This is a genomic window from Streptomyces sp. TSRI0281, assembly GCF_001905125.1.
Classification (GTDB): domain Bacteria; phylum Actinomycetota; class Actinomycetes; order Streptomycetales; family Streptomycetaceae; genus Streptomyces.
In genome coordinates this window covers 1-230686 of record NZ_LWLE01000023.1, presented here as the reverse complement: position 1 = coordinate 230686, position 230686 = coordinate 1, and the positions used below count along the sequence as shown (strand labels likewise).

General features: G+C 71.2%; 173 protein-coding genes and 5 tRNA genes (1 of these 178 cut by a window edge). 91 read left to right on the top strand and 87 right to left on the bottom strand.

What is annotated here, in order from left to right; translation table 11 throughout:
- Together mmsA and A6A29_RS26020 are read left to right on the top strand one after the other, a co-directional pair.
- Positions 1 to 1436 carry the 3' portion of a CoA-acylating methylmalonate-semialdehyde dehydrogenase gene (gene mmsA, locus A6A29_RS26025; protein ID WP_073723398.1) on the top strand. 67 nt of this gene lie to the left of the window's left edge, so 1436 of the gene's 1503 nt are visible here — the last part of the coding sequence; its start codon lies beyond the left edge, outside the window; the stop codon is at positions 1434 to 1436.
- A gap of 103 nt (positions 1437 to 1539) precedes the next feature.
- Positions 1540 to 2142, top strand: coding sequence for a DUF4291 domain-containing protein (locus A6A29_RS26020; RefSeq protein ID WP_073723396.1), 603 nt, complete (start codon positions 1540 to 1542; stop codon positions 2140 to 2142).
- Here A6A29_RS26020 and A6A29_RS26015 read toward each other — a convergent pair.
- Positions 2105 to 2293, bottom strand: coding sequence for a hypothetical protein (locus A6A29_RS26015; protein ID WP_073723394.1), 189 nt, complete (start codon positions 2291 to 2293; stop codon positions 2105 to 2107). The genes A6A29_RS26020 and A6A29_RS26015 overlap by 38 nt on opposite strands.
- A 232-nt stretch (positions 2294 to 2525) precedes the next feature.
- Between A6A29_RS26015 and A6A29_RS26010 the strand changes: the two genes are divergently transcribed.
- From A6A29_RS26010 to A6A29_RS25995, 4 genes are all read left to right on the top strand, one after another.
- Positions 2526 to 5180: an alpha/beta fold hydrolase gene (locus A6A29_RS26010; RefSeq protein ID WP_079183012.1), complete on the top strand. Its 2655-nt coding sequence runs from the start codon at positions 2526 to 2528 to the stop codon at positions 5178 to 5180.
- On the top strand, positions 5177 to 6064 hold the full coding sequence (locus A6A29_RS26005; RefSeq protein WP_073723390.1) for an ABC transporter permease: 888 nt from the start codon (positions 5177 to 5179) through the stop codon (positions 6062 to 6064). The genes A6A29_RS26010 and A6A29_RS26005 overlap by 4 nt, the downstream gene beginning before the upstream one ends.
- Before the next feature lie 136 nt (positions 6065 to 6200).
- A complete protein-coding gene (locus A6A29_RS26000) occupies positions 6201 to 7811 on the top strand; it encodes a vWA domain-containing protein (RefSeq protein WP_073723388.1) in 1611 nt (536 codons plus the stop codon).
- Between the two features lie 229 nt (positions 7812 to 8040).
- Complete coding sequence (locus A6A29_RS25995) at positions 8041 to 8490, top strand: anthrone oxygenase family protein (protein ID WP_073723917.1); 450 nt, start codon at positions 8041 to 8043, stop codon at positions 8488 to 8490.
- 42 nt (positions 8491 to 8532) lie between these two features.
- Here A6A29_RS25995 and rhaS read toward each other — a convergent pair whose 3' ends face one another.
- From rhaS to A6A29_RS25970, 5 genes are all read right to left on the bottom strand, one after another.
- The gene (gene rhaS / locus A6A29_RS25990) at positions 8533 to 9627 is read right to left on the bottom strand and encodes a rhamnose ABC transporter substrate-binding protein (protein ID WP_073723386.1); all 1095 of its coding nucleotides are present in this window, start codon (positions 9625 to 9627) and stop codon (positions 8533 to 8535) included.
- 121 nt (positions 9628 to 9748) lie between these two features.
- Entirely contained in the window at positions 9749 to 10837 is a 1089-nt protein-coding gene (locus A6A29_RS25985) for an ABC transporter permease (protein WP_073723384.1), read from the bottom strand.
- Entirely contained in the window at positions 10821 to 11876 is a 1056-nt protein-coding gene (locus A6A29_RS25980; RefSeq protein WP_073723382.1) for an ABC transporter permease, read from the bottom strand. Before A6A29_RS25980 ends, A6A29_RS25985 begins: the two co-directional genes overlap by 17 nt.
- Positions 11873 to 13426 (bottom strand): sugar ABC transporter ATP-binding protein, encoded by a 1554-nt coding sequence (locus A6A29_RS25975; protein WP_073723380.1) that lies wholly within the window; start codon positions 13424 to 13426, stop codon positions 11873 to 11875. Before A6A29_RS25975 ends, A6A29_RS25980 begins: the two co-directional genes overlap by 4 nt.
- 355 nt (positions 13427 to 13781) lie before the next feature.
- On the bottom strand, positions 13782 to 14348 hold the full coding sequence (locus A6A29_RS25970; protein WP_073723378.1) for a GNAT family N-acetyltransferase: 567 nt from the start codon (positions 14346 to 14348) through the stop codon (positions 13782 to 13784).
- A 199-nt stretch (positions 14349 to 14547) separates the two neighbouring features.
- Between A6A29_RS25970 and A6A29_RS25965 the strand changes: the two genes are divergently transcribed.
- On the top strand, positions 14548 to 16020 hold the full coding sequence (locus tag A6A29_RS25965) for an FG-GAP-like repeat-containing protein (protein WP_073723376.1): 1473 nt from the start codon (positions 14548 to 14550) through the stop codon (positions 16018 to 16020).
- A 244-nt stretch (positions 16021 to 16264) separates the two neighbouring features.
- Here A6A29_RS25965 and A6A29_RS25960 read toward each other — a convergent pair whose 3' ends face one another.
- From A6A29_RS25960 to A6A29_RS25830, 27 genes are all read right to left on the bottom strand, one after another.
- Positions 16265 to 17143, bottom strand: coding sequence for a peptidoglycan-binding protein (locus tag A6A29_RS25960; RefSeq protein ID WP_073723374.1), 879 nt, complete (start codon positions 17141 to 17143; stop codon positions 16265 to 16267).
- A gap of 51 nt (positions 17144 to 17194) precedes the next feature.
- The gene (locus A6A29_RS25955) at positions 17195 to 18739 is read right to left on the bottom strand and encodes a DUF6519 domain-containing protein (RefSeq protein ID WP_073723372.1); all 1545 of its coding nucleotides are present in this window, start codon (positions 18737 to 18739) and stop codon (positions 17195 to 17197) included.
- A gap of 107 nt (positions 18740 to 18846) precedes the next feature.
- Positions 18847 to 21087, bottom strand: a complete 2241-nt coding sequence (locus A6A29_RS25950) for a hypothetical protein (protein ID WP_073723370.1) — start codon at positions 21085 to 21087, stop codon at positions 18847 to 18849.
- A 22-nt stretch (positions 21088 to 21109) separates the two neighbouring features.
- Positions 21110 to 25063 (bottom strand): putative baseplate assembly protein, encoded by a 3954-nt coding sequence (locus A6A29_RS25945; RefSeq protein ID WP_073723368.1) that lies wholly within the window; start codon positions 25061 to 25063, stop codon positions 21110 to 21112.
- Positions 25060 to 28422: a putative baseplate assembly protein gene (locus A6A29_RS25940; protein WP_073723366.1), complete on the bottom strand. Its 3363-nt coding sequence runs from the start codon at positions 28420 to 28422 to the stop codon at positions 25060 to 25062. Before A6A29_RS25940 ends, A6A29_RS25945 begins: the two co-directional genes overlap by 4 nt.
- Positions 28419 to 28802 carry a GPW/gp25 family protein gene (locus tag A6A29_RS25935; protein WP_073723364.1) on the bottom strand — a complete coding sequence of 128 codons (384 nt, stop codon included), beginning with the start codon at positions 28800 to 28802 and terminating at the stop codon, positions 28419 to 28421. The genes A6A29_RS25940 and A6A29_RS25935 overlap by 4 nt, the downstream gene beginning before the upstream one ends.
- On the bottom strand, positions 28799 to 29143 hold the full coding sequence (locus tag A6A29_RS25930) for a hypothetical protein (protein ID WP_073723362.1): 345 nt from the start codon (positions 29141 to 29143) through the stop codon (positions 28799 to 28801). The genes A6A29_RS25935 and A6A29_RS25930 overlap by 4 nt, the downstream gene beginning before the upstream one ends.
- A gap of 94 nt (positions 29144 to 29237) precedes the next feature.
- The gene (locus A6A29_RS25925) at positions 29238 to 29768 is read right to left on the bottom strand and encodes a phage baseplate assembly protein V (RefSeq protein WP_073723360.1); all 531 of its coding nucleotides are present in this window, start codon (positions 29766 to 29768) and stop codon (positions 29238 to 29240) included.
- A gap of 36 nt (positions 29769 to 29804) precedes the next feature.
- Positions 29805 to 30944: a hypothetical protein gene (locus tag A6A29_RS25920; protein WP_073723357.1), complete on the bottom strand. Its 1140-nt coding sequence runs from the start codon at positions 30942 to 30944 to the stop codon at positions 29805 to 29807.
- Positions 30937 to 31320: a hypothetical protein gene (locus A6A29_RS25915; RefSeq protein WP_073723355.1), complete on the bottom strand. Its 384-nt coding sequence runs from the start codon at positions 31318 to 31320 to the stop codon at positions 30937 to 30939. The genes A6A29_RS25920 and A6A29_RS25915 overlap by 8 nt, the downstream gene beginning before the upstream one ends.
- A gap of 9 nt (positions 31321 to 31329) precedes the next feature.
- Positions 31330 to 32016: a hypothetical protein gene (locus A6A29_RS25910; protein WP_073723353.1), complete on the bottom strand. Its 687-nt coding sequence runs from the start codon at positions 32014 to 32016 to the stop codon at positions 31330 to 31332.
- On the bottom strand, positions 32013 to 32729 hold the full coding sequence (locus A6A29_RS44965; RefSeq protein ID WP_143197079.1) for a hypothetical protein: 717 nt from the start codon (positions 32727 to 32729) through the stop codon (positions 32013 to 32015). The genes A6A29_RS25910 and A6A29_RS44965 overlap by 4 nt, the downstream gene beginning before the upstream one ends.
- Positions 32730 to 32768: 39 nt before the next feature.
- Positions 32769 to 39215: an eCIS core domain-containing protein gene (locus A6A29_RS25900; RefSeq protein WP_073723349.1), complete on the bottom strand. Its 6447-nt coding sequence runs from the start codon at positions 39213 to 39215 to the stop codon at positions 32769 to 32771.
- Positions 39212 to 39499, bottom strand: coding sequence for a hypothetical protein (locus A6A29_RS25895; RefSeq protein ID WP_073723347.1), 288 nt, complete (start codon positions 39497 to 39499; stop codon positions 39212 to 39214). The genes A6A29_RS25900 and A6A29_RS25895 overlap by 4 nt, the downstream gene beginning before the upstream one ends.
- Positions 39490 to 41715 (bottom strand): ATP-binding protein, encoded by a 2226-nt coding sequence (locus A6A29_RS25890; protein WP_073723345.1) that lies wholly within the window; start codon positions 41713 to 41715, stop codon positions 39490 to 39492. Before A6A29_RS25890 ends, A6A29_RS25895 begins: the two co-directional genes overlap by 10 nt.
- A gap of 30 nt (positions 41716 to 41745) precedes the next feature.
- Positions 41746 to 42630, bottom strand: a complete 885-nt coding sequence (locus A6A29_RS25885) for a DUF4255 domain-containing protein (RefSeq protein WP_073723343.1) — start codon at positions 42628 to 42630, stop codon at positions 41746 to 41748.
- Positions 42631 to 42634: 4 nt separating this feature from the next.
- A complete protein-coding gene (locus tag A6A29_RS25880) occupies positions 42635 to 43378 on the bottom strand; it encodes a hypothetical protein (RefSeq protein ID WP_073723341.1) in 744 nt (247 codons plus the stop codon).
- Positions 43371 to 44126 carry a T4 family baseplate hub assembly chaperone gene (locus A6A29_RS25875; RefSeq protein ID WP_385727484.1) on the bottom strand — a complete coding sequence of 252 codons (756 nt, stop codon included), beginning with the start codon at positions 44124 to 44126 and terminating at the stop codon, positions 43371 to 43373. The genes A6A29_RS25880 and A6A29_RS25875 overlap by 8 nt, the downstream gene beginning before the upstream one ends.
- Positions 44127 to 44257: 131 nt before the next feature.
- A complete protein-coding gene (locus tag A6A29_RS25870) occupies positions 44258 to 44782 on the bottom strand; it encodes a phage tail protein (protein WP_073723339.1) in 525 nt (174 codons plus the stop codon).
- Between the two features lie 37 nt (positions 44783 to 44819).
- Positions 44820 to 46670 (bottom strand): phage tail sheath family protein, encoded by a 1851-nt coding sequence (locus tag A6A29_RS25865; protein ID WP_073723337.1) that lies wholly within the window; start codon positions 46668 to 46670, stop codon positions 44820 to 44822.
- A gap of 622 nt (positions 46671 to 47292) precedes the next feature.
- Entirely contained in the window at positions 47293 to 48459 is a 1167-nt protein-coding gene (locus A6A29_RS25860; protein ID WP_073723335.1) for an MFS transporter, read from the bottom strand.
- A 5-nt stretch (positions 48460 to 48464) separates the two neighbouring features.
- Complete coding sequence (locus A6A29_RS25855) at positions 48465 to 49109, bottom strand: GNAT family N-acetyltransferase (RefSeq protein WP_073723333.1); 645 nt, start codon at positions 49107 to 49109, stop codon at positions 48465 to 48467.
- The gene (locus A6A29_RS25850) at positions 49110 to 50285 is read right to left on the bottom strand and encodes a type III PLP-dependent enzyme (protein WP_241838654.1); all 1176 of its coding nucleotides are present in this window, start codon (positions 50283 to 50285) and stop codon (positions 49110 to 49112) included. It lies immediately after the preceding gene.
- A 37-nt stretch (positions 50286 to 50322) separates the two neighbouring features.
- Positions 50323 to 51636, bottom strand: coding sequence for a DUF6271 family protein (locus A6A29_RS25845; protein WP_073723329.1), 1314 nt, complete (start codon positions 51634 to 51636; stop codon positions 50323 to 50325).
- Complete coding sequence (locus A6A29_RS25840; protein ID WP_073723327.1) at positions 51618 to 52688, bottom strand: phytanoyl-CoA dioxygenase family protein; 1071 nt, start codon at positions 52686 to 52688, stop codon at positions 51618 to 51620. Before A6A29_RS25840 ends, A6A29_RS25845 begins: the two co-directional genes overlap by 19 nt.
- A gap of 1095 nt (positions 52689 to 53783) precedes the next feature.
- Positions 53784 to 54608, bottom strand: a complete 825-nt coding sequence (locus A6A29_RS25835) for a phosphoenolpyruvate hydrolase family protein (RefSeq protein WP_073723325.1) — start codon at positions 54606 to 54608, stop codon at positions 53784 to 53786.
- Positions 54609 to 54680: 72 nt separating this feature from the next.
- Positions 54681 to 55934: a Tm-1-like ATP-binding domain-containing protein gene (locus A6A29_RS25830; protein WP_073723323.1), complete on the bottom strand. Its 1254-nt coding sequence runs from the start codon at positions 55932 to 55934 to the stop codon at positions 54681 to 54683.
- Positions 55935 to 56039: 105 nt separating this feature from the next.
- Here A6A29_RS25830 and yczR point away from each other — a divergent pair, with 105 nt between their 5' ends.
- Positions 56040 to 57458 carry an aminotransferase-like domain-containing protein gene (yczR, locus tag A6A29_RS25825; RefSeq protein ID WP_073723321.1) on the top strand — a complete coding sequence of 473 codons (1419 nt, stop codon included), beginning with the start codon at positions 56040 to 56042 and terminating at the stop codon, positions 57456 to 57458.
- 142 nt (positions 57459 to 57600) lie between these two features.
- Here the strand turns inward: yczR and A6A29_RS25820 are convergent.
- Positions 57601 to 57673: transfer RNA gene (locus A6A29_RS25820), tRNA-Arg, on the bottom strand.
- 317 nt (positions 57674 to 57990) lie between these two features.
- Here A6A29_RS25820 and A6A29_RS25815 point away from each other — a divergent pair.
- The 8 genes from A6A29_RS25815 (at position 57991) to A6A29_RS25780 (ending at position 68485) form a co-directional block, all read left to right on the top strand.
- Positions 57991 to 59634: a dynamin family protein gene (locus A6A29_RS25815; RefSeq protein WP_073723319.1), complete on the top strand. Its 1644-nt coding sequence runs from the start codon at positions 57991 to 57993 to the stop codon at positions 59632 to 59634.
- On the top strand, positions 59622 to 61628 hold the full coding sequence (locus A6A29_RS25810; RefSeq protein WP_385727448.1) for a GTP-binding protein: 2007 nt from the start codon (positions 59622 to 59624) through the stop codon (positions 61626 to 61628). The genes A6A29_RS25815 and A6A29_RS25810 overlap by 13 nt, the downstream gene beginning before the upstream one ends.
- A gap of 90 nt (positions 61629 to 61718) precedes the next feature.
- On the top strand, positions 61719 to 62222 hold the full coding sequence (locus A6A29_RS25805) for a single-stranded DNA-binding protein (RefSeq protein WP_073723315.1): 504 nt from the start codon (positions 61719 to 61721) through the stop codon (positions 62220 to 62222).
- 189 nt (positions 62223 to 62411) lie between these two features.
- Positions 62412 to 63911 (top strand): LAETG motif-containing sortase-dependent surface protein, encoded by a 1500-nt coding sequence (locus A6A29_RS25800; RefSeq protein ID WP_073723313.1) that lies wholly within the window; start codon positions 62412 to 62414, stop codon positions 63909 to 63911.
- Between the two features lie 339 nt (positions 63912 to 64250).
- On the top strand, positions 64251 to 65429 hold the full coding sequence (locus A6A29_RS25795) for an outer membrane protein assembly factor BamB family protein (protein ID WP_241838653.1): 1179 nt from the start codon (positions 64251 to 64253) through the stop codon (positions 65427 to 65429).
- A gap of 250 nt (positions 65430 to 65679) precedes the next feature.
- Positions 65680 to 67344, top strand: coding sequence for an energy-dependent translational throttle protein EttA (ettA, locus tag A6A29_RS25790; RefSeq protein ID WP_073723309.1), 1665 nt, complete (start codon positions 65680 to 65682; stop codon positions 67342 to 67344).
- A 5-nt stretch (positions 67345 to 67349) separates the two neighbouring features.
- On the top strand, positions 67350 to 67772 hold the full coding sequence (locus A6A29_RS25785) for an acyl-CoA thioesterase (protein ID WP_073723307.1): 423 nt from the start codon (positions 67350 to 67352) through the stop codon (positions 67770 to 67772).
- Positions 67769 to 68485: a hypothetical protein gene (locus A6A29_RS25780; protein WP_073723305.1), complete on the top strand. Its 717-nt coding sequence runs from the start codon at positions 67769 to 67771 to the stop codon at positions 68483 to 68485. Before A6A29_RS25785 ends, A6A29_RS25780 begins: the two co-directional genes overlap by 4 nt.
- Before the next feature lie 75 nt (positions 68486 to 68560).
- Here A6A29_RS25780 and A6A29_RS25775 read toward each other — a convergent pair whose 3' ends face one another.
- The 6 genes from A6A29_RS25775 to A6A29_RS25750 form a co-directional block, all read right to left on the bottom strand.
- Entirely contained in the window at positions 68561 to 69802 is a 1242-nt protein-coding gene (locus A6A29_RS25775) for a serine hydrolase domain-containing protein (RefSeq protein WP_073723303.1), read from the bottom strand.
- A complete protein-coding gene (locus A6A29_RS25770; RefSeq protein ID WP_073723301.1) occupies positions 69799 to 71352 on the bottom strand; it encodes an alpha/beta hydrolase in 1554 nt (517 codons plus the stop codon). Before A6A29_RS25770 ends, A6A29_RS25775 begins: the two co-directional genes overlap by 4 nt.
- Positions 71353 to 71583: 231 nt before the next feature.
- Positions 71584 to 72549, bottom strand: coding sequence for an ABC transporter ATP-binding protein (locus A6A29_RS25765; protein WP_073723299.1), 966 nt, complete (start codon positions 72547 to 72549; stop codon positions 71584 to 71586).
- Positions 72546 to 75428 (bottom strand): FtsX-like permease family protein, encoded by a 2883-nt coding sequence (locus tag A6A29_RS25760; RefSeq protein ID WP_107468323.1) that lies wholly within the window; start codon positions 75426 to 75428, stop codon positions 72546 to 72548. The genes A6A29_RS25765 and A6A29_RS25760 overlap by 4 nt, the downstream gene beginning before the upstream one ends.
- A gap of 1 nt (position 75429) precedes the next feature.
- Positions 75430 to 78753, bottom strand: a complete 3324-nt coding sequence (locus A6A29_RS25755) for an ABC transporter permease (RefSeq protein ID WP_073723297.1) — start codon at positions 78751 to 78753, stop codon at positions 75430 to 75432.
- A 145-nt stretch (positions 78754 to 78898) separates the two neighbouring features.
- Positions 78899 to 79303 (bottom strand): globin, encoded by a 405-nt coding sequence (locus A6A29_RS25750; RefSeq protein ID WP_073723295.1) that lies wholly within the window; start codon positions 79301 to 79303, stop codon positions 78899 to 78901.
- 134 nt (positions 79304 to 79437) lie between these two features.
- On the opposite strand from A6A29_RS25750, the gene A6A29_RS25745 reads away from it, so the two are divergent.
- Entirely contained in the window at positions 79438 to 80424 is a 987-nt protein-coding gene (locus A6A29_RS25745) for a methyltransferase domain-containing protein (RefSeq protein WP_073723293.1), read from the top strand.
- Positions 80425 to 80476: 52 nt separating this feature from the next.
- On the opposite strand, the gene A6A29_RS25740 is transcribed toward A6A29_RS25745, so the two are convergent.
- The 14 genes from A6A29_RS25740 to A6A29_RS25675 all read right to left on the bottom strand — a co-directional run bounded on the left by A6A29_RS25740 (position 80477) and on the right by A6A29_RS25675 (position 99699).
- Positions 80477 to 81793 (bottom strand): FHA domain-containing protein, encoded by a 1317-nt coding sequence (locus A6A29_RS25740; RefSeq protein WP_073723291.1) that lies wholly within the window; start codon positions 81791 to 81793, stop codon positions 80477 to 80479.
- Positions 81794 to 81868: 75 nt separating this feature from the next.
- Positions 81869 to 83230: a vWA domain-containing protein gene (locus A6A29_RS25735; protein ID WP_073723289.1), complete on the bottom strand. Its 1362-nt coding sequence runs from the start codon at positions 83228 to 83230 to the stop codon at positions 81869 to 81871.
- 97 nt (positions 83231 to 83327) lie between these two features.
- A complete protein-coding gene (locus A6A29_RS25730) occupies positions 83328 to 84728 on the bottom strand; it encodes a PP2C family serine/threonine-protein phosphatase (RefSeq protein WP_073723911.1) in 1401 nt (466 codons plus the stop codon).
- A gap of 2 nt (positions 84729 to 84730) precedes the next feature.
- Positions 84731 to 87550, bottom strand: a complete 2820-nt coding sequence (locus tag A6A29_RS25725; RefSeq protein WP_073723287.1) for a serine/threonine-protein kinase — start codon at positions 87548 to 87550, stop codon at positions 84731 to 84733.
- Entirely contained in the window at positions 87547 to 88893 is a 1347-nt protein-coding gene (locus tag A6A29_RS25720) for a hypothetical protein (protein WP_073723285.1), read from the bottom strand. The genes A6A29_RS25725 and A6A29_RS25720 overlap by 4 nt, the downstream gene beginning before the upstream one ends.
- Positions 88894 to 88940: 47 nt before the next feature.
- Entirely contained in the window at positions 88941 to 89975 is a 1035-nt protein-coding gene (locus A6A29_RS25715) for a glutamate ABC transporter substrate-binding protein (protein WP_073723283.1), read from the bottom strand.
- An 11-nt stretch (positions 89976 to 89986) separates the two neighbouring features.
- On the bottom strand, positions 89987 to 91387 hold the full coding sequence (locus A6A29_RS25710; protein ID WP_073723281.1) for a hypothetical protein: 1401 nt from the start codon (positions 91385 to 91387) through the stop codon (positions 89987 to 89989).
- 331 nt (positions 91388 to 91718) lie between these two features.
- Entirely contained in the window at positions 91719 to 92693 is a 975-nt protein-coding gene (locus tag A6A29_RS25705) for an N-acetylglucosamine kinase (protein ID WP_073723279.1), read from the bottom strand.
- Complete coding sequence (locus A6A29_RS25700) at positions 92684 to 93949, bottom strand: 6-phospho-beta-glucosidase (RefSeq protein WP_073723277.1); 1266 nt, start codon at positions 93947 to 93949, stop codon at positions 92684 to 92686. The genes A6A29_RS25705 and A6A29_RS25700 overlap by 10 nt, the downstream gene beginning before the upstream one ends.
- Positions 93950 to 93951: 2 nt before the next feature.
- Positions 93952 to 94848: a carbohydrate ABC transporter permease gene (locus A6A29_RS25695; protein ID WP_073723275.1), complete on the bottom strand. Its 897-nt coding sequence runs from the start codon at positions 94846 to 94848 to the stop codon at positions 93952 to 93954.
- Between the two features lie 3 nt (positions 94849 to 94851).
- Entirely contained in the window at positions 94852 to 95793 is a 942-nt protein-coding gene (locus A6A29_RS25690) for a carbohydrate ABC transporter permease (RefSeq protein WP_073723273.1), read from the bottom strand.
- A 7-nt stretch (positions 95794 to 95800) separates the two neighbouring features.
- The gene (locus A6A29_RS25685; RefSeq protein WP_073723271.1) at positions 95801 to 97135 is read right to left on the bottom strand and encodes an ABC transporter substrate-binding protein; all 1335 of its coding nucleotides are present in this window, start codon (positions 97133 to 97135) and stop codon (positions 95801 to 95803) included.
- 94 nt (positions 97136 to 97229) lie between these two features.
- Positions 97230 to 98435 carry an ROK family transcriptional regulator gene (locus A6A29_RS25680; protein ID WP_073723269.1) on the bottom strand — a complete coding sequence of 402 codons (1206 nt, stop codon included), beginning with the start codon at positions 98433 to 98435 and terminating at the stop codon, positions 97230 to 97232.
- A gap of 199 nt (positions 98436 to 98634) precedes the next feature.
- Entirely contained in the window at positions 98635 to 99699 is a 1065-nt protein-coding gene (locus tag A6A29_RS25675) for a mechanosensitive ion channel family protein (RefSeq protein ID WP_073723267.1), read from the bottom strand.
- A 317-nt stretch (positions 99700 to 100016) separates the two neighbouring features.
- On the opposite strand from A6A29_RS25675, the gene A6A29_RS25670 reads away from it, so the two are divergent.
- Positions 100017 to 100553: an HNH endonuclease gene (locus A6A29_RS25670; RefSeq protein WP_073723265.1), complete on the top strand. Its 537-nt coding sequence runs from the start codon at positions 100017 to 100019 to the stop codon at positions 100551 to 100553.
- Between the two features lie 72 nt (positions 100554 to 100625).
- On the opposite strand, the gene A6A29_RS25665 is transcribed toward A6A29_RS25670, so the two are convergent.
- The gene (locus A6A29_RS25665) at positions 100626 to 103610 is read right to left on the bottom strand and encodes a beta-N-acetylglucosaminidase domain-containing protein (protein WP_073723263.1); all 2985 of its coding nucleotides are present in this window, start codon (positions 103608 to 103610) and stop codon (positions 100626 to 100628) included.
- 297 nt (positions 103611 to 103907) lie between these two features.
- Here A6A29_RS25665 and A6A29_RS25660 point away from each other — a divergent pair, with 297 nt between their 5' ends.
- The 6 genes from A6A29_RS25660 to A6A29_RS25635 all read left to right on the top strand — a co-directional run bounded on the left by A6A29_RS25660 (position 103908) and on the right by A6A29_RS25635 (position 109681).
- A complete protein-coding gene (locus A6A29_RS25660) occupies positions 103908 to 104219 on the top strand; it encodes a hypothetical protein (protein WP_073723261.1) in 312 nt (103 codons plus the stop codon).
- A complete protein-coding gene (gene malQ, locus A6A29_RS25655) occupies positions 104220 to 106481 on the top strand; it encodes a 4-alpha-glucanotransferase (protein WP_073723259.1) in 2262 nt (753 codons plus the stop codon).
- 20 nt (positions 106482 to 106501) lie between these two features.
- A complete protein-coding gene (locus A6A29_RS25650; RefSeq protein WP_073723257.1) occupies positions 106502 to 106732 on the top strand; it encodes a hypothetical protein in 231 nt (76 codons plus the stop codon).
- Positions 106733 to 106918: 186 nt separating this feature from the next.
- Positions 106919 to 107827: a LysR substrate-binding domain-containing protein gene (locus A6A29_RS25645; RefSeq protein ID WP_073723255.1), complete on the top strand. Its 909-nt coding sequence runs from the start codon at positions 106919 to 106921 to the stop codon at positions 107825 to 107827.
- A gap of 64 nt (positions 107828 to 107891) precedes the next feature.
- The gene (gene alc, locus A6A29_RS25640; protein ID WP_073723253.1) at positions 107892 to 109040 is read left to right on the top strand and encodes an allantoicase; all 1149 of its coding nucleotides are present in this window, start codon (positions 107892 to 107894) and stop codon (positions 109038 to 109040) included.
- 179 nt (positions 109041 to 109219) lie between these two features.
- Positions 109220 to 109681 (top strand): hypothetical protein, encoded by a 462-nt coding sequence (locus A6A29_RS25635; protein WP_073723251.1) that lies wholly within the window; start codon positions 109220 to 109222, stop codon positions 109679 to 109681.
- An 87-nt stretch (positions 109682 to 109768) separates the two neighbouring features.
- On the opposite strand, the gene pepN (A6A29_RS25630) is transcribed toward A6A29_RS25635, so the two are convergent.
- Positions 109769 to 112345: an aminopeptidase N gene (gene pepN / locus A6A29_RS25630; protein WP_073723249.1), complete on the bottom strand. Its 2577-nt coding sequence runs from the start codon at positions 112343 to 112345 to the stop codon at positions 109769 to 109771.
- 156 nt (positions 112346 to 112501) lie between these two features.
- Between pepN (A6A29_RS25630) and A6A29_RS25625 the strand changes: the two genes are divergently transcribed.
- A complete protein-coding gene (locus A6A29_RS25625; protein ID WP_073723247.1) occupies positions 112502 to 113002 on the top strand; it encodes a DUF1203 domain-containing protein in 501 nt (166 codons plus the stop codon).
- Positions 113003 to 113126: 124 nt separating this feature from the next.
- On the opposite strand, the gene A6A29_RS25620 is transcribed toward A6A29_RS25625, so the two are convergent.
- A complete protein-coding gene (locus tag A6A29_RS25620; RefSeq protein WP_073723245.1) occupies positions 113127 to 114155 on the bottom strand; it encodes an aspartate-semialdehyde dehydrogenase in 1029 nt (342 codons plus the stop codon).
- A 147-nt stretch (positions 114156 to 114302) separates the two neighbouring features.
- On the opposite strand from A6A29_RS25620, the gene A6A29_RS25615 reads away from it, so the two are divergent.
- Positions 114303 to 114854 (top strand): RNA polymerase sigma factor, encoded by a 552-nt coding sequence (locus A6A29_RS25615; protein ID WP_385727487.1) that lies wholly within the window; start codon positions 114303 to 114305, stop codon positions 114852 to 114854.
- 2 nt (positions 114855 to 114856) lie between these two features.
- Positions 114857 to 115510 (top strand): hypothetical protein, encoded by a 654-nt coding sequence (locus tag A6A29_RS25610; protein WP_073723243.1) that lies wholly within the window; start codon positions 114857 to 114859, stop codon positions 115508 to 115510.
- Positions 115511 to 115702: 192 nt separating this feature from the next.
- Here A6A29_RS25610 and A6A29_RS25605 read toward each other — a convergent pair whose 3' ends face one another.
- The 3 genes from A6A29_RS25605 to pepN (A6A29_RS25595) form a co-directional block, all read right to left on the bottom strand.
- Positions 115703 to 119008, bottom strand: a complete 3306-nt coding sequence (locus A6A29_RS25605; RefSeq protein ID WP_198953241.1) for a S8 family serine peptidase — start codon at positions 119006 to 119008, stop codon at positions 115703 to 115705.
- Between the two features lie 177 nt (positions 119009 to 119185).
- Positions 119186 to 120244 carry a hypothetical protein gene (locus A6A29_RS25600; RefSeq protein ID WP_073723241.1) on the bottom strand — a complete coding sequence of 353 codons (1059 nt, stop codon included), beginning with the start codon at positions 120242 to 120244 and terminating at the stop codon, positions 119186 to 119188.
- 199 nt (positions 120245 to 120443) lie between these two features.
- Positions 120444 to 123044, bottom strand: coding sequence for an aminopeptidase N (pepN, locus tag A6A29_RS25595; protein ID WP_073723239.1), 2601 nt, complete (start codon positions 123042 to 123044; stop codon positions 120444 to 120446).
- 146 nt (positions 123045 to 123190) lie between these two features.
- Here pepN (A6A29_RS25595) and A6A29_RS25590 point away from each other — a divergent pair, with 146 nt between their 5' ends.
- The 6 genes from A6A29_RS25590 (at position 123191) to A6A29_RS25565 (ending at position 127059) form a co-directional block, all read left to right on the top strand.
- On the top strand, positions 123191 to 123841 hold the full coding sequence (locus A6A29_RS25590; protein WP_073723237.1) for a mycothiol-dependent nitroreductase Rv2466c family protein: 651 nt from the start codon (positions 123191 to 123193) through the stop codon (positions 123839 to 123841).
- Positions 123842 to 123944: 103 nt separating this feature from the next.
- Positions 123945 to 124397 (top strand): GNAT family N-acetyltransferase, encoded by a 453-nt coding sequence (locus tag A6A29_RS25585; protein WP_073723235.1) that lies wholly within the window; start codon positions 123945 to 123947, stop codon positions 124395 to 124397.
- Between the two features lie 68 nt (positions 124398 to 124465).
- Entirely contained in the window at positions 124466 to 124801 is a 336-nt protein-coding gene (locus A6A29_RS25580) for a VOC family protein (protein ID WP_073723233.1), read from the top strand.
- Positions 124802 to 125177: 376 nt separating this feature from the next.
- A complete protein-coding gene (locus A6A29_RS25575) occupies positions 125178 to 125519 on the top strand; it encodes an RNHCP domain-containing protein (protein ID WP_073723905.1) in 342 nt (113 codons plus the stop codon).
- Positions 125520 to 125561: 42 nt separating this feature from the next.
- Complete coding sequence (locus tag A6A29_RS25570; RefSeq protein ID WP_073723231.1) at positions 125562 to 125981, top strand: RNHCP domain-containing protein; 420 nt, start codon at positions 125562 to 125564, stop codon at positions 125979 to 125981.
- Positions 125982 to 126213: 232 nt separating this feature from the next.
- A complete protein-coding gene (locus A6A29_RS25565) occupies positions 126214 to 127059 on the top strand; it encodes a hypothetical protein (RefSeq protein WP_143197078.1) in 846 nt (281 codons plus the stop codon).
- Between the two features lie 82 nt (positions 127060 to 127141).
- On the opposite strand, the gene A6A29_RS25560 is transcribed toward A6A29_RS25565, so the two are convergent.
- Positions 127142 to 127792 carry a CatB-related O-acetyltransferase gene (locus tag A6A29_RS25560; protein WP_385730561.1) on the bottom strand — a complete coding sequence of 217 codons (651 nt, stop codon included), beginning with the start codon at positions 127790 to 127792 and terminating at the stop codon, positions 127142 to 127144.
- Between the two features lie 139 nt (positions 127793 to 127931).
- On the opposite strand from A6A29_RS25560, the gene A6A29_RS25555 reads away from it, so the two are divergent.
- Positions 127932 to 128606, top strand: a complete 675-nt coding sequence (locus A6A29_RS25555) for an O-methyltransferase (protein WP_073723227.1) — start codon at positions 127932 to 127934, stop codon at positions 128604 to 128606.
- 121 nt (positions 128607 to 128727) lie between these two features.
- On the opposite strand, the gene A6A29_RS25550 is transcribed toward A6A29_RS25555, so the two are convergent.
- The 10 genes from A6A29_RS25550 to A6A29_RS25505 form a co-directional block, all read right to left on the bottom strand.
- The gene (locus A6A29_RS25550) at positions 128728 to 129369 is read right to left on the bottom strand and encodes a superoxide dismutase (protein WP_073723225.1); all 642 of its coding nucleotides are present in this window, start codon (positions 129367 to 129369) and stop codon (positions 128728 to 128730) included.
- 158 nt (positions 129370 to 129527) lie between these two features.
- Positions 129528 to 130592, bottom strand: a complete 1065-nt coding sequence (locus A6A29_RS25545) for a glycerophosphodiester phosphodiesterase family protein (protein WP_073723223.1) — start codon at positions 130590 to 130592, stop codon at positions 129528 to 129530.
- Between the two features lie 204 nt (positions 130593 to 130796).
- Positions 130797 to 132224, bottom strand: coding sequence for an FGGY-family carbohydrate kinase (locus tag A6A29_RS25540; RefSeq protein ID WP_073723221.1), 1428 nt, complete (start codon positions 132222 to 132224; stop codon positions 130797 to 130799).
- Between the two features lie 54 nt (positions 132225 to 132278).
- On the bottom strand, positions 132279 to 133286 hold the full coding sequence (locus tag A6A29_RS25535) for an NAD(P)-dependent oxidoreductase (RefSeq protein ID WP_073723901.1): 1008 nt from the start codon (positions 133284 to 133286) through the stop codon (positions 132279 to 132281).
- An 11-nt stretch (positions 133287 to 133297) separates the two neighbouring features.
- Positions 133298 to 134377: an ABC transporter ATP-binding protein gene (locus A6A29_RS25530; RefSeq protein WP_073723219.1), complete on the bottom strand. Its 1080-nt coding sequence runs from the start codon at positions 134375 to 134377 to the stop codon at positions 133298 to 133300.
- Positions 134370 to 135269, bottom strand: coding sequence for a DeoR/GlpR family DNA-binding transcription regulator (locus tag A6A29_RS25525; protein WP_079183008.1), 900 nt, complete (start codon positions 135267 to 135269; stop codon positions 134370 to 134372). Before A6A29_RS25525 ends, A6A29_RS25530 begins: the two co-directional genes overlap by 8 nt.
- Positions 135266 to 136438: an ABC transporter ATP-binding protein gene (locus tag A6A29_RS25520; protein ID WP_073723217.1), complete on the bottom strand. Its 1173-nt coding sequence runs from the start codon at positions 136436 to 136438 to the stop codon at positions 135266 to 135268. Before A6A29_RS25520 ends, A6A29_RS25525 begins: the two co-directional genes overlap by 4 nt.
- Positions 136435 to 137334 (bottom strand): carbohydrate ABC transporter permease, encoded by a 900-nt coding sequence (locus tag A6A29_RS25515; RefSeq protein WP_241838651.1) that lies wholly within the window; start codon positions 137332 to 137334, stop codon positions 136435 to 136437. The genes A6A29_RS25520 and A6A29_RS25515 overlap by 4 nt, the downstream gene beginning before the upstream one ends.
- Complete coding sequence (locus tag A6A29_RS25510; protein WP_073723215.1) at positions 137331 to 138293, bottom strand: carbohydrate ABC transporter permease; 963 nt, start codon at positions 138291 to 138293, stop codon at positions 137331 to 137333. Before A6A29_RS25510 ends, A6A29_RS25515 begins: the two co-directional genes overlap by 4 nt.
- A gap of 3 nt (positions 138294 to 138296) precedes the next feature.
- Positions 138297 to 139724 carry an ABC transporter substrate-binding protein gene (locus A6A29_RS25505; RefSeq protein WP_073723213.1) on the bottom strand — a complete coding sequence of 476 codons (1428 nt, stop codon included), beginning with the start codon at positions 139722 to 139724 and terminating at the stop codon, positions 138297 to 138299.
- A 146-nt stretch (positions 139725 to 139870) separates the two neighbouring features.
- Here A6A29_RS25505 and A6A29_RS25500 point away from each other — a divergent pair, with 146 nt between their 5' ends.
- Together A6A29_RS25500 and A6A29_RS25495 are read left to right on the top strand one after the other, a co-directional pair.
- Complete coding sequence (locus A6A29_RS25500) at positions 139871 to 141295, top strand: FGGY-family carbohydrate kinase (RefSeq protein WP_073723211.1); 1425 nt, start codon at positions 139871 to 139873, stop codon at positions 141293 to 141295.
- On the top strand, positions 141292 to 141927 hold the full coding sequence (locus A6A29_RS25495) for a histidine phosphatase family protein (RefSeq protein ID WP_073723209.1): 636 nt from the start codon (positions 141292 to 141294) through the stop codon (positions 141925 to 141927). Before A6A29_RS25500 ends, A6A29_RS25495 begins: the two co-directional genes overlap by 4 nt.
- 94 nt (positions 141928 to 142021) lie before the next feature.
- On the opposite strand, the gene A6A29_RS25490 is transcribed toward A6A29_RS25495, so the two are convergent.
- Both A6A29_RS25490 and A6A29_RS25485 read right to left on the bottom strand, forming a co-directional pair.
- Positions 142022 to 143437, bottom strand: a complete 1416-nt coding sequence (locus A6A29_RS25490) for an amino acid permease (protein WP_073723207.1) — start codon at positions 143435 to 143437, stop codon at positions 142022 to 142024.
- Between the two features lie 119 nt (positions 143438 to 143556).
- Positions 143557 to 145014: an amino acid permease gene (locus tag A6A29_RS25485; protein ID WP_073723205.1), complete on the bottom strand. Its 1458-nt coding sequence runs from the start codon at positions 145012 to 145014 to the stop codon at positions 143557 to 143559.
- Between the two features lie 320 nt (positions 145015 to 145334).
- Here A6A29_RS25485 and A6A29_RS25480 point away from each other — a divergent pair, with 320 nt between their 5' ends.
- Entirely contained in the window at positions 145335 to 145928 is a 594-nt protein-coding gene (locus A6A29_RS25480) for a biotin transporter BioY (RefSeq protein WP_073723203.1), read from the top strand.
- On the opposite strand, the gene A6A29_RS25475 is transcribed toward A6A29_RS25480, so the two are convergent.
- Both A6A29_RS25475 and A6A29_RS25470 read right to left on the bottom strand, forming a co-directional pair.
- The gene (locus A6A29_RS25475; protein WP_073723201.1) at positions 145909 to 147201 is read right to left on the bottom strand and encodes an FAD-binding oxidoreductase; all 1293 of its coding nucleotides are present in this window, start codon (positions 147199 to 147201) and stop codon (positions 145909 to 145911) included. The genes A6A29_RS25480 and A6A29_RS25475 overlap by 20 nt on opposite strands.
- A 93-nt stretch (positions 147202 to 147294) precedes the next feature.
- Positions 147295 to 148740 carry an amino acid permease gene (locus A6A29_RS25470; RefSeq protein ID WP_073723199.1) on the bottom strand — a complete coding sequence of 482 codons (1446 nt, stop codon included), beginning with the start codon at positions 148738 to 148740 and terminating at the stop codon, positions 147295 to 147297.
- A gap of 222 nt (positions 148741 to 148962) precedes the next feature.
- Here A6A29_RS25470 and A6A29_RS25465 point away from each other — a divergent pair, with 222 nt between their 5' ends.
- Positions 148963 to 149451 carry a ribose-5-phosphate isomerase gene (locus A6A29_RS25465; RefSeq protein ID WP_073723197.1) on the top strand — a complete coding sequence of 163 codons (489 nt, stop codon included), beginning with the start codon at positions 148963 to 148965 and terminating at the stop codon, positions 149449 to 149451.
- 105 nt (positions 149452 to 149556) lie between these two features.
- On the top strand, positions 149557 to 150369 hold the full coding sequence (locus tag A6A29_RS25460) for an Fpg/Nei family DNA glycosylase (RefSeq protein WP_073723195.1): 813 nt from the start codon (positions 149557 to 149559) through the stop codon (positions 150367 to 150369).
- Positions 150370 to 150494: 125 nt separating this feature from the next.
- Here A6A29_RS25460 and A6A29_RS25455 read toward each other — a convergent pair whose 3' ends face one another.
- Positions 150495 to 151727, bottom strand: a complete 1233-nt coding sequence (locus A6A29_RS25455) for a GNAT family N-acetyltransferase (RefSeq protein ID WP_073723193.1) — start codon at positions 151725 to 151727, stop codon at positions 150495 to 150497.
- A 105-nt stretch (positions 151728 to 151832) separates the two neighbouring features.
- On the opposite strand from A6A29_RS25455, the gene A6A29_RS25450 reads away from it, so the two are divergent.
- A complete protein-coding gene (locus tag A6A29_RS25450; protein ID WP_073723191.1) occupies positions 151833 to 152978 on the top strand; it encodes a PP2C family protein-serine/threonine phosphatase in 1146 nt (381 codons plus the stop codon).
- Between the two features lie 123 nt (positions 152979 to 153101).
- Here the strand turns inward: A6A29_RS25450 and A6A29_RS25445 are convergent, their stop codons facing one another.
- Positions 153102 to 154316 (bottom strand): cation:proton antiporter, encoded by a 1215-nt coding sequence (locus A6A29_RS25445; protein ID WP_073723897.1) that lies wholly within the window; start codon positions 154314 to 154316, stop codon positions 153102 to 153104.
- A gap of 331 nt (positions 154317 to 154647) precedes the next feature.
- Here A6A29_RS25445 and A6A29_RS25440 point away from each other — a divergent pair, with 331 nt between their 5' ends.
- From A6A29_RS25440 to A6A29_RS25430, 3 genes are read left to right on the top strand one after another with little or no spacing between them, the layout of a single operon-like run.
- Positions 154648 to 155514: an ABC transporter ATP-binding protein gene (locus A6A29_RS25440; RefSeq protein WP_073723189.1), complete on the top strand. Its 867-nt coding sequence runs from the start codon at positions 154648 to 154650 to the stop codon at positions 155512 to 155514.
- Positions 155514 to 157976: an ABC transporter permease gene (locus tag A6A29_RS25435; RefSeq protein ID WP_073723187.1), complete on the top strand. Its 2463-nt coding sequence runs from the start codon at positions 155514 to 155516 to the stop codon at positions 157974 to 157976. Before A6A29_RS25440 ends, A6A29_RS25435 begins: the two co-directional genes overlap by 1 nt.
- 28 nt (positions 157977 to 158004) lie before the next feature.
- A complete protein-coding gene (locus A6A29_RS25430) occupies positions 158005 to 158505 on the top strand; it encodes an HD domain-containing protein (RefSeq protein WP_073723185.1) in 501 nt (166 codons plus the stop codon).
- A gap of 131 nt (positions 158506 to 158636) precedes the next feature.
- On the opposite strand, the gene A6A29_RS25425 is transcribed toward A6A29_RS25430, so the two are convergent.
- Positions 158637 to 159803 (bottom strand): acyltransferase family protein, encoded by a 1167-nt coding sequence (locus tag A6A29_RS25425; protein WP_073723183.1) that lies wholly within the window; start codon positions 159801 to 159803, stop codon positions 158637 to 158639.
- Positions 159804 to 160324: 521 nt separating this feature from the next.
- Here A6A29_RS25425 and A6A29_RS25420 point away from each other — a divergent pair.
- Complete coding sequence (locus A6A29_RS25420) at positions 160325 to 160519, top strand: hypothetical protein (protein ID WP_073723181.1); 195 nt, start codon at positions 160325 to 160327, stop codon at positions 160517 to 160519.
- Between the two features lie 111 nt (positions 160520 to 160630).
- Here the strand turns inward: A6A29_RS25420 and A6A29_RS25415 are convergent.
- Positions 160631 to 160704 (bottom strand) — tRNA-Gly (locus tag A6A29_RS25415).
- Positions 160705 to 160872: 168 nt separating this feature from the next.
- Here A6A29_RS25415 and A6A29_RS25410 point away from each other — a divergent pair.
- From A6A29_RS25410 to clpX, 5 genes are all read left to right on the top strand, one after another.
- Positions 160873 to 160949, top strand: a tRNA-Pro gene (locus A6A29_RS25410).
- A gap of 150 nt (positions 160950 to 161099) precedes the next feature.
- Positions 161100 to 162494, top strand: coding sequence for a trigger factor (tig, locus tag A6A29_RS25405; protein WP_073723179.1), 1395 nt, complete (start codon positions 161100 to 161102; stop codon positions 162492 to 162494).
- 291 nt (positions 162495 to 162785) lie between these two features.
- Positions 162786 to 163391 carry an ATP-dependent Clp protease proteolytic subunit gene (locus tag A6A29_RS25400; protein ID WP_073723895.1) on the top strand — a complete coding sequence of 202 codons (606 nt, stop codon included), beginning with the start codon at positions 162786 to 162788 and terminating at the stop codon, positions 163389 to 163391.
- A gap of 79 nt (positions 163392 to 163470) precedes the next feature.
- The gene (locus A6A29_RS25395; RefSeq protein ID WP_073723177.1) at positions 163471 to 164154 is read left to right on the top strand and encodes an ATP-dependent Clp protease proteolytic subunit; all 684 of its coding nucleotides are present in this window, start codon (positions 163471 to 163473) and stop codon (positions 164152 to 164154) included.
- Positions 164155 to 164310: 156 nt separating this feature from the next.
- Positions 164311 to 165612 carry an ATP-dependent Clp protease ATP-binding subunit ClpX gene (clpX, locus tag A6A29_RS25390; protein ID WP_073723175.1) on the top strand — a complete coding sequence of 434 codons (1302 nt, stop codon included), beginning with the start codon at positions 164311 to 164313 and terminating at the stop codon, positions 165610 to 165612.
- Between the two features lie 95 nt (positions 165613 to 165707).
- Here the strand turns inward: clpX and A6A29_RS25385 are convergent, their stop codons facing one another.
- Positions 165708 to 166739 carry a hypothetical protein gene (locus A6A29_RS25385; protein WP_073723173.1) on the bottom strand — a complete coding sequence of 344 codons (1032 nt, stop codon included), beginning with the start codon at positions 166737 to 166739 and terminating at the stop codon, positions 165708 to 165710.
- A 138-nt stretch (positions 166740 to 166877) separates the two neighbouring features.
- On the opposite strand from A6A29_RS25385, the gene A6A29_RS25380 reads away from it, so the two are divergent.
- Positions 166878 to 169499 carry a valine--tRNA ligase gene (locus tag A6A29_RS25380; protein WP_073723171.1) on the top strand — a complete coding sequence of 874 codons (2622 nt, stop codon included), beginning with the start codon at positions 166878 to 166880 and terminating at the stop codon, positions 169497 to 169499.
- Between the two features lie 73 nt (positions 169500 to 169572).
- Here the strand turns inward: A6A29_RS25380 and A6A29_RS25375 are convergent, their stop codons facing one another.
- From A6A29_RS25375 to A6A29_RS25365, 3 genes are all read right to left on the bottom strand, one after another.
- A complete protein-coding gene (locus tag A6A29_RS25375; protein WP_073723169.1) occupies positions 169573 to 170943 on the bottom strand; it encodes a glycosyltransferase in 1371 nt (456 codons plus the stop codon).
- Between the two features lie 37 nt (positions 170944 to 170980).
- Positions 170981 to 172129, bottom strand: coding sequence for a non-hydrolyzing UDP-N-acetylglucosamine 2-epimerase (wecB, locus tag A6A29_RS25370; RefSeq protein ID WP_073723167.1), 1149 nt, complete (start codon positions 172127 to 172129; stop codon positions 170981 to 170983).
- 136 nt (positions 172130 to 172265) lie between these two features.
- Entirely contained in the window at positions 172266 to 173054 is a 789-nt protein-coding gene (locus tag A6A29_RS25365) for a response regulator transcription factor (protein ID WP_158074470.1), read from the bottom strand.
- Between the two features lie 117 nt (positions 173055 to 173171).
- Between A6A29_RS25365 and folC the strand changes: the two genes are divergently transcribed.
- The 18 genes from folC to A6A29_RS25275 all read left to right on the top strand — a co-directional run bounded on the left by folC (position 173172) and on the right by A6A29_RS25275 (position 200567).
- Positions 173172 to 174695: a bifunctional tetrahydrofolate synthase/dihydrofolate synthase gene (folC, locus tag A6A29_RS25360; protein WP_073723163.1), complete on the top strand. Its 1524-nt coding sequence runs from the start codon at positions 173172 to 173174 to the stop codon at positions 174693 to 174695.
- Between the two features lie 5 nt (positions 174696 to 174700).
- On the top strand, positions 174701 to 175051 hold the full coding sequence (locus tag A6A29_RS25355; RefSeq protein ID WP_073723161.1) for a DUF4233 domain-containing protein: 351 nt from the start codon (positions 174701 to 174703) through the stop codon (positions 175049 to 175051).
- Between the two features lie 141 nt (positions 175052 to 175192).
- Positions 175193 to 175606 carry a nucleoside-diphosphate kinase gene (gene ndk / locus A6A29_RS25350; protein ID WP_073723159.1) on the top strand — a complete coding sequence of 138 codons (414 nt, stop codon included), beginning with the start codon at positions 175193 to 175195 and terminating at the stop codon, positions 175604 to 175606.
- Between the two features lie 290 nt (positions 175607 to 175896).
- On the top strand, positions 175897 to 176916 hold the full coding sequence (locus tag A6A29_RS25345) for a rod shape-determining protein (RefSeq protein ID WP_073723157.1): 1020 nt from the start codon (positions 175897 to 175899) through the stop codon (positions 176914 to 176916).
- Positions 176917 to 177014: 98 nt separating this feature from the next.
- Entirely contained in the window at positions 177015 to 178139 is a 1125-nt protein-coding gene (gene mreC, locus A6A29_RS25340; protein ID WP_241838650.1) for a rod shape-determining protein MreC, read from the top strand.
- Between the two features lie 5 nt (positions 178140 to 178144).
- Positions 178145 to 178807 (top strand): rod shape-determining protein MreD, encoded by a 663-nt coding sequence (gene mreD, locus A6A29_RS25335; protein ID WP_073723155.1) that lies wholly within the window; start codon positions 178145 to 178147, stop codon positions 178805 to 178807.
- Between the two features lie 61 nt (positions 178808 to 178868).
- Positions 178869 to 181034 carry a penicillin-binding protein 2 gene (gene mrdA, locus A6A29_RS25330; protein WP_073723153.1) on the top strand — a complete coding sequence of 722 codons (2166 nt, stop codon included), beginning with the start codon at positions 178869 to 178871 and terminating at the stop codon, positions 181032 to 181034.
- Positions 181034 to 182227, top strand: a complete 1194-nt coding sequence (gene rodA / locus A6A29_RS25325; protein WP_073723151.1) for a rod shape-determining protein RodA — start codon at positions 181034 to 181036, stop codon at positions 182225 to 182227. The genes mrdA and rodA overlap by 1 nt, the downstream gene beginning before the upstream one ends.
- Before the next feature lie 61 nt (positions 182228 to 182288).
- Positions 182289 to 183905 carry a CYTH and CHAD domain-containing protein gene (locus A6A29_RS25320; protein WP_073723149.1) on the top strand — a complete coding sequence of 539 codons (1617 nt, stop codon included), beginning with the start codon at positions 182289 to 182291 and terminating at the stop codon, positions 183903 to 183905.
- Between the two features lie 52 nt (positions 183906 to 183957).
- Positions 183958 to 185883, top strand: coding sequence for a TIGR03960 family B12-binding radical SAM protein (locus A6A29_RS25315; protein WP_073723147.1), 1926 nt, complete (start codon positions 183958 to 183960; stop codon positions 185881 to 185883).
- Between the two features lie 156 nt (positions 185884 to 186039).
- Positions 186040 to 187218 carry a hypothetical protein gene (locus A6A29_RS25310; RefSeq protein ID WP_073723893.1) on the top strand — a complete coding sequence of 393 codons (1179 nt, stop codon included), beginning with the start codon at positions 186040 to 186042 and terminating at the stop codon, positions 187216 to 187218.
- Between the two features lie 123 nt (positions 187219 to 187341).
- Positions 187342 to 188124 carry a TIGR03936 family radical SAM-associated protein gene (locus A6A29_RS25305; RefSeq protein ID WP_073723145.1) on the top strand — a complete coding sequence of 261 codons (783 nt, stop codon included), beginning with the start codon at positions 187342 to 187344 and terminating at the stop codon, positions 188122 to 188124.
- Positions 188125 to 188352: 228 nt separating this feature from the next.
- The gene (locus tag A6A29_RS25300; protein WP_073723143.1) at positions 188353 to 192531 is read left to right on the top strand and encodes an Rne/Rng family ribonuclease; all 4179 of its coding nucleotides are present in this window, start codon (positions 188353 to 188355) and stop codon (positions 192529 to 192531) included.
- Between the two features lie 331 nt (positions 192532 to 192862).
- On the top strand, positions 192863 to 193981 hold the full coding sequence (locus A6A29_RS25295; RefSeq protein ID WP_073723141.1) for a DegT/DnrJ/EryC1/StrS family aminotransferase: 1119 nt from the start codon (positions 192863 to 192865) through the stop codon (positions 193979 to 193981).
- Entirely contained in the window at positions 193978 to 195003 is a 1026-nt protein-coding gene (locus tag A6A29_RS25290; protein ID WP_073723139.1) for a Gfo/Idh/MocA family protein, read from the top strand. The genes A6A29_RS25295 and A6A29_RS25290 overlap by 4 nt, the downstream gene beginning before the upstream one ends.
- On the top strand, positions 195000 to 196619 hold the full coding sequence (locus A6A29_RS25285) for a glycosyltransferase family 2 protein (RefSeq protein WP_073723137.1): 1620 nt from the start codon (positions 195000 to 195002) through the stop codon (positions 196617 to 196619). The genes A6A29_RS25290 and A6A29_RS25285 overlap by 4 nt, the downstream gene beginning before the upstream one ends.
- Before the next feature lie 5 nt (positions 196620 to 196624).
- Positions 196625 to 197908, top strand: coding sequence for a nucleotide sugar dehydrogenase (locus tag A6A29_RS25280; RefSeq protein ID WP_073723135.1), 1284 nt, complete (start codon positions 196625 to 196627; stop codon positions 197906 to 197908).
- Between the two features lie 46 nt (positions 197909 to 197954).
- A complete protein-coding gene (locus A6A29_RS25275; protein WP_073723133.1) occupies positions 197955 to 200567 on the top strand; it encodes a glycosyltransferase in 2613 nt (870 codons plus the stop codon).
- Positions 200568 to 200662: 95 nt separating this feature from the next.
- Here the strand turns inward: A6A29_RS25275 and wecB (A6A29_RS25270) are convergent, their stop codons facing one another.
- Complete coding sequence (gene wecB / locus A6A29_RS25270; protein WP_073723131.1) at positions 200663 to 201754, bottom strand: non-hydrolyzing UDP-N-acetylglucosamine 2-epimerase; 1092 nt, start codon at positions 201752 to 201754, stop codon at positions 200663 to 200665.
- 175 nt (positions 201755 to 201929) lie between these two features.
- On the opposite strand from wecB (A6A29_RS25270), the gene A6A29_RS25265 reads away from it, so the two are divergent.
- Complete coding sequence (locus A6A29_RS25265) at positions 201930 to 203537, top strand: glycosyltransferase family 4 protein (protein ID WP_073723129.1); 1608 nt, start codon at positions 201930 to 201932, stop codon at positions 203535 to 203537.
- Between the two features lie 83 nt (positions 203538 to 203620).
- Here the strand turns inward: A6A29_RS25265 and A6A29_RS25260 are convergent, their stop codons facing one another.
- Positions 203621 to 204769: an acyltransferase family protein gene (locus tag A6A29_RS25260; protein ID WP_241838649.1), complete on the bottom strand. Its 1149-nt coding sequence runs from the start codon at positions 204767 to 204769 to the stop codon at positions 203621 to 203623.
- A 94-nt stretch (positions 204770 to 204863) separates the two neighbouring features.
- On the bottom strand, positions 204864 to 205466 hold the full coding sequence (locus A6A29_RS25255) for an acyltransferase (protein WP_073723127.1): 603 nt from the start codon (positions 205464 to 205466) through the stop codon (positions 204864 to 204866).
- A 414-nt stretch (positions 205467 to 205880) separates the two neighbouring features.
- Here A6A29_RS25255 and rplU point away from each other — a divergent pair, with 414 nt between their 5' ends.
- From rplU to A6A29_RS25195, 12 genes are all read left to right on the top strand, one after another.
- Complete coding sequence (gene rplU, locus A6A29_RS25250) at positions 205881 to 206201, top strand: 50S ribosomal protein L21 (RefSeq protein WP_073723125.1); 321 nt, start codon at positions 205881 to 205883, stop codon at positions 206199 to 206201.
- A gap of 14 nt (positions 206202 to 206215) precedes the next feature.
- Entirely contained in the window at positions 206216 to 206473 is a 258-nt protein-coding gene (rpmA, locus tag A6A29_RS25245) for a 50S ribosomal protein L27 (RefSeq protein WP_015608479.1), read from the top strand.
- Between the two features lie 144 nt (positions 206474 to 206617).
- Positions 206618 to 208054, top strand: a complete 1437-nt coding sequence (obgE, locus tag A6A29_RS25240; protein ID WP_073723123.1) for a GTPase ObgE — start codon at positions 206618 to 206620, stop codon at positions 208052 to 208054.
- Positions 208055 to 208555: 501 nt separating this feature from the next.
- On the top strand, positions 208556 to 210055 hold the full coding sequence (locus A6A29_RS25235; protein WP_073723121.1) for a bifunctional cytidylyltransferase/SDR family oxidoreductase: 1500 nt from the start codon (positions 208556 to 208558) through the stop codon (positions 210053 to 210055).
- A gap of 196 nt (positions 210056 to 210251) precedes the next feature.
- Positions 210252 to 212384, top strand: a complete 2133-nt coding sequence (locus A6A29_RS25230) for a hypothetical protein (protein ID WP_241838666.1) — start codon at positions 210252 to 210254, stop codon at positions 212382 to 212384.
- Positions 212385 to 212705: 321 nt separating this feature from the next.
- Entirely contained in the window at positions 212706 to 213944 is a 1239-nt protein-coding gene (locus A6A29_RS25225; protein ID WP_073723117.1) for a glycosyltransferase family 2 protein, read from the top strand.
- 231 nt (positions 213945 to 214175) lie between these two features.
- A complete protein-coding gene (locus A6A29_RS25220) occupies positions 214176 to 216926 on the top strand; it encodes a CDP-glycerol glycerophosphotransferase family protein (protein WP_073723115.1) in 2751 nt (916 codons plus the stop codon).
- Positions 216927 to 217180: 254 nt separating this feature from the next.
- Positions 217181 to 218299: a glutamate 5-kinase gene (proB, locus tag A6A29_RS25215; RefSeq protein WP_073723113.1), complete on the top strand. Its 1119-nt coding sequence runs from the start codon at positions 217181 to 217183 to the stop codon at positions 218297 to 218299.
- 132 nt (positions 218300 to 218431) lie between these two features.
- Positions 218432 to 218920 (top strand): hypothetical protein, encoded by a 489-nt coding sequence (locus A6A29_RS25210; protein WP_073723111.1) that lies wholly within the window; start codon positions 218432 to 218434, stop codon positions 218918 to 218920.
- A 218-nt stretch (positions 218921 to 219138) separates the two neighbouring features.
- Entirely contained in the window at positions 219139 to 220422 is a 1284-nt protein-coding gene (locus A6A29_RS25205) for a glutamate-5-semialdehyde dehydrogenase (RefSeq protein WP_073723109.1), read from the top strand.
- A gap of 232 nt (positions 220423 to 220654) precedes the next feature.
- Complete coding sequence (locus tag A6A29_RS25200; RefSeq protein ID WP_073723106.1) at positions 220655 to 221284, top strand: SCO2584 family spore wall biosynthesis protein; 630 nt, start codon at positions 220655 to 220657, stop codon at positions 221282 to 221284.
- Between the two features lie 348 nt (positions 221285 to 221632).
- Positions 221633 to 222754, top strand: coding sequence for an SCO2583 family membrane protein (locus A6A29_RS25195; RefSeq protein WP_073723104.1), 1122 nt, complete (start codon positions 221633 to 221635; stop codon positions 222752 to 222754).
- On the opposite strand, the gene A6A29_RS25190 is transcribed toward A6A29_RS25195, so the two are convergent.
- Positions 222684 to 223793 carry a M48 family metallopeptidase gene (locus tag A6A29_RS25190; protein WP_073723102.1) on the bottom strand — a complete coding sequence of 370 codons (1110 nt, stop codon included), beginning with the start codon at positions 223791 to 223793 and terminating at the stop codon, positions 222684 to 222686. The two genes, A6A29_RS25195 and A6A29_RS25190, sit on opposite strands and share 71 nt — an antisense overlap.
- A 111-nt stretch (positions 223794 to 223904) precedes the next feature.
- Here A6A29_RS25190 and A6A29_RS45930 point away from each other — a divergent pair, with 111 nt between their 5' ends.
- The 10 genes from A6A29_RS45930 to A6A29_RS25150 form a co-directional block, all read left to right on the top strand.
- Positions 223905 to 224057: a hypothetical protein gene (locus A6A29_RS45930; RefSeq protein ID WP_198953220.1), complete on the top strand. Its 153-nt coding sequence runs from the start codon at positions 223905 to 223907 to the stop codon at positions 224055 to 224057.
- 84 nt (positions 224058 to 224141) lie between these two features.
- The gene (locus tag A6A29_RS45925) at positions 224142 to 224303 is read left to right on the top strand and encodes a hypothetical protein (RefSeq protein WP_198953217.1); all 162 of its coding nucleotides are present in this window, start codon (positions 224142 to 224144) and stop codon (positions 224301 to 224303) included.
- Between the two features lie 38 nt (positions 224304 to 224341).
- Positions 224342 to 224959 carry a nicotinate-nucleotide adenylyltransferase gene (nadD, locus tag A6A29_RS25185; RefSeq protein WP_073723100.1) on the top strand — a complete coding sequence of 206 codons (618 nt, stop codon included), beginning with the start codon at positions 224342 to 224344 and terminating at the stop codon, positions 224957 to 224959.
- 19 nt (positions 224960 to 224978) lie between these two features.
- Positions 224979 to 226796, top strand: a complete 1818-nt coding sequence (locus A6A29_RS25180) for an LCP family protein (protein WP_073723098.1) — start codon at positions 224979 to 224981, stop codon at positions 226794 to 226796.
- A 115-nt stretch (positions 226797 to 226911) separates the two neighbouring features.
- Entirely contained in the window at positions 226912 to 227343 is a 432-nt protein-coding gene (gene rsfS / locus A6A29_RS25175; protein ID WP_073723096.1) for a ribosome silencing factor, read from the top strand.
- On the top strand, positions 227340 to 227993 hold the full coding sequence (locus tag A6A29_RS25170; RefSeq protein WP_073723094.1) for a histidine phosphatase family protein: 654 nt from the start codon (positions 227340 to 227342) through the stop codon (positions 227991 to 227993). The genes rsfS and A6A29_RS25170 overlap by 4 nt, the downstream gene beginning before the upstream one ends.
- A 116-nt stretch (positions 227994 to 228109) precedes the next feature.
- Positions 228110 to 228182, top strand: a tRNA-Ala gene (locus A6A29_RS25165).
- A 368-nt stretch (positions 228183 to 228550) separates the two neighbouring features.
- Positions 228551 to 228784: a hypothetical protein gene (locus tag A6A29_RS25160; protein ID WP_073723092.1), complete on the top strand. Its 234-nt coding sequence runs from the start codon at positions 228551 to 228553 to the stop codon at positions 228782 to 228784.
- Positions 228785 to 228913: 129 nt separating this feature from the next.
- Positions 228914 to 228986 (top strand) — tRNA-Ala (locus tag A6A29_RS25155).
- Between the two features lie 451 nt (positions 228987 to 229437).
- Positions 229438 to 230686, top strand: a 1249-nt coding sequence (locus tag A6A29_RS25150; protein ID WP_143197077.1) for a class I tRNA ligase family protein, incomplete at its 3' end; no start/stop codon positions are given.

Here is a 230686-nt window from a genome sequence, read left to right as displayed (position 1 = left end):
CGGTCACCGACCCGGCCACCGGTGCCGTCACCACCCGGGTCGCGCTCGCCTCGGTCGAAGAGGTGGACGCCGCGGTCGCCGCCGCGAAGGCCGCGTACGGGACGTGGGGCACGTCCTCGCTCTCCACCCGCACCGCGATCCTGTTCCGCTACCGCGCGCTGCTGGACGCCCACCGCGACGACATCGCCGCGCTGATCACCGCCGAGCACGGCAAGGTGCACTCCGACGCGCTGGGCGAGGTCGCCCGCGGTCTGGAGATCGTCGAGCTGGCCTGCGGCATCACCACCCAGCTCAAGGGCGAGCTGTCCACCCAGGTCTCCAGCCGGGTCGACGTCTCCTCGATCCGCCAGTCGATCGGTGTCGTCGCGGGCATCACGCCGTTCAACTTCCCGGCCATGGTGCCGATGTGGATGTTCCCGCTGGCCATCGCGTGCGGCAACACGTTCGTGCTGAAGCCCAGCGAGAAGGACCCGTCGGCCGCCAACCTGCTGGCCGAACTGGCCGCCGAGGCGGGCCTGCCCGACGGCGTCCTGAACGTCCTGCACGGCGACAAGACCGCGGTCGACGGCCTGCTGGCCCACCCGGACGTGGCCGCGGTCTCCTTCGTCGGCTCCACTCCGATCGCCCGCTACATCCACACCACGGCCTCCACCAATGGCAAGCGCGTCCAGGCGCTCGGCGGCGCGAAGAACCACATGCTCGTCCTGCCGGACGCCGACCTGGACGCCGCGGCCGACGCGGCGGTCTCGGCCGCGTACGGCTCCGCGGGCGAGCGCTGCATGGCGATCTCGGCGGTCGTCGCGGTCGGCGCGATCGGCGACGAACTGGTGGCCAAGATCCGCGAGCGCGCCGAGAAGATCAAGATCGGCCCCGGCAACGACCCCGCGTCCGAGATGGGCCCCCTGATCACCGCCGCCCACCGCGACAAGGTCGCCTCCTACGTCACGGGCGCCGCCGCCCAGGGCGCCGACGTGGTCCTCGACGGCACCGGCCACACGGTGGAGGGCTTCGAGGACGGCCACTGGATCGGCCTCTCGCTCCTGGACAACGTCTCCACCGACTCCGACGCGTACAAGGACGAGATCTTCGGTCCGGTCCTGTGCGTCCTGCGCGTGGACTCGTACGACGAGGGCGTGGCCCTGATGAACGCCTCGCCGTTCGGCAACGGCACCGCGATCTTCACCCGCGACGGCGGAGCGGCCCGCCGCTTCCAGCTGGAGATCGAGGCCGGCATGGTCGGCGTCAATGTGCCGATCCCGGTGCCGGTGGGCTACCACTCCTTCGGCGGCTGGAAGGACTCGCTCTTCGGCGACCACCACATCTACGGCAACGACGGCGTGCACTTCTACACCCGCGGCAAGGTCGTCACCACCCGCTGGCCCGACCCGGCGGACGCCCCCTCGGGCGTGGACCTGGGCTTCCCCCGCAACCACTGAACCCCGGCCTTCCGGCCCCGTCGGCCGCGGCCGACGGGGCCCTCGCGCGTCGGCGGGGAAAACGAGGTGCGGCCCGGCGCCGGGCTCCCGCACCCTGGGCGTCATGAACGCGACACCCCGCTACGAGATCCGCGCCCGCCACACCGCCTCCACCGTCACCGTCTACCAGGCGTACCGGCCCGCCATCGGGCTGCCCGCCGCGCGGGACGGGCGGTTTCCCGGTGCCTGGAAGCGGGACCGTATGACGTGGATCAAGCCCAGCTTCCTGTGGATGATGTATCGCTGCGGCTGGGGCGCGAAGGAGGGGCAGGAGACCGTTCTCGCCGTCGAGATCACCCGCGACGGCTTCGCCTGGGCGCTGGAGAACGCCGAACTCTCGCACTATGTACGGGGCGTTCACCCCGATCGGGCGGACTGGCGGCGGAGCCTGCGGCGTGCGCCCGCACGCGTGCAGTGGGACCCCGAGCGCGACCTGCACCTCAACCCGCTCCCGTACCGCTCCCTCCAACTGGGGCTGAGCGGTGAGGCGGCGGGGCGGTACGCCGATGAGTGGATCGTGGCCGTCCGGGACGTGACCCCGCTCGCGCACGAGATCCACGGGCTTCTCCGGGCGGGGGAGCAGGACAGGGCGGCCGGGCTGCTGCCGGAGGAGACGCCGCTCGTGGGGCTCAGCGCGCCCCGTCCGGAGCCGCGGACCAGCCCGTGACCGCCAGCACCTCGGCCGCGATCTCCGGGACGGGCCGGCCGTCCGTCGGGACCCGTACCGTGTCGGGCGGAGCCTGGTCGTCCAGGAGGCGGGACCTGCGGGCGCTGTTGGCGAGTTCCCGGTCCAGGCCCGAGCCGTCGGGGTGATCCATGGGGGCAGGGTGCCAGGCCGCAGGCGGCCTCCGCCACCGGGTTGTCCGGTGCTCAAGGGTATCCCGAGGGCGGGCCGGAGGAAGGGGGCTCCGGTGATCGCCGGAGAGGCCGGATACGGCCCGTGTACCGCGTCCGGAGTACGACGCCCGCGCCCCGTACCTCTCAGGGAGGCCCGGTACCTCCCCCCGGCGGCACCGTGAGCGGTGGCACCATCCGTTTAGGGTCGTAGACATGGAGACCCCTACTTCTCGATGGCGGCGCCGACTGCCCCGTAGACGTGGCCGGTGGGCCGCGGTCGTCGCCGCGCTCGTCGTGCTCGCGGGTGCCGGTACCTGGACCGCGGTGGCCGACGACAGTGCGCCGGCCGTGCACCGCGAGGACCGGATGATGCGGATGAACGGGGTGTCCGTCGACACGTCGTACTTCACCTCCGGCGGTTCGCAGCGCCGGCCCGCCGTGCTCATCGGGCACGGCTTCGGCGGCAGCAAGGCCGATGTGCGGGCCCAGGCCGAGAAGCTGGCGGGCGACGGGTACGCCGTGCTGACCTGGTCCGCCCGCGGGTTCGGGAAGTCCGGCGGGGAGATCTCGCTGAACGCCCCCGACCGCGAGGTCAAGGACGTCTCCGGGCTCATCGACTGGCTCGCCGCCCGGCCCGAGGTCGAACTCGACGGCAAGGGCGACCCCCGCGTCGGAGTCACCGGGTCCTCCTACGGCGGGGCCGTCTCGCTGCTCGCCGCCGGGTACGACCGGCGCGTCGACGCCATCGCCCCCGTCATCACCTACTGGAACCTCGCCGAAGCGCTCTTCCCCGACGGGGTGTTCAAGAAGCTCTGGGCCGGGATCTTCGTCACCTCGGGCGGCGGCTGCGAGAAGTTCGAGAAGCAGCTCTGCGAGATGTACGAGCGGGTCGCCGTCAGCGGGAAGCCGGACGAGGCCGCTCGCGAACTGCTGACCGCGCGGTCACCGGTCGCCGTCGCCGACCGCATCGACGTGCCCTCGCTCGTCGTGCAGGGGCAGAGCGACTCCCTCTTCCCGCTCGGCCAGGCCGACGCCATGGCGAAGGCGATCAAGGCCAACGGCGCCCCCGTGTCCGTCGACTGGATCGCGGGCGGGCACGACGGCGGCGACCGGGAGGGCGACCGGATCCAGAACCGGATCGGCGACTGGTTCGACCGCTATCTCAAGGACGACAAGGGCGCCGGCACCGGGCCCGCCTTCCGGGTCACCCGTACCGGAGGAATCGACTCCACCGACGGCGCCGCCCTCCAGCGCGGGGCGAGCGGCGACACCTACCCGGGACTGCGCGGCGGCGGCCGGGAGTTCGGGCTCGACGGGCGGACGCAGACGTTCCGCAATCCTGCCGGGGCCAGTCCGCCCGCCATCTCCGCCGTGCCCGGCGTGGGCGGCGGGCTCTCCCGGCTCTCCTCGCTCGGCGTCGGGCTGTCGATCGACTTCCCGGGCCAGCACGCACGCTTCGACTCCGCCCCGCTCGGCACCTCCGTGCGGGTCACCGGAACACCCACGGTGCGGGTGAACGTCAAGGCCGGAGAGGGCAGCGACGCCGTGCTGTTCGGCAAGGTGTACGACGTGTCGCCGGACGGCAAGCAGCAGGTACTGCCCTCCCAGCTCGTCGCCCCCTACCGGATCACCCCCGCACAGCAGGGCAGGCCGGTCGAGCTGACCCTGCCCGCCGTCGACCACGCATTCGACTCCGGGCACCGGCTGCGCCTCGTCCTGTCGGCGACCGACCTCGGCTACGCCTCACCGGCCGAGCCCACGATGTACACCGTGAGCACGGACGGACCGCTGACCGTCCCCACCGCGCCCGCCGTCAGGACCGCGTCCTCCGCCCTCCCGTGGTGGACCTGGGGACTCCCGGCCGCCGCCCTCGTCATCGCCGCCGCGCTGCTGCTCACCGCACGCCGCCGCACCGCGACCCCGGCCCCCGACCCCGCGCTCACCGACGTACCGCTCCGGATCACCGGCCTGTCCAAGAAGTACGCCAAGTCCGCCGACCGGTACGCCGTCCGCGAGCTGTCCTTCCAGGTGGAGAAGGGGCAGGTGCTCGGACTCCTCGGGCCGAACGGCGCGGGCAAGACCACCACCCTGCGCATGCTGATGGGCCTCATCACACCCGACGAGGGCGAGATCCGCGTCTTCGGCCAGGCCATCCGGCCCGGCGCACCCGTGCTGTCCCGCGTCGGGGCGTTCGTCGAAGGGGCGGGCTTCCTGCCGCATCTGTCCGGGCGCGCCAACCTGGAGCTGTACTGGCAGGCCACCGGCCGCCCCGCCGAGCACTCGCACATCGACGACGCCCTGGAGATCGCCGGACTCGGCGACGCCCTGGCCCGCGCCGTGCGCACGTACTCGCAGGGCATGCGGCAGCGGCTCGCCATCGCCCAGGCCATGCTCGGGATGCCGGACCTGCTCATCCTGGACGAACCGACCAACGGACTCGACCCGCCCCAGATCCGGGAGATGCGGGACGTGATGATCCGGTACGCGGCCGGAGGACGGACCGTCATCGTCTCCAGCCACCTGCTGTCCGAGGTCGAACAGTCCTGCACCCACCTCGTCGTCATGGACCGGGGGCGGCTCGTCCAGGCCGGCCCGGTCGCCGAGATCACCGGCTCCGGCGACATGCTGCTCGTCACCACCGCCGAGGACGTGGCCGAGCCGCTCGTGGAGAAGGTCTCCGCACTGCCCGGCATCGGCTCCGCCGTCCGGACCGACGACGGGCGCGGGCTGCTCGTCCGGCTCGACGGCGCCACCGCCTCCCGGCTCGTCACCGAACTCGTCCGGCTGGACGTCCCGGTCACGGGCGTCGGGCCGCACCGCCGCCTGGAGGACGCCTTCCTCACCCTCATCTCCGGAGGAACCGCATGAGCTCCGCAGCCGACGTCCGGGAGGCGGCCGAGGCCGTCGAGGCCCCCGGCTACCGCGCCCGGCACACCCTGCCGCTGCGCGTCGAGGCGTTGCGGCAACTGCGCAGGCGCCGCACCCTGCTGATGGGCGGGGTGCTGGCCGCGCTGCCGTTCATCCTGATCATCGCCTTCGCGATCGGCGGCACACCGGACGGCGGACCCGACGGCGGCGGCCGGCTCACCCTGATGGACACCGCGACCGCGTCCGCCGCGAACTTCGCCGCGACCTGCCTGTTCGTCTCGGCCGGGTTCCTGCTGGTGGTCCCGGTCGCCCTGTTCTGCGGGGACACCGTCGCCTCCGAGGCCGGCTGGTCCTCGCTGCGCTATCTGCTCGCCGCGCCCGTGCCCCGGATGCGGCTGCTGTGGAGCAAGCTCGTCGTCGCGCTCGGCTTCAGCCTGGCCGCGATGGTGCTGCTGCCGGTCGTCGCGCTGGCGGCGGGGGCCGCGGCGTACGGCTGGGGGCCGCTCGAACTGCCCACCGGGGGAGCGCTGGCGACCGGTGACACGGTGCCGCGTCTCGCGCTCGTCGTGGCGTTCGTCTTCGTCTCCCAACTGGTCACCGCCGCCCTGGCGTTCTGGCTGTCGACGAAGACGGACGCCCCCCTCGGCGCGGTCGGCGGCGCGGTCGGTCTGACCATCGTCGGCAATGTGCTGGACGCCGTCACCGCGCTCGGCTCCTGGCGCGACTTCCTGCCCGCGCACTGGCAGTTCGCGTGGGCGGACGCGCTCCAGCCGGAGCTGGAGTGGGGCGGGATGGTGAAGGGCGCGGCGGTCTCGGTGACGTATGCCCTGATTCTGTTCGCGTTGGCCTTCCGCGGGTTCAGCCGTAAGGACATCGTGTCCTGAACCTGATGTTCCGCAGGTCCGGGCCCTCGTAGCCGTCCGTCGTTGCAGCTTCGAGACTGTTCTGCAACGCGTTCGTCGGCTCCCTTCGGCCACCTCGTACGTCACATTCACAGATGTCGACGACGTGGGGGTAGCGATGAAACACCGGACACGGGCAGCCGCACTGCTGCTGGCGGGCGGAATGCTGATCACCGGCTGCAGCGGCGGAACGGACGGGGCGACGACCGCCGACCGCCAGTCCGCCGCCCGGAAGGAGCCGGGGTCGACCGGCGGGGGACAGCCCGCCCCGGCCGCCCCCTCCGCGGCGCCCGACGGCGCCGCGAAGGGGGACGGGGCGGCCGAGAAGCGGCGGGACATCGCGACGCCCGACTATCTGTCCACCTTCGCCCTGGACGTGGACACCGCCAGCTACGGCTACGCGCGCCGCACCCTGGGCGACGGCAGACTGCCGGATCCCGGGACCGTACGGCCCGAGGAGTTCGTCAACAGCTTCCGCCAGGGCTACGAGCGGCCGAAGGGCAACGGCTTCTCGGTGACCGTCGACGGGGCGCGGGCCGGCGGGGAGTCCGGGGACGGCTCCGGAAAGGGGGCCGGTGACTGGTCGCTCGTCCGGGTCGGCCTGGCCACCAGGGCCGCCGCGCCCAGCAGTGAACGCCCGCCCGCCGCCCTCACGTTCGTCGTCGACATCTCCGGGTCCATGGCCGAGCCGGGCCGTCTCGACCTGGCGAAGAAGTCGCTGACGATCCTCACCGACGAACTGCGCGACGACGACGCGGTCTCCCTGGTCACCTTCAGCGACGAGGCCGAGACCCGGCTGCCGATGACCCGCCTCCGGGGCAACCGGACCAAGATCCGCGACGCGGTCGAGGAGATGGAACCGACCGACTCCACCAACGTCGAGGCCGGCATCGTGCGCGGCTACGAGGAAGCGGTCGAGGGGCACCGCAAGGGCGCCACCAACCGCGTCGTGCTGCTCTCCGACGCCCTCGCCAACACCGGCGAGACCCAGGCCGACGCGATCCTCGAACGCATCGGCGACGCACGCCGCGAGCACGGCATCACGCTCTTCGGCGTCGGGGTCGGCAGCGACTACGGCGACGCGCTGATGGAGCGCCTCACCAACAGGGGCGACGGCAACACCACGTACATCGCCGACGAGACCCAGGCGCGCAAGGTCTTCGTCGACCAGCTGCCCGCCCATGTGGAACTGCGGGCCCGCGACGCCAAGGCCCAGGTCGCCTTCGACCGCGAGAACGTCAAGCAGTTCCGGCTCATCGGCTACGAGAACCGCAAGGTCGCCGACGAGGACTTCCGCGACGACAGCGTCGACGGCGGCGAGGTCGGCCCCGGCCACACGGTGACTGCGCTCTACGCCGTACGGCTGCGGGAGGGCGCGTCCGGGCGGGTGGCGACGGCCACGGTGCGCTGGCTCGACCCCAGGACCCGCGAGGCGCACGAGGAGACCGGCTCCGTGCGGAGCCAGTCGATCGAGGGCCCGCAGTGGGGCGACACCGGTGAACGGCTCCAAGTGACGGCGGTGGCCGCGTACTTCGCCGAGACGCTGCGCGGCGGGGAGCTGCCGGGCATGCCCCGGCTGTCCGAACTCGCCTCCCGCGCCTCGAAGCTGGCGGACGGGACCGAGGACAGCGCGGTACGGAAGCTGGCGACCGCGATCGGCAGGGCGGACCGGCTCAAGGGCGGCGACGGTCCGAAGGGGGACGGCGCGGCCGAGGGCGAGATCGGCTGAGCCCAGGCGGACTTCGACGGGTCCCGGCGGGTCTCGGCGGGTCCCGGCGGGTCCCGGCTCGGTCGGGGGTCGGCGTGCTTCGGTAAGTCCCGGCTCAGTCGGGGGGTTCGGCGTGCTTCGGAGGGCTGCGGAGCACTTCGGGGAGCTTCGGGGAGAAAGGCGGGCGGGTGCGTGCGGCCGTGCGGAATGGTGGCGGTGCCGCCCGCCGTTCCGCGTCATGATGTGCACCATGACCTCCCTGCTCCTGGTGCTCTCCGCCATCGTCAACGGCCTCTACGCGGGCTTCATGCTCACGTTCCTCATCGCGATCATGCCCGGACTCGCGGCGTTGCCGGACGAACAGTTCACGGCCGCGATGCGCCGCTTCAACGAGAAGGTTCCGGGGCCGGTCTTCCTCGTCCTGTTCCTCGGAGTGGTCGCCCTTCCGGTAGCGGTGCTGGTCTCCGGCGTCGGCGGGGAGTCGCGGCTGCCCGTCGTCGTGGCCGGGCTGGCCTGCGCCGTGGCCGGCCATCTGATCACGATCGCCGGGAACATCCCGCTGAACAAGGCGCTCGCGGACGCCGAGGGCGGTGACGACAGCGCGGCCCGCACGGCGTTCGAGTCCCGCTGGAACACCCTCCACCGGGTCCGCACCGTCTTCTCCCTCGCCGCCTGCGCCCTGCTGACGGTCGCGCTGTAGCCGTCGGGCCCGCCGACCGTCGCGCCGGAGCCGTGACAGCCCTCAGAAGGTGAACTGGTCGATGTTCTTCGCGTCGAACACCGTCGGCTCGCCGAGGACGACCTCGCCGTCCTTGCCGACCGTGTACTCGCCGAGCCTGCCCGCCGTGAACGTCTCTCCCTCGGCGCCGGTGATCCGGCCGGAGGCCAGCGCGGCGGCCGCGTACGCGCCGAGGTAGCCCAGCTCCTTCGGGTTCCACAGGGAGAACTGCTCGACGGTGCCGTCCTTGACGTACTTGCGCATCTGGTTCGGCGTGCCGAGGCCGTTGAGCACGACCTTGCCCTTGTACGAGGAGTCGCTCAGATAGCGGGCGGCGGCCGCGATGCCGACCGTGGTGGGCGAGATGATCCCCTTCAGGTCGGGGTACGCCTGCATCAGGCCCTGGGTCTGCTGGAACGACTTCTGGTCCGCGTCGTCCCCGTACGCGACCTTCACCAGCTCCATGCCCTTGTACTTGGGCAGCTTGAGCTCTTCCTTCATGAACTCGATCCAGGTGTTCTGGTTCGTCGCGTTCTGGGTGGCGGACAGGATCGCGATCTTGCCCCGGTAGCCGAGCTGTTCGCCCAGGTGCTGGACCAGGCTGCGGCCGATCTCCTCGGAGCCGGCCTGGTTGATGAACAGCTGGCGGCAGTCCTTCGCGGTGTCGGAGTCGTACGCGACGACCTTGATGTCCTTCTTCATGGCTTGCTTGAGCGGGCCGCACACCGCGTTGGGGTCGTTGGCGGCGAGCAGGATCGCGTCCTGGCGCTGCTGGATCAGGGTGTTGATGTAGGAGACCTGCGAGGAGGCCCCGGCATCGGACGGGCCGACCTCCTTGCCCGTGCCGCCGAACTCCTTCGCCGCCTCGATGCCCGCCTCGTCGACGATCTTCTCGTACGGGTTGTTGATCTGCTTCGGCAGGAAGGCGAGCTTCAGGTTCTTCTTCAGCGGCGCGTCCGGGTCGGCCTTCGCCACCCCGCCGGCCTTCGCACCGCCGCCGTCCTGGTTGTCCTGGCTGTCCTTCGTGGTGCCGGAGCAGGCGGTGAGGGCGAGGGCGAGCGAGACGGCGGCGGCCGCGCTCGCGACGGTGCGGCGCCCGGCGGCGTTGCGGAGCATCATGGCGTCGTTGTGCCTTTCGAAGAGGTACGAACGGTGCGGGCGGGGGCTACGGGACGGTGCGGGCGGGGACTACGGACGGTGCGGGCGGGGACTACGAACGGTGCGGGCGGGGGACGAAGGGCTACGGGCCGTCCGGAGGCGTCGGGGTGTTCGCGGCGCGGCGCCGGCGGCGGTGGCGGCGTTCCCCGGCCGCGGCGACGACCCGCGGGGTCAGTACGGACGCCACGAGCAGCAGACCGGTCACGATGACCTGCACCTCGTTGGCGATGTCGTTGAGGGTGAGCAGGTTCTTCAGGACCCCGATCAACAGGACCCCGGCGACCGCGCCGAACAGGGTGCCCTTCCCGCCGTCGAAGTCGACGCCGCCGAGCAGGACGGAGGCGATGACGAGCATCTCGAAGCCGAGGCCGTTGTCCGCGCGGGCACTGCCGTACCGGAGCGTGAAGACCACCCCGGCGAACGAGGCGAACAGCCCCGTCACCACGAACAGCAGCAGCTTGATGCGCTTGACCCGGACACCGGCGAAGTACGCCGCCTCCTCCTGGGCGCCGATCGCGAACAGCGAGCGGCCCAGGCCCGTGGCGTGCAGCACGACTGCGGTGACCGCGGCCAGGACGAGGAAGAGCAGCACCGGGTAGGTCAGGAACGTGCCGGGCACCGTCGTGGTGTCCACCGCCCAGTCGGCGTACGTCCGGGGGAAGTCGGTCACCGCGTCGCTGCCGAGCGCGACCGAGGCCAGCCCGCGGTAGAGCGCCAGGGTGCCGATGGTGACGGCCAGGGACGGCAGTCCCACCCGGGTGACCAGCCAGCCGTTGAGGAGACCTCCGGCGACGCCCACCAGGAGCACCACCGGCACGATCGTCTCGAAGGCCCAGCCCGCCTCCCACAGCGCACCCGTCAGCGCACTGCCCAGGCCCAGCATGGAGGCGACCGACAGATCGACCTGACCGGCCACCACCAGCAGCGTCATCGGCAGGGCGATCAGGGCGACCTCGACGATGTCGTTGAGGGCGAACGCGAGGTTCCCGCCGGAGCCGAAGCCCTCCGTCGTGGTCAGGCCCACGACGAGGACCGCCACCAGCAGCACCCCGACCGCCGTGTCCCAGCGCAGCGCCAGGCTCCGTACGGCACCGTCCTTCGCGGTGCTCCGCCCGGCCGGGCGCGGTGCACCCGGCCGGTGCGCCGCCTTCGTCTCAGGCGCCATGGACATGGCGGGCGCTCCTCTTCCTCAGTGCGGCGGTCATCCGCAGGTTCACGATCCGGTCGACGCCGATGGCCAGCAGCAGCAGCGCACCGGTGAGGGCGCCCTGCCAGAAGGAGTCCACCTTCAGCGCGACCAGGGCGCTGCCGATCGTGGTCAGCAGCAGGGCGCCCAGCGCCGCGCCCCACACGGTGCCGGTGCCGCCGGTGATGGCGACGCCCCCGACCACGACGGCGCTGACGACGGTCAGTTCCCAGCCGTGCGCGTTGTCCGCGACGACCGTGCCGAAGCGGGCCAGCCACAGGGCCCCGGCGAAACCGGCGACGGCCCCGGAGAAGGCGTACGCGGCGAGCACCCGGCGGCGGATCGGGATTCCGGCGAGCCGGGCGGCCTCCGGGCTGGAGCCGATCGCGTACAGCTCGCGCCCCGACCGGTGGCCGCGCAGGAAGTACGCGGTCGCCGCGAGCAGCACCAGGGCGATCAGGGGCAGCCAGGGCACACCCAGGACGCTGCCGCTGCCCAGCTCCAGGATTCGGTCCGGGACGTCGTCGGCGCTGATCTGGTCGCCCTGCGCCCACCAGTAGTCGACGCCCTGGATGATGTACAGCATGCCCAGCGTCACGACGAGCGCCGGGACCCTGCCGAAGCTGACCAGCGCGCCGCAGAGCAGTCCGCAGACCACACCGATGGCGATGCCGAGCAGCATCACGGTCAGTACCCCGTGGTCGGTCCCGGCGACGAACCTGCCGCAGGCGAAGGCGGAGAGGCCGACCACGGAGCCTACGGACAGGTCGATGTTGCGGGTGATGACGACGACCGACTGACCGACCGCGAGCAGCACCAGGATCGACGCGTTGAGCAGCAGGTCCTTGATGCCCTGGTCGGACAGGAAGCGCGGGTTGGCGAGATACGTGCCGAGGATCAGCAGGAACAGCGCCCCGGCGAGGGAGATCTCGCGGGCCCGGAAGACCGCGTCCACGAGCGAGGCGGCGCCGCGCCCGGGGTCCCGGGGGCGGGTCTCCGGGGGGCTTTCGACGGTGGTGGTCATGCCGCCGCCCTTTCGTCGCGTCCGGTCGCCGCGGCCATGACGGCCTCCTCGGTGGCGGCCCCGCGCGGGAGTTCGGCGGCCAGCCGGCCCTCGTGCATGACGAGGACCCGGTCCGCCATGCCCAGGACCTCGGGCAGGTCGGAGGAGATCATCAGAACGGCCAGCCCCTCGGCGGCCAGCGAGGAGAGCAGCCGGTGCACCTCCGCCTTGGTGCCGACGTCGATGCCCCGGGTCGGTTCGTCGACGATGAGGACGGCCGGGCCGGTGGCCAGCCACTTGGCCAGGACGACCTTCTGCTGGTTGCCGCCGGACAGTACGTCCACGGGGTCGGACAGCCGGTTGTACCTGAGGTGCAGGCGTACGGCCCAGTCGGCGGCCCGGCCGTGTTCCAGGACGCGGCTGACGAGCCCGGCCCTGCGGACCTCGCCGAGTCCGGTCAGCCCGATGTTCCGCTCGATCGACAGCTCCATGACCAGCCCGCTCCTGCGCCGGTCCTCCGGTACGAGCGCGAGCCCCGCGGCCATCGCGGCGGTCGGCGACCCGGCCCGCAGCACGGTGCCGTTCACCGCGACCTCCCCGGCGTCCGGCCGATGGATGCCGAAGACGGCCTCGGCGACCTCGGTCCGCCCGGCGCCGACCAGCCCGGCGAGCGCCACGATCTCGCCCCTGCGGACGTCGAACGACACATCGCGGAAGACGCCCTCGCGGGTCAGTCTGCGGACCGCGAGGGCGACCCCGCCGACCTCGGTGTCCTGCTTCGGGTAGAGGTCGCCGAGGTCGCGGCCGACCATCCGACGGACCAGGTCGTCCTCGGTCAGCCCCTCCAGCGGCTCGGAGGAGACCCGGCGGCCGTCGCGCAACGTCGTGACGCGTCGGCACAGTTCGAAGATCTCGCCGAGCCGGTGCGAGATGAACAGCACGGCGGCCCCCTCGGCGCGCAGCGTCCGTACGACGGAGAAGAGCCGGGCCGTCTCGCCGCCGGTGAGGGCGGCGGTCGGCTCGTCCATGATCAGGACGCGGGCGTCGAAGGAGAGCGCCTTGGCGATCTCGACGATCTGCTGGTCCGCGATGGACAGGCCGCGGGCCGGGCGGTCGGGGGCCAGGCCGACCCCGAGCCGGCGCATCAGGGCGGCGGTGGCCTCGCGCACGGCCCGGTGGTCGATGCGGCCGAGACGGCGGCGGGGCTGACGGCCCATGAAGATGTTCTCGGCGATCGACAGATCGGGGAAGAGCGTCGGTTCCTGGTAGATGACGGCGATGCCCGCGTCACGGGCGTCGGCCGGGCCGTGGAAGACGACGGGGCCGCCGTCGAGCAGCACCTCGCCGCGATCCGGGCGGTGCACCCCGGCGAGGGTCTTGATGAGGGTGGACTTTCCCGCGCCGTTCTCTCCGGCGAGTGCGTGGACCTCGCCGGGGAACAGATCCAGGGACACGTCCTTGAGGGCCTGGACGGCGCCGAAGGATTTGCTCACGTTCCTCAGGGCCAGGACCGGGGCGGGGCCCGCGTCCGCGGTCCGGTCCGGCGCCGCGCCCGTGGCGGACTGCTTCATGGGAGCTCCTCAGCGGGTGCGGGGTGTCGCGCCGCGCGCGGTGAAAGGTTTCAATGAGGTTGCTCGGACGCTAAGCGGGGACTGTGGGCGCCGTCAATGGGTCGGTAGCGAGAAGTTCACGGTGGGTGGGTGTGGGGAGTTCGGGGCTAGTGGCCGCACGGAGGGGGGTCTTGACAGCCGTTCAGTGCGCCACTATCTTCAGCGGCTGCTGAAACGATTCATGTCCTCTGTGTCGGCGTGTGCCCGTGCCTCGTTCGCGTACGCCCCTCGTTCGGGCCCGCGCTTCGTTCACGTACGCGCCCTGTTCGGGCCAGTGCTTCGGCTGCGTACGCGCCCGGTTACGGCGGCGCTTCGTTCACGTACGCGCTTCGCGGGCGCCCGGGTGTCCGGGGCCGAGGAACAGGGCGAGCCCCGCCCTTCCCGGCACCGGTGCGGCGAAGCGATGCCAGCCCGCGCGCTCGTACAGCCGCAGCGCGGCCCCCGCCCGAGCCGAGGTCAGCAGCCAGCAACGGCCGTCCGTGGCAGGGCCGGTCACCGCCGCCAGCAGTGCCGCGCCCAGCCCCGTGCCGTGCGCCCGGGGACGGACGGCCAGTTCGTCGACCTCAAGTGCCCCGCAGAGCAGGGCCGTTGTCCGGTCGAGTCCCAGCGCCTGCGCGACCTGTCCGTAACTACGGTCATCGGGGAAGACCTCCGGCGTGGTCCAGGCCGTGGCGAAGCCGGTCACGGCCTTCCCGTCCAGGGCCACCGCCGCCGTGAAACCCGGCCGGGCCGCGTCCTCCGCAAGGCGTTCGACATACCTGTCCGCCTCCGCCGGGTCCTCGTCCCAGGGCGGGCCCGAGAACGCCTCCGCGTACACGGTGCGGATGCCTTCGGCGTGGCCGGTCAGCTCCTCGCCCGTCACGAGCCGGACCTGTGAGGTCACCGGGTCACTCCTTCCGCAGAGGTCGGGAACAGGGAACAAGATAGGCGTACTTGTGCGGATCGGTGTGCAACCCTCGGGCCGATCCACCCGTCTCACCGAGTACCAGCCGTCACTGCCACCCCCGTTCAGCAGACCTCGGCGGAATGTTTTACGAACCACTCAAGAACGTTCTCCGCACACGTCAGCAGAAGGAGTTCCTGTGGCACCCCGAGCACTCGGTACCGGTGTGGTCCTGGCCATCACCGTCGCCTCCGCAGCCCTCGCCCTGCCCACCGCCCAGGCGGCCCCGGCCGCACCCGAGCGGGCGGCGGCCCCGGCCGGTCTCCACTCCGACTTCAACGGCGACGGATACCCCGACATCGCGTTCGCCGCCCCCGGCGCCACGGTCAAGGGCTTCGCGGGCGCCGGATACGTCGGCGTCGCGTACGGCTCCAGTACCGGGATCAAGAGCTCCGTCAAGAAGGTCTTCACCCAGAGCACGGCCAACATCCCCGGCACACCGGAGGCGAAGGACGCCTTCGGCAGCTCGGTGGTCTCCGCCGACCTCGACCGGGACGGCTACGCGGACCTGGTGGTCGGCTCCTCGGGCGAGAAGGTCGGCACCGGCGACGCCGCGGGCTCGCTCACCGTCATCTGGGGCGGCGCGGGCGGACTCGCCGGCGGCGCGACGGTTCTGGACGGGGAGCAGTACGACGGTGTCGGCACCCATCTCGCCGCCGGCGACTTCAACGGGGACGGCGCCCCCGACCTCGCGACCGTCCGCGACCACGATCTCCAGAGTCTCCTGGGCCCGTTCACCCGCGACGGCCGCGCGTCCGCCACCACCGAGCTGCCCGACATGGACGACAAGCGCTACCTGGACCTGGCGGCGGGCGACGTCAACGGGGACGGGCGCGACGACCTCGCCGCCGTCGTCCACAGCGGCGACGAGTACGACGACCGCCGCATCCTCATCAGCAACGGCAGCCCCGCGGGACCGGGCGAGTACACCCGGGTGAAGGGCAGCGACGGCTACTCCCTGGAGGGCGGCGAACGCCTCGCCGTCGGCAACGTCAACGGTGACAAATACGCCGACCTCGCCGTCGGACGCCCGGTCGACGGCTACGACAGCGACCTCGACCTGCCGCTCTCCAAGGGCGGGATGCTCACCTACGTACCGGGCAGCGCCACCGGACCGCAGGGCACCAAGGCCAAGGTCTTCAACCAGGACTCGGCGGGCGTCCCCGGCGCGGCGGAGGCATCCGACGGCTTCGGCTCGTCCGTCGCGATCGGCGACACGAACGGCGACGGCTTCGGTGAGATCGCCGTCGGCGTCCCGAACGAGGCGCTCGGCACGGTCCAGCGGGCGGGCGGCCTCGTGATCCTGCCGGGTAGGGCCACCGGCCCCACGGGCACGGGCAGCTTCGGCTTCAACCAGTCCACACCGGATGTCCCCGGCACGTCGGAGAAGGGTGACCTGTTCGGCGGTGCCGCCGCCTTCGCGGACGTCAACAAGGACGGCCGTGCCGACCTGGCCGTCGGCGCGCCCGGCGAGGGCGAGGGCGAGGGCTCGCTCTGGTTCTTCCCGGCCACCGCCTCCGGCCTCGGTGCCAAGGGGTCCTTCAGCTTCGGCCACGGGACGCTGGGCACCGTGGCGGCGAAGGCGGCCCTGGGCAGCTCCTTCAACCGCTGACGGCACACGGGAGCCGGGCCCTGTCGCGAGACACCCGACAGGGCCCGGCTCCCGAGCGGGGCCGTACAGGGCCGCCCGCAAGGGACGCACATCCCCGGCCCCGGCCCGGCTCCGGAGCGGTTACGGGGCCGCTCCGGCACGGCACGGGGAGTTCGGCCCGTCCCTGCTCCGGTGTCCCGGCCCCGGTGTCCCGGTGTCCCGGGTCCGGTGTCCCGGCTCGCGTCCCGGCCCCGGAACCGCCGGATCAGACGTTCGGGACCTTGAGCTTCGTCCAGCTCTCCTTGCCGGGAATGCCGTCCGCCCCGCTGCCCGAGTAGCCGAGCTTGCGCTGCCAGGCGGCGTACGACTTCTTGTCGGCGTCCGACCAGGACGGTCCGGGACCCACCTCGTAACGGCCGCATCCCTCCGCCACGAGCCGCTTGCCCATCGCGGTGATGATCGCGCTGCGTCTGCCCGCCTTGAAGAACGCCGCCCCGGGGAACGGCTCGTACTTCGGCGGTGCGGGCGGCTTCGACGGGCCGTCCGGCTTGCCGCCGAGCCGGGACTTGATCCGGCTGCGCATCGAGTCCATCGTGAACCCGCGCGGATCGACCTTTCCCGGCTGCCACTCCTTGTGCCCGATCACCGAGCGCTGCGACCAGTGGTGCGCCCGGCAGATCGCGGCGGACACCTTCTCGATCGCCAGCAGCTGCGCCGCCGGCCAGGGGTCCTTCCCGTCGCCGAGGTTGATGCACTCGAAGCCGTAGAAGTGCCGGTTCCCGTCGGTGTTGGCCTCGTTGTCGGAGGGCAGTGAGGCCGACTCGTCGACCACGGCCCGCAGGACGTCGTCGTCGCCGAGCCCGGCATGGTTGGCCCGCCCGTGCCCGACGAGATGGACCGAGCCGTCCTTGGCTATCACCCCGTGGCAGAGCGGACCGGGGAGGCTGGAGTGGCCGTTGTAGCAGAGCTCCACCGAGCTCTGCGTTCCGGACGTCACGGTGTGATGGATCATCACCCCGTTCACCGGGCCCCACGGGCCCTTGTGGTTGCGGTTGTGTGTACGCCAGCTCCGGTGCTCGACGACACGCAGGCCTTCGTCACGGAGGGCTTTGAGCAGCTTGTCGGCCGACAGAGGCGTTGCCATCGTGGTGCTCCTTCCCAGGTGGTGCGGTGGTTCGACGCACCCAATAGTGCGTCAGTTCTCTTTCGTCTCCTGATCGTTTTGCCCGGTAACGGGGGGAGTCGAACCGCTGTCCGCCACACGTTCGGCGGCCACCGCCTCCTCCTCGGCCCGCGCCTCCGCCGCCAGGGCCTCCTCGTCCGCGGCCGGGATCGGCGCGGCCAGCGGTCCGAACTCCTGGCGGAGGTCGGCCACCGACCCCTCACCGAGAATCCAGGCCAGCGGCGCGTAGTGGACCCGCACACCGCGCGGCGAGCGCAGCAGCGGACGCCGGGCCGCGTCCGTCGGCCACTCGACGCCGCCCGTCGCCGTCCGGGCGGGCACGGTCCAGTAGTCACCGGAGCGGTACGTCCTGCCCGGCTCGAAGTACACGAACACACCGTCCTCCAGCGGCAGCCAGGCCCCCTCCTCGATCCGCAGCGCACCGTCGCGCACCTTCGCGGCGCCCTTGGTCCCGCGGGTCGCCGGGCGGTGGTCCCAGCGCCGCAGGTACGGGTTCAAATCGGGTCGCCGGCCCACGAAGGGCTCCGGCTCGCCCGAGAGACGCACCCGGCGCCCCGGCAGATCGACCTCCTCCACCCGCAGCAGGGGCAGCGGTTCACGGCGGCTCGTGTAGGCGGTGTCGACGAACTCGACCAGGTCACCGACGCCGAGGTCGAGCTTGTCGTCGTTGCCGAGCGAGGCCAACTCGACCCACGTACCGTCCAGGTCCTCGACCGCGAAGGTCACCGAACCGTTCTCCCTGGACCACTTGAACGTGGCGTCCTGTGCCGCGCCGCCCTGATGGATCTCCACCCGGTACAGCTGGTTCTCCGGCCCCCGGTAGCGGGCGTCCGGCCGGACCAGGCACGGGTCCTCGTCCGCCCGGTCCGGACGTTCGCTGCGGGCCGCCAGCCGGGCCGTCGGAGCCTGCGCCGCCGACCAGGTGTCGAACGCCGCCCGCACCTGGTCCTTCGTCGCCCCGTCCGCGAGGTCCAGCTCCGCACCGGGCAGCGGCACGACCTGCCACACCACCTTGACCCGGGCCGCCGTGTCGGGCATCGCCGTGCCCAGCGCCACCTCGCGCAGCAGCGGGTCCTCGGCCGCGGTGACCACCCGTTCCCACACCTTCAGGCAGGCCAGATACGGGAATTGGGTGGGCAGCCTGTCGCCGGGGCGCTCCGGGTCCCGGTAGCCGTCCGGCTGGTCCCAGTACGTCCAGGTCGCGGGGGCGGCGTCCGGGGCCTCGTCGTCCGGCGCGGTGGCGTCGTGCTCGGCCGGGACGCCCGGTCCGGGCCGGGACGCGTCCAGCAGGATGCCGTCCACGTAGTAGCGGCCGCCGCCGAGGGAGAGGTCGTCCAGCTCCCGGCTGCCGCCCAGGAACTGCACCTCGAAGCCGGTCGCGCCGCGCGGGCCGCCGTGCCCTCCGATCAGGTCGGCCGCGGTGGTACGGGCCCGGTGCAGCTGGATCGCGGCCTGCTCGTTGGTGTCCGCGTCCAGTTGGACGCGGCCCTGCTGGGCGAGCACCGCCGAGTAGTGCCGGTCCGGCCGGAAGGTGTCGCGGGAGAGATCTGCGTGCATGGGAAGGGGTCCCCCTTGGAAGTTCGGCAGTCGGAAGAAGTCGGGTGGGGCGACCGGGCCGGTCGCCCTGTCGGTGTCCGGGGCGGGCGGCCGGGCGGGCGGCCGGGTCAGGTGACGGGGATGATCCCGGCGTCCGTACCGGCCGGGGTGTACTCGGCGAGCCGGGCCCGCAGGCTGTCCTCGCGCTGCGGTTCGTACAGGTTGTGGAAGACGCCCATCTCCGAGCCGTCGTCGGCGCCCCGGCGGATCTGCCACGGACCGCCGTCCACGAGCCGCCCGTACGCGGGGGTGCCGTACCGCTCGCTGCTGAACAGCGGACGCACCTCCTGCGCCCGCTCGGAGCCCACGAGGTCGGGCTGGCAGCGGTGGCGGCGCGGGGTACGGGAACCGGGAGGCACGTAGGAGAACCGCAGACAGCCGACGCCGCGCCGCACCACCCGCAGCTGCCCGGTGAAGACGCTGTTCTCCGCGATCTCCACCGCGTGCGTGTGCACCTCGCCGATGACCGTGGTGCGGAGGGCGTGCAGTACGGCATGGGCGTGACGGCAGTCCGGGGCGGACAGCGCCGCCCGGTCGTGGCCGGTGGCGTCCAGGACGCTGTCGCGGAGATGGATCGCCGGCGGGTCGTGGCTCACCTCGTCGCCGATCACCTCGATCGTGCCGATGATGCTGTGATCGACGGAGACACAGGCGGTGGTCCGGTCCAGGACCAGGCTCGGCTCCTCCGGGGAGTGCGGGTCGCACTCCGGCTCCAGCGACCAGCCGGGCACCAGGGTGCAGTGCCGCAGCACGACCGCGCCGACGGGCCCGCTGACATGGAGCCCGCGCCCGGTGACCAGCAGGCCGTCCAGCACGATGCGCGGCGCGTCCCCGCTCCCGCCGGCGGCCGGCCCGCCGCCCCGCGACCCGCCGCCCTTCCGGGTCCCGCTGTCCTCCTGGGCCCCGCCGCTCTCCGGGGTCCTTTCGCCCTCCCGCGCCCGGATGTTGAGGGCGTCCGGCCGGTTGCTGTACCAGTCGAGCAGCCGGATCACCGGACGACAGCCCTCGGCCGCCCGCAGCTCCAGCCGGTCGCCTCGGTCGAGGTCGAAGTCGAGCTGCTCCTGATACGCGCCGCTGTGCGTGATCTCGATGACGCCGTCGGCCCCGCAGTGGCCCGCCCGCCGGTCCGCGCGCCACTGCTCGTACGCGTCCATGATCCGCTGGAACGCCTGGCCCGGACCCACCCGGTAGAAGCGTGCGGCGGGCGGTGTGACGCGCTCGCGCGGGTACTCGCCGCCGCCGATGTCGTCACCCGCGGCGTAGTGATAGGTGACCCAGACCCCTTGCCGGGGCGCCGAACGCGACCCGAAGGCGAGCCGCCCCAGCACCGGGTCCACGGCCACCTGACCGAGCTTGGGCCGGTAGCGCCAGCCCGACAGGTCCGCCACGACGATGTCCGACATCGGCACCGGCTCGTCCTGCCCGTCCCGCCGGACGGTGAAGCTCTTGCCCGGCCCGTAGTAGTCCGCGAGCCGGTCGGAGAGCTGCCGCCGCCGGATGAAAGCGGGCACGTTGTCGACCGTCGCGATGTGCGTGGCCGAGGGCTCCGGCACCGGTTTCGTCACCAGCGGACTGTCGTTGCCCAGGATCGAGAACGTGTACAGGCTGCGCGCCCGGTCGACGCAGTACGCCGGTGCCCGGGTGACCGAGTACGGCTTCAGCCGCCACACGAACAGCCCGACCCCGGCGGGGGAGTGGCCTCCCGCCCGGCGCGCCGAACCCGCCCTGCGTACGTCCACCGACCGTGCCGTCGTGTCGAACGGCCCGCCCGCCAGGTCCAGTCGCGCACCCTGGCGGACATCGGCCAGCCGCCCCCGGGACAGCCTGCGTACGTCGGCGGCCGGCGCCCCCGTCCCGTACAGCCTCACCGGCTGCTGCTGGGAGACCAGCCGGGAGAACTCCACGGCCCTGGCCGGCCACCCGGCGACCTCCTGGGACAGCTCCTCCAGCAGGGCGAGGGTGCCCTTGCGGCGGCGGTTGGCGACCGTCGCCGCCACATCGCGGCGCGGCGCCAGCGCCTCGGCGAGCCGAGTACGGGCCTCGCCGTCCCCGCCCAGACCGGCCGTCGGCACCCGCTCGTACCCGGGCAGCGGCCGGTAGCCCACCAGATCGCCGATATACGGCAGCACCCAGGGCGCCGCCGTCTCCACGAACAGGTCCTCGTAACTCTGCTCGACCCCGTCACGCACCCGGTCCACCTGCTCGGCGATCACCGCGAGCAGCGCGCGCAGCGGCTCACCGCCCTCGGCGTCCCGCAGCCGGTGCCACTGCGGGAGCAGCTCCGCGAGACCGTCCGGTTCCCTGCTCATGCGGCGCTCCTTTCCTGGGTGTTCATGAGGTGACCTCCGTCAGAATCAGCGTGTCCGGGACGTCCGGTGACAGCAGGGCGAGCTGGGCGGGCCGGATGCCGCGGAAGACGAACACCGCGCGGCCCTTCGCCAGGCGCCGGGTGTCGGTGATGTCCGGGTTGAGACGCAGCAGTTCGTCGAGCCCGATGCCGTACCGGGCGGCGACCGAGGTGAGCGTCTCGCCCTCCGGCGCGGTGACCCGGTGCACGTCCTCGTCGTACGCGCCGAGCCGCACCGGAACCGTCGCCCGCGGTCCGGCCTGCCGCTCGGCGAGCGCGAGCAGATCCTCGGGGGTGAGGGAGGCGGGCACCCCGTCGAAGACGTCCACGTCCACATGGTCGACACCGGGCACCGAGTGGGCCGTGGCCAGCACGTCCGACAGCCGCGCCGGGCTGCCCAGCTCACGCCGCTCGGGGCCGAACCGGGCCAACAGGGCTTGGCGCAAGCGGGGTTCGACCAGCTCCCAGCTGTGGTCGCGGGCCACCTTCACCTTCGCCGCGAGGAGCAGCAGGACCAGTTCGCGCACCTGCACCCGGACCGGCAGCCGGGAGTCGCCGTACCGGGCGAGCGAGGAACGCAGCGCGGTGAGCACATCGGAGTCCTCGGCGACGGGGATGTCCGCCACCCCGGCGACCGTCACGTGCAGCAACCGCCGCCTGCCGTCGAAGATCTCGCGCGCCGCAGCCCGCCCGATCCCGGCGCGGGAGCGGGCGAAGTCCTCGTAGTCGGCGACCGACACCAGCCGGTCCAGGGCCGACACGGCGAGCGGCACCGTGGACCGGGTCAGGCCGGGGCCGTCCGCGTCCGCGCCGCCCGTCGCGGGCTGCGGGTTGGTGACCCCGGTGACGCCCAGCGGCCGGGTGACCGCCTGGGTGATCCGGTCCGCCCGGACATTGGCGGCCCGGCCGGTACCGAAGCGGTAGCGGGCCCGGACGTTCTCGTGACCGCTGGGCAGCCGGGCCCCGTGCACCCCGTCGCCGAAGGTCACCGTCGTCCGGCCGCCCGCCACCCCGCCGACGTACACCCGCTCGCGCGGGCCGCGCCCGGCGAGGCTGTCCACCTCGTGCCACAGCAGCCCGTCGACCCGCACGTCGAGGGCCGGGGCGGCCCCCAGCGGGTTGTCGGCCGGCAGCCAGGTCAGCGGCGACTGCCACAGCGCGAACGTCTGGTTGATCCGGTCCGCGTCCCCGCTGCCGATCGGCTCCTCGCGGCTCTCGCCGTGCGTGGCCGCCACCACATTGCCCCGAACCCGCACGGTGGCCCGCCGGTAGCGGTGCACCAGGTCCGTCGTCAGCGTCAGCCGGGTGTGCACATGGTCGCCGGGCACCATGGGGTCCAGCACCTGCTCGACGTCCGCGACCGTCACCAGTTCGGTGCCCGTCACCGCGGGCACGTCCGTACGCTCCCCGGACACGATCAACTGCCGTCCCGGGCGCAGCCCGTCGTACAGCTCGGCCAACTCCAGCTCGTTGCCGTGCACATCCTCGCCGAGCGGCTCCTCGGCGAGCCGCAGCGGCTGACCGCCCGCGTGCACGGCGGTGTCCCGGATCGTGGAGAGCAGCACGTCGTGCTCGTCGAGCCACGGGTCCGCGAGCGTCAGCTCCGTACCGCGGCCCGTGATGCCGAAGTCGGTGTACACGGCGGTGCGTACGGCGGTGACCCTGGTGGTGACGAACCGGAGGTCCGGGTCGCCGGGGATGCCGTCCGGCCCCTCGGCGCCCTTGCGGGGGCGCTCGATCGCGACCCAGCTGCCGACCGTGACCGAGTCCTGCACCGAGTCGAGCGCGATCACCCGCCGGTTCGCGGGCTCCGGCACCGACGCGATACCGATCACCACGTTCGCCGGTTCGCTGCCCACCGTGTAGCGGACGGTCAGCTCATAGCCGTCGTGCCGGACCTGCTCGTGATCGCCGGGCGCCAGCCGCCAGCTCTTGGACTCGCCGTTGTGCACGACGACATGGACCAGGCCGTCCTCACCGGGACGGGAGACGAACAGCGTCCGCTCGGGCAGGCCCTCGTGCAGCCGGGCGGTGACCCCCGGCTCCTGCGAGTCGGTGGGCCGCCTGCCGAGCCAGCTCAGATCGTGGTCCTGAGCGGCCCGCGCCATCACCGTGACCCGGCCCGGCCCGAGTTCGAACGTCGTCTCCGCCGAAAGATTCTCCGACTGCTGGACCGACGAACCCGTCTCCGTGTACTGGAACTCCGCACGCACCGGGACCCTGCCCGCCGTGTCGAACACGACGCGCATCGTCGTCAGGGCCGAACCGCTCAGCGGCCAGTCGGCCTGCCTGATCACCCGCCCCCGCTCGTCCTGCACCGGCCGCAGCGGCGCCATCGCCCCGAACGGCGCCGAGGTCACCCGCAGCGCCTGCACCTCGTGGAGCAGCGCGGGCGCGGTCGGGGCGGACTGCCGCCACGCCGGATACATCCCGTCCGAGATCCGCGGATCGAGCGCCGCCAGCAGCCGCGCCCCCAGGTCCGAACCGGGCGCCGCCAACTGCCGCGCCCCCAGGTCCGAACCGGGCGCCGCCAACTGCCGGGCCCCCAGGTCCGAACCGGGCGCCGGCCGCCGCCACGCGCCGGTGCCCGACGACCCGGCGCGTGCACCGGGGCGTACGACGCCGCCGCGCAGCGCCGGAAGCACCGCGCCCAGGGCCCGCAGCGCCGCCGAACCCTCCGGCAGGCGCTTGCGGAGCAGCTCGGGCGCGGGCCGGGACGGCTCCAGGTCCGACGCCTGCGCGATCACCTCACCGACCATCGCCTCCAACTGCTCGAACCAGGCGGCGACCTCCTCGTGCGCACCGGCCACCGCCTGTGCCTCGGCCAGCCGCTCGTGCGGCTCGACCAGCCGTGCCGCGAGGCGGGCGGGCGAGGCGATGGTGTCCAGGTCCGCCCGCAGCGGGGCCAGCACCTGGGTGTCGAACTCCTCGATGTACCGGCTGACCGGACGCGGATTGGGGTTGTCGGGCGTCGGCTCGCCGTCCTCGACCGCCCGCTCGTCCTCCGTGATCCACTCGCGCAGCAGGTCCACCAGCTCGGCCAGGGACGGCGGGGCGGACTGCTGGAGCCCGATCCCCGTCACGTCCTCCTCACGGTCGATCCGGAGCCGGGCGACGGTACGCAGCAGCCGCTGCCCCGGCTCCTGCCCGTCCGACGCGCCCCGGCCGTCCGTGCCCTGCCCGTCCGACGCGCCCCGGCCGTCCGTGCCCTGGCTGTCCGACGTGCCCCGGGCGCCTGCTGCGCCCTGCCCGTCTTCCGTGCCCTGGCGGCTCTTGAAGACGAACAGCAGCCGGTCCCCGGTCGTCAGCGCCGTCGACGTGCCCGCGACCTGGATCTCGGAGCGGCCGCTCAGATCCTCCTCGGTCAGCAGGGAGGGACGGCGCCTGCGCACCGCCAGCTCGTTCCACGACGCGCGGGCCGCGAGAGCGGCGGACGTCTCGAACACCTGCGACTCGTCCTCGGAGGTGAGCGGAACGCTGTTGCTGCGCGCCCCGCGCGGGATGACCACCTCCACGTCCTCGTCGCGCGGATCCCGGTCCAGGGTGTACGCGAGATGGGTGTCGGCGGCGATCCCCGGCCTCGGCCGGTGACCCACCAGACGCCCGAGCAGCGCCAGCGAGCGGTGTTCGTTCGCGGTGCGCAGATACGCCTCGTCCACGATCCGCTCGGAGTGGAAGGTGAGCAGATCACCGACGACGGCCCAGGAGTCCAGCAGCCCGATCGCCGGATCGTCCGGGGTGCGGACCGTCAGCCCGCGCAGCGCCGGGTAGGCGGGGGAGGCGAGCCGGTCCACCATGGCCGCCAGGAACGAGCCGTAGTCGCCGACCCGGTAGTCGAGGGCCGAGCGCCCCGGCGGGTTGTACAGGGCATCGGGCGCCCGACGCTCATCATGTCCGCCGCAACCGCAACCGCAGCCGCAGCCGTCCGCGCCGTTCATCGCGTACCTCCGGCGAGCTCGATGGTCAGCCGGCCGTTCTCGGGCCGGTCGGGGTCGTTGTCGCACCGGGCAATCTCCAGCGGACCGAGCCGCAGTACGCCCGTCTCCAGGGCGGGATCGTCCAGGCCGTTGTCGTCGCCGCTTCCGCCGGAGGCGGAGTCGGTGCCCCCGGTGACGTCGTCGGTGTCGTCGGTGCCGTTGTCGAAGAGCCGCCGCAGCCGCGTCACCGTCACGCTCTCCACGCCCCGCACCCCGGCCGCCGCGGCCACCAGGCCGCTGAGCCGTACCGGTTCGCCGAACACCAGGGCATCGGGATGGAAGAACCCGAGCCGCCCGCCCGGCAGCCGTCCGGCACCCAGCAGCCGGTACAGCTCGGCCAGGATCTGCCCGTGCTGATGACCGGGTGCCGCACACACCGACAGGGCGATGTCCAGCGGTACGTTCCTGGCGGGGCCGACCACCAGGTCGTGGCCGATACGCCGGTAGCTCTCCAGCGCGTACGCCACCGAGTCCAGCAGCCCGGGGTCCGGCTCCCCGGCCCCCAGCGCGTCGACGGCGACATGGGCCTCCTGCGCACTGCCCGTCCAGCGGATCTCCGCCGCCGCGCGCTGCACCCCCGGCAGCGCGGACGCCAGCGCCGCGTAGTCCTCGGCGGTCACCGCCCGCTGCCGGGTGCGCTTCAGGTCGAGCGGCGCCAACTGACGTACCTGCTCCATCGGTTCGGGATCGGTGCCGCCCATCGCGGGCAGCGGATTGCGCACCCCCGCGACCGGCAGCGCGTCACCGGCGTCCTCGGCCTCCGGGTTCCGGCGCAGCACCAGATGGCTGACGGCCTCCGCGCCGACATTGCCCGCCGTGCCGCCGCCGAGCCGGTAGTGCAGAGCGAGCCTGGCGCCGGCCGGCGGCCGGGCACCGTGACGCCCGTCGCCGAAACGCAGCGCCACCCGCCCGTCGTCCTCCAGCTCACCGACCAGATGCCGGTCCCGGGGCCCACTGCCGAGCAGATCCCGCCGAGCCGTCCACACCGCCGAGCCGTCCACGGCCGTCACGCCACCCGAAGCCGTCACCGTGTCCACGGCCGTCACGCCCTCCGCAGCCGTCACCGCGCCCACGGCTGTCGTGCCTGTCACGCCTGTCACGCCTGTCATGCCTGTCATGCCTGTCACGGCTTTCACGGCGGGCAGCGCGGCCCGCGGATCCTGGACCAGCGCCGCCGCCGGACCCCGCAGGACCGGATCGTCCGGACGCAGCCCGGTCGCGTAACCGGGGCCCCAACTCCGGGCGATCTCCCAGGCGATGCCCGCGTCCAGCACCGTGCCCGCCCGCGCCCGCGCCGTCAGCACGTCGAGCCTGCGCAGCTTCGGCGCCAGCAGCCGCGGGCTGCGGTGCAGCAGCTCCCGCAGCGCCCGCACCGGGTGGAGGTGCAGCTCCAGATGGTCCAGCAACCGCAGTCCGAAGAGCACGGTCAGCTCGTCGATCTCCCTCTCGGCGAGCCCGTCGTGGTCACGGGCGCTGCGCCACAGCTCCACCAGCCGCTCCCGTACCCGTCCGGGCACGGCGGCCAGCCGGTCGGCCTGCCCGGCCGACACATGCTCCGACAAGGGGAACGGCGTCGCCCACACCACCGGGGAGCGCTGGAGCACCGGCCGGAACCGGGGCCGGATGCCGGGATAGACCACCTGCGCCAGCAGCGTCGCCAGCGCCTTGGCCTGCTCGTACGCCGTCCCCGGCACGACCTTCTCGCGCCGCCGCCCGGCCAGCTCCAGCCCGATCCCGGCGCGCGTCACCTCTTCGTCGCCGACCAGTACGGACAGCTCCCGCACCTGATCGGCGGTCAGCAGCCGCCCGTGCCGGGTCTGTTCCAGACGGGTCACCACGAGCTGCGCCGTGGCGTTGCCCGCGTCCGTGTCCCCGCACCCGAAGCCGGACGGTTCGCAGGAACCGAGCGCGGCGGGCTCCGGCGGCACGGTCACCGTCTCCGGGAGCGCCCCGCCGAACGTCAGCGACCTGCCGTGATCGACGAGGACCACATTGCCCCGCGCGACGCTCACATCCGCCACCGGCTCACAGCCGGTACCGTCACGCGTCGACAGACACAGCGGGAACGTCAACGCGTCCTCGCGGGCCCAGGTGACCTCCAGCACCGGCTGCCCGGACAGCCGGTCCACGCCCGGCGTGAGGGAGGTCAGCCGCACAGCGTGCCGATGCGCCGGGTCCGCGTCGCCGGGCGTACCCGAACGCGCCCCGCGCACCTCCTCGAACACCAGCAGATCACCCGGCGCCAGGGCCAGCGCCCGCACCGTGCGCTTCTTGTCGGCCCACTCGTCCCGCAGTGTCGCCGAGACCGCGCCCCTCGGCAGGGCACACACCTCGTCGCCCCAGGTCCAGAACCGGATGGTGTTGTGCGCGGGCCGCAGCTCGGCCGGCTCCCCGGCCACCACCGGCTCGAAGACCTCCACCGATCCGCGCTCCGCCAGCACCGCCAGATCGCGGTCCTCCACGACCGCGCCGATCTCCGGCCGGTCGCGCGGCCCCAGCGTACGGACGTCGACCGCGGCGAACCGGAACGTGCCCGGCCGCAGTGTCAGCCGCTTCGTCACCTCAACGGTGACCAGCGTCCGGGCGTTGCACCCGTCGTGCATCGGATAGTCGATCAGCCGCACGTGCCGCCGTACCGACACCCGCCTGCGGGCGGTGTCGAGATACGCCTCGGTGGCCACCGCGTCCTGCTGATAGCTGATCCGGTCCGCCGTGTGCGCCAGCAGCTCCACGAGCGTGACACCGAGATCGGCCGGGTTGCGCTCCACCCAGCCGGGTGTGGTCAGCGCGAGCCGGTCCAGGACGAGCCGGCGCACGGAGTCGTAGTCACGCGCCGTGTAATCGATGACGGGCGCCTCGCGCCGGGGGCCGGGGTCGTCGCCCGCCGCCCCGTCCACGCAGTCGAAGGGCGTCGGACAGTCCGGCCGGAACGTGAACTCCGCTCCGAAGTACCGCTGATCGAACCCCCGGAACGGCTCCGTACCCGGCCGCCCGTACGGATCGGTGTCCACCACGGAGAGCCGGTAGCGCGAGGTGTCCCCGGTCCGGTCGACCGTCACGAGCAGCCGGTCGTCCAGCTCCGGGTCCTCCTCGCGCTCCACGGCCACCTCGACCGCCTCGATCCCGGTGATCCGGCGCCCGCCGTCGATCCGGATGTTCTCCGGACACAGCCCGTGCGGCGCCTTGCCGAGGAACGTCACCGTCAGCGTCAGACCGTCGTCGCCGCACTCCACCGCGTCCACGCCACCGAGCCGCGCCACACGCACCTTGCCGCGCCTGCCGTCCATGCGGCAGACCAACTCCCTGCTGGGGCTGCTCATGCGGGCCCGCTCCCTTCGAACACCTCGTCGCGCCGGCTCCCGGTGGAGCGCACCACATAGCGCAGATACACCCGGACCACGTTCTCCTCGCTCACCACGTCCAGGGACTCCACATCGATCAGTTCGCCCAGCCAGCGCTGGAGCGCGGCCTGCACCGACAGCTCCAGGGCCGAAGCCAGCTCGGGGCTGTTCGGCGTGAAGACCAGATCCAGCAGCCCGCAGCCGAAGTCGGGCCGCATCACCCGCTCGCCCGGACTGGTGAACAGCAACTGCTCCACCAGATCCCGCACATGGTCGTCGTACGGCGCGTGGGCGCTGCGCCCACGCCGGTCGATACGGAACGGGAACGCGATGTCGCCGCGTACGGTCCTCGCCCTCATCCGCAGACCACCCCCCGCAGCGACGTGGCGACGACCGGCGGCCCCTGCGGCACGAGTGCCGCGCTGAAGCACTGCGCCGCACTCGTGTGCAGCAGGGCGGCCGCGCCGTCGACGAGCACGCCGCCCGGCTGCGGGGTCCACCGGACGGTGGTGCACGGATGCGGCACCCCGTCGACGATGTGCGGGCACCCGGTCACCGCGAAGACGTCGGACGCCGTGTGCACGGGCAGCCCGTCCACCCGCACGGCGGCCGGTCGCCCGGAGGTGGCGGACGCCCGGCCGCCGTGCGGGCAGGTGAGCGTGGCAGCGGCGCTGACGATGGTCCCTGCGCGTGTGGACAAGAGTCGTCTCCCCGTAGATCTCTGTGTGTGTCGCTTTCGGCTACTGCTCCTGCGAACTGCTCGGGCAACTGCCGCTCCGCCCCTACTGCTCCTGCTACTGCTTCTTGGCCACGATCAGCCGGCCGTCGTTGATGTTGACCTCGCCGCCGTTCAGCACGACCGAGGCGCCCTGACCGTTGGCGATCGTCACGCCCTTCTCGTCGAGCTGGATGTACGCCCCGCTCGCGGCCTGGAGCCGGATGCCCTGGCCCCCGCCCGGTACGTCACCCATCACGAACTTGTGCTGGTCCGACGTCTGGACCACCACGTTCTGGTGCGCCGGAGAGCCGGTCAGGGCATCGGGCGGCACCTCGGAGCTGTCCCCGTACCAACACCCGGTCCATATCGGGAAACTGACTTCCCCCTGCTCGAACTCCACCCACACCCCCGCCCCGGCGGCCGGCACCACGTACTGGCCCGACTGCGGCCCGGTGAACGGCAGGCAGGGCATGGCCCAGGTAGACGTCTCGTCGCCGAGGACGTCCGGAACCTTGACCGTGACCCGCCCGATCCTCAGCGGATCGTCATTGCTCACCACCCGCCCCCGGAACTTGCCGAGAAACCGGTTGTTCGGTCCTGCAGCCATGCGAAGCTCTCCTGGTCCATTTCCGCGGTCGCGGCGCTACGGTCGTACGGTGTCGCTCCGGGCGATCAGGCCCTCGCGCGACAGGGTGAAGTTCTGCTGGTACGAGCCGGGTCTGATGTTGTGCGTGACGGACTTGACGAAGTAGTCGCCGTCGTACGTCACCCCGGCGCCACGGACCCCGACCAGCTCGCGCGGCCGCAGGATGTACCCGTGCCGGTTCACGTCCAGCGACCCGGAGCCGGAGATGGCATCGGCCGACAGCGCGGCCCGCGCCAGCAGCTCCGCCTGCGCCTGCGCCGACTCCCTCTTCGCCGTGCCGGACAGGGTGCGGCGCTTCAGCGCGGGCGTGGCCCGGCGGCCCAACGGCGGGCGCAGCGGCCCGATGTCGGGCTGCGGCAGCAGTCGGCTGTCGCGGGTGGCCGGGTCCTGCACCCGGGCCTGCGGCTCCTCGCGGGCCGTCCCGTCGTACGCGAACGTCAGCTGGTCCACCGTCGAGTTGACGTCCATGTTCACGTTGAGCGCGTGCTGACGCTGCCCGAGCCGGGCCTCCGGTCCCCACACGGCGACCGAGTGGCCGGGGCGCGGGCCGGGTTCGAGGTAGAAGGTGTAGCCGTTGGCACGCGCCAGCTCGTTCACATAGCTCAGGTCGGTGCCCGACTGGTAGTCGACGCGGAGCCGCTCGCGCGGGGGCTGTTCGATCTGCTCCTGGAAGACATGGGGCTCGATGCCGTAGTCGGCGTACCGGGACAGGATGCGGGCGACGCGTCCGGAGGGCCGCAGATTGGGATAGCGGTCGGTGCGTTCCTCCAGGTCCATCAGGAGGGTGAGGTCCTCGCCGGTCACCGTGAGGGTGGAGTGCCCCGGCTGGTTGCTGGCGCCGACCTCCTGCCGCACGATGAGCCCGTCGAGCAGCACCCAGGCGGTGCCCTTGACGCTCACGCTGAGAATCACCCGGGTCTTCGGGTCGAAGAACCCCTCGGGCAGCAGCCGCCGGGACAGCGCGCCCTGCTTGGTCAGGTCGAACGCGAGCTGGAATCCGCTGCGTTCACCCGCGGTCGCGGTGATCTGAGCCGACAGCAGCGCCTCCACGACCTCGGGCGGCACGGGCCGGGTCAGCTTCGGCCCCGTCTCCAGGGTGATGTGGATGGGCCCGACCCCCACGGGCTGGTCAGACATACCGCGCACCCGCCCCCGCCCCGGGGAAGCCCCCGGCGTGCGGGATCGCGATGACACGGCCCGCCTCCTGCGTCAGCTCCTGCGGGTCCAGCACGGGATTCGCGTCGGCGATCTGCCACCACTGTCCCGGGTCCCCGAGATACCGCTGGGCCAGCAGATCGGGCCGCTCCCCGCTGCTGACGGTGTGCGGCGCGGTCTCGTCGTCCGTGACGTTCTCGATCGGGGGCAGCAACCGCCGTTTGGTGTAACGGACTTCGGTCCCGTCCGCCATCCGGTGCACCCCGATCTCGGCGTCGTGGTACCGGCTGGAGCGCGGGTAGGGGTGGGCGCCGGGAATGGTGTCCAGCGCGTTCTCGTACGGTTCGATGTCGGCCATGACCTCGGCTCAGCCCCTCCCCAGCCCGGCGTCCCGCCCGGCAAGCCCCAACGCGGCGAGCCCGCCGCTACGGGCGGCCCTGGCGAGCCGCTCCTTCTGCGCGAGATGCGCCATGTACAGATCGGCCCCGCGGTGCCCGGCGGGCAGATCGCTGACACTGAGCACCTTCATGCCGATGCTCAGCGCGGCCCGGATCGGATTGAGATTCACGTCGAACGCGGACTCGTTGATGGACAGTTCGGTCAGCCGCACGGGCATGACGCGCTTGCTGCCCCAGGTGAAGAGGGTCAACGGCATCTCGATCGGGCTGATCTCGATGGTTCCCTTCTTGGTGAGCCGGCTCGCCTCCCGCAGCTGGGCCGTGGTCGGATGCACGAGCATTTCGAGGGTGGCCAGCTCCGGATGAATTCCATCGGGAGCGGCCACCTCGAACTGATCGGTGGCATCGATCTCGGCGGTGAACTTCCAGGTCTCCTGAGCGGGCCCTTTGAGCCGCAGCGCCTCATTCCGGTCCCCACCCCCACTCCCTCCGCCGCCGGAGTCCCCACCACCGCCGGCGGACTGGGGCGCGAGGGAGCGTTCGAGGGTGTCGGGATTGAACTGGAGAACGATGATGCGCTGGGGGGTACCGCGCTCGGGATCGACGACGACTATGCCGGAGCGGATGGGCTTGGGGATGTCTGCGTAGCGGGTCACAGCCGGGCCTCCAGGCGGGCGCGCAAATCACCGTAGTCGTGCTGCGGGAAGATCTCGGGAAATACCGACAACATGCCCTGGAGATACTTGACCGTTTCGTGGAAATCGCCACGACTCAGCGAGATATCTGTATACAGGTATTGCCATCCGTAAGTGCCCTTTGTGAGAATCATGGCATCGAGATACTGACAGTAAGTAATGTTCATCTTGATGAATCCAGGCAGATATGGATCACCGCCGATATCTGCGATGGCGCTGTACCAGATCTCCAGCGGATCGACCTTGGGTTGCATTCGGATGTATGTCAGCTTCCCGGCGCCGGATCGTGGTGTGTGATCAAAGACGCGAAGTTCCGAGAGGAACTTGATTTGGAATTCGTTAGGATCAGGAATCGTGGCTGGGCCGCCTTCCTTTTGCTTCAGTACGTCGTGAAGGTGAAGGAGATTGAAATCCCCGCGAACTTCAGGAAATCCTTTTCTCGTACGTGTCTCCCACTGGGCTCCCATGTCGGTGAATCGCAGAGCGCAGTTCGTGATTTCCTGGCCCAGTGCAATGCCGTCCCATGCTGCGTCGTACTCGCTCAGAGAGCGAGCCGTCTCGACGGCTGATCCCAGTTGATCAGGATTCCCGCAATCGGCCTTCAGAGCGGGGCTTGACCGGATTCCGTCCAGTGATTCTGCGTGTCGCAGCTCGTTGCGAGTGAGATTCGGCATGACTGTTCGCTCTCTTCGGGATCAAAGACCTGGATTTCATCAGAAGGTGAAGTAGCCGTGAGTTGCGCGCTGCTTGAGCCTCCTCATGGTTGCTTCGAAGTTATTCAGTGGCTTTCCGGTCTTTGATTTGTATCCCGTCAGCTTTCTCTTCAAGTCGGCAAAGTCGCTGAATGTCCTCTGCTTGAGGACTGCGTTCACGTACATTGCTCCCGATTTATCCAAAGCCTTCCTCACCTCGCCGCGAGGGGCTGTGTTGATATTGATTGGAGGTGTAAGGGGTCCGACGAAGGTCGGTGCCGGCGGAGGGTCAAAATTCTTGACGCTGTTCATTTTCGGGGCCTCCTTCATCCAGTCTGAATTATTTTGACCGGTACCGGTACCCCTCCTTTTGTACATCCCCCACGTGACTGAGAGCTGCTGCGGAAAGCCTTCTGGATACGTGTTTCCGTGCGGGTAGGTGATATTACTCTGGCCTTTGTAGCGTGTCAGTTTTGCTGTGTACCATCCAGGGATCGGCGGATCATTCGTTGCGTTTTGCCCGAATGCCCCCGCGGCGAATTTTTCGATGGTGTGATAAAACGGAGCATTGTCGGAGTTCTTGGCGGGAACAAAGTTGGATGTCACGGCCGCCCCGCCTATCTCGCGCGGCAGCAGGTGCATGCGATCCCATTGGGGGACGCCTGGTGTCAACTTGTACCGCGACAGGTAGTACCAACCCTCGGTGTATTGTCCGCCGGGTTCCTGGCCGTGCTCCCTCGCATATTCTGGATTGATGTACTTGGCGTGGGTAGTTACTGCCGGTCGGACTCCGCTCTGTGGGGCGGGTTCGATGACAGGGCGCGGCAGTTGTTGCCGCCGCAAGTAGTCGAGCAAGCCTTGCGAGAATCCACCAATGACGGGACGGCTGGGGTTGAGCGTCGCCCGGATGGAGAACTCGTCCCCGCCCTGCTTGTCCAAACTGGTCAGTCGATACCACGCGCGCAGGGACGAGAGAAGTGCCCTATGCGCACGATTCGAAACACCCGGTTCGAGTCGCTCGGTGAGGATGCGGCGAATTCGGGGGATGATTTTGTCCAGCCGTTCATCCTTTGAATCCTTCGAGTCCTCGTCCTTCTTGCGCTGGTCCTTCTTGTCCTGCTTCTCCTTGGTCGGGTCCTTGTCCTTCGGCTTTCCGTCCTTGTCCTTGTGCTTGTCCGGCTTCGGCTTCTTCGAATCCTTGCCGTCTTCCTTGTCCTTCGGCTTGGTGGGCTTGCCCGGGGCGTTCTTGTCGCCCGGCTTGTCCTTGGGCTTGGTCGGGTTCTGGTCCTTCGGTTTGGCCGGGGTGTCCTTGTCGTCCTTAGGCTTGCCCGGGGTGTCGTCCTTCGGCTTCGGCTTCGTGTCCGGCTCGGTCTTCGGCTTCGGTGGGGGATCCGCTTTTGGCTTGGGCTTCGGGGACGGGGTCGGGCGGGTGTTCGGCTTGTCGTCGTCCTTGTTCTTCGGCCGGCCGTTCTTGTCCTTGGACGTGGACGTGGGTGTCGTCGTGGGCTTCCTGCCCTCTCCCGGGCCCGTCTTCGGCTTGCCGTTCGGGCCCGGTGTCGTGGGCTTCGGCGTAGTCGGGCGGGCGTTCGGGGCCGTGGGCTTCGGGGTGGTGGATTTCGGGTCCTGGTCCTGGGCCTTCTTGTCGTCGCCCTTGCCCTTGTCGTCCGAGCCGGCGGCACCCGGGCCCTTGTCGTTGCCCTTGTCGCCCTTGCCGAGCTTCGCCGCGACTCCCTTGAGGCGCCTGCCCACCTTCGACACGTACTTGCCGATGCCCGTCATCAATGCCTGGTACAGGACTTCCAGGAGGGCGACCACTCCGGCCGCGACCGCCTTGGCGAAGAGGATTCCGGCGCCCCCGCGGCGTACGGACTTCAGCCAGTCCAGCACCATGCCCAGCGCGCTCAGGATCGCGCTCAGCGCACCCCACGCCGTGCGGATGGCGTCGATGACGGCCATCACCCAGCCCGCGCCCGGGATCAGCTTGGCGACGATCTTCGTCATGACCAGTTCGCCGATGATCAAGGGGAGTTGGGGGACCACGGCGTCCCACGCCTCCTTGACGATCTCCTCCATCTTGATGCCGCCCTTGAGCAGCTTGTCCAAGATGGCCTTCGGGACGCCGATGATTTCCTGGATCTTGTCGTTGAACCACTGCTTGACCGCGGCCTTGACCTCGCGGAAGAGGTGGTTCTTCGCGCCGTCCACCGCCGAGTTCTTCGCACCGCCCAGCCAGCCACCCGGGTCGGAGAGGAAGTCGACCGCGATGAGCATCCAGTCACCGAGCGCGCTCAGCAGCTTCGAGGCGAAGTCCAGGACCGCCTTCACCGCGTCCACGACCGCCTTGACCACGGCCTGGAGCATCTTCTTCAGGAAGTCCAGGATGCTGCTCAGCAGCTTGCCGATGGCGTCCAGCAGATCCGTGATGATCTGCTTCAGCATCGTCGCGAGCTTGTTGACCAGGGCGATTGCGGCCTCGATCAGGCCCGCGATGAACTTCCTGATGCTGCGGGCCAGTTCGATGACGGCCCGCACCATGGCCTTCGCGAATTCGATCAGATCGTTGATCAGATTCTTGATCGCTTCGACGATGAACTTGCGCGCCTCGGCGATCCAGCGCTCGACCGTCTCCTTGAAGTTCTTGATGAAGCCGATGACCGCGTTGCGCGCCGTCCTGATGACGCGGACGATCGTCTCCTTGATCTCGATGACCTTCTGCTTGATCCAGTCGAAGGCCTTGCTGACCCAGTTGCCCGACTGCTCGACGCTGTCGTCGCGCGCCTTCTCCGCGTCCTTCTCGGCCTTGGTGTTCTCGTCCCGGATCTTCCTGTCGCCGTCGTCCTTCTCCTTGACGACGTCCTCGTCGGTCTTCTTCTCCTTCTCCTGTACATCCGTGCGGACCTTCTCGTGCCGCTCGGTCTTCTTCGTGCCGAGGGTCTTGAGTTCCGCGTCCTGCTCCGTGCGCCAGTCGGCACGCTCGGCGTCGACATCGGCAAGCGCCTTCTCACGCTCGCCCGCCTGGCTCTTGGTGTTGGCCGCGACCTCGGCATCGACCTTGGCCCTGTGCTTCTGCTGGGAGTCGCGGAAGTCCTTGTCCTTGGTCTGCCGCCCCTCGGACATCCCCTTCTGGCCGTCGCTGAACGCAGCCTGGAACTCCGGCCCCCGCTCGTGCTCCGCCACCTCGGAGGCGGCCTCCGGGGGTACGGCTCCGGTGCCCGCGCCACCGTCCGGCGCTGCCCCGTTGCCGCCCTGGCCCCCCGGGACCTTCGCGGTCATCTGCTCCTTGGGAGCGTTGGGGTAGACCTGGTTCTCGCCCATCGGGCGCCCGGCGTCGTCCTTGCCGGTCGCGACCGTCTCCTGGCCCTTGGTGTCGACGGCCGTGCCCTGCTCGCCCGCCGTCTGCTCGGCGGCGCCCTGCATCTCCACGCCCGGCGCGTTGCCCGCCTGGGCCTTCTTCAGCGCCTCGTCCTTGGTCGGCAGCCCGGCGAACTTGGCGGCCAGTTCCTGCGGGTCCACCACGGGTTCGTCGGCGCCGAAGGCGCTCGCGATCCCGTTCACGATCTTGCCGCCGATGAAGCCCAGGGCCATCTTGAACGTGTCCCAGCCGCCCGGCTCCTCCGCCTTCTCCGCCTCGATCTGGCCCTCGGGCTCCTTGGCGCCCTTGACCTCGGCCTTCTCGTCCTTCGGGGCCTCGGACTTCGCCGCCGGATCCTGGGAGTACTGGGCCGCTGCGTCGGCCTTCGGCTTGCCCTGGAGCGTCTGCGGCGCACCGGCCGGACGCTGCATCGAGGGCGGCGCTGCCGCGAGGGACTTGTGCTCGTCGCCGACCGTGCGGTCCACGGAGCCGCTCACGCCGCTCATCGCCTGAAGTGCCTTGTGGGGCTTGAGCTTCGAGGCGGTGGTGAGGCCCGCTTCCGGTGCCACCCCGGAAAGATTCGGTGCGGCCCCCGAGTCCTTCCTGCCCTTGCCCTTCCCCGGTGCGGCAGCCTTGGAGCCACCGCCACCGCCACCGCCGCCGGGCGACCCCTTGGCCGCCGGTGCGGGCTTGGACGCCGCGGCCCTGGGCGCCGGTGCGGCCTTCGCCGAGGTGGGGGCGTCGGCGGGCTTCGTGGGTTCCGGGGTGGCGGGCGTCTTCGGTGCCGCGCTCTCCGTACGGGATACGGGTTCGCTCTTCGACGAGGGCCCGTCCGCCGACTCGTTCGGCGCACCCCCCGACGTTTCCACGTTGGACCCGCCGGAGACATGAGTGTCCCGCGCGGGCGAGGGGGACTGCGCGTCCGCCGCCGGTTCGCTGCGGCCCGCCGGAGCCGCGTCCGTCTTCTTCTGCTCCTCCTTGGCCGCGGGCTCCGGCGCCGCCGCGTTGCCCGCCACCGCCTGCGGGGAAGCCTTCTCCTGGGCGCCCGCCTGCGTCTCGCCTCCGGCCGGAGTGCCCTTCTCCTCCTTTTCCGCCGCCTCCTTGGCGTCGCTGCCCGCCTCGGACGTGCCCGGCGCCTCCTGCACCGCCGTCTGCGCGGCCACGGGCCCGGCCTTCGGGTCGTCCCCGCTCTTCGGGTCCTTCGACGTCGTCACCGGCCGCGCCTCGGCCGCCCGCTCCAGAGCGAGCCCGCCGGGCTGCGCCCCTGCCGGCCCGGCTCCGTCCGCCTCGGCCGACGGCTCCGTACCGTCGGCTGAACCGGCGCCGTCCGCCTCGGGCTCCATCTCCGCCGCCGCGTCCTCGGCGTCCTCCGCGTCCCGCTCGGCCTGTACCTGGTCGGCCTTGGTCACCGGGGGAGCGGGGAACGACGGAGCGGCCGCCGTGCCGGACGAGGACGGGTCCAGCTTGTCCGCGGTCGGTACGCCGGACACATCGAGGTCCTGCGCCGGAAGGAAGTCCTCCGGCTGGAGCTTGACGTCCCAGGCGCTCTCCTCCCCGCCGCCGACCTCGACCTCCGACCCGCTGCCCGAGGCGAACGGGTCCTCGTCCGCCCGCTCCTCGGGACCGTCGAGATCCTGGTTCCGTACGCCCTCCAGCCTGCTGAACGCACCGGGCAACTGGGCGTCCCTGCCGGACGTGGCCGACGAACCCGTGGGCTTGTCCGAGCCCCGCTTGTCCTCCGGCTTCAGCCGCTGACCCGCCACGAGCGCTTCGGTCGCGCCCGGCCGGTTCCTCGCCGCCGACTCCTCCTTGCTCGCGGCCGGAGCGCCCTGCTGGTCCTGTCCCTCCTGGCGCCCTTGCCCTTCCTTGCCCTCCCGGCCGCCCGCCGCCGGGGCCGAGGACTGCTTCCCGCCGCCCGAGGACGCGGCAGCGGACGAGGACGACGAGGACGACGGCTGCGGCGCCGCAGCCGGTGCCGGGGCCGCATCCGGCTGCCCGCCCTCCGGCGCCGTACCGACACCGCTTCCCGAGCCGGCGCCCGAGCCGGCGTTCCGCTCCTCGTCCCGCTCCTCGTCCCGCTCCTCGTCCCGCTCCTCGTCCCGCTCCTCGTCCCGCTCCTCGTCCCGCTCCTCGTCCCGCTCCTCGTCCTTCGGACCCCGGGTGTTCTCCGGCGTACTGCCGGGGGCGCCCTCCGCCTCGTCCCGCTCCTTCTCCGGACCCGGTGCGGCCGTCGGCTCCTCCGCCTCCGCGCGCTCCTCCTCGGCCGCCCGCCGCTCGCTGTCGCGCTCGTACCGGAGGGCCTGCGCCGGATCGTTCTCGGCGGTGGGGGCGTCGAGCGAGTCCCGCTCCAGGTCGTCGTACGCCTCGACCTCGTCGACGAGGTCCAGCAGCCGCTCGTGCTCCGAACTGAGCAGCCTGGTCTCCAGCCGCTCCAGGACGTTGTCCTGCAACTCGTCGGGCAGTAGCGCAAGTTGCCTGCGGGTGCGCTTGGACCGGTCCTCCGGGTCGCCGCGCAGCGAGCGTACGACGGAGTTCGCCAGCCGCTCCACGAGCGTCGCCGGGTCGATCTGCTCCATCCGGTTCCGGTCCGCGTCCACGGTCGCGTACCGCAGCCAGCCCGGCGTCGCCTGACCCTCCCCGACCCGGGTCTCGGGCTCCCCGTCCCGTACCGACTCCTGCGCCGCCACCTCCGCCTCGCGCTCCATCGCCTGCTGCGGCAGGCTCACCGCGCCCAGGTCACGCCCGGCGCGCAGCGCGCCGAGACCGTGCGGGTTCTGCACGGTGTGCAGCAACTCGTGGGCGAGCAGCCGCTGTCCGTCGACCGTGCCGGGGCGGTAGGTCCCCTCGCGGAAGAAGATGTCCTGGCCGACCGCGACCGCGTCCGCGCCGAGCATCTCGGTGAGCGCGCCCGCGTCCGGATCGGTGTGCAGCCGCACCCGGCCGAAGTCGTGGCCGAGCCGCTCCTCCAGCTCCCGCCGTACGCTCAGGTCGAGCGGCTGCCCCGCCCCGCTGACGATGTTCTTCGGCTCGGGGGCGCGCGAGGCGGCGCGCTCCTTGCGCTTGCGGCGCTTGGCGGACTGGTCCGAGCGGGCCTCCTGCGAGTGGGACGTACTCATCGCGTCGCTTCACCCCCGCCCGAAAGACCCGTGTGCACCGCACGGGCCAGCTCCTGGCCCAGGCGCCGTGCGGAGACCGTCGCGGGCAGCGGGGGCAGTCCCGCCAGGGCGTCCAGCGCCTGCCCGCCGTCCCCGGCCAGTGGCACGCCCCGTTCCCGTACGAGCCGGCCCAACTCCGCCTGGAACGCCTCCGACACGCGCTCCGGGTCCACCCGGCCGAACCCGTCGAGGACCAGCTCGCCGATGTCGACCCGTACCGTGCGCTGCTGCTCGTTCAGACCCATCCGTGCACCTCCGAGGGCGTCAGGGAACGGTCGAGCTTGAGGTACTCGGTACGGGCGGCCTCCAGCATGTGGCGCATCTGGAGGCGGTCGCCCTCCTCCGCGGCGAGGAACGCGCCCGACAGCGCGATGTTGCGGATGGAGCCGCCCGCCACGGTCAGCCGGGCCAGCAGTTCCGGTTCGACGCCCTTCATCGGGGCCCGCGCGGGCAGCACCCGGCGCCAGATCTCGGCCCGCTCGCTCTCGCCCGGGAACGGGAAGTCGACGACGAAACGGATGCGGCGCATGAACGCCGTGTCCAGCGCCTGCTTCATGTTCGTCGTGAGGACCGCGAGCCCCCGGTACGCCTCCATCCGCATCAGCAGATAGCTGACTTCGAGGTTGGCGTACCGGTCGTGGCTGTCCTTGACCTCGCTGCGCTTGCCGAACAGGGCGTCGGCCTCGTCGAACAGCAGCAGCGCCCCGCCCTGCTCGGCGGCGTCGAACACCTTGCGGAGGTTCTTCTCGGTCTCCCCGATGTACTTGCTGACCACCTGCGACAGATCGATGATGAACAGATCCAGACCCAGCTCCCGCGCCATCACCTCGGCGGCCAGCGTCTTGCCCGTACCGGAGCCGCCCGCGAACAGCGCGGTGACGCCGAGACCCCGGCGCAGCGTCTCGGCGAAGCCCCATTCCTGGTACACGGTCGGCCGCTGCCGCACATGCGCGACGATCTCCCGCAGTACCTTCAACTGCCGTTCGGCCAGCACCAGATCGCCCCAGCCGGCCTGCGGCTCGATCCGCCGGCCCAGCTCGTCCATGCCCATCCGGGCCTCGGTGAGCCCCGCCTGCCAGGCCAGCCCGGTGGCGTCCAGTACGTCCTCGCCCGGCAGATCCCGGGCCACCGCGGCGCCCGCCGAGCGGACCAGGTGCGGCGGCAGCGCGAACTGGGCCACGAGGTCGCGCAGATCGCCCTGCGACACCTCCGGTACCCCGGCGAACGCGTCGGTCCACACCCCGAGCTGCTCGTCCGCGTCCAACGGCGGAACGGTGACGCGCTCACCGCGGGGGCGCGCCGTCTGCCGGGGGTCGGGACTCGACACGACCAGCGGTACGGCGGCGCTCTCCACGAACGCGTCGGTGGCGGCAGCCTGTTCGCGGTCCAGGTCGCCGATCTCCACCAGCAGGGCCGCGGGCAGCAGGATCGCCTCGCGCTGCCACAGGCGCGCCAGCAGGTCGCGTGCGGCCGGGGCGGCCGGGACGTCGGCGGCCGACATCTCGTAGAGGCCGAGCCCCGAGCGGCGGGCCGCGGTCGCCGCGATGTCCGCTCTCGTCCGCAGATCGCCGCCGACCAGCTCGACCCGGAGCGGCGCCCCGCGCCCCGCCCCAGCCCAGCCCGCCGCGACCCGGTTCGCCGCCAGGTCGTACGAGGCGGGCAGTACGTCCGGCACGGTGGTCCGGCGCAGCAGCCCGTGCAACCGGGCGTCCAGGTAGGGCGAACCGGCGAGGAAGTGCAGGATCCGCTCGTCGAGCCGGAGCCGGGACGTGGTCAGCCGGGACTCGTCGTCCAGCTCGACGATCCGCCAGCGGCGCAACGGGGCGACCGGGGTGAGCGCGCTCCAGTGCGGGTCGCCGAGCGCGGCGAGGGCGAGCGAGAAGGTGGGGTACGCGCGTTCCGGATCACCGCAGGCAGCGGCGCAGCGGGCGGCCGTGGTGGGTTCCAGTTCGGCGGCCGCGGTCAGCAGGACGACATCGCGCTCGAAGGCACTCAGGCCGAAGCGGGCGACGAGGGCGTCCAGGGCGGCGGGGGACACGGGCGCGGTGGGGGAGGCGAGGGCGGTGCCCTGGGGCGGGGCACCCGTGTCCAGGGCGCTACCGGCGGACCGGGTGGAATCCCCTGTACCCGCGTCCGCGTCCGGGCCCGATTCCGCCTCCGAACCCGAGCCCGCGCTTGATTCCGCTTCCGCTTCCGCGCCCGCTTCTGCTTCCGCGACCGCGCCCGCGTCCGAGCCCGATTCCGCTTCCGGGCGGCGGGCGGCTCCGTCGCGTTCGGCTCGTCCGTCGCGTCCTGCGCGTCCTGCGTGGGCGTCCACCCGGGCGAGGACGGCGTGGACGGCCGCCGAGAGCGCCCTTCCCTGTGCTGCCGCGTCCCGTCCCCGGCCCGTGCCTCCGCTCGTGCGGGTGCCCTCGGCCTCGCGTTCGCCCTCGCCCCGACCGCTTCCCTCGTACCTACCCATGTCCTCACCCCCCGTGTTCCGCACGTCGGCTCAGCCCTTGTCGTCCGGCGTGGGCGTATCGCTCTCGGTGGCCTTGCGGGGGCGGGGCGGGGCCGTCCGCCGCGCAGGGGCCTTCGTGGCCTTGGCGGGGGCTTCGTCCGGTGCCTCGGCGGCGGTCTTCGCGGCGGCGGGCGTGGTCTTCTTCGCCGCCGTCTTCCTGGCCCTGGCCGCCGCTCCTGCCACCCGCTCCGCCGCCCGCGGAGCAGCCGGCTCCGTGTCCGGAGCGGAGGTCTCCGGATCCGCCGTGGGCGGCACCGGCGCCCCGGGTGCCCCGAACGGCAGCACCCGTACCGTCCGTTCCTTCACCGGCCTCGCCGGAACCGGCATCTCGCGGCCCTCGATCACCACCAGCGACGCCTGATAAGCGACCGACAGCGTGTACGGGGTCTGGTGCAGCATTCCCCAGAGCTTGGACGTCTCGTCGACGTCCATGACCGTCGGCGTGAAGCGCACCCGCTGGATCGAGTCGGCCAGGTCGCTGCCCGCCAGGTACGGCCGCTCGGCGGCCAGTTCGATCAACTCCTGGGGTAGTACGGGGATTTCGTGCAGGGTGCGGATCACGCAGCCCAGCAGCCGCTGCCCGACGAGTTCCGCCTCCTCGCCGTACGCGCTGATCACGTAGTGCAGATCCAGCGGCGCGGCGGCGCGGTTGCGCAGGGTGCCGTCGGCGGCGCGCGTCGGCAGGTCGTTGTTGCGCATCGCGGCGTTCGGAGTCACCTGGTAGAGGAACACCGTGATCGTCGGCTCGCTCGGCGGCTCCGACGGCGGCTTACGGGTCTCCACCTTGACCGCGATATCCATCTCGGGGCCCAGGTTGCTCTCGATCAGCAGGGCGAGCGCCTGGGTGACCGTGGCGACGGCGAGTGCGTTGCTCATGTCGTCAATCCCTCTTCCCGCCGCGCGACAGGTAGTCGTCCAGAGTCAGTACGGGGGCCGGTCGGCCGGTCTGCTGTGCGGGGGGCCCGCCCGGTGAACCGTTCGCACCGGGCGGCGGCGCGGCGCTGACCTCCAGCCGCCCGATCCGCACATGCACGACCCGGTCGGCCGGACGCGGCGCGCGCCGCCCCACCGAACCGGGGGTCGCACCGCGCGCGGCGGCGGTGTCGGAGTCGCGCGGCGCCACGGGCGCGGCCGTACGGGCGAAGCCGGTGACCGCAGGGGCGGGTGCGCCCGCCACGGACGGGGCGGGCGCCGGGGCGTCGGGCGCGGATGGATCTCCCTGTCGCGCCGCCCGCGCCCCCTCCGTCGTACCGGGCCTGAGCAGCGCCGACGCGGCGGCCGACGGCCGCAGCAGCGGAGTCGGCGCCGGTGCCGGGGGCCGGACCGGCCGGTCGCTCTCGCCGGGTGGCGGGGCCTGCTCGGTGCGGACGACCGTGTGCCGTTCGGTGTGCACTTCCCGCTCCGGCCGCATCGAACGGGGCGGGCCGGAGGCGGGCGGGGGAGCGGAGGGGATCAGCGCGGCCGGTTCGTCCGGCTCGGGCGGACCCTGCCGCACCGCCTCGGCCCGCTCGAACGGCCCGGGCAGCCGCGGACGCACGTACACCCGCGCGCCGGAGCCCTCGGTGTCGTCCGCCGCGGCCACCGGCGCGTACCGGGCGAGGAGCCGGTCGAAGTAGTCAGGCATCGGTGCACAGCTCCAGGTAGTAACGACGCCGAAGGGGGCTGAGCGCCAGAATCTCCGGCTCGCTCCACCCGTAGGCGGTGGCGAGCAGATGGACATCGAGAAGCAAGTCCCTGGCCCAGGTGTCCAGTTCGGTCCACAAGTAGGAGGAGATGTCCAGCTCGGCCGGGGTGGCCTCGCCGCATTCGGGACACGCCACGTTCAGCGTCACTTCGGCCGTCGGGTCCGCCGCCGCGGCCTTTTCGGCGATGAGCCGTTCCACCCGTTCCGGGAGCAGCTCGGCCAGCTGCTCCGCGGCGACGGGCTCCCCGTCCCGCAGGGCCCGTACCGTGCAGCCCGTCACGAGCAGCCGACGGGCCTCGGCGGGAGAGGAGGCCGCCCCGGCCGCCGCCAGGCCGGCGACGGTGGGCAGCCGGAACTCGACCACCCACCCGCCCTCCGCGACCCGCAGCGGCCGGTCCGCGACCGGCCCGCGCGCACCCAGGGCAGCCGCGTCGAGGTCGAACTCCATGGCCTCGCCGCAGGCACCGCACTCGATCCGTACCTGCATCCGCTCACCGAACAGCGAGCGGCGCAGCGCGAACAGGTCCGCCTCCCGCTCGCCGACCGGCACCGACAGCAAGGCGTCGGCACCGGCCCCCGGGCGGGCCGCCCGGTGCAGCAGCAGCGACCTCTCCGCCGGGCCCAGAGCCAGCCCGGCCTCCCAGGCGGCCAGCAGCTCGGCGGGACCCACCGGGGCCGCACCGGACACGACCGGACCCGCACCGGGCACGGCCGGGGCCGTAGCGGAATCCACCGGGGCCACCCGGGGGATCACGTCCCGACCCCGGCCGGACTACGTCGAGGCGCCATCGTCATTCCTCCGTGCACATACGACGTGACTCAGGCCGGGTGGGTGAACGACGGCTCGACCGGTTCCGGAACCTCGTAGTCCCGCTCCCAGCCCTCGCATTCCAGCTTCACGCTCTGGATGGCGACGGCGTTGGCGTTCGCGTCGAGTTCGCCCATGACCTGGTACTCGCTGACCCAGGCCCGGTAGAGCTTGTGCGAGACGGCGACCTGCCCGGCCTCGTTGAGGACCTGGATGATGATGTCCTTGCGGAAGTCGCGCAGCGACACCTCCGAGCCGAGACCGGCGCCGACCTGCCAGACCTTGTTGGCCCAGCGGTCGAACTCCGGATCGTGGGTCACCCCGCGTTCGAGCGTGACCCCCTCGAACTCGGAACGGCCCGGCGACTTCCGCGGTGAACTGGGGTCGCCGCCGTGCCGGTGCTTGACCACTTCCGTGGTCCGCTTCAGCGGACTGATCTTGCTGATGCCCGCAACCGTTCGACCGTCCCACAGGACCAGGAACTTGAAATTCTTGTAGGGGTCAAAGCGATGGGCGTTTACTTGGAACTCAGCCATCGGTTTCCTTCGTGTTCTTTTACCTCGGGTCCGTGGTTTACGAGAGGTCGAACTGACCGGCCATCTGCTGGATCTTGACGATCACGAACTCGGCGGGCCTGACCGGTGCGATCCCGATCAGCACATTCACCACACCGCGTTCGATGTCGGCCTCCGTGGTCGTGTCCTTGTCGCACTTCACGTAGTACGCCTCACGGGGTGTGCCGCCCTTGAAGGCGCCCTGGCGGAACAGATCATGCAGATAGGCCGAGGCATTCAGCCGGATCTGCTGCCACAACTGCTCGTCGTTCGGCTCGAAGACCACCCACTGGAGTCCCCGGTACAGGCTCTCCTCGACATGCAGGGCGAGCCGGCGCACCGGAACGTACTTCCACTCGCTCTCCAGGGCGTCCGCGCCCCGTAGCGTCCTGGCACCCCAGACGAGCGGTCCCACCACCGGGAAGGTCCGCAGACAGTTGACGCCCAGCGGGTTGAGCAATCCGTTGTCCCGGTCGGTCAGCCGGACCGTCAGGGAGCGCACTCCGGCCAGCCGCGCCTCGGTGCCCGCCGGGGCCTTCCAGACGCCGCGTTCACCGTCCGTACGGGCGATGACGCCGGCCACCGCACCCGACGGCGGGAACGACCGCAGCCGCCCGGTCAGCGGGTCGGTGAGCTGGAGGTGCGGGAAGTACAGGCCGGCGTGGTCACTGCGTACCGCTTCGAACGCACCGATCCCGGCCCGCGCCGCGTCGACGCTTCCCCAGGCGGACGGCGAGTCGACGAGCAGGAAGATCCGGAGCTCCCGGCACAGCTGCTCGGCCGCCGACAGCACGGTGACCATGTCGTCGGTGGACGCGTACGCCGAAAGCTCGGGCAGTGCCAGCAGGTTGACGTCGTCCACGTCGCGCAGCGCGTGCACCCCGGTCTTGCGGGCCTCGCTGCCGATGAGGTCGAGCGGTCCCGGCGCGTCGCCGTCCTTGCCGCCCTCCAGCGGGAAGACGGGCGGGTTCACCGACGCTTCGAGGCCGAGGTCGTTGGCGCACTCGCCGACGAACCGCACGACGTCGTCCGGGTCGACGGATCCGGCGACGACCTGGAGACGGCGGCCGAAGGCGATGACCTCCGCACCGGCGAAGGCGTGCCTTCCGGGGGCGTCGGGCAGGGCGCGCAGCTTGCGTTCCAGCAGGAGTGCCAGCTCGGTCACCGTGTGCGGCGGCTCGCCGTCGCGGTCGGGCTCGAAGAGCGTGAACTCCCGCTCCACGTCACCGATCTTGACCTTCAGTTCGACGTCCAGGGCGGGCAGCTTCGCGGCGAACGGCTTGGAGACCGTGCCGGACGGGTCCGGCCGGTCCTCGTCGAGAACCTTGACGCGGACGAGCGAGGAGCCCGCGCCCACGACCGTCTCGACGAAGCGGCCGTGCCCGGAGTGCATCGACAGGCCGGTGAAGGACTCGCGGGCGCCGCCGCGGGCGTCCAGGACATGCAGGTTGAAGGTCTTGTCCGGGGCGGACGTGTCATGGTCGACCGCCACCCGCAGTCCCGACCCCCACACGCCCGGTTCCTTGGCGCGCACTTCCAGTACGGGGCACGCACTGCGTCCCTCGGTGGACTCCAGGGTGACGCAGGCTTCCTCGCCGGTGCCGGCCTTGGCCACCCGGACGACGACCGCGACCGCCCCGCCGTTGCCGAAGAACTGGTGCACGGCGTAGCCGACCGCGCTCCGGGACGTGAGCCCGCCGAAGCGCCGCTCGAAGTCGGCGAAGCTGGTGATGCGCACCGGCTGGTTGAGCGGTCCTCGGCGGGTGTGCCCCACAAAAGCGGTCACCGATGTGGTGACCGAGGCGATGGTCCGTACGCTGCTGGGGAGTTCTTCGATGTAAACGCCGGGATAGCCCATGTGCGTCGGCATTCCCCCTCCATTCCCTTCGCGCACCAAGAGATGAGGAGAGGAGGTGAAGGAATTGCCCGCGGGTCATGTCGTCACGGACATACGATCTTCGCTGTTTCCCCCGCCGCACACCCCGTGCGATCTATGTCTCGCAGGGCCATTCGCATGCACATGCGCTTGTGGCTCCTGATGCATGAGTGCCTCTGCGAGTTTCCGTCTCATGCCAAGAGATGGTCAAGGAGGTGATTCGGTCAACCGGAGAAAAGCGCCCGTGAATATCTGACAAGGCAGGTTCTGCGTGGTCAGCCGGATTTCAATGATCGAACACGAAGACGGATTCACCGGTGCTTCACGTTCCATGCCGCACGGGGGAGTGATTTCAGCCGTTCGCGGAGCCCTTCGGCGCGCCTCCTTGTGTCTTGTTCCGGCGAAAATGAGCTGGTTTCGGCGCCGGGTGGCAGGGAAGACGGGCGGCGAATCGGCAGGGAAAGGTGAGGGGAACCGGCGGGGGAGGGTGAGGGGAACGGGCGGGGGAGGGTGAGGGGAACGGGCGGAGAAGGGTGCGGCGAACCGGCGGGCCGGACGCCAAAGGGCCGCAGGACAGGGGTGATGCCCCTGTCCTGCGGCCCCGGGACCGCGGAAGTCAGCTCTCGGACAACGCCGTCCAGCGGATCTGCGTGGCACACAGCGCCACGAGCAGCGCCGCGGCGGCCACGGCGCCCATGCCCCACACCAGGCTGCTGGCACTGGCTATGAGGCCGATCGCCGCGGGCCCGGCCAGCAGACCGGTCGTTCCCATGGCGGCGACCAGGGCCAACGCGTCCGGGCCCTTCTTCGCCGCCGCCACATAGATGCACGGTGTCACGGCCGCGATGCCCAGCCCGACACAGGCGAACCCGATCAGCGTCGGCACCACGCCGCCCACCAGCAGGGCGAGCGCCAGCCCGGTACCGGCCAGCACGCTGCCCGCCCGGACGATGCGCCCATCGCCCCAGCGGGTACGCCAGCCGTCGGCGAAGACGCGGGCCAGCACCATCATGACCGAGACGACGGCGATGCCCATGGGCGCGAGTTCGGCCGCCGCGTTCACGACATCCTTCATATAGAGCGCCGACCAGTCGTTCATGGCACCTTCGGTCACGGTGCCGAACGCCATCGCGCACCCCATCCACAGCGTCACGCGCGCCGGCATGGTCAGTTTCCGGCTGCGCCCGGGACCGGTTTCCTTCTTCGCGGGCTGCTGGTCCGCCCCCAGCAGCCCCGGCCGTGCGAACCCGACCAGGAGCAGAACCAGCACGGCGGCCACCCCGAAATGCGCCGCCAGGTCCGAGGTCACCAGGTGCATCCCGGACGCGAGGAGTGCGGCCAGCAACGACCCGGCACTGAACGTCGCATGCAATTTGGACATGGTGGTGCGCTGGTACTCCACTTCGAGCGCCGCGCCCTGCGCGTTCATGGCGACGTTCAGACAGCCGACAGCGACACCGTCGCAGCAGATGATCAGCAGGGCGACCGGATAGTTCGGCGCCGCGGCCAACGCCAGCAGGAGTGCGCCCAGGCAGAGGGACGACAGAAACGCCAGCTGCCGGGAGCCCATGCGCCGCATCAACACCGTCACCAGCGGGAACGACGCCGCCGCGCCCGCACCGCAGGCCATCAGCAACAGGCCCAGTTCCGCCTCGCTCAGGTCGAGTTGCGTCTTGAGCGTGGGAAGCCGCGATGCCCAGGTGGCGTACTGGAACCCGAGCAGACAGAACAACGCTGCGATCGCCAACTGTGCTTGGCGGAATGGATCGCGAACGCGAAACATGTGAATCAACCTACTTCGTCTTGCGGTGGCGACCCGGGCAGCGGATCGTCGGTGAACGGTGACTTCTCGGCCCGCCCGCCATGCACTGCCCGGGACATGTACACGGCGTCCGTGCCGTAGGTCCCGGGCAGCGTGACGTGCGGAAGGGGGTGGTATCCGTTGGCCGACCAGAAGCCCTCGTTGCCCTCGACGGCGATCAAGGAGATCTGCTCGTACGACATCGACCGGGCCGTCTCCGTGAGCTGGTGGAGAAGACGCTTCGCCAGCCCCCTGCCGCGGAACTCCTCGGCGATGACGAGATCGTGCAGATGGAGATTGGGCGAGCGGAAGACGGTGTCCTCGCTCCGCGCCAGATCCGGGTACCGGTGCATCGGATAGGGCAGTGCCAGCACATAGCCCGCTATCCGCCGGTCACCTTTCAGAGCCGCACCTTTCAGAGCCGCACCTTCCAGAGCCGCACCTTCCGGAAGGTCGCCTTCCGGAAGCTCACCCTCCAGAACGAAACAGGTGGCCGGTGAAGCCCACGCCCTGGACTCCAGCGCGGCGCGTCCCTCCGACAGTGAACTGTCGGTGTAGGCGCCGGCCTCCAGGGCGACGATGCCGTTCCAGTCGCTGTCGCGGATGCGTCGTACGCGCAGGTCGTCGGCCATCTACTCCAGACCCTCCCGACCGCGGTCCTCGCCGCGTATCCACGTGTACGGAAGCGGGCGGAACCCGTTGAACCCCTGGGTCATGTAGCTGGTGACATAGGCCCCGCAGGAGAGAATCCAGACCGCGTCCCCCGATGCCGCCGCCCCGGGCACCTGGACCAGACCGTCCGTGAAGGCGAAGGCGTCGTCGCTGTCGCAGGTGGGCCCCGCGACGACCGCGGGTACGTATTCCGCCTCGCCGTGGGCAGGGAATTCCAGCCGGTACTGCAACTCGTCCATCTCGTACAGGCCGTTGAACTTCCCGCAGCTCAGATACAGCCAGTTCTGGCGCTCGCCGTCCAGCTGCTCCCGCGACGACATCCGGGAGACATGCGCCCTGATGGCCCCGTGGTCGGCGACCAGATAGCGCCCCGGTTCCATGACGAAATCCAGCGGGGATTCCGAGACGGCCCTGAGATGCTCCATGCCTTCCCGGAGCACGGCGAATATCTTGTCCATCGGGGGATCCAGCGGCATCCCTCGCTTGTCGCGATATCCGAGGGCGGGCAGACCACCACCGAGATTGATGTGGTCGAGCCGGATTCCGCGCCGGTTCAGCTCCGTGAGCACATCGGCAAGCGTCTCGAAAGCGCTCTGCCAGGCTTCGGCCGTCATCTGCTGCGAGCCGACGTGGACGGACAGACCGGCCGGGGTCAGACCGAGCGATCGCGCCTCCTCCATCACGAGCAGCGCGTCCGCGCCCGAGCATCCGAACTTCTTGCTGAGACCCCAGAGCGCCCCGTCCCCGCTGGTGGCGAGCCTGCAGAACACGCGCGCACCGGGCGCGTGCACGGCCACCGCGGCCACGTCCTGAAGGCTGTCGGTGGCGAAGTCCCGGATACCGAGCCGGTGGGCGTCGATGATGTTCCGGTCGGACTTGATGGTGTTGCCGTAGTGGATGGTGTCGAGCGGTACGCCGGTCCTGACCGCCTGTGCGATCTCTTCGGGGCTCGCCGCGTCGAAGCCGGCGCCCTTGTTCGCCAGGGTGGCCAGCACCTCGTCCACCGGACATGCCTTCATGGCGAACCGGACGGAGATACCGGGTAATTCACTCACCAGCGTGGTGTATCGGTCCTCGATCCCGGTGAGATCGAAGATGATCTGGTCCTCGGTGGCGGCAGCCAGCGCGGCGCGCATATGCGTGTGTGTATGCATGAGTGATCAACCGGTCCGTCTACCGGGGAATTCGGTCGAGGACGGTGGACCTGCTCGCGTGCGTCAGCGGTCCCCATGCCTCGATCAGGCGGGCGAAGTCATCGATGTCGGCCTGGGCCTCGTCGAGCAGCCGCGGGCCGCTCGCGGCCAGGTCCTCGGCGAACGCGGCATATCTGCCGCCCAGTTTTCCGTAGGACCGTCCGAGGCTCCTGAGCCGCTCCACGTTCTCGTCCCTGGCCAGCCCGGTGCTTTCCCTGATGATGTCCACCAGCGTGGCAGCGCGGACGTGGTCCTGTCCGTCGAGCAGAGCCTTTCCGGCTTCCGCCATCCTGTCGTAGATGAAATTGAAATAGAGCATCGACAGGAAGAACTTCGTCAGCCGCATCTGGTAGGCGATGAACCCGGAGTCGGTTCTCCGCTCGGCGGTGTAGAAATTCACGATGTTGCGGTTGTGCAGGACGCCGGGCAATTGCGCGTCATGAACCACGTGCATGAGGAAGTAATCGCTGCCGATGGTGTTGGTCGCGGGTGGCAGCGGTATGCGCTCGTACACCTCGTGGTGGAAACTGATGTTGCACATGTCCACCCGCATGGGGTCGACCGTGGTCAGGACCGAGTGGTCGCGGACGAACGGGTCGGTTCCGGCGCCCCGGAAGGACTCGTCGACCAGCTCCCGCTTCTTCTCGTCCGGCCACTCGGCGGGGGCCCACAGGCTGACCACCTCGTGGTAGATGTCGCGGTCGAGCTGCTGGATCTCACTGATGTCCACGGAGAGTTCACCCACGAACGAACTGCCCACCATCGCCACCGGACGGTGGGCCTGTTCCGGATCCAGCGTGGTCTCGGACACTCCCTCAGCCGCGTCGGCCGCCCGCTTCCCCAGAGACATCAGCTCGTGGTGAATGGGAAACACGGTCGCGCCGTTCAGGACCTGATAGGTGCTGTCCGAGTCCCGGCGGTGAACCGAACGGCAGCCGAGCGCGGAGGCGATCAGGAACGCCCGGTTGGTGCAGGCGCCGTAGGAGACGTCGTCGGGCAGCATGAGATCGCGTATCAGATCGGGCTCGGGGACGTCGGCGCGGTCGATCACGCGCCGAAGGAAGTCCCGCTGCTCGTCCTCACCGAGATGGTGCACGATCACGTTCGCCGTGCGCGGCAGCCCGGCCACGGCCCGGCCGTGCTCGGCACGCGTGGGCTCGTCGGAGGAGTCGAGGATCAGCAGATGCACCTCGACCTCGAACTGCCCGGCCGCGTACGCCGCCTCCTCGCCGATGGCCGAAATCGTCGCTGTGCAGGGCCTGTTCGTGGGAAGGGTCAGACAGACTCTGCGCATGCCGGCTCTCCCGTCGACAGTGTGGTGTCGGCTTCTTTCCCGCGCCAGGATTCGAGCCCCAGCAGTTTCGCGCCGAGGTCGTTCAGCTCGGCGGTGCCGTATCTGAGGGATTCGTGCTTCGTCGCATCGCCGACCAGCGTCTTGTTCCAGTCCGGCGTACGGAGATGACGCCAGGAATCCACCCGGGACCGGGTCAGCTCCTGGTCCGACTCCAGCGCGGGCATCATGGAGAGGTACTGGACCGCCCGCACCCCCTGCTCCGAGGTGTTGCGGGCCACTCCATGGGCGAGCAGACCGTTCCAGATGAGCAGGTCACCGGCCTTGAGCGCGGGCCGGACCACGGGGAACTCCGCCCGGTCGGCAGCGGGCCTGATGGGATCCCGGTCCTCCGGCTGAACGGCCTTCCACTGCTCGAAGCGACGGAACAGCTCGGGCGAGCACTGGAACCCGCCCTCGTCCGGCTGGGTGTCGCTCAGCGCGATGATCCCCTGGACCCGCTGCGGCAGCACACCGAGCGTGGTGTCGACGTCCCAGTGGAGCTCGATGTCGAACCCCTCGTCCGTGGGCGCGATGTGCGCGCGGTCACGGTCCTTGATGTTCGGCGGGTTGAGATTGAGCCGGTCCAGGGTCACCCACAGCTCTTCGCAGTCCCACACGTCGACGAACGCGTCGTAGACGCGCCGGCTCTGGCGGCTGTCCCAGATGAGCTGGTGGTGGTACGCCTCGACGAATCCGTAGATGTGCAGCTCCCTGTCCAGGTCCGACCGGAACTCCCGGTCGGAGTACCAGGTTTCCGGGCGGGTCGGATCGAGCCCCTGGAAGTCCCAGGTGAAATCGAGCAGGCGCTTCGCCGCGTCGGCGGGTATCGCCTGCTCGACGACGACATATCCATAGGTCTGCCAGAAGGCGAAGTCCTGCTCGGACAGGACCCGGAGCGGCCGTGACTTCCGTAGATCCCGCAGTGGTGTCTGCGCCAGGTAGGTCTCGGTGTCCGCGCTGAAGTACGGGATGTCCGAGGAGGCTCGATGCAGATAGTGGTCAGGCGTCGGCATGCAATCACTCCAAGACTCGAAAGTGCTGTGGATGAGTGGATCGACCGCTCCCCGTCGGCTCGCGCCGATGGGCGCGGAGCACCGCCGGATCCGGTACGGAGGACGGGATCGGCGCGGAGAACGGGATTCGGCGCGAAAATGCGGCTTCGATGGATTCGGTGGAGCGAAATGGTCTGAGCGAAATGGTCTGAGTGGAGAACGGCTCACACGACCGCTTCAGGGCGCAGTGAACGCACGGCCGGCTGCCGTTGATTCACTCGCTGCGGGTGGGGTCGGCCGTCGGGACGGAATGCCGTCCGGCAGGTGTTCTTCCTCGGTCCGTCCCGGTGCGGGGCGGATTTCCGGCCTCGTTGTGCCAGGTGCGCGGCGACAATGAGCCGTCCGGGGACGAGAGTCGTACGCGGTAGTCCTGCGGTGCGGTGATGGTCCGCCGCACAGGGTGGACCGGCGCCCTCCCCCTCCTCGTTCTTGGCGCCCGGCACAGGTCGTCGGCAAGGGCAGGCACCTGCGGAACCGACCCGTCGTCAACGCGCACGATCGACCTCGTCGTCGACACACGCAAGGTCAACTCACACTGCTGGCCTGCTGCTTCGCTCGTGCGGCGGGGGTCCGTCCCCCGGCCTTCACCCCGCCGAACGTGTGTGTCACTAAGTTGGACTAGACCAACTTGTGGTGTCAACCCCAACCTTGGGAAGAGGCGGTGAAGCGGGGGTGGCCGGGCGGGAGGGATCGGTGCGGGAATCGGGATTCCGCACGGCGGCGCGCCGGATCTTGACCAGGTTTTTGATGGGGTTGACGCGTTCTTCGGGAGTGGTGAAAGCCCGTGTCGCGCAACTGGCCGAGAATTGCCATGGGGCACCGGAGCGGATTTCTCTACTGGCGGGTACTGATGCAGACTTGCCCGAGCCACCTCTCCATTGCGCAGCTGGATGGCCGGAGTTGATGAAAGCATGGATATGCGCCCGGATATGCGCCTGGATACGCGCCCGCATATTCTCCCCGGGAAACGATTTCGCCCGGCCGCCCACGAGGGGCGGCCGGGCTGCCGGATCCATCCGCGACCGGATGGATCCAGGGGTGAGGAGTCCTCCGTACTCAGCCGAGGGAGAGCGCCTTGAACGCGCGCGCCTGCTCGGTGACGGCACGCTCGGTGGGGAGACGTTCCACGGAGGAGGCGCCGAAGAATCCGGCGATCCCCGAGGTGTGTTCCAGGACGTAGCGCGCGTCCTCGGGTTCGGCGATCGGCCCGCCGTGGCAGAGCACGATGATGTCCGGATTGACGCGCTTGGCGGCGTCATGCATGTCCTGCACGGCCGTCGCGGCCTGGTCCAGGGTGAGTGCGGTGGTGGCACCGATGGCGCCCTTGGTGGTCAGCCCGACGTGGGGTACGAGCACGTCCGCACCGGCTCGGGCCATGGCCGCGGCCTGGTCCGGGTCGAAGACGTACGGGGCGGTCAGCAGGTCGCGCTCATGGGCCTGGCGGATCATGTCGACCTCCAGGCCGAAGCCCATACCGGTCTCTTCCAGGTTCTCCCGGAACGTGCCGTCGTACAGCCCGACCGTGGGGAAGTTCTGTACGCCGGTGAAGCCGACGGCCTTCAGCTGGTCGAGGAAGTTGCCCATGATCCGGAAGGGATCGGTGCCGCACACCCCGGCGAGCACCGGCACGTCCCGTACGACCGGAAGGACTTCACCGGCCATCTCCAGCACGATCGCGTTGGCGTCGCCGTACGGCAGCAGGCCCGCCAGCGAGCCGCGGCCGGCCATCCGGTAGCGGCCGGAGTTGTAGATGATCAGCAGGTCGACGCCGCCGGCCTCGGCGCACTTGGCGGTCAGGCCGGTTCCGGCACCGGCTCCGATGACGGCTCTGCCGGCGCTGACCTGGGCGGTCAGGCGGCCCAGTGCTTGCTTGCGGTCCATGGGGGGCTCCTGTTCGGTCGGGTGACGCGTCGGGGTATGGCGTGGGGGAGGGTGCGGTACGCGGGAGCGGACTCAGGCGTCCGCGGCCGTACGGGCGTGGGCGGTGATCAGCCCGTGGAGGTGGTCGGCGGCGGCGACGGCGAAGGCCGGATCGTTCAGATGGGCGTCGGCCTCGTGGAGTTCGACGGTGCTGCCCTCCAGAGCCGATCGCAGGGACGTCAGTCCGGCCGCGTCGGCGGCGGGGTCGTGGAAGGGACCGCCGGGGGCGTCCACCGCGGAGATGCCGCCCGACGGCCAGAAGACCGCCGCCGGGCCGGTCGCCGCGGCCAGTTTCTCTCCGACGATGGTGCCGAGCAGCGCCATCTCGTCGGCCGTGGTGCGCATCAGGGTGACCGTGGGGTTGTGCACGAGCAGATGGCGTCCGGCGAAGCGCTCCGGGACGGTCTCCGCGGCGCCGAAGTTGACCATGTCCAGCGCGCCCGGGGCGACCACCTGCGGGATGCCCGCCCGGCCCGCCGCGGTGAGCCGGTCGGGCCCCGCGCTCAGCACACCGCCGACCAGCTCGTCCGCGAGTTCGGTGGTGGTCAGGTCCAGGACCCCGGCCAGGAACCCGCCCGCCGCGAGCTTCTCCAGGGCCTGCCCGCCCGCTCCGGTGGCATGGAAGACCAGGACCTCGTAACCGAGTTCGTCCAGACGCCGGCGGGCGGCGTCGACGGCCGGCGTGGTGACGCCGAACATGCTGGCACCGATCAGCTTGCGGCCCTCGGGCCGCGGACGGGCGAGCATCCGCTCGTGGTGGGCGGCCATCCCGGCGGCGGCGGCCACCGCGTTGCCCAGGATCAGGGACGACACCGAGTTGATGCCCGCCACATCGACCACGCTGTACATCATGGTGATGTCGCTGCTGCCCACGTACGGGGCCACATCCCCGCTGGCCATGGTGGACACCAGCAGCTTCGGCACACCGACGGGCAGCGCCCGCATGGCACGGGCGGCGATGAACGAGCCCCCGCTGCCGGCCACCGCCAGGACGGCGTGCAGCCGGCCCTCGCGGTGCAGATCACCGACGACCCGCTCGACGCCCTCGGCCATCGCCGCCACGGCCGCGCCGCGGTCCCCGGCGGCTCGCAGCGCCCGAAGGTCGTGCCCGGCGCGGTGGGCGACGGCTGCCGCCCCGATGTCACCGGCGGGCGCACCGCCCGGCAGCGGCATCACCCCCACATCGACGGTCACGACCTCGCAGCCGAGCGCGCGCAGCCGCGTCGCGAGCCACGCGTACTCCGCACCCTTGGTGTCCAGAGTCCCCACCAGCACCACGGTCGCCATGTTCTTTCTCCCTTGAACGAACGGTTCCTCGATCCTGCGCCCGGCTCCCGCGGCCCGCCCACACCACTTGAGGGCAATTGGCCTGCGGCGCGGGATGATGGGCGGATGGACCGGATTCCTCCCACCCGCCTGTCACGTCTGCTCACCGGCTGGTCCAAAGGGGGTACGGGGGCGATGCCGCGGCTGCTGGCCGACGCGCTGCGCGAACTGGCCCAGCGCGGTGACGTGGCCCCCGGCACGCTGCTCCCCTCGCAGCGCGCCCTCGCGGCGGCGCTCGGCGTCAGCCGCAGTACGGTGACGGCCGCCTACGGGATGCTGGAAGCCGAGGGACGGCTGGAGAGCAGGCACGGCAGCGGGTCCCGGCTGCGGGCGTCCGGGGCGGTGGGCGAACCCGCGTCCGAGGGCCGCCTGGCCAGTTTCGGGGCCAGGGACAGCGGCATCGACCTGTCCAGCGGCGCGCTGGACGGCCTGCCCGCGGTCGCGGCGGCGGTCGGCGCCCTGTCCGCCGGGGACCTGACCACCGCGCTGGCCGGTGACGGCTACCTTCCGTACGGGCTGCCGGAGCTCCGGGAGTCGATCGCCGCGTACCACCGGTCCGCGGGCCTGCCGACGGCACCGGAACAGATCCTGGTCACCGCGGGGTCCCAGCAGGCCGTCTGGCTGATCACCCAGGGGCTGGTCGAGCCCGGGGACACGGTGGTCGTCGAGGACCCGACGTACCGCGGGGCGCTCGAAGCACTGCGCTCGCGGGGCGCCCGTCTGGTCCCGCTGCCCGCCGCGTCCTCCCACGGCGACGGTCCGGCGGCGCTGGACCGGCTGGCCGGCCACCTCCGCCCGCGCCTCGTCTATCTCCAGCCGTCCGTGCACAACCCCACCGGGCGCGGCACGGACGAGCACACCCGGCTGCGCTGGGCGGCCGCACTGGCCGAACACGGCGTGTACGCGGTGGAGGACAACGCCTACGCGGAACTGGCCCTGGGCCACGACAGCGCGCCCGTCTCCCTCGCCTCCCGGCTGCCACCCGCCGCCACCGCGACCATCGGCACCCTGTCCAAGCTCTTCTGGGGCGGCCTGCGGGTGGGGTGGATCCGCGCCTCCACCACCGTCGTCCACCGGCTGGCGGACATCAAGAAGTCCGTCGACCTGTCCTGTCCGGTGGTGGACCAGATGCTGGCCGTGCGACTGCTCGGGCAGCTGCCCGAAGCCCGCGCCCACCGCCGCTCCCAACTGCGCGAACGCCTCGCGGAGACCGAACGGCTCCTCCACGCCCACGCCCCCGGCTGGCGTTGGGAACGTCCCGCGGGCGGCTCCGCGCTCTGGGTGGAGATCCCCGGCGCGGACGCCGAGGCCACCGCCCAACTCGCCCGCCGTGCGGGCGTCCTGATCGTTCCCGGCCCCGCCTTCTCCGCGGTCGACGGCTTCCGCCACCACCTGCGGCTGCCCTTCGCCGACCGGCACGGCCATCTGGCGAAGGCGCTGCCGGTACTGGTCGACTGCGCGGAGCGAAGCCGCGGCCCGCGCTGAGCGACGCGTCACGGCGACCGGTGCGCGGCGGTGGCGGCGGCACAGCCAACGCTTACGCCCCCGCTACGCCGCACTCGCTAGCGTGCCCCGGACCAGCAAAAAGGCCCTCCCGAAGGAGGGCCGGACCAGCTGTGGCGCGAAGCGCCCCCGGCAGGACTCGAACCTGCGGCCAAGCGCTTAGAAGGCGCCTGCTCTATCCACTGAGCTACGGGGGCCGGGTGGTGGCCTCGTCGGCCCGGAGCCCGTGATCGGGTGGGTCCGTGGCCTTGCCGGGACAAGGATAGGGCTCCGATCCCCTCGACCCGGTTGCTTCACCTGCGTGGCACGATGTGGAGGTTCGGTGAAGCGAACCGATAATCGCAGGTAGGTGCGATTCATGCACCGCTTTTGGCCTCCGACGCCACGGGTGTTGTGCACTCGTTATGCCTGCGCCCCACTCGTCCCCTCTGTCCGGAGGGTGGAACCGCCGCGCAGAGGGGCCTATACGCTTCAAAAAGGCGCCAAAATTGGGCATTCTTCGCATGTGGTGACCATGGACGTACGGCCTCAGCTCATCGACGCACTTTCCGCCCTGCGCGACCGTGTCGCCGCCGTGCGTCTTCCACTCCCGCTTCCCGGGGCCGCGCGGGCCCGGCAGACCAGGGTGGAACTGCTCGCCCAGCTCGACGACTACCTCGTGCCACGGCTCAAGGATCCCGAAGCGCCGCTGCTCGCGGTCATCGGAGGGTCCACCGGGGCCGGGAAGTCGACGCTCGTCAATTCACTCGTGGGATGCCGGGTCAGCGAGGCGGGCGTGCTGCGACCGACCACACGGACACCGGTGCTCGTCTGCCACCCGGACGACCATCACTGGTTCGCGGGCGTACGGGTGCTCCCGCAGCTGACCCGGATCTGGCTGCCGCCGGGTCAGGCCCCCGACCCGGACGGGCTCGACGACCTCGCGGCGGCCGGGGACGAGGAGGGGACCGTCCTGCGGGTGGAGACCGCCGCCACACTGCCGCGCGGGCTCGCCCTGCTGGACGCCCCCGACATCGACTCCCTCGTCGTACGCAACCGGGTCCTCGCCGCCGAACTCATCTGCGCCGCCGACGTATGGGTGATGGTGACCACCGCGTCGCGCTACGCCGACGCCGTGCCCTGGCATCTGCTGCGCACCGCGAAGGAGTACGACGCCTCCCTCGTCACCGTGCTCGACCGGGTGCCGCACCAGGTGATCGCCGAGGTGTCCCGGCAGTACGCGGCGCTGCTCACCCGGGCGGGTCTGGGGGAGGTGCCGCGCTTCACCATCCCGGAGCTGCCCGAGTCCGCGGGCGGCGGCAGCGGGCTCCTGCCCACCACCGCCGTCGCCCCGCTGCGCGCCTGGCTCACCCACCGCGTCCAGGATCCGGCCGCCCGCCAGCAGGCCGTGGGGCGTACGGCGGCCGGGGTCATCGAGTCGCTGAACGTACGCGTCCCGGGGCTGGCCGGGGCCGTCGCCGCACAGCACGCGGCGGCGGTACGGCTGACCGGGGTGGTCGAGGAGGCGTACCGGAAGGAGGAGTCCCGGATCCGCCGGAGGCTCCAGAGCGGCGCCGTACTGGCCGGGGACGCCCGGACCCGGTGGCGCGGTTATCCGCTGGACAGTTCCGCCGAGGAACTCATCGAAGCGCTGGTGGACAGCCTGGTGGCGCTCCTCCAGTGCGCCGTGGCCGCCGCCGACGAGCAGATCCGTACGACCTGGCAGCGCGATCCGTCCGCCGGTCTCTTCCTCTTCGAGAGCGCCGGCCGGGAAGCCGGGGGATGGGGGCCCGCCGAGGACATCGAAGGGCGGATCTCCATGGCCGTACGACGGTGGCGCCGGGTACTCGAAGAGCTGGCGGAGGAGGAGGTGCGGCTGCTGGAACGCAACGTCGCACCCGATCCCGAGACCGTGGCAGCGCTGCTGGCGGCCGCCCTGCTCGGCGGGCGCCGGGCCCGTACCGCGGGGGAGCAGCTCGCCGAACGCATCGGTGCGCAGGGCGCGTTGAGGCTCCGCGACAAGGGCGGCGCGCTGCTGACCGGCTATCTCGACCAGGTGCTGAACGGCGAACGCGACCGGCGGCTCGCCCCGCTCGACGCGCTCGACGTCGCTCCGGAACCACAGGCCGAACTGATCGCCGCGCTTTCCGTACTGCAGAAGGAGAGGTGGCAGCGATGACCGCCGTCACAGGACAGAACCAGGAGCAGGGTCAGGACCACGGGCAGGACGAGGGGCCGGATTCGGGCCAGGAGCAGGAGCAGGAGCAGGGTCAGGGGGCAGGTCAGGGGCAGGGCGCGGGCGCGGGCGCGGGCAAGGAGGCGCAGCGGGAGGACGGGCGTTGGGACGACGGGCTCATCGCCCGGCGCGCGGCGGTGGTCGCCCGCGCGGACACCGAGCCGCAGAGCGCGCCGGACGACGACGTACGCCCGCAGGTCGAGGCATACGTGGGGTCCGGCAGCCCCCTGCGTACACGGCTCGACGCCCTGCGTGAACTGGTCGGGCTCTCCAGGGCCCGGCTCGATCAGGGGACGCTCACCGAGGCGGGGCGGGTGCTCGACGAGGCCGCCGCCCGGCAGCGGCTCTCCTCCCGGCACACGGTCGTCGCCGTCGCCGGAGCCACCGGCAGCGGGAAGTCGACCCTGTTCAACGCGCTCGCGGGAGTCCAGATCTCCGACACCGGGCTGCGCAGGCCGACCACCGCCTCGCCGATCGCGTGCAGCTGGACCGACGGCGCCGCCGGGCTGCTGGACCGGCTCGCGATTCCCGGGCGGCTGCGGCGCAGGCCCCAACAGGGGGGCACGGAGGCGGACGAGGCGCTTCAGGGGCTCGTCCTGGTGGACCTGCCCGACCACGACTCGGCGGCGAGCGGCCACCGCGACCAGGTGGACCGGGTGCTGGCGCTGGTCGACGCGGTGATCTGGGTCGTCGACCCGGAGAAGTACGCCGACGCCGCTCTGCACGAACGCTATCTGCGCCCACTGGCCGGGCACGCCGAGGTCACCTTCGTCGTCCTCAACCAGATCGACCGGCTGCCCGGCGAGGCCGCCGACCTGGTTCTGGACGATCTGCGCCGGCTGCTGGACGAGGACGGCATGGCGCTGGGCGAGCACGGCGAATCCGGCGCCACCGTCATGTCCCTGTCCGCTCTCACCGGCGACGGGGTGGCCGAACTGCGCGAGATGCTGGGCCGGTTCGTCCAGGAACGCACGGCCGCCGCCCGCAGGCTCTCCGCCGATGTGGACGCCGCGGCGGCACGGCTGAGGCCGGTGTACGTGGCGGAGGGGCGGCCCGGCCTCGGCGAGCGGGCCCGCGAGGAGTTCACCGACCGGCTCGCGGAGGCCGTCGGAGCGGCAGCCGCCGGACAGGCGGCGGAACGCGAGTGGCGCAGGAACGCCGGGCGGGCGTGCGGGACCCCGTGGCTGCGGCTGTGGCGCTGGTACGAATCGTCCCGGCAGCCGGGCAGCCTGGACCGGATGGCGCAGGTCCTGGCCCCGCCGGAGGAGGAGCTGACCGCCAGGCAGCGGGTGGAGCAGGCGGTACGGACCGTCGCGGACGACGCCGCCGACGGGCTGCCCGCCCCGTGGGCGCAGGCCGTGCGCGAGGCGGCGGTGAGCGGGGCGAAGGGGCTCTCGGAGGCGCTGGACGAGCTGGCGGTGAAGGCGGGGGCCGGCGCCGGGAGCCGGACCGCGAAGGAGAGCGGGCCCGAGACGTCCGGCGGTGCGGGCAGGGCGGTGCGGACCGGGGCGGGCAGGGCGGCACGGACCGGGGCGGGCGCAGGACTCGCGCTCGGTGGGCGGGGCGTGCGGCCACCGCGGCCGAAGTGGTGGCCCGCCGCCGTGCTGGCCCAGGCGTCGATGACCCTGCTCCAGATCTTCGGCGGCCTGTGGCTGCTCGGCCAGATCGTCGGAGTCCTGGAACCGGGCCTGGTCACCCCCGCGCTGATCATGCTGGCCGGAGTCGTCGGCGGGCCGTTGGTGGAGTGGTCGTGCGCGGCCGCCGCCAGGGGGCCGGCGCGACGGTACGGGCAGGAGGCGGAGCGGCGGCTGCGTGACGCGGCGGCCGGTTGCGGCCGGGCCCGGGTCCTGGACCCGGTGGCGGCGGAACTGGTGCGCTACCGCGAGGTGCGGGAGCGGTACGTGGCGGTGACGGAGTTTTCCACAACCGGCCGGTAGTCCACAGGCTCCGACGCGATTCCCCTCTTCCGTCCACCATGAAGTCAGCAGGCAGGACGGGCGGGACGAAGACGGACGAGGGGGACGGAAATGAACGAGACCTTGGTGACGGTGGTGGGAAACGCCGCCACGGGCGTGGAGTTCCGGGAGACGGCCACCGGCCCGATGGCACGATTCCGGTTCGCTGTGACACCGCGCCGCTGGGACCGGGAGAAACAGCGCTGGGCGGACGGGCACACCAGTTTCTACACGGTCTGGGCCTGGCGGACGCTCGCGTCGAATCTCGCCGGATCCGTGGCGGTCGGCGAACCACTGGTCGTGCACGGACGGTTGAAGGTGCGCGAGGAGGAACGGGACGGTCAGCGGCGGACCTTCGTGGACATCGAGGCGGTGGCCGTGGGACACGACCTGACGCGGGGGACCGCCGCCTTCCGCCGAGTGGTGCGGGCGGAGCCCTCGCTGACGGCCGGTCCGGCACGCGGTGGGGGTGACCCGGGCGGGGGTCCGGCAGGCGGTGAAGGTGACGCAGAGGAAGGTCCGGCGCTGTCGCGGAAGAGCCGGGAACAGGCCACCGAGTTGGCGGCGGTGTCCTGAAATGGCAGGTGAGCGGCCTGTACCGGCGATAACGATTCCGATTCGGAATGGTTGTCCGAGGCTGAGACGGGGGACTACGCATCGTTGCGGTCCTTAGGATTCCTCAGTACTCACGGGGCACTTGAGTCTGCTGGCGGGGCATTCCCCACACGCGCACCATGCGCGAGGGCCCGCCCGGAGGGGAATTCTGTGTTTTCTGCGTCTTCAGCGTCCACCTTGCCGTCCGACACGACGGTGGTGCACTCCGTCCGTGGCAGAGCCGGGGGGAGAACGCGTGGCTCGGGGCGCACCCGGCTGGGCGCCGTGACGCTGATCTCCGGTCTCCTCATGGCCGGCACCCTCGCCGGTGCGGGCGGGGCGGCCGCCGAGGACGTGCCCCAGCACCAGGGCGGCGCGGTCGCGGTGCTGGACGGGCTGAAGACCTTCGACACCGCCGTGCTCCACACGGAGGGCCGGGGCAGTGAGCCGGACCGGACGCAGCAGCTGCCCGCCGGGCTCTTCGAGATGACCGTCGACGGCGGCGGCAGGCTCAAGACGTACTGCATCGACCTCCACAACCCCACGCAGGAACAGGCGAAGTATCTGGAGACCCCCTGGGCCCAGACCTCGCTCGGGGCCAACCGGAACGCCGGCAAGGTCCGGTGGATCCTTCAGCACTCCTACCCGCAGGTCGACGACCTCGCGGCACTCGCCGAGGAGGCCGGCACCGGACCGCTCACCGAGCGGACCGCCGCCGCGGGCACCCAGGTCGCCATCTGGCGCTACTCGGACGATGCCGATGTCAACGCCTTGGACAAGCAGGCCGAGAAGCTCGCCGACTGGCTGGAGCGGCGCGCCAAGAACGTCGGCGAACCCAGGGCGTCCCTGACGCTGGAGCCCGCCGCGGTCTCCGGCCGGGCCGGGGAACGGCTCGGCCCGGTCACCGTCCGTACCGACGCGGGCCAGGTCTCGGTGGCGCCGCCCGCCGATGCCGCCGCCAGCGGTATCAGGATCAGCGACAAGGACGGCAGGCCCGTCACCGCCGCGGCCGACGGGGCCCGCCTCTACTTCGACATACCGAAGGACACGGCCGACGGCTCCGCGGCGCTGACCGTCCAGGCCACCACCTCCGTACCGGTGGGCCGGACCTTCGCCGGGGCGACCAGGAGCCAGACCCAGATCCTCGCCGGGTCCAGCGAGTCCACGGTCTCCGCACGGGCCACCGCCACCTGGGGCGAGACGGGCGCCGTGCCCGCCCTCACCGCCAGGAAGAACTGCGCCAAGGGCGGGGTGGACATCACCGCGGCCAACAAGGGGGACGCGCCGTTCACCTTCGAGCTGGCCGGTTTCGAGCACACCATCGCCGCCGGAACCACCAGGACCGTCACGATCCCGGTGGCCGAGGACCAGGGCTACGACTTCACCATCACCGGACCGGGAGGGTTCGCCAAGAACTTCAAGGGCGTCCTGGACTGCGCCACCAGCGGCAGTACCAAGGACACCGACGGCGGCATCGACATCCAGAGCGCCAAGCAGCCCGTCCCGGCCTCCACCGGCACCAGCTCGACGGGGATCGAGGGCGACCTCGCCGCGACCGGCGGCTCCAGCGCCACCCCGATGATCGCGGGCATCGCCATCGTCCTGGTCGTCGTCGGCGGCGGCGCGATCTTCGTCCTGCGCCGGAAGAAGCCGCACACCGACGGTGAGTGAGCACGCGCGCACTGTGCCAGTGCGCTGAACAGCGGCCCCGGGCGCCTCGGCGTACCGGGGCCGCTGTGTGCCGGGCTGCCGCCTGCCGGGGCCGACGTGTGCCGGGGGACTCGCCAGGAAGCGGCCACGGCGATCGGCAGGCAGGACCTCGTCAGGCGGGACCGCGGCAGACAGATGCGTCGGGCGCGGCCCTCCTGGACGTCCAACTGGGCGAAAATAGAAGGCGGTTGATCCTCCCTCGGGGGAATCATGGGGCTTGGAGGCGGGCCACCGAACCCGGGGGGCCGGTCCGCCCCGCGCGCATCGCCGCGGCGATGCCGGATGATGAGGGATATCTCAGTGAAACTGCGAAGAACCATCACGGTCCTGTTCGGTGCGGCACTCTCGCTCGTCATGCTGGTGACGCCGGTCGGCGCACAGTCGCCGCAGACCGGCGCCTCGACCACCTACCAGATCAACGCACGCCACGACGGCAGTCTCGTCGACACCGCCGTGGGCGCGCCGCCGCTCAGCCGGAAATGGTCCCGCGACCTGGGCGGGAGCGTCTCCTACCCCATCGTGGCCGGTGGGCGCGTCTTCGCCACCGCGGCCTCGCCGGACGGGCACGGCACCACCCTCTACGCCATCGACGCGGCCACGGGCGAGAACGCCTGGGAGCCCGTCGACCTCGGTGGCACCTACTTGTGGTCCGCGCTCACCTACGGGGGCGGCCGGCTCTACGCCCAGAACTACGACGGTGTGCTGACAGCGTTCAACCCGGTCACCGGGAAGAAGATCTGGACCGTCGCACTGCCCGATCAGTACTCCTTCACCTCGCCGCCCACGTTCGCCGGCGGCGTGGTGTACACGGGCGGCGCCGGCTCGGGCGGCACCCTGTACGCGGTGAACGCCGCCGACGGTGCGGTGCTCTGGACCCAGCCTGTCGCGAACGGGGACAACAGCTCGCCCGCCGTCACGGCCAACGGGGTCTACGTCTCCTACGCCTGCGCGCAGACCTACGCCTTCGACCCCAAGTCGGGCGACCCGCTCTGGCACCACCGGACGGACTGCTCCGGTGGCGGGGGCCGCACCCCTGTTCTCGCCGACGGAGGTGTCTGGATCCGCGACGACGGCGGCATCGCCCTCGACGCCGCCGACGGGGAGGTCCGCAGCACCTACGGGGCCACCGGCCGGGCGCCCGCACCGGCCTTCGACGGCCGCCAGGGCTACTTCGTCGATGACGGTGTCCTTCAGGAGCGGCACAGCCGCACCCTGGCCACCCGCTGGAGGTTCGAGGGCGACGGCCAGATCAGTACGGCGCCGATCGTCGTCAACGGATACGTCTACGTCGGCTCCCGGACCGGTCAGCTGTGGGCGCTCAACGGCGCCACCGGCCAGTCCGTCTGGTCCACCGACGTCGGCGCACCGATCGACGGGCCCGACGAGCAGAACGTGTCCCAGCCGTTGACCGGGCTCGGGGCGGGTGGCGGGCTCGTGGTGGTTCCGGCCACCGATCTGCTGGTCGCTTACGGGCAGTGAGCAGAGGGGGGTGGTGGCCGGTCCCGGCCGCCACCCCCCGCCACGTGCGAGATCGTTCACGCGACTCCCGCCACCCGGGGACGCCCGGCGGCGATCGCCGGCGACAGGCAGTGACCGGTCGACTGCGAACGGGGGTTGGCGAAAAGGGCAGGTCACGGGCGCCCGATGAGACGGGTTTCCGTCCTGGGCTGGACGTCAGGCAAGATGGGGTGTATCTGCCCACACCTCTATTGCTGCCGGACGGTTTCTCTTGGCTGAGTTCATCTACACCATGCGCAAGACGCGCAAGGCGCACGGCGACAAGGTGATCCTTGATGACGTCACCTTGAACTTCCTGCCCGGCGCGAAGATCGGTGTCGTGGGGCCCAACGGCGCCGGTAAGTCCACGGTGCTGAAGATCATGGCGGGCCTGGAGCAGCCGTCCAACGGTGAGGCGTACCTGTCTCCCGGTTTCAGCGTCGGCATCCTCATGCAGGAGCCGAAGCTCGACGAGACGAAGACCGTCCTGGAGAACGTCCAGGCCGGCGCCGCCGAGATCATGGGCAAGCTCCAGCGCTTCAACGAGGTCGCCGAGCTCATGGCGACGGACTACTCCGACGCGCTCATGGATGAGATGGGCAAGCTCCAGGAGGACCTGGACCACGCCAACGCGTGGGACCTGGACGCCCAGCTGGAGCAGGCCATGGACGCCCTGGGCTGCCCGCCCGGCGACTGGCCGGTCACCAACCTCTCCGGTGGCGAGAAGCGCCGCGTGGCGCTCTGCAAGCTGCTCATCGAGGCCCCGGACCTGCTCCTCCTCGACGAGCCCACCAACCACCTCGACGCCGAGTCGGTGAACTGGCTGGAGCAGCACCTCTCGAAGTACGCGGGCTGTGTCATCGCCGTCACCCACGACCGGTACTTCCTGAACAACGTCGCCGAGTGGATCCTTGAGCTCGACCGCGGTCGCGCCATCGCGTACGAGGGCAACTACTCCACGTACCTGGAGAAGAAGCAGGCCCGTCTCAAGGTCGAGGGCCGCAAGGACGAGAAGCGCCAGAAGCGGCTCAAGGAAGAGCTGGAGTGGGTCCGCTCCAACGCCAAGGGCCGCCAGACCAAGTCCAAGGCCCGTCTCGCCCGTTACGAGGAGATGGCGGCCGAGGCGGACAAGATGCGGAAGCTGGACTTCGAGGAGATCCAGATCCCGCCGGGCCCGCGGCTCGGTTCCATCGTCGTCGAGGTCGAGAACCTCTCGAAGGCCTTCGGCGACAAGGTCCTCATCGACGGCCTGTCGTTCACGCTGCCCCGCAACGGCATCGTCGGCGTCATCGGCCCGAACGGTGCGGGCAAGACCACGCTGTTCAAGATGATCCAGGGCCTGGAGACGCCGGACACCGGCTCCATCAAGGTCGGCGACACGGTCAAGATCTCCTACGTCGACCAGTCCCGCGCCAACATCGACCCCAAGAAGTCCCTCTGGGCCGTCGTGTCGGACGAGCTGGACTACATCAACGTCGGCCAGGTCGAGATGCCCTCGCGCGCCTACGTCTCCGCGTTCGGCTTCAAGGGCCCGGACCAGCAGAAGCCCGCGGGCGTCCTGTCCGGTGGTGAGCGCAACCGCCTCAACCTGGCGCTGACGCTCAAGGAGGGCGGCAACCTGCTGCTCCTCGACGAGCCCACCAACGACCTCGACGTCGAGACCCTGTCCTCGCTGGAGAACGCCCTGCTGGAGTTCCCCGGCGCCGCGGTGGTCATCTCCCACGACCGCTGGTTCCTGGACCGCGTCGCCACGCACATCCTGGCGTACGAGGGCGACTCCAAGTGGTACTGGTTCGAGGGCAACTTCGAGTCGTACGAGAAGAACAAGATCGAGCGCCTCGGTGCGGACGCGGCCCGCCCGCACCGCGCCACGTACAAGAAGCTCACGCGAGGCTGATCGTCTTGGCTCGTCATATCTACAGCTGCCCGCTGCGCTGGTCGGACATGGACGCCTTCGGCCACGTGAACAACGTGGTCTTCCTCCGCTACCTGGAGGAGGCGCGCATCGACTTCATGTTCCGGCTGGCGCCCGGGGACGGCTCGCCGTCGTTCTCGGGCGGGTCCGTGGTGGCCCGGCACGAGATCGACTACGTACGGCCGCTGGTGCACCGGCACGCCCCGGTGACCGTCGAGTCGTGGGTCACGAAGATCGGCGCCGCGTCGCTGACGATCTCGTACGAGATCAAGGACCCCGAGCAGGTGTACGTGCGCGCCTCGACCGTCGTCGTGCCGTACGACCTGGCCGCGGCGCGACCCCGGCGGATCTCCGCGGAGGAGAAGCTCTTCCTCCAGCAGTACCTGGCAGAGGAGCCCGCCGCCGCATGACGGTGCCCGTTGCGTCGCCGCAGTTCGCCGACCCGAGGGAGGCGGCGGATCTCGCCGCCTTCCTCGGACGGCTGCTCCACTACGACCGGGCCGCCGCGGTCCGGCTGCAGGCGGGCGGCGGCGACGCACTGGCCGTCTTCGGCCGGCCGCCGTCGTTCGAGGTCCTCGCGATCCGTACGGCGCGGCTCGCCCACCCCGAGACGTTCGACATCACGGTGTCGGCCGGGGAACTCCTCGAATCGCTGGATGCCGAGGAGCCGGCCGAGGCGGGTGCGGGTGGCGGTTCCGGTTCCGGAGCGCTGCCGGGGCCCGTCACCGGACCGCCCTGGACCGGTGTCCTGCCGCCCCGCGGCCCCTGGCGGGAACTGCCCGGCCTGCCCGCCCCGGACGCCCTGCGCGTCGCACTCACCGCCGCGGTCGCGGAGTTCCGCACCCGCGACGAGGCGCTGCCCGACGAGCACCGCACCCGGGCCGAACGCGACCGCATCGGCCGGGAGATCTGGTCCCGCCCCGTCGGCACCACGGAACTTCCCCTCCGGGCCGTCCACGCGGCCCAGTCCCTCGGCTTCCTCCGGGCCGACCCGCACTTCCCCGTGTCGCTGCTGTCCTCGGGGACCTGGCTCCGGCTGCGGACCCCGTACGGGTCGATCGCCCTGCGCCGCGCGACGAGCGGCGGGCTCGGCACCCTGCCCTTCACCGTCGGCCCCCGCTGACCCCGTAACTCGCGCCCCGCTGACCCGAGGCGCCGCGCCCGGCATCCCGGCCGCGAGGGCCCACCACCGGCGCCGTCACCACCGGCCCGTCAGCGCCCGGTCCACCAGTCGGCGGGCCGCCCGGTCCTGGGCGTCCTGGCCCGCGCCGCCCATGCGCAGCGTGAACGTGGCGCTGGTCGCGGCCCGTTCACCGTCCGGTGTCACCCCGCTCTCCGAGACGACGCCCAGATGTGTGCCCCCGTGGAACCAGACGCCGCCGCGGCTCCCCGCCACCGGCCGCCAGGCGATCCCCAGCCCGTAGCGCACCCCGGGCGCGTCGATCCAGTCGTCGGCGGCCACCGTCTCCTTCATCGCCGCCAGTTGGGCCGGGCGAAGCAGCCGGCCGCCCATCAACGCGCGCAGGAAGCGGCCGTGGTCATGGGTGTCGCTGATCAGGCAGCCGTCGGCGCCGCCCCCGTACGCCAGCGTCGTGTCCGTGAAGCCGTCCTCGCCGGGGAACCTGGTGTACGCGGTGGCGGTCGGGGCCGGGACGTAGGGGGAGGTGCCCGGCGAGAACGTGTGGCGCAGGCCGAGAGGTTCGATGATCCGGTCGTGGATCTCCTGCGCCCAGGGGTGCCCCGTCACCTCCTCGATCACCAGGCCCATGAGGGTGTAGTTGGTGTTGGAGTAGCCCCAACGCCGTTTTCCGCCGGGGGAGCCGACGGGGTCCGGAAGCCACTGGGGAGGCCGGCTCAGGGCGGCCGCCACCTGCTCGCGGGCGGTCTGCGAGCGGAACCGTGAGCGGTGATAGCCCTCCGGGGTGAACGCCTCCGCGGCGTCGGGCGACACCGCGAGGTAGTCGTTGAGCCCGCTGGTCTGGCCGAGCAGATCGCGCACGGTGATCCGGGTGCCGTCGTTGCCATTGCCCCGCACCAATCCCGGCAGCCACCGTTCGACCGTGTCGTCCAGCGCGAGCCGGCCCTCGCCGATCAGCTGCAGGGCGAGGGTGGCGGTGAAGGTCTTGGTGTCGCTCCCGATCCGGTACGAGGCGTTCCGGGGGACCGGGGTGCCCGGGTCCGCCGGATCGGCCGTTCCGGAGGCCGCCGTCCTGCTGCCGAGCGCACTCTGGACCTCGGCGACCACCCCGGTGGCCCCGGTCGCCACGATCGCGTCCGCGTCGATCCGCAGGCGGTGCCGTGCCGCCGGGTTCGTGGGCCGCGCCGCACGGGTGGCAGTTGCGGGGGCGGGGGCCGGGCGGGTGGCCGCCGCCGCCGGTCCGGCCGCGCCTGCCAGCAGCGCCGCCGCGGTGGCCGTGAGGCCCGTACGCCTGCTGATCATCGCTCGGACCTCCGGGTCGCGGGGCAGGTGAGGTCGTGCGCGGGCAGGGTGCCGTCGCGCAGATAGTCGTTGACGGCCCGGTCGGCGCAGGGCACCGGCCGCAGCCCGTCGATTGCGCGTCCGTAGACGCCGTGCGAGCGGATGTCCGCCGTCACCAGCCGCGAACCGGTCAGCCTGCGGTGCAGGGCCAACGCCCCTTCGTAGGGCACGTTGTTGTCCCGGCGGGCCTGGAGCATCAGGACGGGTACGTCGTTGCCGATCGTCGTGCCGGGCTCGGCCGGTTCCGTCTCCCAGAAGGCGCACGGGGCCGTCATCCCGTTCACGAACGGACCGAAGACGGGCTGCTCGGCCCGGCTGCGCACGGAGTTCTTCCAGTACGTCTCCGGGTCCGCCGGCCACCCGCCGGACGGCCAGCCGCCGTCCCCGCACATGAACACCGCACCGCCCAGCATGCCGTCCGCCAGCTCGGGGGAGGTGAGCAGCTCCAGCATCGCGGCCAGTTCCGGACCGGGCTCGACCGGCTTTCCGGCGGCCGCGTCCACCAGGTCCCGTACGGTGCCCGCGAGCGCCGCGTCGTACTCCTCGTGCTGGATCAGCTGCCGGAGCACCAGCCGCAGGACGGGGGCGTCCAGCCGGATACCGGCGACGGGCACCGGGTGCCTCTCCGCCCCGTCGAGGAGCCGCTGCACGCGGGCCCGCACCTCGGTGGCCGTGCGGCCCAGCGCGTAGGTGCCGTGGTGCCGGGCGGTCCAGCCGGCCCAGGCGTCCAGGGCCTCTTCGAGCGGCTTCCCGGCCGACCGGAACAGTTCGTACTGGGTGGCCGTCGGGTCGGTGCTGGAGTCGATCACCATCCGGTCCGCCCGCCGCGGGAACAACTGGGTGTAGACGGCGCCCAGATCGGCCCCGTACGAGATGCCGTAGTACGAGAGCCTGCGCTCGCCCAGCGCCGCCCGGATCACGTCCATGTCACGGGCGACATTGCGCGAGGAGGCGTGCGGGAGCAGCGTGGCGTTGTCCCCGTACCGGCCGCAGCGCCGTGCGGTGTCACGGGCCGAGCGGACCGATCTGTCGAAGTCCTGCCGTGCGGAGGTGACGGGTCCGGGCGGTACGGCCGGTGCCGCCGGGGCGCAGCCGACCGGGGTGGAGTCGCCGAGGAAGCGCGGATCGAAGCCGATCAGGTCGTAGCGGTCCGCCACGTCCCCGAGCGCCGGCCGCAGGCGCAGGGTGTTGTCCAGCCCGGTCCCGCCCGGTCCGCCCGGGTTGGAGAGGAGGATGCCGCGACGCCGGGAGGGGTCCGTGGCCTTGATACGGGAGAGGGCGACCCGGATCGTCCGGCCGCCGGGATCGGCGTGGTCGAGGGGCACGGTGACATCGGCGCACTGGGCGCCCGCCGCGTTCAGGTCCCCGTACCGGTCCGGGCAGGGCCCCCAGTCGAGGCGCTGGTGCGCGGGGGCGGGGGCGGGTGATGGAGCGGCCGTGCTCGCGGGCACCGCACCCGCGAGCAGACCGGCCAGTCCCAGGCCGGCGAAGGACAGGGGGGCGACGCGCATGGTGCTCCTCGGAACAGGTGGAATGACCTGACCGACGCTACGAGCGCACAGGGTGCCGCCACCATCGGGACAGCCCCTCGAACTGCCCTGGTGCCAGCCCTACTTGCCCTGCTCGCACGCGTCGTGCCACGTTCCGTGCACCGTGCTCGCGCGTGACGTGCCGCGCTCCGTGCACCCTGCCCGCGCGGTGCTCCCCGGCCCGCCGCGCCCGGCCCCGCCCCGTCCGCGGCTCTACTTGCCCGGCTCCTCCGGGGCGTCCGGCCATACCCCGATGTGGTCCTGCTCCAGCTCCAGCATCACCCGGTGCTCCATGCCCAGCGCCTGTGTGTAGTCGGCGGGGAGCTGGAGGCGTCCGGCGCGGTCGAGCATCGCGTACTCCCGGGCCACCTGGGACTCCTGGCCCGTCGCCGCGTCGACCTCCGTGCGGCGCAGCACCTCGGAGGACGTACGGCCGTCCCGGATGGCGACCGTACGGCGCACCTCGCTGGCCACCGCCTGGTCGTGCGTGACGATCACGATGGATGTGCCGAGCTCCTCGTTGGCGCGGCGGAACGCGGCGAAGACCTGCTCGCCGGTGGCCGAGTCCAGCTCACCGGTCGGCTCGTCGGCGAGCAGGACCGACGGGTTGTTGGCGAGGGCCACCGCGATCGCCACCCGCTGCTGCTGCCCGCCGGACAGCTGCTGCGGCCGACGGTCCCGGCAGTCGTCGATGTCCAGCATCCGGAGCAACGACTCGGCGTGGGCGGCCCGTTCGCGGTTGCGCCCGCCGCCGCGCAGCTGCATCGGCAGCGTGATGTTCTGGATCGCCGTGAGATACGGCAGCAGGTTGCGTGCGGTCTGCTGCCAGACGAAGCCGACCACGTCACGGCGGTAGCGGAGCCGTTCCTTCGGTCCCATCGACAAAAGATCGCAGCCCGCGACCTTCGCCGACCCGGCCGTGGGCACGTCCAGGCCCGCCAGGATGTTCATCAGCGTCGACTTGCCGCTGCCGGACGCGCCGACCAGGGCCATCAACTCGCCCTCGGTGACCAGCAGATCGAGGCCCTGGAGGGCCTGCACCTCCACTCCGTCCGTGGTGAAGATGCGTACCAGCCGGTCGCAGGCGATCAGCGCGTCATGGCCGTACGAAGGGCGGTCCCGGCGCGCGGTGGCCCGCTGTTCGAGTTCCGCCAGCGTGGTCTCGGTGGTCGACGTCATCGGGTGTCTCCTGCCCTGAGTTCGGTGATCGAGCCGCGGCGGCTCGCCCACCAGGCCTGGACGCCGGCCACGGCGGCGGCGAGAACGATGACCCCGAGCGCCGGAAGCACCAGCGACCAGGGGTCGGCCCGCAGCGAAACGGTGTGCTGGGCGGTTCCGGGAGCGCCGGCCAGGGCCAGCGTGACCAGGTTCACCCCGGGTGCCAGCAGGACGATGGTCGCCCAGCCGACGAGCAGGCCGCCGACGGCCGCCAGCAGCGCCTGCGGCATCGCCTCGAACGCGAGGAGCCGCCTGCCCTGCCCGGTGGTGAGTCCCATCGTGCGCAGCCGGGCCAGCAGCGTGGTGCGCTCCGGCGCGGTCTGGAGCAGCGACAGCAGCACGGCCAGCAGCGCGTAACCGGCGCCCGCCGCGATCGCCGCCGCGTAGATCCGCTCGGCGCCCGCCTGCATCGGGGTGTCGACGAACGCGTCGAGTTCCTCGGACCGCAGCTGTACGGCGAAGTCCTTGCCCGTGTCGTGCGCGGCGGCGCGCAGCCCCTTCGCGTCCGCACCCGGGCCCGTGACGAGCAGCGTGGTGGGATGGCCTTCGGAGAGCGACGCGGTATTGACGATCATGAAGTCGGAGTCCGCCACCGCCGATGTGCTCGGCTGGACGCCCACGACCCGCACCTTGAAGTCCCCGGCCAGCGACTCGATGTCCTGCGGCTGGTCGCCGAGCCGTTCGGCGACCGAGGGCGAGGCGATCACGGGCAGTACCCGGTCGAGTGACGGGAAGGTCCCCCTCGGGACCGGGGCGGCCGAGCCGGTGGCCTTCAACCGGTCGCCGGGGAACGCCTTGAGACCGGTCGCGCGCGCCAGCCGTGCGTACGACTCGGGTTCGACGCCCACCAGAGTGGCGCCCTTCGCGTCCTCGGAGCCGTTCGCGGCGGGCGGCAGCAGAACGCCGTAGTCGATCTGGACGGGCGCCACGTCATCGACTCCGCGCACCGCGCGCACCCGGTCGGCGAAGCCGTCCGGCAGCGTGCTGCGATCGCCCGGACCGCTGATCCGGGCATCCGCCCCGACGGCCTTCAGCGCTGCGTCGCCGCGGGCGTCCCCGACCCCGGCGAGCACCGAACCGCCGAACGCCGCGGTGGTCAGCGCGATCAGCAGCGCGAGCAGCGGCAGGGTGCCGCTGGAGGAGGCGCGCCCGGCGCGGGCCAGCGACAGGAAGCCGATGGCCCCGCGCAGCCGGGCGACGGGACGCGACGCCAGCCGCAGGGGCAGCGGATAGAGCCGTACGAGGACGAGGGCCGCGATCAGCCCGACCAGCACGGGCGCCGAGCTGACCAGCAGATCGGTACCGCCGTCCGCGTCCGTGCCCCGGCGGCGCAGCGCGGCGACCGCGCCGATCGCCAGGACGAGCAGGGTCAGTTCGGCGACGGTGCGCCGACGCGAGGGCCGGGCGTTCATCATGTCGTCGCGGGCGCCGTGCAGTTGCGGCCGGATGTGCCGCAGGGTCGTACGGAGCGGCAGCGCGGCGCAGACCAGTACGGTCACGGCCGCGGCGGCGGCGACCGCGGGCCACAACCGGGCCTGTCCGACGGTCAGCACGGCGAGCAGCAGCCCGAGCGCCGCCGCGGGCAGCACGGTCACCGCGGTCTCCGCGAAGAGGCGGCGGCCGATGCCCCGCAGGGAGCCGCCGCGCGAGCGCAGCAGGGCCAGTTCGTGGTGGCGGCGGGCGCCGATCAGCCCGCCCGTCATCAGCAGGACGACGGCGGCGACCGCCCCGATCCCGACGGCGGCGACCGTCACGACGGGACTGATCGCCGACCGCATCCGGGTGTGGGCGATGACGATCTCGTCCAGATCGGTGGTGAGCGTCGCGGTGGGCCCGGCGATGTCGCGCAGCTTCAGCAGCTCGGGGCCGCTCTCCAGCGAGGCGACGGCGGACCGCAGCCCCGACACGTCGAGCCCGGTGAGGTGAGCGGCGTCCGGGGCGATCCGCCAGTACAGCTCCGGCTCGTTCATCGTGGCCAGCAGGGCGGGTGCGGCGTCCGGGGGCAGCAGCAGGGCGGCCGTCCAGTAGTTCTTCGGTTCCGAACTCCCGCGCTCCGGGATCAGTGCCGGTCCCCTGAACAGCGGCTCGACGGACCAGAAGCTCTCGGTGGGGCGCAGGGGAGTGACGATGCCGGTGATACGGACGGTCAGCGGGGCACCGGTCCGGGTGGGCACCGAGAGCGTGGAGCCGACCTTCATCTTCAGGGCGGACGCCGTCTCGGCGGTCACCGCGGCCTCCACCTCCCGGCTGTCCGCGGAGACCTCGCCTCGGACGGCCGGCCACTGTCCGGAGCGCAGGGTGCTGTGCTTGTCGAGCGCCGACGCGGTGGCGTAGGTGAACTGCGGGGCGAGGCCGTCCGGCCGGGGCAGCCACGGCTCGGTCGCGACGGCGGGAGCCGTGGTGTGCACCCCGTAGGACGAGCGCGCGGCGTCGGGCCGTACCGGTTCCGGCAGCGCCTTCATCAGCGCGGCGTCGACCCTGGACATCCCGGCGCCCCGCACCGCGGCGTCCTGGACCTCCGGCCGCAGGTCCGGGGCGGGCGGCGGCGACGTCACTTCGAGGACGCTCCGGCTGGGCGAGGCCGCGACGATGTCGTGCCGCAGCCCGTCCGTCTCGTACGCCTCCACGGAGCGCGGGAACGAAGCGGCGAGGAACGTGGTCAGCAGCACGAGACCCGCGAGTGCCGCCGCGGCGCCGGGGGCGGTACGCAGCCGGGTGCGGACCCACGGGGCGCAGGCGGCGGCGCGCCGGGCGACGGCCGTGCCCGGTCCTCCGGCGGCGGCCGGGGTCTTCTCCGCTCCGCCGGGCGCGCCGGTGTTCTGGTTCTGGTCGGCGCTCATGTCAGTTGTCCCCCTGGTGGCGCAGCGATACCGCGGGGTCGGCGCGGCGCAGCGTGATCGCCGCGACGATCAGCAGCGGCAGTGCGGCGACCCCGGCCAGCAGTGCGGCGACCTGTCCGGCCGGCAGGTGCACCAGCACCTCGGGCACCGGCTGGGTCGCCTGCCCGGTCAGCACGATGAGTGGCACGACGGCCCTGGTCAGTACGGCTCCGAGGGCCAGCCCGACCAGCAGTGCGATGGCGATCAGCACGCCCTGTTCGGCGGCGATCATCCGGGCCAGCTTGCGGCGCGGTGCCCCCAGCGCCCGCAGGACGGCGAATTCGGCGGACCGTTCGCGCTGCGAGCCGACGACGCTGACCGCGAAGCCGACCGCCGCCAGCGCGGCGGCCACCACGGCCACGGCGAGCAGCGCGGACTGCGGTCCCGCCCCCAGCGGGTCGTTGACCAGCTCCTGGGCCGTCTCGTCGCGCACCTCGACCTGCGCCGGGTCGGTGTCGGGCAGCTTGCGCAGCGCGGCGGCGACCTTCGAGGCGTCACCCGCCTCGGTGCTCAGCCACCACTCGGTGGCGGCGATGGTGGCGCCCGGCCGTTGGGCGAGCAGATCGGTGACGGACCGGAGGTCGAGCAGCAGGGCCCCGCCGTCCTTGGTCCGGGTCAGCGAATCCCGGGACTCCGTGAGGGCGCCGGGTCCGGTCGTGGGCAGTTGGCGCACGGACTTCACCAGGGTCACCCGGACCGTGTTCCCGGCCAGCGTGAGGTCGACCCGCTGGCCCAGCTTCGCGCCGGAGGCCTTCAGATACGCGTCCGTCGCCACGGCCCTGACCGGTGCGGCCTTCGCGCGGGCGGTGGTGATGCGCAGCGAACCGTTCGAGGTCGCGTAGTCCGACACGGCGTCCTCGGAGGACCCGGTGCTGTAGCTGAAGTCCGGGGCGCCGCCGGGCTCGTTCTTCTGGACCGGAGTCTCGCCCGGCTGCTCCTCGCCGAATTCGGTGAGCATGGTGGCGCCCACCCAGCGCAGCCCCTTCTGGGCGTGCACCGGGAGCCGGCCGCCGTCGGCGGTCACCGCACCGAGTCCGCTCACGGAGAACCGGCGCTGCTGTGCCTCGGCGGGCAGCCGGTCGTCCACCTCGAAGCCGGTCACGGCCAGTTCGCCCGCGGCGGCCACCGCGATCGAGAGGGTGTGCGGCCGGCCGTCGGCCGGCACGGGCCCGGCGAGAGTCCGGTACGGGATGCCGTAACGGTCCTCCAGCAGGACGGTCACCACAGGCACCCGGTCCGGGGCCCAGGAGTCCGACTGCTCGTCGCGGGACTTCTTCGACGGGCCGCTGATCCGCGCGTCGAACGTCAACCGCTCGCTGCCCTTGGGCAGCAGCAGCCCGGTACGGGCCGTCTTCGCCGGGGCGATCGCGTCGAACAGCCGCTGCGGCGTCCCGTCCCCGAGGTCCGGGCGCATCAGCATGCCCTCGTCGGCGTGCGCGGTGTCCAGGGCGATGACCTGGGCCGTGCGGTCACCGGAGAGTTCCACGCCCGTGCGGTAGGCGGGCGCCGCCTCCCGTACCCCCGGAAGTCCCACGTACGCGCCCGCCTTCGCCGGATCGCCGCTGAGCCCGCCCACCATGCGGACCGACGCACCGGACCTGAAGTCCGCCTGGTCGCCCTGCGAGCGGTTCCAGGACGCGCTCTGACCGATCGCCAGCATGCCCATCGCGACCGAGAGGACCAGCAGCAGCACCGGTCCGGCACCGCGCAGCGGCCGTCGGCTGAACTGCCAGCCGGCCAGCGCCGCGGGCAGTCCGCGGCCACCCGCCGCGCGGCGCTCCGCGAGCTTCGCCGCCGGGGGCAGCAGCCTCAGCGTCAGTACGGTGCCCGCGAGCAGCGCCAGCGCGGGCGCGGCCACCAGCAGCGGATCGATCCCGAGGTCGCCCTCCCGGTCACCGCTGAGTGCCCCGTTGCCGGAGCCGCCGGTCTGCCGGTCCAGCTGCCAGTACGCCACCGCGGCGATCAGGAGCAGCCCGACGTCGGCACCGGCGCGCACCGGCCCGGGGAGCGCGGCGGCCCGCGCCCGGCGGCCACCGCCCGCGCTGGCGGCCAGCGCGGGCGCCACCACGGCGAGTGCGCAGGCCAGCGCGACGGTGGCGGCGACCAGCCACACCGTGCCGGTCGTCGCCTCCTCGAACCGCAGCCCGATCCGGGAGAGCACGCTGCGCTCCGCCAGCAGCCGGGTCAGCGGCCCCGCGAGCAGCGGGGCGATGACGGCGGCGGGTACCGCGAGCATCAGCGCCTCGATCGCCGCGAACGAGGTGATCCGGCCCCGTGAACCGCCGCGGGCCCGCAACAGCTCGGTCTCGCCGCCGCGTTCGCTGCTCAGCAGCCGGGCCACGAGCAGCAGTGCGTACGCCGCGAGCAGCACCAGCTGCACCGCGACGATCATCAGCGTCGAACGCGAGACCAGGAGCGCCCGGTCGATCTGGTCGAGCACGGTGGGCAGCGAGGTCCGCGCGTTGGCGCCGTCCTTGAACACCGGCGTGGCCAGCAGGGCCTTCGGCCCCTCCGTCGACGCCTTGTGCAGCGCGTCCATCGAGCCGGTGGTCACGTCGGTGAAGTCGGCCGTGGCCAGCCAGGACGTCTCGCCGGCGCTGATCCGGCCGGAGCCGAGGACGGAGGGGTCGGTGAGCAGGGGACCGTAGGTGGTGAAGACGACCTTGCGGACGCCGCGCCCGCCGAGCGTGTCCAGCTGCCAGTACGTGTCGGCCTGGTCGGACGCCTCGTACAGGCCGGTGATCAGGATCTGCTGCGGCTTGCCGCCCAGCCGGTCGGTGAGGGTGAGCCGGGTGCCCGGCTTCAGCTTCAGGACCTCGGCGGCGGCACCGGGCAGGGCCACCTGCACGGGGCCGTCCCCGTTCGCACCCGCCGGAAGGCGGCCTTCCGTGAGCCGGACGCGGCCGCGGTCGAGCGCGGCGAAGTGGGTGAGATCGGGTTCACCGCGCCGGGCGGCCGGGGACTGGAGGTCGCGCGGCAGCGCGTACGGCCCCGAGCTCTCCAGCTTCCGTACGGTGACGGGCAGCCCGCCGAAGGTGTCGTGGGCCGCCTTGCGGGTGGCCTTCTCCGCGTCGCCGCGCTGCTCCCGGTCCACCTGTGCCGAGACGAACAGCGAGGCGGAGGCCGCGGACCGGTGGGTGAGCGTGTGCCGCAGCGCGGCATCCCCGACGGAACCGGAGAACGCGGTGAGCGCGGCCAGTACCGATGTGGTGAGCAGCACGGCCAGGAGAGCCGCGGCGAGAAGGAGCCGATGCGCCCTCACCCGCAGAAAGACGAACCCCGTCACTTATTCCCCCAGAACCCCTGAACGCACACGCCCCCCGACGTCCCCGTGATGCTTTCAGAGGGCACAGGGTTCTGGAAACCGCTTACGGGGGCACCTTGATGCGATCGTGACCGTTATTCGGGGGTGGAGTACCGTATTCCGGATATCAGTCGACGGTATTGATCATCGACGCGGCGGCATATGTCAGGTATTTCCACAATTGCTGCTCGTGCTCGGGCGCCAGGCCGAGCTCGTCGAGAGCGACCCGCATATGACCGAGCCAGGCGTCATGAGCGGCCCGGTCCACCCGGAACGGGACGTGCCGCATCCGCAGCCGAGGGTGTCCGCGCTGATCGCTGTAGGTCCGCGGGCCGCCCCAGTACTGGATCAGGAACAGCGTGAACCGCTCCTCGGCCGGGCCCAGATCCTCCTCCGGGTACATCGGCCGCAGCAGTTCGTCGCCCGCGACCCCCTCGTAGAAGCGGTGGACCAGGCGCCGGAAGGTCTCCTCGCCGCCGACCTGCTCGTAGAAGGTCTGCTCCTGAAGCGTGCCGTGCGGAATCTCTGTCACCCGTCCATGGTCGCAGACGCACCGGCCGAGGTCCCGGGTCCTAGGTCCTTCGTCCCGCACACCTGTCCGGGGCCCCGCTCGGCCACTCGGCCCGCACACTGGCTCTTGGCGCGCCGCCGCAGGACAGTGGGGACATGGGCGGACACCAGGAACAGTTCGCGGCCGACGCCGACGAGGCACGGTGGTCCATGGCACGGGCCATCGCGGCGCGCGGCGGCCTGACGGACCCCGCCTGGCGCGCCGCGTTCGAGGACGTACCGCGCCATCTGTTCGTGCCGTACTTCTCCGTGGGCGGGATCCGCGGCTACGAGCGGCTGTGGGGCGAGGACCCCGACCCGGTACGCCGCGGACGCTGGCTGCGCGAGGTGTACGCGGACGCGCCGCTCGCCACCCGGATCAGGGACGGCGAACTGATCTCGTCGAGCAGCCAGCCCTCGCTGATGGCCCTGATGCTCGACGAACTGGACGTACGGGACGGGCACACCGTCCTGGAGATCGGTGCGGGCACCGGATACAACGCGGCGCTGCTCTCCCACCGGCTCGGCGACCGGGCGGTGACCACCGTCGATCTGGACCCGGAGATCACGGAGTCGGCCCGCCGTCATCTGGCCGCCGCCGGATACCGCCCGGCGGTGATCACGGGGGACGGCGCACGCGGCTGCCCGGCGCGGGCCCCCTACGACCGGATCATCGCGACCTGCACCCTGCCGTCCGTGCCGTGGGCCTGGCCGGCGCAGTGCCGGGACGGCGCGCGGATTCTGGCCCCGTTCGCCACCGGACTGATCTCCCTGCGGGTACGCGACACGGCGCACGGCCGGAACGCGGAGGGACGGTTCCTGCCCACCCCCGCGTACTTCGTGCCCCTGCGCGGTGCGCTGCCGCTGCCCGCCGAACTCCAGCCCCTCGCCGGACTGCCGAGGCACGTGATCGACGACGAACTCTTCCGCTTCCTGCTGACGCTGACCGCGGGCACCCTCGATCCGCACGAGGCCCTCTCCCTCTGGCAGCGCGAGCGGCGCCCCCAGCGGGAGAGGTACGGCATCACGGTCGGGCCGGACCGGCAGTGGGCCTGGCTGGACGACCCGCAGGGGCCGTACGCCTGGCCGCTCGCCGGGCCCTGAACCGCGCTGTGCGAGCGGTGCCCCGCCCGGCCCGTGACGCGCCCTGAACGAGCTAGTCCCGGCGGACCGTGATCGTCGTCCAGGCGCCGACATGCACCTGGTCGCCGTCCTGGAGCGGGACGGGGACATAGGGCTGGATCGGGTCCTCGGCGCCGTTGAGCGTGGTGCCGTTGGTGGAGTTCTGGTCGACCACGGCCCAGCTGCCGTCGGGCTGCTGCACCAGCACCGCGTGCTGGTGCGAGACACCCGGGTCCTCCGGCGGCACCGACAGATCGACATCGGGGGACTCGCCGGTGCTGTGCCGGCGGCGCCCGATGGTGATCTGGTTGCCGGTGAGCGGGAGGCGCTGCTCCGGGGAGTACGCGGGCAGGTTGAGCCCGGTCGCCTCGGGGCCGCTGCGCTGCATCATCGCCAGGAAGTACTCACGGTCCGGGGCGATCACGGCGGTCCAGGTGGTGGAGACGGGCTGCTGCTGCGCCTGCCCCTGGTCATGTCCCTGGCCCGGTACGGGGCCGTGCCCCTGGTCATGTCCCTGACCCGGGAACTGCGGTGATCCCTGCGGTCCCTGCTGCTGGTACCCCTGCGGCAGTTGCGGGGCGGGCGGCGGCGGTGCCAGATGCGACTGGGGTGCCTGCGCCTGCGAGGGCGGCGACAGCATCCAGTCGTCCGCGCCGGTCTGCGGGGCCTGCGGCTGCGCGGGCGGCGCGGGCGGCGCCGACTGCTGCTGCTGGTGCGGCGGGAACGGCGCCGGCGGCTGCTGGGCGAAGGGCGATGGAGACGGCGCCGACTGCTGCTGGAACGACGGCGGGGGCGGCGGGCCCTGCTGGAACGACGGCGGCGGCCCGGGGTGACCCCCCTGGGCACCAGGTCCACCCGGTCCACCCGGTCCGCCCTGCTCGGGCGGGAGCGTCTCGGCCGGACGGTTCACCTGCGAAGGCCGCGAGCTCTGGTACTCGAACGGGTCGCGCGGCGGCTGCGGCTGCGGCTGTTGCTGCTGAGGCGGCGCGGGCTGCTGGGCCTGGAAGCCCGGCGGCAGGCTGAGCCCCGGCACCGGACCGCCGGGGCCGCCGTGCGGCGGGGCGAGCGGGGTGTAGGAGGTCGCCGTGTTCGTGAGGAAGTTCCAGCGGCATTCCTCGCAGAACGGCGCCATCGCCTCACGCGGGGTGCGGCACTGCGGGCAGAGCTCCGCCTGCATGGTCGGCTGCGAACCGGGGCCGGGGCCCTGCGGGTAGCCGTAACCGGGTGCGGGCGGCGGGGGAGGCGGCGGGGGAACCGCGCCCGCGGGCGCGCCCGCCCCGGCCATGCGGTGTCCGCAGACCTCGCACCAGTCCTCGGAACCCGACTGGTGTCCGTTCGGGCAGGTCGGCATGTCGGCGCTTCCCCCTCTCCTCGTCCGGCCCAGGGGGCCGTCATGCTCGTTCGGTTGCGGTGTGCTGTCTTGACGCTACTTCTTGACGCGAACGGTTTTGGTGGAGCGTGTTTCGAGGGTCATCTCGTCCGCCTCCGCCACCTTCGCCTTCAGTCGCACAGTACCCGTCGCCGCGTCGACGACGTCGACCACCTTCGAAAGCAGTTTCGCAGTGTCCTCGTTCCCCGAGGCCGACGCGAGCTGCACCGCACGGCCCAGTTTCGCGGTCGCGCCGTCGAAGTCGCCCGACTTGCGTGCGTCGAGCCCCTGCTGAATGACTTGTGCCAGTTCCGCCTGACCTGTGTAGTGCGCGACCTGCGGATTGATCGACGTCGACGCTGCCATGTCGTCCGTCCACACCGCCCGTACGAGGCCCTGCGACAGGGTCTGCGGAGTGCCACCGCCGGACGGGGCGGGCAGGATCAGCGAGACCCGGGACGCCAGCATCTCCTGGCCGATTCCGGCCTGGGGGACCTGGACGCACACGTGGTAGTCGCGGGACTCGTCGCCCCAGGAACCCGTGGGGTAGTCCCCGGCACGCGGTCCCGCCTCGGTGCGCCGGTCGGTCAGGTCGGCGACCGTGGGCGCCACCTGCTTCACAAATCTGATCTCGACCCCGACGGGCGTCCAGAGCCGCAGCGCCACGTCCGCGACCTCCTTGCCCATCGCGTTCTCCATCATCTGTGTGAAGTCCGCCGCCAGGCCCGCCGGATCGGCGACGATGTCGGCGGTCCCGAGCAGCGCCGAGGCGATGGCGGTGACCTCCTTCACCTCCCAGTCGGTGCCGACACCGCGCGCGTCACAGGTGAAGCGGCCCGCGCAGGAGTCGAGCGCGGCCCGCAGATCCTCCGGGGCCTCGTGCTCGTTGCGGCCGTCGGTCAGTACGATGCCGTGCCGGATGTCCACGTCGGCGGCGGCGAGCAGCCGGTCGGCCAGCCGCAGCCAGGTGCCGATCGCGGTGCCGCCGCCCGCGCTCAGACGCCGCAGGGCGTCCTTCGCCTGGGCCTTGGTCTGCGCGTCGGCGGTCGCGAGCCGCCCGTTGCCCGGATAGACGTCCTTGGCCACGTGCGTACCGGCGACCACCGCGAACTGCGTGCCCTCGCGCAGCGTGTCGATGGCCGCGGCCGTCGCGTCGCGCGCGTTGCGCATCTTCGTCGGCGGGTAGTCCATCGACCCCGAACAGTCGACCATGATCACCACGGCGGCGTTCGGCGCCCGCCCCGGAAGGTGCGAGGGCGACAGGGACGCACCGGTCAGCGGAATGCCACCGGTGGTGCCGCCGCCGGTCGAGGTGACGGTGACGATCGCGTTGACCTCGCGTCCGCCGTCGGGCAGATAGGCGTTCTGATACACCTCGACGGAGAACTGCGGCACATTCGACTTGGAGAAGTTGGCCATCTGATCGGCTCCTTGAAGCGGGAAACAGCCGGAGGACTGGGTCGCAGCCGGAGGACGGGGAGACAGGGACCGGACAGGGACCGGGAAACGCGCCGGGTCAAGCCGTGCCGCCGCCCGATCCTGCCCCGTGAGGCGTTACGGCGAACGGCAGCAGGGCCACCGTGACGTTGTCGTGGCCCCCGCCGTCGAGCGCGTGACCCACCAGCACCTGGGCGCCGTGCAGCGGTCGTTCGTACGCGTCCGGCGGCACGGCCGCGGCCATCTCCACGGCGGACTCCGCGTAGTTCCACAGCCCGTCCGTGCAGACCACCACCAGACCCGGCCGGTCCGGTTTGAACGAGGCGGTGTGCGGCTCCAGTTCGTAGCTGTCGGCGCCGAGCCAGCCCGTGATGGCGTGGGCGCGCTCGTCCGCGTACGCCTCGGCCTCGTTCATCAGGCCGGCCGCCACCATCTGCGCGGCCCAGGAGTCGTCCTCGGTGAGCCGGGCGGGCGGGACGGTGCGGTCGTCCGGCACCCAGTAGACCCGGCTGTCGCCGACCCAGCCGATGACCAGCAGGCCACCCGCCATGATCGCGCCGACCAGCGTGCAGGCCGGGGCGTTCTGATGGCGGTGGGGGTCGTGCTCCATCGCCTGGCCCGGCTCCTGGGCCAGCGCGTTGACCGCCTCGGAGGCGGCGATGATCGCGTCGTGCATCGCCTGCTGCGGGTGCGTACCGCGCGGCAGGGACTCCAGCAGCGCCTCGTTGGCGCAGCTCGCCGCGGCCGCCGACGCCTCGTCGGGCCGGCTCGCGGAGGAGACGCCGTCGCAGACGATCGCGACGACGGCCGGGGAGCCGTCCGGCAGGGCGGTCGAGGACACCGCGAAGGAGTCCTCGTTGCGGTGGTGGCGCAGACCCCGGTCGCTGACCGCGGCCACCGAGCCCAGTTCCTGCTCCATGTGGTCGCGCTCGCGGGGCTGGGCGTGGCCGCAGTTCTCGCAGTAGCCGTCGGGGTCCACCCGGCCCGAACGGCAGGCCACACAGAGCTTGGTGCCCGCCGCCGGGGTGGAGGTGTGCTCCGCCGTACGGGGGTCCGGCGCCGCGAGCGCGAAGTCGCCCGAGGAGTCCGTTCCCGCCGGCCCGTCCGGGGTGGCCCGGTCGTCGTACCGGACCGGGTCCGCGGCCGTGGTGGGCAGCGGCTTGCCGCCCGAGTCCGTGCCGGGCAGGTCGGCCGGACGGTGCGTCGGCGCGGGCAGATCGGAGCTGTCGGCCTCGGACGCGGGCGGCCAGTCCACCGCCCCCGCACCCGGAACGGCACCGACGGGCCCGGCGGGAGGGGCCGGAGGTGCGGGCGCACCGGCGACGGGCACGGCGATGGGCATCGTCGGCCGGTCGTCCGGCGGCGCGGGCACGGCCGACAGGTCGTACCCGCACGCACCGCAGAACAGGTCGCCCGACTCCAGCGGCTCCTCGCAGCCGGGGCACCTCGACAAGGAGGTCTGCTGGTGGATCTGTGACATCTTCACACCCACGTCCGGGGGCGGAAACGGTTGGCCCGCTCCACCAGTTCGATCCTCTCGTCGCCACGCTGTGCCAGCCGGGCGAGCATCCGGTACGAGCGTTCCAGCCCGAACCGCAGTCCCCGCTCGTCCAGTTCGGTGCCGAGCAGCTTTCGCGCACCCGGAGCACCGGCGGACGACCCGCCCGGCAAGGGCGCACCGGGACTACCGGAGAGTACCCAGTCCAGTGCCTTGCCCAGTACCTCGGTCGACAACTGCTCGCGGCGCACCGCGTCCAGGCCGAACCCGGCCAGCGCCGCCACCTGGATCGCGGCGGCCGTCAGATCCGTCAGCAGGGGCTCGTCGGGGTCCCGTTCACGCAGCCGCGCCCGCACGGCGGCGACCCGTGCCGCCGTGTAGTGGATCGACGCCTCCGGCACCGACTCCAGGGTGCGGACCGCCCCGGACCGGTCCCCGGCGGCGATCTGCACGCGGGCCAGTCCGAACGCGGCGCTCACGAAGCTCGGGTCGGTCGTCCACACCAGACGGTAGTACTCGGCGGCGTTGTCCAGCTGCCCCAGCACCTCGGCGCAGATGCCCAGCGCCAGCTTGGGCGCGGGCTCCCCGGGAAAGGCGTCGTAGATCGCGTCGAAGGACAGCGCGGCGACCTCGTTGTCCCCGGTCACCAGCGAGGTGATGCCCCGGTACCAGACGACCCGCCAGTCGTCCGGGTGCTGCCCCTCCAGTGTGCTCAGGGCCCGTGCGGCGGCGTCCAGTTCGCTCATCTCCAGCCGGGCCCGCAGCTCCCGCAGCCGGGTCTCCAGCGAGGCGGCGGGTACGGCGTGCAGCGCGGCGATCAGCTCGGCGGGCGCGGACGCCATCACCCCGGCGAGGAAACCGGCGTTGGGGTCGTCGGCGTCGACCCGGGGCACCGGCAGCGCGAGCGAGATGCCCCGCGCGTCGAGCCCGGGGAGCCGGAGACCGCGCCCGGCGGACGCCCCCGACGGACCGGCGACCGCCGTCCGGGGCGCCGGAATCACGGTCTGCGGCTGCGCGTACGCGAGCGCGGCACCGACTCCGGCGCCGCTGCCCGGACCGCCGGCCCGGCCTCCCTGTACATGGGTGACCGGCGCCGACAGCGGAGCGCCCCCCGCAGCGTGGTACCCGGGGGCGGGCGGGCCCGCGGGCTGTGCGCCCACCGGCAGCGCGCTCGCCACCGCCGTCACGGCCGCCCCCGGGGCGACCGGCACCGCGGCACCGGCCGCCGCGCCCGCACGGCGCTTGCGCCGGCCCGGCCGCCCGCCGCCCGGCGGATCGGCCCGGACGCCCAGGCGCGACACATCCTGCGTCAGCTCGAAGAACAGCTCCGTGTCCGTCACCCGCAGTTCCGTACCGAAGAGCGTCGACAGCGCCGGCCTGGGCCGCCCCGTCTGGAGCGACACGACCTCGCGCAGCACCCCCGTCAGCTGCTCGGCCATCTCCGTCGCCGAGGCGAACCGCCGCGCCGGATCCGGGTCGGTGGCCCGCACCAGCAGCCGGTAGAACGACTCGTACGTCCGGAACACCTCGATGTTGTCCGGGTCCGGCAGCGAGTCCACGAAGACGTTCGTGTACCCCTGGAAGTCGAACGTGAGCACCGCGAGCGTCCGTGCGACCGTGTAGAGGTCGGAGGCGACCGACGGGCCGACCTCCGCGACCTCGGGCGCCTGGTAGCCCACGGTGCCGTAGATGGCCGACTCCTCGTCGTCCATCCGGCGCACCGCGCCCATGTCGATCAGCTTGAGCTGGTCCTCGGTCTGGATCGCGTTGTCGACCTTGAAGTCGCAGTACAGCAGATTCCGGCTGTGCAGATGACCGAGCGCCTCCAGGGCCTCGATCCCGTACGCGCACGCCTGCTCGACCGGCAGCGGGTCCCGCTTCCCGGCCGGGGTGCGGCGCTCGTTCGCGATCTCCTTGAGCGCCTTGCCGCCGACGTACTCCATCACGATGTAGCCGTCGAGCGAACCGGTCCGCTGGTCCAGGTGCTCGACGAAGTTGTAGATGCGGACGATGTTGGAGTGCTCGATCTCCGCGAGGAAGCGGCGCTCCGATATGGCCGCCGCCATCGCGTCCTGGTCCCCGGTGTCCAGCAGGCCCTTGAGGACCACCCAGCGGTCGGAGACGGCGCGGTCCACCGCGAGGTAGACCCAGCCGAGCCCGCCGTGCGCCAGACAGCCCGCGACCTCGTACTGCCCGTGCACGATGTCACCGCCGCGCAGCTTCGGCACGAAGGAGTAGGGGTGGCCGCACTTGGTGCAGAACCCCTCGGTGCGGCCCGTCCGTTCGCCGCGCGAGCGGCCCACCGGGGCCCCGCAGTCGGAGCGCGAACAGAACCGCTTGCGTTCGGGGACCTCGGGATTCTCCATCACGGCGGTACGCGGGTCGGGGCGCGGCACGTCCGGGACCTGCACCAGGCCCACGCCCAGCCTGCCCCGGCCGGAGGAGCCGGACGCGGTCCCCGAGGAGCGCACCGACACCGAACGGGACGTCGAGGCACCGGACAGCGAGCGCGACAGCCGCCCGGAGACGGAACGCCGTGAGGTCGACGAGCGGGACGAGGCACGGGAGGAGGCGCGCGAACTCGACCGCTGTGACGTGCTGCGGCTGCCGGCCCGGCCGCCGCCCGCGATGCCCGTGGGCGGCGAGGCGACCATCCCGTCGCCGGTTTCCCCGTGGTGCTCGGACAGGGGAGACCCCGTCGGCGGGACCACCGGTGCCAGACCGCAGGTGTCGCAGTACAGCTCACCGCCGCCCATGTCCTCGTAAGCGCCCTCGCACGCGGGGCGCTGGCACTGCGTACTCATCGTGTCTCCCCCTGTTCGCCCCGCCGGTCCTCGGGTGAGGACGGCCGCTGCGGTGTCAGCAGTTCCGCGGCCGCCTGCTGATAGCGCAGCACCGCCTGCCCGGCGACCCGCAGATCGCACGGGGCGCTCCACAGCATCCGGCGCGCGGCGTCGTACCGCTCGATCAGCACCGGGTCCTCCGCCAGCCCGTGCCGGGCCACCTTCGCCTTGTACGCGTCGAGCCGGCCGCGCAGCTCCGCACGGACCGCGAGCGGCGCCGTGACGGACGTCAGTGATTCACGGGCCCGCATCAACTCGTCCTCGGCCTCCCGCTCCAGTGACTCCAGGAGCGGTGAGAGCCGGTGCCACTGCGCGTACCTGCGGTAGTCGGACGCGGCCGCGAGCCGCTCCTGCAACGCCGTCGGCGGGCCGCTGACCGCGGGCACCTCGGACGCGGCGATCTTCGCCAGCACCTCACCGCGCGCCGAGCGCGCCTCGGCCAGGGTGCGGTCCGCCCGCGAGAGCACGTCCCGCAGCTGGACCAGGCGCTGTTCGGCGTCCTGCCGGACCGCGAGCACCGCCTCGATCTCCCGGCGCACATCCTCCAGGGCACGGGCCGCCCGGTCGTAGCGGGTGGTGTCCGGACGGCCGCCGCCGGGCGCCGCGCTGCCGGGGCCCGGCAGCCAGAACGCCAGCGGGTCGGAGATCACCTGCATCCGCAGCGTGGTCAGCTCCTGGGTGATCTCCGCCAGGTCGTCGCCCGCCGGATGCTCACCGGGGCGCACCCCCACCGAGTGCGCCAGCGAGCGCGTCCGGTGCAGTTCGGCGGCGAGCAGATCTATCCGGGCGGGCAGCGCGGACCATACGGAGTCCGAGGCGACGACCATGTCCAGCGAACGCGCGTACAACTCGTTCATCCGGCTCACCAGCTCCTCCAGCGTGAACCGCTCGGAGAGCCGGGCCGGGCCGGTGAGCGAGGGGTCGGGCACCGCCGCGGTGTTCGCCACGGTGATGTCGTCGCCGCGCAGCAGCCCGGTCAGGGCCACCAGGTCGTCCCGGTTCGGGTAGCGCCTGCGGGCCCGCACCTCGCGGGCCTGGGCGAGCGCCCCCGCGTAGGCGTCGAAGTACCCCCACAGCAGCGTGATCGCCCGGTCGGTCGTGGCCCAGCGGTCCCGGGTCACCCCGGTCAGCTCGGCGCCCTCCAGGAGCCGGCGGCCGGCATGGTCCTGCAGGGCGAGGAGCGAGGTCTCGATCGCCTCGTGCTCCGCACCGAGCCGGGCCAGCGCACGGTCCGTCTCGTCCCGGTCCATGACCGGGCCGGGGGGCTTCCCCGCGAAGCCGGGGAAGGATCCCGCCACGCCCATCGATCACCTCTCCGCTCTCCCCGCCGGGCCGGTGGGCCCGGACGGGATCAGTTGCTCCGGTACTTGGGCGCCGGCGGTGCCTTGATGCCGGGCAGTCCGGTCGCCAGCCACTCGCGGTACGACACCATCCAGTCGCTGCCCGTCCCGCCCCGGCGATAGTCGTCCAGCACGGAGTTGACGCGGGCCACCAGGTCGTTCGCGCCCTTCTTCGTCGCCACGCCGTAGTACTCGGTGGTGAACGGGGCGCCCTTGAGGACCACCGCCGGGTCCTGCGCGGCCTGGCCGGCCGCCAGGGCGTTGTCCGTGACGACGGCGTCGACCTCACCGAGCTGGAGACGGACCAGGCAGTCCAGCTGATTGGGCACGGTCAGCTGGTCCTTGTCCCGCTCGGTGCCCTCGGACTCGTCCTTGAAGACCGCGCCGTAGGACTGCTTCTCCAGCGCCTCGTACGCGGTGGAGCCCTCGGCGGTGCAGACCCGCTTCCCCTTCAGCGAGGAGTCGTACCCCGTGATCGCCGATTCCTTCGGGGCCAGCACCTGCTGTCCGGCCTGGAAGTAGGCCGTGGAGAAGGAGACCTGGTCCAGCCGCTTGCAGTTGATCGTCATCGTCCGCACGACGACGTCGACCCGGTCGTGCTCCAGGGCCGCTATGCGCTGGTTGGTGGGAATGGCCCGGAAGATCACCGCGTCGGGGTCGCCCAGGATGTTGCCCGCGATGGCCCGCACCAGGTCGATGTCGAAGCCTTCGAGCGTGCCGGTGTCCGGGTTGCGATAGCCCCACCGGAAGCTGTTCTGGTCGACACCGGCGATCAGCTTGCCGCGCTTGCGGATCTTCTCGATGCTCGGTCCGCCCGCGCTCGACGGCGGCAGACTCGCCTCCGGGTCGGTGCAGGCGTCGGCCCGTGCGGGCACCGCCGAGGCCGTCCCCGGGCCCGCGGTGTTCACGCCGAAGGGACCGGCGCCGCCGTGGGAGAGCGGCAGCAGGGTGAGCGAGGCCGTGAGGGCACAGGCCACGGCCATGCCCGTCACCCCGCCCCAGCCACGCAGCCTGCCGCGCGCCGCCCAGTCCTTCACCCCGCTCATCGCTGCCCCTCTCACCGGTACTCCGAGAGCCTGCGGTTGACCCCGAGGACGGCGGCGGCCGCGCCCAGCACGGCCAGGGCGCCGGCCCCGATCGGCAGCCCGCCCAGCGCCCCGCGTCCGTCGCCCGCCGATCGGGTGAACTCGTCCTGCTCAACGGAGAGTGCCTTTTCGAGCGCCGAGTCCACTTGCTGGAACGACTGGCCCGTGGAGTCCTCCGTGCCGATGATCTGCACCAGCGCACCCTCGTAGTCGCCCTGGTCGTCGGTCGCACGGGCCTTGCGGTGGCGGTCCTGCCACTCGGACACACTGGTGATGGCCTTCGCCACCGGCTCGCTCCCCCGGAAGTCGTCGGCGAGCTTCTCGGCCCTCTTCAGCTGCGCGTCGAGGGCCTTCATGCCCGAGGTGTAGTCGGTCTCGTACTTGTCGCCGGTGCCGTCCGCGGTCAGTACGGCACCGCGGGCGACCAGGGTGAGGTTCTCATTGGCGCGTGCCTTCAGGGAGTTGATCCGCGCGTTGTTGAGGACATCGAGTGACTCCTGCCCGTGGACCATCGCGGCACGCACTTCGGTACGCGCCACCGTGTGCCCCACCGCCAGCCACAGCAGCAGCACGGTCGTCGCGGCCGTCGCCGCCAGCAGACCGTGGTTGAAGACCCTGTTCGTACGACGGTAGTTGCGCCGCTGCATCCACACCAGCGCGCCCAGCGCCACGATCCCGGTCAGCAGCGAGAGGTACGGAAACTGCCGGGCGTCGGCGGAGTCGCGGCCGAGCCGCCCCGTCTCCGCGACGTACAGCCGCTCGGCGGCGGGCAGCATTTCGTCGGTCATCTTCTGGTTCGCGTACCGGAGGTAGGCCCCGCCCAGCGGCAGACCCTGCCGGTTGTTGGCGCGGGCCCGCTCGATCAGTCCGGTGTAGACCGGGAGCAGTTCGTTCAGCGTGGTGATCTCGTGCCCGGACGTGGTCGTGGCGTCCGTGTTCGCCGCGGCCCTCACCAGCAGCCGCGAGGCGTCCTTGATGTCCTTCTCGTACTGCTCGTGCACATCCCTGGGCTCCTGGGCGCCCGCCAGGAAGCCGCTCGCCGCCATCGTGTCCGCGTCGGCGAGCGAACGGTAGACGGCCGCCGCGTCCGCGCTCAGCGGCTGACTGCGGCTGACGACGTCATCGGCCGCGGCGGCACGGCCCGAGATCTCCAGGGCGGTCACCGCTCCGAACGCCACGACCAGCAGCGCCAGTACGGCTCCGATGATCTGGAGCCGGCCGGGCTCGGTCGTCGCCGCGGCCCGCAGCCGCTCCGTCTGCCCGGTCCAGGCACCACGGCGCTGCGCGGGTACGGGCGCGGACAGCTCGCCGGGCGCGGACGGCTGAGCCGGTGTGCGCTCCGCCTGCGAGCCCCCGATCGGCGGGTATGTCACTCGACCTCCCCCTCGGTCACTGACGACGGCCCGGCCCCCCGGCCGATCGGAGGACTGGTGCCCGGCCAGAAGTATGGCCGCAGGGAACGGAGTCCATACGGAGAACGCCTGGACCTGTATCGGTCCACGCATTCGATCAGGGCGAGCGCAGTCGATCAAGACGATCGCCGTAACAAGCCCCGAAACATCCCCGTCAGCGCTGCCGAAGCATCCCCGAAGCGGACCGGATCCCCACCAGGAACACGTTCGGGACCACTGATCGGTTCCCTCACGCCCAGGGGCGCCTCACGGCGCGAACGCTGTGAGACGCCCCACGGGAGTGTCCAGTGTGTCAGGTGTACTGGGCGCGCAGTCTCCGGTGCACCTCGGGCGCCGCACCCACGTGGTCCAGGCCGAGCAGCGCGGCCCCCAGGACCGGCGGCTGCGACACCACCCGGACCACCGCCTTCGGGGCCCGGACCGCGAGGAGTTCGGCGATCCTGGCGTCCAGCTGCGGGTGGCGGGCGGCCAGCACACTGCCGCCCAGGAGCACCGGCGCCTCCTCGTCCAGCAGACCGAGGCGAGCCAGCGCCACCGAGGCCATCGCGACGACCTCCTCCGCCAGCCGGTCCACCACGGAGCCCGCCAACGGGTCGCCGGCCGCACTCGTGGCGAACAGCACCGGGGTCAGCTCATGGCGCCGCTCATAAGGAATCCGCCCCCGGTGCAGCGCCTCGATCAGCGCGTACATCGAGTCGAGCCCGAAGTGGCCGGGCAGCGTACGGACCAGTTCCGTCGGCTCGCCGCGGCCGTCCTCGGCCCGCGCGGCCAGCCACATGGCCTCCTCGGCCAGCCCCGCACCGCCGCCCCAGTCACCGGATATGCGGCCGATCGCGGGGAAGCGGGCGGTGCGCCCGTCCGGCACCATGCCGACACAGTTGATCCCGGCGCCGCAGACCACCGCGACGCCCCGCGGCTCGTCCACCCCGGCCCGCAGTATCGCGAAGGTGTCGTTGCGCACCTCCACCGTGCCCGCCCAGCCGCGGGCGAACAGAGCCTCGGTCAGCTCCGCCTCCTCGACCGGGAGATCGGCGTTGGCCAGACACGCGGACACATGCCCGATGTTCCCGATGGGCCCACCGACGGCGGCGACCGCCCGGTCAAGGATCGAGGACAGGACGTCCACGGCCGCCGTCACCCCGACGGCGGGCGGCTGGAAGCCGCCGCCCCGGGCCGTGGACAGCACGCTTCCGTCCTCGCCGATCAGAGCCACATCGGTCTTGCTGTTCCCCGCGTCGATGGCGACGACCGAGACGTTCACGCCCACGCGAGGTGCTCCCGGTTGTGCGCGATCAGCCGGTCGGTGAGGCCCTCGGCGTACTCGTACTGGCCGACCAGCGGATGCGCGAGCAGCGCCTTGAAGACCCGGTCCCGGCCGCCGCGCAGCGCGGCTTCCAGGGCGAGGTCCTCGTACGCCGTGACATGACCGATCAGACCGGCGTACAGCGGGTCCAGCGCCGGGACGGCGAGCGGGGTCGCGCCCGTGCCGTCGATCCGGGCCTGCACCTCGATCACCGCGTCGTCCGCCAGGAACGGCAGCGTCCCGTTGTTGTACGTGTTGACCACCTGCACCGCGGAACCGCCGCCGCCGAGCAGCGAGGCCGCCAGGTCCACGGCCGCCTCCGAGTAGAAGGCGCCGCCGCGCTTGCCGAGCAGGGCCGGCTTCTCGTCCAGGGCCGGGTCGCCGTACATCTCCAGGAGTTCCTTCTCCATCGCCGCGACCTCGGCGGCCCGGGACGGCTTGGTGCCGAGCTCCCGGACGACCTCGTCGTGCGCGTAGAAGTACCGCAGGTAGTACGAGGGGACGACGCCCAGCCGGTCCACGATGGCGCGCGGCATGCGCAGGTCGTCCGCGATGGCGTCGCCGTGCTCGGCGAGCAGCTTCGGCAGGACGTTCTCGCCGTCGGGGCCGCCCAGGCGCACCCCGAGCTCCCAGGTCAGGTGGTTCAGTCCGACGTGGTCCAGGTGGACCTCGCCGGGGGTGACGTCGAGCAGCGCGGCGAACCTCCGCTGGAAGCCGATCGCCACGTTGCACAGGCCGACGGCCTTGTGCCCGGCCTGGAGGAGCGCCCGGGTGACGATGCCGACCGGGTTGGTGAAGTCGATGATCCAGGCGTTCGGGTTCGAGCGGCGCACCCGCTCGGCGATGTCGAGGACGACGGGCACCGTGCGCATCGCCTTGGCGAGGCCACCGGCGCCGGTGGTCTCCTGGCCGACGCAGCCGCACTCCAGCGGCCATGTCTCGTCCTTGTTGCGGGCGGCCTGTCCGCCGACGCGCAGCTGGAGCAGGACCGCGTCGGCGTCGGCGACGCCCGCGTCCAGGTCGGAGGTGGTGGTGATCCGCCCCGGGTGGCCCTGCTTGGCGAAGATCCGCCGGGCCAGGCCGCCGACCAGCTCCAGCCGGTCGGCCGCCGGGTCGACGAGCACGAGCTCCTCGACCGGCAGGGTGTCGCGCAGCCGCGCGAAGCCGTCGATCAGTTCAGGTGTGTAGGTGGACCCGCCACCAACTACTGCGAGCTTCATGGTCAGCCCTTTACTCCGGTCAGTGTGACGCCCTCGACGAATGCCTTCTGGGCAAAGAAGAAGACGGCGATCACGGGGGCCATGACCAGTACGGTCGCGGCCATGGTCAGATTCCAGTTCGTGTGGTGTGCGCCCTTGAAGGATTCGAGGCCGTAACTGAGCGTCCAGGCGGCCGGGTTCTCGGATGCGTAGATCTGTGGGCCGAAGTAGTCGTTCCAGGCGGCGAAGAACTGGAACAGCGCGATCGCCGCGATGCCGGGCTTGGCCATCGGCAGAACGACTCTGATCAGCGTGCGGAATTCGCCGCAGCCGTCGACCTTGGCCGCGTCGAGGTACTCGTTGGGGATGGTCAGGAGGAACTGCCGCAGCAGGAAGATGGAGAACGCGTCACCGAAGGCCATCGGGATGATCAGCGGCCAGAGGGTGCCGGACAGGTCCAGCTGCTTGGCCCAGAACAGGTACATCGGGATGATGACGACCTGCGGCGGCAGCATCATCATCGAGATGACCAGCATCAGCGACAGCTTGCGGCCGCGGAAGCGGAACTTGGCGAGCGCGTACGCCACGGGCACGGACGACACTACCGTCAGCACGGTGCCGACCCCCGCGTACAGCAGGGTGTTGCGCCACCAGGTCAGGAAGCCCGGGGTGTCGAAGACCTGCTGGTAGTTGCCCCACTCCCAGGTGTTCGGGGTGAGGTCGCGGGTCAGCGCCTGCTGGTCGGTCATCAGCGAGGTCAGCACCACGAAGACGAACGGCAGTACGAAGAAGAGCGCGGCCGCGACCCCCAGCGAGTGCACGGCGATCCAGTGCAGCAGTGCCTTGCGGCGGGCGGTGCGCGCGGCGGGCGTGGGGCCGTCGGTCACCTGGGCGGCGGGCTTGTCGAGGAGTTGGGTCATGACTCAGTCACCGGCCTGGAGAAGGTTGTTGCGGCCGCGCATCAGCAGCGCGGTGAAGGTCATGGCCAGGGCGAACAGGACGAGGGCGACGACACAGGCGGAGCCGTAGTCGAAGCGCTGGAAGCCGAGGTTGTAGACGAGCTGCGGAAGCGTCAGTGTCGACTTGTCGGGATAGCCCGGTTCGAAGGCCTGGCCGGAGCCGCCGATGATGCCGGAGGCGACCTTCCCCGCGACCAGCGGTTGTGTGTAGTACTGCATCGCCTGGATCACTCCGGTGACCACGGCGAACAGCACGATCGGCGAGATGTTCGGCAGCGTGACGAAGCGGAACTTCTGCCAGGGCGAGGCGCCGTCCAGCTCGGCGGCCTCGTACTGCTCCGTCGGCACGTCCAGCAGCGCGGCCATGAAGATGACCATCAGGTCACCGATGCCCCACACCGCGAGCATGGTGAGCGCCGGCTTGGACCAGGAGGCGTCGTTGAACCACCCGGGCGTCGGCAGCCCCAGGTCGCCGAGGATCGAGTTGACCGGGCCCGTCCCGGGGTTGAGCAGGAAGACGAAGGCCAGCGTCGCGGCGACCGGCGGCGCCAGGTAGGGCAGGTAGAACAGGGTGCGGAAGACGCCCGTACCCGACTTGATCTTGGTGATCAGCATGCCGATGCCGAGGCCGAAGACGACCCGGCAGGTGACCATGACGAGGACCAGCCAGAGCGTGTTGCGCAGCGACGGCCAGAACATGGGGTAGTCCTCGAAGACATACCTCCAGTTCGTGAGGCCATTGAAGACCGGCGCCCCGAAACCGTCGTAATCCATGAAGGAGAAGTAGACGGTCGAGATCATCGGGTACGCGAAGAAGACGGTGAACCCGATCAGCCACGGCGACATGAAGGCCGCTGTCCGAAGGGCCGACCTGCGGCGCTTGGAGCGGAGAGTGTGGGTTGTCATCGTGCTGCTACTTAGCCTTGGCGATGTCGGTGTCGATCTGCTTCGCGGTCTTCTCCAGGCCGGCCTGGAGGTCCTTCACCGCGCCCTTCTCGTACTGGTAGCCGAAGTCCTGGATGGTCTGCTGGTACGTGGCGCCGTTGATGGCCCCGTCCGGAGTGTTGGACCTGGGGTGCTGGGCGATGTCCAGGAAGGTCTTGAAGCGCGGGTCGAACTTCAGGTCGGGCGACTTCAGCGCCTCGAAGGTGGAGGGCACATTGCGGATGCCGTTGGCGAAGTCGACGACGGCCTTGGTGTCGCTGGTCATGAACTTGACCAGCTCCCAGGCGGCGTTCTGCTTCTTGCTGGCCGGGGCGATGCCCATGATCGTGCCGGACAGGAAGCCCTTGCCGTAGCTGTCGGCCTCGTCGTCGGCGACGGGCATCGGCGCGACACCGATCTCGAACGGCACCTTGGCGTCCTCGGCCATGCCCAGCCGCCACTCGCCGTCCAGCTGCATGGCGACCTGACCGGTCTGGAACGGGTGCTTGGAGCCCCACTCGTCACCGAAGGTGCCGCGGTACTTCTCCAGCTTGTCGTAGCCGCCGAGGTCGGCGACCAGCTTCTTCTGGTACGTGAACATCTTCGCGAAGGACGGGTCCTTGGCGATGTTGGACTTGCCGTTCCCGTCGAAGTACTTGTGGTCCCACGAGGACATGTAGTGGTCGGCGACCGTCTCGTAGCCGTGGAAGGTCGGCATGAAGCCGAGCTGCTGGTAGCTGTCGCCCTTCTCGACAGTCAGCTTCTTCGCGATGCTCGCCAGCTCGGACATCGTCTTCGGCGGCGCGGCGATCCCGGCCTTCTCGAAGGCGTCCTTGTTGTAGTACAGCCCGTACGCGTCGGCGAGCAGCGGCAGGGCGCAGCGCTTGCCCTCGAACTGGGTGTAGTCCAGCAGGACCTTCGGGAAGGTCTTCTCCAGGTCGATCTTCGACTTCTCGATGAAGGGCGTCAGATCGGCGAAGGCGCCGGACGAGCAGAACTTGCCGACATTGGACGTGGTGAAGGAGGACACCACGTCGGGGCCCTTCGAACCGCCCGCGCGCAGCGACTGGTTCAGCTTGTCGTCGTTGATGTTCCCGACGACGTTGACCTTGATGTTCGGGTGGGCCTTCTCGAACCGGTCGATGTTGTCCTGGACCGCCTTGACCTCGGCGGGCGCGCTCCAGCCGTGCCAGAAGTTGATCGTGGTCTTCGCGTTCGGATCGTCGTTCGCGGCGGTCTCGGACTGGCCGGTACACGCGGTGGCGAGAACCGAGATCGCGGCGACGGCGACAGCGGCGGTGGTGGTCAGACGGCTTTTGCGCATGACGGGACTCCCAGGGACAGGGACAGGGGATGGAAGCGGGGGACGAGCGAGGAGAAGAAGGAGAAGAAAGAAGAGGGGAAGGCGGTGCGGCGGATCAGCGCGAGGTGTCGAACACTTCGTCGCGGGTATCGGAGAGGGCCCTTTCCAGGGCACCCCGCAGGACCGGATGCCGGTCGATCTCGCCGAGGACGAGACGGGGCCGGGAGGCGGCGAGTTCGGCGAGCTCGGACTGGATCAGGGACCGCAGGAGCTCGCCGCCCGCGGAGACCAGCTCACCGGAGAGCACGATCAGCCCGGGGTCGAGTACGGCGGTGACGGAGGCGAGACCGGTGGCGAGCCGCTGGGCGTACTGGCGCAGCAGCTCGGTCAGCGGCTCGTCCTGCTCGTACGCGGCGGTGGCCCGTACCAGCAGGGCGGCGGCGACCTCGGGGTAGGGCGTCTGAGGGGTGTCGATGCCGAGCGTCCGCGCGAGCCGCGGCAGCGCCTGGGCGCCCGCCAGCTCCTGGAAGCCGCCGCTGTTGGCCTTCACCACCTGGCGTACGAGCGGAGTGCCCGGCACCGGCAGGAAGCCGACCTCGCCCGCGCCGCCGGTGAAGCCGCGGTGCAGCCGTCCGTTGATGACGAGGGCGGCGCCGAGGCCCTCCTCGTTCCACAGCAGGACGAAGTCCTCGTTGCCGCGGGCCGCGCCGAGCCGCTGTTCGGCCACGGCGACCAGGTTCACGTCGTTCTCGTACTCCACCGGCATCGGCAGGAACGCGGCCAGCTCGTCCAGCAGCGTGCTGGAGTGCCAGCCGGGCAGGTGCGAGGCGTACCGCAGGCGGCCGGTGCCGGGATCGAAGGCGCCCGGTGTGCCGATGACCACGCGGTGCACGTCGGAGCGGGTGAGCCCGGCGTCCTTGACCGCGCCGTCCAGCGCCTCGGTCACCTGGCGCACCACGCTGTCGGCGCGCCGGCCGGGGGTGCGCAGCTCGAACTCGCCGACGGTCTCACCGGTCACATCGGCGACCGCGGCGACGATCCGCTGGGCGTTCACATCGAGCCCGGCGACATGGGCGGCCCGCGCGTTCACGGTGTACAGCTGCGCGTTGGGACCGGGGCGCCCCTCGCTGGTCCCGGTGGCCACGACCAGACCGGCCGCCTCCAGCCGCGCCAGCAGCTGGGACGCGGTGGGCTTGGACAGCCCGGTCAGCTTCCCGATCTTCGTCCGGGAGAGCGGGCCGTGTTCCAGGAGCAGGTCGAGGGCGGCCCGGTCGTTCATGGCGCGCAGGACGCGTGGCGTACCCGGTGTGGTTCCCGCCATGATCGATGCACCGCCCTCTGTTAGGAAACTTTCCTATTCGGTGAGAGGACGGTATGGCGCAGGTCACCGGACCGTCAATGGTTCACCCCCCTGTGGCAACCAAAGCGTTACCTGGGACGGTGATCGCACCCGCCGAACGGTCCAGGGGCGCCCCGCAGCAGTTCGCGGGGCGCCCCTGGACCGTGATGACGGGCGGGTGTCACTTCGTGATGCTCGGTGGCGCGATCGGGGTCGCGGCCATCGACTGCGGCGAGGTCGACGAGGCGTACGCGGACGGGGCGGCCATCCCGGCCGTCGGGTCCGGGACCGGCGCGCCGTCCGCCTGGACGGGCACGGTCCCGACCATCCGGATGCCCGCCTCGTCCAGCGCCTGCTTGATCCGCCAGCGCAGCTCCCGCTCCACGCCCAGCGCCTTGCCCGGCATCGTCTTCGCGGTGACCCGGACCGTCATGGAGTCCAGCAGCACGGCGTCCAGGCCGAGGACCTCCACCGGGCCCCACAGCCGCTCCGCCCACGGGTCCTCCTTGGCCATGGTCTCCGCGGCGGCGGTGATCGCCTTGCGGACCCGGTCCAGATTCTCCGTGGGACGCACCGTCACATCGACCCCGGCGGTGGACCAGCCCTGGCTGAGGTTGCCGATCCGCTTCACCTCGCCGTTGCGGACGTACCAGATCTCACCGTTGTCGCCGCGCAGCTTGGTGACCCGCAGGCCCACCTCGATGACCTCGCCGGAGGCGACGCCCGCGTCGACCGTGTCGCCGACGCCGTACTGGTCCTCCAGGATCATGAACACCCCGGACAGGAAGTCGGTGACGAGGTTGCGCGCGCCGAAGCCCAGCGCCACTCCGGCGACACCCGCGGAGGCCAGCAACGGCGCCAGATTGATCTGGAACGCGCCCAGGATCATCAGGGCGGCCGTGCCCAGGATCAGGAACGAGGTCACCGAGCGCAGGACGGAGCCGATGGCCTCCGAGCGCTGACGGCGGCGCTCCGCGTTGACCAGCAGGCCGCCCAGCGCGGTGCCCTCCACCGCCTGGGCGCTGCGGTTCATCCGCTCGATCAGGTTGGTCAGGGCCCGGCGGATCACGTAGCGCAGCACGATCGCGATCGCCGCGATGAGCAGGATGCGCAGACCGGTGTTCAGCCAGGTGGACCAGTTCTCCTCGACCCAGCCCGCGGCGTTGCCGGCCTGCTTGGCGGCTTCGTCCAGCGAGCCACCCGGCTCGGGTGACGGGGCTACGGCCAAGAGGACGGACAGGGACACGGTGGGAACCTCCAACAGGGGGCGACGGCTGACCAACCACACTAACGAAGCCGGTGGAGTGGATCGTTGCCGCTTTCCGGGGAGAGACACGTCTCACCTGGGAACGGAGTGGGTGTGGCCGATCGCACAGTGCGGGCGGCCACCCTGGTGAAGCACCTGTTCCGGCGGGCTCCGGCGCCCCGTCCGGGCGGTGGTGAGAAAAATCCTCCCGGCCCGTTACCCGCACGTGGTGGCGCTTCGACCAGGCAGGAGGAGAGACTGAGATCGGATCGTCCCGGCGCGAGCCACGCGCCGCCGGCGTACAAGGAGGCATCCACGTGCCGCACGTCCTGGTTCTCAACGCGTCGTACGAGCCGCTCGGCGTCGTACCGCTCCGTCGCGCGCTCGTCCTCGTGCTGGAGAACAAGGCGATCTGCCTGGAGGAGTCCGGCTCCTTCCTGCACAGCGCCACCCGTGCTCTGCCGGCGCCCAGTGTCGTGCGCCTCAAGCGATTCGTACGGGTCCCCTACCGGGGGCCCGTTCCCCTGACGCGCCGCGCGCTGTTCGCCAGGGACGGCGGGCGCTGCATGTACTGCGGAGCCGCCGCGACCAGCGTCGACCATGTCATTCCGCGCAGCCGCGGTGGACAGCACGCCTGGGACAACGTGGTGGCGGCCTGCCGCCGCTGCAACCATGTCAAGGCCGACCGGCATCTGCCCGAGCTGGGCTGGCGGCTGCGCCATCAGCCCGCCCCGCCGACCGGGCTGGCCTGGCGGATCATCGGGACCGGACACCGCGACCCGCGCTGGCTGCCGTATTTGCAACCGTTCGGCGCGGACGACGTAATGGCCCGGATCGACGGCGTTTCCGCCTGAGACCCGGGCCTTCGTCGTCCCTGCGTCGCCGCCGTGGAGCCACGGCGCACGCCCGCGGGCGACGGTGCACAGCTACGGGGCGACGGCGTACGCCTCCACCGACCAGAGGGAGTAGCCGTACTCGGTCGCCCGGCCGTCGCCCTGGACCCTGAGGAACCGGGTGTCCTTCGCGTCCATCCGCACCGCTTCGCGCCCGCCCCTGCCTTCCCGCACGGTCGCCGCCGTACGCCAGGTGCGGCCGTCCGCGGAGACCTGTATGCGGTAGCGGGAGGCGTACGCGTCCTGCCAGTGCAGCACCACCTGCCCGAGCCGTACCGGCTCGGCCAGTTCGGCCTGCCACCAGGCGCCGTCCTCGACCGGTGAGGACCAGCGGGTGGCGGGATCGCCGTCGGAGGCCGCCGAGGCGGGGAAGTCCGGGGTCTCGTCGCCGGACGAGGACGCCCTGGCCGTACGCGCCAGATCGGGGCCCGCCGTACGCGGGAAGGCCCGGACGGTCAGCGTGCTCTCCTCGCCCCCGAAGGTGAACGGCACCTCGTACTCGCCGGCCGGGGTGTCCGCCGGGACGGTGATGTCCACGGGGACGTCGGTACGTGAGCCGCGCGGCACCGTCGTCCGCTTCGGGACCTTCACCTCGATGCCCTTGGGCGCCTTGGCGGTGAGCTCGCCCCGTACCTCGGCGGGGCGCTGCGCGGCCAGCCGGGCCGCCACGCGCTGCGTGCCGCCGCCGATCTCCGCGTCCGTCACCCCGCGTACGAGATCGAGCTTGGCCGCGGGCTCGTCACCGAACCACGGGATCAGGTCGCGCACCTTCAGCGCACCCCGGTCCACCAGGGGAGCGGCCGGCAGGGCGGGGCTCATGAAGGAAGGGGGAGCGGTCCTGGCGCTCTCCGGCAGGCTGACGCGGATCGCGTCCGCCCGCAGCCCCCTCGCCGCCGTCTGGGTCCAGCCGCTCGCCGAGAGCCGGCCCAGCGTCCGCCAGCCCTCGCCCGGCACATGGCCCTCCAGGACCGCGTCGGCGAATCCGCCGCCCGGTTCCGTCATCGCCGTCACGGACTCCACGGGGCGGGCCCGGTTCAGCCGGACGGTGTAGCTGTCCGCGTCGCGGGTGACCGTTCCGGCGGTGCGGTCGGTGCCGTTCCAGCTGTCGGCCGCCTTGCGGGCGCGGTCCAGGAACGGGCCCAGCACGCCCTTGCCGACGGTCGCACCGCTCGCCGCGATGTCCTTGCGCAGCGGCTCCAGGGCCAGCTGCGCCTGCCAGGCCGCCGCCCCGTCCCCGCGCGCCTGGGCCTGGAGCAGATCGACGGTCAGCTCGCCCGCCTCGCCGTACCGGGCCAGCTGCTCGGTCCACGGCCGCACTTCCTCGTCCAGCCGTCCCTCCGCCGGGGTCTTCAGCCGTTCGGGGGCCTCCCGCATCACGGAGAACGCCGCCCGCAGATCGCGCGCGGCACCGTCCCGCACCGACGCGTCCGCCGCCCGGGACTTCCAGAACGCGGCGAGCAGCGGCTGGAGATAGGCGGACTCGTCGCCGCCGAGCACGGAGGTCGCGCTGTTGCCCGCGAGCGCCCGCAGCGCGGCCCGGGTACGGGCGTCCCCGCCCGCCAGGTCGTCGATCGCCGCGTGCCAGGACTCCTGCGGCCGGTACCCCTTCGGGTTCCAGGCGAAGTCGGCGGCGGTGAACAGCGGGATGCGGGAGGCGGACGCCTGCTCCATCGCGTTGGCGAGCAGCGCGGCCGAACCGCTCGCCACCGCCGGATCCCGGCCGGTGTACGGGCCCAGGAAGATCCGGTCCTGCGCGTAGTCGTTGACCGGATAGTTGTCCATGGTGACCAGCGGGTGCCGGAACGCGGCGCGGGCCCCGGCCAGTTCACCCCCGGTGATGGTCTTCGGCACGACCCCGACTCCGGTCCAGGCCACCTGCACCCGGTCGTCCAGCTCGGCGGCGAGCGCCGTGCGGTAGTCGGTGGCGCCGTCCTGGTAGAACTCGGTCGGCAGCACCGACAGGGGGGCCGCGCCGGGGTGACGGTCCGCCAGGTGCTGGGCGAGCGCGCCGGCCACCCGGGCCTGCGCCCTGGCCGCCGCCCGGGGACCGCTGCCGAAGGTGTCCGCGTCCTGGTCGCAGTGCCATTCGCTGTAGCTGACGTCCTGGAACTGCAACTGGAACACCCGCACGCCCAGGGCCCACATGGCGTCGACCTTGCGGGTCAGAGCCCTGACGTCGGCGTCCGACGCCATGCACATCGCCTGGCCGGGGGAGACGGCCCAGCCGAGCGTCACATGTTCGGCGCGGGCCTTCTCGGCGAGCGCCCGGAAGTCGGCGCGCCGCTCGGCCGGGTACGGGTCGCGCCAGCGGGCCAGCCGATAGGGGTCGTCGCCCGCCGCGTACAGATACCGGTTCTGTTTCGTGCGCCCCATGAAGGCGATCTGCGCGAGCCGTTCCTCGCGGGTCCACGGCTGCCCGTAGAACCCCTCGGCCATCCCGCGCACGGCCGTGCCCGGCCAGTCGCGCACCACGACCCCGGCCACGGAGCCGTCGCTCACCAGCTGACGCAGCGTCTGGACGCCGTGGAAGAGGCCGTCCTCGCCGATGCCGTCCAGGGCGACGGTGGAGCGCCCGGCGATCCGGCCGACGGCGATCCGGTAGCCGCCCGCGGGCAGGTCGGCGCGTTCGGGGGCACGCAGGGTCCGCAGCGCGTCCTGGGCACCCGTGCCGCCGATCCGGACGACCGGGCCGCGGCCGGGCAGGCCCTCGTGCAGGGTCCGTACGCCGGCCTCGCGCAGCACGGTGCGCAGCGCGTCGACGGCGTACGGATCGGCGTCCGCGGCGGCGACGACGGTGACCTCGGTGCCCAGCGGCACGGCCTGTCCGGCGGCCTTGATGCTCTGCGGCCGGGGCCAGACGGACGGCAGCCGCGCGCTGTCGGCGCGGTCGGGCGAGGTGGCGGCCGGCTGGCCGGGTACGACGGGGGCGGCCGTCGCGGCCGGTGCGACGGCCCCGAGCAGTCCGCCGATCACGGCGACGGCGACGGCCGTCGCGTGCTTTCTGCGTCCGAACCGCACGTCGCTCTCCCCTCGTCCCACCGGTGGGCTCCGAGCCCACCACCCAGGGCCGGGGGTGTCAATGCACGTGGCCGTTCTGTCGGATATGCCGGATGTGTTGGCGGGTGCGGTTCCTGATGGGCCGTAAGGGGGGCATTGGGGTGGCCGAAAACGCCTCATACCTGCCGTACGGGGGAACGGAATGTGACCTACGGCACGTTGGGCTCGTTGTCATAACGCCTATGTCTCGTCCACGTCTGCACCCGCCAGGGCTGGGTAGGTCTGCTGTGTCCTGTTCTCCACGGCCAGGAGGCCACCATGCCCGCTTCCGCGCAGCTTCTGCTCTCCGCCTTCTCCAAACAGGTACCGGACCAGGCCGGCTCGGCCCCACTGACCAGTGAGCCTCCCCTGGCGCAGGTCGCACCGCTGATCAGTGAGCTGCCGCTCGCCGATGTCTCCCCCCTGATCGGCGAATCCTCGTTCGCCGACACCGCCCCCTTGACCAGCGAGCCCCCGCTCGCCGACGCCACCCCGCTCACGAGCGAGCCACCGCTCGCCGCCGTCGCCCCTCTGACCAGCGAGCCGACCGCCCCCGGCACCGCAGGGGGCATGGAGTTCCCTGGAGTCTGAATGGGCTTGTCCCGGCTCGCCGCACTGCATGGCGTCGCCACCTCCTACTCCCCGTCCGCGGATGTCACGGTGTCCGTCCCCGACGACACGGTCACGGCCGTGCTCGCCGCGCTGGGCGTGGACGCCGGCACCCCCGAGGCCGTACGGAAATCACTGGCGGCCGCCGAATCGGCGGCGGTTTCGCGCCTGCTTCCGCCGACGCTGGTGGTCTGGTCCGGCGAGGCGCTGCCGCCCGCCCTGACCGCGCTGCCCCCCGGCACCACGCTGACCCTCACCCCGGAGGCCGAACCGGGCCGGGGGAGCGGCCGGGTGCCGCGGAAGCTGCGGATGCGGGTGACGGAGCGGCCGGCGGGGCTGCCCTCGCTACTGGAGGGGCTGGGAGGGGCATCCGCGGTACTGGAGGGGGCCCCGGCGGGACCGGAGGGGACCCGTGGATCTCCCGCGCAGGGCGGCGCACCCGCCGCCGGGACCGGGGGATCACCCGTCCCCTCCTGGTGGACCGGCCCGCCCCACGGTGTCCACCGCCTCGACGTCCGCGCCCCGGACCGCAGCAGCGCCACCGTCACGCTCGTCGTCGCCCCGCCCCGCGTCCCGCAGCCGCCCGCCCGCACCCATGGCTTCCTGGTCCAGCTCTACTCCCTGCTCTCCGGCCGCTCCTGGGGCATGGGCGACCTCGGCGACCTGGCCGACCTCGCCGCCTGGTCCGGGCGGACGCTCGGGTCCGGATTCGTCCAGGTCAACCCGCTCCACGCCGCCGTACCGGGCAGACCCACCGACCCGTCCCCCTACCGTCCCTCCTCGCGCCGCTTCCCCGACCCCGTACACCTGCGGGTCGAGTCGATCCCCGAGTACGGGCACGTCCAGGACCGGGCCACCCTGGACGACCTCCGGCAGGACGCCGCGTCCCAGCGCGAAGCCGTACTGAACAAGGGCGCGCTGATCGACCGGGACGCCGTCTGGGAGCTCAAGCGGCAGGCCCTGGAGCTCATCCACGAGGTGGAGCTGACCCCCGGCCGCCGCGCCGCGTACTGCGACTTCCTGGCCGAGCAGGGGCAGGCCCTGGAGGACCACGCCCTGTGGTGCGCCCTCGCCGAGGTGCACGGCTCCGACTGGCACGCCTGGCCCGCCGCCCTGCGCGACCCCCGCTCGGCGGGGACCGCCCGCGCCCGCGCCGGGCTCCTGGACCGGGTCGACTTCCACTCCCGGCTCGCCTGGCTGACCGCCGCTCAGCTCGCCGACGCCCAGCGCGCCGCCGAGGACGCCGGGATGGCGATCGGGATCGTCCACGACCTGGCCGTCGGCGTGCACCCCGCGGGCGCCGACACCTGGGCCCAGCAGGACGCCTTCGCGCAGGGGATGTCCATCGGCGCGCCCCCGGACGCCTTCAACGCGCGCGGCCAGGACTGGGGGCTGCCCCCGTGGCGCCCCGACGTCCTCGCCGCCACCGGCTACGCCCCCTACCGCGGTCTCCTGCGCGGGCTGTTCGGCCACGCGGGCGCCCTGCGCATCGATCATGTGATGGGCCTCTTCCGGCTCTGGTGGGTGCCCGAGGGCAGACCGCCCACCGAGGGGACCTACGTCGCCCAGGACGCCGAGGCGATGCTCGCCGTGCTCGTCCTGGAGGCGCACCGGGCCGGGGCGGTCGTCGTGGGGGAGGACCTCGGCACCGTCGAACCGGGCGTACGCGAGGCGCTCGCCCGGCGGGGCGTGCTCGGCACCTCCGTGCTCTGGTTCGAGCGCGACTGGGACGGCACCGGCCGCCCGCTGCCGCCGCGGAACTGGCGCCGGGACTGTCTGGCCACGGCCACCACCCACGACCTGCCGTCCACCGCGGCCCGGCTGACCGGCGACCATGTGACGCTGCGCCACCGCCTCGGTCTGCTCACCCGGCCCCTGGAGCAGGAGCTGACCGAGGACGCCACCGACACCGCCGAGTGGCTGGCCTGCCTCGCCCGGCTCCGGATGCTCCCCGAGGGCGACGGTGACGAGGAGGCGGCCGTCCGGGCCGTCCACCGGTTCCTGATGGACACCCCCGCCCGCATGGTCGGCGTCTGGCTCCCCGACACGGTGGGGGACCGCCGCCCGCAGAACCTCCCCGGCACCTGGGACCAGTACCCCAACTGGCGGCTGCCCGTCGCCGACGCCGAGGGGCACCCCGTCACCCTGGAGGAACTGGCCGTCTCGTCCCGGCTGCACGGCCTGATGGATGTTCTGAGACCCCGAAAGGGTCATACGGCACCCCCGGGCGCGCGTCGCTCCTAGGCGTTCGCTACGTTTGCACCGTGGACAAGAAGAACGCTATGCGCGCCGGCGCCGTCGCGGCCGGTACGACGCTGATGATGCTGCTCATGTCGTCCCCGGCGCTCGCGCTGACCCGCGACGACGGTGACGACCCGGGCCCGGGCCTGAGCGCGATGGAGACCATCGGTCTCTATGTCGTGGCGCCCATCGCCCTGTTCCTGGTGATCACGGGCCTGGTCATGGTCCTGGACAAGTCCAAGAAGCAGGCCTAGCCCCACACGCTCCTGACGAGTGCGCCGCCGGTACGAGGTACCGCGCGGCGCATTCGCACGTCCCGGCCCACATGCCCGTACGGTGCGGTGGCCCACGCGCCCGACGAAGCCCCAGCCTGCGCGTATGCCCAGGCCCCGGACCGCTCGGCGGTCCCTGTGCGGGTGTCCGCCCGGTAGGTTGCGCCCATGACCGAGTGGGACGTGAAGAAGCTCCGCATCCTGCGCACCCTGCGCGACCGGGGCACCGTGACCGCGACCGCCGAGGCGCTGTCGATGACCCCGTCCGCGGTCTCCCAGCAGCTCACCAATCTGGCCAGACAGCTCGGGGTGCCGCTCCTGGAGGCCCAGGGCCGCCGGGTCCGCCTCACCGACGCCGCGCACCTCGTACTCCGCCACGCCGAGGTGGTCTTCGCCCAGTTGGAGCGCGCCGACGCCGAACTGGCCGGCTATCTGCGCGGTGAGGCGGGCGAGGTGCGGGTCGGCGCGTTCTCCACCGCGGTGTCCGCCCTCGTCGTCCCCGCGGTCCGGCTCCTGCGCGCCGAGGGCCGGCCGGGTCCCGACGTACGCGTACGGGAGGCCGAGGCGGCGCAGGCGTACGAGCTGCTCACCTCGGGCGATGTGGACCTGGCCCTCTCCCTCGCCGCGCACGCCCCGACGGCCCGCGACCCCCGCTTCACCCTGCTGCCGCTGCTGGCCGATCCCCTGGACGTGGCGCTCCCGGCGGACCACCGGCTGGCGCACACCCCCGCCCTCCGGCTGGCGGACCTGGCCCGTGACCCCTGGATCTTCGGCGGCTCGGGCCCCTGGTCGCAGATCACCACCGCCGCGTGCGAGGCCGCGGGCTTCGTGCCCGAGCAGGCCCACAGCGCCGCCGGCTGGACGGCGATCCTCTGCATGGTCGAGGCGGGCATGGGCATCGCGCTGGTTCCCCGGATGGTGTCGAGGGAGCGCAGCGAGGGCGTGGTGATGCGGGTCCTGGACGCGGACCAGCCGCGCCGCCATGTGGTGGCGGCGGTGCGGCAGGGGGCGGAGCGGGGCCCGGCGGTGGCACGCGTCCTGAAGGCGCTCACCCAGGCTGCCGAATCGTTCAGCTGAGCTGAACATCATCTGCGAAAACTTTCGATGGACCTGATGAGTGCGGGCGTAGGACAGTCGTCGCATGACCTTCGACGCGAGCGGGACCACATTCCAGGACACCGACCCCCACGCCAATGACGCGGCCCCCTACGGCGGCGGCGACCCGTACGCCGACTACCGCACCGCCGACGACCTCCCCTTCACCGACCTCGTCGACCTCGCCGACCGCCGCCTCGGCGCGGGCGTGATCGCCGCCAACGACGAGTTCTTCGCCGAGCGCGAGAACCTCCTGATCCGCGAGCGCGCCGTGTTCGAGCCCGAGCGCTTCGGGCACAAGGGCAAGATCATGGACGGCTGGGAGACCCGCCGTCGCCGCGGTGCCGACGCGGCCCACCCCTTCCCGGCCCCCGGGGAGCACGACTGGGCCATCGTCCGGCTCGGCGCCCCCGGCATCATCCGCGGCATCGTCGTGGACACCGCCCACTTCCGCGGCAACTACCCGCAGCGCGTATCGGTCCGGGCGACCGCGGTCGAGGGCGCGCCCGGCCCGGACGAGCTGCTGGCCGACGACGTGAAGTGGGAGGAGATCGTCGCGCCGACGCCGGTACGCGGCCACGCCGCCAACGCCTTCGAGATCACCGGTGGCCGCCGCTACACCCACATCCGTCTCTGCCAGCACCCCGACGGCGGCATCGCCCGCCTCCGCGTGCACGGCGAGGTGATCCCCGACCCGGCGTGGCTCGCCGCACTCGGCACCGTCGACCTGATCTCGGTCCTGAACGGCGGCACCTACGAGGACGCCTCGGACCGCTTCTACTCCTCGCCCACCCAGATCATCCTGCCCGGCACCTCCCGCAAGATGGACGACGGCTGGGAGAACCGCCGCCGCCGGGTCCGCGACACCAACGACTGGGTCCGCTTCCGGCTGCCCGCCCAGGGCGCGGTCCGCGCGGTCGAGATCGACACCGCCTACCTCAAGGGCAACGCGGCCGGCTGGATCGCCCTCCAGGGCCGCAACGGCGAGACCGGCGAATGGTTCGAGATCATCCCCCGCACCCGGCTCCAGCCGGACACCCTCCACCGCTTCGTCCTGCGTGCCCGGGCGGTGGTCACCCACGTCCGCCTCGACACCTTCCCCGACGGCGGAGTGGCCCGGATGCGCCTGCACGGCACGCTCACGGAGACCGGCACGGCCGAACTGGCCCGCCGTTACGAGGAGTCGGGCGCCTGAATCCGGTCGGGCGCGCACGCCCCACCCTGCTCCCGCCCGGCGGACGGCTGCGCTCCTGCGCCCGACCGCCGGGCGGATTCCACGCTCCGGACGGCCGAGGGGGACGCCCGGGGAAGAGGCCGCGCGGGACGGGCTAGTCTGCCGTCGGTCCCGTTACTTCGCTCCCGTGGGGATGGCAGATGGCAGAGCTCATGCTGTGCACCGGACTCGATCCGGACGAACCGGACTCCGTGACGCTCGTCGTGGTCGTGGCGGAGGAAGGGGCCGAGGACGAGCGCGCCGTCGCGCGGCTCGGGGTGTACGGATACGAAGGCGACGGCTGCCTCTACTTCGTGCAGACGGACGGCTGGGCCGAGCGGCGGCTGGACGGCGAACTGCTGACCGTGGACATCGTGGCCCACCCCCTCGTACTCAAAGGGCTGGAGGCCGACGCGGAGCTGTTCCCCGAACGGTCCTCGGCCGACCCGGCGGCGCTGCGGCTGCTGCGCGTGAGCGGCCGTGTCGGCCCTGGTCTGTACGCACAGGCCCAGGACAGCACCGTCGTACTGACGGCACCCGCCGGGACGCCGGCCGAACAGGTCGTGGCGGAGGCCCGGTCCGGCGAGAGATGGCCGCTCATCCTGGCACCGCCGCCCGAGTAGCCAGGGAAGAGCCGCCGCCCGGACAGCCCGGAAAAGAGAGGGGCGCCCCCGAAGGAGGCGCCCCTCACACATGCGATGGTGCGGCGCCTACGCGGTCGCCGCCTCCGCGTCCGCGGTCCGGGCCTTCAGGGCGCGTTCCACGCCCGACCGGGACTCCGACATCAGACGGCGCAGGGCCGCGCTCGGCTCCGCCGAGGCGAGCCAGGCGTCGGTGGCCTCCAGGGTGGCCTCCGAGACCTGGAGGGCCGGGTAGAGGCCCACCGCGATCTGCTGAGCCATCTCATGGCTGCGCGAGTCCCAGACGTCCTTCACCGCGGCGAAGAACTTCTCCGTGTACGGGGCCAGCAGCTCGCGCTGATCGGTCTGGACGAAGCCGCCGATCACCGCCTCCTGGAGGGAGTTCGGGAGCTTGTCGGACTCGACGACCGAGGCCCACGCCGCGGCCTTGGCCTCAGCAGTGGGCTGGGCCGCACGGGCGGACGCCGCGTGGCGCTCACCCGCCGCCGTCCTGTCCCGCTCGTACTCGGCGGCGATCTCCTCCTCGTCCAGCAGACCGGTCGCGGCCAGCCGCTGCACGAACGCCCAGCGCAGCTCGGTGTCGACCGCCAGGCCCTGGATGGTCTCCGTGCCGTCCAGCAGCGCCTGGAGCAGGTCCAGCTGCTGCGGGTTGCGGGCCGTCGCCGCGAAGGCGCGGGCCCATGCCAGCTGGTGGTCGCTGCCCGGCTCCGCCGCGTGCAGATGGGCCAGCGTCGCGTCCGTCCACTGGTTCAGGAACGCCTCGTGGGACTCCGGCGCCGCGTACAGGTCCAGCGCCAGCTTCACCTGACGGTGCAGCGACTGGACGACGCCGATGTCCGACTCCTTGCCGATGCCGGACAGGACGAGCGAGAGGTAGTCCCGCGTCGCCAGCTCGCCGTCGCGGGTCATGTCCCAGGCCGAGGCCCAGCACAGGGCCCGCGGCAGGGACTCGGTGAAGTCGCCGAGGTGCTCGGTGACGACCCGCAGCGACTCCTCGTCGAGACGGACCTTCGCGTACGAGAGGTCGTCGTCGTTGAGCAGGATGACCGCCGGGCGTGCGGTGTCCGCCGGGAACGGGACGGCCGTGCGCTCGCCGTCGACGTCCAGCTCGATCCGCTTCGTACGGACCAGCTTGCCGGCCCCGTCGAGGTCGTAGCAGCCGATCGCGATGCGGTGCGGGCGCAGTGTCGGCTCGCCCTTCGCACCGGCGGGCAGGGCGGGAGCCTCCTGGAGGACCGCGAAGGACGTGACGTGACCGTGCTCGTCCGTCTCGATCTCCGGGCGCAGGATGTTGATCCCCGCCGTCTCCAGCCACGCCTTCGACCAGGTCTTCAGATCACGGCCGGAGGTCTTCTCCAGCGCGCCCAGCAGGTCCGAAAGACGCGTGTTGCCGAAGGCGTGCGCCTTGAAGTACGCCTGGACACCCGTGAAGAACTCGTCCATGCCGACGTACGCCACGAGCTGCTTCAGGACCGAGGCGCCCTTCGCGTACGTGATCCCGTCGAAGTTCACCAGGACGTCGTCGAGATCGTTGATCTCCGCCATGATCGGGTGCGTGGAGGGCAGCTGGTCCTGCCGGTACGCCCAGGTCTTCATGGAGTTGGCGAACGTGGTCCAGGAGTGCGGCCACTTCGAGCCCTCGGCGTACGCCTGGCAGGCGATCGAGGTGTATGTGGCGAACGACTCGTTCAGCCACAGGTCGTTCCACCACTCCATGGTGACCAGGTCGCCGAACCACATGTGGGCCAGCTCGTGCAGGATGGTCTCGGCCCGCACCTCGTACGCGGCGTCCGTCACCTTCGAGCGGAACACGTACTGGTCGCGGATCGTGACCGCGCCCGCGTTCTCCATCGCGCCCGCGTTGAACTCCGGGACGAAGAGCTGGTCGTACTTGGCGAAGGGGTACGCGTAGTCGAACTTCTCCTGGAACCACTCGAAGCCCTGCCGCGTGACCGCGAAGATCTCGTCCGCGTCCAGGTACTCGGCCAGCGACGGGCGGCAGTAGATGCCGAGCGGGACGGACTGGCCGTCCTTCTCGTAGCTGCTGTGCACCGAGTGGTACGGGCCGACGATCAGCGCCGTGATGTACGTCGAGATGCGCGGCGTCGGCTCGAAGGACCAGACGTGGTCCTTCGGCTCCGGGGTCGCCGAGTTCGAGATGACGGTCCAGCCCTCCGGCGCCTTCACCGTGAACCGGAACGTCGCCTTCAGGTCGGGCTGCTCGAAGCTCGCGAACACCCGGCGCGCGTCCGGCACCTCGAACTGCGTGTACAGATACGCCTGCTCGTCGACCGGGTCGACGAACCGGTGCAGACCCTCGCCCGTGTTGGTGTAGGCGCAGTCGGCGACGACCTTCAGCTCATTGGTGCCCGCCAGCAGATGCGGCAGCGCGATCCGTGAGTCACGGAAGACGGCGGCGACATCGAGCGACTTCCCGTTCAGCTCGACATCGTGCACCGCCGGGGCCACCAGGTCGATGAAGGACTCGGCACCGGCTTCGGCGGAGTCGAAGCGCACGGTGGTGACGGACCTGTAGGTGCCGCCCTCCTGCGCTCCGGAGAGGTCGAGATCGATCTCGTACGCGTCCACGGTCAGCAGGCGCGCCCGCTCCTGTGCCTCTTCGCGGGTCAGATTGGTGCCAGGCACGCGGTCATCTCCTTGATGTGCTACTTGGACCGACCGGCAGATGGCAGCGGTCGATCTTGCTATGCGGCGTTTCCGGCCATCCTTCCACGCGGCACCACACAGTGCGATGTCCGTTTTCCGCCGGACGCGGACGGCGGGCGCCGCCACCCTCGAACCATGACCGGATACGAGGCACGTCCCATCGAACCCACCGCCCTCAAGGAGCTCCGCGACACCGACGACGCGGGGCATCCCTGCCTCCCGTACACCGCCGTGGAGAGCGGCAGCCCGCTGCGCTGCTGTCTGCGCGGCGCCGAGCCGGGGGAGCGGATCGCCCTGGTCTCCTACGCGCCGCTGCGCCGCTGGGCGGCCGCGGCGTGGGCCCGGCCGGGTGCGTACGACGAACAGGGGCCGGTCTTCATCCACGCCGAGGAGTGCGGGGGCCCCGCCCCGGAGCGGGCGGGCTACCCGTTCGCGCGGACCGGGGCGCTGCGGACCGTCCGGCGCTACGACGCGGAGGGACGGATCGTGGGAGGGCGGCTGATGGAGATCCCCGCGGACCACGATCGCGGGTTCGACACGGCCTTCGACGAGGCGTTCGCCGATCCGGCGGTGGCGCTGGTGCATGTGCGGGCCGTGGAGTACGGGTGTTTCCAGTTCGAGGTGCGGCGCGGCTGATCGCGCCACGCGCCGGAGGCCCGCCGGTGCCCGCACCCCTCCCTCGACGCCGACGGGCGGCCACCGTGTGCCGGTGGCCGCCCGTCGGGGCGTACGGAGCCGGATGCCCGGCGGCGTACGGAGGTCAGCCCTGGAGCTCGGCCGCCACCAGCTCCGCGATCTGCACGGCGTTCAGCGCCGCGCCCTTGCGGAGGTTGTCGTTGGAGACGAAGAGCGCGAGGCCGTGCTCGACGGTCTCGTCGACCCGGATACGGCCCACGAACGTGGCGTCCTTGCCGGCCGCCTGGAGCGGGGTGGGGATCTCCGAGAGCTCGACGCCCTCCGCGTCCTTCAGCAGCTCATAGGCGCGCTCGACGCTGATCGGCCGGGCGAAACGGGCGTTGACCTGGAGCGAGTGGCCGGAGAAGACCGGGACCCGGACGCAGGTGCCGGACACCTTGAGCCCCGGGATCTCCAGGATCTTGCGGGACTCGTTGCGGAGCTTCTGCTCCTCGTCCGTCTCGAACGAACCGTCGTCGACGATCGAACCGGCCAGCGGCAGCACATTGAACGCGATCGGACGCTTGTAGACCGCCGGCTCGGGGAAGTCCACGGCCTCGCCGTCATGGGCCAGCCTGTCGGCCTCGGCGACGACCTTGGACGCCTGGCCGTGCAGCTCGGCGACACCGGCGACACCGGAGCCGGACACCGCCTGGTACGTGGCCACGGTCAGCGTTTCGAGACCGGCCTCGGCGTGCAGCGGGCGCAGCACGGGCATCGCGGCCATGGTGGTGCAGTTCGGGTTGGCGATGATCCCCTTGGGGCGGATCAGCGCCGCGTGCGGGTTGACCTCGGAGACGACCAGCGGGACCTCGGGGTCCATGCGCCAGGCGGAGGAGTTGTCGATCACGACGGCACCCTGGGCGGCGACCTTCTCCGCCAGCGCCTTCGAGGTCGCGCCACCGGCCGAGAAGAGCACGATGTCCAGGCCCGTGTAGTCGGCCGTGGAGGCGTCCTCGACGGTGATGTCCGCGCCCTGCCACTCGATCGTGGAGCCCGCCGAACGCGCGGAGGCGAAGAGCCGCAGCTCGGCGACCGGGAACTTCCGCTCGGCCAGGATCCCGCGCATGACTGTGCCGACCTGACCGGTGGCGCCGACGATTCCGACCTTCACAGGATCTCCTCTGTACGTGTGTGCGGCCCGCTTGCCGCATCCATGATGCGTATGTCCCTGCCCGCCTTGTCCAATCCATTGTCCGGCCTGCGGACTCCCGGCCCTCGGACCGAACGTTCTGCCGTGTTCCGGCGTCTGAGGGGAAACATCTTCAGGGGGAGGCAGTCCTTGCTGGGACGGAAGGCGTCGGGCGCGGGGGAGGACCCGCTGTCCCCGGCGCAGGTGGACAGGGTCAGGGCCGTACTGTCCCTCGGCGGTGTGCCGTACGCCGATCTCCAGGACGGTGTGCAGCAGATACGGCTGCGCCTGCTGGAGCGCGCGGCGAGCGGCAAGGAGGCACCGCGTGACGTCGGCGCCTGGGCGGCCGTGGTCGCCTCGAACCTGGCGGCCGACTGGCACCGCGGCCGCGGCCGGCAGGAGCGGATCGGCGCCCGGCTCGCCGCGCTGACCCCGCCGGACGGCGCGGCCGAGGGCGGCCAGGAGGCACGGCTGCTGGCCCTCACGGTCGCCGCCGGGCTCGACGAACTGCCCGGACCGCAGCGCCAGGCCCTGGTGCTGCGGTTCTACGCGGACCTGTCCGTACCGCGGATCGCCGCCGAGCTGGGGATTCCGGAAGGCACGGTCAAGAGCCGCCTGTACGCGGCGGCCGGGGCGATGCGCGAGCGGATGGCGCTGCTGCGCACGGACGAGGTGGTGTGACGATGAACACGGGCGAGCCGTACGGATCGGACGAGCTGATGGCCGTGCTGCTGGGGGAGCCGGCGCCTCGGGACGGGGGGAGCGGCACCGCGGCCCGGTACGCGGCGGCGGAGCGGGACCTCGCGGTGCTCGGTACACAGCTCCGGCTGATCGGGGACGCACTGGCCGCGGCCCCGGAGCCGGCCGCTCCGGGGCCGCCCGCACGGCGGTCCCGGTGGCGGGTGCTGGCACTGGCCGCGTCGCTGGTGGGCGCCGCCGCGCTGGCCGGCACCGGGATCATGTGGTCGGTGGCGCGGCCCTCGGACGGAAGGCACGGTGACGCCAAGCCGACCCACGAGGGGATCATGGCCTGCGCCCGCCTCGTCGTGGACGGCACGGTGAACCGTACCGAGCGGGTCGCGCCCGGCCTGCGCGTGGTGCTGGACGTCGAGCGCCGTCTCAAGCCGGAGCGCGGCCCGCGCCAGGCCGTGTTCCTCGTGCCGGGCAAGGACGCCGACCACTATCCGCCCGGCGCCCGCATGGTCGTCAGGGTGTCGCGCTTCCCCGGCGAGGGGGTCGACTCGTACACGGCGGCGGCGGACCGGGCGGCGGCCTGGGAGTGGATGTCGGCCGCGCTGCCGGGCTCCCGTGACGTGGAGTGCTCCGGGCCCGGCTGACGGCTGTGACAGCCCGGACCCGGCTCCGACTGACGGCCCCGGGCCCGGAGCACCGGCGTGGGACGTGTAGCGGCGCGGGACGTGCAGCGGGGCGGGAGCTCCCGGGAGAGCGCCCGCCCCGCTGGCCGTTCAGTGGGTCACCGGTCCGGTGACCCACCGGTCGGACGGCTCACCGAGCCGTCGGACCGGTCGTTACGGCGTGACCTTCTCGATCACGACGCTGCCGGTGCCCGCCGCGGTGCCGCGGGGGTTGACCAGCTGGACCTCGCCGAAGAACTGCCGGCCCTCGGGAGCCGCTCCGGCGACCAGGACCTCGGCACCGACCTGGGCCGAGGCGCCGTTGGCCAGGTTCACGGCCTTCGACTCGTCGACCTTGATCGTGCCGAGCGACGGCGAGTAGAACACGTCGCGGTAGGCGAACTCGGTGGTCCCGGCCGGGACCGAGTAGCCGTCGACGACGACGGTGTACGTACCGGCGGCGGGCTTGACCAGGCTGACCGACTCCTCGGAGCCCGCGGTGGTCGACTTGCCGGCCTCCTTGTCGCCCTTGAAGACGTACAGGTCGATGTCCGCGTTGGCGTCGGAGGTGCCGCCGATGGCGACGTCCAGCTTCTCGACACCCTCACCGATGGTGACCGTGGTCTCGTAGGTCCCACCCGTGGAGATCGACGGGCGCTCGACCTTGGCCGAACCCAGCGAACCGCCCTTGAGCTTGCCCTCCAGGGCGGCGGCGCTGTTGGTGACCTTCCAGTTCACCGCGGCCGGGCTGCCGATCTTCGCCTCGGCGATGGTCTGCACGGCCGGGTCGAAGGACGCGCCGAGCAGGCTGACATCCAGCTTGAACGGGTTGTCCAGCAGCGGCGACGTACGACGCGACTCGACCTCGATCTCCCAGACGCCGGGCTGCGGGTCCTTGTAGGAACGCACGTCCGGGCGGCAGGTGTTGGCCGGGTTCTCGTAGTTCGGGTAGCAGTAGATCGTGGCGCTGTCCTCCACCGCGACCCCGTAGGGGTGCAGGGAGATGAACCGCGTCTGGCTGCCCGAACGCAGGGCGCTGAGGGCGACCTCAAGGGTCTTGGCGCCCTCCGGCACGTTCAGGAAGTACGACGTGCTGCTGTTGCGCTGCACCGAGCCGGACGCCTTGAACGCGTAACCCGGCTTCTTGAGGTCGGTGGCGACGACGACGGTGGTGAGGATCTGGTGGTCCACACCGACGGTCTTCTTGTCATCGACCTTGAGGATCGCGCTGTGCACCCCGGTGCTGCCGGGCTTCGCCTGGACCTTGACGGTCACCGGCTTGCCGAGCGGCAGCGAGACGGTGCTCGGACCGGTCAGCTTGAAGGTGCCGTCGTTGTTCTTCCACGACAGCGTGTGCTTGACGTTGCGGTCCGGGCCCGTGGTGCGGGTGACGGTGACGTCGTACGACTTCTTCTGGCCGGCCTTCAGGCCGCCCTCACGGTCGTACAGGCCCGTGCCGAAGCCCGGGTCCTTGAGCGCGAAGTCGATCGCGGTGTCGACCGGGGCCTTCACCGTGTACTCGTGCGCGGTGGCGCCCTTTCCGATGGCCTTCCAGGCACCGACGATGTCGATGAGACCGGCACCCTGGGCGTGCGCGGGCACTCCCTTGATGTGGGTGGCGGTGCTGGTCAGCGCGGTGCGCAGATCGGCCGGCGGCAGCTCGATGTTCTTCTGCTTCGCGGCGGACAGCAGCAGCGCGGTCGCACCGGCGGCCTGCGGCGAGGCCATCGAGGTGCCCTGGAGCATGGAGTAACCGGCCGGCAGGTCGTAACCCGCCTCCTTGACCGGTCCGCCCGGGAACCAGGTCTGGGTGGTGTTGATGGACGCACCCGGCGCCGTCAGGATCGGCGCGAAGCCGCCGTCCTCACGCGGACCGCGCGAGGAGAAGGGCAGCATGTCGTACTTCTTGGTGACCTTCGAGCCGTAGTTGGCGGCCCAGGTCTCCTTGGAGATGGACGCGCCCACCGAGATGACGTGGTCGGCGAGACCGGGGTCACCGATGGTGTTGACACCCGGGCCGTCGTTGCCGGCCGAGATGACCAGCTGGACGCCGTAGATGTCGATGAGCCGCTTGTAGAGCTCGGCGCGCGCGTTGTTGCCGTCGTTCAGCGGCGGCAGGCCACCGATCGACATGTTGACGACGTCGACACCGCGGTTCACGACGAGGTCGATCATGCCCTCGGTGAGCGCGATGTTGGTGCAGCCGCCGGTCCAGGTGCAGGCACGCGAGGAGACGATCTTGGCGCCGGGCGCCGCACCGTTCATCTTGCCGCCGAACAGGCCGTTGGCCGCGGTGATGCCCGCGACGTGCGTACCGTGCTCGCTCTCGATGACACCGATGCTGACGAAGTCGGCCTTGGCGCCCGCGGCGTTGTAGACGACGTTCTTGCGGGTCTCGACGACGAACGGGATGCGCTCGACGACGTCGGTGCGCGGGTCGTCCTTGCCGAAGTAGGCGACCTGGTGCTTGTCCTTGTACGGCTTCAGGACGGTGTCGTCGGCGAAGTTCGCGTTGCCGTTCAGGTCGACCCGCGTGGTGCCGGTGACCGGGTCGTACAGCACGCCCCATGTGTCGGTGGTGTCACCGTCACGGTTGAGGTCGCCCGCCATGTCGCCCCCGAGCGTGGCGGACTCCTTGAACAGGCTGAACCGGTACGAGCCCGCGGGCGCCGAGTACGTCTTGCCCAGGGCCGTGAACGTCGGGCCGGTCACGGACTCCGTCATCCGCAGCCAGGTGCCGTCCTCGTCGTCGACCGGGTCGGTGGCGGTCACCCAGTCGACGATCTTGCGCTCGCCGGTGGTGGTCTTCTGGAGGGCCGGGTGACCGAGGTCGACTCCGGAGTCCAGGACACCGATGGTGATCCCACGGCCGTCGGCCTTCGGGTGCTGCTTGACGAAGTCGACCGCGCCCGTCTCGAAGGACGGGTTGTACGGGTTCTTCGCCGGCGTCTTCCTGCCCGGGGCCGGGTGACTGCCCGTGGACTTCGCCTTCTTCGCCCCGGCGGCCCGGTCGCCCTTGGGCGTCGGGTCGTCCAGCTTGATCTCCTGCTTGAGATCGATGCCGAGGACGGACGACAGCTTGGAGGCCGCCTTGATCGTCGACTCGGCCGAGGCGGTCGGTACGGTCGCGCGGACATAGCCGAGCTTGTCGTACGTCTGCCCCAGCACGGACCCCTTGACGGCGTCCAGCTGCTTGGTGACCTGCTCGGTCGCCCCCGGAGTGGTGGCGACCATCATCGTGACGTTCTTCTCGCCCTCGGCCTCGGCCTTGGACAGCACGTCGGCGTCGGCCTTGCCGAGCTTGTCGCCCTTCCCGCTCGTGGCGGAGGGCTTGACGGGCGCGGTGGCCGGGTCGTCGGCGGCGAAAACCGGGGCGGCACCGGAGGCGGCCAGTGCGGCCACCAGACCGGCGGCGGCCGCGATACGGGCCGCGCGTCTCGCCCCGGGTATGGAGCTGGGGGATTCCTTGGTCATCAGCATCCCTGTATCTGAAAGTGAGAGTCCGGAATTCGGTACCGGATGACCGCTCACCCTGTCGTAAATGACAGGGGTTTGTGGAGAGTTGACGGAGACGAGAAATGGACATGGCGTAGATCCGCCAGTGGGTCCGATGCGTCACGAGTGATGAATGGGGTCAAAAAGGCGCCACGGAGGCCCTCATCGGGGCAGGACCATCACATACGCGGCCGGTTCGCGGTCACCCGCCGCCATCAGCGCCGTACGCACCACGGTGGCCTGTTGCTCCGCCGCCTCGCGCAGTTTCCTCGGCGTGACATGGACGACGGTGATTCCGAGCCGCTCCAGGTGCTCCCGCTCGGCGGCGTACGCGGACCACCGCGCGCCCTGCTCCTCCTGGCGCCCGTCGGCCGTCGCGCTGTGCCCGGAGGTGCGGATGTCCAGCCCGAGGGCGACGGCCTCATCGGGCCAGTAGGCGTCGACCCCGCCCAGCGGCGGGCCGCCCGGCAGCCGCAGCTCCACGTTCCACAGCGGCTCCGGCAGCCCGTGTGTGCGCACCATGTCGTACAGCCGCAGCTCCGCCTCGGCCCGCCCCTCGGCCAGCAGCGACTCCACGGCGTCCACCACCTGCGCCCGGCCCAGCAGCTTCGCCGCGCTCAGCTCCCGTACGAGGGCGGCGCTCTCGCCGTGCCCGTCCCGGACCGCCTCGGTCAGCAGCCGGCGCACGGCCCCCGCGTCCGTGAGCTCTGCCACCGCGTCGGCCACCGCCCGCTCCACCGGTGCGACCGGCAGCCCGGCGACGCGCTCCGGCTCCGGCAGCCCGGCGGACCGGAGCACCTGGACGAACCGGGTCGAACGCAGCCGCCGGGAGCGCGGTACGAGCACATCGATCCGGTGCAGCGACATCAGGTGCGGCGCGGAGGCGAACCCGTGCAGCGTGAGCGCCGCGAGCCCCGTGACCATCGCCTCCCCGTACTCCGCCCCGCCGTGCGCGGGCGCCGGGGCCCGCCGCCCGGAGACCGGCGGGCGGCCCGCGTACAGCAGGGCGCCGTGCAGCCGTTCCGCCCCCGAGGGCTGACCCGGCCGCAGCAGGTACACCCCCGGCAGCAACTGCTGCCAGGGGCCGCCGCCCAGGCACTGCGCGGCGGTCTGCGCGGCGGACACCCCCCGTACCCGCAACTGGGCGGCGGACAGCACGCGTTGCCGCACCTCGTGGAGGTGATTCAGGGGGCAGGGGGAGAGTGGGGTGTTCTGGGTCATGCCCCGGGGTTTCCCGCTCACCCACAGGTTGCTAACCCCTGTTACACGCCCGTCGACAATCCAGGACAACGCCGTCCTAAAGTACGGGCGTTCGAGAGCCGAAAAGCACCGTCACGCAGGGGATTGTGCGGGGCGCCAGGGACGGGTGTGCGAGCGCCGCCTCCGCGCCGCTCGCACACCCCGGCTCACGCCCTCCGGCTCACGCCCTCCGGTCGCACTCCTGGCCGCGCAGCGCCCGCGCCAGGTCGTCGCGGGCCTCCAGGACCAGCCGGCGCAGCGCCGGGGCCGCGTCCGGGTGCGAGGTCAGCCACGCGTCCGTCGCCGCGAGCGTGGCCGGGTCGTCCTGGAGTCCCGGGAACAGCCCCGAGACCACATCCATACCGATCTGGATGGAGCGCTCGGCCCACACCCGCTCGATCGCGTCGAAGTACGCGGTCGTGTACGGCGCCAGCAGCTCGCGTTGCGAGGACTGCACGAAGCCCGCGATCGTGGCCCCCACCAGGGCGTTGGACAGCTTGTCCGACTCCACGACCGCCGCCCACGCCTGCGCCTTGACCGCGGCCGAGGGGCGCGAGGCCAGACAGCGCACCTGGTGCCGCTTCCCGGATGCCGTGTCGTCGCGGGCCAGTTCGGCGTCGATCACCGACTCGTCGGCGACCCCGTGCGAGGCCAGCGGGGACAGGAACGCCCAGCGCAGCTCCTGGTCGACGTCCAGGCCGTCGATCCGGGCGGTGCCGTCGAGCAGCCCGGTCAGCAGCTGGAAGTCCGCCTCCGAGGTGGCGACCGCCGCGAAGAACCGGGCCCAGGTCAGCTGGTGCTGGCTGCCCGGCTCGGCGAGGCGCAGCTCGTGCAGCGCACCCTCGGACAGGGCCTGGCCGCCCTCCTCGCGCCAGGCGGGCGCGGCGTAGTGCACCAGGGCCGACTGCGTCCAGGCGTGCAGCATCTGGAGCACGCCGATGTCCGTCTCCCGGCCGGAGAAGGCCAGCACCAGGTGGATGAATTCGCGGGCGGGCAGCAGACCGTCGCGCGTCAGGTTCCACAGCGCCGACCAGCACAGCGCCCGTGCGAGCGGGTCGGTGATGTCGCCCAGGTGCTCGCGCAGGGTGGCGAGGGACACCTCGTCGAAGCGGACCTTGCAGTAGGTCAGGTCGTCGTCGTTGACCAGGATCAGCTCGGGCCGCTCGGCCCCGGCCAGCTCCCCGACCACCGTGCGCGGCCCGGCGACGTCCACCTCGGCGCGGGCGTAACGCACCAGGTCGCCGTCCGGGTTGCGCCGGTACAGGCCCACCGCGACGCGGTGCGGGCGCAGCTCCGGGTGCGACTCGGCGGCCTCCTGGAGCACGGCGAGCTCGGTGATCCGGCCGGCCGCGTCGTACGTCGCGACGGGGCTGAGCACATTGACGCCCGCCGTCTGGAGCCAGGAGCGCGACCAGGAGGTCATGTCGCGGCCGGACGTCTCGGCCAGCACCGACAGCAGGTCGCCCAGCCGGGTGTTGCCGTACGCGTGCCGCTTGAAGTAGCGCCGGGCGCCCTCCAGGAACGCGTCCCGTCCGACGTACGCCACCAGCTGCTTCAGTACGGAGGCGCCCTTGGCGTACGTGATGCCGTCGAAGTTCAGCTTGGCGTCCTCCAGGTCACGGATGTCGGCCGTGACCGGGTGGGTGGAGGGCAGCTGGTCGGCGCGGTAGGCCCACGCCTTGCGGTTGTTGGCGAAGGTGGTCCAGCCGTTGGTGAAGCGGGTCGCCTCCACCATGGAGAAGGTCCCCATGAAGTCGGCGAACGACTCCTTCAGCCACAGGTCGTCCCACCACTGCATGGTGACCAGGTCGCCGAACCACATGTGCGCCATCTCGTGCAGGATGACGTTGGCCCGGCGCTCGTAGGACGCCGAGGTGACCTTGCCGCGGTAGATGTACTCCTCGCGGAAGGTGACGCAGCCCGGGTTCTCCATGGCGCCGATGTTGTACTCGGGCACGAACGCCTGGTCGTACTTCCCGAAGGGGTACGGGTAGTCGAAGTGGTCGTGGAAGAAGTCCAGGCCCTGCTTGGTGACGAGGAAGATGTCGTCCGCGTCGAAGTGGCGGGCGAGCCCCTTGCGGCACATCGCGCCGAGCGGGATCTCCAGCTGGGAGCCGTCGTCGAAGGTGCGGGTGTAGTGGTCGGTCTCGTAGTGGTACGGACCGGCGACGACCGCCGTGATGTAGGTGGAGATCGGCTTCGTCTCGGCGAACCGCCACACCTCGCCCTGGTGGGACTCCTCGGCCCCGTTGCTCCAGACCCGCCAGCCCTCGGGCGCCGTCACCTGGAAGCGGAAGGGTGCCTTCAGGTCGGGCTGCTCGAAGTTCGCGAAGACGCGCCGGGCATCGGCCGGCTCGTACTGCGTGTAGAGGTAGACCTCGCCGTCCTCCGGGTCGACGAAGCGGTGCATGCCCTCGCCGGTCCGGCTGTACGCGCACTGGGCGTCGACCACCAGGACGTTCTCGCCCTCGGCGAGGGCGTCCAGCGCCACCCGGGTCCCGTCGAAGACGGCCGCCGGGTCCAGTGCCGTGCCGTTCAGCGTCACCGCGTTCACGCGCGGCGCCACCAGATCGGCGAACGACGAGGCCCCGCCGCGGGCCGCACGGAAGCGGATGGTGGTCAGCGAGCGGAAGGTACGCGGACCGGTGCCGTCGGCCTCCCCGTCGTCCCCGCCTGGCTCCCCGATGGCGGAACGCAGGTCGAGGGCGACCTCGTATCCGTCGACGGTCAGCAGCTCGGCCCGCTCATGGGCCTCGTCGCGGGACAGGTTTTCACCGGGCACGGGCACTCCTTCGTGACGCGCGTTTTCTGTCGTGTTCGAACACCTTTGATCCTCCCATGTGGCTCGGGACGCCGGAATCCGGGAATGGGGGGACCGCCCCGCGGTGTTCTGCCGGACAGGTGGGAACCGCCCTCTTGAGGAGAGACATGTCTGACAACAGCACGGCCAACGGCAGGACTCCGGTCGATTTCTGGTTCGACCCGCTCTGCCCCTGGGCGTGGATGACCTCCCGCTGGATGCTGGAGGTGGAGAAGGTTCGCGACGTCGAGGTCCACTGGCATGTGATGAGCCTGGCCGTCCTGAACGAGGACAAGCTCGACCAGCTGCCCGAGGAGTACCGCGACCTCCTGGAGCACAAGGCATGGGGCCCGGTCCGGGTCGTCGTCGCCGCCCAGCAGAAGCACGGCGACAAGGTCGTCGGCCCCCTTTACACCGCGCTCGGCACCCGGTTCCACAACAAGGGCGAGGGCCCGACCCGTGAGGCGATCATCGGCGCCCTCACGGACGTCGGCCTGCCGGCCGAGCTCGCGGAGTACGCCGATTCCGACGCGTACGACACCGAGCTGCGCGCCTCCCACAAGGAGGGCATCGACAAGGTCGGACAGGAGGTCGGCACCCCGGTCATCGCCGTCCCGGGCGCCGACGGCGAGCAGATCGCCTTCTTCGGTCCCGTCGTCACCCCCGCCCCCAAGGGCGAGGAGGCGGCGAAGCTGTGGGACGGCACCCTGCTGGTCGCGTCCATTCCGGGCTTCTACGAGATCAAGCGGACCCGGACCCAGGGCCCGATCTTCGACTGACGTATCCCGAGGCGCGGTGGGCGGGTGGTGCGGGGTTCCGGCCGGAACCCCGCACCACCCGCCCGTTCCCGCGTCCTCTCGCCGAACGGAAGGGGACCGGCCCATGCGCGTGCGCGCGGGGGAGGCGGCGGAAGCCGCGGAACTGACCGAACTGGCCCTGCGCTCCAAGGGCCACTGGGACTACGACGAGGACTTCCTGGCCGCCTGCCGCCAGGAGCTGACCATCCACCCGGCCGACGTGGTCCCCCGGCGGACCGCGGTCGCGGAGGAGCACGGCCGCGTGCTGGGCTTCACCACCCTGGACGGGGACCCGCCCGAGGGGGCGCTCGGCATGATGTTCGTGGACCCGGACGCGATGGGCCGGGGCATCGGGCGCCTGCTGTTCGCCCACACGATGGACGAGGCCCGCCGTCTCGGCTTCACCCGTCTGACGATCGACGCCGACCCGAACGCGGAGCCGTTCTACGTGGCGATGGGCGCCGTCCGCATCGGCGCCACCCCGTCCGGCTCGATCCCGGGCCGCGAGCTGCCGCTGCTGGAGGTCGCCCTGCGCTGACGCCCCGCCGATCGCGTACGCAGAGTGTCCCGGGCCCGTTGTCAGTGCATCGCCCTACGGTGACGGGCATGAGAATGACTGCGGAGATGATCACGATCGACTGTGCGGACGCGCGTGCGCTGGCCGACTGGTGGGCCGGTGCGCTCGGGGTGGAAGTGGCGCAGGACTACGGGGAGTTCGTCATCCTGGCGGCCCAGCCGCTGGTGCTGGGTTTCCAGCAGGTGCCCGAGCCGAGGGCCGGCAAGAACCGGGTCCACATCGACTTCTCCTCCGAGGACCGGGCCGCCGACGTGGAGCGGCTGGTGGGGCTCGGCGCCGTCGTCGTCGGTGAGCACGAGATGCCGGGGCTGGCCTGGACGACCCTTCAGGACCCGGTGGGCAACGAGTTCTGCGTCTCCGGCTGAGCGGAGGGGGAGGGCGGGTCCGCCGGAGCGGACGTAATCCGGTGGATCCGTCCCCGCCCCGTTGTTACGGTGCTCGCACCTTCACGCGGGACCGACCGCGGGTGACCTCTGGGCGTATGCCCTGGAAAGCAGTTGATGTATGCCCAGGCCAGTGCTTCCGAGCTTCCCTCGCCGCGCCTCCCGCGCCGGGGGGACGGGACCTGCCCGCATGCGACTGTTCGCCGCTCCGCGCTGACACACCATGCCGTCCGGCCCGTGACCCCTGCCCCGTGACGCCGTGCGCCGAGGGCTGCTCGGTACTTCCCTGCTGCTTCGTTCCTCACCTTCGGCAAGGAGTATCCGGGTGTCACCCGACAACCCCCAGCACCGCTCAGCCATGTCCTCCATCGGCACCTTCACCTGTGTGCGCTGCGGACTGACCGTCGCCGCGCTCGCGCCCGACGGCAGCCGCCGCAACCACTGCCCCAGCTGTCTGCACTCCAAGCATCTGACCGACCACATCGAGGGCGGGCCCTCCGGCTGCGAGGGCCGGATGACCCCGATCTCCATCGCGGTGCTGCGCACCGGCGACTGGATGGTCGTCCATCGCTGCACCCGCTGCGACGAGCTGACCTCGAACCCGGTCTCCGGGGACGACAACCAGCTGATCCTGATGCGGATGGCCGTGCGCCCCCTGGCCCAGCCACCCTTCCCGCTCGAAGCGTTCGGTGACCTGTGAAACGGGCCCGAGGACTCCGGAGGAAGGCGGGAGGAGGCGACCGTGCCGCGACGTAGACCCCGGCGGGACGGCGGTCACCGCCCCCAGCGGCCCAAGGACGTACTCCACGGACCGGCCGGGGCGCGTGGCGACGCGTTCCGGTGTGCCGGCTGCCGGCTCGACGTACCGCTGGTGGCGCCGGGCACCGCCCACCGCAATCACTGCCCGCACTGTCTGGCCAGCCTGCACGTCGACCGGCGGATACCGGGCGACCGGGCGGCGGGCTGCGGCGGACGCATGGCGGCGCTGAGCCTGTCGGTGCGCCAGGACGGGGAGTGGACGGTCATCCACCACTGCCTGAGGTGCGACGAACTCAGCGCCAACCGCATCGCGGGCGACGACAACCCGCTGGCACTGATGCGGCTCGCGCTGCGACCGCTGACGGACACCCGTATCCCCGTACGGGCGCTGCTCGCGCTGTGACACGGCGGGGCGCCCGGAACCCTCCGGGCGCCCCTGGGCCGGTGGGCTCGCAGCGCCCACCGAGTGTTCGCCCGAGGCAACGGTCCACGGCGGGCCCCCGGCCCCGGCCCCGGTCCACGGCGGGCCCCCGGCCCCGGTCCGCGCCCTGCCCGTGGCGTTGCCGCGCGTGTGTTCCGGTCCGCGCGGATAATGGGACTGTCTCCCGAGGGGGCAAGCGGGCAAGGAGTCGTACATGACGACCTACTGGAGTAGGCGCCACGCTGCCTGTGCAACTGTCGCGCTGACGCTCACCCTTGCTACTGCTCCGATCACCGCACACGCCGTTCCGGCGGAGTCGCGGGCCGATCGGGGAACTGCGAGGGCCCTTGAGCCCTGCGCGGAGGCCACTTCACCCGTTACTGTCGCGCCCGGTTACGACGGCCTGTACACCCACGACGCCGACATGGTGTCCGGTTGCTCGGTGGTCACGAACGTCGGCACCCTGCCCCTCCAGCTCTGGAGCGACAACGGCAGCGTGATCGGTGCGCCCGCGCGTCCCGCGACGCCGGCGGGCTGGGCCGCCGAAACCGCCGCCCGGCAGATCCTGCTCGGGCTGCCTCAGGGAAGGGTGGTCGTCCTGCCTGGAGAACGGGCGGTGCTGTACCAGTCACCACCTGCGTACACCGTGGATGTGGTTCCCCTCGAACTCACCCAGGAGGCCGTTTTCGCGGCGCAGTACGCCGGATTGGCCCGGGACCTCGCCGAGCGCGACGGAGTCCGAGTCGTTCCGCTTCCGCTGTACAACCGCTTGGGCAACGCCATCAACAAGTGTGCGAAAGCCGCGGCCGGTACATGGAACGAACTGAGGCAGGAGGGGGGAGCGAACTCGCTGGCGGACATCTTCGACCGGGCGAAGGGCCTCCCCTCGTGCAAGACCGCCTACAGCATGCTCGACCCCAGCTCCACAAGCGCCGACAAGCCCTCGCTCCTGGAGAAGTGGCGCCAGCGGGTCACCCGCTTCAACGTCAAGTGGAACATCCGGCTGACGGACGACATCGTCACGCGCATCCCCAGCACCCTGGGAAAGCTCCACAGATGACATCCGCGTGAAGGCGGGCGGGAGCCGAAGCCGAAGTCGGGAGACGGCTACGGCGACGGCCTCAACCGCCGGATCTCGGCGTTCACTTCGGCCGAACGGGCGCCGCGGCCTCCAGTTCCTCGACGCTGCCGGACATGACCGTGCGGATGTGCTGGGTGAGGTGCTCGGTGGGCCAGTCCCACCAGGCGACGGCCAGCAGGCGCGCGACGTCCTTCTCCTCGTACCGGGTACGGATCAGCTTCGCCGGGTTCCCGCCGACGATGCCGTAGTCCGGTACGTCCGAGACGACGACCGCCCGCGAGCCGATGATCGCGCCGTGCCCGATGCGGACGCCGGGCATCACCGTGGCTCCGTAGCCGAACCAGACGTCGTTGCCCACCACGGTGTCGCCCCGTCCCGGCAGACCGGTCAGCAGGTCGAAGTGGTCGGCCCAGGCGACGTCCATGGAGGGGAAGGGGAAGGTGGACGGGCCGTCCATCCGGTGGTTGGCGCCGTTCATGAGGAACCGCACCCCGGTGCCCAGCGAGCAGAACTTTCCGATGACGAGCCGCTCGGGCCCGTAGTGGTACAGCACATTGCGGGTCTCGAACTCCTCCGCGTGCTCCGGGTCGTCGTAGTACGAGTACTCCCCGACCTCGATCAGCGGGGAGGTCACCAGCGGTTTCAGCCGCACCACCCGTGGCTGACCGGACAGCGGGTGCAGGACGGTGGGATCGGCGGGAACGGGGCTCACGGGCACAGGGGTCGCTTCCAGGTGATCGGTCGGCAGGGGCAGGCCCATCGTGGCAGCCGCCGACCCGCGGCGACGTGCATTTTCTTGCCGACCCTAGTAAGTTCCTCAAGGGAACTCACCCGGTGACCAGGGAGAACGCATGACGCAGGCGCAGTGGACCGCGGTCGACAACTACTTCAACGGCTTGCTGGTGGGGCCCGACGCGGCTCTGGACGCCGCCGTCGGGGCGAGCGACGCGGCGGGTCTGCCCGCGATCCAGGTCGCACCCAACCAGGGCAAGCTGCTGAACATGCTGGCCCGGCTCCAAGGGGCGCGGACCATCCTGGAGATCGGCACCCTCGGTGGATACAGCACCGTCTGGCTGGCGCGGGCGCTCCCGGCGGGCGGCAGGCTTGTGACGCTGGAGGCCGATCCGGCGTACGCCGAAGTCGCCCGTGCCAACATCGCGCGCGCCGGGCTCGCCGATGTCGTCGAGGTCCGGGTCGGGCCGGCGCTGGAGACACTGCCCGCGCTCGCCGCCGAGGGGTACGGGCCGTTCGACATCGTGTTCATCGACGCCGACAAGCCCAGCAACCCCGACTACCTCGCCTGGTCCGTCGAGCTGACCCGGCCCGGCAGCCTGATCATCGCCGACAACGTCGTACGCGACGGGGACGTCGTCGACGCCGACAGCACCGACCCGAAGGTGCAGGGGGTGCGCCGGTTCACCGAACTCGTCGCGGCCGACCCGACGCTGAGCGCCACCGCGCTCCAGACCGTGGGCGACAAGGGATACGACGGCCTGATGGTCGTGCTCGTCACCGAGGGGGCGTAGCCGGGGCGTGTGCGGGCAGAGAAGAGCCCCCGCGAGTCATGTCCTCGCGGGGGCTCTTCGTTCATCCGCCTGCCGGGTGAAGGTTGAGAAGACGATCACGAGGCAGGACGCCTGGGGATCGTCAGGTGGCGAGCAGGAGCACGTCCGCGCGCTCCTTCGCGGCGGCGTACCGCTTCGCCACGTCCTGCCAGTTGACGACGCGCCACATCGCCTCGATGAAGTCGACCTTCTGGTTCTTGTACTGCAGGTAGAAGGCGTGCTCCCAGGCGTCGAAGACCAGGACCGGGACCGAACCCTGGCCGACGTTGCCCTGGTGGTCGTAGACCTGCTCGACGATCAGCCTGCCGCTGACGGGCTCGTACGCGAGGACGCCCCAGCCGGAGCCCTGGGTGGTGGCCGCGGCCTTCGTCAGCTGGGACTTGAAGCCCGCGTACGAGCCGAACGACTCGGTGATCGCGTCGGCCAGGTCGCCGACGCCGTCCGCCGCGAGGGGCTCGCCGCCGCCGTCACCCGTCATGTTGTGCCAGTAGATCGAGTGCAGGATGTGGCCGGAAAGGTGAAACGCGAGGTTCTTCTGAAGGCCGTTGATGGCGCCCCAGGCTTCCTTGTCGCGGGCCTCTTCCAGCTGCTCCAGGGTGTCGTTCGCACCCTTCACGTACGCGGCGTGGTGCTTGTCGTGGTGCAGCTCGACGATCTGGGGATTGATGACCGGTTCGAGCGCCGCGTAATCGTAAGGGAGCTCCGGGAGCGTGTACGTGGCCATGATGCGAACCCTCCGACTGCTGGGATTGCCGTCCAGTTGTTATTGCAACCTATATGCAGGAGCAGGCTAACAGCAGGAGGGTTCGTCCGTGATCAGCCCTTCGGCCTAGGTCTCCCGGCGGGCGACGGCGGGCGACGGGTGGGCGCGCGAGGGCGGAGCTACGGCCGCAGGTCCTCCCGCGCCGCCGCCGCGATGTCCGGGAAGTCCGTCACCACCGCGTCCACGCCCTGCCCGTAGTGGAAGGCGTACTCGGCGAACGCGTCACCGAAGTCGTTCGGTGCGGTGCCCCGGCGGTACTGCGCCGGGAGGTACTGGTTCTCGGCGCGGAAGGTGTACGCACCGACCTTCAGGCCCGCCGCGTGCGCGTCGGCCAGCAGGGTGAGCGGCGGGACGAGGGAGGACTTGTCCGGGCCGATCCAGTCCGCGTACGAGGCGATCTCGCGCAGTCCGGCCGGAGTCATCATCTCCTTGTAGGTGCGCCCGTGGCCGTACGGGCCGCCGCTGGTGCCCAGTGCCTGCCAGAGCGGCAGCCCGAGCCCGGCCCCGGCCACCCGGTGCAGGCTGGACGGTTCGAAGGACTGGACGACGCATTCCCGGGCGGTGAGACGGTTGCGGCGGATCACCCGGATCAGCTCCGGCTCCAGCGGCAGACCGATCGAGCGGAAGTACGTGGGGTGCTTCGTCTCGGGGAAGACCGCGATCCGGCGGCCGTACTCCTTCGACAGGGCGCGGGCCAGATCGATGACCTCCTGGAACGTCATGACCTGCTGGCGGCCGTCGAAGACCGTGTTGCGGTTGCGGATCAGCGGCAGCCGCTCCACCGCCCGCAGCGTCTTCAGCTCCTTGAGCGTGAAGTCCTCGGTGAACCAGCCGGTGACGGCCTTCCCGTCGACCGTCTTCGTGGTGCGGCGGCCGACGAACTCCGGGTGGCGGGCGACATCCGTCGTGCCGGAGATCTCGTTCTCGTGGCGCACGACCAGGACGTGGTCCTTCGTCGGTACGAGGTCCGGCTCGATCCAGTCCGCGCCGGACCGCACACCGAAGGTGTAGGCGGCTGCCGTGTGTTCGGGGCGCCAGCCCGCCGCGCCGCGGTGGCCGATGACCACGGGGCCCCGGGGGCGGTGCGGACGGCGGTCCGCGGCGGAAGCGGGCGTGGTCGCCGCCGCCGCTGTCACCGCGGCGGTGGCCAGAAGGAGCGAACGGCGGCCTGGGGCAGGGGACATGGGATCTCCTCGGGTGGGCGGTAGGACCACCAAAGCGATGGGGGGTTACGGCCGGGCGGCCGGCGGCTTGCCGGGTCATGTACGGCCGTGGGTACGGGCCCGCGTACCGGGCCGTGTACGGGTCCTGCGTACCGGCCCGCCTACCGGCCCGTGTACGGGCATGGACAGCGCGTCGGTACCGGGCGCGGGCGTCGGCGGGCTCCGCTACAGCGCCACCGACGGGCTCCCGGTGGTGCGGGCCCGGGTACGGGCGTCGGCGAGGCGGGCCAAGTGGTCCTCGTACACCGTCGCGTAGAAGGCCGCCCGCCGCGGATCCGGCGACACCACCGCCGTGGGCGCCGTCCAGGACGCCGTGTCCAGCTCCGCCCCGAAGCGCTCGGCCGCCGCGAGCACCGCACCCCGCGCCCCCACCTCCCCCTCCACGATCCGGACCGGCCTGCCCAGCACATCGGCGAACAGCCGCATCCAGGCGGGGGAGCGGGTGCCGCCGCCGCACAGGGCCAGGGTGCCGGTCAGCCCCGCGGCCTCCAGACAGTGCCGGGCGGCGAAGCCGATGCCTTCGCAGACCGCGCGGATCAGGTCCGCCGGGGTCGACTCCAGGGACACGCCGGTGAGTTCGGCCCGCAGCCGGGGCTCGACGAACGGGGCGCGTTCGCCGGACGGGGCGAAGTACGGCAGCACCCGCACGCCGCGCGCGCCGGGCGGCGTCGCGTCGAGGAGGGCGTCGATCTGCCGGTGGCGTACGCCGGTGGTGGCCAGGACCCAGTCCAGCGCCGCCGTGCCCACCATCGCGGGCATGGCGCGCAGCCAGTGGCCGGGACGGTCGGTGGAGATGTGCAGCCCGGCCGGTTCGCCGGACAGATCGAGACGGTCGGTGGCGACCAGCGCGGCCAGACAGGTGCCGACGATCAGCAGCCCGTCGCCGGGGCGGGTGACACCCGCGCCGAGCGCGGAGGCCGGCAGGTCGTACGGGCCGTTGGCCACCGGCACCCCGGTGGGCAGCCGGGCGGTCGCCACCGGGTCGCTCACCGGAGGCAGCAGCCCGGCCCGGCGGGTGAGGCCGAGCGCGGCCAGGACCTCGGGGGAGTACGCCCGGGTCACCGGGTCCAGGAACGGCATCGAGGCGTCGGAGACATCGGTGGCCCGGACCCCCGTCAGCCGCTGGAACACCATGTCCTTGCAGTACAGCGCCGTGGCCGCCGCGTCCAGGGCGGCGGGTTCATGGCGGTCGAGCCAGGCCAGTACCGGCCCGGGGCAGCCCGGGAACATCGCGCTGCCGGTGGCCCGGTAGACCTCCTCGAAGACCCCCGACGCCAGCCAGCCGCCGACCTCCTCATGGGCCCGGCCGTCCATCCAGGAGATCGCCCTGCGGACCGGGCGGCCCGCCGCGTCCACCAGCCAGACCCCGTCGCCCTGCCCGGTGAGACCGGCGAACGCCACCCCGTCCGGGCCCAGCGCGGCAAGGACCTCGCGGACCGCCCCGTACACCTCGTCCATGTCCTGTTCGACCCGGCCGCCGCGGATGTCCAGCCCGACGGGGCGGGACTCCACGGCCAGGGTGCGGCCCCGTTCGTCGAAGGCGGCCGCCTTCACCAGCGAGGTGCCGACATCGATCCCGACGTACCTGGTCACGGCGCATGGCCTCCGGTCAGAGGAATTCGAGGGAGTGCGGGCGGTGTCGCGCGGTCACAGGACGTGGGCCAACGGCTCGTCCCGCGCGTAGCGCGCGACCTCGTCCGCCGCGATCCGGGCCGCCTTCTCGGCGACGGCACGGCTGGCCCCCGCCACATGCGGGGTCATCAGCAGATGCGGGGTCCGGAACAGCCGGGAGGACGCGGGCGGCGGCTCCTGCTCGTACGTGTCGAGCGCCGCGGCCCCCAACTGACCCGAATCCAGCGCGTCGCAGAGCGCGTCGGTGTCCAGCAGCCCGCCCCGTGCCGCGTTCACCAGCACCGCCCCGCGCGGCAGCAGGGCCAGCTCGCGGGCGCCGATCAGATGCCGGGTCTCCGGGGTCAGCCGGGCGTGCAGGGTCAGGACCCGGGAGCGGGCGAGCAGCGCGTCGAGCGAGGCGGCGCGCATCCCGTGCACGTCGCCGCGCACATAGGGGTCGTACACCTCGACCTCGGCGCCGAACGCGCCGAGCACCCGGGCCACCCGGCTGCCGACCGCCCCGTAGCCGATCAGACCGACCGAGACGTCCTCCAGTTCGAGGCCGGCCTGCTCGTACAGGAAGTGCGAGGCGTCCCAACGGCCCTGGGTGCGCAGGGTCTCGTGGGCCTCGGGGATGCGCCGGAGGGCGGCCAGCAGCAGGCCCATGGTGAACTCCGCGGTCGCCGCCGCGTTGCGCCCGGGGGCGAAGCACACCCGTACGCCCCGGGCACGGGCCGCCGCCGCGTTCACATTGACCGGGCCGCCCCGGCAGACGACGACGAGCCGCAGCCGGGGCGCCGCCGCGAGGACGCGCTCGGTGAACGGCCCCATCTGCGTCACGCACACCTCGATCCCGTCCAGGGCCTGGATCAGGGCGTCCTCGGCGTCGCTGGCCTCGTCGACCTCACCGACCCTGCCGAACGGCTCCAGGGGCCAGGGGAGGGTGAGTTCCGTGATGTCCGCGTCGCCCGCCACCGTCCGGCGCAGGGCCTCGGTGATCAGCGAGGCGCGGACGAAGTGGTCACCGGCTGCCAGAATCCTCATCGGGGGGCGGTTCATCGAAGTGCGTCTCCTGTTTCGGCGTCGAAGACATGGATGTGCCGCGGGTCGGCGGCGATCCGTACGGTGTCGCCCCGGCCGAGCCGTACTCCGGGTCCGGTCAGGACGACGACGGGCCCGGCCACCCCGTCCAGGGCGAGCGTGGCGATGCCCGTTTCGAGGAGGGGTTCATGGGCGGCGACCCGGGCCGGTACGCCCCTGTCGCCCAGGGTGAGGTCCTCGGGCCGGATGCCCAGGACCACGGAGCGGCCCGGCGCGGCGGAGCGGTGCGGTACCGGGAAGGCCACGGTGTCCGAGAGCCGTACGCCCCCGCCGTCCATGACACCCGGAAGCAGATTGACCGCGGGTTCCCCGACGAAGTCGGCGACGAAGAGATTCGCCGGGGCGTCATAGATCTCCTCGGGCGTGCCGAGCTGCTGGATCTCGCCGTCCCGCATGACCGCGATCCGGTCGGCGAGCGACAGGGCCTCCTCCTGGTCGTGCGTCACGAGGATCGCGGTGTGCCCGGAGTCCCGCTGGATGCGTTTCAGCTCGCGCCGTGTGGCGTCCCGCTGGGCGGCGTCCAGATGCGAGAGCGGTTCGTCGAGCAGCAGTACGTCGGGCTCGCGGATCAGCGCGCGGGCCAGCGCCACCCGCTGCTTCTGCCCGCTGGAGAGCGCGGCCGGGCGGGATCCGAGCAGGTCGGTGATCCCGAGACGTTCGGCCATGGCCGCCACTCTGCCGCGAACCTCGGCCCGGCCGTGGCGTCGCCGCGCCGACAGCCCGAATCCGAGGTTCTCCGCGACCGTCAGCGGCGGATACAGCGCGTAGTTCTCGAACGCGACCCCGATATTGCGCCGCTGCGCCGGGAGCGGCACGACCGAGGAGCCGCCGATGAGGATGTCGCCGCCGGTGACGGTCTCCAGACCGGCGATCATCCGCAGTGTCGTGGACTTGCCGCAGCCGGACGGGCCCAGCAGGCCCAGCAGCTCTCCGGACCGCAGCTCGACGTCGATGGACCGCACCGCCTCGACGTCGGCCGCCCGGCCCCGCCCGGGGTAGGTCTTGCGCAGGGCGCGCAGGGCCAGTTCAGTCACCGTTCACCGCCACCTCCCGATGCCGTGCCGATGCCGTGCCGACGCCCGTGCCGACGCCCGTGCCGACGCCCGTGCCGACGCCCGCGTGGTTGTCGTCGCCGGCGCTCGTGCCGGTCGCGCAGACCTCGTAGGGGACCTTGTGCTCGTCCAGATCGCGCAGTGCCTCGGCGGACGCCCCGTCGTCCACCAGCACCAGATCGAACCGGCTGAGCGGGGCGAGCCGGTGCAGGGCGACGCGCCCCAGCTTGGAGTGGTCCAGCAGCAGGACGTTGCGGGCGGCCGAGTCGAGCATCGCCCGCTTCACGGAGACGATGTGCTGCTCCTGGTGGTAGGCGAAGCCGCCGGACACCGCGGACGTCGAGGTGAAGCAGACGTCGACCTGGAGGGACTGCACGGCCTCCACGCAGGAGACTCCGAGGAAGGAGGAGTGCAGTGGGTCGTAGTCGCCGCCCAGGCCCATCAGATGGATGCCCCGCTCCTGCGACAACACGGTTATCGCTTCGAGGAAGTTGGTGACGACGGTGAGGGGGGTGATGGCCCGCAGCCGCCGCGCGATCTCCAGGGTCGAGGTCGAATCGTCCAGCATCACCGCCATGCCCGGCTCGATGAGCCGCACCGCCCGCTCGGCGACGGCGGCCTTCTCGGCGCGCATGGTCTTCAGCCGGTAGGCCACGTTCGACTCGAAGACACCGGAGGGCTGGGCCGTCACCCCACCGCGGAACTTCCGGACGATGCCCTGCCGCTCCAGCTCGTCGAGGTCGCGGTGGATGGTCATCAGACTGACGTCGAACCGCTCGGCCAGCTCGGCGGCGCTGACCTCGCCCTCGGCGAGGACGTACTCGGCGATGGACGCCTGACGGGGGGCGGGTCCGCGCTGCTGAAGACTGCTCATGGGCTGATCCTTCGTCCTGGTCTCTCCGGCCGGTCGGCCTCGAACAACAGCAGTCTCGTCCGCGCCGCGTGGAGCCGCACCGGTTCGTCGGGACGCAGGCCCGCGGCCTCGGCGCGCGGGACGACGAGGGACAGCCGCTGTTCGCCGATCCGGACAGTGACCTCGGTCGCCCGGCCCAGCACCTCGGTGATGTAGACGGTGCCCGTGAACTCGACCCCGGGCCCGCCGCCGGAAGCACCGCCGGAAGCACCGTCGGGCCCGCCGCCGGACGCCCCGCCGACATCGCTCCCCCGGCCTTCCCGGAGCCCGATGTCCCGGGGCCGCAACCCCAGTTGAACGGCCGTGCCCGGCGCCGCGGGCACGGTCAGCGGCAGTTCGTACGAGCCGTCCGCCGCCCGGAACCGGCCCTCGGACGTCACGGTGCCCGGCAGCAGATTGATCCGGGGCCGGCCGAAGGCACGGGCGACGAAGGTGTCGTCCGGGTGGTGCCACAGCTCCTCGCGGGTGCCGCTCTGCACCAGGCGGCCGTCCCTGATCACCCCGATCCGGTCGCCGAGGGCCAGCGCCTCCACCGCGTCGTGCGTGACGTACAGCGTGGTCGTGCGCCGCACCTCGCCGATCGCCCGCAGCTCGGCGCGCATCGCCTGGCGCAGCTTGGCGTCCAGGTGCGACAGCGGCTCGTCGAGGAGAAAGGCCCGCGCCGGACGGACCAGCACCCGGCCGAGCGCGACGCGCTGGCGCTGCCCGTTCGACAGGGCGCCCACCGGCCGGTCCAGCAGGGCGCCGATCCCGAGGAGTTCGGCGGTCTCCCCGATCCGGGCCCGCACCTGGTCCGCGGGGAGGCGGTGGCGGGGCGAACGGAGCGGGGAGGCCAGAATGTCGTACGCCGTGCGGTGCGGGTAGAGCGCGTACGACTCGAAGCACATGGCCACGCCCCGGTCGTACGGCTCGACGCCCGTCATGTCCGCCCCGCCCAGCTCCACCGCCCCGGACTGCGGTTCCACCAGGCCCGCGACGGTCTTCAGCGTGGTCGTCTTGCCCGCGCCCGACGGGCCGAGCAGACAGTAGAACTCACCCTCCGCCACCTCCAGGTCCAGCCCGTCCAGCGCGACGTTCCTGCCGTAGCGCAGCTGCACGGAGCGCAGCGCGATGGCGGCCGGGGCGGTCATGACTTCACCGCCCCGAACGACAGGCCCCGCACCAGATACCGCTGGATGGTCAGCGCCAGCAGCAGTGGCGGGACGGCCGAGATCAGCGCGGCGGCCGCCGTGAGGTTGTACTTGGGCCGGTCACCGCCCAGGAAGGACAGCGCGCCGACCGTCACCGTCTGGGCGTTCGACGAGGTCAGGATGAGCGGGAAGACGAAGTTGTTCCACGCGAAGATGAACGCCAGCAGCGAGACGGCCGCGATGCCGGGTTTCACCAGCGGCAGCACGACCCTGAAGAACGCCTGTTTACGGGTGTAGCCGTCCAGCAGCGCCGCCTGCTCCAGCTCCGGTGACAGTTCGGAGAAGTACGAGCGCATGATCCAGACGATCAGCGGCAGCGTCACCAGCTGGAGCACCCAGACCATGCCGACGTAGGTGTCGAAGAGCCCGAGCTTCTGGTAGAGCACGAACAGCGGGATGATCACGGTCAGTTCGGGGGCGAAGCGGAACGAGAGCAGTGTGAACATCAGGTTCTCCGAGCCGCGGAACCGCCACCGGGCGGCGGCGTACGCGGCGGGCAGCCCGATCACCAGGGACAGGGCCACCGCCCCCACCGACACGATCAGGCTGTTGACGAAGAAGCGCGCGAACGGCACGCCCTGGTCGTCCCCGGCGCCGAGCACCGTGCGGTACGCGTCGAGGGTCGGAGTGAACGAGAAGTACGTGCTGAACAGTTCGTTCGTCGGCTTCAGCGACAGGATCACCATCCAGACGACGGGGAACAGCGCGAAGACGAAGTAGAGGATCAGCGCCCCGTCCGCGGCCACCGACAACAGCCTCCGCCTGCCGTCCCCGTCCCGCGGTCCCGTCGTGCTGCCGTCCCCGGCTCCGTCCCCGTCCCGCGGTTCCCGCCTCACTTCGGCACCTCCGCCGCACGGTTCTGGATCCGGCCCAGATAGCGCACCAGCACCATCGTGACCAGGTAGACCACCGCCCACAGCACGATCATGTAGCTGATGCCGAACGAGTAGCGCTGGAAGCGGATCGCCTCCAGATACGCCCGGATCTGGAGCACCACCGTCGAGTCGCCGGGGCCGCCCTCGGTCAGCGCGTAGATGATGTCGAAGACCTTCAGCGAGTCCATGAACCGGAAGATCACCGCCACCAGGACGTACGGCCAGAGCATCGGCAGCGTGACCCGCCGGAAGGTGAACCACCAGCCCGCCCCGTCCACCGCCGCCGCCTCGAACGGCGACACGGGCAGCGAGCGCAGCCCGGCCAGCGCGAGGATCGCGACGAACGGCGTGTACACCCACACATCGACGGCGATCGACGACAGCAGCGCCCCGGCCGGGGTGTCGGTCCACTGCACCCCGCCCAGACCGACCGGCTCCAGCAGATGGTTGATCACCCCGACCGAGGGCTGGAGCATCAGCTTCCACATGATCGCGGCGATCACCGGCGCGATCATCAGCGGCAGGATCAGGATCTTCTCCAGCACCCGCCCGACCCTGCTCGCCCGGTGCAGCAGCAGCGCCACCGACACCCCGAGCACCGTCTCGACCGCCGCCGCGCCCACCGCGTACAGCACGGTCACCCGGGCCGACTCCCAGAACGAGGACTGGGAGAAGATCCGCCGGTAGTTCTCGAACCCCACCAGGTCCGGCCGCGGCTTGCTCGCCGCGAAGTCGAACAGTGTGTAGTAGAGGCCCAGACCGAACGGATAGAGGATGCCGCCGGTCAGCAGCAGTGCCGGGACGATCAGGAGATACGGCCGCAGCGAGCGGCGCCATCCCGGCACCGGCCGTACCGGCGCGGTCTCCTCGCCGTGGACGGCCGTGCGGTCCGAGGGCGCCGGAGGCGTCGTCAGGGCCACCGGTCAGCCGATCTTCGACGCCAGATCGCCCGCGAGTCCGTTCAGCACGGACGAGGCGTTCTTCCCGCCGTAGATCTCCTGGAGCGCCGAGGCCCAGCTCGTCGTCGAGTCGAAGAACTGCTCCTGCGGGGTGAACTGGATCTTCGTCTGGTCGACGACCGCCTCGAACGTCTCGATGAATCCGGGGATCGCCCCCATCTTGTCCCGGTACGCGGCGGCCTCGCTCACCGACCTGCGGACCGGATCGATGTGGTTGCCCTGGACCGCGCCCCTGAGCAGATGGTCCTTGCCGGTCGCCCACTGGAGGAACAGCCAGGCCGCCGGCTTGTTGCGGCTCCTGGCGTTCATGCCCAGCGACCAGATCCACATGTTCGTCGCGAGCGAGCCGCCCGGCCCCTTCGGACCGGGGTGGAAGGCGATCTTCCCGGAGGCCGGGGAGGCCCCCTCCACCGCCTGGAAGTACGCGGCGGTGTCCGCGTCGAACAGCATCCCGGCCTTCTTCGCGCCGAGGTCGCCGGAGCACTGGTACCAGGTGTACGAGGTCCAGGACGGCGGCCCGCCCTTCCTGACCATCTCCGCCCAGTCCCCGGTGAACGCGATGGCCTGCGGGGAGTTCATCGCGGGCTTCACCTTCCCGTCCTCGACGGTGAAGTCCTTCAGCCCGTTGCGCGCGTACATCGTCATGAAGCCGGGGTGGATCGTGGCCCAGCTGCGCGACCCGCGCACCGCGACCCCGTACATCCCGTCGAATCCCGCGCCCGGCGCCCTGCGGGTGATGGTTCCGGCCAGCTCGCGCAGCTCGTCGAAGGACTCGGCGGGTTTCAGTCCGAGCTTCTTGAACACCTCGGTGTTGTACGCGACGACGTTCGTCTCCCAGCCCCACGGCAGCGCGTACTGCCCGCCCTGTCCGAGCGGGGCGCCCGCCTTCAGGGACCACTGGCCGGCCTGGAGCAGATTCGGGTAGAAGTCCGCCTGGTCCCATTCGGCCCCGGTCGCCGAGGAGTTGCGCATCCACGGCCCGAGGTCCTCCAGCCAGCCGGGCGGACCGTACTGCCACACCATGTACGCGCCGAGCATGAACACGTCGTACGAGGCACGCCCGCTGGAGAGGTCGACGGTGAGCTTGTCGAAGTAGTTGTCCTCGGGGAAGACGTCGTACTCGACCTTGATGCCCGTCTTCTCGGTGAACGCCTTCAGATCGGCGATCAGGGCATCGGTGTACGGGTGTTTGTTGAGCAGCGCCTTGACGGTCTTCCCCTCGGCCCGCTTCCAGTCGAAGGCGCCGGTGACCTCGTCGGCCGCGGAGCCGCCCCCGCCGGTGGTGTCACCGCCGAAGCCCGCCCCGCAGGCGGACAGCAGTGGAGCTGCGGATGCTGCGGCTGCCGCGCCGAGAGCGACTAGGCGGCGCCGGTCGTGCCCGTGCCTGTCCATCCGTGACCTCCACGGTCCGGCCGGAGATGCTGATCACATAGTGTGCTGATTGGTTAACAGAGCTTGGAACAACACAAGTTGCCCGTCAATCCCTCGCACAAGTGAAATTCTCAGTGCACAGTGAGAAGTTCACAGAGGGAGCCGATATGTGGATGGGCATCGATCTCGGTACGCAGAGCGTCCGCGCGGTCCTCGCCTCCGACCGCGGGAAGATCCTCGGCAGCGGGTCGGCCCCGCTCGGCGGCAGGCGCGACGGCGTACGCCACGAGCAACTGCCGGAGCACTGGTGGACGGCGGTGTGCGCGGCGACCCGGCAGGCGCTGCGCGAGGGCCCCGCGCCCCGTGCGCTCGCCATCTGCTCCACCTCCGGCACGGTCCTGCTCACCGACCGCACCGGCCGGCCGCTCACCCCTGCACTGATGTACGACGACGGGCGCGCCGGAGCCGAGGCGGCCAGGGCCGGGACACCACGGACCTGGGCACTGCCCAAGGTGATGTGGCTGCTGGGCGAGTACGGGGGAGGGGGCGACGGCGTCCGCGTGACGCACCAGGCCGATCTCGTCCTGGCGCGGCTCGCCGGGCACCCACTGCCCACCGACTCCAGCCATGCCCTCAAGACCGGCTACGTGCTGGAGGAGGACGCCTGGCCGCACACGCGATTCGCCGGACTCGGCCTGCCCGAGGGGCTGTTCCCCCGGGTGGTGCGGCCGGGCCGGCGGATCGGCGAGGTGGGGCGCGCGGCGGCCGAGGAGACCGGGATTCCGGCAGGCACGCCCCTGGTGGCCGGGATGACGGACGGCTGCGCGGCACAGATCGCCTCGGGCGCGCTCACCGTCGGCTCCTGGAACGCGGTGCTCGGTACGACCCTGGTGCTCAAGGGGGTCACCGACGCCCCGGTCGCCGACCGGACCGGGGTGGTCTACAACCACCGGGCCCCCGACGGGAGCTGGCTGCCCGGCGGCGCGTCCGGGACCGGCGGCGGGGCGCTGACCGCCGCCTTCCCGGAGGCGGACCCGGCCCGGCTGGACGCGCTGGCCGCCGGGCTCGGGCCGTCGGACGTGGTGGCGTACCCGCTGGTGGCGCGCGGCGAACGCTTCCCGTTCCTCGCCCCCGACGCCACCGGCTTCCTGCTCGGCGACCCCGCGTCCGACGCCGAGCACTGGGCGGCGCTCCTGACGGGCGTCGGCCTCGTCGAACGGCTCTGCCTCGACTACCTCGACCTGCTCGGCGCGCCCCTGCACGGCCCGCTCACCTTCACCGGCGGCGCCGTCCGCAGCGACCACTGGAACCGGCTGCGCGCCGACATCCTCGGCAGGACCGTCCACCTCCCGCACCACAGCGAACCCGCCCTCGGCATGGCCGTCCTCGCCGCGTACGGGGCGGGGGCCGCGGACACCGTGCAGGAGGCCGCGGGCCGGATGGTGCGGCTGCGGCAGACCCTGCGCCCGGACCCGGCGCGTACCGCCCGCCATCTTCAGCCGTACCGCACGCTGGTGGACGAACTGGAACGGCGCGGCTGGCTCCCGGCCACCGTCGCCGCGCACGCCCGCACCCGGACGGAGCACCCATGACCGCGAGTCAGCCCCCCACCACGCTGCTGCTCGCCCGCCACGGGCAGACCGTCTGGCACGCGGAGAACCGCTACGCCGGGGTGAGCGATGTCGCCCTCACGGACGAGGGAGGGCGACAGGCGGAGCGACTGGGCCGGTGGGCGGCCCGGCATCCGGTCGACGCCATCTGGACCTCCACCGTCTCGCGCGCCATGGAGACCGCCGACCCGGCCTGCCGGGCGCTCGGACTCGTACCGATGCGCGAACACGGGCTGCGCGAGTGCGACTTCGGGGTGGTGGAGGGGCGCACCCTCGCCGAGTTCGCCGCCGAGGACCCGGAGCGGGCACAGGCGTTCCGGGCCGACCCGGTGGCCAACCCGTTCCCGGGCGCCGAGGACCCCCGGGCGGCGGCGGCCCGGGGGACGGCGGCCCTGCGCCGCATCGCCGCGGGCGGACCGGGCGGACGGATCCTGGTCGTCGCGCACAACACGCTGCTGCGCCTGGTCCTGTGCGAACTGCTGGGCATTCCGCTGGGCTCCTACCGCAGGGTCTTCCCACGGCTGCGCAACGCGGCGGTGAGCGAGATCCGCCTGTCGGGCGAGGGCGGCGGGGGTGCGGCGCTGCTCTCCCTGAACGTGCCGTGCGACGACTGAGGGCTGTCCCGTCATCCCTGGCGGGCGTGCCCTCGGGGCCCGTCCCGCGCCTGAGCCATCGCGGCCGGCGCGGACGGGCCCGAGGGCACGGCGCTCACCCCGCGGCGGCGCCCCGGCGCTGCCGCAGCAGCCCCACGACGATCAGCACCGCGGTCAGCGCCCCCGTGGCCAGCAACTGATCGCGTGTACCGGGCTGCCGCAGCATCAGCAGGAAGATGCCGGCCATCGCCGCCAGCGCGAGCACCGTGCCCACCGGGAACAGCCACATCCGCACCACCAGCTTCTCCGGCGCCTCCCGCTCCATCCGGCCGCGCAGGATCAGCTGCGAGACGGCGATGAAGATCCACACCACCAGGATCACCGCGCCGATCATGTTGAGCAGCCACGGGAAGACGTCGTCCGGCCGCCAGTAGCTGAGCAGCACGCACAGGAAGCCGAAGACGGAGGAGACGAGAACGGCCGTGCGCGGCACCCCGGAGGTGATCCGGCCCAGCCGCTTCGGGCCCTGGCCGCGTGCGACGAGCGAGCAGGCCATGCGCGAGGCGCCGTAGATGTTGGCGTTCATCGCGGAGAGCAGCGCGATCAGGATGACCACGTTCATGATCTCCGCCGCGCCGCTGATGCCGAGGTGGTCCAGTGCCGCGTAGAACGGGCCGACCTCGACGACCTTCGGGTCGTCCCACGGCACCAGCGCGACGATGACCGCCATCGAGCCGACGTAGAACACCGCGATGCGCCACATCGCCGTCCGGACCGCCTTCGCGACGCCCCGCACCGGGTTCTCGGACTCGGCGGCCGCGATGGTGACGGTCTCCAGACCGCCGTAGGCGAAGACGGAGGCGAGCAGTCCGATGATGAAGCCGTCGGAGCCGTTGGGCAGGAAGCCGCCGTCACCCGTGAGGTTGGAGGTGCCGGGCGCGTCCGTGCCGGGCAGCACCCCGAGGATCGCCAGCACACCCAGGACGAGGAAGAGCGTGATCGCGACGACCTTCAGCGCGGCGAACCAGAACTCGAACTCGCCGAACTTCTTCACGGCGGCCAGATTCGTCCCGAGGAACATCACCATGAACAGCGCGACCCAGGCCCACTCCGGGGTGCCGGGCAGCCAGCCGGTGACGATCTTCGCGGCGCCGATGCCCTCCAGGCCGACGGCGACGCACAGGAGCACCCAGAACGCCCATCCGGCGGTGAAGCCCGCCCAGGGGCCGATCGCGCGTTCCGCGTGGACGGAGAAGGAACCGGAGACCGGATTCGCGGCCGACATCTCGCCGAGCATGCGCATCACGAACATGACCAGCAGCCCGGAAATCCCGTAGGCGATGACGATCGAGGGCCCGGCGGCGGCGATGCCCGCGCCCGAACCGACGAACAGCCCGGCCCCGATGACCCCGCCCAGGGCGATCATCGAGAGGTGGCGCTGCTTGAGGCCGTGGGTGAGAGCGGAGTCGGTCGTGGCGGTGCCGGCGGCTGCGGAGTCAGCGGTGGGGGGAGACGCGGAGGTCCGAGGCATGGACGAGCTCAGTTCGGTAGGTGAGACGGGGACGAGCCAACAGTCTGAGCACGGCCCCCGCTCACAAGGAACAGCTGTCCGCTATACGGTCACGAGGCTCACACAAGGTGCGCACGCGCCTACTCCAGAGTAGCTCCCGGCCGGGTCCGGAACTCCCGCACCACCGAGACCAGCACCACCAGCGCCGTCGCCCCGGCCGACCACAGAACCTGCGTGCGGGCCGCGTCATCGCTCAGCATCAGCAGCAGCACCCCGAACAGACCGGCCAGCGTCAGCCAGGTCAGATACGGGAAACACCACATCCGCAGGGTCAGCGCCTCCGGTGCCTCGCGCTCGATCCGGGCACGCAGCCGCAACTGCGAGGCGGCGATCAGGGCCCAGACGAACAGCAGCACCGCGCCGACCGAGTTGAGCAGGTAGAGGAAGACCGTGTCCGGCCACCGCAGATTGAGCAGGACGGAGACGAAGCCGAAGGCCACCGACGCGAGCACCGCCCGCCGCGGCACACCGCCTCCCCCACGACCGCCCCCTGCCCCGCCGTCGTCCTCGGCACCGCGCTTCCGCCCGCCGCCCGACACCTTCAGCAGCCCGCGCGGCGCCTCGCCGCGCTCGGCCAGCGAGAAGATCATCCGCGAGGAGCCGTACAGATTGGCGTTGAGCGCGGACAGCAGCGCCACGAACACCACGATGTTCATGATCTGCCCGGCGGACGGCACCCCGATGGAGTCCAGCACCTTCACATACGGGCTGAGCCCGGCCTGCTGCGCGGTCCACGGCAGCACGGTCACGATGACCAGCATCGAACCGACGTAGAAGAAGAGGATGCGCACCACCGCGCTGCGCACCGCGCGCCCCACCGCCCGCGCCGGGTCGTCGGTCTCGGCCGCCGCGATGGTGACGACCTCCAGGCCGCCGAAGGCGAAGACCACGGTCAGTACGCCGGAGACCACCCCGTCCCAGCCGTTCGGCAGGAACCCGCCCTGCCCGGTGAGGTTGGTCATCCCGACCGGATCGGTGTCCGGGAGCAGACCGAAGACCGCCAGCAGCCCCAGCACCAGGAACGCCACGATCGCGCCGACCTTGAGCGCGGCGAACCAGAACTCGAACTCCCCGAAGTTCTTCACGGCGGTCAGGTTGGCCACGGTGAACACCACCATGAAGACCAGCACCCAGGCCCACGGTTCCACCCCTGGCACCCAGCCGTGGGCGATCTGCGCGGCGGCCGTCGCCTCCACGGCGAGCACCACCACCAGCAGGAACCAGTAGAGCCAGCCGGCGCTGAACCCGGCCCAGCGGCCGAGCGCCCGCTCCGCGTGCACGGAGAACGAGCCGGAGGCCGGCATGGCGGCCGACATCTCGCCGAGCATCCGCATCACCAGCATCGCGAGCGCTCCCGCGATCAGGTACGAGACGACGATGGCCGGGCCCGCCACCGCGATCCCGGCGCCCGACCCGACGAACAGTCCGGCCCCGATCACCCCTCCCAGGCCGAGCATCGTCAGATGCCGCTGCTTCAGACCGTGGGAGAGCGGCTCGGCCGGTACGGGGGAGTGCGTGGGGGGAGGCACGTCGTGCATGGGGTGCGGGTCACTCTCGGCTCATTTATGGGGAACCTACAGTCTCACGCCGCGAGCCCCCTCCCGGCGGAAGGCGCCCGCTCCACCCCAGGCTCAGTGACCATCGTCACGCCCGCGGATGATTGCGGGCCGGTCTTTGTGCGAACCCCACCATGCCCTCCGGCACCGCTTTGTGGGCGGCTGACGGTGATCGAGCGTTAACCCGTGGGCTAACGTCAACTCCAGTCTGTCTCCACCCGGCTGTTCCACCGGATGTCCCCAGCCCGCCTGCACCCACGGTGCTCGCGCCCACCCTGCCTGCCCTCACCCGCGGAGTCCCGATGAGCACTGCAGTCGCACCCGTCCGTTCCGGAGCGGTCCTCGCCGACCTGCTGCCCGCAGCCCGGCACCGTTACGCCGTCGACACGGCCCTGGTCATGGGCGGCGCCGCCCTCACCGGCATCGCGGCCCAGATCGCCGTCCCGGTCCCCGGCTCCCCGGTCCCCGTCACCGGCCAGACCTTCGCCGCGCTCCTCATCGGCACCGCGCTGGGCGCCCGCCGCGGCTTCCTCTCGCTCGCCCTGTACGCGCTCGTCGGCATGGCCGGCATGCCGTGGTTCTCCGAGGGCTCCTCCGGCGCGGGCGGCGCCTCGTTCGGCTATGTGCTCGGCATGCTGCTCGCCGCCACCGTGGTCGGCGGTCTCGCCCGCCGCGGCGGCGACCGCTCCGTACTGCGCACCGCGGGCACGATGGCGGTCGGCTCCGCGGTCATCTACGCGGTCGGCGTGCCCTACCTCGCGTTCTCCACCGGGATGTCGATGGGCGCGGCCGTCGCCGCCGGTCTGGTGCCGTTCCTGATCGGCGACGCCCTCAAGGCGGCGCTGGCCATGGGCGCGCTGCCCGCGTCCTGGAAGCTCATCGGGCGTCGCGGCTGATGCCGTAGGGCCCGCGCAGGAGGCTCGCCGGATCGTACTGGGAGACCAGACCGGCGAGCCTCTCGCGTGTCCGGGGGTCGTGGAAGCCCTCGGTGCGGTCGCCGCCGCCGAAGGAGAAGTTCAGCGACCGGCCCAGGACGTCCGGTGCCAGCACCCCGGACACCCGCGCGTACAGGTCCCGTACCGCCGCCACATCCGTACCGTCCAGCGGCGACAGCAGCCGCAGCAGGAAGCCCGCCTCCCGGTACGGCACCGCGTTGTCCACCCCGGGCCGCTCGGCCAGCGCCCCGCCCAGGTGGTTGAGCTGGACCACCGTCATCATCGGCGCCTTCGGCCCGGTCAGCTCCAGCACCCGCCCCGCCCGCCCCGCGTCCAGCTCCCCCAGCAGCGCGCTGTCGCCGTAGTAGGCGTGCGGGAACGGCGGGTCGCTGTGAATGGTGTGGCTGTCGGTGTACGGCATCTCCCGCAGCGAATCCGCGAGCGCGGGCCCGATCGCGCGCAGCGGCGCGACCAGCCGCTCGCCCTCGGCCGTACCGCCCGTGAACGCCACCCGCACCGAGACCACGTACCGCCCCCGCAGCGCGCCGGGCAGCTGCGGGGCGTCGGGGTACTGGATCGCCGCGAGCGAGGAGCTGAGGGTCCGCGGAACGGTCCGGGTCCACTCCAGATACCGGCCCAGGACCTCGTCGGCCCCCGCCCCGTCGAAGGCGACCGAGCCGCCGTACAGCCGGTCCACCGCCACCAGGCCGATCTCCATGCCCGTCACCACCCCCAGGCGGTGCCCGCCGCCGCGCAGGCCCCAGAACAGCTCGGGCTCGCTGTCCGCGGTGACCCGGCGCGCCACCCCGTCGGCGGTCACCACGTCGAGGGAGCGCACATGGTCGGCGGCGTACCCGAACTCCCGGGCCAGCAGGCCCAGCCCGCCGCCGAGCGTGTAGGAGACGGCGCCCACCGACGGGGCCGAGCCGTTCAGCGGGGCGAGCCCGTGCGGGGCGGCGGCCGCGATCACCTGCCCCCAGGTGGCGCCCGCTCCGAGCAGGGCGGTGCGGCGCTCCGGATCGATCCGTACGGAGTCCATCCGGCGGGTGCTGATCAGTACGCCGCCCTCGACGGGGCCGGGCAGCCCGTGCCCGGTGGCGTGGACCGCGATCCGCAGCCCGCGCCCGGCGGCGTGGGCCACGGCGGCGCGCACGTCATCGGCGCCGGTGGCCTCTACGACGCGGTCGGGACGGATCGGGAAGCCGGTCTGGAAGGTGTCAGGTGCGTACGTCATGAGGGAGGCTCTCCATTCGCCCGCGACGCACCCGGTGGGCGTCGCGGGGGAGAGCCTCCCCGGTAAACCTGACATCGGCCGTCAGGTATCGGATCACTTGTCGGCCGTGGCCCTGGCGGCCCTGCGGCCGCGCGCCTCACGTACCAGCGAGATCGCCACCACCAGCGCCGCGACCAGCAGCGAGAGCAGCACCTGCTCGCGCCCGGCGTCGTCGGTCAGCATGTAGACCAGGACGAAGGAGATCATCGCGATCGTCGCCCAGGTCAGATACGGGAACAGCCACATCCGTACGACGAGCTTCTCCGGGGACTCGCGCAGGATGATCCCGCGCATCCGCAGCTGGGTGAAGCAGATGACCAGCCAGACGAACAGGGCGACGGCGCCCGAGGAGTTCAGCAGGAACTGGAAGACGGTGTCGGGCCACTGGTAGTTGAAGAACACCGCGACGAAGCCGAACACCACGGAGGACAGGATCGCCGCCTGCGGCACCCCGCGCTTGTTCACCCGGGCGAAGGCCCTCGGCGCGTCCCCCCGGCCGCCGAGGGAGAACGCCATCCGGGAGGCCGTGTAGAGACCGGAGTTCAGACAGGACAGCACGGCCGTCAGCACGATGACATCCATGACCTGGCCCGCGTGCGGGATGCCGATGGAGTTGAGTGCGGCGACGTACGAACCCTCCTTGAGGATCGACGGGTCGTTCCACGGCAGCAGGGTCAGGACGACGAAGATCGAGCCCAGGTAGAAGACCGCGATCCGCCAGATCACGCTGTTGGTCGCCTTGGACACGGCACGCTGCGGGTTCTCGGACTCACCGGCCGCCAGGGTCACGATCTCGCTGCCCATGAAGGAGAAGACGACCATCAGCACACCGGTGAGGATGGCGCCCGGCCCCTCGGGGAAGAACCCTCCGCTGTCGGTGAGATGCGCGAGCCCGGACCCCGGGTTGTCCGACCCCGGCAGCAGTCCGAAGACGGCGAGCAGACCGACGACCACGAAGGCGCCGATCGCCACGACCTTGATCCCGGCGAACCAGAACTCGAACTCCCCGTACGAACCGACCGAGACCAGGTTCGTCGCGGTGAGCACGATCATCACGATCAGCGCCCAGGCCCACTGCGGCACGCCCGGGATCCAGCCCTCCAGGATCTTGGCACCGGCCGTCGCCTCGACGGCCAGCACCACGACCCAGAAGAACCAGTACAGCCAGCCGATGGAGAAGCCCGCCCAGCGGCCCAGCGCCTGGTCGGCATAGGCGGAGAAGGAGCCGGAGCTCGGCCGGGCGACGGCCATCTCGCCCAGCATCCGCATCACGAACACGACCATCAGGCCGACGAGCGCGTAGGAGAGGAGGATGGCCGGTCCCGCGGCGGCGATGCCCGCGCTGGACCCCACGAAGAGGCCCGCACCGATCACACCGCCGATCGCGATCATCGAGAGGTGGCGGTTCTTCAGACCGGCCTGGAGCCCGTCCGGGGAGACCGGCTTTTCCGGCTCGCCGGGCTCCTCGCCTGACTTCGCCAGCGTCGTCTGCGACGTCATGGAACGGATCCTTACGTTTACGGTCACGCGGGTCGGCTCCGGCTCCGCGTGGTGGTGCGGAGACGGGGCACGCATTCAAGCCCGGCATCCGGTTGAAACGGAACCCCCCATTCCGAAACGTTGACCGGATCGTTGCCCGAGTGGTGTTGCCCACACGGACGCCGTGGAGGGTCCCGACCCCGCTGACGGTTACCCCGCGATGTTCGTGCCACACTTCGCCACATGCGCGTGTACCTCGGATCGGACCATGCCGGTTACGAACTCAAGAACCACCTCGTCGAGTGGCTCCAGGCCCACGGCCACGAAGCCGTCGACTGCGGCCCCCACATCTATGACGCCCAGGACGACTACCCGCCGTTCTGCCTGCGCGCCGCCGAGCGGACGGCCGCGGACCCGGAGAGCCTGGGCATCGTGATCGGCGGCTCGGGCAACGGCGAGCAGATCGCCGCCAACAAGGTCAAGGGCGTCCGCGCCGCACTGGCCTGGAGCGAGCAGACCGCCGCGCTCGGCCGCGAGCACAACAACGCCAATGTGGTCGCCATCGGCGGCCGGATGCACTCGGTGGAGGAGTCCACCAAGTTCGTCGAGATCTTCCTCGCCACTCCGTACTCGAACGAGGAGCGTCACACGCGCCGCATCGAGATGCTGTCGGCGTACGAGGCGACGGGCGAGCTCCCCCCGATCCCGGCCCACCACCCGCAGCAGGGCTGAGCGGGCCCGCACCGCTTCACCGTGCCGCCGGGCCCGCCCGGCGGCACGGTCATGCCATCACCACCGCACCATCACCACCGCACCGCATCGCACAGGGAGCCGGCCGTGCCCGAGGGACACACCATCCACCGCCTCGCCGCGGACCACCGGGACAGATTCGCCGGGCTGCCGGTACGGGTGAGCAGCCCGCAGGGCAAGTTCGCCGACAGCGCCGCCCTGCTCGACGGCCGGGTGCTGGACGCGGTGGACGCCCACGGCAAGCACCTCTTCCTCGGCTTCGAGGGCACCGGCTGGGTCCACATCCACCTCGGCCTGTTCGGCAAGCTCGGCTTCGGTACGGCCCCGGCGCCGCCGCCCACCGACACCGTGCGGCTGCGCCTGGCAAACGGGGACCACCACGCCGATCTGCGCGGGCCCACCACCTGCGCCCTGATCACCGAGCCGGAGAAGCGCGCGATACACGACCGCCTCGGCCCGGACCCGCTGCGCACCGGCGAGAACGGCGAACGGGCCTGGTCGCGGATCTCCCGCAGCCGGATCACCGTCGCGGCCCTCCTGATGGACCAGAAGGTCATCGCGGGCGTCGGCAACGTCTACCGCGCCGAGGTCCTGTTCCGGCACGGCATCGACCCGTACCGCCCCGGCAAGGACCTCACCCGCCACGAGTGGGACGCGATCTGGGCCGACCTGGTGATGCTGATGCGCGAGGGCGTACGGAACAACCGGATCGACACGGTCCGCCCCGAGCACCTGCCCGAGGCGATGGGGCGCGCGCCCCGCGTGGACGACCACGGCGGCGAGGTCTACGTGTACCGGCGCACGCACCAGCCCTGCCACATCTGCCACACCGAGATCCGCACGGCCCCGCTGGCGGCCCGCAACCTCTTCTGGTGCCCCACCTGCCAGCCGCCGGGCTGAGCCCACCCGGTCGCTCGGCCGAACCCGCCGGGCCGCTCGGGCCCGGCGGGCTCGGGCCGGGCAGGCTCGGAAACGGCGGCCTCAGAACCGGCCGGCTCAGAACCGGCGGCCCCGGAAGCCGCGGCTCAGAACCCGTGCGGCAGCCACGGCTCCACATCCCAGGAGAACGCCGCCCCGGCCTCGGCCAGCGCTCCCGTGCGCAGTTCCCGCACCCGCCCGGCCGCCGCCAGCGAGGCGAGCGACACCCCGCCGAGATACGCCGACCCCAGTTCCCGTACCGAGAGCTCCAGATCCGCGTCGTCCTCCGTCCGCCGGCACGAGGCCACGCCCTTCGCGTCCGCGGTGAGCCGCCAACGCCCCTCGTTCCAGGGGCAGAACGCGTCCTCGACCTCCAGCACCACATCCACCGGCGCCCGGTAGGTCCGCGCCTCCAGGGCCGCACCCACCTCCACCAGCCGGACGTACAGCCCGTCCTGCACGCGCACATCGCAGCGCCGGACATCGGAGACGAGATGCAGGAGCGCGTCGTCCGCCGGCCGGTTGCCGCACTCGACCGTCGACATCAGGTCGATGTCGAAGAGGAACTGCCACAGCGAGGCGTACGAGGCGGGATCGAGCGCCCCGAGATCCCGCAGCGCCACCGTGCCGGCGGGCCTGGTCAGGTCCCACTCGGGCTTGGTGCGGAAGGTGGCGTACCCGACGACCTCCCCGTCCCGCTCCGCGAGCACACACTGCAACGGAGAGGCGCCCGACCGCTCCCGCTCGGGGTCGAGCACCGCGGTACGGTCCCAGTTCGGCCTGCGCACCGGGGTCCCCGGGCGCCCCGGCGCCAGCCGCGCGTACACCGCCTCGCAGGCGGCCAGGGCCTCCACTGGATCCGCGTACCGCAGCCGGACCTCGTCCGAACCGGCCGGCCGGGCGAGCCGCACACGGTCGGTGTCGATGTCCAGGTGCATCTCCCGGGCGGCGGCTCCGTAACCGAAGCGTCCGTAGATCGCCGGCTCCGAGGCCGTCAGCACGGCCAGCGGCTCACCCCAGGAGCGGACGTCGTCGAGCTGACGCCGCATCATCCCGGTGAGCGCTCCGCGTCTGCGGTGCGTCGCGGCGACGCTCACCATGGTCACCCCGGCGGCGGGCACGGCGGCCCCGCCCGGCACGGTCAGCCGGAAGCTGTACGCCCCCGTCGTCCCCACGCATTCGGCGCCGTCCCACAGCCCGAGGAACCGCTCGTACTCGGTGAGGGCGAGCCAGAGCTCCCGCGCCTCCGGAGAGCTGGGCACCGCGCCGAAGCCACGCTCCAGGCAGGTGATCCAGTTGTCCCATTCGGAGGGCCGGAGAACCCGGAGTTCTGTAGTCATATGCCATCCCTACCAGGGCGTCGGCGGACAAGCGACCCGTTTTCGAACACATTGTCACCGGGGTCCCCCTGCACCGGAGGCGGCCGGGTGGATAAAGTCCCCGCAATGGACCGTCGCGGAGGAGTGGACGCGTACCCGGCCCGCTGGCGGAAGTCGGCGCACCGGGCGCGCATCGCGCTGCGCAAATCCGGGGTCGACTACTTCCGCGGTGACGGCTCCGACTGGATCGCGCTCGTCGGCCTGTTGCTGACCGTCCCGGCCATCACCTGCGCCACGGTGCTGAACCCGGTGTGGTGCGCCCCGGCCGCCCTCGTCCTGCCGATCGTGGCGGGCGGTCTGCTGCTGCGGCCCGCCAGCCTGCTGGGCCTGTACGCGACGGCGGCCGTCGCGCTGATCGTGGAGGCCCTCACGCTCGGCCCGTACGCGGACGGCCCGGCCCGGGTCACCCCGGGCACCGTCCTGGTGGTCGCGGCCTGCGGGTTCTTCGGCCTGATCCTCGCGCAGTTCCGGGCCCGCGTCGGGGTCCCGTGGCGGCGCGGCGGCACGATGCTCTTCGACCTGCGCGAACGCATCCGGGTGCAGAGCGCCCTGCCCCGGCTGCCGCAGGGCTGGCACCGGGAGATGGCGCTGCGCCCCGCGGGCGGCCAGTCCTTCTCCGGCGACTTCGTCGTCGCGGCCCGGACCAACGGCGGGCGCACCCTGGAGGCCGTACTGACCGATGTGTCCGGCAAGGGCATGGACGCGGGTTCCCGCGCCCTGCTGCTGTCCGGCGCCTTCGGCGGGCTCCTCGGCTCGCTGCCCCCGCACGGCTTCCTGCCCGCGGCCAACGGCTATCTGCTGCGCCAGGACTGGGACGAGGGCTTCGCGACCTCGATCCATCTGGTCCTGGACCTGGAGTCGGGCGACTACGAGATCCTCTCGGCAGGTCATCCGCCCGCCCTCCAACTGCACGCGGGCAGCGGTCACTGGGAGGAGATGTCCGGGGAGGGGCCGCTGCTCGGGGTCTACGACGGGGCGCAGTTCGACGCGGTGAAGGGCCGACTGGCGCCCGGGGACGTGCTGATGCTGTTCACGGACGGCCTGGTGGAGGCGTCCGACCGGGACATGGCCGAGGGCATCGACCGGCTGACCGGTGAGGCCGACCGCTATGTCACCACCGGCTTCGAGGGTGCGGCCTGGCACCTGATCGAGGCCTGCGCGAAGGACGTCAACGACGACCGCGCGCTGCTGTTGCTGTCCCGCCGCGCCTGAGCCGCGCGCCGACGCCGCCGCCGATCAGCGAACCGTACGCAAACCGGCGATATCACTCGGACGTCAACGCGGGGGTGCCCCGTCACCGAAAGGTGCGGAACCGGGGCGCCCCGCGCCGCCGCCTCAGGCCGTCACCGGAATCTTCCCCGGATTCGGATCCCCGTTCCCGTCTCCGCCGCCGTCCCCGTCCCCGCCCTTTGTCCGGCCGCCGGGCAGAATCCGGGCGAGCCAGTGCGAGCGTCCGGCCGCCAGCGGTGCGAGGACGGCGAGGACGAGCACATAGCCCGCGATGAACGGGGAGAGCCGTTCGTCCAGACCGGCGCCTGCCGCCATCGTGGCCAGGATCAGCGCGAACTCGCCGCGGGCCAGCAGGGTGGTGGAGATGTTCGCCGTGGCCTGCGGCCCGAAGGTGTACACCTTGGCCGCGGCGAGCCCCGCGAACACGTTCATCGCCATGGTCACCGCGACGGCCGCGAGCACCGGCCACACCACGCTCGGCAGGTCGCCCGGATCGATGGAAAGGCCGAAGGCGAAGAAGAAGATCGCCCCGAAGGCGTCCCGCAGCGGGTGGACCAGCTTGAGGATCCGGCCGCCCGACGTCGTACTGCCGAGCATCAGACCGACCATGAAGGCGCCGATCGCGTCGGCCACACCGAACCACTCGGAGACCCCGGCGACGAAGACCGCGGCACCGAGGAAGGAGATGACGAGGAGTTCGTCGTCCTTGGTGTTGATCAGCTTGGAGATGACCTTGGTGCCGAAGCGGGCCACCAGGGCGAGCAGCAGCAGGAAGCCGAACGCCTTTCCGCCGTCGACGACCGCGGCGGAGAGGCTGTCCGCACCGGAAAGGATCGGCTGGAGAGCGGCCAGGTACAGGGCGAGGAAGACGTCCTCGACGACGATGATGCCGAGGATCGGCCTGGTCTCCGGATTGCCGATGCGCCCGAGGTCGACCAGGACCTTGGTGACGATGGCCGACGACGAGATGCCGAGGACCCCGGCGAGGACCAGCGCCTCCGAGGTGCCCCAGCCCAGGGCGAAGCCGAAGCCGAGACCCGCGCCGACGTTCAGCGCGAGATAGGCGCCGCCGGCGAGCGCCATCTTGCGCCCGCCCGTCTTGAGGTCGTCGAGGTGGAACTCAAGTCCCAGATAGAAGAGCAGCAGCACGAGACCGAGTGCGGAGAGCATCTCCAGCTCGTGCGGGTCGGCGACGAGAACGATGCCGGGGGTGTGCGGGCCGAGCAGGATTCCGGCCAGGATGAACAGGGGGATGGTCGGCAGTCCGATACGGCCGCCGACGCGGGCGAGGACGGCGGCGGCCAGGAAGGCGCCGCCCATGGCGATGAGCGTGTCTGCGTGTCCGATGAGCTTGGTCCTTCGGTAGGTCAAGAGGGCGTCAAGAAATCGTCAGTAATTAGTTTACCGAACGATTGACGTCGCAACTATGCCCCCGTGGGATCTGCCCCGGGACCCTTGCCTATTCCGTCCCCGAGGCCCCTGCCGGTTCCGTCCCCGGGCCCCCGTGCGATCCGTCCGGGCCCCTGTGGAATCCGTCGAGGGTGGGGCAATCCCCACCCCTGATCCACCAGTAGCCGCCATGGCCCGGGACACCCCGTGATCCGTACGTTCGAGGTATCGATCAAGCAGGGCGACGGAAGGACGGAACACCATGGGGCTGCGACGCACGAGGCGCACCGCGCAGAGCTCGCGGGACGCGCAGAGCTCGCAGGTCGCACGGGACCCGCAGGGCGCCCACGGGCAGCACGCTCACGCCGACGCGGCCGTCGAACTGCGGGGCGTCCAGCGGCGGTACGGCCGCGGCTCCGCCACCGTCCACGCCCTGCGCGGCATCGACCTGACCCTCCCGCGCGGCAGCTTCACCGCCGTGATGGGCCCCTCCGGATCAGGGAAGTCGACCTTCCTCCAGTGCGCGGCCGGACTCGACCGGCCGACCGAAGGGTCCGTACGCCTCGGCGGCACCGAGATCACCGGCATGAGCGAGAACAAGCTCACCGAGCTGCGCCGCAGCCGACTCGGCTTCGTCTTCCAGGCGTTCAACCTGCTGCCGTCCCTGACGGTCGAACAGAACATCATCCTGCCCATGCGGCTGGCCGGTCGGGGCACCGGATCCGCCGCCCGCCGCAGCGCCGCCGACATGCTCACCAGGGTCGGCCTCGCCGGCAAGGGCGACCGCCGACCCGGCCAGCTCTCCGGCGGCCAGCAGCAACGTGTCGCCATCGCCCGCGCCCTGGTCACCGAACCCGATGTGATCTTCGCCGACGAACCGACCGGCGCCCTCGACACCACCACCGCCGTCGAGATCCTCGCCCTGCTCCGGCACGCCGTGGACAGCCTCGGCGCGACCGTCGTCATGGTCACCCACGACCCGGCGGCCGCCGCCTGGGCCGACCGCGTGCTCTTCCTCGCCGACGGGGAGATCGCGGACAGCCTGCCGCACGCCACCGCCGAGCGGATCGCCGCCCGGATGACCGCCCTCACCGCCCCCGCCCACGCATACGCGGGAGCGGCAGCCTGATGTTCACCCCGCACCTCCCGAACGGCCTGGCCCGCGCGGCAGTCCGCTTCCGGCCCTCCTCGTTCGTCGGGACCTTCGTCGCGCTGCTGATGGCCGCCGCGATCGTCTCCGCCTGCGGCATCCTGCTCCAGACCGGCCTCACCGCCTCCGTCCCCGCCGACCGGTACGCCAAGGCCCCCGTGCTCGTCGCCGCCGACCAGCAGGTCAGTGTGACCTCCGGCCGCGGCGACGCGGCGTACGAAACGACCGCCGTACTCCCGGACACCGCACGGCTGCCCGAATCCCTCGTGAAGAAGGCCGCGGCCGTCCCGGGCGCGTCCGCCGCGATCGGGGACCTCACCGTCCCCGTGCAGCAGGACCGGACCCCCCTCACCGCCCACGGCTGGGGCTCCACCGCCTTCACCGGTACGGAACTGGTCACCGGTGACGCGCCGAAGACCGGCGAAGTCGTCATCGGCAGCGGCATCGAGGGCCGGGTCGGCGACACCATCACCCTGGACACCCCGGCGGGCCCCCACGAGTTCCGCGTCTCGGGCACCACCGCCACCGACGCCACCCTCTGGTTCACCGACCGGCAGGCGGGCACCGTCTCCGGCCACCCCGGCCGGGTCGACGCCATCGCCGTACTCGCCGCCCCCGGCACCACCGCCGACACCCTCGCCGCCCAGGTCGGCCGGGCCATGGGCACCGAGCACGCCGCCCAGGTCCACACCGGCGACGACCGGGGCGGCGTCGAGGACCCCGGCCTCGCGAGCGCCGAGGAACTCCTCACCGGACTCGGCGGCTCCTTCGGCGGCATCGCCGCCGTGGTCGCCGTCTTCACCGCCGCCGGTACGGTCGCGCTCTCCGTCGGCCAGCGCGGCCGTGAGTTCGCCCTGCTGCGCGCGATCGGAGCCACCCCGCGCCAGCTGCGCCGCACCATCGCCACCGAATCCCTGCTCGTCGCCCCGCTCGCCGGAGCACTCGGCACCCTGCCCGGAATCGCCCTGGCGAACTGGTGGTTCGGCCGGCTGAAGGACAAGGGGGCGATCCCCGACGCGGTACGGCTCGACATCGGCCCGCTGCCGCTGGGCGTCGCCGTCGCCGCGACGGTGCTCACCGCGCTGCTCGCCGGATACCTGGCCGCCCGCCGTCCCGCGAAGACCAAGCCCGGCCTGGCCCTCGCCCAGACCGCCGTGGAGGGCTCCCCGTTCGGCCGGATCCGTACGCCGCTGGGTGTCATCGCCCTCGTCGGCGGTGGCGTCTTCGCGGGCGTCGCCGCCTCCCAGACCGGCGAGGACGCCGCCAACGCCGCACTCGGCGTGGTCATGTTCTTCATGATGGCCGTCGCCCTGCTCGGCCCGGTGATCGCCCGCGTCTGCGCGAGCGTCCTCGGCCTCCCGCTGCGCGCCGCGGGCGCCTCCGGGTCACTGGCCGCGGCCAACTCCCGTACGAACGCCCGCCGACTGGCCTCCGCGATCACCCCGATCGTGCTCGCCATGGCCTTCTCCTCGACCCTCGTCTTCATGCACACGAGCGAGAACCGGGCCGTCGAGCACCAGCAGCGCGACGGCATCACCGCCGATCACATCGTCTCCGACCCGGCGGGACTGGCCTCCGACGCCACCGCCCGCGCCGCCGCGACCCCCGGGGTCTCCACCGCGGTCGGTCTGGTCCGCAGTTCCGTCCTGGTACCCAGCGGAGGCTCCTCCGAGAGGTACCTGGCCACCGCATCCGCCCAGGGGGTCATCGGTTCGGCCGCCGACCTCGGACGGGTCCAGGACCTCGATGTCCGTACGGGGACACTCGACGCGCTGCGCCCCGGCACCGTCGCCATCGACACCACCCTCGCGACGTCGGCCGAGGTCACCACCGGCGACCGGCTCGCGCTGTACCTCCCGGACGGCACGAAGGCTTCCCCGAAGGTGGTCGCCGTCTACGGCCGCGGCCTCGGCATCTCGCTCGTCACGCTGCCCGCGGCCGACATCGAGGACCATGTGACCTCGCCGTACGCCTCGGACGTCCTGGTCCGCGCCACCCCGGCCGCGGCCGGTGAACTCGCCGCACTGGGCACCGTCACCGACTCCTCCGGCTACGCCGCCGCCCAGAACCAGCAGCGGGAGCTCAGCGCCTGGGCCAACACGGTCATGGCAGCGGTCCTCGGCGGATTCGCCGCGGTCGCCGCCGTCAACACCCTGGTCATGACGGTCCTGGACCGCCGCCGCGAACTGACCGTGCTCCGTCTGGTCGGCTCCACCCGGCGTCAGGTCATGGGCATGATCCGCTGGGAGGCCCTGCTGGTCACGGGCGCGGGCATCGCCCTCGGTACGGGCATCGCCCTGGCCACGCTCGTCCCGATGATGAAGGGCCTGACGGGCGAAGCCCCGTACATCCCGCCGATGCTGTACGGCTCGTTCGCCGCGGTGACGGTGCTCCTGGGGCTCGGCGCGACCGCCATACCCGCTCGGGCGGCCCTGCGCTGAGCCGCCGCCCGCCCGTACAGTCGGGGCCGTGTCCACCCCGTATCTGACCCTGGCCGAGATCGAGGCGATCGCCCGCACGGCCCACGCGACCCAGAAGGACAAGGCGGGACGCCCGTACGCCGAACACCTCGCGGCGGTCGCCGAGGGGGTACGGGTCCGCGGCGGCAGCGACGAACAGATCGCCGCCGCCTGGCTCCACGACGCGATCGAGGACGACGCGCTCACGGCCGGCTGGCTGGCCGGGGCGGCGCTGCCGCAACAGGTCAAGGACATGGTCCTCGCCGTCACCAAACGGGCCGGCGAGGACCTGTCCGCGTACACCGGACGGATCCTCGCCACCCCCGGCGCCCTGCTGATCAAGGAGTCGGACCTGGCCCACAACGCCGACCCGGCCCGCCTCGCGGTCCTGGAACCGGCGACCCGTACCCGGCTGACAGCGAAATATGCGCAGGTACGCGGCCTGTTGGGTCTCACGGGGGCCGAATCGCCCACCGACCCACGGGATCAAGCCAACCCGGCGGCGCACTGACAGCCGTACCGGCAGATCCGTACCGGCAGATCCGTACCGGCACAGCCGTACGGACCTCCGCACCGCAACAGACACGTACGGGCCCTGCCGGACAGTCCGGCAGGGCCCGTACGTCGTACCGGTGCGGAGGTTCAGCGTTCGGCGGCGTTCCGCCGGAACGCCCACTTCATGTCCGGCTCGGTGGCGAACCGCAGCGCGCGGCGCACCGGCGGAGTGCACAGGAGCGTCACCGCTCCGGCGGCGACGACCGAGACGACGATCAGCCCGACCGGATCGGCGAGCCACTCGTAGCGGTCGAAGAGACCGGCGTATCCGGCGCCCTTGATCAGGAAACCGTGCAGCAGATAGCCGCAGATGGTCCCGGCACCCAGCACCGTGAACCACATGCGGCGGCGCGGCACCCAGGCCAGGAATCCGGCGGTCAGCACCAGCGCGCACCCGAACATCGCCAGTGACATCACCGCGCCCGACCACCACGGAGCGTCCAGTTCCTGCGCGCTGTCGCTGCGGTAGAACCAGCCGAGCTGCATACGGGGGGCGGCCCAGTAGGCGAACAGCAGGGCCCCCGCGAACAGCGGCAGGGACAGCAGCCGCACCTCGCGCCGCCTGACCAGGTCGAAGTGCTCGGGCTTCATGATCAGGCCCAGCACGAAGAACGGCAGGAACTGCAGGACCCGCTGGAGATCGAGGTCGTCGCCGATGTCCGGCGACACGGAGGCGAGCACGGCGATCGCGAGCGCGACCGGCAGCGGATGGCGCAGCGTGCGCCACATCGGTGTGGTGACCCGCCAGATGAAGAGGGCGACCAGGAACCAGGTCAGGAACAGCGGATCGAGCAGGCTGACCGGTTCGTCGGCCGAGCCGCCCGCGTACCGCTTGAACAGCGCGTACGCGGTCTCGAACAGGACGTACGGCACGGCCACGCCGGTGACCAGGCGCTTCACCTTGGCGGGCGTCATGTCGAAGGAGCGGGAGAAATAGCCGGAGATAAGGATGAAGGCCGGCATGTGGAACGTATATACGACGAGATACAGGGCCCGGGTGGCACGGCTGCCGTCCATCACCGGTTCCCAGGCGTGCGCCACCGCGACGAGCACGATGGCCAGATACTTCACATTGTCGAAGTAGGGGTCACGTTTCCTGGCCGGCGAGGCCGCCGACGCCGTGCCCGGCGGGGTGACCGGCACCGAGGTGGGGGGAGTCCTGGTGGCCGTCATGGTCTGCACGTGTCTGGGCTCCGACTCCCGGGGCGCTGGGGGGAGCGGGGCCCTCTGAAATACGCTCGGAGCTTGGAACATCTAAGGCACCTTAGACCCGTCGATTGTCATTCGTAAAACGACCACGAGATATTGCGTGTTCCCGCCCATTCGAAAGTGAAACTACCAAACACCGACCGTTATGACACGATTGATCCTGCTTAAACAGGGCATATCGGCGGCGAGTTGGACCAAGTGAATTACGTCGCATGTCGCGCCCGTAAAAGCCTGTGAACGAACTGTGGGGATACGGAAACGATCACTGTGATTCATATTCGGCCCCGTGTCCTCGGCGGCGTACTCACCGTTCACCCACAGCCCGCGCGCAGTTGTCGGTGAAGCCCCGTCAGCACGGGCCGAACCCGCTCCCGCCGCGCCCCGACTCGCCCCGCGGTGACCCGTGTTCATCGGATCCCGGCCGCGAGGATGGCGGAATCCGGTCAGGTTGATTCATCAGGCGGCAGCAACCACAGGGGAGTTGGTGGCACGATGGAGGCAACGGGGCGCGCTCTGGTGTGCGCTTCCGGGCCGGCAAGGCGGACCGACCAAGGGTGTGATCAGACGTGGCTATTTCACTGTCTATGGTGCTGCTGTTCGCGGTCATCCTGGTGGTGCTGATCCGTGGTGGATCCATCAAGGCCGGGCCCGCGATCGTGGCAGTGCTGTTCGGCTTCTTCCTGGCATCGACCGGCATGGCGCCGTCGATCAACAGGTTCATGAACTCGATAGCGGACACCATCAACCAGATCAGCTTCTGACCCGCGACCCGTTCCGCGCCCCGCACCGGAGGCGCGCACGGGGCACGCGGCACCCACGTGGCACGCAAAAGGCCCGGTTCGGCGATCGGATCGCCGGACCGGGCCCACGCATGGAGCGGGCGACGGGAATCGAACCCGCGTAGCTAGTTTGGAAGACTAGGGCTCTACCATTGAGCTACGCCCGCAAGCACCGCACCGCAGGTCACTGCGACCGCGGCACGAAGAGCATCGTAGCGGGTCGGTGGACCGGTCCGCACACCCGTTGTGCCGGCCGGCGGGCGGCCGGGTGGCGGGCCGCCGGGTAAATCGGCGGAAGCACTGCCCTTCTGCATGTACCCTACGTGTCGCACCGACGGGGTGTGGCGCAGCTTGGTAGCGCGTCCGCTTTGGGAGCGGAAGGTCGTCGGTTCGAATCCGGCCACCCCGACCACCAGCAAGATCGCATTGTGGGAGTCATCCTCCTTGCCGTTACTATGCAAAATGCGTGCCCGTGTGTCTGATGTACCGGGCTCGGTCCGCGAAGCCGCCTCTCGGCGGCCCAGCAGAACCCCAAGAAGTCAGCCACCAAGGAGACCGAACCGTGAAGAGCGCCGTGGAGACCCTGAACCCGACCCGGGTTCGGCTCAGCATTGAGGTGCCCTTCGAGGAGCTCAAGGACAGCCTCGACGCGGCGTACAAGAAGATCAACCAGCAGGTCACGGTGAAGGGCTTCCGCAAGGGCAAGATCCCTGCCCGGGTCATCGACCAGCGGTTCGGCCGTGGTGCGGTGCTGGAGGAGGCCGTCAACGACGCCCTCCCGAAGTTCTACACCGAGGCCGTCAACGAGGGTGAGCTGAACGTCCTCGGCCAGCCCGAGGTCGACATCACCGAGCTGAAGGACGGCGAACTGCTGGCCTTCACTGCCGAGGTTGACGTACGCCCCGAGATCGAGATCCCGGACTACTCCGGCATCGAGGTCACCGTGGACGCCCTTGAGGTCACCGATGAGGACGTCGAGAAGGCCGTGGAGCAGCTCCGCGAGCGCTTCGCCTCCACCAACCCGGTCGAGCGCGCCGCCGCCGAGGGTGACGTCGTGACGATCGACCTGGAGGCCAAGGTCGACGGAGAGGTCCTGGAGGACGGCGTGGCCGCCGGTGTCTCGTACACCATCGGTTCCGGCGAGCTCCTCGACGGCATCGACGAGGCCGTGACCGGCCTGGAGGCCGGTGGCGAGGCCACCTTCACCTCCGAGCTGAAGGGCGGCTCCGCCGAGGGCAAGGCCGCGGAGGTCACCGTCAAGGTCACCGCCGTCGCCGCCCGCGAGCTTCCCGAGCTGGACGACGACTTCGCCCAGATGGCGAGCGAGTTCGACACGCTCGACGAGCTGAAGGCGGACAGCCGCAAGCGCCTGGAGAACACCAAGCAGTACGACCAGGCCACCCAGGCCCAGGAGCGCGTCCTGGACGAGCTGCTGAAGCTCGCCGAGGTCCCGATCCCCGAGAAGCTCCTCGCGGACGAGGTCCAGACCCGCAAGCACAACCTGGAGCACCACCAGCTCGGCCAGATGGGTCTCGACCTGGAGAAGTACCTGGAGATCCAGGGCAAGACCCTTGAGGAGTTCGAGGCCGAGACCGCCGAGCAGGCGATCAAGGGCATCAAGACCCAGTTCATCCTTGACGAGCTCGTCAACAAGGAGAAGCTGAACGTCAACCAGGAGGAGCTCACCGAGCACCTCATGCGGCGTGCCGCTTCCTCCGGCATGAGCCCCGACCAGTTCGCCCAGGCCGTCGTCGAGGGCGGCCAGGTGCCGATGCTCGTCGGCGAGGTCGCCCGCGGCAAGGCGCTGGCCGTGGTCGTCGAGGCCGCCAAGGTCGTCGACACCAACGGTGAGGTCGTCGACCTCGAGGACGACGAGGACGAGGCCACCGAGGCCGCGGCCGAGGAGACCACCGAGGCCGCCGCCGAGGAGCAGTCCACGGAGAAGACCGAGGCCTGAGTCCCGCGCTGATCGGCTCCGGCTGATCCGCACGGACCGGTCCGCACGACGGGCCCCGGACGCACCGCGTCCGGGGCCCGTCGTCGTATCGCCGTGCGACCACCGGAACCCTTGTGCCCACAGCTGACCTTGCGCTCCCAGCGAACAGTTGGGGAAGCGGGATGGCGTTGTCCTACCTGCGCGTTAGGGTCCATGAATAGGAAGGGTGGGGGAGTCCCCGCCCACCCGGTACGAAGACGCTGAGACGGCCGGAGCCGTCAGAGACGAGCAGGTGGATACGTGACGAATCTGATGCCCTACGCCGCCGGAGAGCCGTCCCTCGGTGGAGGCCTCGGTGACCAGGTCTACAGCCGACTGCTCGGCGAGCGCATCATCTTCCTCGGTCAGCAGGTCGACGATGACATCGCCAACAAGATCACCGCACAGCTTCTCCTCCTTGCCGCCGACCCGGACAAGGACATCTACCTCTACATCAACAGCCCCGGCGGTTCGGTGACGGCCGGCATGGCGGTCTACGACACCATGCAGTACATCCCGAACGACGTGGTCACCATCGGCATGGGCATGGCGGCCTCGATGGGCCAGTTCCTGCTCACCGGCGGCTCCACGGGCAAGCGCTTCGCGCTCCCGAACACCGACATCCTCATGCACCAGGGTTCGGCCGGCATCGGCGGTACCGCCTCGGACATCAAGATCCAGGCCGAGTACCTGCTCCGTACCAAGAAGCGGATGGCGGAGATCACCGCCCACCACTCCGGCCAGACCGTGGAAACGATCATCCGCGACGGCGACCGCGACCGCTGGTACACCGCGGAGGAGGCCAAGGAGTACGGCCTCATCGACGAGATCATCACGTTCGCGTCGGGCATCCCGGGCGGCGGCGGCACCGGTGCCTGATCCGGCCTCTACCGGACCGGCAGCACCTTCCGCGCACCTCTCGTACACCGAGATCCCCAGCCCACAGAACGCCACCAGGATGGTGAACACCCACATGAACAACTTCCCCGGCGCCTCCGCGAGCGGCCTCTACACCGGCCCGCAGGTGGACAACCGCTACGTCGTCCCGCGCTTCGTGGAGCGCACCTCGCAGGGTGTGCGTGAGTACGACCCGTACGCGAAGCTCTTCGAGGAGCGCGTGATCTTCCTCGGCGTCCAGATCGACGACGCCTCGGCCAACGACGTCATGGCGCAGCTGCTGTGCCTGGAGTCGATGGACCCGGACCGCGACATCTCGATCTACATCAACAGCCCCGGCGGCTCGTTCACCGCGCTCACCGCGATCTACGACACGATGCAGTTCGTGAAGCCGGACATCCAGACGGTCTGCATGGGCCAGGCGGCCTCCGCCGCCGCCGTCCTGCTGGCCGCGGGCACGCCGGGCAAGCGCATGGCGCTCCCGCACGCCCGGGTGCTCATCCACCAGCCGTCCTCGCAGACCGGCCGCGAGCAGCTCTCCGACCTGGAGATCGCGGCCAACGAGATCCTGCGGATGCGTTCGCAGCTGGAGGAGATGCTGGCCAAGCACTCCACCACCCCGCTGGAGAAGATCAGCGAGGACATCGAGCGCGACAAGATCCTCACGGCCGATGACGCCCTCGCGTACGGTCTGGTGGACCAGATCGTCTCCACCCGTAAGACCACGGCCGGCGCGGCCGTCTGACGTCGGTCTTTCCCCTTGGCGCATGACGGTCACACGGTCCGGACCGTGTGAACCGTGCCAAGGGGGGCCCGAACGGGGGGCTAGGCAAGGTACCGTCGGATAGAGGCACCAGGAGTCGCTGAACCAGGCGTCTCCCAGGCGAAGGGGAAGCACCTCGTGGCACGCATCGGTGATGGCGGCGACCTGCTCAAGTGCTCGTTCTGCGGAAAGAGCCAGAAGCAGGTGAAGAAGCTCATCGCGGGACCCGGTGTGTACATCTGCGACGAGTGCATCGATCTCTGCAACGAGATCATCGAGGAGGAGCTCGCGGAGACCTCCGAGGTTCGTTGGGAAGAGCTTCCCAAGCCTCGCGAGATCTACGAGTTCCTTGAGGGGTACGTCGTCGGGCAGGAGCCCGCGAAGAAGGCCCTCTCGGTCGCGGTGTACAACCACTACAAGCGGGTCCAGGCAGGGGAGAACGGCGGTGGCGCCAATCGCGAGGACGCGATCGAGCTCGCCAAGTCCAACATCCTGCTGCTGGGCCCCACCGGTTCCGGTAAGACGCTCCTCGCGCAGACACTGGCCCGCATGCTCAACGTCCCGTTCGCCATCGCCGACGCGACGGCGCTGACGGAGGCCGGCTATGTCGGCGAGGACGTCGAGAACATCCTGCTCAAGCTGATCCAGGCGGCGGACTACGACGTCAAGAAGGCCGAGACCGGGATCATCTACATCGACGAGATCGACAAGGTCGCCCGCAAGAGCGAGAACCCGTCGATCACGCGTGATGTCTCCGGCGAGGGCGTCCAGCAGGCCCTGCTGAAGATCCTGGAGGGCACCACCGCCTCCGTTCCGCCGCAGGGCGGACGCAAGCACCCGCACCAGGAGTTCATCCAGATCGACACGACGAACGTGCTGTTCATCGTGGGCGGTGCCTTCTCCGGTCTGGAGAAGATCATCGAGTCGCGGGCCGGCGCCAAGGGCATCGGCTTCGGCGCGACGATCCGTTCCAAGCTGGAGATCCAGGCGAGCGACCAGTTCCAGGAGGTCATGCCGGAGGACCTGGTGAAGTTCGGGATGATCCCCGAGTTCATCGGCCGCCTTCCCGTGCTGACCTCGGTGCACAACCTGGACCGCGAAGCACTGCTCCAGATCCTGGTCGAGCCGCGTAACGCCCTGGTGAAGCAGTACCAAAGGCTGTTCGAACTCGACGGTGTGGAGCTGGACTTCGAGCGCGAGGCCCTGGAGGCCATCGCCGACCAGGCGATCCTGCGCCAGACGGGCGCGCGCGGTCTGCGCGCCATCATGGAGGAAGTCCTCCAGTCCGTGATGTACGAGGTGCCGTCCCGCAAGGACGTCGCCCGCGTGGTCATCACCCCGGACGTCGTCCGCAACAACGTCAACCCCACGCTGGTCCCGCGCGAGCCGCGCACCATCGGCAAGAACGACGGCGGCGGCCGCCACGAGAAGTCCGCGTAGCGGCACAGCGGCATGACGTACGCCGAAGGGGCGCCCGGCCGGTCAACCGGCGGGCGCCCCTTCGTTGTTGTGCGGTGCCGCGTGGTGACGCGGAATCAGATCTTGGTGCGCGAGGTGTTGTAGAGCTTGGCGGTGAGGGCGGCGACGTCCTCCTGCGGCATGGCCTTGCCGGTCACGGACGCGCCGATGTCGAGGCCCACGACGATCCCGATGGTGCTGTAGTCGGCCCAGATGCAGACCGGCATGACCATTTCCTTCGGGCCGTTGGCGGGTGTGCCGTCACCCTTGGCGTTGATCATCTTCATGCTCTGGCACTTCATCAGCGCGCCCTTGAAGCCCGCCGGTGTGACGTTCTCGGGGCTGCCGACCAGGGAGAACGTCGAGCCGTTGTCCCCCTGCTTCATCTCCTTCTCGGCGTTCTTGAAGGAGCCGTCGACGACCTTCGCGGGATCGCTGACCTCGCCCCACATGCCCTGGAAGGAGAGCACCTTCTGCGCCAACGGGTTGTCCTTGCTCCCGCTGGCGTAACTGGCGACCGTCTTCTGGGGGTTCTTGATCCCCATGGCCTCGGCCTCGGTCTTCTCCGTGCCCGTGACAGGGCCGGACGGCGCCGACTGCTCGTTGTTCTTCTTGTAGTCGTCCACCGAGTCCGGGGGCGTCAGCTTGTAGCCCTTGGTCGAGTCGGCCACGTCACTGTTGCTGGAGCTGCCGTCCGAGGTCAGGAAGTACACCCCGCCCGCGATGACCGCCAGCGCGACGACGGCCACGCCGATGATCAGACCGGTCTTCTTCTTCGGTGCAGCCGGGGGGAACGGGGGCTGGCCGCCGTAGGCCTGCTGGCCGCCGTAGGGGGGCGTGGGCGGCTGCTGGCCGTACGGGCCCGGCTGCTGGGCCTGCGGGTAGCCGTAGCCCTGCGGGGGCTGCTGCGGGGGAACGCCCTGGGGGGCCTGCTGCGGGTACCCGTAGCCGGGCTGGCCCTGCGGCTGGCCCTGCGGCGGTCCCTGCGGCTGGCTCTGCGGCGGTCCCTGGGGCGGCTGGCCGCCGTACGGGCCCGGCTGCTGTCCGTACGGTCCGGGCTGGCCCTGCGGCGGCTGCCCACCGTATGGGCCCGGCTGGTTGTAGCTCATTGCGCTGTCCCCTCCAGAAATGCTTATGCGTTCCGAACATCCTGGCGGAAGCAGCGCTGACATGGGGCATCGCGGATCACACCGTTACTGAACAATCCCGTTTCAGTACGGGACTGTGACGGCCCTAAACTGTCTCCCGTGACCGAGAACACTCAGCAGCAGCCAGCCAGCAACCCCGAACTGCCGACCCAGTACGCGCCGGCCGATGTAGAGGGGAAGCTGTATGAGCGCTGGGTAGAACGCGGGTACTTCGAAGCGGACGAACACAGCGACAAGCCGCCCTACAGCATCGTCATCCCGCCGCCGAACGTCACCGGAAGCCTCCACCTGGGGCACGCCTTCGAGCACACCCTGATCGACGCCCTCGTCCGCCGCAAGCGCATGCAGGGCTTCGAGGCGCTGTACCAGCCCGGCATGGACCACGCCGGGATCGCCACCCAGAACGTCGTCGAGCGCGAGCTCGGCAAGGAGGGCAAGTCCCGCCACGACCTGGGCCGCGAAGCCTTCGTCGAGCGCGTCTGGAAGTGGAAGAACGAGTCCGGCGGCCAGATCGCGGGACAGATGCGCCGCCTCGGCGAGGGTGTCGCCTGGTCCCGTGAGCGCTTCACCATGGACGAGGGCCTGTCCAAGGCCGTCCAGACCGTCTTCAAGCGGATGTACGACGACGGCCTGATCTACCGCGCCGAGCGCATCATCAACTGGTGCCCCCGCTGTCTGACCGCGATCTCCGACATCGAGGTCGAGTACCAGGACGACGACGGCGAGCTCGTCTCCATGAAGTACGGCGAGGGCGAGGAGACCATCGTCGTCGCCACCACCCGCGCCGAGACGATGCTCGGTGACACCGCCGTCGCCGTCCACCCCGACGACGAGCGTTACCGGCACCTGGTCGGCAAGCAGATCAAGCTGCCGCTCACCGACCGTACGATCCCGGTCGTCGCCGACCATCACGTCGACCCCGAGTTCGGTACCGGCGCCGTCAAGGTGACCCCCGCGCACGACCCGAACGACTTCGAGATCGGCAAGCGCCACGACCTGCCGTTCCTCACGGTCATGGACGAGCGCGCCGTCATCACGGTCCCCGGCCCCTTCCAGGGCCTCGACCGTCTGGAAGCCCGCTCCGCCATCGTCGCCGCGCTGCGCGCCGAGGGCCGGATCGTCGCCGAGAAGCGGCCGTACGTCCACTCGGTCGGTCACTGCTCGCGCTGCAAGACCACCATCGAGCCGCGCCTCTCCCTCCAGTGGTGGGTCAAGGTCGCCCCGCTCGCCAAGGCGGCCGGTGACGCCGTCCGCGACGGCAGCGTCAAGATCCACCCGCAGGAGATGGAGAAGCGGTACTTCGACTGGGTCGACAACCTCCACGACTGGACGATCTCGCGCCAGCTCTGGTGGGGCCACCGCATCCCCGTCTGGTACGGCCCGAACGGCGAGGTCGTCTGCGTCGGACCGGACGACGAGGCGCCCACGGGCGAGGGCTGGACCCAGGACAGCGATGTCCTGGACACCTGGTTCTCCTCCGGCCTGTGGCCGTTCTCCACGCTCGGCTGGCCGGAGCGGACCGACAGCCTCGCGAAGTTCTATCCGAACTCCGTCCTGGTCACCGGCTACGACATCCTCTTCTTCTGGGTCGCCCGGATGATGATGTTCGGCCTGTACGTCAACGACGGCGTCCCGCCGTTCGGGACCATCGTCCTGCACGGCATGGTCCGCGACGAGCACGGCAAGAAGATGTCGAAGTCCTTCGGCAATGTGGTCAACCCGCTGGACTGGATGGACAAGTACGGCTCCGACGCCCTGCGCTTCACGCTGGCGCGCGGCGCCAACCCGGGCACCGACGTCCCGATCGGTGAGGAGTGGGTCCAGGGCTCGGCGAAGTTCGCCAACAAGATCTGGAACGCCACCCGCTTCGCCCTGATGAACGGGGCCACGATCGAGGGCGCTCTCCCGTCCGCCGACGAGATGTCGGTGACCGACCGCTGGATCCTGTCCCGGCTCAACAAGACCGTCGCCGAAGTCGACGCGTTCTACGACGACTACCAGTTCGCCAAACTCAGCGAGACGCTGCGGCACTTCGCGTGGGACGAGGTCTTCGACTGGTACGTCGAGCTGTCCAAGACCACGTTCTTCGCGGGCGGCAGGCAGGCCGAGGTCTCCGGCCGGGTCCTCGGTGAGGTCCTCGATGTGATGCTGCGGCTGCTGCACCCCATCGTCCCGTTCGTCACCGAGACGCTCTGGACCGCGCTCACCACCCGGGAATCCGTCGTCATCGCCGACTGGCCCGCCGACTCCGGCTTCCGGGACGACGCGGCCGAGAAGGAGATCGAGCTCGTCCAGCAGGTCGTCACCGAGGTCCGCCGCTTCCGCTCGGACCAGGGCCTCCAGCCCGGCCAGAAGGTCCCGGCCCGGCTCACCCTGACCGGCACGGCGCTCGCGCCGCACGAGGCGGCCATCCGCCAGCTGCTGCGGCTCCAGCCCGCCGAGGACGGCTTCCACGCCACCGCGACCCTGCCCGTCGCGGGGGCCACGGTCGCCCTCGACCTCTCCGGCACGATCGACATCCCGGCCGAGCGCAAGCGCCTCACGAAGGACCTGGAGGCGGCAGGGAAGGAGAAGGCCCAGGCCAACGGGAAGCTCGGCAACGAGGCGTTCCTGGCCAAGGCCCCGGACAACGTGGTCGACAAGATCCGCGGACGCCTGGCCAAGGCCGAGGCCGACATCGAGCGGATCACCGCCCAGCTGGCGAGCCTGCCGCAGGGATGATGACCTGAGAGCGAAGCCCCCGCACGCCCGACCGACCGGGAGCGCGGGGGCTTCGCCGTACCCGGCGCGCCTTCTATGTCTCCTGCGCGGCCGGTCCGACCATCAGCGGCTCCGCGTTGCGGCGGGTCTTCGCCCAGCCGTTGCGCCCCCGGAGCATCCGGACGAAGCCCCGGGCCGAGACGATGAACAGGTGGTACGCGTACAGCCACAGCGCCACGCCCCACACCAGGGACTTCAGGAACGACGCGTCGGGCACGTGATCGCGGCGGTAGACCGGCCCCCACAGGATGAACGGCGTCACCGACACCACGGCCAGGACGACCATCACGGGCCAGTGGACCAGCAGACGGTCCAGCTCGTGCACGCCGTCGCCCCGCACCGCCCCGACCACCAGCGACGCGAGGATCACCACCGTGAGGGCCAGCGTCAGCAGATGCGCCAGCGGCTGGACGAAGGTGTAGAGCGTCTCCATCACCCCGCGCCCCCGGATGTGCCGGGAGGAGACGATCCGCGACGCGTAGCGCACGCACTGGAGATTGCCCTGCGCCCAGCGGGTCCGCTGCGCGAGCAGCCGGCGCCCGCTCGGCAGCGCCTCCTGGGTGACGAGGGCGTCGGCGACATGCGTGGTGCGGTATCCCGCGAGCAGCATGTGGAGACCCAGCTCGTAGTCCTCCAGCAGCGCGCCGCGCTGCCAGGGACGGCGCTCGGCGGTCGCGATCCGGTCCAGGGCACTCAGCCGGGTGAACTGGCCGTTGCCGCCGAGCCCCGTCGAACCGGTGCGGTTGCGCAGCAGCTGCATCCCCGTGTTCGACACGGCGAACTCCATGTCCTGCACCCGTACGAGGACCCGCCCCAGCGCGTTGGCCGCGCGGCCGCGCTCCGGGAACGGCCGGCGCTCGCCCGCGTTCCGCATCCGTACGGACACCTGCACCCCGCCGGTCTCCGGGTCGCCCAGCGCCTCGGGGCCCGAGACGGGGACAAGCGCCCCGGGATCGAGCTGTCCGTCCGCGTCGATCACACAGACGATCACCCGGGAGCGGTCGGTGCCCGCCGGGAGGAATTCCCCGAGCCGTTCGTACGCGGTGTTGAGCGCGGCCCCCTTTCCGGTCCTGGCGTCCGGGCGGCGGCGCCGGACGAGATGCACCCGCGGATCGCCCGTGGCGAGCGCGGCGACGATCTCGCCGGTCGCGTCGTCGCTGTCGTCGTCGATCACCCAGACGTCCGCGCCGGGGAAGCCGGCACGCAGTCGCGCCACGGTCGTCCCCACCACGGCCTCCTCGTCCCGGCAGGGGACGAAGAAGTGCCAGTCGAACAGCGCCGGGTCACCGGGGGCGGTGGGGCGGCGGCGCAGGTACGACCGGCGTGATCCCGCCCAGTAGAGAAGGAAGCAGAGCAGGAGGGCGAACGGATAGACGAGAAGAGCGGTGGTCGGTGAGGCAGGCACGACAGGCTCCGGGGAGTCGAGCGGAAGGGGACTGCCCTCAGGCGGCGAGTGCCGCGTCGTGGGCGGCGGGCCGCACGAGCCCGGTGATGAGCGCCGCGATCCGCTGGGCGGCGAGGCCGTCGCCGTACGGGCTGGGGGTCCGCTCCAGCAGGCGCAGCCCGTGGGCGCCCTGGGCGAGGCGATGACGGGCCAGCCGGCCGATCTGCGGCCCCGGCGGCACGAGGTGGGCGAAGTGGGCCATCGACTCCGGGCGCTCGGTCGACCGGCGGACCACGATCAGCGGCCGGCCCAGGACGGTGCACTCCTCCTGGATGCCGCCGGAGTCGGAGATCAGCAGCGCCGCGTGCCGGGCCAGGGCGAGGAACTCCCCGTACCCCAGCGGGGTCAGCACCGTGATGCCGTCCAGCAGTCCGCCCAGGTCGGCTTCCTCGATACGGGCGCGGGTGCGCGGGTGCAGGGGCAGCAGCACCGGCAGGTCGTCGGTGGCCAGCGCGGCGAGTTCGGCCAGGACGGTGCGCAGGGTCGCGGTGTCGTCGGTGTTCTCGGGCCGGTGCAGGGTCGCCAGGATGTAGTGGTCCGGCTCCAGGCCGTGGTGCGCCAGCAGGGCTTCGCGCCGTTCGGCCGGGGGCAGGTGGCGCCGCACCGCCTCGACGACGGTGTTGCCGGTCAGGGTGATGCGCGCCGGGTCGGTGCCCTCGGCCAGCAGGTTCGCCCGGTTCTCCGGGGTGGCCGCGCACAGGACGTCGGCGATCGAGTCGACGAGGACGCGGTTGTGTTCCTCGGGCATCGCCGGGTCGTTGCTGCGCAGTCCGGCCTCGACATGGACGAGGGGGATGCTCCGCGCGTTGGCGGCCAGCGCCCCCGCGAGCGTGGCGTTCGTGTCGCCCTGCACGACGACGGCCGCGGGCGGGTGCTCACCGAACAGCGCGTCGAGCTGTTCCAGCGAACGGCCGATCTGGACGGCGCGCGAGGTGCCGCCGACGCTGCGCAGGAGCTCCGGTGCGGGCAGGCCCAGTTCCGCGACGAACCGGCCCGACATGGCCTCGTCCCCGTGCTGGCCGGTGTGGATGAGCCGGGCCGAGGAACCGAGGCGGTGGATGACGGGGGCGAGCTTGACCAGTTCGGGCCGGGTGCCCAGGACGACGGCGACGGAGCGCGCCGGCAGCTCGGGGAGTTCGGGGGACATGGGGGGCCGTTCCTTTCGCCGTTCCCGGCCGGGGGATTCCCAGGCTCGGCGGCGCAGGTTGCACAGCGGGTGTACGGGGGGTGCGGCGGCGTTGCGCGACGCCGGTGCGCGCGGATGGGGAAGTTGGTCCCGGGACCTATGGCCCGGCCGCGGGAGGCCCGTCCGGGTCCAACGGCCCGGTGGACGTCCCCTTCGGAGGCTTCGGAGCGTCAGGAGCCTCCGGAGCGTCAGGAGCCCCAGGAGCCGGATAGCGGTAGCCCAGGCCCCGTACGGTCTCGACCGGCGCGGGCCGCCCCGTCGTCCGCGCGATCTTCCGGCGCAGCCGCAGCACGGTGTACTTCACCCGTGCCGGATCGCTGCCGGGCGGTACCTCCCACACCTGGTGCAGCAGCTGATCGGCGGACAGCACCTGACCGGCGTGCCGGGCGAGCGCCGTCAGCAGGGCGAACTCGATCGGCGTCAGATCGAGCCACTGCCCGTCCAGCACCGCCTCGTGCGCCCTGAGGTCCAGCGTGAGCCGGCCGTCCTCGACCAGGGGCATCACCTCCGGCGCCCCGCCCGTCGCACGCCGCAGCCGGGCCCGCAGCATCGGCTCGTACAGTGCCTGCGGCACCTCGGCGGTCACATAGTCGTCGGCCCCGGAGTTCAGCGCCCGTACGGCGTCGCGCACATGGAAGGAACCGTCCACGACCGCGATCGGCAGATCGCTCATGTCGCGTACCCGGCTCAGTACCTCCCAGGGGCTGAGCCCGCCCAGCCGCAGGCTCAGGATCAGCAGGTCCGGCCGATGCTTGTACAGGGCACGCAGAGCGCTCTCGCCGCTGTGCACGACCAGGGTCTCGTAGCCCTCGCCCGAGGTCACGCCGACGAGCCCCGGATGGACTCCGTCCGGGGCCGCGATCAGGATCAGCGGGATGGGGCGCACTCCTCCACCATGCGGTACCCCGCGGCTTCGCACCGCGCGCACCGACCCCGAACGGCCGAGCCGCCCCAGCCGCCGGGCGCTGCGCGCGATGTCCGTGCCCATCCGTAGACTGGCTCCGTGAGTAAGCCCCGCCCTTCAGACCGGCACGACGCGTCAGAGTCCGACGACACCTTCGAGGAGATCGTCGACGAAGCGACCCAGCGCGACCCCGACCTGGCGGTGATCGAGGCCGGGAGCCGCACCCTGCGCACCCAGTCCGGACCGCCCCTGGGCGACACCGTCCCCACCCGCCCGGCCGATCCCGAGACCGACAGGGCGCTGCACGCCGTGGAGCAGGAGCTCGCCGGCCGCTGGGGCGAGACCAAGCTCGAACCCTCGGTGACGCGCATCGCGGCCCTGATGGACGTGCTCGGTGACCCGCAGCGCGCGTACCCCTCCATCCACATCACCGGCACCAACGGCAAGACCAGCACGGCCCGCATGATCGAGGCCCTGCTGAACGCCTTCGAGCTGCGCACCGGCCGGTACACCTCGCCGCACGTCCAGTCGATCACCGAGCGGATCAGCCTGGACGGCGCCCCCATCGAGGCGGCGCGCTTCATCGAGACGTACGAGGACGTCAAGCCGTACGTCGAGATGGTCGACGCCCAGCAGCCCTACCGCCTGTCGTTCTTCGAGGTGCTGACCGGCATGGCGTACGCGGCCTTCGCCGACGCCCCGGTCGACGTCGCGGTGGTCGAGGTCGGCATGGGCGGCACCTGGGACGCGACGAACGTGATCGACGCGACGGTCGCCGTCGTCACCCCGATCTCGCTGGACCACACCGACCGGCTCGGCGACACGCCCGCCGAGATCGCCGGGGAGAAGTCCGGGGTCATCAAGCAGGGCGCCACGGTCATCCTGGCGCAGCAGCCGGTGGACGCCGCGCAGGTGATGCTGAAGAAGGCCGTCGAGGTGGACGCCACCGTCGCCCGCGAGGGCATGGAGTTCGGTGTCGGCTCCCGGGAGATCGCGGTCGGCGGCCAGCTGCTGACGCTGCGCGGTCTCGGCGGCGAGTACGACCAGATCTTCCTCCCGCTGTACGGGGCCCACCAGGCGCACAACGCCGCGGTGGCGCTCGCCGCGGTCGAGGCGTTCTTCGGCATCGGTGCCGAGCAGGCCCGGACGCTCGACGTCGACGCGGTCCGCAAGGCCTTCGCCTCGGTGCTGTCTCCGGGCCGTCTCGAAGTGGTCCGCTCCAGCCCGACCGTCGTCCTGGACGCCGCCCACAACCCCGCCGGTGCGCGCGCCGCGGCGGACGGCATCTCCGAGGCGTTCAGCTTCTCCCGGCTGATCGGTGTGGTCGGGGCGAGCGGCGACAAGGACGTGCGGGGGCTGCTCGAAGCCTTCGAGCCGATCTTCGCCGAGGTCGTGATCACCCAGAATTCCAGCGCCCGCTCGATGGACGCGGACGAGCTGGCCGGTATCGCCGTCGAGGTCTTCGGCAACGACCGGGTCCAGGTCGAGCCCCGTCTGGACGACGCGCTGGAGGCGGCGATCACCCTCGCCGAGGAGCACGAGGAGTACGCGGGCGCCGGGGTCCTGGTGACCGGATCCGTGATCACGGTCGGCGAGGCCCGGCTGCTGCTGGGAAGGGGCTGAGCCCGGTGCGTACTCTCTGCGCGTCCACGCTGATCGGTGAGTTCTTCGTGATCGGCTTCGCGGGACTCGTCGCGATGAAGTCCGACGACCTGACGTCGGCCACGGTCTGGACGGTCTGCGGCATCGGCATGGCGCTGTCCGTGCTGCTGTGCGGCGTGATCACCCGCCCCGGCGGCGTACAGCTCGGCTGGGCGCTCCAGATCGCGCTGGTGCTGAGCGGTTTCGTGGTCCCGATGATGTTCATCCTCGGTCTGGCCTTCGGCGGCCTGTGGTGGGCCTCGGTGCACTACGGCCGGAAGATCGACGAGGCGAAGGCCCGGTGGGCGGCGCAGGAGACCACCGAGGCCCCGGCCTGAGACCGGGCGGCCCGCCCGGTCGCGGGGCTCCGGGAGCCCAATCGTGGGCCTGGGGATGACGCTGCGTAACCCGGTCGTCGGGCCGTTCCCGTACCCCTGTAATCTCGCCTCACCGCACCGTATGCCTGCAAGGAGCCGTACATGACTCAGCGCACCCTCGTCCTTCTGAAGCCGGACGCCGTCAGGCGTGGGCTGATCGGCGAGATCGTCGGCCGTATCGAGCGCAAGGCCGGCTGGCAGATCACCGCGCTGGAGCTGCGTACGCTCGACGAGGGGACGCTGGAGCAGCACTACGGCGAGCACAAGGGCCGCCCGTTCTACGAGCCGCTCGTGGAGTTCATGGCATCCGGCCCCGTCGTCGCCCTTGTGGCCGAAGGCGAGCGAGTCATCGAGGGTGTACGTGCCCTGGCCGGCCCCACCGACCCGATCGCCGCCGCGCCCGGCTCGATCCGTGGCGACTTCGGCACGATCACCAGGGAGAACCTCATCCACGCCTCGGACTCCGAGGAGTCCGCAGAGCGAGAACTGAAGCTGTTCTTTCCGGGACTTTCCTGACCTGGGATCGGCCAAACAGCGCTCATGACCTGGGGCGACCGAAGTAATTCGGTCGCCCTTCGGCATAGGGTTCGAGATCGCGGGAACGCATTCCTCCGACGTAACGTCACCATGGGTAGAACGGGAACCCGTTCCGCTCATCATGGCGAAGGACCCTCGCGCTGTGTCCGTGCATACGGCACTACGATGGAAGCTTCCACGCCCGCAGCGCCAACATCGCCTACCAAAACAAGCCACTATCGCTTCTTGGGAAGGCCCGACGCATCCTCATGGGGAACAAGGGGAACTCAATGTCGTTCATCGGCCGTGACATGGCTATCGACCTCGGGACTGCCAACACGCTGGTGTACGTCAGGGGGCGCGGCATCGTTCTGAACGAGCCGTCCGTCGTGGCCATCAACACCAACACCGGCGGCATCCTCGCGGTCGGCTCCGAGGCGAAGAAGATGATCGGCCGTACGCCGGGCAACATCGTTGCCGTACGGCCGCTGAAGGACGGCGTGATCGCCGACTTCGAGATCACGGAGCGGATGCTCCGCTACTTCATCCTCAAGATCCACAAGCGCCGCTACCTGGCCCGCCCGCGGGTCGTCGTCTGCGTGCCCTCCGGTATCACCGGGGTCGAGCGACGCGCCGTCATCGAGGCATCGACGCAGGCCGGCGCGCGCCAGGTGCACATCATCGAGGAGCCCATGGCCGCGGCCATCGGCTCCGGTCTGCCGGTCCACGAGGCCACCGGGAACATGGTCGTCGACATCGGTGGCGGCACCACCGAGGTCGCCGTGATCTCGCTCGGCGGAATCGTCACTGCCCAGTCGATCCGGGTGGCCGGGGACGAGCTGGACAACGCGATCATCCAGCACATCAAGAAGGAGTACTCCCTCCTCCTCGGTGAGCGCACCGCCGAACAGATCAAGATCACGATCGGTTCCGCGTTCGAGCTGGAGAAGGACGAGCACACCGAGATCCGCGGGCGCGACCTGGTCTCCGGGCTGCCCAAGACCGTCGTGATCTCCGCGACCGAGGTCCGCAAGGCCATCGAGGAGCCGGTCAACGCGATCGTCGACGCCGTGAAGACGACGCTCGACAAGTGCCCGCCGGAACTCTCCGGCGACGTCATGGACCGCGGCATCGTCCTCACCGGCGGCGGCGCGCTCCTGCGCGGACTCGACGAGCGGCTGCGCCACGAGACGGGCATGCCGATCCACATCGCCGAGGACCCGCTGGACTCGGTGGCCCTCGGATCGGGCAAGTGCGTCGAGGAGTTCGAGGCGCTCCAGCAGGTGCTGGACGCCCAGCCCCGACGGTAGAAACTCCACGATCCGACGTGCGGACGCTGCCGTTCCGTACGTCGGATCGTTGATATACAGGCACGAACATTCCGACGAGGAAGGCACGGCCGCCGCACGTGAGGGACACACGAGAGAGCCGGCTGCTCCTGGTGCTGCTGATCGCCATCGCATTCGCTTTGATTACGGTGGATATCCGCGGCGGCGAGGAGTCACCGGTGGACGGCGCCCGGCAGGCCGCCGCGACGGTCTTCGGACCGGTCGAGAACGGGGTGGCGGCAGCCGTCGACCCGGTGGGCAACGCCATCGGCGCCGTACGGGACTCCGGTGACCGGCATGACCGGATCGCCGCCCTGGAGCGGGAGAACGCCGCACTGAAGGCCAGGCTCGGCAGCGACGACCGCAACAACAGCCGGGTCCGCCAGCTCGACGCCATGATGAAGAACGCGGGCGCCGGGCAGTACGGCATCAAGGGCGCCGAGGTCATCGCCATAGGAGCGGCCCAGGGCTTTTCCTGGACGATCACCATCGACGCCGGAAGCAACGACGGCGTCAAGCGGGACATGACGGTGCTCAACGGCCAGGGACTGGTCGGCCGGGTCACCACCGTCGGCCCGGACACCGCGACCGTCCTGCTCGCCAACGACCCCGACTTCACCGTCGGCACCCGGATGGAGAAGACCGACGAACTCGGCTTCGCCACCGGCCAGGGCTCCCGGCCGCTGTCGGTCCAGTTCCTCAACGGTAAGGCCAAGGTGAAGAAGGGCGACCGCCTGGTCACCTTCGGCTCCAGCAAGGACAAGCCCTTCGTGCCCGGCGTCCCGGTCGGCGAGGTCGTCCGCGTCGACCCGTCCGGCGGTGATCTGACCCGGACCGTCTATGTGAAGCCGTACGTCGGCTTCACCAAGCTCGACATCGTCGGCATCGTGGTCCAGGCCCCGCGCGAGGACCCCCGCGACATGGTCCTGCCGAAGAAGCCCGCCAAGCCGAAGCCCACCCCCACGGTCACCGTCACCGTCCAGCCGAACGGCGATCTCGTCGGCCCCGGTGGAAAGGTCGTCGGGAACATCAACGAGAAGCCCGGCACGAAGCCCACCGGCAAGGGCACGGACAATCCGGCGGGGAACACCGGAAACGCCACAGGAAATACCGACGGCAATACCACCGGGAACGCCGACAACGCGGCCGATCCCGACGGCGCCGGTAATCCCGACAACGCGGTAAACGACCAGGAGCAGGGCTGATTCCCATGCGCTTCAACCGGACTCTGCTCTCCGTCACGCTGGTCGTGGTCGCCCTCGTCGTCCAGGTCTCCGTACTCGCCCGGCTCCAGCTCCCCGGCGCCGTCCCCGACCTCCTGCTGCTCACCGTCCTCGGACTCGCCTTCGTGTACGGGCACGTCAGCGGCGCACTCATCGGCTTCGGCGCGGGCCTCCTCGCCGACCTGGCACCGCCCGCCGACCACGCCGCCGGGCGCTACGCCCTGGTGCTGTGCATCATCGGCTACCTCGCGGGCCTGGCCCGGCCGGAGAACGGACAGCTCAAGTCGGCGCTCGCCCCGATGGCCGTCGTGGTCGCCGCGGCCATCGGCTCGACCCTGCTCTACGCCGGGGTCGGCGCCCTCGTCGGTGACACGGCCGCCCGCCATGTGGGCCTGGGCAGCCTGCTGTTCACCGCCGCGATCTACGACCTGCTGCTGGCGCCGTTCACCGTGCCGCTGATCATGGCCCTCGCCAGACGCACCGAGAACGACCCGCTGGCCGAGTCCTCCTCCGGCGGCGATGTCGCCGCCGGGTGGCTCGCCTCGGGCACCGGGCTGCGGATCGGCAGCCAGCGCGGCGGACTGCGCGTCAAGGCGGCCCGCAACCGCGCCGCACGCGCGGGAAGGATCAAGGGGGTCAAGCGCCTGTGAGGCCGCACTTCCCGGGGGACACCCCCCGTACCCCCAGCCGGACCACCACCGGGGGCGCCCCGTGAGCAACATCCCCGAGACCGGCCGGACCCAGCGGGTCCAGATCCGGCTCATCGTCATTCAGGTCCTCGTCTTCTCCCTGCTGCTCACCCTCGGCGGCCGCCTCTGGTACCTCCAGATCCGCAACGGCCAGGAATACACCGACGAGGCCAAGAACAACCACGTCCAGCAGGTCGTCCAGCCCGCCGTCCGCGGCTCTATCCTGGACGCCCGCGGCGTACCGCTCGCCGACAACGAGACCCGCCTCGTCGTCTCCGCCAGCCGCACCGAGCTGATGAAGATGGACGACAAGGGCAACAGCGTCCTCACCCGGCTCGCCGAGGTCCTGGACATGAAGCCCAAGGACGTCCTCGACAAGGTCCGGCTCTGCGACGCGAAGACCCCGCAGCCCTGCTGGAACGGATCGCCGTACCAGCCGATCCCGGTCACCGACGAGGCCACCACCCAGCAGGCCCTCCAGATCCGCGAGCGCGCCGAGGACTTCCCCGGCATCACCGCCGAACCCACCGCCGTACGCCGCTACGCCGCACCAGGCAAGGCCAACACCGCCCAGGTCCTCGGCTACCTCTCACCGGTCACCGACGAAGAGATCACCAAGGCCCAGGACACCGAGTCGCCCTACCTCCGCTCCGACCAGGTCGGCCGCTCCGGCCTGGAGCGCACCTACGACAAGGCGCTGCGCGGCAAGGCGGGGGTCACCCGCTACGAGGTCGACAACCTCGGCCGGGTCATCGGCCAGGCGGCGAACGACAAGGCGGAGCCCGGCGCGAGCGTCGTCACCTCCATCGACGCCCGCGTCCAGGCGGTCGCCGAGTACGAGCTGAACAAGGCCATGGAGACGGCCCGCAAGGAACTCGACCGCAACACCGGGGTGAACTACAAGGCCGACTCCGGCGCCGTCGTCGTCATGGAGGCCAAGACCGGCCGGATCGTGTCGATGGCGTCCCTGCCCACCTACGACCCGAACTCCTGGGTCGGCGGCATCTCCGGCAAGGACTACACCAAGCTCACCAGCAAGAAGTCCAACTTCCCGCTGCTGAACCGGGCCATCCAGGGGCAGGCCGCCCCCGGCTCGATCTTCAAGGTGATCTCCTCCACCGCCGCGGTCAACGCGGGCTACGACTTCGACGGCAACTACCCCTGCCCCAGCTCGTACTCCATCGGCGGCCAGACCTTCAAGAACTTCGAGTCCCAGGGCTACGGCAGCATCAGCATCGGCCGCGCCCTGGAGGTCTCCTGCGACACCGTCTACTACGGCCTCGCGCACCGGGAGTGGCAGAAGGACGGCGGCACCCAGCCGAAGAAGAACGCCAAGGACTGGTTCTACCGGACCGCCCACCAGTTCGGCCTCGGCAAGGAGACCGGCGTCGACCTCCCCAACGAGGTCACCGGCCGGGTCCCCGACCGCAAGTGGAAGCAGGACTTCTTCAAGGCGAACAAGGACGCCTGGTGCAAGCAGGGCAAGAAGGGCGGCACGTACGTCGAGCAGATCGCGTACGAGAACTGCCTCGAAGGCAACAAGATGCGCGCCGGTGACTCCGTCAACTACTCGATCGGCCAGGGCGACACCCTCGTCACCCCGATCCAGATGGCGACCATCTACGGCGCCATCTCCAACGGCGGCACCCTGTACAACCCGACCGTCGGCAAGGCGATCGTCAGCGGCGACGGCCGGACCGTCCAGGAGATCAAGCCCGAGTCGCACGGCAAGCTCCCCTTCACCGGAGACACGCGCGACAAAATAGACGAAGCCCTCGCGGGTGTCGCGACCCGGGGCTCGGCCGCATGGCGGTTCGGCGGCTGGCCCCAGGACAAGATCCCGATGCACGCCAAGACCGGCACCGCCGAGGTCTACGGCAAGCAGACGACCTCCTGGTTCGCCACGTACACCAAGGACTACTCGATCGTCATGACGATCTCCCAGGGCGGCACCGGCTCCGGTGCCTCCGGGCCCGCCGTGCGCAACATCTACAACGCCCTCTACGGTCTCGACGCCGCAGGCAAGCAGGACCCGAAGAAGGCCCTCCTGCCCAAGCCGCAGAAGGCGCTCCCGAAGATCCAGCCCGACGGCTCGATCGACTCCCCGAACATCAAGCCGTACACCCCCGAGCCGCCGGTCCAAGCGGGACAGCAGGCGCTCGCCGGTGCACCGGGAAGGCGGGACTGATGGCCGGCGGCTTCTCCGTCTCGCGGTACGCCCCCGAGCGCGGCTCCTGGGCCAAGCTCACCGCCCGTGACTCCGTCGTGCGGCGGCTGGACTGGCCACTGCTCGGCTCGGCGCTCGCACTCTCCTTCATCGGCTCACTGCTCGTCTGGTCCGCCACCCGCAACCGCGACACGCTCACCCACGGCGACCCGTACTACTTCTTCTTCCGGCACGCCCTGAACACCGGCATCGGCCTCGCGCTGATGATCGGCACGATCTGGCTCGGCCACCGCACCCTGCGCGGGGCCGTCCCGATCCTCTACGGGCTCTCGGTGCTCCTGGTCCTGTCCGTCCTCACCCCGCTGGGCGCCACGGTCAACGGCGCCCACGCGTGGATCATCATCGGCGGCGGATTCTCCCTCCAGCCCTCCGAGTTCACCAAGATCACCATCATTCTGGGCATGGCGATGCTGCTCGCCGCCCGCGTCGACGCGGGCGACCAGCTGCACCCCGACCACCGGACGGTCGCCAAGGCCCTGGGCCTGGCGGTCATCCCGATGGCCGTCGTGATGCTGATGCCGGACCTCGGCTCGGTGATGGTCATGGCCGTCATCGTGCTCGGCGTGCTGCTGGCATCCGGGGCGTCCAACCGCTGGGTCTTCGGACTCCTCGGCGCGGGCACCGCGGGAGCCGTCTCCATCTGGCAGCTCGGTCTGCTCGACGACTACCAGATCGCCCGCTTCGCGGCCTTCGCCAACCCGGCGCTGGACCCGGCGGGCGTCGGCTACAACACCAACCAGGCCCGCATCGCGATCGGCTCCGGCGGCCTCACCGGCACCGGGCTGTTCGAGGGCACCCAGACCACCGGCCAGTTCGTCCCCGAGCAGCAGACCGACTTCGTCTTCACCGTCGCCGGTGAGGAGCTGGGCTTCCTCGGCGCCGGACTGATCCTCGTCCTGCTCGGTGTCGTCCTGTGGCGCGCCTGCCGGATCGCCCGCGAGACCACCGAGCTGTACGGCACGATCGTGGCCGCGGGCATCATCGCCTGGTTCGCCTTCCAGGCGTTCGAGAACATCGGGATGACGCTCGGCATCATGCCGGTGGCGGGTCTGCCGCTGCCGTTCGTTTCGTACGGAGGGTCCTCGATGTTCGCCGTCTGGGTGGCGATCGGGCTGTTGCAGTCGATCAGGGTGCAGCGGCCGATAACGGCCTGAGCCGTGCGGGATTTCCTCCACACCCCTCCCCATCTGCGGACAACGCGTCTAGATTCGGTACATGGCGGACTCGAAGCGTGAGATCGAGCGGAAGTACGAAGCGACTCCCGAGACCCGGCTGCCCGACCTGACCCGCGCGGCCGGGGTCTTCGAGGTCGCCCACCGGGGCGTCCGCGAACTCGACGCCGTCTACTACGACACCGACGACCTCCGCCTCGCCGCCGCCTCCCTCACCCTGCGACGCAGGACCGGCGGCGACGACGAGGGCTGGCACCTGAAGTTCCCCGTCGCCTCCGGCATCCGGGACGAGATCGGGGCCCCGCTCGCCGACACCCTGCCGGACGGCCTCGCCGCGCTGCTGCGCTCCCGGGTCCGCCACGCCGCGCTCGTCCCCGTCGTCCGGCTGCGCTCCGCCCGCGACGTCCACCATCTGCTCGACGCCGACGGCGCCCTTCTCGCCGAGCTCAGCATCGACGAGGTCCGGGCCGAACGGCTCACCGAGGACGGCGGCGGTGCCACCGCGGCATGGACCGAGATCGAGGTCGAACTGGCCGACGACGGCGACCCCGCCTTCCTGGACGTGGTCGAGCGGCGGCTGCGCAAGGCCGGGGTGCGCCCCTCGGCGTCCTCCTCCAAGCTGGCCAGAGCCCTCGACGAGACGGCCCCGAGGACCGGGCACCGCGAGAGCGAGCACGAGAGCAGCCACGAGAGCAAGCACGAGAACGACCGCGGGAAAGCACCCGGGAAAGCTTCCGGGAAAGCACCCGGGAAAGCAGCGAGCAGCCTCGCGAAGGCCACCGCGGGCGACCACATCCTGGCCTTCGTACGCGAACAGACCGACGCGATCATCACCCTCGACCCCGCCGTACGCCGCGGCCTCCCCGACTCCGTGCACCGGATGCGCGTCGCCACCCGCCGGCTGCGCAGCGCCTTCAGGACGTACCGCAGGATTCTGGACCGCACGCTCACCGACCCGGTGGGCGAGGAGCTGAAGTGGCTGGCCGCGGAGCTGGGCGTCGACCGCGACCAGGAAGTCCTCGACGAACGGCTGAGCGCCGCCCTCGCCGCGCTGCCCCTCACCCTGCGCCTCGGCCCGGTCCGCGGCCGGCTGCGGATCTGGTCGACGGCCCGTCGCGCGGGCTCGCGCCGCAGGATCGTCGCCGTACTCGACGGACAGCGCTACCTCACCCTGCTGGACTCCCTCGACGCGCTCCTCGCCGACCCGCCCCTGCTGCCCGACGCCGCCCGGTCACCCGGCAAGGCCCTGCCCCGCGCGGTGCTGAAGGACCACGACCGCCTCGCCGCCCGCATCGACCACGCGCTCGCACACCCGCCGGGCCACGAGCGGGACCTGGCCCTGCACGAGGCCCGCAAGGCGGCCAAGCGCGCCCGGTACGCGGGCGAGGCGGCCCGGCCCGCGCTCGGCGGGCCCGCCAAGCGGTTCGCCCGCCGGATGAAGGACGTACAGAAGCTCCTCGGCGACCACCAGGACAGCGTGGTCGCCCGCGACGCCCTGCGTGACCTCGCGGTCCAGGCGTACGCGGCGGGGGAGTCCGCCTTCACCTGGGGGCTGCTGCACGGGCAGGAGGAGGCGCGGGCGGCGGCCCGCGAACGCGAGCTGCCGGAGACCTGGGCGAGGGCGTCCGGAGCGGGGTTGCGGGCGGATCTGAAGGGCTGAGCAGCGGGGTACGCTGGATGGTCACCCCTGCCAGCTCACGAAGGTTCGCGAGATGTCTGCCGAGTCGGTCTTCCCACAGCTCGAAGCTCTGCTCCCGCATGTGCAGAAGCCCATCCAGTACGTCGGCGGTGAGCTGAACTCCACCGTCAAGGAGTGGGACAGCTGCGACGTCCGCTGGGCCCTCATGTACCCCGACGCCTACGAGGTCGGACTCCCCAACCAGGGCGTCATGATCCTTTACGAGGTGCTCAACGAGCGCGAAGGGGTCCTCGCCGAACGCACCTACAGCGTCTGGCCCGACCTCGAAGCGCTGATGCGTGAGCACCGGGTCCCCCAGTTCACCGTGGACAGCCACCGGCCCGTCGGCGCCTTCGACGTCTTCGGCCTCAGCTTCTCCACCGAGCTCGGCTACACCAACATGCTCACCGCCCTCGACCTCGCGGGCATCCCGCTGGAGGCCGCGGACCGTACGGTCGACGACCCGATCGTGCTCGCGGGCGGCCACGCGGCGTTCAACCCCGAGCCGATCGCGCGGTTCATCGACTGCGCGGTCATCGGCGACGGCGAGCAGGCCGTCCTGGAGATCACCGAGATCGTCCGGGCCTGGAAGGCCGAAGGCCGTCCCGGTGGCCGTGACGAGGTGCTGTTCCGGCTGTCGAAGACGGGCGGTGTCTACGTCCCGCGCTTCTACGACGTCGAGTACCTCCCCGACGGCCGCATCGGCCGGGTCGTGCCCAACAGGTCCGGCGTGCCGTGGCGGGTGTCCAAGCACACCGTCATGGACCTCGACGAATGGCCCTACCCCAAGCAGCCGCTGGTCCCGCTCGCCGAGACCGTCCACGAGCGGATGTCCGTCGAGATCTTCCGCGGCTGCACCCGCGGCTGCCGTTTCTGCCAGGCCGGCATGATCACGCGCCCCGTGCGGGAGCGAAGCATCACCGGCATCGGCGAGATGGTCGAGAAGGGTCTCAAGGCCACCGGCTTCGAGGAGGTCGGCCTGCTGTCCCTCTCCTCCGCCGACCACAGCGAGATCGGAGAGATCGCCAAGGGCCTCGCCGACCGGTACACCGAGGACAAGATCGGCCTCTCGCTGCCCTCCACCCGCGTCGACGCGTTCAACGTGGACCTGGCCAACGAGCTGACCCGCAACGGCCGCCGCTCCGGTCTCACCTTCGCCCCCGAGGGCGGCTCCGAGCGCCTGCGCAAGGTCATCAACAAGATGGTCTCGGAGGAGGACCTGATCCGTACGGTCTCCACCGCGTACGGCAACGGCTGGCGCCAGGTGAAGCTGTACTTCATGTGCGGCCTGCCCACCGAGACCGACGAGGACGTCCTCCAGATCGGTGACATGGCGGTCAACGTGATCGCCAAGGGCCGCGAGGTCTCCGGCCAGAACGACATCCGCTGCACCGTCTCCATCGGCGGCTTCGTACCCAAGCCGCACACGCCCTTCCAGTGGGCCCCGCAGCTCAGCGCCGAGGAGACCGACGCCCGGCTGACGAAGCTCCGCGACAAGATCCGCGGCGACAAGAAGTACGGCCGCTCCATCGGCTTCCGCTACCACGACGGCAAGCCCGGCATCGTCGAGGGACTGCTCTCGCGCGGCGACCGCCGGGTGGGCTCCGTCATCCGCGCGGTCTACGAGGCCGGCGGCCGTTTCGACGGCTGGCGCGAGCACTTCAGCTACGACCTCTGGATGGCCGGCGCCGAGAAGGCGCTGCCCGAATTCGGCGTGGACGTCGACTGGTACACCACCCGGGAGCGGACGTACGAGGAGGTCCTGCCCTGGGACCACCTGGACTCCGGCCTCGACAAGGACTGGCTCTGGGAGGACTGGCAGGACTCGCTCGACGAGACCGAGGTCGAGGACTGCCGCTGGACCCCGTGCTTCGACTGCGGCGTCTGCCCGCAGATGGACACCAGCATCCAGATCGGCCCGACCGGCAAGAAGCTGCTTCCGCTCACGGTCGTGAAGTAGCTCCACGGCGCTCCACCCGACGCCACGGCGCTCATCCGACTCCACGGAGCGCGGCGGCCGCGCGGCGCGTACCGGCCCGCGGCTGCGCGAGTGACAGCTCGGTGACGATGGCCCGGTCCGGGAAACCCCGGACCGGGCCGTCGCGTCATGTACGGCATGGAATACGGCAAGCACCAGGCGCCCGCGCGGTACGAGTCCGGCGAGGGCTGTCTGACCACGCTGATCAGGATTCCGGTACGGATCGTGGTCCTGGTGGTCGTGCTGCCCGTACGCATGGTCTGGGACGCGCTCGCCGCCACCTGGCACGCCGCCGAACGGGTACTGCTGCGCCCCCTCGGCCGGGCCCTGGCGTGGCTGTTCGACGTACTCGTCGTGATCCCGTCGGCCTGGCTGTACCGCACGGTCCTCACTCCGCTCGGCCACGCCCTGCTGTGGCTGGCCACCGCCCTGTTCGTCTGGCCCTGGATCGGCCTGTGGCGCTACCTGGTGGTGCCGCTGGTCCGGTACGGGCTCGTCGTACCGCTGGTGTGGCTCTACGAGGCGGTTCTCACCCCACTGGGCCACGGGCTCCGCCGGCTGTACCACTCGCTGCTGGCCCCGGCCGGACGCGGCATCGGCACCGCGCTGGGATGGCTGCTGACCGCGCTGTTCGTCCGCCCGGTGGCGGGCCTGTGGCGGTATGTGGTGGTGCCGGTGGTCCGGTACGGGCTCGTCGTACCGCTGGTGTGGCTGTACGGGGCGGTCCTCACCCCGGTCGGACACGGCATCTCCTGGCTGCTCGGCCTGCTGGGACGGGGTCTCGCCGCCGTCGGGAACGGTCTCGCGATGGCCTGCGTATGGCTGATCCGCACGCTGCTCGTCGTCCCCGTCTCCTGGCTGTACACGCGTGTCCTCGTTCCGGTCTGCCGCGAGATCGGCACCGCGATCGGGGTCGCCTGGCGCGTCGCCGGGTACCTCTCCCGGGCCGTCGGCCGGGCCCTGGCCTGGCTGGCCCGGCATCTGATCGGCGCGCCGGTGAGCTGGGTCTACCGCACCGTGTGCACCCCGGTCGGACATTTCGTGCGTGACGCGGTCTGGGCCCCCGCCAAGCGGGCCGCCGTGGAGGCCGGACGGGCCGCACGCGGCGCCCTGCGCGCGGCCCGCGAGAGCGTCCGGCAGGCCCGGCGGGACGCCTGGCGGGCACTGGTCGGGGGAGGGCCGGACCCCCGGGCCGGGGAACAGGGCGTGGTTGCTGCGCGTACGCTGGGTGGTGCGCAACAGACAACGACTGTCCCCAGCGCGGCGCAGGCACCAGAGATCTCCCCGCTCGGAGAAGGATTCACCAAGCGGGGGTGAGCCGGTACGGGCACCCCGGGGCCACCCGTATTTCGTGGGCGGCGCGCCACCGCGCCCGCCCCGCACCGAGGAGAAGAACCACTGGGCAAGCGACAGCCCGAAGGCCCGCCGCCCGCACCGGCAGTGCAGCGCATCCGCCTGCGCTACACCAAGCGCGGCCGCCTCCGGTTCACCAGCCACCGAGACTTCCAGCGGGCCTTCGAGCGGGCACTGCGCCGCTCCGAGGTGCCGATGGCGTACTCGGCGGGCTTCACCCCCCACCCCAAGGTGTCGTACGCCAATGCCGCCCCCACCGGCACGGGCAGCGAGGCCGAGTTCCTGGAGATCGCCCTCACCGAGGCGCGTGATCCCGACGCACTGCGCGACCTGCTCAACGAGTCGCTGCCGGACGGTCTCGACGTCACCGACGCGGTGGAGGCCCGTACCTCGGGTCTCGCCGACCGGCTGACCGCCTCCGTCTGGGAGATGCGTCTCGACGGAGTCACGTCCGAGGACGCCCGCAGGGCCGTTTCCGCCTTCAACGACGCCGGGACCGTCGAGGTCCAGCGCCGTGCGAAGAACGGGATGCGGACCTTCGACGCCCGTGCCGCCGTCGCCGACCTGCAGGCTCTTGATCCACAGCCTGATAGGCCCGGGGACAAGCCCTGTGCGATACTGCGGCTGGTTGTTCGGCACGTGACACCTGCCGTGCGACCCGACGACGTCCTGTCCGGTCTCCGAGCTGTGGCCGACCTCGCGCCGCCGGTCCCCGCAGCGGTGACCAGGCTGGCGCAGGGGCTCTTCGACGAGGAGTCCGGCACGGTGACCGACCCGCTCGCGCCTGACCGCGAGGCAGCCCCGACCGCTCAACCAGCGGTCGCACAGGCTGCCGTCGCGACAGCGCCGGAAGGTACAGGTTCCGCGTAAGGCGGTCGTTGAAGCGCAGCCCTTGGACTCGGGAGCCACCTGGGTCGGGCCGCGCACTGACCAGAAGACTTTCGCCAGGCCGTGCGTACAACGCGTACGGAACCGGCGAGCCAGACATCAGCTCCTGTGCGGCGCCCGCGCCCCGGACGGCGGTATCGCACCACATGCGTACCGTGCCGAACCGGAATCAGACGCGGCGCCCGGGAGCGTGACGGGAGAACCGCCCGCATGCTTGAGTCGAACGAACCCGGTACGACCGGAAACAGCGAAGACGACACCCCCGGCGACAAGCTGCCGCCGCGCCGCAGGCGCCGCGCGGCTTCCCGCCCCGCAGGCCCGCCCACGGCGGGCGCACCGGGCACGGGCGCCGAAGACATGACGCCGGCCATACCGGCCGTCGAAGCCGCGGACACCGCGCCGGACGAGGCCGCGCCCCCGGCGCGCACACGCCGCCGCGCGGTCCGTAAGGCCACCGCTCCGGCGGGTGCCCCGCAGACCGCCGAGACCGTGGAGAGCGCCGCCGAGCCCGCGCCCGTGGAGGCAGCGGCCCCGGCCGAGCCCGAGCCCGCCGAAGCCCCCGCGCCGCGTGCCCGCCGCCGTGCGGTCCGCAAGGCGACCGCTCCGGCGGGTGCCCCGCAGACCCCCGAGGCCGTGGAGAGCGCCGCCGAGATCGTGGAGCCCGTGGCCGAGGCCGTCGTGGAGCCCGTCGAGGCGGTCGAGGAGCCGGTGGCCCCCCGTGGCCGTCGTCGTGCCTCCCGCAAGGCGACCTCCCCCGCCGGAGCCCCGCAGACCGCCGAGGCCGCCGTCGTGGTCGAGGAGGCCGTGGCCGCCGAGCCCGAGGCCGTCGAGGAGCCCGCCGAAGCCGTCGAGGAACCGCAGGCAGCCCCGGCAGCGCCCCGCGCCCGTGCCCGGCGCCGTGCGTCGGCCCCGGCCGGTGCGCCGCAGGCCGCCGCGGCGGAGCCCGCCGTCGAGATCGTGGAGCCCGTGGCCGAGGCCGTAGCGGAGCCCGTCGAGGCGGTCGAGGAGCCGGTAGCTCCCCGTGGCCGTCGTCGTGCCTCCCGCAAGGCGACCTCCCCCGCCGGAGCCCCGCAGGTCACCGAAGCGCCCTCCGAGGACCTGGCGGCCGAGACCGGCGAGAGCCTTCCCGAGGCGGTCGCCGAGGAGCTGGCGGCCGAGACCGAAGAGGTCGAGGAGGCCGCGCCGCGCGGCCGTCAGCGCCGTCGGGCCACCGCCGCCGCAGGCAGGCCGGAGTTCACCGGCAAGGTCGAGGAGCCCACCCGCAAGGGCCGCCGTGCGGCGCGTCCCGCCGTGGCCGTCTTCCAGGCGCCGGTCTTCGCCGAGCCGATGTTCCAGACCCCCGAGACCGCCGCTGCCGCCGCTGCCGCGGCCGGTTCGGTCGCGCCGTACGACGAGAGCGACGAGGCCGAGGAGCAGGTGACGGCCGAGGCCGAGCCCGTCCAGCAGGCCGCGCCCGCCGAGGCCGCGTCGCAGGGCGGCTCGCGCCGTCGTCGTCGCCGTCGCGGTGAGAGCGCCGAGCCCGAGCAGACCGCCGCGCCCGCCGCCCCGGTCGAGGAGCCCGTCGAGGAGCCCGGCAACGAGCAGGACGAGCCCGAGGCCGTGACCGACGCCGAGCACGAGGGCGAGGGCGAGGACTCCGACGAGTACGGTGACCGGCCCTCGCGCCGTCGCCGTCGCGGTGGCCGCCGTCGTCGCCGCGGTGAGATCAACGACGCGGACGACGCCGAGCAGCACGGCGACGAGACGCATGCCGACCGCTCCGACCGTTCCGAGGACGAGCAGGGGCAGTACGCCGACGAGGCGGAGGACGAGGAGGACAACGACTCCTCGCCCGCCGGTTCGAGCAGCAGCCGCCGCCGTCGCCGTCGCCGCCGTCGCAGTGGTGACGCCGGCCCCGAGACCGAGAACGGCCAGGACGACCCGGAGCGTACGGTCGTCAAGGTCCGCGAGCCCCGCAAGAAGGAAGAGCGCGAGCCCGGCACCGGCTTCGACGAGGTCCAGTCCATCAAGGGCTCGACCCGTATGGAGGCGAAGAAGCAGCGCCGCCGCGAAGGCCGTGAGCAGGGCCGCCGTCGCGTCCCGATCATCACCGAGGCCGAGTTCCTGGCCCGCCGCGAGGCCGTCGAGCGGGTGATGGTCGTCCGCCAGAGCGGCGAGCGCACCCAGATCGGCGTCCTTGAGGACAACGTGCTCGTCGAGCACTACGTCAACAAGGAGCAGGCCACCAGCTACGTCGGCAACGTCTACCTGGGCAAGGTGCAGAACGTTCTGCCGTCCATGGAGGCCGCCTTCGTCGACATCGGCAAGGGCCGCAACGCCGTCCTGTACGCCGGTGAGGTCAACTTCGAGGCGCTCGGCATGGCCCACGGGCCGCGCCGTATCGAGACCGCGCTGAAGTCCGGCCAGTCGGTCCTCGTCCAGGTGACGAAGGATCCGATCGGTCACAAGGGCGCCCGCCTGACCAGCCAGGTCTCGCTGCCCGGCCGCTACCTGGTGTACGTGCCCGAGGGCTCGATGACCGGGATCAGCCGCAAGCTGCCCGACACCGAGCGGTCCCGGCTGAAGTCCATCCTCAAGAAGATCGTCCCCGAGGACGCGGGCGTCATCGTGCGCACCGCCGCCGAGGGCGCGAGCGAGGACGAGCTGCGCCGCGATGTCGAGCGGCTCCAGGAGCAGTGGGAGGAGATCCAGAAGAAGTCGAAGAACAGCGGCAGCTCCAACGCGCCGACGCTGCTCTACGGCGAGCCGGACATGACCGTCCGGGTCGTCCGCGACATCTTCAACGAGGACTTCTCGAAGGTCATCGTCAGCGGTGACGACGCGTGGGAGACCATCCACGGCTATGTCTCGCACGTGGCCCCGGATCTGACGGACCGCCTGTCGCGGTGGACCTCCGAGGTCGACGTCTTCGCGACGTACCGGATCGACGAGCAGCTGATGAAGGCGCTGGACCGCAAGGTCTATCTGCCGAGCGGCGGCTCGCTGGTGATCGACAAGACCGAGGCGATGGTCGTCGTCGACGTCAACACCGGCAAGTTCACCGGCCAGGGCGGCAACCTGGAAGAGACCGTCACCAAGAACAACCTGGAGGCGGCCGAGGAGATCGTGCGTCAGCTGCGGCTGCGCGACCTCGGTGGCATCGTCGTCGTCGACTTCATCGACATGGTGCTGGAGTCCAACCGGGACCTGGTGCTGCGGCGACTGCTGGAGTGCCTGGGCCGGGACCGTACGAAGCACCAGGTCGCCGAGGTCACCTCGCTGGGCCTGGTCCAGATGACCCGCAAGCGGGTGGGCCAGGGTCTGCTGGAGTCCTTCTCCGAGACCTGTGTCCACTGCAACGGACGCGGTGTGATCGTGCACATGGAGCAGCCGACGTCCGTCGGCGGTGGCGGTGGCGGTGGCAAGCGTTCCAAGAAGCGCCGCGGCGGCTCGGGCCAGGAGCACGACCACGAGAGCGGTCAGTTCACCGAGCACACGGAGCACGCCGAGCACGAGGCGGAGCACGAGCACGCGGCCGAGTCCGAGGCCGAGCTGGCTGCCGAGGTCGCCGCCCCGGTGGCGCTGCCCGAGCCGGAGTTCGTCCCGGACGAGGAGCTGTACAGCAGCCCGGCCGAGGCCGAGGCGGCCGCCACGCGCGGCCGCGGCCGTCGGCGTGCGACCCGTAAGGCGACGGCTCCGGCCGGCGCCCCGAAGGCCGCCGCCGCTCCCGCCCCGGTGACCGGGAGTGCCCCGGTCGCCGAGGAGCGGCCCGAGCCCGAGCCGGTCGTCGAGACCCCGGAGGCCGCTCCGGCCCCCGAGGCCGAGGCGGCTCCGCAGGGCCGGACGCGTCGCCGCGCGACCCGGAAGGCGTCCGCCCCGGCGGGTTCGCCCAAGCAGGCCGAGGCGGCGGAGCCGGTCCGGCCGGCCGAGCCCACCACGGACCCGGTCGCCGTCGAGGACCCGGTCGTCGAGGCGCCGGCCGCCGAGACCCCGGTCGCCGAGGCCCCCGCGGCCGAGGTCACCGAGACCCCGGCAGCCCCGCCGCGTGCCCGGCGCCGGGCGACCCGTAAGGCCACCGCCCCGGCGGGCTCGCCCGCGGGTACCGACGAGTCGGCGGTCGTCGTCGTGACGACCACGCCCGAGCCCGAGGCCCCGGCCGACGGTGCGCAGACCGAGGCGGAAGCCCCGGAGGCCCCGGCGAAGAAGACGGCGCGCAAGACGGCCAAGAAGGCGACGGCCAAGAAGGCCACCGCCACCAAGACGGCTGCGAAGAAGACGGTCGCCAAGAAGACCGCCGCGAAGAAGACGACCGCGAAGAAGGCCACGAAGAAGACGGTTGCCGCAGAGCAGTCGTCGCCTTCCGTGACCGCTTCGGCGCCGTCCGCGGAGGGTGTGCCGTCCGACAGCTGACGAATCCGTAACCGTTAGTTCATCTCCTGTGTCCCGTCCCGATCACTTTGGGGCGGGACACAGGTTTTGTTTCAGAACTGATGCAAGCACGGGTTAACGGGCCCGAAATCGGCCGAGAAATCCCTGATAATGTGACGGCGGTCGCTGTCCTGTAGCTGTTCTTAACAGAAACTACAATCGGTGACCGGCCCGGTGATGGACAGACCGGACCCAGAATCCTCGGCAGGGCGTCGGCATTGCGCCGGTGGGGTTGGGCGCGGCCTCGTGAGACGTCCCCGCACCCCAGACCTCTGCCTGTCAAGAGCTCTTGCGGTGTTCAAGGAGGACGTCCATGACGAGCATCAACGAGCAGCCGATTCCTGCTGCCCGCCCGGTCATCGGGGAAGACGAGATCGAGGCCGCGGTGCGCGTGCTGCGCAGCGGCCGCGTCGTCCAGGGACCCGAGGTCGCGGCCTTCGAAGAAGGCTTCTCGGACCTGGTCGACGGCCGGCACTGTGTCGCCGTGAACTCCGGCACATCGGCGCTTCACCTGCTGCTGCTCGCCCTGGGCATCGGTCCGGGCGACGAGGTGATCGTCCCCTCCTTCTCCTTCGCGGCATCCGCGAACGCGGTCCGTCTGGTCGGCGCCGATGTCGTGTTCGCCGACATCGAGCCGGGCAGCTTCGGCCTCGACCCGGCCGCGGTCGAGGCCGCGATCACGCCGCGCACCGCCGCGATCATGCCGGTGCACCTCTACGGTCACCCGGCGGCGATGGACAAGCTCATGCCCATCGCGGACAAGCACAATCTCGCCGTCGTCGAGGACGCCTGCCAGGCGCACGCCGCGGCGCTGAACGGAACCCCGGTCGGCGCGTTCGGCGCGGGCGGCACCTTCAGCTTCTACCCGACCAAGAACATGCACTCGCTCGAAGGCGGCATGGTCACCACGGCCGACGCCGAGACCGCCCGCACCCTGCGCCTCCTGCGCAACCAGGGCATGGAGCAGCGGTATGCCAACGAGATCGTCGGCGCCAACATGCGTATGACGGACGTGGCCGCCGCCGTCGGCCGCGTACAGCTGACCAAGCTCGACGGCTGGACCGAGCGGCGCCGGGCCAACGCGGCGTACCTCGACGCGCACATCACCGCCCCGAACGTGGTGACCCCGCCGGTGGCCGAGGGCGCCCGGCACGTCTACCACCAGTACACGATCCGGGTGCTGGGCGACCGGGACGCCGCGATGGCGAAGCTCACCGAGGCGGGCATCGGCAACGCGGTCTACTACCCGACGCCGATCCACCGGCTGAAGCCCTACTGGGAGCCGGACCAGAAGGCCGGCCGCACCTGGGACCTGCCGGAGACCGAGCGCGCCGCCGCCGAGGTCGTCTCGCTGCCCGTCCACCCGTCGCTCGGCGAGAGCGACCTGGAGCGCATCGCCGCCGCCGTGAACGCACTGGGGGAGAACCTGTGACCGCCGTACTGAAGGCCGGACTCATCGGCCTCGGTTCCATGGGCCGCCACCACGCCCGGGTGCTCGCCGGCCTGGAGGGCGTGGACCTGGTCGGCGTCGTCGACCCGATGGGGGACAAGAACGGCTGGGCGCAGGGCGCCCCCGTCCTGTCGACCGTCGAGGAACTCATCGGCCTCGGCATCGACTACGCGGTCGTGGCCTGCCCCACCGGACTGCACGAGGAAGTCGGCCTGCAACTGGCCGACGCCGGTGTCTGCGCGCTGATCGAGAAGCCGCTGGCGGACACCGTCGAGGGCGCCCGCCGCCTCGTCGACGCCTTCGAGTCGCGTGACCTGGTGGCCGGTGTCGGCCACATCGAGCGCTGCAACCCGGCCCTGCGCTCGCTGCGCACCCGGCTGGAGGCCGGCGAGCTCGGCGATGTGTACCAGGTCGTGACCCGGCGCCAGGGCCCCTTCCCGCACCGGATTGCCGACGTCGGTGTGGTCAAGGACCTCGCCACCCACGACATCGACCTGACGGGGTGGGTGACCGGTCAGACGTACAACTCGATCGCGGCCCACACCGTGTCGAAGTCCGGCCGCCCGCACGAGGACATGGTCTCCGCCGTGGGCCAGCTCTCCGACGGCACGATGGTCAACCACCTGGTCAACTGGCTGAGCCCGCTCAAGGAGCGGTTCACCTCGGTCACCGGTGAGCGCGGCTGCTTCATCGCCGACACCCTCACCGCCGACCTCACGTTCCACTCGAACGCGTCGGTGACCACCGAGTGGGAGGCGCTGCGCGCGTTCCGCGGGGTCTCCGAGGGCGACATGATCCGCTACGCCATCCCGAAGCGCGAGCCGCTGCTTGTCGAGCACGAGCTCTTCCGGGACGCCGTTCAGGGCAAGTCGTCCGACATCTGCACCTTGCGTCAGGGCCTGCGTACCGTCGAGGTGGCCGCCGCCGTGCTCGAATCGGCGTCGACCGGACTCGCGGTATCGCTGAAGGCCCTGGACGTACCGCTTGAGGGTGTGGCCAGTTGACCGAACCGGCTGTCACCGTCGTCGTAGCCGTCTACAACACCATGCCGTATCTCACCGAGTGCCTGAATTCGCTCGTGGGGCAGAGCATCGGACGGGAACGGCTCGAAGTGATCGCGGTGGACGACGGGTCCACCGACGACAGCGGGCAGGAACTGGACCGTTTCGCGGCGCTTTACCCGGACACGGTCAAGGTCATTCACCAGGAGAATTCCGGCGGGCCGGCCGCTCCCAGCAATCGGGCTCTGGAGATCGCCACCGGACGTTATGTCTACTTCATCGGTTCCGACGACTATCTCGGTGAAGAGGCGTTGGAGCGGATGGTGGCCTGCGCCGACGAGCACGAATCCGATGTGGTCATCGGCAAGATGGTCGGAACGAACGGCCGCTATGTCCACCAGAAGCTGTATTCCGGGAACAATCCGGATATCAGCCTCTACGCGTCGGCTCTTCCGTACACGCTGGCCAACACCAAGCTCTTCCGCCGCGAACTGGTGGAGAAACACAGGCTCCGTTTCCCGGAGGACCTGCCGGTCGGCAGCGACCAGCCGTTCACGATCGAGGCGTGCGTCCGGGCCCGCAAGATCTCCGTGCTCTCCGACTACACGTACTACTACGCGGTCAAGCGCGGCGACGCGAGCAACATCACCTACCGGGCCGATCATCTGGCCCGGCTCCGGTGCACCGCGAAGATCATGAAGCACACGGCCGGTCTCATCGAGCCCGGACCGCAGCGCGACGCCGTCTTCAAGCGGCACTTCGACTGGGAGCTGTCCAAGCTTCTGCAGAAGGACTTCCCCGCCCTCGACACCGGCACCAAGCGCCTGGTGTGCGAGGGTCTGGCCGTCCTGATCGACGCGTACTACACCGACGGTCTGCGCGACGGTACGGGAGTGACGCGACGGGTGCGCTTCGGTCTCGCCCAGCGCGGCGCCGTCGACGAGCTCAGCCGCGCCATCGCGGAGGAGACCGAGCACGGCGCACCGCCCTTCTTCCTGGAGGACGACCGGGCCTTCGCCTCCTACCCCGGCTTCCGGGACGACGCCGTCGGCCTGGCCGACCGCTTCTACGAGGTGCTCGGCGAGGCGGTGCCGGGCAGGCTCTCCAAGGGGACCGAGCTGGAGTCGGCCGCGTGGGAGCAGGACGGGGCGGAGCTGTCGCTCGCCCTGAAGGTGCGGCTCGGCATCATCGGCGACACGTCCTCGGCCGTGGTCGCGCTGGTCCAGGGTGCGATGCCCAAGAGCGCGGACAAGCCGGGAGCGCTGCGGATGTCCAAGGACGCCCGACGCCCCGAGGCGGTCGGCGAGTTCGTCAGGGAGACCGTGGGCGACGACCGCGGGACCCTGCTGAGCGCCCGCATCCCGATCCAGCCCGTCAAGGCCAAGCGGGGAGTCCGGGTCTACGCCGACGTGGCGGGCTCGACGTACGAGATCCCCGTACGCACCGACGGGCTGCCGATGCCGCTGGCACGCCGATGGGGGCGAGTCGTCCCGTATCGCGTCGCCGCGAATCCGAACACCAAGGGCCGGCTCGTGATCACGACGGCCCCGCTGTGGGAGACCAAGTCCGGGACGCTGGCGCGGCTGCGCCGCAAGCTGTCCGGTCGGAAGAGGAAGTAACACCGATGAACATCTGTGTAGTCGCGCTCGGCAAGATCGGGCTTCCGCTCGCCGTGCAGTTCGCCGCCAAGGGCCACACGGTCATCGGCGCGGACGTCAACGAGAAGGTCGTCGAGCTGGTCAACGCGGCCACCGAGCCGTTCCCCGGCGAGCACGACCTGGACGTCAAGCTCAAGGAGACGGTGGGCGCCGGGCTGCTCTCCGCGACGACGGACACCACGGCCGCGGTCGCCGCGTCCGACGCCGTCGTGGTCGTCGTCCCGCTCTTCGTGGACGCCGAGGGCACCCCGGACTTCGGCTGGATGGACAATGCCACCAAGGCGATCGCCGCGGGGCTGAAGCCGGGCACCCTGGTCAGCTACGAGACCACGCTGCCCGTCGGCACCACCCGCACCCGCTGGGCGCCGATGCTCGCCGAGGGCTCCGGTCTCACCCCGGGCGAGGACTTCCACCTGGTCTTCTCCCCGGAGCGCGTGCTGACCGGCCGGGTCTTCTCCGACCTGCGCCGTTACCCCAAGCTCGTCGGAGGCATCGACGAGGCGTCCGCCCGGCGCGGCGTCGAGTTCTACGAGGCCGTGCTCGACTTCGACGACCGCGAGGACCTGCCGCGCCCCAACGGCGTCTGGGACCTCGGTACGGCGGAGGCGTCCGAGCTCGCCAAGCTCGCCGAGACCACCTACCGCGACGTCAACATCGGCCTGGCCAACCAGTTCGCCCGGTTCGCCGACCGGACCGGCATCGACGTCAAGAAGGTCATCGAGGCCTGCAACAGCCAGCCCTACAGCCACATCCACCAGCCCGGCATCGCCGTCGGCGGCCACTGCATCCCGATCTACCCGCGGATGTACCTGTGGAACGACCCGGAGGCGACCGTCGTGCGCTCGGCCCGCGAGGCCAACGCCGCGATGCCCGAGTACGCCGTGGACCTGCTGGCCGCCGCCTACGGCGATCTGGACGGTGTCGGCGTGCTGGTGCTGGGCGCCGCCTACCGCGGCGGGGTCAAGGAGACCGCGTTCTCCGGCGTCTTCGGAGTCGTCGAGGCGCTGAAGGCACGCGGCGCGATGCCGTTCGTCTCGGACCCGATGTACACGCCCGAGGAGCTGACCGCGCACGGCCTCGTGCCGCACCAGGGACAGACCGTCACCGCGGCCGTCCTCCAGGCCGACCACGCCGAGTACCGCGAGCTGGCCGCCGCCGATCTGCCGGACGTCCGCGTCCTGGTCGACGGGCGCCGGACGACGGACCCGGCGAATTGGGAAGGCGTTCGACGCGTCGTTATCGGTGGCTGACTTAATATGTCCAGGTTTGATCGGTTTGTTGTGTAAGGATTGAAGCATGTCAACATCTGTCGCCCGCCCCAAACTTGCCGTCATCGTCGCCAACGGCATCAGCGGGGACTCCCGGGTGCAGAAGACGGCGCTCGCCGCAGCACGCGCCGGCTGGGACGTCACTCTCATCGGCCGCAGCACTTCCAAGCACACCGAACGCTCCTGGTTCGGACCGGTCAAGGTCGTACGGGTACCGGTCGCCGCCCATATGAAGCGACGGGTGGCCGCCCAGGCCGTTCAGGGCGGTGCCCGCTCGCATCTGACCCAGTTCGGCATCAGGGACCGTGCCGCGCTGGAGCAGTTGCGTGCCGCGCACGGCGCCTGGGTGCGTGAACAGACCGCCAGGATCGGGTGGTTGAGCCAGTCCTCGGCCATGGGCACGCCTGCTGCCGCAGGGCTCAAGGCCGTGGTGCGGGCCCGCCGCAGCGCACACAAGCTCCGGCTGAAGGCGTACAAGTGGGAGCAGCGGCGCAAGCCCGAGCAGACCCCCACCGGGGACTGGCGCAAGGACTGGCCGAGCCTGCTCGACCTCGACCTGGCCTTCGGCCCCGTCATCGAGAAGCTCGCGCCGGATGTCATCCACGCCAACGACATCACCGCGATCAACCTGGGGGCCATGGCGGCAGCCCGGCTGCGGGCGAGCGGCCGCACATGCGTATGGCTGTACGACGCGCACGAGTACGTCGCCGGAGTCGAATGGCCCCAGCCGCTGATGACCACCGCCTTCCCCGCGGTGGAGAAGGAGTTCATCGGCAAGGCCGACGCGGTGGTGACGGTCTCCCCGGAGATCGCCGAGGTCATCCGCGACGACTACGGCCTGGCGAAGACGCCCCTCGTGGTCCGCAACACGCCGATCCGCGAGACGATCGGCGGGGCCGCCGGCCGGGTGTCGGTCCGGCAGGCGTGCGGCCTGGACGACAACGTCCCGTTGCTCGTGTACTCCGGCTGGATCTCCTCCGAGCGGGGCCTCGGCACCGCCGTGGAGGGCTTGGCCCAGCTGCCCGGGTACCACCTGGCGGTCGTCGCGGGCAAGCGCAGCCCGGAGCTGGTCAGGCTGCTCGCGCTGGCCGAGGAGACCGGCGTACGGGACCGCATCCATGTGGTGCCCTACGTGCCCCAGCACGAGGTGGCGGACTATCTCTCCACCGCCGACCTCGGTCTGATCTGCTCCCAGCGGACGATCAACTACGAGCTGTCGCTGCCGACCAAGACGGCCGAGTACCTGCACGCGGGGCTGCCGATCATCGCCAGTGATGTGAAGACCCTCAGCGCGTTCGTACGGGAGCACGGCGTCGGCGAGGTGTTCGTCTCGGGCGACGCCGACTCGTTCGTCGAGGCGGTCACCCGCGGCATCGCCAACGTCGGGACGATGAAGGACCACATCACCGAGCCGATCCTCGACGAGCTCTCCTGGGAGCACCAGTGCGAGGGGCTGATGGAGCTCTACAGCGAGATCTCGGGTCTCACTCCGCCGCCGGCCCCGGCGGGTTTCTCCTGGGGTGCCGTCGAGCGCGCGGTCGCCAACGACGAGGAGGAGGACGAGCCGGCCGAGGAGCTGGAGCGGGGCTGGAGGCCCCTCGGCAAGACCCCGGTCAAGCTCGGTCTGGGTCCGGCCAACTACGCGGGGCAGCTTGCCGCCTTCGCGCAGGCGGTCACCCGCGAGCGCTCCGACGTCTCGGCGGAGGTGGTCAAGCACCGCACCGCGCAGACGCACGAGTACCCGGCCGACGTCTACGTCGACGGCAAGGGCCTCAAGAACCTCGACGTACAGCTCGAACAGGTGCAGCGGATCGTGCCGCGCTACACGCACCTCATCGCCGACGCCTTCCGTCCCGTCTTCGGCGGGCTGAACGGCGACAGCATCGAGGGCGACCTGCCCGCGCTCCTCAACGGCGGGCTGAAGGTCGCGCTCCTCGCCCACGGCAGCGAGGTCCGCAATCCCGTGCTCCACAGGAAGCGCAACCCGTACTCGCTCTTCCTCGACGCCCCCGAGGGCTACGAGGAGAAGCTGGGCGCCATAGCCGAGCGGAACCGGCGCATCGCGGAGGAGAGCGGCCTCCCGGTCTTCGTCACCACCCCCGACCTGCTGCTCGACCTGCCGATGGCGACCTGGGCGCCGCTCGTCGTGGACGTCGACGCGTGGGCCTGCGACCGGCCGGTGATGAAGCGCGAACGCCCGGTGGTCCTGCACGCCCCCTCGGCACGCTGGACCAAGGGAACCGACCGGGTACTGCCGGTGCTCCAGGACCTGCACGACCGAGGCCTGATCGAGTTCCAGCTGGCCGAGAAGGTCTCCTGGTCCACGGTCCGGGAGATGGTGATGGAGGCGGACATCATCATCGACCAGTTCGCCATCGGTACGTACGGGACGTTCGCCTGCGAGGGCATGGCCGCCGGCAAGCCGGTGGTGGCGTACCTCGACAAGGAGTCGATCGCGGCGTGCGGAGTGACCCCGCCGATCGTCAATGCCACACCGGAGACGCTGGATTCGGTCATGGAGGCCCTGCTCGCGGACCGTGAGGGCACGGCGCGGCTCGGCGCCGAGTCTGCCGCGTTCGCGCGGGAGTACCACGACGGCACCGCCACGGCCCGCGCCCTGGACGGCTTCCTGGCGCGCTAGCCGGTACCGGCGTACACGAAGAGGCTCCCCCCGACCGGCTGCGGTCGGGGGGAGCCTCTTCACATTCCGGTGGCCGGTCTGCCGGTCGGCCGGGGTCAGCCGCGCAGCGCCTCTTCCATCAGCTCCACGACCCGTACGGCCGCCGTGCCCTCGCCGTACGGGGTGCCGCGCTCGGTCTCCGGGGCCGGGCGGGTGGCCAGCGCCGCGAACTCGTCCGACGGGAGCTCGTGCGGGTCGGGTACGAGGACGTTCCAGCCGCCCTCAAGGGTCTCCACCCACTCCGTCTCCGGACGGACCGTGGTGCACGCCCGGCCGAGCAGGAACGCTTCCTTCTGCAGGCCGCCCGAGTCGGTGACCACACCGGCCGAGGCCATCACCGCGGCGACCAGCCCGGCGTACGGCAGCGGACGGCCGACGTGCAGGTTGCCCTGCTCCAGCTTGATGCCGTGCTCCTCGGCGCGCGCCACCAGACGCGGGTGGGCGAGCAGCGCGACCGGCACCGGAAGGGCGGCGAGCGAGGCCAGGATGGCCGACAGCCGCTCCGGGTCGTCGGTGTTGTCCGGACGGTGGAGCGTGGCGAGCAGGAACGGCGCGGCCGGGTCGATGCCCTCGGGCAGGGCCGGCGCGGAGTGCTGCCCGGCGGCCACCGCGTCCCGGATGCGCAGGCAGATGTCCACCATCACGTCGCCCGCGAGCCGGGACCGCTCCGCCAGGCCCTCGTTGGCGAGGTGGCGCATGGCCTCCTCGGTGGGGGCGAGCAGCAGGTCGGCGCAGTGGTCGGTGAGGACCCGGTTGTGCTCCTCCGGCATACGGCGGTTGAACGAGCGCAGGCCCGCTTCGAGGTGGGCCACCGGCAGATGCATCTTCACCGCGGACAGCGCACCGGCGACCGTGGAGTTGGTGTCCCCGTAGACAAGGACCCAGTCCGGGCGCTCGTCCTGAAGAACCTTGTCCATGGCGGCGAGCACCGCTCCGGTCTGCACTCCGTGGCTTCCGGAGCCCACGCCCAGGTGGACGTCGGGGGCGGGGATGCCGAGCCCGTCGAAGAACACATCGGACAGATCGGCGTCGTAGTGCTGGCCGGTGTGCACGATGACATGCTGATGGGAGGTGCCCGCGAAGGCCGCGGCGATGGGCGCGAGTTTGACGAGCTGGGGCCGGGCCCCGACGACGCTGAGAACCTTCACGTTCTGTTCTTCTCCTTGGAGGCTGCCGAGCCCGTTGCGGGCCGCGTCCGATGGTACGTGGAGCCCTGCGGGGCACGGTCACCGCAGGGTCCCGGGGGGCCGGTATGCTCGCTGGTTGCGGTATGTCTGCGGCGGGGAGAAGGCCGTGACGGCGACTATCAGGAAAGGCGCGTACATGGAGCCCGAAAGCACCACGCGGCACAAGTCCCGGGGTCGAGTGGTCATGCTCGTCGACAACGGGGTCAAGGGTGACTCCCGGGTACAGAAGGCGGCCCGGTCCGCGGCGGACGCCGGCTGGGACGTCGTGCTCTTCGGAGTCTCGCCGGACAGCGAGAAGCACTCCTGGAAGGTCGGCCGCGCCGAGGTGCGCCTGATCCCCAAGCCCACCCCGCTCAACCCGCGCCGGCACGACATGCGCCGTCCGTTCCCGCGCCGGCCGCTGGCCTACCGTTCCCCCCAGGTGGCGCGCTACCGCGTGCAGGCCGCCAAGGCGTGGCGCTCGGACCTGAGCTTCCGGCAGGCTGCCGAGAAGGCGGCCAGGGCCGGGCACCCGGGACGCAGCGCGAGCGGCTCCAAGGTCCGTCTGCTGGTGCCGCGCGTGAGCGCCAAGATCTACAGCAAGTGGGTCGCGCTGCGCGCCCGTGAGACGACCGATCTGCAGAAGCGCCGGTCCATGCTGGACGCCTCCGTGGACCGGACGACGACCGCCATGTGGCAGACGCTGATGAAGCAGCGCTCCTGGCGCCGTCTCATGCCCAACCTGTGGGACTTCGAGCTGGCCTTCGCCAAGCACATCGACGCGCTGAAGCCCGATCTCATCCACGCCCACGACTTCAAGATGCTCGGAGTCGGCGCCCGCGCCGCCGTACGCGCCAGGGCGGCCGGACGCCCCGTGAAGCTCGTCTGGGACGCCCACGAGTACGTCCCGGGCCTGCCCCCGCGCCACGGCCGCTGGCTGCCCGCCCACGTGGCGTGGGAGAAGGAGCACGCCGTGTTCGCCGACGCGGTGATCACGGTCTCGCCGGCCCTCGCGGAGCTGCTCAAGGAGGGCCACGGGCTGTCCGAGCTGCCGACCGTCGTGCTGAACGCCCCGGTGCTCTCCCCGGGCGCGGACGAGGTGGCGGGGGCGGACCCCATACCGGACCTGCGTGAGCTGTGCGGCGTCGGCGCGGACACCCCGCTGCTCGCGTACGTCGGTGGCATCAACCCGGTCCGCGGGGTGGAGACGATCATCGAGGGCCTCACGCGGATGCCGGACGTGCACGTCGCGATGGTCTCCGTACCGCCGGGCAAGCCGTACGCGGCGACGGCCACGATCCGCAAGCTCGTCGACGAGCTCGGGGTCGGCGACCGGGTGCACTTCCTGCCGTTCGTCCCGCACTGGCAGGTTGCCGAGTTCGTCTCGCCGGCCGACGCCGCAGTCAGCCCGCTGCACCACCTGGCCAACCACGAGCTGGCGCTGAGCAACAAGTTCTTCGAGTACTCGCAGGCCAGGCTCCCGCAGATCGTCAGCGACATCCGCACGATGTCCGAGATGGTCGAGTCGACCGGCCAGGGCGAGGTCTTCCGCGCCCAGGACACCGAGGACTACGTCCGTGCGGTGAAGGCCGTGCTGGCCGACCCCGGCCGCTACCGGGCCGCGTACGAGAAGCCGGGCCTGCTGGAGAAGTGGACCTGGGAGACACAGGCCGAGGTCCTCGACGGGATCTACAGCCGTCTGCTGCCGGACCGCCCCAGGGTCCCCGCGGCGGCCTCGGAGGCCAGGACGGACGCCCACGCCTGACCCCACGGTCCGCTCGACGTGAAGAGGCCCCGTACCGGAATTCCGGTACGGGGCCTCTTCACGTCGATCAGGGGCCGGGTTGTTCAGAGCTTCGTGCGCAGCCAGCGGACCGCGGGCCGTTCCAGATAGCGGTGCACCAGCCAGGACAGCACCAGCAGCACCGCCACGGTGACGGCCAGCGTGGGCCACGCTCCCAGGTGTCCGTACAGGGTGCGGATCATGGCCCAGCCCAGTTCCTCGTGGAGCAGGTACAGCGGGTACACCAGCGCTCCGGCGGTGGCGAGCCAGCGCCACTGGACCCGGTCGAGCCAGTGCAGCGCCACCGCGAGCACGAGGAGATAGGAGACCGTCACCACGGCCAGGGCCACGTACGGGGAGCGGTCGAAGCCCAGATCGTCCCGCAGCCGGTCCCCGTGTTCCACGAGGTCGCTCTGCATGGTGAGCCAGCTCATGCCGAGGAGCAGCCACAGCTTCAGGTCGGGCCCGAAGCGGTACATCAGGTACATGGTGATGCCGGCGACGAACAGCGAGGTGTTCAGCGCCGGGGCGAGCGTGGGAAGCAGCGGTACCCCGTCGTACTGCTGGATCAGCACGGAGAGGATCAGCCAGGACCAGCAGAAGATGTAGACGCGCTGGAAGCTGATCGGCTTCACCAGCACGACGAGGAAGACCAGGTAGAAGCAGAGCTCCAGCCAGAGAGTCCAGTAGGCGCCGATCATGTGCTGTGCCTTCAGCGGCACCTGGAACATCGTCAGGTTCGTCAGAGCGTCGCTGAAACTCGGGGACTTGCGGATTCCGTCCGGCAGCAGCCGGTACAGCACGAGCGCGACGATCACCGAGAACCAGTAGGCGGGGAAGAGCCGCAGGAACCGGGCGCGGACGAACTGCCCCGGGGTGCGGCCCCAGGCCGACAGACAGATGACGAAGCCACTGATGAGGAAGAAGAGCTGGACCCCGTAGGAGCCGTACTTCGCGAAGGGGAAGAGCCAGGGGAACAGCTCGCGCGGACTGACACCCCAGTTGACCGCTGTCGCCTTGTCGATCCCCGCGAAGTGGAACGCGAGGACTGCCAGCGCCGCCACGACCCGCAGGGCATCGAGTGCGTAGAGCCGTGGAGCCGGGCTCTTGGCCTGGCCGCCCCCGCCGTCGGAGACGGCCGGGGCCGGAATCTCCGATCGCGCTTCGCCCGACGGGTGCGGATCGGTCTTGGCTGGCAGGGAAGGAAAGTTCACTGCCTCATCGTCGGCTGTACAAGCCCCTTTTTGGGGAGAACGCGTCGGATCGAGATCAAATGGCGATCGACTTTGCCCGAGTTACGGGGTCTCCTTACGCGGCCCGTTCGCCGAGGACCCCGTCCTTCTCCTCGTACGCCGCTCCGCTCTGCGGGCACTCCCACACGCCCGGCTCGCCCACGCGCTCCACGAGACGCACACCGCTGCGGCCCACCCAGCCGATCTGCCGGGCCGGTACGCCCACCACCAGGGCGAAGTCCGCCACGTCCTTGGTGACGACCGCACCTGCGGCCACCATCGCCCAGCGCCCGATCCGCACCGGTGCGACACAGACGGAACGCGCACCGAGCGACGCGCCCTCGGCCACCTTCACGCCGACGGCCTCCCAGTCACCCCCGCGCTTCTGCTTGCCCTCGGGGTCGACGGAGCGCGGGTTGTGGTCATTGGTGAGGACGACGGCGGGCCCGACGAACACACCGTCGCCGAGCTCGGCGGGCTCGTACACCAGGGCGTAGTTCTGGATCTTGACGTTGTCGCCGATCTGAACGCCCGTACCCACGTAGGCGCCGCGGCCGACCACGCAGCCTTCACCGAGCTTGGCGCCCTCGCGAATCTGGGCGAGCTCCCAGACGCTGCTGCCGTCGCCGATCTCGGCGGTCTCGTCGACCTGGGCGGTGGGCTGGACCCTGTAGTTCACGCGTGTGTGCCTTCCGGAGAGCTGGTGTGCTGGAGAGCTTACGATCCCCGGTCCCGGCGGCCGAGGGCGAGGGCGGCCGGTGCGGCCGTCCCGTGCGGCCATCCCCTGCCGCCGTCCCCTGTGACCGTCCCGCGAGGCCGGGACCGGCGGGCGGCGGGCGCGGCGGCCGGGACGCGGTCGTGTCGGCCGCGTCCCGGCCGCGACCCGGTTTGACCCCCCGAACCCCGCCCCGTAACCTTGACCCTCGGTGTGTTTCTGTACGCACCTACCCCTGAGCACATCCCTTCCGGACCCGGTCGGCGTTCGCGCCGTCCGTCACGGGAGAGGCCGCTCATCCTTCCGGATCGTCCCGGGCCCCGGCCCGTGCGAGCGGCTGGCATCAGGGGATCCGTTCCGAGCGAGAGAGAGATCCGCGTGTACGCCATCGTGCGCAGCGGTGGTCGCCAGCACAAGGTAGCTGTCGGCGACATCGTTGAGGTTGACAAGATTCCCACCGCCCAGGTCGGCGACACCGTAGAGCTCTCTACGCTGCTCGTGGTCGACGGCGACGCCGTCACCAGTGACCCGTGGGTCCTGGCCGGGATCAAGGTTCAGGCCGAGATCGTGGACCACCACAAGGGCGCGAAGATCGACATCCTTCGCTACAAGAACAAGACCGGCTACCGCCGTCGCCAGGGTCACCGCCAGCAGTACACGGCGATCAAGGTCACCGGTATCCCCGCGGCTGCGAAGTAAGGGACTGAGGAGACATGGCACATAAGAAGGGCGCATCGTCCACTCGGAACGGGCGCGATTCCAATGCTCAGCGGCTCGGCGTGAAGCGCTTCGGCGGTCAGGCCGTCAACGCCGGTGAGATCCTGGTCCGCCAGCGTGGCACCCACTTCCACCCGGGCACGGGCGTCGGCCGTGGCGGCGACGACACGCTGTTCGCGCTGACCGCCGGTGCGGTGGAGTTCGGTACGCACCGTGGCCGCAAGGTCGTGAACATCGTTCCGCTCGCCGTCTGATCTTTTCGGCGCACGCAGAGCGACACACAGCACCTTCCGAGGGCGGATCTCAGCTTTCCCGGTAAACGGGGAAGCGGGTCCGCCCTCGGCGTGTTACGACAGAGACAATTCCGTATTTTTCCGCAGTACCTGGAGGCACCAACCATGACCACCTTCGTGGACCGCGTCGAGCTGCATGCCGCCGCGGGTAACGGAGGCCACGGCTGCGCCTCCGTCCACCGTGAGAAGTTCAAGCCGCTGGGCGGCCCCGACGGGGGCAACGGCGGGCGCGGCGGCGATGTGATCCTCGTCGTCGAGCAGGCCGTGACCACGCTGCTGGACTACCACCACAGCCCCCACCGCAAGGCCACCAACGGCCAGCCCGGTGCGGGTGACAACCGTTCCGGCAAGGACGGCCAGGACCTGGTCCTGCCGGTTCCCGACGGCACCGTCGTCCTCGACAAGGCGGGCAATGTGCTCGCCGACCTGGTCGGCCAGGGCACCACCTTCGTCGCCGGTCAGGGCGGCCGCGGCGGCCTCGGCAACGCGGCGCTGGCCTCGGCCCGTCGCAAGGCGCCCGGTTTCGCGCTGCTCGGTGAGCCGGGCGAGGACCGGGACATCGTCCTGGAGCTCAAGACCGTCGCCGACGTCGCGCTCGTCGGCTACCCGAGCGCGGGCAAGTCCTCGCTGATCTCCGTGCTCTCCGCGGCGAAGCCGAAGATCGCGGACTACCCGTTCACCACCCTCGTACCGAACCTCGGTGTCGTGACCGCGGGCGGGACCGTCTACACCATCGCGGACGTCCCCGGGCTCATCCCGGGCGCCAGCCAGGGCAAGGGCCTCGGCCTGGAGTTCCTGCGCCATGTGGAGCGCTGCTCGGTGCTCGTGCACGTCCTGGACACCGCGACGCTGGAGTCGGACCGCGACCCCGTCTCCGACCTCGACATCATCGAGGAGGAGCTGCGGCAGTACGGCGGTCTCGACGACCGGCCGCGCGTCATCGTCCTGAACAAGGTCGACATCCCCGACGGCCAGGACCTCGCCGACATGATCCGCCCGGAGCTGGAGGACCGCGGTTACCGCGTCTTCGAGGTCTCGGCCATCGCGCACAAGGGCCTCAAGGACCTCTCGTACGCGCTCGCGGGCATCATCGCCGAGGCGCGCGCCGCCAAGCCGAAGGAGGAGGCGACCCGGGTCGTCATCCGCCCGAAGGCCGTCGACGACGCGGGCTTCAAGGTGGCCGTGGACGACGAGGGCATCTACCGCGTGCGCGGCGAGAAGCCCGAGCGCTGGGTGCGGCAGACCGACTTCAACAACGACGAGGCCGTCGGCTACCTCGCGGACCGGCTCAACCGCCTCGGCGTCGAGGACGCCCTGATGAAGGCGGGCGCCCGTGCCGGTGACGGCGTCGCCATCGGCCCCGAGGAGAACGCGGTCGTGTTCGACTGGGAGCCGACCGTGACGGCCGGTGCCGAGATGCTGGGCCGCCGTGGCGAGGACCACCGCCTGGAGGAGCCGCGGCCCGCCGCGCAGCGCCGCCGGGACCGGGACTCCGAGCGGGACGACGCGCAGAAGGAGTACGACGAGTTCGACCCCTTCTAGGCCGGAGCGACCGGACGGGGCCCGCCGCGGGAGGCATCGCGCGGCCGGGGCCCGTCCGGTCCGTGCCGCCGTGTCCCGCCGGGCCGCCGTGTGCCGCCGGGTGTCAGCCGTGTGCCGCCGTGTGGCGCCGGGTCGGCCGTGCGCGGCCGACGCGGTCGGAAACGGGCCCGTACGGTCCGGACCCGCGCCTCGGTCCCGGCCGGCCCGTGAAACGGTCCGGGAAGGAGTCCCGCTCGCCCGCCGTGCGGCGCCCACCGGCCCGTACCGCACCGGGAATCACCTGGTGACGGCCGGTGTACGTGCGGCAGATGTGCGGATTACGCAACACCTCTGTGGATTCGGTCACCTCGCGTACCGGCCCTGTGGAACCCAACCTCCCTGGCCAGGCAGTGAACTGCGGGTATCCGCAGGGCATGCGACGATCGACGTCCGCCTTGCGAGACGGTCACGGAGAGTGCGACCATCACACTGTTTCCCTCGTCATAGCAAGGTAGGTCGTCTGTGTCTGTGCCGCATGAAGCCAAGTCCCGGACCACAGCAGTCGTGCTCGCCGGTGGTACCGGTCAGCGCGTGGGACTGTCGATCCCCAAGCAGCTGCTGAAGATCGCCGGCAAGGCAGTCATCGAGCACACGCTGACCATCTTCGAGAACGCCGAGGGCATCGATGATGTGATCGTGCTGATGGCGCCGGGGTTCGTGCCCGAGGTCGAGAAGATCGTCGCCAAGGCCGGGCTCACCAAGGTCACCAGGATCATCGAGGGCGGCAGCACCCGGAACGAGACCACCGAGCGTGCCATCGCGGCGCTCGGCGAGGGCCTCGCCGAGGGCGAGGACCGCAATGTCCTCTTCCATGACGCGGTCCGGCCTCTCCTGTCACAGCGCGTCATCAAGGACTGCGTCGACGCCCTCGGCCGCTACGAGGCCGTCGATGTCGCCATCCCCTCCGCGGACACGATCATCGTGACCCGCACCCACGGCGGGGACGGCGAGTTCATCACCGAGGTGCCCGACCGGTCCCGGCTGCGCCGGGGGCAGACCCCGCAGGCGTTCAAGCTCTCCACGATCCGCAAGGCGTACCGGATCGCGGCGGGGGACCCCAACTTCCAGGCCACCGACGACTGCTCGGTGGTCCTCAAGTACCTCCCCGACGTGCCGATCTATGTGGTCGCGGGCGACGAGTACAACATGAAGGTGACCCAGCCGGTCGATGTCTTCATCACCGACAAGCTCTTCCAGCTGGCCTCCACCGCCGCCCCGCGCCAGGCCGACGAGGCCGCCTACCGTGAGCTGCTCTCCGGCAAGACCCTCGTCGTCTTCGGCGGTTCGTACGGCATCGGCGCCGACATCGCCGCGCTGGCCGAGCAGTACGGCGCGAGCGTCTACGCGCTGGGCCGCTCCACCACGGGTACGCATGTCGAGAACCCGGAGCACGTCGACGACGCGCTCTCCAAGGCGTACGCGGAGACCGGCCGCGTCGACTACGTCATCAACACCGCGGGCGTGCTGCGCATCGGCAAGCTGGCCGAGACCGACAACACGACGATCCAGGAAGCGCTGAACGTCAACTACCTGGCGCCCGTCCAGATCGCCCGTGCCTCGTACAAGTATCTGGTGGAGACCAAGGGCCAGCTGCTGCTCTACACCTCCAGCAGCTACACCCGGGGCCGTGCCGAGTACAGCCTCTACTCCTCCACCAAGGCCGCGATGGTGAACCTCACCCAGGCGCTGGCCGACGAGTGGGCGGGCGAGGGCATCCGCGTCAACTGCGTCAACCCGGAGCGCACCGCGACGCCGATGCGCACCAAGGCGTTCGGTCAGGAGCCGGAGGGCTCGCTGCTCTCCTCGGAGGCGGTGGCGCGCACCTCGCTGGACGTGCTTCTCTCCGAGATGACCGGCCACGTCATCGACGTACGGCAGCAGGACCCGACGCGCGGGGCCGCCGAATCCTCCGGGTTCGAGCAGGCGCTGGCCTCGGTGCTTGATCGTCAAGAAGATGTGTAATAATTCTTGAAAATTGTGCTTTTCCGGGCCTCTGTGATCGCTTAGTGCGATCGCAGAGGCCCGAATGCGTGAAGCCGCACCTTCACATTTCCCTCAATAGGTGAATCAACCGGCACCCCCCTGGAGCAGGTTCTTCGTGATTTCGACAGCCATTCGCCTGGCCCGTGTGGGCAGCAGGTCGGAACTGGCGGCAGCAATGTTGATGGGGCTGGGATATCCCTGCGTCATGGTCGCCGCTCTTCTCCCCAATATCTGGTTCTTCGCGGCGGCCACGGCGCTCACGTATGTCGCGGACTGGTACCTGCACCAGCGGGGGAGTTACCTGGTCAACCGGCTCGGCAAGGTGCGGGCGGGACTGCCCATCCGCTTCCTGCTCCGCCAGCTGATGCTCATCCTGCTGCTGGCCCGGCTGGATCTCGCGGAGGAGCCGCTCTTCTACACGGCGGTCGCCTGCTTCCTGGTCTTCTACGGACTTCAGGCCCCGCACGGCGCCCTGACCACCCTCATCCGGATGCGCCGCACGATGCCGGTCGTCACCCGCAACGTGGACCTGCACGCCGTCCGTATCCCCGACGCCCCGCCGAACGCGCTGCTGCACCGCCCCGCCGAGAAGATGCTCCACCTCGACATCCCGGCCGTCGTGGGGATACTGATCGCCGCCGAGACCGGCAAGAACGTCGTCGGCTACGTGGGCGCCGCGATCACGCTGACGCTCGCCGTCCTGTACAACGCGGTGCTCGTCCCGTACCTGCGACGCGGCCGGCTGGTTCCGCCGGCCCCCGCCGTGCTCAAGGCCGTGGACTCCTGGCTGCGCGAGTACCAGCCGACCGTCGTGCTCTACTTCTCCGGCTCCAACGAGTCCGCGTACCAGGGCAACATGTGGCTCGACACGATGGCACGGGTCGAGGGCCGCCCGCTGATCATCATGCGTGAGCGCGGTCTGGTGCCGCAGCTGGCCGAGACCGGCGTACCGGTGATCTGCATTCCCGCGGGCACCCACCTGATGAATCTGGACCTCTCCACCGTGCGGGTCTGCCTCTACCCCGCCAACGTCGGCAAGAACATCCACATGCTGCGCGTCCCGACCATGAAGCACGTCTTCATCGGCCACGGCGACAGCGACAAGCTGGCCAGCGTCAACCCGTACTCCAAGGTGTACGACGAGGTGTGGACCGCGGGCCGGGCCGGCCGCGACCGGTACGCCCTGGCCGACGTGGGCATCCGCGACGAGGACATCGTCGAGGTCGGACGCCCGCAGCTGGCGCCCATCAAGAGCTGGACCGGCACCACGAAGAACGCTGTTCCGACCGTGCTGTACGCCCCCACCTGGGAGGGCTGGGACGACAACCCGGGCAACACCTCCCTGCTGCTGGCGGGCGAGAACATCGTGCGGCGGCTGCTGGCCGCCGACCGGCCGGTCCGGATCATCTACAAGCCGCACCCCTTCACCGGCATCCGCAGCGCCAAGGCCAAGGCCGTCAACGCGCGGATCACGACGATGCTGGACCGGGCGGCCGCCGAGCGCGCCGCCGAACCCCGCTGGGCGAAGGAGGCGGCCTCGGCCGCCGCCGGGCAGAGCGCGGCCAAGGCCGAGCTGGCCCGGATCGAGGCTCGCCTCGCCGCGCTGACGGCGACCGGGCAGTCCGGCGGCGACGACGCCGAGGAGTCGCGGGTCTCGCTCGCCGACCCCGCGCGCGAGGCGGAGACGGCCGCCCTGCGGGCCGAGTGGGACGACGCCTACTGGCGTTCGTTCGGCTGGTGGGAGCACCGGACCGTGTCCGGCGCCCAGCCGAAGCTGTACGACTGCTTCAACGAGTCCGACGCGATGGTTTCGGACATCTCCAGCGTGGTCTCCGACTTCATCGCGAGCGGCAAGCCGTACGCGGTCACCGACTCCGCCCAGCTCGGTGCCGAGGAGTTCAAGCGGCAGAACACCGCCGTGCGGGCCGCGGTCATCCTGTCCAACAGCGCCGAGGAGATCGGCGAGCTGCTGACAGCGGTCACCGATCCGGCGGCCGACGCGCTGGCCGGCGCCCGCCGTGAGCTGAAGAGCTACCTCCTGGGGCCGGACGAGCCGACCTCCATGGAGCAGTTCAACGCCGCGGTGGCGGCCCTCGCGGCGAAGGCCGAGGCGCGCAACGCGGGCGTCGCGCAGCGCGTCGCCGAGCAGGTCGTCGCACAGTCCGACCGGGAGGCGGCCTCCAGCGGCGCCGGGACCGGTCGGGCGGAGATCGTCGCGGAAGCCGCGACCACGGCCGACGCGGACGCGGTGGGCACGCCCGGCAGCGGCGACGCCCCGATCGCCGCAGGGCCCACGGCTGTGCGCTGACCGTCCTCACGGTGGTGCGCTGACCGTCTCCACGGTGGTGCGCAGCCGGCCCGCGGCTGTGCGCTGACTGCTCACGCGGCTGTGTACTGACTGCTCGCGGCAGGCCGGGCCGACCGGGTCACTCAGACCGACGACCCGGTCGAATCCGTTCACCAACTGGCAAAGACGGTCAAAACTGGCCGAAAATGGAGCAACCCCCGCTACGGCCCGTACGTCTCTCCCTCTGGAGAGACGTACGGGCCGTTCGGCATGTTGATGCACATTGGGTGCGATAGTCGGACAAATAGCCCCCAATCGTGATCAAATCGACAGGTGTGCAGCATGGCCGAAATGCCGACCAAGAACAGCGAGCCCGATGTCAGCGTGATCATCGGCGCCTACGAAGCGATGCCCTATCTGGTCCGCTGTCTGGAGTCCGTCGAAGCGCAGACGCTCGGCGCCGGGCGCATGGAGATCGTCGCGGTCGACGACGGCTCCACGGACGGTACGGGGGAGTACCTGGAGGAGTTCGCCGCCCGGACCGACATCCCCATGAGAGTGATCCGGCAGGCCAATTCCGGCGGGCCCAGCGGCCCCCGCAACGTCGGCCTGGGGCTCGCCCGCGGCCGGTACGTCTTCTTCCTCGACGCCGATGACTACTTCGGCGAGGAAGCCCTGGAACGCATGGTCGCGATGGGTGACCGGGCTGGTACGGATGTGGTGCTCGGCAAGGTCGTCGGCGTCAATCGCGGCGCGGCCAAGTCGATGTGGAAGGAGACGGTCGAGCGCGCCGACCTGTATTCCTCCAACATCAAATTCACCCTGAGCGCCCAGAAGCTGTTCCGGCGCGAGCTTCTCGCACGGCTCGGGATGAGATTCGACGAGGAATTGAAGACCGGTGAGGACGCCCTCTTCACCATGGAGGCGTACCTGCGGGGCAGCGGTGTCTCCGTCGTCGCCGACTACACCTGCTACTACCTGGTGGGCCGTGACGACGGCAAGCACGTGACCAAGAGCGGCGGCTACGTTCTGCGGTTCGACTCGGCCAGGGCGCTGATGGGGCTCATCGCCACCCATGTGCCCGCCGGGCCCCACCGCGACGCCCTGATGGTCCGGCCGTTCGTCATCACGCTGCTGCCGCAGTTCGGCCCCAGAATGCTGAAGCAGACGGCCTCGGTGCACCGGAAGAAGATGGCGCTCGCGGCCCCGCTGATGGAGTCCTACTGGACACCGGGGCTCGCGCACCGCCTCAAGGTCCACGAGCGGCTCCGGCTGGTCTGCGTGGCGAAGGGCCGGCTCGACCTGCTGCTCGACGTCGTGCGCTTCCTGCGGGCCAAGGAGGCCCCGGAACTCGTCCGCAGGACGGACCCGGCCCGGCTGTACCTGGCGTATCCGCACTTCGGGGACGGCTCGGGGCTGCCCGACGAGGCGTACGCGGTGACCGTGACCGAGTGGGTCGGCGGTGAGCGCATCCTGCCGCCGGAGCCGCGGCCCTATGTGTCCTTCGCCCGGCGCGCGGTCCGCAAGGCCCGCCGTACGGTGCTGGCGGTCCTGCGCGCACCGCGGGCGCACCGCGTCTGACGGCGGCCGTACCGCGCCCAACTCCGGGCGCGGTACGGCGGATTCACGCTCGGGTGCGATACGGCGGCCCACCGCCGGAGCCCCGTCCCGGAAGTGCCGGGGGCGGGTCGATCCTGTGACTGGGTTCACGTCATACTGTGGGGCAACCATGAGACCGTTGTAGGCGTCTCATTTACGCCCCGTCTTCCTGGGGTTCACCTCTGTACGTCCCCCCGGAAAGGCCCTCCCGCCGTGGCGTCCCTCGAAGCGATTCCCGAAGAGCTCAGCCGGCTCATGAAGTACTTCCCGGAGACCCCGGTCGAGGAGCGTCCCGCCTTCCACAGCGCGGCCAAGGACTTCCTGGCCCAGGCCGCGCCCAAGCTCGTCCGCAAGTTCTCGCCGATGGCCCGGGTCAAGTGGCACCTGGCGGCCAGCGGACGCGGGGACGAGCTGGAGGGCCTGCTCCACTACGAGCGCGAGAACCCCGGCGCCTTCTCGGTCAGGGGCCTGCGGCGGGCCCGGATCGAGCTGCCCGGCGTGGAGAACTCCTCGCTGCCGCCGACCGTGCGCAACTTCAACCGCAGCGAACTGCCCGTACGCGGCAAGCTGCTGGACCTGACCTGGAAGGACGGCCGGCTGGTCGTCCACGGGTACGCGTACATCCCCAACGTCCCCTCCGCGACCGGCAAGCGCTCGCTGCGGGTCGCCGTCCTGCGGCGCCAGGGCAGCCGGAGCACCCTCCCGCTGCGCGTGCGCACGGTCCAGGAGCCCAGGGCGACCGCCGAGGCCAAGGGCGCCCTGCACAACTACGACTGGTCCGGCTTCGAGATCGGCATCGACCCGGCCCGCCTGCGCACCCGCGGCCAGTGGCAGCCGGGCACCTGGCGCCTGGGCGTCGGCATCCCGCGCCCCGGCGGCATGTCCGTCGGCAGCGTGACCAAGAACAACGCGGGCGCCGCGGGCCACAGCAAGGTCCACGTGCTCGACGACGGCGTACGGCTCGTCGCGGGCTTCGACCGCAACCGGCTGAAGCTCACCGTGGACGTTGTCCCCGCCGAGGTCGAGGCCCAGGAAGCGGACGCCGACACCCTCACCGTGACGCTCCGCTCCCGCGCCACGGGCAAGAAGGCCACCGCGCTGCGCATCGACCACGAGGCCAGTGGGTACGCCACCGACCTCCCGCTGGAGAAGGGCGGCACCGGAGCCGACGGCTGGGTCCGCCACACCGCCCGCCTGTCCTTCGCGGACCTCCCCGTCGACGGGGTCACCCCCGGCCGGGCCAGGAAGTACCGCGCGCTCATCGTGTTCGAGGACGGCACCACCCGCCGCGCCACCATCGGACAGAAGCCGGCCACCGGTGTGCACCCGCTGCCCGGCGGACTGGAGTTCGCCGTCCTCACCGACGGAGCGGGCAACTTCACCCCGCAACTGCGGTCCATTCAGCCGGTCGTCGACAGCGTCGAGTGGTCGGCCGGCGGCGAGCTGGTGCTCTCCGGCACGTACACCGGCCCCGCCGAAACGATGAAGCTGATCCTGCGCCACACCGGCCGCAACGAGGACCGGCCGCTCCCCGCGGAGTTCGAGGACGGCCGGTTCACCGCCCGCGTCACGCCGGACAGCATGCCCGCGTACGAGGGCACCCTGCCCCTGCGGGCCGGGCGGTGGCTGCCCTTCCTGCGCGCCCGCGCCGAATGGGACCACACCCGCGACATCCCCGTCACGATCCGCCCCGACCTCGTCGACACCCTGCCGCTGGACCACCGCGGCGCCCACCGGACGTACACCGTGGAGCGGCTCGACTTCGACCGGATCTTCGTGGAGTCCGGGGCGGTCCTCGACCCCGAACTGCGCGGCGCCTACCGCCAGCGGCTGATGCGCGACGTGTACACCCCCGAGCAGCGCGCGCTGCCGCTGCGCGAAGCCGTGCTCTACAACAGCTTCGGCGGCAAGCAGTTCTCCGACTCGCCCCGCGCGGTCTACGAGGAACTGGTGCGCCGCGGGACCGAGGTCGAGCACATCGCGATGGTCCACGACCAGCAGGTCGTCCTCCCGCCCGGGGTGCGCGGCGTGGAGTGGGGCAGCAAGGAGTGGTACGAGGCGCTGGCCCGCAGCCGTTACGTCGTCACCAACGGCGGCATCCGCGAGTGGTTCGTCCGCCGCGAGGGCCAGGTCGTCGTCCAGACCTGGCACGGCACCCCGCTCAAGCGCATCGGCGCCGACCTCCTCGGCACCCCGAAGGCGAACCTGGCCTACATCGCGAGCCTGCCGCAGCGCTCCCGCCAGTACAGCCTGTTCATCACGCCCAACTCCTTCACCACCCCGATCATGACCAACTCCTTCCGGCTGGAGTGCGAGGTACTGGAGGCGGGCTACCCGCGCAACGACGTCTTCCACGCCCCGGACCGGGTGAAGCGGGCATCGGCGGTACGGGAGAAGCTCGGCATCCCCGCGGGCAAGAAGGTCGTCCTGTACGCGCCGACCTGGCGTGACGACCAGCGCTACGGCGGCCGCCGCTTCAAGCTGGACAACCAGATCGACGTCGACGCGGCCCAGCGGGAGCTCGGCGAGGACCATGTGCTGCTGTACCGCAAGCACCACAAGGTCCTCGACAGCATCCCCGGCGCCGGACAGGGCTTCGTCTGGGACGTCACGTACTACCCGGACATCGCCGACCTCTACCTGATCGCCGACGTGCTGATCACGGACTACTCCTCGGTGCTGTTCGACTTCGCGCACTCCGGGCGGCCGATGCTGTTCTTCACATACGACCTGGAGCACTACCGCGACACCCTGCGCGGCTTCTACTTCGACTTCACCTCGCGCGCCCCGGGCCCGCTGATCAAGACGTCGGAGGACCTCGTCTCCGCGATCCGGAACATCGGCGCCGTGACGGAGGAGTACAAGGAGAAGTACGCACAGTTCCGGGTGGACTTCTGCGAACCCTCCGACGGCCGGGCCGCCGCCCGGGTCGTCGACCGCATGCTGACGGTCAACGACGGCTGAGCAGCGGCATCGCCGCTCCCGCCCCGTCCGACCGCAGCCCCGTCCGCCCGCCGCTCCTGCCGCCCCGCTGCCCGCCGTTCCCGCCGTCCGCCGCTGTCCACCGGCCGGAATGGGCGGGCGCGGAGCGTGGCCGCTCGCGTACTGTGCTGAGCCGGGACGGCCCGGCACCACCACCTCACGGCGCCCACGGCCGGCCCTACGGATCCACCGGGCGAGCCAGAGCGAGGAAGCACGTGTCAGCTGCAAGGCCGGAAGTGACCGAAGCCCGCCGGATCGTCGTCAAGGTCGGCTCCTCCTCGCTCACCACGGCGGCGGGCGGCATCGACGCCGACCGGGTCGACGCACTCGTCGACGTACTGGCCAAGGTCAGGAGCGGCGGCGAGCGGGAGGTCGTCCTCGTCTCCAGCGGTGCCATCGCCGCCGGACTCGCCCCGCTCGGCCTGGTCCGCAGGCCCAAGGACCTGGCCCGCCAGCAGGCCGCGGCCAGCGTCGGGCAGGGACTGCTCGTGGCCCGCTACACCGCCTCGTTCGCGCGCTACGGCGTACGCGTCGGCCAGGTGCTCCTCACCGCCGACGACACCAGCCGCCGCGCCCACTACCGCAACGCCTACCGCACCCTCGACCAACTCCTGGACATGGGCGCCCTCCCCGTCGTCAACGAGAACGACACCGTGGCCACCGAGGAGATCCGGTTCGGCGACAACGACCGGCTCGCCGCGCTCGTCGCCCACCTCGTCCACGCCGACCTGCTGGTCCTCCTCTCCGACGTGGACGGCCTCTACGACGGCGACCCGAGCACCCCCGGCACCACCCGCGTCGCCGAGGTCGGCGGCCCCGAGGACCTGGCCGACGTCACGATCGGCAGAGCCGGGAAAGCGGGCGTCGGCACCGGAGGCATGGTCACCAAGGTCGAGGCGGCCAGGATCGCCACCGCCGCCGGTATCCCGGTCGTCCTCACCTCCGCGAGCCGGGCCGCCGACGCCCTCGCCGGCCGCGACACCGGTACGTACTTCCACCGCACCGGACGCCGCTCCGCCGACCGGCTGCTCTGGCTGGCCCACGCCTCCACCCCGAGGGGCGCGCTGACGCTCGACGACGGGGCCGTACGGGCCGTCGTGGAGCGCCGCACCTCGCTGCTGCCCGCCGGAATCTCCGCTGTCGAGGGCGAGTTCACCGCCGGTGACCCCGTGGAGCTGCGCGACCTCCGCGGCCGGCCCGTCGCCCGCGGACTCGTCAACTTCGACGCCAAGGAGATCCCCCAGCTGCTCGGCCGCTCCACCCGCGACCTGGCCAGAGAGCTGGGCCCCGCCTATGAGCGCGAGGTCGTACACAGGGACGATCTGGTCGTTCTCACGCCCCGCCTCGCCCCCTGAATCGGCTGAAAGTCCGGCCTCAGAACAGAGAGCTTCACCAAAACCGCCCCAAGCCCGGCCTCGGACTGGTCAACTTTGTAGCGGGGACACCAGGGGTACACAGCACAGCAACACATTCACAGGAGGCCGCCGGTGAGACGAGCGCGCCCGGGGGCGCCGCCCCGCGGATCGGGCAGCCGCGCCCTGACCAGCGTCGGAGCGGGGGCCGACTTCGACAGGAGTGTGCCCGCGGACCGCACCACCGAGCAGGAGCCGGTGACGGCGAAGGAGGAGCACACCCAGTCGAAGCTGTGGCACATCACCCTCTGCGTCTCGGGAACCGAGACTCCGCTGAAGGAGGTCAGACGCGGCCTGGAACAGCTGGCGCACGACCACCCCTTCCTGCTGACCAGCCGCTACGCCAACGACCATGCGGAGATCCGCTATTGGGAAGAGGCCCGCGACCTGCACGACGCGGCGGCGGTGGCCCTGCGGCTGTGGGGTGAGCACCGCTCCAGCGCCCAGCTCCCGCCCTGGAAGATCGTGGGGCTGGAAGTGATCGACCGGGAGACGTACCACCAGCGCATCGCCGAGGGGTACGGGCCGCCGCCCGCGGCCCCGGTCGGGGTGCACCCGTACTGACCGGTGCATACGTACCGATCGGTGTGTACCCGTACTGATCGGGGTGCATCTGCGCTGATCGGTGCGTACCCGTTCCGATCGGTGCGCACCTGTACTGATCGGTGTGCACCTGTACTGATCGGTGCGCGCCCGTATGGGGACGACCACCCCTCGGGGCGGTCGTCTCGCATCACGGGATACGTGACGGATGTCCGCGGTGTGCGCACTACTCTGCGGGCATGACCACGCTTTCGCCGTACGACAACATGTCCCCGGTCGCGCAGGCCGCCTACCGGGCACGCGCTGCCGCCGCCGACATCGCGCCACTTCCGCGCTCCGCCAAGGACGACGCGCTGCTGGCGATCGCGGACGCACTCGAAGTGCGCACGAGCGAGATCGTCGCGGCCAACGCCGAGGATGTCGACCGCGCCCGCGAGGCCGGGACGAGCGAGGGCATCGTCGACCGGCTCACCCTCACCCCCGAACGGATCCGCGCCATCGCCGCCGACGTACGGGACGTGGCGGCACTGCCCGACCCCGTGGGCGAGGTCGTACGCGGCTCGACCCTGCCCAACGGCATCGACCTGCGCCAGGTCCGGGTGCCGCTCGGCGTGGTCGGGATCATCTACGAGGCCCGGCCCAACGTGACGGTGGACGCGGCGGCCCTGTGCCTGAAGTCCGGCAACGCGGTGCTGCTGCGCGGCTCGTCGTCCGCGTACGCCTCCAACACCGCCCTCGTACGGGTGCTGCGCGACGCCGTCGGCGGCTCGGGTCTGCCGGCCGACGCGGTGCAACTGGTGCCGGGGGAGAGCCGCGACTCGGTACGGGAACTGATGCGGGCCCGCGGTCTGGTCGATGTCCTCATCCCGCGCGGCGGCGCCTCCCTGATCCGCACGGTCGTCGAGGAGTCCACGGTCCCCGTCATCGAGACCGGCACCGGCAACTGCCACGTCTACGTCGACGCGCGGACGGACCTGGCCATGGCCGTCGACATCCTGATCAACTCCAAGGCGCAGCGCCCGAGTGTCTGCAACTCGGCCGAGACCCTGCTGGTCCACAAGGACATCGCCGCCGAGTTCCTGCCGCTCGCCCTGGACGCGCTGGCCGAGGCGGGCGTGACCGTGCACGCCGACGAGCGGGTGCTCGCCCACGCGGAGGGGTCCAAGGCCACGGTGGTCGCGGCGACGGCGGAGGACTGGGAGACCGAGTACCTCTCGTACGACATCGCGGCGGCGGTCGTGGATTCGCTGGATGCGGCCGTGGCGCACATCCGCCTCTGGTCCTCCGGCCACACCGAGGCGATCGTGACCACCTCGCAGGCCGCGGCCCGCCGTTTCACCCAACTGGTGGATTCGACGACGGTCGCGGTGAACGCGTCCACCCGCTTCACGGACGGCGGACAGTTCGGATTCGGCGCCGAGATCGGCATCTCCACGCAGAAGCTGCACGCACGCGGCCCGATGGGACTGCCGGAGCTGACATCGACGAAGTACATCGTCACCGGCGACGGCCACATCAGGTAGTCACCCGATCCGGCACCCGCTGCCCGCTGCCCGCTGCCCGCTGTTCGGCGGGCCGGCGGGCGGCATGTCGGCCCGCCGAACAGCGCCGTGCGGCGGGCCGGAGTGGTCCGCGGAGGATCATGTGGCGGGCCGGATGGGGCCGTGGAGGGTCGTGGTGCGGGCGGGGTGGGCGGGTCGGGTGAGTTTGCGGGCGTCCCTGCCGAAACCGCCCCTTCAGGGCTACGCTGAAGCTGTGCCGGACGACGTGGGGGGCAGGCCGTTCCCGGACGGCTGGGAGCCCGACGACGACCGCGGGGGCGCGGACGAGGACTTCGCCGCCGTGGTGTTCGACGAGGACTTCGTACGGGCCGCAGCGGTCCATGAACCCACCGCGGTGGAGCGACTGCTCGCCGCCGCCCGGGCCCGTGCCGAGGCCGACGCCGCCCGAGCCCGCCGCGGCGGCCCCATGGACGACGACCTCTACGAGGACTTCGGCCGGGGCGGCGCGTACGGCCGCGAGAGGGCGTACGGGGACCCGCTGGACCCCGAAGACGACGACGCGGCCTGCACGGGCCCCTACGGGCGCCACGGCGGCTCCCTGCGCCCCTACCGGGGTGCCGCACGCTGGCACCGCCCGGTGGCCTGGCTGCTCGCCCTCGTGATGGGCGTCGGCATGGTCGCGCTGGCCTTCACCGCCGTCTACCGAGGTGGCTCGGCAAGCCGGGGCGAGCAGGCGCCACCACCGGTGACGAGCGGGGTCGACAAGCCCGGTGCCGATCGGCCCGGTACCGATACGCGCGGCTTCGACAGGCCGGGTGCCGCCCCGTCCGCCTCGGCCGACTACTCCCGCCCGGCGGTCTCCGCAGTCCCACGCACCCCCTGATCCACCCCCTTCCCCCCTGATCCACCCCCTCCCCTGAAACACCCGCCTGGCCCACCCCCTCATCCGGTCGGCCCCGCAGCACGCTCTCCGGTCACCCCACGCACCCCCGAGCCGTCACCGCACCTCCCCGCACCGTTCCCGCACCGTCCCCGCGCGCTCCGTGCCGACCGGCTCGCCGGTCGCCCCGCACAGTTCTCACCCGTCTCCGCGTTTACGTCCGGGGCATTCGACCTACCCTGAAGATGTGACCCCTCTTCGAGGGGGCTTCTCACTGCCGTAAGCCTCCAGGCCGAAGCAGACCGTTACGCACCGACCGTCGGCCGGTGGTGTGGAGATCGGGAGAAGTGGATGACAGGCCGTGGAGAACCACCCGAAGGCCCGCTTGAGAACCCCTCGGGCGGCGAGGACGAGTACCGCTCCCTCGTCTTCGACGAGTCGTTCATCCGGGCTGCCCGGCTACAGGAATTCTCCGCCCAGGAGCGGATGGGTGAGCACGCCCGCGCGGTCCGCTCCCTCCCGGGACGCACTTCCCGCAGCGGCTCCAGAGCCGCCATAGCGCTGGTGGTGCTCATCGCTCTTGCCTTCGCCATGGCCGTCTACATCGGATTCCGCCACCCGTACCCCCAGCCCGCCGTCAGGCGCGCCGAAGCCCTTCGGTCCACCGTGGTCCCCCTCGCGCCCCGGGGCACCGTGCCGGGCGGGACCCCCACCCACCTGTACGCGACGAGCCCGGCCGCGGAATACCCGACCGGCGCCGACGGCATCAACCTCCCCTCGGTCCGCCGTACGAAGAACTTCTCGGACAGCCAGGTGATGGCGGGCCTGGCCATCGCCAAGGACTACCTGGTGGAGTCCTCACTGAACCCCGATGTCCTGAGCGGCCAGGCCCTGCGCCCCGTCGAGCATCTGCTCGACCCTGACCAGACGGCCCAGTTCGAACGCAGCATGGACGCCCCCGCCGACGACGGACAGCACGCGGCGACAGGATGGCTGGTGCGCTTCGACCCGGCCGACGCGGAGCTGGCGGATCCGCAGATCCGGGTCCAGGGAACCCTCTCCTACGCCGAGACGGAGTCCGGCACCCTGGAGGTGGTGTCGGACCACACCTTCACGTACACCCTGCGCCCCGCGGCCACGGGACCCGGCGGGCAGGGCGCCGCCTCCCTGTTCACCGTGCGGCGCGAGCTGCACTTCCGGTTCGACCGCGAGGACCTGCGGCTGCACCGGGCGGAGCTGCGCACGGCCTACGTGCAGGCCGGACCGCAGTCCTGCTCGGCAGAGGTGGCCGGTGCGCTGCGCCCCCTGCTCGCCGGGGAACGGGCGGACAACCGGGGCCCGGCCGGGACCGACCCGTACGCCATGGGCCGGCCCACCGCGGCGATGTGCGGAACGCTGGCGGTCAGCTCCCCGTCGTCCCCGGCCCCTCCTCAGGGTTCTGCGGCCGGCCGGGCTCCTCGGACCGGCCCGTAGCGGACCCGCCGCCACTGCCCCCGCCGGTGAACTTGTCGCGCAGCTTGCCGCCCAGGTCTCCCGCGCCGCCGGCGATGTCACCGACGAGCTTCATCAGCGGGTCCTTGCTGGTGCGCACCGTGTCGGCGTAGTGCGAGGCGGACTCCCGGAACGAGTCGGTCACCGAGGTGTTCTTGTCCTCGTCGCGCCGCGGGTAGTGGCCGTCCATGATCCGCTGGTAGTCGCGGGTCTCCGACCACTTCTTCAGCTCGGCGGCCCGCACCGTGGTGAAGGGGTGGGTCCGGGGCAGCACATTGAGGATCTTGAGCACGGAGTCGCGCAGATCGCCGCCCTTCTCGTACTCGTCGGCCTGCGCGAGGAAGGCGTCGACATTCATCTCGTGGAGGTGATTGCCACCGGCGATCTTCATCAGACCGCGCATCGACGCATTGAGGTCCTGGCCGACCAGCAGTCCGGCCCGGTCGGCGGACAGCTCGGACTTGCGGAACCACTCGCGCAGCGCCGTCACGATCGCCATGATCGCGACATTGCCGAGCGGGATCCAGGCCACCTTCAGGGCGAGGTTGGTGAGGAAGAGCAATATCGTGCGGTACACCGAGTGCCCGGAGAGGGCGTGGCCCACCTCGTGGCCCACCACCGCCCGCATCTCCTCCTCGTCGAGCAGTTCCACCAGCCCTGTCGTCACCACGATGATCGGCTCGTCGAGGCCGATACACATGGCGTTGGGCTGCGGGTCCTGGTTGACATACATCGGCGGGACCTTCTCCAGGTCCAGGATGTAACAGGCGTCCCGCAGCATGTCGTTGAGGTGAGTGAACTGCGCGTCGCTCACCCGGACGGAGTCGGACAGGAAGAGAAGTCGCAGACTGCGCTCCGGGAGCAGCCCGCTGAGCGCCTTGAACACGGTGTCGAAGCCGGTCAGCTTGCGCAGGGCAACCAGGGCCGAACGGTCCGCCGGGTGTTCGTACGCCCGGGAAGAAATACCCGGGAATCGCTTGCGCTGCCTGCTCGGCACGTTCTCGTGACTGCTGTCGGTCATGGATGGCCCCCTGTTCGTACGAGACGTCGCTCGTCCCCCTGACAAATGCCAGCGTATGTGCTGGCGCTACGGTGTGCGGGGGGCTGTGGATAACTATGAGGAGCGCCCGAAATGCCGCACACCGTCGCACTGCTCGCCGCCGCATCCGAGGAGCAGGGACCGGGCAACACCCTCCGGATCGTGCTGCTCGTGTCGATCGTCGGAGCCGCTCTGCTCGCCTGGTTCCTGCTGCGTGGATACCGCAACGACGACAACAACGACTGAGTCGGCGTGAGCGTGCCCGGGGCGCCCGCATACGATGTGCCCGACGTCTTCCTTCCGACTCCCGATCGATAGGTCCTGCTGAAGATGAGCCTCACGAGCACTGCCCACCAGCTGGTCACTCTCGCCTCCGAGGGCGGCGCGGGCGGCAACCACGAAAGCCTCAACCCTTACCTGACCGGTGGTGGCGCGTTCCTCGCGCTGATGTTCCTGCTCTGGGTCACCACCCGCTTCAACCGCGACCGCTGAGGCGGAGGCGTACAACCGTGCCAGTAGGCTCTGCACGCATGGGAGAGCAGAAAGTGCCTACCGGCCCCGGCAAGCGCCGACTCGGCGTGATGGGCGGGACTTTTGACCCGATTCATCATGGACACCTGGTGGCGGCCAGTGAAGTGGCCGCCCAGTTCCACCTCGATGAGGTCATCTTCGTCCCGACCGGGCAGCCGTGGCAGAAGAGCCACAAGCAGGTCTCCCCGGCCGAAGACCGCTATCTGATGACGGTCATCGCCACGGCGTCCAACCCGCAGTTCTCGGTCAGCCGCAGCGACATCGACCGTGGCGGACCGACGTACACGATCGATACGCTGCGGGACCTGCGCGAGGTCCACGGCGACGCGGACCTCTTCTTCATCACCGGCGCCGACGCGTTGTCCCAGATCCTTACCTGGCGGGACGCGGAGGAGCTGTTCTCGCTCTCCCACTTCATCGGTGTGACCCGGCCGGGTCACGTGCTCACGGACGACGGGCTGCCGGAGGGTGGTGTCTCCCTCGTGGAGGTTCCGGCGCTGGCGATCTCGTCCACGGACTGCCGTGGGAGGGTCGCGCAGGGGGATCCGGTCTGGTACTTGGTGCCGGACGGTGTGGTCCGCTACATCGACAAGCGCCAGCTGTACCGCGGCGAATGAGCCACGGAGAGGGGCACCGGTGAACGACCGACAGAACCCGTACGACCCGTACTACCAGCAGCCGCAGATCATCGGCTACGACGAGTACGGGCAACCGGTGTACCAGCAGCAGGGGCAGCAGCAGTACGACCCCTACGCGCCTCAGCAGAGCCAGCAGGTTCCGCAAGGCCAGCAGATTGAGCAGGGGCAGCAGGGCCAGCAGATTCAGCAGGGCCAGGGCCAGGCTCCGGACCAGGGGTACGGATACGACGCGTACGCCCAGCCGCAGCAGCCCCAGTACCCGCAACAGCCCGAACAGCCCCAGTACCCGCAGCAGTACGACCCGTACGTGGAGCAGCCCCAGCAGGTCCAGGGCGCGGATCAGGGGTACGGCTACGGGAACTACGCCAACTACGGCTACGACACCGGGCAGCAGACGGCCGCGGTCGACACCGCCCAGCAGTGGGACATCCCGCACCAGGGCTCCGCCCCCGCTCCGGCCCAGCCTGTCGGGGAGCCCGCCCGACCCGCCGAGGAGCCCGTCAGGGAACCCGAGGCGCCCGCGGATCAGGAACCCCTCGTTCCGGGTCAGCGGCGTCCCGCCGACTACGGCACCGAGCAGTTCTCGTTCATCGAGGAGCCCGACGAGGACTCCGAAGACGTCATCGACTGGCTGAAGTTCACCGAAAGCCGCAGCGAACGGCGTGAGGAAGCGCGGCGCAAGGGCCGTAACCGGATGGTCGCGCTCATAGTCGTCGTCGCGCTCGTCGTGGTCGGCGGGGTCGGCTACCTCTGGTCCGCCGACAAGATCCCCGGCCTCTCCGGCTCGGACGAGAAGAACAGCACCGTCGCCGGTCCGCAGCAGCGGGACGTCATCGTGGTGCATCTGCACAACACCAAGAAGGGCGGCACCTCCACGGCGCTGCTCGTCGACAACACCACCACCAAGCAGGGCACCACCATCCTGCTCCCCAACTCACTCGCCGTCGCTTCCGACGACGGCACCACCACGACGCTCGGCAAGTCCGTCGACGAGGACGGCAGCACCGGCACCCGTGAGTCGATCGACACCCTTCTGGGCACCAAGATCAGCGGTACATGGCGGCTGGACACTCCGTACCTGGAGAACCTTGTCGAGCTGGTCGGCAACATCGAGGTCGACACCGATACCGATGTGCCCGATGCCAAGAAGGGCGCCGCGCCCCTCGTGAACAAGGGCGAGTCCCAGACGCTGAGCGGTCCGATGGCCGTCGCCTACGCCACGTACCGCGGTGAGGGCGAGCCCGAGGCGAAGCAGCTGCTGCGCTTCGGACAGGTCGTGCGAGGGGTCCTGCGGAAGCTCTCGGAGGACCCGAAGGCCGCCACCGTCACCGTGGAGACGCTGGCCCAGATCCTCGACCCGTCACTGCCCGAGCGGGACCTGGGGGTCTCGCTGGCCAAGCTGGCCGGGCACGCCAAGGTCGGCGACTACAAGACGGCGCTGCTGCCGGTCCAGGACGACGGCACCCTCACCGACAAGGCCACGGAGAGCGTCGTCAAGGACATCCTGGGCGGCACGGTGAAGGCCCCGGACCAGGACGCGGCCGTCCGCGTCGGTGTCAGGAACGCCACCGGCAACGCGAACGGCGGCGAGGCGGCCCGGGTCCAGCTGGTCAATGGCGGTTACGCCTACGTCGACAGCGGGAAGGCGGACACCGAGGCATCGTCGGAGGTGCTGTACCGGACCGCCGAGGACAAGGCGAAGGCGACCGAGGTCGCCAAGACGCTGGGGCTGCCGGCGGAGGACGTGAAGCAGGGCAAGCCCGCCGCGAACGCCGACGTATCGGTCGTGCTCGGTCAGAACTACAAGATCAAATAGTGCGCGGTGGCGCCCTGCGCCGGCCACCGGAGATCGCCGTGGAGCATCGCAGTAAGGGCTGTCGGCGGTCCGTGAGACCCTAGAGGTTGATCTGACCGCCGACGAAAGCCTGCATGTGACCGCCACGGACCGCTCCATCGAGCTCATCAACGCCGCCGCTCAGGCGGCCGCCGACCGGCTCGCGCACGACATCATCGCCTACGACGTCAGTGATGTGCTGTCGATCACCGACGCCTTCCTGCTGGCCTCGGCCCCCAATGACCGCCAGGTCAAGTCGATCGTCGACGAGATCGAGGAGCGGCTCCAGAAGGAGCTCGGCGCCAAGCCGGTGCGCCGTGAGGGCGACCGCGACGCCCGCTGGATCCTCCTCGACTATGTCGACATCGTGATCCACGTCCAGCACAGCGAGGAGCGCGTCTTCTACGCGCTTGAGCGCCTGTGGAAGGACTGCCCCGAGATCGCGCTCCCCGACGACGCGATCAAGACCCGCGGCAAGGCCGAGGAGCACGCCCAGCTCAACGGTGGCACGGAAGGTGACCTGAGCTGAACGGCAGCAGCAGCGGCAGGGGCCGCAGGATCGTCCTCTGGCGGCACGGCCAGACGGCGTGGAATCTGGAGCGCCGTTTCCAGGGCTCCACGGACATCGAGCTCACCGATGCCGGCGTCGGGCAGGCCCGCCGGGCCGCCCGGCTGCTCGCCTCGTTGCAGCCGGACGCGATCGTCGCCTCGGACCTGCGGCGGGCGGCGGCGACGGCCGCCGAGCTCGCTGCCGTCACGGGCCTCGAAGTCGCCCACGACTCCGCGCTGCGCGAGACGTACGCGGGCGCCTGGCAGGGCCTTACGCACGAAGAGATCATCGGGCAGTACGGCGAGCAGTACGCGGCCTGGAAGCGCGGTGAGCCCGTGCGCCGGGGTGGTGGCGAACTGGAGACCGAGGTGGCCGACCGGGCTGCCCCGGTGGTCCTGGAGCATGCCGCGAAACTGCCCGACGCGGGCACGCTCGTCGTGGCCAGCCACGGGGGCACGATCAGGACGACCATCGGCCGTCTGCTGGGCCTGGAAGCGCACCACTGGGAAGGGCTGGGCGGACTCACCAACTGCTGCTGGTCCGTGCTGGGCGAGGGTGCGCGCGGCTGGCGCCTGCTGGAGCACAACGCGGGGACGCTCCCCGAACCTGTGCTCGGCGACGACGATTAGGCGGTGCCCGCGGACCGTCTCCGGGCGGCCTCGGCCGGATTTCACTTTCTGGCTGGTCACAGGCTAAAGTTCTTCTTGTTCGCAGCGCGGAAACGCAGGGAAACACAGCGAACAGCGGGGCTATAGCTCAGTTGGTAGAGCGCCTGCATGGCATGCAGGAGGTCAGGAGTTCAATTCTCCTTAGCTCCACAATCAAGATCCCGTCCCTTTCAGGGGCGGGATCTTTGCCGTATCTCCTCCGTGCCGTCCTGCCCCGTTCTGTGCGTCCTGTGCGGCCTCTGCCGGTTCGCGGGCTGACCCCCTTGCGGGGTCATGGCAGAATCGGAGCGCCGGAGGGGGCGATGGACCGATCGGGAGGGAGCGCGATGCCTGCGAGTCGCGAGCAGGTCCCCGACCTGCCCCTTGTTCCCGTCTCGCCCCCCGGTTCCGTAACTCCCGAAGATCGATCCCGTCTCGGCTGCCCGTCCTGCGGTTCGTCCCACGTGGCTCAAGCGCCGGGTGGCAACAGCGGGGTCTCATACGTGTGTACGGCCTGCGGCCACAGCTGGAGCTGACTGATGGGTGCGCACAGGCGGAAGTGTGACTGGTGCGGCAGCGGTACGCCCATCGTCAGGGATATGGACCCGATCAATCCGGATTACCAGTACTGGTGCGAGGAGTGCGCGCGGGCGCTGATCATAAAAGGCGACCCCATCGAGACCTACCGCGAGCTGGAGGGGGAGCCGATCTACGGGCGGCTCCTGGAGGAGCACTGCACCCTCAAGCGCTTCTACTCCTTCGCGACGGCATGACGACGGGGACATGGTGACGTAGCTGCTATTCGGGCATACCGGTTCAAATGGGAAACGATTTGGTGGAGGGCCGGGGGGACCGTGTAATGTTCTCGATGTCGCCAAGGGAAACCGGGCGGCGCGCAGCGAGGGGCTATAGCTCAGTTGGTAGAGCGCCTGCATGGCATGCAGGAGGTCAGGAGTTCAATTCTCCTTAGCTCCACAGTAGGGAAGCGGGTCATCCGAATCGGATGGCCCGCTTTCTCGTTGTCCGGCCACGTCCGCCGGGGTGCGCCGGGGTGCGACCACGTTCCGCCGGGTACGACCGCGCTCCGCCGGGGTGCGACCACGTTCACCCTGTTCGCGCGCGCCGGCTCGCTTCCGCTTACCTCCGTGTTCGCGGAGCGCCCCCGCTTCCCGGGCGATCCGTCGGAGGCCGGTTGTCCACAGGCCGGTTGCTCCCGGCCCGGCTCCGGGTCCGTGCGGTACCCTGACGCCATGCGTGCCGTACGACTTCTGCTTAGCGAGCCGCGCTGATCAGTCCCGACCGGTGAGAATGCCTGGTCGGAATCGGCGCGGCGTCCCCTCCTGTGCGAGGGGATTTTTCGTTTCGGTAGACGCGTGTCCGTAGACATGGGCGCCGGCAGATGACGATCGATGGAGCTTTGAGGATCATGAGCGAGACGAATTCCGCAGCCGAGACAGCTGCGCCGCACCGCTACACGGCGGCGATGGCCGCCGACATCGAGGCACGCTGGCAGGACTTCTGGGACGCCGAGGGGACCTACGAGGCGCCGAACCCCACCGGTGATCTGGCGGGCGACCCCGAGCTGGCCGCCAAGCCGAAGAAGTTCATCATGGACATGTTCCCGTACCCCTCGGGTGCGGGCCTGCATGTCGGTCACCCGCTGGGCTATATCGCCACTGACGTCTTCGCCCGGCACCAGCGGATGACCGGCCACAACGTCCTGCACACCCTGGGCTTCGACGCCTTCGGGCTGCCCGCGGAGCAGTACGCCGTGCAGACCGGCACGCACCCGCGGGTCTCCACCGAGGCCAACATGGCGAACATGAAGTTCCAGCTGCGCCGACTGGGCCTGGGCCACGACAAACGCCGCTCATTCGCGACGATCGACGCCGAGTACTACAAGTGGACCCAGTGGATCTTCCTGCAGATCTTCAACTCCTGGTACGACACGGAGGCCGACAAGGCACGGCCGATCGCCGACCTGGTCGCGCAGTTCGAGAGCGGGTCGCGTGCGACTCCCGACGGCCGTGAGTGGAGCGCGCTGAGTGCCGCCGAGCGTGCCGAGGTCCTGGGCGAGTACCGCCTGGCGTACGCCTCCGACGCGCCCGTCAACTGGTCGCCGGGCCTGGGTACCGTCCTGGCCAACGAAGAGGTCACCGCCGACGGGCGTTCCGAGCGGGGCAACTTCCCCGTGTTCAAGGCCAAGCTGCGCCAGTGGAACATGCGCATCACCGCCTACGCGGACCGGCTGCTGGACGACCTGGACCCGCTGGACTGGCCCGAGGCGATCAAGCTGCAGCAGCGGAACTGGATCGGCCGGTCCGAGGGCGCGCGCGTGGACTTCCCGGTCGACGGCGCGGGCAGCATCACCGTGTTCACCACCCGCCAGGACACCCTGTTCGGCGCGACCTACATGGTGCTGGCCCCCGAGCACGACCTGATCGAGCGGATCATCCCGGCCGCCTGGCCCGAGGGCACCCACCCGGTGTGGACCGGCGGCCACGCGACTCCGGCCGAGGCCGTCACCGCGTACCGCAAGCAGGCCGCGGCCAAGTCCGAAGTCGAGCGGCAGGCCGAGGCCAAGGACAAGACCGGCGTCTTCACCGGCGCGTACGCGGCCAACCCGGTCAGCGGCGAGAAGGTGCCCGTCTTCATCGCCGACTACGTCCTGATGG

Bases quoted from the DNA above. Each gene is read 5' to 3' on its own strand.
- A6A29_RS25925 (WP_073723360.1), bottom strand. From the start codon at position 29,768: ATGGCTGCAGGACCGAACAACCGGTTTCTCGGCAAGTTCCGGGGGCGG.
- A6A29_RS26010 (WP_079183012.1), top strand. From the start codon at position 2,526: ATGGAGACCCCTACTTCTCGATGGCGGCGCCGACTGCCCCGTAGACGT.
- A6A29_RS25400 (WP_073723895.1), top strand. From the start codon at position 162,786: ATGCCCTACGCCGCCGGAGAGCCGTCCCTCGGTGGAGGCCTCGGTGAC.
- A6A29_RS25915 (WP_073723355.1), bottom strand. From the start codon at position 31,320: ATGGCCGACATCGAACCGTACGAGAACGCGCTGGACACCATTCCCGGC.
- A6A29_RS25865 (WP_073723337.1), bottom strand. From the start codon at position 46,670: ATGCCGACGCACATGGGCTATCCCGGCGTTTACATCGAAGAACTCCCC.
- A6A29_RS25455 (WP_073723193.1), bottom strand. From the start codon at position 151,727: ATGACTACAGAACTCCGGGTTCTCCGGCCCTCCGAATGGGACAACTGG.
- A6A29_RS25600 (WP_073723241.1), bottom strand. From the start codon at position 120,244: ATGACCCAGAACACCCCACTCTCCCCCTGCCCCCTGAATCACCTCCAC.
- A6A29_RS25840 (WP_073723327.1), bottom strand. From the start codon at position 52,688: ATGCCGACGCCTGACCACTATCTGCATCGAGCCTCCTCGGACATCCCG.
- A6A29_RS25345 (WP_073723157.1), top strand. From the start codon at position 175,897: ATGTCGTTCATCGGCCGTGACATGGCTATCGACCTCGGGACTGCCAAC.
- A6A29_RS25320 (WP_073723149.1), top strand. From the start codon at position 182,289: ATGGCGGACTCGAAGCGTGAGATCGAGCGGAAGTACGAAGCGACTCCC.
- malQ (WP_073723259.1), top strand. From the start codon at position 104,220: ATGGGCTTGTCCCGGCTCGCCGCACTGCATGGCGTCGCCACCTCCTAC.
- A6A29_RS25480 (WP_073723203.1), top strand. From the start codon at position 145,335: ATGAGCACTGCAGTCGCACCCGTCCGTTCCGGAGCGGTCCTCGCCGAC.
- A6A29_RS25935 (WP_073723364.1), bottom strand. From the start codon at position 28,802: ATGAGGGCGAGGACCGTACGCGGCGACATCGCGTTCCCGTTCCGTATC.
- A6A29_RS25265 (WP_073723129.1), top strand. From the start codon at position 201,930: ATGGAGCCCGAAAGCACCACGCGGCACAAGTCCCGGGGTCGAGTGGTC.
- A6A29_RS25735 (WP_073723289.1), bottom strand. From the start codon at position 83,230: ATGGCCAACTTCTCCAAGTCGAATGTGCCGCAGTTCTCCGTCGAGGTG.
- A6A29_RS25940 (WP_073723366.1), bottom strand. From the start codon at position 28,422: ATGAGCAGCCCCAGCAGGGAGTTGGTCTGCCGCATGGACGGCAGGCGC.
- A6A29_RS25720 (WP_073723285.1), bottom strand. From the start codon at position 88,893: ATGGGCGTGGCGGGATCCTTCCCCGGCTTCGCGGGGAAGCCCCCCGGC.
- A6A29_RS25385 (WP_073723173.1), bottom strand. From the start codon at position 166,739: ATGAGCTACAACCAGCCGGGCCCATACGGTGGGCAGCCGCCGCAGGGC.
- A6A29_RS25985 (WP_073723384.1), bottom strand. From the start codon at position 10,837: ATGTCCATGGCGCCTGAGACGAAGGCGGCGCACCGGCCGGGTGCACCG.
- A6A29_RS25555 (WP_073723227.1), top strand. From the start codon at position 127,932: ATGACGCAGGCGCAGTGGACCGCGGTCGACAACTACTTCAACGGCTTG.
- A6A29_RS25775 (WP_073723303.1), bottom strand. From the start codon at position 69,802: ATGATCAGCAGGCGTACGGGCCTCACGGCCACCGCGGCGGCGCTGCTG.
- A6A29_RS25690 (WP_073723273.1), bottom strand. From the start codon at position 95,793: ATGACAACCCACACTCTCCGCTCCAAGCGCCGCAGGTCGGCCCTTCGG.
- A6A29_RS25715 (WP_073723283.1), bottom strand. From the start codon at position 89,975: ATGAGCGGGGTGAAGGACTGGGCGGCGCGCGGCAGGCTGCGTGGCTGG.
- A6A29_RS25830 (WP_073723323.1), bottom strand. From the start codon at position 55,934: ATGGCGACCGTGGTGCTGGTGGGGACTCTGGACACCAAGGGTGCGGAG.
- A6A29_RS25565 (WP_143197078.1), top strand. From the start codon at position 126,214: ATGACGACCTACTGGAGTAGGCGCCACGCTGCCTGTGCAACTGTCGCG.
- A6A29_RS25920 (WP_073723357.1), bottom strand. From the start codon at position 30,944: ATGTCTGACCAGCCCGTGGGGGTCGGGCCCATCCACATCACCCTGGAG.
- A6A29_RS25660 (WP_073723261.1), top strand. From the start codon at position 103,908: ATGCCCGCTTCCGCGCAGCTTCTGCTCTCCGCCTTCTCCAAACAGGTA.
- A6A29_RS25845 (WP_073723329.1), bottom strand. From the start codon at position 51,636: ATGCGCAGAGTCTGTCTGACCCTTCCCACGAACAGGCCCTGCACAGCG.
- A6A29_RS25550 (WP_073723225.1), bottom strand. From the start codon at position 129,369: ATGGCCACGTACACGCTCCCGGAGCTCCCTTACGATTACGCGGCGCTC.
- A6A29_RS25435 (WP_073723187.1), top strand. From the start codon at position 155,514: ATGTTCACCCCGCACCTCCCGAACGGCCTGGCCCGCGCGGCAGTCCGC.
- A6A29_RS25230 (WP_241838666.1), top strand. From the start codon at position 210,252: ATGTTGATGGGGCTGGGATATCCCTGCGTCATGGTCGCCGCTCTTCTC.
- A6A29_RS25945 (WP_073723368.1), bottom strand. From the start codon at position 25,063: ATGAACGGCGCGGACGGCTGCGGCTGCGGTTGCGGTTGCGGCGGACAT.
- A6A29_RS25975 (WP_073723380.1), bottom strand. From the start codon at position 13,426: ATGAAGCAGTCCGCCACGGGCGCGGCGCCGGACCGGACCGCGGACGCG.
- A6A29_RS25485 (WP_073723205.1), bottom strand. From the start codon at position 145,014: ATGCACGACGTGCCTCCCCCCACGCACTCCCCCGTACCGGCCGAGCCG.
- A6A29_RS25740 (WP_073723291.1), bottom strand. From the start codon at position 81,793: ATGCCGACCTGCCCGAACGGACACCAGTCGGGTTCCGAGGACTGGTGC.
- A6A29_RS25955 (WP_073723372.1), bottom strand. From the start codon at position 18,739: ATGCACGCAGATCTCTCCCGCGACACCTTCCGGCCGGACCGGCACTAC.
- A6A29_RS25745 (WP_073723293.1), top strand. From the start codon at position 79,438: ATGGGCGGACACCAGGAACAGTTCGCGGCCGACGCCGACGAGGCACGG.
- A6A29_RS25465 (WP_073723197.1), top strand. From the start codon at position 148,963: ATGCGCGTGTACCTCGGATCGGACCATGCCGGTTACGAACTCAAGAAC.
- A6A29_RS25645 (WP_073723255.1), top strand. From the start codon at position 106,919: ATGACCGAGTGGGACGTGAAGAAGCTCCGCATCCTGCGCACCCTGCGC.
- A6A29_RS25835 (WP_073723325.1), bottom strand. From the start codon at position 54,608: ATGGACCGCAAGCAAGCACTGGGCCGCCTGACCGCCCAGGTCAGCGCC.
- A6A29_RS25205 (WP_073723109.1), top strand. From the start codon at position 219,139: ATGACCACGCTTTCGCCGTACGACAACATGTCCCCGGTCGCGCAGGCC.
- A6A29_RS25160 (WP_073723092.1), top strand. From the start codon at position 228,551: ATGGGTGCGCACAGGCGGAAGTGTGACTGGTGCGGCAGCGGTACGCCC.
- A6A29_RS25680 (WP_073723269.1), bottom strand. From the start codon at position 98,435: ATGGCGGGAACCACACCGGGTACGCCACGCGTCCTGCGCGCCATGAAC.
- A6A29_RS26015 (WP_073723394.1), bottom strand. From the start codon at position 2,293: ATGGATCACCCCGACGGCTCGGGCCTGGACCGGGAACTCGCCAACAGC.
- alc (WP_073723253.1), top strand. From the start codon at position 107,892: ATGACCTTCGACGCGAGCGGGACCACATTCCAGGACACCGACCCCCAC.
- A6A29_RS25190 (WP_073723102.1), bottom strand. From the start codon at position 223,793: ATGACCGACAGCAGTCACGAGAACGTGCCGAGCAGGCAGCGCAAGCGA.
- A6A29_RS25605 (WP_198953241.1), bottom strand. From the start codon at position 119,008: ATGCTGATGACCAAGGAATCCCCCAGCTCCATACCCGGGGCGAGACGC.
- mreD (WP_073723155.1), top strand. From the start codon at position 178,145: ATGCGCTTCAACCGGACTCTGCTCTCCGTCACGCTGGTCGTGGTCGCC.
- A6A29_RS25765 (WP_073723299.1), bottom strand. From the start codon at position 72,549: ATGACGTCGACCACCGAGACCACGCTGGCGGAACTCGAACAGCGGGCC.
- A6A29_RS25395 (WP_073723177.1), top strand. From the start codon at position 163,471: ATGGTGAACACCCACATGAACAACTTCCCCGGCGCCTCCGCGAGCGGC.
- A6A29_RS25760 (WP_107468323.1), bottom strand. From the start codon at position 75,428: ATGAGCGCCGACCAGAACCAGAACACCGGCGCGCCCGGCGGAGCGGAG.
- nadD (WP_073723100.1), top strand. From the start codon at position 224,342: ATGGGAGAGCAGAAAGTGCCTACCGGCCCCGGCAAGCGCCGACTCGGC.
- rodA (WP_073723151.1), top strand. From the start codon at position 181,034: ATGGCCGGCGGCTTCTCCGTCTCGCGGTACGCCCCCGAGCGCGGCTCC.
- A6A29_RS25870 (WP_073723339.1), bottom strand. From the start codon at position 44,782: ATGGCTGAGTTCCAAGTAAACGCCCATCGCTTTGACCCCTACAAGAAT.
- A6A29_RS25475 (WP_073723201.1), bottom strand. From the start codon at position 147,201: ATGACGTACGCACCTGACACCTTCCAGACCGGCTTCCCGATCCGTCCC.
- A6A29_RS25695 (WP_073723275.1), bottom strand. From the start codon at position 94,848: ATGACCCAACTCCTCGACAAGCCCGCCGCCCAGGTGACCGACGGCCCC.
- A6A29_RS25525 (WP_079183008.1), bottom strand. From the start codon at position 135,269: ATGAGCAGTCTTCAGCAGCGCGGACCCGCCCCCCGTCAGGCGTCCATC.
- A6A29_RS25625 (WP_073723247.1), top strand. From the start codon at position 112,502: ATGACCGGATACGAGGCACGTCCCATCGAACCCACCGCCCTCAAGGAG.
- A6A29_RS45925 (WP_198953217.1), top strand. From the start codon at position 224,142: ATGAGCCTCACGAGCACTGCCCACCAGCTGGTCACTCTCGCCTCCGAG.
- A6A29_RS25995 (WP_073723917.1), top strand. From the start codon at position 8,041: ATGACCTCCCTGCTCCTGGTGCTCTCCGCCATCGTCAACGGCCTCTAC.
- A6A29_RS25815 (WP_073723319.1), top strand. From the start codon at position 57,991: ATGGACGTACGGCCTCAGCTCATCGACGCACTTTCCGCCCTGCGCGAC.
- A6A29_RS25275 (WP_073723133.1), top strand. From the start codon at position 197,955: ATGTCAACATCTGTCGCCCGCCCCAAACTTGCCGTCATCGTCGCCAAC.
- A6A29_RS26000 (WP_073723388.1), top strand. From the start codon at position 6,201: ATGAAACACCGGACACGGGCAGCCGCACTGCTGCTGGCGGGCGGAATG.
- A6A29_RS25850 (WP_241838654.1), bottom strand. From the start codon at position 50,285: ATGCGCGCCGCGCTGGCTGCCGCCACCGAGGACCAGATCATCTTCGAT.
- A6A29_RS25575 (WP_073723905.1), top strand. From the start codon at position 125,178: ATGTCCTCCATCGGCACCTTCACCTGTGTGCGCTGCGGACTGACCGTC.
- A6A29_RS25440 (WP_073723189.1), top strand. From the start codon at position 154,648: ATGGGGCTGCGACGCACGAGGCGCACCGCGCAGAGCTCGCGGGACGCG.
- obgE (WP_073723123.1), top strand. From the start codon at position 206,618: ATGACCACCTTCGTGGACCGCGTCGAGCTGCATGCCGCCGCGGGTAAC.
- A6A29_RS25280 (WP_073723135.1), top strand. From the start codon at position 196,625: ATGAACATCTGTGTAGTCGCGCTCGGCAAGATCGGGCTTCCGCTCGCC.
- A6A29_RS25225 (WP_073723117.1), top strand. From the start codon at position 212,706: ATGGCCGAAATGCCGACCAAGAACAGCGAGCCCGATGTCAGCGTGATC.
- wecB (WP_073723167.1), bottom strand. From the start codon at position 172,129: ATGTCCCCCGAACTCCCCGAGCTGCCGGCGCGCTCCGTCGCCGTCGTC.
- A6A29_RS25860 (WP_073723335.1), bottom strand. From the start codon at position 48,459: ATGTTTCGCGTTCGCGATCCATTCCGCCAAGCACAGTTGGCGATCGCA.
- A6A29_RS25780 (WP_073723305.1), top strand. From the start codon at position 67,769: ATGACGGTGCCCGTTGCGTCGCCGCAGTTCGCCGACCCGAGGGAGGCG.
- A6A29_RS25635 (WP_073723251.1), top strand. From the start codon at position 109,220: ATGGCAGAGCTCATGCTGTGCACCGGACTCGATCCGGACGAACCGGAC.
- A6A29_RS25580 (WP_073723233.1), top strand. From the start codon at position 124,466: ATGAGAATGACTGCGGAGATGATCACGATCGACTGTGCGGACGCGCGT.
- A6A29_RS25585 (WP_073723235.1), top strand. From the start codon at position 123,945: ATGCGCGTGCGCGCGGGGGAGGCGGCGGAAGCCGCGGAACTGACCGAA.
- A6A29_RS25535 (WP_073723901.1), bottom strand. From the start codon at position 133,286: ATGAGGATTCTGGCAGCCGGTGACCACTTCGTCCGCGCCTCGCTGATC.
- A6A29_RS25770 (WP_073723301.1), bottom strand. From the start codon at position 71,352: ATGCGCGTCGCCCCCCTGTCCTTCGCCGGCCTGGGACTGGCCGGTCTG.
- A6A29_RS25545 (WP_073723223.1), bottom strand. From the start codon at position 130,592: ATGTCCCCTGCCCCAGGCCGCCGTTCGCTCCTTCTGGCCACCGCCGCG.
- A6A29_RS25445 (WP_073723897.1), bottom strand. From the start codon at position 154,316: ATGGGCGGCGCCTTCCTGGCCGCCGCCGTCCTCGCCCGCGTCGGCGGC.
- A6A29_RS25590 (WP_073723237.1), top strand. From the start codon at position 123,191: ATGTCTGACAACAGCACGGCCAACGGCAGGACTCCGGTCGATTTCTGG.
- A6A29_RS25425 (WP_073723183.1), bottom strand. From the start codon at position 159,803: ATGTTCCAAGCTCCGAGCGTATTTCAGAGGGCCCCGCTCCCCCCAGCG.
- A6A29_RS25310 (WP_073723893.1), top strand. From the start codon at position 186,040: ATGGAATACGGCAAGCACCAGGCGCCCGCGCGGTACGAGTCCGGCGAG.
- A6A29_RS25900 (WP_073723349.1), bottom strand. From the start codon at position 39,215: ATGAGTACGTCCCACTCGCAGGAGGCCCGCTCGGACCAGTCCGCCAAG.
- A6A29_RS25730 (WP_073723911.1), bottom strand. From the start codon at position 84,728: ATGTCACAGATCCACCAGCAGACCTCCTTGTCGAGGTGCCCCGGCTGC.
- A6A29_RS25960 (WP_073723374.1), bottom strand. From the start codon at position 17,143: ATGGCAACGCCTCTGTCGGCCGACAAGCTGCTCAAAGCCCTCCGTGAC.
- A6A29_RS25295 (WP_073723141.1), top strand. From the start codon at position 192,863: ATGACGAGCATCAACGAGCAGCCGATTCCTGCTGCCCGCCCGGTCATC.
- A6A29_RS25490 (WP_073723207.1), bottom strand. From the start codon at position 143,437: ATGCCTCGGACCTCCGCGTCTCCCCCCACCGCTGACTCCGCAGCCGCC.
- A6A29_RS25950 (WP_073723370.1), bottom strand. From the start codon at position 21,087: ATGAGCAGGGAACCGGACGGTCTCGCGGAGCTGCTCCCGCAGTGGCAC.
- A6A29_RS25685 (WP_073723271.1), bottom strand. From the start codon at position 97,135: ATGCGCAAAAGCCGTCTGACCACCACCGCCGCTGTCGCCGTCGCCGCG.
- A6A29_RS25500 (WP_073723211.1), top strand. From the start codon at position 139,871: ATGTGGATGGGCATCGATCTCGGTACGCAGAGCGTCCGCGCGGTCCTC.
- A6A29_RS25725 (WP_073723287.1), bottom strand. From the start codon at position 87,550: ATGAGTACGCAGTGCCAGCGCCCCGCGTGCGAGGGCGCTTACGAGGAC.
- A6A29_RS25885 (WP_073723343.1), bottom strand. From the start codon at position 42,630: ATGAGCAACGCACTCGCCGTCGCCACGGTCACCCAGGCGCTCGCCCTG.
- A6A29_RS26005 (WP_073723390.1), top strand. From the start codon at position 5,177: ATGAGCTCCGCAGCCGACGTCCGGGAGGCGGCCGAGGCCGTCGAGGCC.
- A6A29_RS44965 (WP_143197079.1), bottom strand. From the start codon at position 32,729: ATGCCGAATCTCACTCGCAACGAGCTGCGACACGCAGAATCACTGGAC.
- A6A29_RS25855 (WP_073723333.1), bottom strand. From the start codon at position 49,109: ATGGCCGACGACCTGCGCGTACGACGCATCCGCGACAGCGACTGGAAC.
- rpmA (WP_015608479.1), top strand. From the start codon at position 206,216: ATGGCACATAAGAAGGGCGCATCGTCCACTCGGAACGGGCGCGATTCC.
- A6A29_RS25610 (WP_073723243.1), top strand. From the start codon at position 114,857: ATGAACACGGGCGAGCCGTACGGATCGGACGAGCTGATGGCCGTGCTG.
- A6A29_RS25450 (WP_073723191.1), top strand. From the start codon at position 151,833: ATGGACCGTCGCGGAGGAGTGGACGCGTACCCGGCCCGCTGGCGGAAG.
- A6A29_RS25890 (WP_073723345.1), bottom strand. From the start codon at position 41,715: ATGGGTAGGTACGAGGGAAGCGGTCGGGGCGAGGGCGAACGCGAGGCC.
- A6A29_RS25495 (WP_073723209.1), top strand. From the start codon at position 141,292: ATGACCGCGAGTCAGCCCCCCACCACGCTGCTGCTCGCCCGCCACGGG.
- A6A29_RS25805 (WP_073723315.1), top strand. From the start codon at position 61,719: ATGAACGAGACCTTGGTGACGGTGGTGGGAAACGCCGCCACGGGCGTG.
- A6A29_RS25315 (WP_073723147.1), top strand. From the start codon at position 183,958: ATGTCTGCCGAGTCGGTCTTCCCACAGCTCGAAGCTCTGCTCCCGCAT.
- A6A29_RS25880 (WP_073723341.1), bottom strand. From the start codon at position 43,378: ATGCCTGACTACTTCGACCGGCTCCTCGCCCGGTACGCGCCGGTGGCC.
- A6A29_RS25300 (WP_073723143.1), top strand. From the start codon at position 188,353: ATGCTTGAGTCGAACGAACCCGGTACGACCGGAAACAGCGAAGACGAC.
- yczR (WP_073723321.1), top strand. From the start codon at position 56,040: ATGGACCGGATTCCTCCCACCCGCCTGTCACGTCTGCTCACCGGCTGG.
- A6A29_RS45930 (WP_198953220.1), top strand. From the start codon at position 223,905: ATGCCGCACACCGTCGCACTGCTCGCCGCCGCATCCGAGGAGCAGGGA.
- A6A29_RS25470 (WP_073723199.1), bottom strand. From the start codon at position 148,740: ATGACGTCGCAGACGACGCTGGCGAAGTCAGGCGAGGAGCCCGGCGAG.
- A6A29_RS25520 (WP_073723217.1), bottom strand. From the start codon at position 136,438: ATGACCGCCCCGGCCGCCATCGCGCTGCGCTCCGTGCAGCTGCGCTAC.
- A6A29_RS25980 (WP_073723382.1), bottom strand. From the start codon at position 11,876: ATGACCACCACCGTCGAAAGCCCCCCGGAGACCCGCCCCCGGGACCCC.
- A6A29_RS26020 (WP_073723396.1), top strand. From the start codon at position 1,540: ATGAACGCGACACCCCGCTACGAGATCCGCGCCCGCCACACCGCCTCC.
- A6A29_RS25700 (WP_073723277.1), bottom strand. From the start codon at position 93,949: ATGAAGCTCGCAGTAGTTGGTGGCGGGTCCACCTACACACCTGAACTG.
- A6A29_RS25195 (WP_073723104.1), top strand. From the start codon at position 221,633: ATGACAGGCCGTGGAGAACCACCCGAAGGCCCGCTTGAGAACCCCTCG.
- A6A29_RS25505 (WP_073723213.1), bottom strand. From the start codon at position 139,724: ATGGACAGGCACGGGCACGACCGGCGCCGCCTAGTCGCTCTCGGCGCG.
- rhaS (WP_073723386.1), bottom strand. From the start codon at position 9,627: ATGATGCTCCGCAACGCCGCCGGGCGCCGCACCGTCGCGAGCGCGGCC.
- A6A29_RS25895 (WP_073723347.1), bottom strand. From the start codon at position 39,499: ATGGGTCTGAACGAGCAGCAGCGCACGGTACGGGTCGACATCGGCGAG.
- ndk (WP_073723159.1), top strand. From the start codon at position 175,193: ATGACTCAGCGCACCCTCGTCCTTCTGAAGCCGGACGCCGTCAGGCGT.